This window comes from Blastopirellula sp. SH421, assembly GCF_057808535.1.
This window is the reverse complement of the sequence record NZ_CM173712.1, coordinates 4030017-4260702: the sequence shown is the minus strand read 5'-3', so window position 1 is coordinate 4260702 and position 230686 is coordinate 4030017. Positions and strand designations below refer to the sequence as shown.

The window sequence follows — 230686 nt, the reverse complement described above, 5'->3', positions numbered from 1 at the left end:
TGGCGCTAACGAGAGGTTGCCGGTATCAATGGTTTCAGGAATAAATCGGACCGAGCCATCGGCGAACATCGAAAGCGCTCCGCCAGGGTGACGACTTGCCGCCGAATAGATTCCACTGCTCGTTTGTGAACTACAAGTTGCGCTGTTCGGAGGAAGGATGGTGGTAATCGCACAGTAGCCAGGACGACCATCCTGCCAACGTTGACCATGACAACGAAACTGGGCGATCGGCGTTCCTGAAGTATAGTTTTTGCCCGAGAGATACGCTCGACAAGCCAATGGATTGTTGGTCGATGCCCCGATGGCCCTGCCCAGTTGATTGCTATCCGGAGCGACGATGATTTCGGACATCGTCATGGTGTTGCTCAGCCCATCGGTGATGTCACGAAATTTCGTATAGGTCAGATAGCCAAAGATCCCGCGAATGTTTTGGTCCGGTCGAGACGCATCGAAGCTGATGTTGTAGTTGTCCCCCATCGATAGCCCGTAGTTCAGCGGAGAGTACTCGCCGCTACGATCGGGGCCGACCGGAGAAAGTAGCCCGTCCGAAGGGCAGGCGAAAGCGTCGATTCGCCCGACATAGCCCGAGTTGACGTTGTTGTGCCAGACATGATTGCCGGTAGAAACAATCTGGTCGTAGCGAGCGCCGGCTTCAATGAACGGCAGCAAGTTGACGAAGGCGCTCCAGCGGGGCCCACCGCCGCCGCCGGATAAATCGGTTCCACCCTGACGAGGAGGAAGCGCCAGAAACGTATCGTGATAGTTGTGACAGGCGAGCCCCATTTGCTTCAAGTTGTTAGAGCAACTCATGCGGCGAGCCGCTTCTCGAGCTTGTTGAACGGCGGGGAGCAGAAGGGCGATCAAGACGCCGATGATTGCGATCACCACTAATAACTCAACCAGCGTAAATGCGTTTCGTTTCATCAGTGCATTCCAGCCATAGAATGAAAGGGATAAGGCAACGGAAAGTGTTGGAAGAGCAGGCGTGACGAAAAAAGGAAAACAGATGCTTCGGTCTGCCGACGTGCTTAGTATAGAGAGCGCAGCACCGGGCGACAATTAAAGCTGAGAAACGGAAAAATATAAATTGCAGAGTCAATTGGACGCTAAATAGTAGGGCATTCCGTAGATTTCTAGCGGCTTGCTGCCACCAATCGGAGGTGATGCAATTGTCGTAACCTCCCTGTGGTAAGTATCTTGCGTTATTAGTCTGCTGGCGGATTCGGTTCATTGGGATGAAACCATCTTCCTTCGATAGTGGGGCTTGGGGCGGCCTTGCATTGCAACCTTGGCTGACGAAAATGGGAAATGATATGACGAAAATAGGGAACGATGCTTTCAGGCGTACGCGTAGACAGTGTGGCTAGGTGGCTCGCTGGTATTGTCATGGGGGATGATTCCAGCATTTCTACCGATGGAGTTCTAATCGGCGCATGTTGCAACGCAAGCAAACGGTTCTGTTGCTGATTGAATCCTCTCGTGGTTACGGCAGAGGATGCTTGCGCGGGGTCGCCGATTATTGCCGGATTTACGGCAACTGGCAGGTCATCCATGTCGAACGCACCATGAACGAGCAATTACCTAGCGGCGTTCATCAATGGAAGCTTGATGGAGTGATCTGCCGTGCCGAAATGAGCAGCATTGCGCAGGAGATCGACGGACTGAATGTTCCTACAGTTGACCTGCGGGGAACGCATCTGCCGGCCAACGGCGTTTCGATCGACACCGATCCAGCCGCCTGCGCCTTACAGGCGTTCGAGCATTTCTGGGACAGAGGTCTCCGCGACTTCGCTTATTGCGGATACGGCGGCGTCGATTTTTCGGATGCTCGCGGCAAAGCGTTTCAAGCGATCGCTCAGCAAAGAGGGTGTCGGACTTATTATTTCGCCAGCGTCGCCGACAAGGTCTCTGAGGTCTCACGAGAACTACTCGCAGAGGGGGGCGATTCAGATCTGGTGCAGTGGCTTATGACGTTGCCGGCGCCCTGCGGACTGTTTGCCTGCAACGATGTACGCGGCAGGCAGGTTCTGAGCGCCTGTCTCGAAGCCGGCATTCCTGTGCCAGAGCAGTTGGCTTTGGTGGGAGTCGATAACGACAACGGGATTTGCGACCTGGCCATCCCGACGATGAGCAGCATTGAGCCAGACACGCATCAGATCGGTTTTAAGGGAGCGACCTACTTGGCCGAGTTGATGAACGGTCAATCGGTCGCGTCACGTACCTATGTGCGGCCCAAAGGAGTCATCGTTCGCGCCTCGTCCGATATCGTCGCGATCCCCGATCGAGAAATCGCTTCGATCCTCAATTACATCAGTCGAAATGCGTGTGACGGCTTAAATGTTGACATGATCTGCCAAAAGTTTGGGCTGAGTCGATCCACGTTGGAACGTCGCCTAAAAACTGCGATCGGCAGAAACGCCAAGACCGAAATCGACCGCGTGCGAATCGAACGGGCCAAGCTCTTGCTGCGCGAAACCGATCGAAAATTACTTGCCGTCGCCAATCACGTCTCTTACTCTTCCGCCGCAAAATTTGTCGTCGCGTTTAAGAGAATCACCGGCGTTACGCCGGGAGTGTTTCGAAAGGATTATCACGCATGATGAGCCTGGGCTTAAACTCCAATGTCCTATTTTCGCTCGACCTTGAGATTGCCCGATGATCCGGATCTATCAGCATGGAGATCATGTCGCTATCGCCGAGATCTTTGCCCGAGCGATTCACGAAATTGCCGCCCAGGATTACACCTCCGCACAGCTGTTCGCGTGGTCAGATCGCATGCCGAACGTTGAGCACTGGCGGAAGCGGTGCGAACTAAAACGCCCGTTTGTGTTTGTGATCGAAGAGCAAGTGGCCGGTTTTCTGGAACTAGATCCTGACGGGCACATTGACTGCGCTTATGTTCATCCGAACTATCAGAGAAGAGGAGTCGTGACTCAATTAGTGCAGCACGCTGTGCAAACCTGCTTCGCTCTCAACATCAACCGACTGTATGTCGAAGCGTCGATCTGCGCTCGACCGCTGTTTGAAAAGGTCGGATTCACCCTCCTCCGCGAGAATTTGGTGAATATCAAGGGCGTGGAATTGCTGAATTACAAAATGGAGCTGACAAGAAAGTAGAACGCCTCGCCGCAAGCACAGGCGAGGCGTTCGATTTCATGTTAGGTCGAAAGCTGCACTTATTCCGTTTTGGCTTCAACCTTCTTTTTTAGCGTGTTCACATCTTCGGTCAGCTGGGCGTTTTGCTTTTTCAGCTCATCGATCAGTTTGCGAAGTTCGCTCAGTTCACGCGGCGCCGCCGGCTTTTCGGCTTGAAGTTCTTCGATCGCTTTTTTCGCGGCATCTTCGGCTCCTTTTTCTTCGGCGCTTTCGGCAAAGGTTTCCAACACGCTGAGCGCTTCGACGTCTCCTAGCAGGCCTAGCGCTTGCAGCGCGCCTTGGCGAACCGGCGAGCGAAGGTCACTGAGTTGGGCAAGCAGCAATTTGCGCTGCGCGGAAGTGTCATCCTGATTTTCGCTGATGCGGCCCAACGTGGTAAGCGCTGCAGCCAGACCGGTGGTGGTGAAGTCGGCGCGGCGCGACTGGATGGTCTCTAGCAAGACGTTGGCCATGCCGGCGTCACGCCGAGCATTGATCGCATCAACGGCGGCGTCGAGCAGTTCGTTCCGGAAGGATTCGGACTTCAGCAACTCTTGCAGTAACCGATCGACCTTTTCGTCATGGTACTTGCCAAGCGAGCGAACCTGAGCGGCTTGAATCGCCGGATTCGATTCACTGCGGACCATTTCGACAAATTCTTGGATGTGCGTTGGCCGATAGAAGCGGCCGAGCGCTTCGATCACCTCCAGGCGAACGCGAGCATCACTTTGCTTGGTCGAAGCGAGCAAGGCGTCAAACGCTTTATCGGTATGGATTTTTTGCAGCGCCTGGGCCGCTTCTTTGCGAACGCCGTAGAACGGGTCCGCTTGCAAAGCCTCGGTTAATGCGGCGACTACATCGTCCGACTTTTTCTTTTCCAGTTGTTCGATCGCCCACAGGCGGCCCACCATGTCGTCCTTGTTTTTCAGCTGTGCGAACAGCATCTCGTTTGGCTTCTCGAAAGTCACGCGGGCCAACAACGCATAATCAGGATCAAAGCGAACGATCTCCGGCTTTTCATCCAGCGGGACGAACCACTCCTGCTTTTTGTCGTCCGCGCGGAAGGTACGGGTAACGGAACCCCCTGGGGAATCAAAGCGGAACGTGGCCGGAAACGCGTAGAGCAGAACCGACTCGTTGGTTTCGTGCGTTTGTTCGAGCGTCAGGTGGGCCAACTTTTCGTTGGGCAACCAGCGGTAGGTGATTTTGAGATCGGGAAACCGGGCGTGATAAACCCATTGATCGAAAAACTGGTCAAAGCTACGCCCACTCACTTCTTCGATCGTCGCTTGCAGCGCCGGCGTGGCGACGCTCGACAATGCGTTCCGCTCGAGATAAGTTTTAACGCACTCGCGATAAAGATCTTCGCCTAGTTGATTGCGAAGCATGTGCAGCACCCAGCTGCCTTTGGGGTAGGCGCGATAGTCGAACTGTTGGCCGGAGTTTTTGTATTGGTTCCAAACAATCGGCTTTTTGTCGCCGGTCTGCGTCAGAATCCGTCCGGTCGCGTCACGGTAAAGGCCGTATAGCATTGCGTCGCGTCCCGACTTTTTCCCTTCGTACAAATGGGTGTAGTAGGTTGCAAAGCCTTCGTTGAGCCAGAGATGGCTCCAGTCGACGCAGGTGACATAGTCACCAAACCATTGATGGGCCAGTTCGTGGGCGTCGAGGCCGTGCGACGTTTTGACGTTTTCTGTCGCGTCGGCAAAGATAGTAGTATCGGTCAGCGTGGTGATGGTCGTGTTTTCCATACCGCCGGCCAGAAAGTCTGCGATGGTCACTTGATCATACTTGGGCCACGGATAAGGAACGCCGATTTCCTCCTGATAGAAATCCATGATCGCAGCCGTATCGGCGAACGAGTTTTTGGCATGTTCTTTCCAGGAAGGCTGCGTGTAGAAGCCGAGCGGAATGTCGCCTGACTTGCTTTCGAGCTTTTCTAGATTGCCGGCGACTAAACAGATCAAATAGTTGACATGCGGTTTGTCATGCAGCCAGTGGACGACTCGCAGGCCTGACTTCGCGTCGACATCATCGCTTAGCTGGCGACCATTGGAGACCACCGTCATCGTGGGCGGCACGCGGCAGATTACTTCGGTGGTCGATCGTTCGTTGGGATAGTCGAAGCAAGGGAACCATTGGCGAGCAAAGTGCGATTCGCCTTGCGTCCAGCAATGAACATCCTCGGCCGGATAGCCCATCTCCGGCGTGCGGAAGTAGAAACCGCCAGTCGGCTGACTGTGGTGAGCGATCTCGACAAACGCTTCTTCGCCCACCGGAATCGGCTCGGCGAAAGCGATCGTCAGGTCGGTCTTGGTCGACGCAAAGTCCGACACCTCGGCCGAACCGGTAACGCGGTCAATGTTCAGCTCGATTGCGTCGAGCTTTAGTTCTCGCAACGGCTCGCGCAGCGGCACAAATTTGATCGTCGTCACGCATTCGACCGTTCGCTGGGCGAAATCTGGCGTCACGTCCAGCTTGATATGCAGCACATCCACCTGGCGAATCGGAGCGTAGCGACGGCCATCTCCTTCTAAATCGACCCCAAACAAACCCCGAGCGTCATGCGAGTCGCCGCAATAACGACATACGCGGTACGCTTCACCAGCGTTAGCAGAAAACGTCGAAAAAACGCTAAGAAATAGCGCGAAAACGCCCAGCGCAAACAGGCGATACGTCATAGGTAGTCTCTGACGAGTGAAAGGAGTGTGGGGCTCTTTACTACTTTAGTCACAAAGCGATTTTCGTACACCCACGGGTCGCCATTCTGCGCACAATGTGTGTCTAGACGCCCAAAGTTGTGGGGGCTTTTGCGCCAAGCGGACGAACGTCGATGACCACCCCTTTAAAGGCAGGCGTCTTCGACTTTGGATCGGCGCGGCGCGCAACCAGGATGTTCGCTTCGGGGTAGTACATCAGCGCGTTGCCGGGGCGAATGTCGTCGTACTGGCGCACGCGAAAGCCGCGGATCGTGCCGACGTCGGAGGTGATCTCGACTTGCTGATCATGGGCCAAGCCTAAGCGACGACAATCTTCGGAATGGATCAAGATGACATCGCGGCGATCGATGCCGCGGTAGATGTCTGTTTCTTCGTAGACGACGGTGTTGAATTGTCCTTCGCTGCGCACCGTCATCAGCCGGAGTTGATTTTCGGCGCCTTTCAGCGGCGGAATTTCATGCGTGAAAAGTTGCACTTTTCCGGTGGGAGTCGGAAAGATCGGCGTGTGGAAGGTGCGGCCGCCGATTTGAAACTCCTGCTTGGTTTCGTCGATCGTTTCAATCTGCTCGAAGCCTGGCACGACCTTCGCGATCGCATCGCGAATCTTGCCGGTATCTTGCATCGATTTCCAATCCATCGCGCCGTCGTCCCCTAGCACGTCGCTTGCGAGCCGCGCAATCACTTCGACTTCGCTCAATGGACCTTCCAGTCGCCGCGGTCCGCCATCGGAGAGTCGCACGTAATTGAACATTGACTCTTGCGTGGTTGGTTGCGGTTCTTCATCCCGCGCCAGGACCGGCAAGATCATGGTTTCTTTGGCCAAGCCGTTGGCATGGCCGGTGTTGAGCGTCGTACTTAAGAAGACCAGCATCTCTAGTTGCTCGAGCGCCTTGCCGGCAAACGTTTGCTCTGGGTTCGATCCGTACAGATTGCCGCCTAGGCAAAAGCCAAGCTTTAATTCGCCGCGGTCGGCCGCTTCCATACAGCCCAGCGTATCGAGCCCGACGCTGGTAGGCAGTTGCAGATTAAAGTTCGACTCAAGCCGCTCAAAGATTGCCCGCTTTAATTGCGGAGTGACGCCGACTGAGCCGATCCCTTGGACATTGGAGTGCCCGCGAATCGGCATGAGGCCTGCGTGAGGGCGTCCAATCATGCCGCGCATCGCCGCGAGCGCTGCGATCGCCTGGACGTTGTCGACTCCATGGGCGTGATGGGTGATCCCCATGGTCCAGCTAAAGACAACGTTCTTGGCTTTGGCGTAGCGAGTGGCGATGTCGTTGATCTGCTCTCGACTGACGCCAGATTTTGAAAGGATCTCGTCCCAGGTCAACTGGCGCAGATGTGTGAGCCAGGCTTCGCTATCGTCGCAGTGCTCGGCGAGAAACTGGATGTCAGCAGCGCCTTGTTCATCGATCTGCTTGGCGATCCCTTTGAGCAGCGCCAAGTCGCCGCCGATATGAGGCTGCACATACAGGGTGGCGATCTTGGTGCCAAACAGCAAACTGATTGGATCGCTGGGGACGCGAAAGTTGACCAGGCCGGTTTCGATCACCGGGTTGATGACGATCACCTCTCCGCCGCGACGACGTACATGCTTGAGCGTTGACATCAAACGGGGATGGTTGCTGGCCGGATTGCCGCCGATCACAAAGACGAGATCGGCATGCTCAAGATCTTTCAGCTGCAGTGTCGCCGTCCCGCTGCCGATGGTCGAGGCCAATCCGACGCCGCTGGCTTGATGACAATAGTAGCTGCAATTGTTGACGTTGTTGGTGCCGTAGATCCGCGCGAAAAGTTGCAGCAGAAAGCCGGCCTCGTTCGAGCTGCGGCCGCTGAAGTACCAAAAGGTCTCGTCAGCCGGTAGGCTCTTTAGCTTGTCGGCGATGCGGCGGAACGCTTCGTCCCACTCGATTGGCCGATAGTTGCCGGCGTCGCGCTCGTAGAGCATCGGCTGCGTTAAGCGGCCGCTATGTTCCATTTGGTATGGCGTGAACTTGGCGAGCTGCGCGACGCTGTAGGTCTGCCAGAACTCGGGTTTGACCGCGCCTTGCATGTCGGCGACCATCGCCTGAAGCGACTTTTTGCAGACCTCGGGGAAGCTGCCAACTTCGTTGACCATGCCCCCCTGTTGACCGCCCATGCCTAGAGCACACGTCTTGCAGGCATTCTTGCTCCGCATCGCCTTCCACAGTTTCCAAATGCCGCCGGCTTGGCGCCCTTTGGTAAACGTGTATTTGATCGCTTGCCATCCGCCGCCGCTGGAAAGTTTGCGCATGATTTTTGAGGGAGAGAGAGGAGGGAAGGGGGGTGTCCCTCGAATCATAGCAGATCGCGGCAATAGCGACAAAAAAAGACTCGGCGATTTGCGGTTCGCCGAGTCTCTTTAAATTTGTGCCACGGCTCTGTGAGCCGTGCGAATCGCCGAATGACTTGAGCCGAACGAAGACACGGCTCACAGAGCCGTGGCACGCACTAGATCGAGCCCGAACAGTTACTTCGCTTACTCTTCCGCGACGTTTACATAGACCTTTAACGCCGAGTTGTCTTCGACCAGCAGACGCATCATCTCTTTGTAGTTGTCGAGACCATCGACTGGGTTGGTCAAGATCTTCTCGAGCACGCCGGGATAGGTGACGTCGCCTAACGCCAGGTCGCGAATGCCCAGCTCAAAATGCTCGCGGTTGGCGTTGACCGAACCGAGCAGCAGTTTGTTACCCAGTACCCATTCGATGTTGATCTTGTCAGTCGGCAGTTCGTGCTGAACCTGGCCGCCGGTGATCGAAGTCCAAGCGAGCACGCCGTTGTGCCCTAGGTACTTCATCGCTTCAAAGGCCATCTTGCTGCTGCCGGTCGCATCGATAATTATTTGCGGCCGGCCAGTCTGCTTCATCAGTTCTTCTAAGGAAGTCTCTGTCGAGCTGACGTAAGTCGCTTCTAGGCCTTGGACGATCTCGGACTTCAGGTGCGGACCCGGCGCCCGAGCGACGGTATAGACCTGCAAGCCGCGCAATTTGAGCACCAGGGTCGAGAGCAAGCCGATCTGACCGGCGCCCAGCACCCACGCAACCTCGGGGCGCCAGACCTTCATGCGGCGCTGCACTTCATAGACTTGATGAATCGCTTTGGCGGCGCAGCTCATCGGCTCCATCAGCACATGCAGGTGCTTCAGCCCGGTCGGCACTTTGACGATGTACTCTTCTTCGTCGGCCATGTACTCGGTTAAGAAGCCATGCAGCAGGTTGATTCCCCGCTCGTAGTAGACTTCTTCGCTGGTCATGTCGTACGTGCCGATCAGATCATAGATCGATCCGCCGGGACGACGCACGGTGGCGGTGACATAGTCGCCTGGTTTGACGCGCGTGACGTTGGGGCCGACTTCCATGACCAGGCCAAACGACTCGTGGCCAAGCACGAGATATTTGTCGCCGGGAGGGGCTCCGCCGTACAACGCTTCGTTGATCTCTTTGTCGGTCGCATCGACGCCGACTTTCAAAATCTTCACCAAGACCCCGTTTCCCTTAGGAAACTGGTCCAGCGACGGCATGGGAATATCTTCAAGGTGGACGCTATGGGGCGTGCCGGGCGTGACCGCAACTGCCTTCATTGGTGAGTTACTCTCATCAGATAATGCAAGCGACGCCGCTAAGGTGCGGCTAAGATTGGCCATCGTACCAAAGGCCCTACAGGCTCGAAAAGTGGGGCAGTGAGGTCCGACTATCCGAAATGCTGGGGGATTTTGGCGATTTCAGCGCTTAAATCAGGCATCGCGCCAGCATTGGACGCTACCAATGCCGCCAAGTGATTGGCGAAGCTGGCCATCTGAGCGACTGATTTTTGGTGGATCAGCCCATGGGCGATCGCTGCCGTAAACGAATCTCCGGCGCCAACCGTATCGACGATCTCAACCGGGATGCCGGGCTGACGACTTTGCTCGGCGCCGCGCGCCACCAAGCAGCCATCTCCTCCTAGCGTGATGCAGACCGCTCGCAGCCCAAAAAATTGCTGCACTTCGGTCGCAAAAGATTCGATTTCGGTCGGCAGCCCAAAGTTATTGGCCAAGTAGGCGACTTCTTCTGCATTCAGTTTCAATGCGTTGGCCCATTGCAGCGAAGACTCGATCCTCTCTTTATCGAACCACGGGGGACGCAGGTTGATGTCATAAATCTTCCAGGCGTCACTCGGCGCCGCTCGCAAGCAGTCGTAGATCATCAACTGGCTCTCGCGACTGCGCTGCGCCAAAGTTCCAAAGCAAATGGCCGCCGCTTTCGAGCAAAGAACCGCCGTCTCTGGCGTAAATTCTAAATAGTCCCAAGCGACATCGTCCACAAACGTGTACTGGGGATCGCCATCAACAAACTCGACGCGGACCTGACCGGTCGCATGCTGCGGATCACGTTGGACGTATTGATCGTTCAAACCATGCTGCGATAGATAGTGGACAAATTCGTCCCCTAATTCGTCGACACCCACCCGGGACAGAACCGTTCCCCGCAGCCCCAACTGTTGCGCATGAAAAGCAAAGTTCGCCGGAGCCCCGCCGGGACGCCGCTCGTCGGGGAAACAATCCCATAAAATTTCGCCAAGGCCGATTACTGGTCGAGATTCTGTCATCGCGCTGCTGATTCCTGTTGTCCATTCGGTCGCACATGCTCCAGTCTAGAGAACTAGCAGCCTGCGCCCAGCGGAAAGCGGAAAATCGTCGTCTACCTGGGCGCCTTTTGAGGTTGAACTCTCTAGCAGGACCGTCAGAAAGAGAACCCGGCATCCGTGGATCGCGGCGTGGATACCGCAGCAACGTGATCAAAACATGGAAATGATTGTCTGCAACATTTCTGTTTGACGAGGACTAACGAACTGCGAAGATTTGAGGGCGATCAAATGGACAGGTCGGTTCTGGTTCCACTGCGAGCTGCCCACTCAACGAGGTAATTTTCGTCGTACTTCGCGGCTTTTCGATTCCAGGATCGGAGGCAATCTTCCTTCGAGTCGATGGGGGGCGGGATCACACGCCGTAACGTAAAGTGCTGGGTCGATTGGAAGATAGGACTCGATTTTTTCTAACTCTCTCGAAGGCGATCCCATGACTGTACCCACCAAGTCTCAGCAGATCGAACTCGCTTCGCGTCCCAGCGGTCTGCCCACTTTGTCGAACTTTCAACAGCAGACCGCCCAACTGTCGGCGATCCAGGAGGGAGAATTCCTGGTAAAAAATCAGTGGATGTCGGTAGACCCTTACATGCGCGGGAGGATGAAGGCAGGCGAGAGCTACGTGCCGCCGTTCGAAATTGGTCAGCCGCTCGAAGGGGGCTGCATCGGTGAGGTCGTCCAGTCGCGTCATGACAAGTTCAAAACCGGCGACATCGTGCTAGGCAATCTCGGTTGGCGCGAGTATTGGAAATCAACAGGTCAGGGGGTCACCTTGGTCGATCCCGAGCTCGCGCCGGTGCAGGCGTACCTGGGCGTACTGGGAATGACCGGCATGACCGCGTGGGTTGGCTTGCACAAGATCGGCAAGCTCCAAGCGGGAAGCACCGTTTTTGTCTCGGCGGCTTCCGGCGCGGTGGGTTCGGTAGTATGTCAGCTTGCCAAAGCCAAGAAGTGCCGCGTGATCGGCAGCGCCGGGAAAGCAGAGAAGATTGAGTGGCTGCAACAGAAGGCCGGTATCGACGCCGTGATCAACTACAAACAGACAAAGGATCTAGTCGGCGAACTGGCCCAGCATGCTCCGGATGGGATAGACGTTTACTTTGACAACGTCGGCGGCGACCACCTAGAAGCGGCGATCGAAGTGATGAATGACTTTGGTTGCTGCGTGGAATGCGGCATGATATCGACCTACAACGCGACCGAGCCAACCAGCGCCCCGCGAAATCTGTTTAAGGTGATCGCCAAACGAATCCGTATGCAAGGTTTTATTGTGGTAGACCACATGCAGGACCAAAAGGAGTTCCTCCAAACGATGGCGCCACTGATCCAAAGCGGCCAGGTCGTCTGGGAAGAAAGCGTCACCGAAGGTTTGGAGAATGCACCGCAAGCATTTATTGGGCTGTTTGACGGAGATAATCTTGGCAAGCAGTTGGTTCGTTTGGTGTAAGTCGACTTCGGAGGAGCGTTGAGACGCACCTAGCCCTGCGGATCTCGTCTGAAAATGAAACCGCGTGGTAACGCAAGCTTGCGTTACCACGCGGTTTTTTGGGGTTTATTGACCAGGCCGGTTTCAGGTGCGTCATGACGCAACCTGCCTGGACTTTCACACAGCGAAAGGCGCCACTACTTCTGGAAGAAGTCGTGCTGCGAATCGCCGCCGCTGATCAGGTAGGCGATCAGGTCGAGGATCTCGTCTTGGGTCATCGATTTGAACAGACCAACCGGCATCGCAGAGACCTTAGAGACGGCCATCTCTTCGATATCGTTGCGATTGATGTTGACCTGTTTGTTGGGAACGGTCAGGTCGGTGTTCAGCATGATTGAGTCGCCGTTGAGATTGACGACCACGCCGCTGTAAACTTTACCATCGACGGTCAGCACGTTGATCGCCGAAAATTGTTCGTTGATCACTTTGCTGGGATTGACGACTTGATCCAGCAAGTCGTGCGGAGAGTAGCGCCGTCCGGCCGAAGTCAAATCGGGACCGGTCATACCTCCTTGGTCGCCAAAGCGGTGACAAGCGTAACAGCCGGCGGCGGCGAACATCTTGCGACCATTCGCATAGTCGCGCCCTTTCAGCCCTGTTTGTGCGGCGCTGGAGAGTTCTTCAAGCGTCCACTCTTTGGTTTCTCGTCCGGCGAAGATTTCGCCCAAGTTCTCTAGCACCGACTTCTGCACCGGTTTTTTCGCCAGCACTTCTTTCAGCGATTCTTTTTCGGATTCGCTGAGCGATGCGACGGCGTCGTTGCGGATGAACTCGATGAACGTGTCGAAGCTGGCTCCACCCTTGTAGTTGGCCGCTTTGAGGAACCATTCGATGTACTGCGTCCGCAGCTCAGGCGTCCAACCGGCTGTCAAAAATCGGATTGAGCGAGCGTATTGCATCTGCTCTTCCTGAGTGGGAGCTGCTGCGATCAACGCCATCGCTTTGGCGGCGACGGTCGGGGACTGCAGCCAGGCGAGCGTCTCGCTCAACAGCCAATTTAGCTCGGTCGATTTAGCAGGAAAGAGAGGGTCCAACTGAGCGATCAGCTTGTCGATGGTCGCCTGATCGGGGCTTCCAAAGCGATTTAGAATGATCTGTGTAGTGCGGACCAAAATCAGTTGCTGCGTCAAGTCGAGCTTCTGCGCGTCGATCGCAGTGATGGCCGCAAGCAGCTTGTCACGCATTGCGGTATCGATAGCAGGAGTCTCTGGCTTGCGATGCAGCGGATCAACGCCGGTTACGCGGGCCAGCGCGAGCAGCGCGGTGACTTGCTTGGCGGGGTCAGGCTCACGAAGGGCTTTGGCTTCCCACGATGCAACCGGTTGATGCTCAATCGCCGTCCGCGCGGCGAAGCGAATGAAGCGATCTTTGTCAGCCAGGTGAGGCCAAGCAGCGTCGATCGCGGCGGGATCTTGCTTGCCATGAAAAGCTTCGAGCGCGTGACGCAGTTCGCGAGCTTCGCTGGCAGTTGTGGGCGCCGGGACCTGCTGGGTGGATTCGTCGCCGACATAAGTCACTCGGTAGAGACCCGACTGCACGCGTCGACCACCGATGGTGAAATACATTGCGCCATCGTGCGGATTAATAATCGCGTCGGTGATCGGCAGCGGGGCGCCGGTCACAAACTCTTCTTTGGTCGCCGTGTAGGACGATCCGTTCGGCTCGAGATGCACTGCGTACAGTTTGCCCCAGCTCCAATCGAGCGCGTACAACGCTTCTTGATATTTGGCCGGAAACTTGGCCCCATAACCAAACGTCATGCCGGTTGGTGAGCCGGGGCCGATATCAAGGATGCCAGGCAGGTTGTCCGCATAAAACGGCATCCGTTTGCCGGCCCCGTTGCGCCAACCAAACTCGGCGCCGCTGGTGACGTGACAAATGCGGGTCGGGCGATACCAAGGAGTGTTGAAGTCGTATTCCATGTCGGCGTCGTAGGTGAAGAGTTCGCCGTCATGATTGATCGCCGCATCAAAGATGTTGCGAAAGCCGTTGGCGTACGCTTCAAACTGCTTGCCGTCAGGCGAGACGCGATAGATGATTCCGCCGGGGGCCAAGACGCCGCGGTTGTGACCGCGACCATCAGGCATGCTGGGAAGCAAATGGTCTTCACCCCAAACTTGGCGAACCGGTGACGAATCTTCGATTTTAGGCGGAATCGTGTTGTTGCCGGTGATCAGATACAACGCTTTGCCATCAGGCGTGGGAAGGACCGCATGCACGCCGTGGTCGCTGCCAGAGTTTACCTCGCGAAGCAACTCAACCTTGTCTAGCTGATCGTCACCGTTGCTATCGGTGATGCGGTAGAGGCCAGAGGGGATCTTGCGTTCGTAATCGTTGACGCCGACATACAGCGAGTCGAATGCCCACAGCATGCCGTTGACGCCGCGGATATCGGCTGGCACTTTTTGCACATCGTCAGCAGTGAGCTTTTTTCCGTCCTTCGGCAGAGTGATCCGATACAGCCCGCCGTATTGATCGCTGACCAGCAGGCGCCCTTTGTCGTCGGTGCAAAGGTTGACCCACGACCCCTGGATATCGGACGGCACGGAATAGAGTAGCTCGACTTTGAAGCCGGGCAGCGCCGAGATCCGGTCAATCGGCGTGGCCGTGTTACCGCTGGCCGGCGGCTTGATATCTGCGGCCAATGCGACCGAGATGGTCCATGAAAACAGCAGCATTGAAAAGATAAAGCGAGGCATGATGGCGTGCATCCCTGATGTTTTTCAGAAGAGTTGGGCTTTACGGCAGAATCTAGGTGAGACTTCTTATGATAAGCAGCAGAGCGGCGCCGTACCAGCATCCGCGGAAGGGGGGAGTAAACGGAGCCGTTTTCAGGCGACCGCTGACGCAGCGCCCCCAGACTATTTCTGCCGCCGTAGTTGATTGATCTGCTGTTGCAGCGTGGCCGCGGTTGCTTCGGCGTCGCCCAAGGGATGGGGATCGACCGTTTTCTCGCGGGTATAGCCGATATGCTTCATCCAGTTGGCCGACCGCTGGCCGCGCAGTTGGGCGACCTGTTTATACAGCGGGTCGGCTTGGATCTCGGCGAGCGATTGTGAGGGGACCGGGACATGCAACGCCGACAGGATGGTCTTCGCCATCAGCAAGTGGCCAGCTTCGCCGGGGTGGACATGGTCTTTGGCGAAGACCTCGGTCTGGGCGTCCCGGGCTTTGCGCATTGCGGTGTGCAGGTCAATTACTTGCACGCCGGGAACTTGCAAACCCATTTCCCAAGCGGCGTACGCGGTCATGACCGAGTCATAATTGAACTCGCCAGACTGGGTCGTTGCGTCGTAGATCGGCGGCGTGACCAGATAAATCTGTTGAACGCCAGCGGCTTGGCATTGCTGGATCAATTGCTTCACGCCGGTTTGGAAAGCGGCAAAACGCTGCGGATCGAGCGGCAGATAAATCCCGTCGTTGATGCCGTAACAGGCAAACACAACATCCGGCTTGGCCTTGTCGAGCAAGCGTCCCAGCCGCTCAAACAAACAAGGCCGGGGGAATGCACCGCCGGCATGATTGTCTTCGCTGAGACCGGACAACGTTTCGCTGGCCAGACCGAGCCCCAAGATGTCAAAGTCCTGCTGCGGATAGAGCTTCTCGAGATAGTAGTCGACAAAGGTGACATATCCGCCGGCTTGGGTAATGCTGTCGCCAAGAAAGACAATGCGCTTGTTGGCGATCTTGTCGACAGTGGGATTGGGCTCGGCGGCGATAGCCGGATTGAGGAAGAGAAGCATTGCTACGCAGGCGAAGAGGAGGGGCGATTTCATCGGGGGACCTTAGGATGGGCAAGAGAAGTATTCGCGGGGGGGGCGGCGTATTGGAGGATAAACCAACAGCGTCGCGGAGTCAAAGTATCGTGGACACCGGGTGCAGCGTGAGCTGGAAGCGTGAGAGTTGACGATGCAATCTAGCGAACCACTTGAACACCAGTCTCGCTGGCGCTGCGAGCTAGGACTGAAACGCTACTCGCTGGGATAGCGCGCGTCAAACTCGGCGAGGATCGCCGCGGTTCGGCTCATCCCAATGCGATCAGCCCCAAGCTCGCAATATTGCAGGAAGGTCGTGAGGTCGCGGATTCCTCCGGCTGCTTTGACCGGACTGCGCGCGTGTTCTCGCATTAGGCGGACGTCGTCGAGGGTTGCGCCGCCGGTTCCAAAGCCGGTCGAGGTCTTGACCCAGTCGGCGCCGGACTCGTTGCAGATTTGGCACAAGCGGATTTTTTCGAGCTGCGACAGGTAGCAGTTCTCGAAGATCACTTTGATTTTTTGACCGGCGTCGTGCGTCATGGTGACCAACTGAGAAATTTCTTTGCGGACCAGTTGCCAGTGTCCGCTTTTGACTTCGCTGATGTTGACGACCATGTCGAGCTCTTCGGCGCCTTCGACCAGGCATTGTTCGGCTTCGTGCAGTTTGGCTCGCAGCGGTTGATTGCCGTGCGGAAAACCGATTACCGTACAGGTCTTCACTCTACTGCCGGCCAACATCCGCGCACAGCGACCGGCGAAGAACGACGGGATACAAACGGACGCCGTCTGTAGATGGTGTCCCAGCAGGCAGGCGTCTTCCAGTTGATGCTGCGTTGCGTTGGGAGCGAGCAGCGTGTGGTCGATGCGGGCCAGCAGTTGAGCGCGTGTGAAGTTCAAGGGAGAATCCATTCCAAAATTTCGACAGCACAAGGGGATCGGTCTAGCGCTGTTCAGGCTCGGGCTGACGCTGTTCACGAATTTCCTGCTCGACCTGCGCCAGACCGGGGTCGTCAGGGAGGATTTTTCGAAGGGTCTGAATGGTGGCTTTCGCCGCTTCCCATTTTTCTCGCTTTTGTTGCAAGCGAACCAATGCGGTCAGGAAGGTAACCGAATTGGTTTGGATTTCGGCCGCGCGGGCGATCGCTTGTTCGGATGCTTCCAACTGGTTGGCCTGGTACAGGGCCAGGCCATAACGATACTGGACTTCGGCGACGCTGGGCAATTGAGAGGCGTCACGAGCCAGATTGCCCAGTTCTTCTTCGCGCAGGTGGGCGATTTCAAAATCACGGATCGCGACCTCTTCGGCTAGTTTGCGCGCTTCGGCCCGTTTGCCGCTAGCGGCGAGCTGTTGAAATTGTTGCCGAGCCGGCGCCAAGCGACGCGTTAACAGTTCGGCCAGATTCGAGCGGGGACCGGTGACATTGGGCTGCACGCGGATCGCGGCGCGATACCATTTTTCGGCGTCGGTGGGGTTGCCCATCGTTTCGGCCAGAGCACCAAGCGCCAAGAGCGCGCCGGCTTGATCGGCGTTTCGTAGCAGCGAATCTTTGAGATCGGTCAACGCGCGGTTGAACGCCTCTTCTTTGCCGTTGAGCTTTAAATAGTCAATTGAGGTTCCGGCCAATGCGCTGGCGGCGTCAGTCCGTACGGTCCGCGTAGGATCATCGAGACCGTTCATCAACAGCTTCAAGATCTCGGGACGCGGCAATGCGGAGGGCGCTAGAAATTCGGCCACCATGATCGCGGCGCTGCGCAGTTGCGGATCGGAGTCGGCCAAGGCCAGCTTAACGGTGCGCCCCATTTCGGGCTGATCGTTGAAAGCGCCCAATCGCGTCAGCGCACTCGCGCGAACAATGCCTGGCTGCTGCGGATCTTTGACCAGATCGACCAACGCAGCGAAGCTATTGGGGTTGTCTTGCCATGCCGCAGAGAGGGTGTGGGCGAAGCTTGGCTTATCTGCGGCGAAGTCTTTGCCGTACCACTCAAGGACGGTCTGTTCGGCCCAAGCGTCGATCTCGGCCAGAGCCTGTTTGACCTCTTGATCGCCGTTGCGGGCGGCGGTCATCCAGTCGCCATAATTTTTGAGACTGGCTCGTTTTTCTGGCGACAGCTTCGCGCGATCGAGATGGCACTGGGTGCAGGCGTTAGGCGTCTGCAGCGCGACCGACAAGTCGGGGCGCGGAATGCGTATGCTGTGATCGCGACGCGGATCGACCTCCATGTAAGTCGTCTCGGGCATGTGACATTCGACGCACGATGCGCCGGTCCCCCCGGCTTTGTGGAAGTGGTGGGCTTCGGTGTCGTATTTGCCGGCCGGGTGCTGATGGCACGACGTGCAGAGTTTGTTTCCCTCGAACTTGATCTTGGTCGAATGGGGATTGTGGCAATCGGTGCAGCGGATGTTCTTGTGATACATCTTGCTTTGCAGGAACGAGCCGAAGACATAATCTTCTTCAAGTACCTGACCGTCGCAGTAGTAAGTGGTGGGCATGATCAACTCGTTCGAGAATTGATCGTAGTAACTATCGCCGCGCTCGTAAGTGGGGCAGACCACGCGCCGCCGCGAATGACAGCCGGCGCATGATTGAACTTGGGGGACGTTGCTTTCGCTCTTCAGCTGTTTCAGTCCGTAGCCATGATTGCGATCCCAGAAGAGCGACGTGCGATTGGCGCTCTCGACATGCAAACTGCCGGGGCCGTGACACGCTTCGCAGCTGACGTCAATCTCACTGAAGGTGGTGTGATAGCTGTTGCTGGCCAGATCAAAATTTTTGTGCAGATTGGTCGAGTGACAATCGGCGCACATGTGGTTCCAGTTTTGGGCCGAACCGGTCCAGTGCAGCGGATCTTGCGGCGAAAGCTTTTCGTCCACGTCAGGCGGAGGTAGATAGAACCATTCTTTTTTGTGGGTGTCCCACGAAATCCGCAGCACTTGCACGCGGCCGATCGAACCGGCGGGAGAGCCCGGCGTGGGAGGTTCGATCTCGACCATGTACTGCTGCAACGGATCGACGCCGAAGACGTACTTCACCTCGAAATCCTGCATTTTGCCGTCAGGGCCTTCGGTATGAATGAAGTATTTGTCATCGCGGCGGAACATGCGAGAGTGGATGTCAAAATGGGTGAACTCGGCGTCGTCGAAATCGCCCAGCACCGTTTGCTCGGTCGCCAAGTCCATGGCTTTGTCATGGAACGAGTCTTTAAAAGCGTCGTGCTCGTCTTGATGACACTCGATACAAGAGTTGCGGCCAACGTACTCTGCTTTCCTCGTGACCGGGATCGCGCCCCAGTACCAATCGGCGAAGACCACCCCACCCAGCAGCATCGCGATCAAAAAAGGGATCGCGATCAGCGGGATTCGTCGGAGTATGGAGAAGCGAGAGGGCATTCGATTTGGTAAAAAAAGAGGGGAAAGTTGATCGGGTTTCCACTATCATCATTAGCATAGCTCTCGGCACAGGCCGAGTGCATGACGAAAAAACGGAAGATATCGAGTATTCGGAAGGTTATTCATCCCGATTTGCTCCTGCTCCCCACTATTTCGCCAATGATCGCTCACTTCAAGTTAACGGCTCGGCGATCGATCGTCTGCCGCCCTCATCCTGATTTTTCCCCGCTTTGTCCCGCACCGCTAAGGCTCTCCCATGCGCAATCTGATTGCCCTGGTCGTTCTACTCGTTTCGCCGACACTGACTTTGGCCGAACAGCAGCTTCCCAATATTTTGTGGATCTCAAGTGAGGACAATGGGCCTCAGTTGGGATGCTACGGCGACCCATACGCCGACACGCCGAATCTGGACGCACTGGCGGCCAAAGGGATGAAGTATCTCCATTGCTGGTCGAATGCGCCTGTCTGTGCGCCGGCCCGCACGACGATCATCTCAGGCATCTATCCGCCGTCGACCGGCGCCGAGAATATGCGCAGCCTTACCCATTTGCCGGCAGAATTCAAAATGTTTCCGGCGCTGCTGCGCGAGCAAGGTTATTACTGCACCAACAACAGCAAAGAAGATTACAACCTCGACACCACCGGCAAGGTCTGGGATCAATCAAACAACAAGGCGCATTGGCGTAGTCGCCCTGAAGGAAAACCGTTTTTCGCGGTCTTCAACTTCACCATTAGTCATGAGAGTCAGATTCGCAAACGTCCGCACACGGCGGTGCACGATCCGGCGAAGGCCCCAGTTCCGTCCTACCATCCCGATCGGCCTGAGGTGCGCCAAGATTGGGCTCAATACTACGACAATCTGACCACCATGGACCAACAGGCGGGCCGCGTGTTGCAGCAGTTGAAAGCCGATGGTCTGGAAGAGGAGACGATCGTCCTGTACTGGGGGGACCACGGCAGCGGCATGCCGCGCAGCAAACGGACTCCGCTGAACTCAGGCTTGCACGTTCCCTTAATTGTGCATGTGCCGGAGAAGTGGAAATCGCTGGCGCCGTCAGAATACAACGTAGGCGGCGATTCAGAACGACTGGTTAGTTTTGTCGATTTTGCTCCGTCGATGCTCAGTTTGGCCGGCGTCGATGTCCCCAGTTGGATGCAGGGAGTCGCGATCATGGGCCCGCAGGAAAAGCCTGCGCCACAGTTTTTGTTTGGTTTTCGCGGGCGAATGGATGAACGGTTCGATCTGGTCCGCTCGTGCAGCGATGGCCGGTATGTCTACGTTCGCAACTTTTTGCCGTACAAGCCGCACGGTCAGGTGCTCGCCTATCAAATGGAAACGCCGACGACTCGGCTCTGGCGCGAGATGTACTTGCGCGGCGAGTTGAGCCCTGCTCAGGCGTTGTTCTGGCAATCGCGATCGGCGGAAGAACTGTACGATCTGACCAGCGATCAAGACGAAGTAATCAATCTCGCCGGCAGCGCTGAGCATACCGAGCAACTGCACAAGATGCGCGCTGCAGTTCACGATTGGCAGATCGAGATTCGGGATCTGGGCTTCTTACCGGAAGGGGAGATCCATACCCGCAGCGCAGGTTCTTCTCCCTATGAGATGGGACATGATCCGAAAAAGTATCCGTTAGAAAAGATCAGCGCGGCGGCCGAGTTGGCAGCGGCGATGCAGGCCGAGAATCTGCCGGTGCTGCAAAAGTATTTGAGCAATGACGATAGCGCGGTCCGCTACTGGGGAGCTCTCGGCGTTCTGATGCTTGGTGAACGGGCAGTCAACAAGTCGACCGAACAACTGCGTGAGGCGCTGCAAGACAAAGCGTACGCTCCGCGAGTGGTCGCGGCTCAGGCGTTAGCCCAATATGGTTCGCCCGCTGACCGAGACAAATCACTGCAAGTTTTGCTGGCGGCGGCCAATCTCACGAAAAATGGTCACTATTCGGCGATGTTCGCGCTGAACGCGATTGATGAATTAGGAGAAATCGCCGCGCCGCTGCTGCCGGAAATACGGAAGCTGCCAACTCAAGGGAAAAACATCCCAGGGCGAGAAAGCTCGTACGTAGGACGCTTGGTAGAGTACATTCTTGAGGAATAAGCAGCTTGCCGTCCGGTTCCGTTTCTAAGGATTATGCCGATTTCGAGTGAATTGCGAGCTCGACTTTTGACCTTGCCGCGAGAGAACCTAAGCTTGGAGTGATACCTACCTAGGTTACGACTCCTCGATCTTATCTCGGCGCAATGGACATGGCGAACTCTCCGACGGATGATTTATTGGCGCGGTTGGCTGGCAAGCAACCCCTTGGTGAAGCCGGCGATCCCTGGGCTACGTTGGCGGCGACGACCCCGGCTCACGAACCGGTTCAGGCTCACCCCGGCGTCCGCAGCGACGAAAAACTAGACTCGCTGCTGGACCGTTTAAACAAGATGGCGTCCGGCGAACGAGGAGGTTCACCAGCGACCCCTTCAGCAGCCAAGCCGTCGCATCGGAGCTTGGATGACGAACCGCTCGACGCATTTTTCCCGCGTGAGCCGGTGAGTGCTCGCGAAGCAGGTTTGACCGATACCGAGATCGAAGCGCTGGCGCTGAAGTATCTCGTCTCGCGCGGCGAAGCGAGCGGGCGTCAGATTTCGGATCAACTTCAACTGCCGTTTTTGATTGTGGAAGAGCAGCTACGGAAGATGAAATACGACCAATTGGTCGTTTACAAAGATACCAGCGTCGCCAACGACTACGTCTATTATCCGACCGATCTGGGACGAGAACGGGGCAAACGCTACTCGGAGCATTGCACCTACTTTGGCTCTGCGCCAGTGACGCTGAAAGACTACATCGAAAGCGTCAAAGCGCAATCCCTGGAAAAACAGCACCCAAGTATCGAAGATCTGCGCCGCGCGTTCGAGGATCTGTTGATCAACCCCGAGATGTTTCGGCGGTTGGGACCGGCCGTGAACAGCGGTCGCGGTCTGTTTCTTTACGGCTCGGCAGGTAACGGCAAAACAAGTATCGCCGAACGGGTTACTCGAGCCTTTGGGCAACACATTTGGATCCCGCGGGCGATTGGCCTGGATGGCGAAATCCTTCGCTTGTTTGACCCCAGCAACCATGAAGAAGCGCCGCTGCCACAAGAGAGCGGCATCATGCACAGCGCCAAACTAGATCGCCGTTGGGTGCGGATCAAGCGGCCGACGATTGTGGTCGGCGGTGAATTGACGATGGACAATCTAGAAATCACCTTCAACACCGCGACCGGCATTAGTGAAGCGCCTGTGCAGCTGAAAAGCAACTGCGGCACGCTGGTGATCGACGACTTTGGGCGGCAACGGATGCGCACCGACGAATTGCTAAATCGCTGGATCGTACCGCTAGAAAAACGGTACGACTATTTGAACATGGCGAACGGTAAAAAGATTCAGGTGCCGTTCGATCAACTGGTGATCTTCTCGACCAATCTCGAGCCGAAAGATCTGTGTGATGACGCGTTTTTGCGTCGTATTCCGTACAAAATCGAAGTTGTCGATCCGAGCGAAGCCGAGTTCCGCCAGCTCTTCAAGATCATGTGTCCGCTAATGGGATTTGAGTATCACCCAGACGTGATCGACTATGTTGTGCGAGAGCACTACCAGAAAGTGAGTCGCCCTTACCGCTGTTGTCAGCCGCGCGACTTGCTGCAACAGGTGCGCAATTTGTGCTTGTTCGAGAAAGAGCCGCTGGAGCTTTCGAATGATCGCTTTGACGCTGCGGTCGAAAACTATTTTGCCGTGATGTAGTTCGCTTTACGGCTGCTGATAGCCAAAGTTAAGCGGCAACTGGGGATCTTCCCGTTCGGCGCCGGGATTCAACTCTTTGAACAGCAAGCTAGGCTGAATGCCGGTGTTGTTCTGGTATTTGTTGCTGACGTACTCGACGATATCCCCTTTGATCTCATGGTAGAAGATCTGGCAGATGGGGACGCCTGCGTAGATGCGGATCGGCTGAACGGCGAACATTTCGAGCGTCCAAAAGCCGTTAAAGCCGACGTCGCCAAAGCCGGCCGTCACATGGACAAACAGGCCCAAGCGTCCGACGGACGAGCGACCTTCGATCATCGGGACCAGATTGTGCGTTTCGGTCCGTTCGTTGGTTCGCCCCAGATAAAGCTGGTTGGGGGAGAGGACGACCCCTTCTTCCGGAATCCGCAGTCGCCGAACGCGATGCGGCTTTTTCATGTCAAGCACGATCTCTTCGTACACCATCAGCTCGTCATGCAGCGTCAGGTTGTAGCTGTTGGGATTGACCCGGGTGTCGTCATACGGATCAATCGTAATATCGCCGCCAAGGCGTGCTCGAATCTCATTCCCTGACAGGATCATGATGGGTAGCCGTTCCGGCGGATTGAAAGAAGAGAGCAAAATCGGGGCGCCGGGAAAGCGACCGCCGTACCTACGGGTGATTATAAAGCGGTGACAGAAAATTGAAATGATCGAACGCTCGTTAAACGGCCACCCCCACCTGAGGGCAGAACTTTGCAAAGTGGCATTGGTCACATTTGGGCTTGCGCGCGTCGCAGATCGCGCGGCCGTGATGGATCATCCGGTGGGAGAATTGAATCCATTCGGTTTGGGGTAACAGTTGGATCAATTCGGCTTCGACCTGCACCGCGTCTGTTTTGGCTGTAAGCCCCATTCTACGGCTTAAACGCCCTACATGCGTGTCGACGACCACGCCGGTCGGAATCCCAAAAGCAGTGCCGAGGACCACATTGGCCGTTTTGCGTCCCACGCCGGGAAGCTTGACCAACGCGTCGAGATCCTGGGGCACCTGACCGTCATAATCGTCAACCAGCCGCTGGGAGGCCGCTTTGATATTTTTTGCCTTGTTCCGAAAAAATCCGGTGGATTGCACTAACTTCTCAATTTTTGCCACCGGCAACGCGGCAATATCTGCGGCGGTTGGATATTGGGCGAACAAATCCTTGGTCACGATATTGACCCGCACGTCGGTGCACTGGGCCGACAAGATGGTCGCGATCAGCAACTGATACGGCGTTTCGTAGTTCAAAGCGCACTCAGCGATGGGATAGTCGGCCGCCAATTGTTGGACGACGCGGCGCGACTGTCGTTTGCGGTCTGCGAGCGTAATGAGCTTGGGCAACGTGATGTTCGTCGGCTAGAAGGAGTGGCGAATCACCGCATTTTCAAGGGTGAGCGACAGAGCGTCAATTGGGGTGATCCCTAAACGAAAACCGCAAATTGTCAGGTAACGCAGCACGCCTCTAGTAGCTGACTCGTAAGTTGCGCCACAAACGACGAGCACATTCGGGCGCTGCGGCGGCTGCGTGGCCAGATCCGTAAGCAATCTCCGAGTAGTACCCGGCCAATTCACGAGCGGAAGGGCCAATTTCGGTCTCCATGAATTCGTTGGCTAGGGTGCGTGCATATTCCTCGGCGGTTTGATCTGGGTTGCGAGGGATTCCCTTATCGGTTCCCCATGCTTCTAAGGCTTGAAAGGTATAGCGAACCAATTGCTCAGGCGTACGCTTCGGGGCTCCGGCAGCAAAAGGATAGGCCAACGAAGTGAACAGCGGCTCTCGCACCGCCGGCGCAGTTTCGGCCGCCGCGAGAATCGGCTCGGACCGACCAAAGAAACGCTTCCACCAATCTTGGAGATCTTGCAAAAAATTGGCCCAACTTGCGGCGATCTGCTCTCGATACTTCCAGGCAAAATAAATTGCGACGATTGCGACCAGCCCATAGAGCAGCAGCTTAAAAAACTGCGCGATCGAGCCGAGGATCCCGCTCAAGCTAAGCGGCGGAGACGGGGGCTGCGTCGGTTGTGCCGGAGGCGGCGAAGCTTGGTTCTGCGAGGACCCAGACTTTTCGTCAGATGGCTTGGAGTTGTTGTCTGGCGATTTCTGCGCGTCGTTATTTTTCTTCTCGGAAGTGTCGTCACTTTTTGACTGGTTGTCGTTTGACTTGGACTGATCCGGTGATTTGCCGGAGTCAGATTTTTGTGACGAATCGCTTGGCTGAGAGTCGCTAGATGGGGATTTGTCGGACTCGGATTTAGCGGAGGAGTCCTTTTGCTTCTCGCCTGACGAATTCTGTTTTTGTTGGTCGTCGCCGCTGGTTCCTTTTCCTTGATCTGACTTTTTGCCTGTGGCCGAACTCTGATCGCCGTCGCCTGATTTTTGTTGGTCTTGGCTTTTGGCGCCTTGATCGCCGTCACTTGATTCAGTTTGCTTTTCGCCTGCTTGTTGTTGATCGTTTGATTCGGTTTTTCCCTGCTGATCGTCGTCTTGGGTTCCTTGTTGGCCGACGGCGAAGGGAGAGCTTGACCGCGGCAGCAAGTCACCGATTCCGGGAATCTTGGCAATTTCATATTCGGCATGCGGACGCGGCAACAATGCGGTAAGGATCAGCACCGCGGCGATCAATACGGCGCCGGTTCCCAGCCACACGCCGGCCATCGAAAGCGGCATCGGCAGATCACGTTTGCCCAAGTAACGCCGCAAACTTAAAAAACTGGTCGTCATCAACAGGCCAAGTCCCGCCGCGACATACGTAAACAGATAAAGGAACAATCGCCATCGCAAGCCGGGATCACCACTCGGTTCAAACGCCTGGCCTAGACCAAACAGCGGCAGCGCCGCCATCGAAAAATAAATCACCCACACTCCAGGCGCAAACCGGGTTGATGTGGGATCGAGAAAGTCCCATAGCCAGTTGCGTTTTTCAGCAGGTTCCTCGGCCGATGCAGCGACTGTCGGCGGCGTCTGCGCTGGGGTGGAGGAGAGCGGCGCGGCCTCTAAATCAAAGTCGGCGCCAATCCACTGCATCAAGCCTTTTTGCGACGTGTCGCGCGATTCATCGACCAGCGTGCAGTCGTAGGTTAGTCGGTTGGCGCACCACCAGATCAGCACTAGCATGCCAAGCCCCAGCACCACCGAGTCAGGTACAAATTTCCAGAGCGCCAGCAGCATCGCAAAAGCGAGAAACGCGCCGAGCCGTCCTGATTTTTCAAATCCTTCTTCAATCGTCAGTCGAGCCAGTAAGACAGAAGCAAAGACAAAGTCCCCCAAGATAAACTGCAGTCGACCGGGATAGGCGCCGCGGTAAATCAGTTCGAGCAGAAAGAAAACCAAACTGCCGACCAGCAACATAATCAGCGCAGGATTGATCGCGATCACTGCGTAGTCAAGTTCGGATTGCCGTTTGCTCATGTTTTCCGCCGTCTCACTAGAACTCGTCGTGCTAGAACCATGAGAACGCCTGTTCTTGACAAATAGAGCTGATGTTTTCGAGGTTGTTCAGCTGGCGACACCGAATTCCTTCGGACAGCAATTTACCCGCTGCTTGGGCAAATTCGTACTCGTCAAAGATGTTGATGATCGCCGTTACGGTATAGCCGGCGCGGCGCAGGTTGCCCAGCGCCAGCGCAGTCTCGACAGTCGTCTCGGTCAAAATCGCGATCACGGTAGCGTCACGCGGAATACGGCTGACGGTCTCGGTGATGAGCTGCGGAAACGTGAGCCCGTCGGTCAGTTCGGCCCGCGCAAGCATTTTGCGGATCAGCGGCATTTGCTCGTCGCCGCGACGCGTTGCGACAATCTGCGGCTGAAGATGGTCATTTTCTTTTTCGACAATAGACGCCGAACGCGCGTCGGCGCGGCTCTTCGCTTCGGATGGCTGGGTTTCGCGTTTCATCCGCTCGGCGGCGTCGCGGGCATTGGTGATCAAGCCAACTTGTTGGCCTGTCTCTTGCACTGCGCCAACGATCGCGACCGCCAACGTAATCGCCAGTTCAGAGCGGATCGGCTCGTGCTTGGCGTCGAAACTTGCTTGATGAAAGTCAAGCACAATCGTAGCGCCGGCGATGCTGGAAGGTTCGTAGACTTTACTATGCAGCACACCGGTTCTCGCCGTCGCGGCCCAGTTCACTCGGTTGATCGGATCGCCGGCCTGGTAAGCGCGAACGCCGGCGATGCGGGTTGGATCTTCAAATAGTCGATGCGACATTTTGATCTCGCCCATCGGCCGTCGTGACGCGATATCAAATCCGTCCAGCGGCACGACCCGCGGCAAAACTTGCAAGTAGTCAGGCGGCGCTAGAACGCGAAACATCCGGTACAGTCCAAACAGGTCGCCTGTCTCCAGCATGGCCGGTCCAATCGGAAAATAACCGCGGCGGTTGCAACGCAATTGATAATAGAACGACTTAGATTTGCGGGGACCAAGCGTCGCAAGCGTGATCCGGTCACCGCTGGTTTCAAGGGCAGGGGGGCGATGCATCGTTGCGCGGCGCGGCAGCACGTCTTCGACCAGTAGCCAAGGAATCGGCATCGCGCCTGAATTGGTGACGGTCACGATCAGCGCGATCGTCTCTCCTTCTTCGACCTCATGTCGATTGAGCGAGCGACCGACGGTCAGATGTGTGGCCCAATAACGCGTTAACATGCGACTTGCGATCATGATCGCAAGCAACGCGTACATTGCATAGACAAGCAGACTCAACCCAAACAGGGACGAGATGGCGAGAATCAAGATGGCGCCGACAAACCAGCGCACTAGGCTCGGGCCTCCATGTCAAGAACCGGCGCTGGAACCGCACTGACTATCTCTTCCAGCACTTCGGCCGCTGTGATCTTCCGCAGGCGGCTCTCGGGGCGCAGGATCATGCGATGGGTCATGACTGGCCCTAAAATCCGTTTCACATCGTCCGGCGAAACAAACTTGCGTCCCAAGATCGCCGCCAGCGCTTGCGAGGCGCGAAACAGCGCGATCGAAGCCCGGGGGCTGCCGCCGAGCGCTAGATGCTCATGCTTGCGCGATTGGTGGACGATTTCTAGGATGTAACGGCGAACTTTCTCGTCGATATGAATCGTCCGGACCGCGGCTTGGCAAGCGATCAGTTCTGCGGCCGAAACGACCGGGCCGATGGTGTCCAACGGGTGCCCGCTCTCGAGCGCTCCTAACATTTTCAGTTCGTCTTCTAGGTTGGGGTAACCGAGACTGAATTTCATCAGAAAACGGTCGAGCTGCGCCTCAGGCAGCGGAAAGGTCCCTTCGTGATCAATCGGGTTTTGCGTCGCGATCACCAAAAACGGAGGAGCCAGCGTGTGCGTGGTGCCGTCGACCGTGACGCGCGACTCGGCCATCGCTTCAAGCAGCGCGGCTTGCGTACGGGGAGTGGTGCGATTGATTTCGTCCGCAAGTACGATGTTGGCGAAGACCGGTCCCGGCCGAAACTGAAACTCGTTGGTCTTTTGATTAAAAATCGATGCGCCGGTCACATCGGTCGGCAGCAGGTCAGGCGTGCATTGAACTCGCTTCAAAGTGCAGCCGACGCTTTTGGCCAACGTTCTAGCTAGCATCGTCTTGGCGACGCCGGGCACATCTTCCATCAAAATGTGACCTTCGGCGAACCAAGCGACCAGCGAAAAGACGATCTGCTGTCGCTTTCCCATGATGACGCGTTCAGAATTGGCGATGATTTTTTTGGCGAGCGTCGCGACGTCCATGGGCACATTCAAGAAATAAGGTTCGCATGCGAATTAGCTGAAAGAAGAGAAGCCCTTATTATGCCCGATAAAAGCGAACTATGCTTGAATAACGCGCGAAATCTGCACAGTTCTAAAACTGCACAAGCCGACTGGTTCTTATTCACAGAAACGGCAAAGAGGGCTCGTTTATTCTTGACGACCCACCGATGTAAGGGTTAGAATCAGCCTACCACCGAAGAGGGAGGAGGGGCAATCCAATCCTTTTCATCTTTAACTACTGATTCCTAGCAAGGGCAAGCTAAATGTCAGGCCACATCAAGCTCGCTTTGTGCGTAGCAACATTGTTCCTTTCGGCGCTTTGTAGCCAATCGCATGCACGTATCTGGATTGATTCGGAGGGGCGCTCTGTCGACGCCGAATTCGTCAGCTTTGATGGAGCAAATGTCTTTCTACGTCGTCCCAGCGGTGAAACGCTGGAAGTCGCTTTCTCAAAATTCAGTGACGGCGATAAGCGACGGATTGTCGTCTTGCGCGACGAAGCGCTCAAAGCAGCCGGCGATCCAGCCGCCGCAAAGATGACGGAAGATGAAAACGCGAGTGATACGCCCAGCGAAGCGGAAGTTCGCCGAGAGCTAACGCGCAGTCGCAAATGGACCGACAAAGACGGTAATCAAATCCAGGCGAAGTTTGTGCGCATCTTTGAAGGGAACGTGATCCTCCTGCAAGGCAACAAGGGACATAACGTCGAGTTCTATGAACTTTGCGAGCTCGATCAGGCTTACTTGCGCGACAAGATGGAAATCTTGGGGCAGGACTACTTGGTTCCGCCGGTCGTGGTCAGCAGCTTTAACAGCAACGGCGTGCCAGGCGCCAACGGACCCGGCTCGATGGCAGGCCCCAGTGGATTGGTTCCCGGTGCAATGCCCGGTTCGATGCCGGGATCGATGTCGAGTCCCCTGGGACCTAACGGCATGCGAGGACCGAACTATGGTCAACCCGGTGCAGTCGCAGGGATGGGGTCAACTCCCAGTTCGACGCCGATTAACCCCAACGAGACCGAGCAAGAGCGTCGGATTCGCGAATACAACGAAAAGTTCGCCCAATCTAGCTTGGCCAGCAACAATTCTGCGCTAAGCAGCACTCCCAACAGCACTGCCGGCATGGTCGCATCCAATTCGCCGGCATCGTCAAGCACTCCGGCCTACGATCCTTGGTCAAACCAACAGCCTGTCCAACATGGATCCATGCACTCGCCAGGACCGTCAAGCAACTCACGGCCGCCATCGATCAACACGCGTCCCCCGTCAAACATGCGGCCGCCGTCGATGCCCAGCAATCCTATCGCTAGTCAGCCCCCCAGTAATCCTACGCCGCAGATCAACGCCGGTCTGCCTGGCGACGGTGAGCAGGTGTGGGAATGCAAAACCTGTCACACCCAATTTGATACCGTCGAAAAGCCTTCGTTCTGCCACTTTTGTTGGTCACTTCGCATCGGCGCCTTTGTGTTGTTGTCGGTTGTCGGAGCTGCGATCAAGGGAGCGATGAGCTAGTACGAGTTGCCCTCCCCTCACCGCGCGTCATCGCTGTCAAGTGAAACAGCCTAGGATGACGCGCGGGCAGTCCCCTCTCTATCCCTATGCTGACACGTCATGTCTTCTCGCTAGGAGCGTGGTTTCTTCTATTTTCCGCTTATTGCTGGGCGGAGGATCCATTTCAGAGCAATGTTCGGCCCACTGAACCGCTGACTCCGGCCGCAGAGGAAGCGTCGTTTACGCTGCCTGACGGATTTCGCGCAGAGCTGTTCGCCGCCGAACCGCAAATCGCCAAGCCGTTGAATCTGGCGTTTGACGCCCGCGGCCGACTCTGGGTGACCGAGACGCTCGAGTATCCCTATCCGGCGCCGGTCGGAACACCCGGCCGGGACGCGATCAAAATCTTAGAAGATACAGACGGAGATGGTCGCGCTGACAAGACGACGGTCTTTGCGGATGGACTGAACATTCCGATCGGGCTCTATCCATTTGCCGGCGGATGCATCGTTTACAGCATCCCCCATATCTATCTACTGCGTGATGTGGATGGGGACGATGTCGCCGATGAGCGGACGGTGCTGTTTGGTCCGATGGGGTACGATCGCGATACGCATGGAATGAACAACTCGTTTCGCCGCGGATTCGATGGTTGGTTGTATGCGTGCCATGGTTTCAGCAATGTTACCCGCGTCGCCGGCGCCGACGGGCATCAGATCGAGATGACCTCTGGCAATACCTACCGCATGCGAATCGATGGTCAGCGGATCGAGCATTTTACGCATGGTCAGGTCAATCCCTTTGGCATGACGATCGATCCGCAGGGGAATCTGTTTACCGCGGACTGTCATAGCAAGCCGATTTATCAATTGCTGCGGGGGGGCTTTTATCCAAGCTTCGGACAGCCGGATGATGGCCTAGGGTTTGTGCCGCCGATGATGGACCACTTGCACGGCTCGACCGCCATCGCCGGTGTGGTGCGCTACGACGACAATCGCTTTCCGGCCGAGTATCGCGGCGATTTTTTCTCTGGCAATGTCATGACCAGCCGGGTCAATCGCAATCGACCGCAGTACCACGGATCGACCATTCAGGCCGTTGCCTGCGATGACTTTGTGACGTCGACCGATCCTTGGTTTCGGCCGGTCGATGTTCAGTTGGGCCCGGATGGCGCGCTGTACATCGCGGACTTTTACAACAAGATCATCGGGCATTATGAGGTTCCACTCGAACACCCAGGCCGTGACCGAGATCGTGGCCGCATTTGGCGCATCACCTACCATGGATCTGACGCCGAGCGACCTCACCAACCGGCGCCAGACTTGGCGGCCGCCGATCTGCCGGCGCTGATCGCCTGTCTGGCCGATCCCAACTTGACGACTCGGATGTTGGCGACGCACCAATTGGTTGATCGTATTGGCCCAGCTGCCGCCGCGCCGCTGCGGGCAGCGATTCGGTCTGAGGATTCCACCACACGCGCTCATGCCGCGTGGTGTTTGGCTCGACTTCAGATACTTGAGATTGCTGAGCTCCAGCAACTTGCCGCCGATCAAGATCGATTGGTTCGCATCCATGCGATGCGGATTCTCAGCGAAGTCGCGGCCGTCGATTGGAACGATGCGCAGCGCGCATTAGCGATTGCCGGTCTCCAAGACGAAGATTCATTTGCGGCTCGCGCGGCGGCGGATGCCCTGGGGCAGCATCCTCAGCTCGCGAATGTGAGTCCCTTGCTCGCACTTTGGAAGCAAGCAAATCCTGATGACAATCATTTGACCATGACGGTTCGAATCGCATTGCGTGAACATTTTCGCAATGCCGAGGTCGCTCGGTTGCTGGTCAACGCTCTGCTAGAGCCAAGCGATTTGTCGCTGCTGGCCGAGATCGCGATGGCAGCGCGATCGCCGCAAGGCGCCGACTTTTTGCTTGCGCACTGGTCAGCCATTCGCAGCCAACCAGACCTTGCCAAAGCGGCGCTCGAAAACGCCGCGCAGTATGCATCGCCTGCGGCGATCGCGACGTTGAGTGAAGTGGTGATTGCGGATTTGCCAGACGATCTGTCGACGCAGTTACGCGTGCTGTTGCCGATCACACAGGGCGCGGCTGCTCGCGGTGAAATTCCTGCTGGATTAGCAAACGCCGCGAACCATTTGTTAGCGCGACTGGAAGCTCAAGTTGTTCCGAATGCGGAGGCATGGAGTTTTGCTTCCCTGTCCGATCAAGCAAGCGAGTCGCCTCCCTGGAACTTTGAGACGCGGCGAGACGAAGCAGGCAAACCGCATCGGATGCTTTCGAGCTTGCCCGGTGGCGAGCAGAAAACGGGCCGTTTGTTGGGGCCGCTGTTGGAGTTGCCGCAGAGCTTGGCGTTTCGGATCGCGGGGCACAACCGCTTGCCCAGTGAGCCAGCGCCGGGAGAAAACTTCGTCCAACTTCGCTTGACGACGGGCGAAGTGATCGCCAGAGTCGATGCGCCGCGAACCGACGTCGCCACCCGCGTCGAGTGGGATCTGAAACCTTACGCCGGCCAGATCGGGCGTTTGGAAGTGGTCGATCAAGATCGCGGCGGCGCTTATGCGTGGATTGCAGTGGGAGATTTCCAGGGGCAAGCCATGCAATTGCCAGAGGCTTCGCCTGCCGAGCGATTGTTTTACTTGGCTGCGTTAGTCGAACTTGCCCGTTCACTGGGCGACAAGGCCGATCAGGCAACTTTGCGGCGCGCGATCCAAGCGACAGCAGAACCGCAGTTCCGTCGACCGCTGGCGGTTCTAGAGACCAGTCGCGGCGGTGCATCCATCTATCGTCCGTTGGCGGAGCGCATCGGGATGAACATTTGGCCGACCACGATGGATGATTGGATCGTAGAAGTGCTCTGTGATCCAGAAGAGGTTGACGCTGCGACGGTCTATCGTCAGGCGACGACTTATTTCGATTTTGCAGCGAGTCGAAAGCTGGCCGAAGAGTTGGCTTCGACCCTGCTCGGCGGCAAGTTACTGCTTCAACTAATCGACGAAGGAAAACTGCCGACGGCGCTGTTGGCCGACGTGTCGCTGCGCGAAAAATTAGTGCTGCATGCAGACGATTCGCTGCACGGCATGGTCAACAGATATGACGTCAGCTCGATGGCCGGCGACTCCGCACGTGTCGAACTGTTGGCCGACCGAATCGCCGGCTTGAAAAAGTCGCGCGGCGACTTGGGGAAGGGGGCCGCGATCTTCAAGCAGCATTGCGCCGCATGTCATCAGATCGCAGGCGAGGGTGCGCTGGTCGGGCCGCAATTGGACGGCATCGGCAATCGCGGCGTAGAACGCGTGTTGGAAGATGTGCTGCTCCCCAACCAAAATGTCGATCAGGCGTTTCGAACCTCGATCCTGCGGCTGGTGAGCGGCGAAGTTCTGACCGGGCTCATCCGCAATGAGACCGCCGAGAAACTGGCGATCGTCGACTCGCGCGGCAAAGAACGGATCATCGCCGTCGACGATATCGACGAGCGACGCAGCAGTCGACTGTCGCTGATGCCGGACAATGTTGCCGAAGCGCTGCCTGAGAGCGATTTCTACGACTTGGCGACTTATTTGAGCTCACAGAGAGCTGCAAGCGTCCCGATTGAGCGTGAGAATTCGGCGCCCTGACCGAGTGTTCAACGCTCTGAGGAACTGGTTCTGCGGTTTGTACTCGGACCACGGCGTACCCTGTTGGGGGTGTCAGCGTCGAGAAGCTTTCCGATTCGGGCGATTCTGCGATAAACAACGGAGCTTCTTGCAGAGATTACCGAGTAAGCTGGTATCTGTTCGTCCTTTGTACGCTACTAGTGACTCTCGCGAGATAGCTTCGTTGACAGCTTACCCGATCCGACTTTTTCCCTTGCCCAACCTGGTTTTATTTCCAGGCGTATTGCAGCCGCTCTATATCTTTGAGCCGCGCTATCGGGAATTGCTGGACCAAACGCAGGGGGATAACGGCCAGATTGCAATGGCGCTGCTGCGGGCTGGTTGGCAGCGAAAATACGATCAAAGCCCCGCGCTGCATGACATTGTTTGCGTGGGACAGATTGTCGCATGTGAAACGCACGAAGACGGCACGTCCCACATTCTGATGCGCGGCATGCAGCGGGCCAAGATCTTGCAAGAGATTCCGTCGCAGGCTGCTTACCGCATGGCGCAGGTCGAAAATCTGCTGGGTACCGGCTGCAATGGAACCAATGAGTCCAGCGAAGTTGTGACGCGTCTGAAAGGCATGCTCGCCAAAACAGAATTCGCGCAGATGTTTGAGCAGCCTTCGCTTGGTACGTCTCCGTCGCTGGAAGTACTGACTGACGCGGTCGCTTACGCACTCCCTTGGCCGCTGTTGACGAAACAACAACTGCTCGCCGAAACCAATCCGATTCGGCGGGGAGAGTTGCTGATTGGTTGGCTTTCGCAAGCGGCCGCCGAGCCAGAATTGCTAGGGCGACCGACCTACCCGCTGCGGGCTAGCGCCAATTGACGCAGGCACTGCGGCCACGCTTTGCACTGCCTGCGAAAACATGGCACGCCGCATGGCGGCCCCTACGTGGGGAAGTGCTGGAGTGTTTGGATGGGCGATTCCTAGCCGGCATATTTTACGTAGCCGTGATCTCCGCCTTCTTGAGAGAAGTCCCCTCGCAGCCACTTTCCCAGGGCTTGACCTATCCCGTATGATATAGAGAGGTTACGTCGAAATCGCCCCGGCGATAGATGATCTGTCTGCGCTAAATATCAGAAGGTTTCATGCATCAGGTTCCATGCATCGACACTTATCGTTTGTTCGATGTAGAACCGCATCAACGTCAACACGCGGCGCCTCTGAGAAAACAACTTTTCAGTGCGTAAGCGGTTTTTTGGAGATTCATGGATCCGGAACGGGAACGAATCCGAGCTGATCTGCGCGGCGTCATTGACTGCGAAGTCCTGTGCGACGACTTATCGTTGCAAATGTACGCGACCGACGCCAGCATTTTCGAGATCAAGCCGCTGGCCGTGGTCCGGCCGCGTCGCGCGCAAGAGGTTGTCGCGGTCGTGCGGTATGCCAACGAAAATCAGATTCCGGTTCATGCCCGCGGATCGGGTAGCGGTCTGGCAGGCGAATCTTTGGGCAGCGGAATCGTTATCGATTTTGCGCATGCTTTACGCCGCGTCGTTGAGTATGGAGAGCAAACGATTCGCGTTCAGCCAGGCGTAATCTTGGCCCAACTGAATCGCCAACTTGCTGAGACGGGGCGGATCTTTGGTCCCGATCCGGCGAATCGCGCCATCGCAACGATGGGCGGCGTGCTTTCGGTCGACGCCAGCGGCAGTCATTGGTTGTTGCATGGTTCGGCCCGCGAGCATGTCGAAAGCTTGCAAGTGATTCTCGCCAACGGCGACCTGGTCGAATTTGGTTCGGAGTCGATCGAGACAGCGCTACAAGGGGAGAACGAACGTGCGCGGATTTGCGCTGGCTTGATTGATATCTTGCAGCGCAACAAACCGTTGATCGAGAAACATGCTCCGGCGACAGCCGTGAATCGCGCCGGTTATCAACTGAGCGGCGTACTTGAAAATGGCAAGCTGGATGTCGCCAAGTTGCTGGTCGGTTCCGAAGGGACGCTGGGCCTGATTACCGAGGCCAAACTTCGCATCTCGCCGAGAGTCAAGCATCGCGGCTTGGTGCTGCTCTTCTTTGAAAAGCTGGATTTGGCGGCGAAAGCGGCGCTCGAGATTCCTGCACTGGGCGCTTCGGCTTGTGACTTGTTGGATCGGCGCGTGTTGGCGATCGCCCGCGAGACCGATCGGCGTTACTTCAATTTGATCCCATCCGAAGCCGAAGCGATGCTGTTGGTCGAAATGCCGGGCGAATCGACCACCGAAGTCCAAGATCGCTTAAACCAGGCTGTCGATCGGATTCGCCGCCGGCGGCGCTGGGCGTTTCATGCCATTGTGACGACCTCGCCGGAAGAAGTGGGGATGTACTGGGAACTGGCGCGGCGGATTGCGCCAATTTTGTATCGTTTGAAGGGGACGACGCGACCGCTTCCGTATCTGGAAGATATCGCGATTCCACCCTCTCGGCTCCCCGAATTTTTGACGACGACGCAAAATGTGTTGAAGAAGCATCATGTCACGGCGTCGTTGTTTGCGCATGCCGGCCAAGGTCAGTTGCACATTCGGCCGTTGCTGAATCTGGCGGATCCTGAAGATGTCGCGCGACTCGAGCGAGTTGCGTCGGACTTGTATGATGAAACGCTCGCGATTCGCGGAACGATCAGCGGACAAAATGGCGATGGCCTCAGTCGAACGCCGTATCTAGAACGTCAGTTCGGCCCACTCTACGCCGTGTTTCAAGAGGTCAAACGCCTATTTGACCCGGTGGGGATTTTGAATCCCGGCAAAAAAATTGTGGTTGCGGCACGCCCCTTGGTGTCGTTGATTCGCCCGCTCTCTGTCATTGCGCACAGCGAGAACGGCGATGCGCAGCCGGTGCGTCGCGGCGTGCGAGATGAAGATCTGACGCTGGCCTGGACGACCGATGAGATGGGCGCCGCGGTCCGGGCTTGTAACGGCTGTGCGCGATGTCGCACCAGCGGCGCGGATACGCGGATGTGCCCGATCTTTCGGTTTGAGCCGAAAGAAGAAGCGTCGCCGCGGGCCAAAGCCAACCTGTTGCGCGGCGTGCTGACCGGCAACATCGCTCCCGAAGAAATGGCGACCGAGCCGTTCCGCAAGATCGTTGACTTGTGCGTCAATTGTCACCAATGCCGGATCGAATGCCCAGCGACGGTCGACATTCCCAAAATCGTGACCGAAATCAAATCGCAATACTATGAGACCAACGGGCTGTCGTTTAGCGACTCGGTCTTGGCGCGGATTGATCGTTGGGCGGCGTGGGGGCACTTTTTCCGACCGATCGCGAATTGGGCGATTCGTAATCGAGGCGCGCGGTGGCTGCTAGAAAAGACCTTTGGCATCGCGCAAGGGCGGAAGCTGCCGCTGTTTGCGCGGCGATCTTTTTTGCGATTGGCGCAGCGGCGGCGATTGAGCCGTCCCACCCGACGGAGCGGCCGCAAGGTATTGCTGTTTGTCGATATGTACGCCAACTTGTTTGATCCGCAGTTGGCCGAGTCGCTGGTGTCGATCCTCGAACACAACGGCGTCGCCGTCTATGTTCATCTGGGACAAACCGTGTCAGGCATGCCGGCCATTGCATTGGGAGCGACGCCGCCGGCCAAAAAATTGGCGCAGCAAAATTTGCGGCTGCTGGCCGAAGCGGTTCGCCAAGGATACGAAATCGTCGCCACCGAACCCTCGGCCGTGATGTGTCTCAAACATGAGTATCGTCAGCTATTGGGAAGCGAAGAGGCCGACTTGGTCGCTGGCGGCACGACCGAGGCTTGCCACTATATCTGGGGGCTGCATCAGAGCGGCGAGTTGAACCTCGACTTCCGGCCGCTGCATGTCACGGTTGGTTATCATACGCCGTGTCATATTCGGGCTTTGTACCAAGAATCGGCCGGTGCTCGGCTGTTGAAATTGGTCCCTGGCTTGCAGTTACGATCGATTGAAAAGGGCTGTTCCGGCATGGCCGGAGCATTTGGCCTGTCGAAGAAAAATTTTCGCAGCAGCCTGCGAGCCGGTTGGGAGATGATTTCGTCACTGCGAGATCCGCAAATTCAAATCGGATCATCCGAGTGCAGTGCGTGTAAAATGCAGATGGAGCAGGGGACCGCCAAGAGTACGGTTCATCCCCTGAAACTATTGGCCGCATCGTATGGACTAGGGCCAGGGCTGGACCAATTGGTGGCTCGGGCGCCGCATGAATTGACGGTTTCGTGAGAGTTTGCGTCAAATTGTTCGCCGCGGTGCGTGACCTGGCCGGGGCCGAGAAAATTGAACTAGAAGTTTCGCAAGACGCCGACATCGGCGAGGTTCGCGCTGCGATGGTCGACAAGTGGCCGCAACTAGGGCCGTATGCCCAGTTCTTGAATTTTGCCGTGAACCAAAGTTACGCAACGGCCGCCACGCGGGTAGCGGCCGACGACGAGATCGCTTGCATTCCGCCGGTCAGCGGCGGTTAATACAAGTAGTTTCCGCTGTTCTTAATGAGAAATGCAAAAGCCGTGGCGAGCCTAACGCACGAAACGATCGATTTGCAGGCGATGTACGACCTGGTCGCCACACCGACGGCCGGCGCGATTGTGACGTTCAGCGGAGTGACGCGTCAATTGACGCAAGGTCGAGAGACCGCTTCGCTGGATTACGAGGCCTACGCCGAAATGGCCTTGGCCAAGCTGACTGAGTTAGAGCAAACGGCGAAAGCACGTTGGCCGATTGAAAAATGCGCGGTTGTGCATCGCTTGGGCCATTTAGAAATCAGTGAAGCGAGCGTTGTAGTCGCCGTTTCATCCGCGCATCGCGAAGCCGCTTTCATTGCGGCCAAATGGTTGATCGATACGTTGAAAGAAGCAGTGCCGATCTGGAAACGCGAAAATTGGAGTGACGGTTCGACCGAGTGGGTTCATCCCGGTTTGCCGACAGGAGATGCGTCATGACCCAAAAGTCGTCGCTAGTTGATCGGTTGGGACGCGTCCATACCAGTCTGCGGATCAGCGTCACCGATCGCTGCAACATCCGTTGCTTTTACTGCATGCCGCTCGAGAATGTGCAGTTCAAACCGCGGGCCGAATTGTTGACCTTTGAAGAAATCGAACGAGTCGCCAGGATCGCTGTTTCGCTGGGCGTGCAAAAGTTTCGCCTGACCGGCGGCGAGCCGCTGGTTCGCGCTCAATTGCCGCTGCTAATCCGCCGCTTAGCGGCGATCCCCGGCGTCAAAGATCTGGCGCTGACCACCAACGGCGTGCTGTTAGCCGATCAGGCGGCGGCGCTGTATGACGCGGGACTGCGGCGCTTGAACGTCAGTTTGGATGGGCTATCCGAAGAGATGTTCAGGCGAATTACGAGACGTGAGGGAGTCGATCGCGTGTTGCAGGGAATCGCCGCTGCTCAGCAGGTTGGTTTTCAAGGGATTCGCCTAAATGCGGTCTCGATCCGGGGGCTGACCGAAGGGGAGATCGCCCCCTTGGCTCGCTTTTCGCGCGATCATGACTTAGAACTTCGTTTTATTGAGTTCATGCCGCTTGATGCGGAGAAGAACTGGGGCCAGTCCCAAGTGCTGAGCGGCGCCGAAGTACGCGAGATCCTCTCGCGCGAAGTGGCCCAGTTGTCGCCGGTCCTCCGAGCCGATCCAAGTCAGCCTGCGGTGGACTATGTTTATGCAGATTCGCCGGCGCGGGTGGGGTTTATTAACTCGGTGACTGAGCCGTTTTGCGGCGATTGCAACCGGTTGCGGATCACGGCGGAAGGGCAACTACGAAACTGTCTCTTTTCGACCGAAGAATGGGATGCCCGCGCCCTGCTTCGCGGCGATGCGACAGACGAAGCGGTAGCACAGTTATTTCAGGATTGCACCAGCGCCAAACGACGAGGGCACGGCGTCGATGAAGCCGGATTCGCGGTTACGCACAGGGCGATGTACCAAATCGGAGGGTAAAACAGGATGGACGTAGAGGGGCAACCGCGAGTTTATCTGGATAACGCGGCGACCAGTTGGCCGAAAGCGCCAGGCGTTGTCGATGCAATGCGGCGGCACTTGGAGCAAGTCGGTGCGCCGGCCGGGCGCAGTGGATATCATGAAGCGGCGGTTGTCGAGCGCGCGGTCTCCGAAACTCGCCGGCAACTTGCCTATCTGCTAGGAGTGCGTGAGTCAGAACGCGTGATCTTTACCTGCAACGGGACCGACTCGTTGAATACGGTGATGCATGGTTTTTTGCGTCCCGGCGATCATGTGGTCGCGACGACGATTGAGCATAACTCGGTTCTTCGCCCGTTGGCCTATCTCGCTTCGCGACGCGGTATCGAGGTGCGTCACGTCGCTCCTGACACCCACGGAGTCGTCTTACCGAGCACGATCGAAGCCGCGCTGACTGACAAATCTCGGTTGATTGTGATCAGTCATGCTTCCAACGTAACCGGGGCGCTGCAGCCGATCGCCGAGATCACCGAAATGGCCCATCGCCGCGGAGTTCGCGTGCTAGTCGATGGGGCCCAAGCGGCCGGGCATACGCCGATTCGCTTGGAGGAAACCGGCGTCGACTTCTACGCCTGCTCTGGACACAAAGGGCTGTTAGGCCCGTTGGGGGTGGGGGTGCTGTACTTGGCGCCAGGCGCCGAGATAGAGACCGAAAGCTTTCGCCAAGGTGGAACCGGCACGCTTAGCCAGCACCCGCAACAACCTGATACGCTGCCTGACAAGTATGAGAGCGGCAATCCCAACGTAACGGCGATCTTGGGGATGCAAGCAGCGGTCGAGTACCTGCGTGATCGGACGGTCTCGGCGGTCGAGCGTCAAATTCGGGAACGCACGGCGCAACTGCTAGAAGGTTTGGCCGCTTGGCCGCAGATTGACGTCTATGGCCCGCTGTCGGCGGCTGATCGAGTGGGCGTCGTCAGTTTAAATATCCCCGGCTTTGACCCGCATGAGTTGGCTAGCTACCTAGACTCGGCGCATCATATCCAGGTTCGGGCCGGTTTGCATTGCTCACCGCTGATGCATCAACAATTGGGAACCACCGATCGCGGCGGCGCCGTGCGATTTAGCATAGGCGCCTTTACGACGACGGCGGAGGTTGAGAAAGTGCTATCAGCATTAAGTTCGCTCGTCCACTAGCTGAGCTGCCTGGGCGGTCGAGCTTGGCGCTTGATGGTCGGGCCAAGTTTATACCTTTGCTTCCGGCGAGAAGCGACAGACTGGTGAAAAGGGGAAGCATGTCGAAGTCACCTTGGTATCGTGACGGATTGCGTTTTGAATGCTCGCAGTGCGGTGATTGCTGTACTGGCGCACCCGGCTACGTATGGGTGAACGACGAGGAAATTGCTCAACTTGCGACCTTGGTAGAGCTTTCGGTCGATCAATTTGAAACGACCTACGTACGAAAAGTGGGCCTCCGAAAAAGCTTGCGAGAGTACGGCGATGGAGCTTGCGTCTTTTTTGATCCCCAATCCCGCGGCTGCACGGTCTATTCGGCTCGGCCGCGTCAATGCCGAACTTGGCCCTTCTGGGACTCGAACATCCGCAGCGAGGCCGATTGGAAGGAAACCTGCGAGATTTGCCCCGGTAGCGGCCAGGGGGCCCTCTATCAGCTGGAAGAAATCGAAGAGCGCAAGGGCCAGATTCGGATCTAAGCGAAAGTCACAGCCTCCGGAGAAAGAAATCGAGATCCGGTTAAGACAATTCCCCGAATCTGGCGGAAGAGTTCAAGATTGACGATTGTGAGGCCGATAACGTCTAGTGGGTACTGCCAGCAGTTGAGGCGATTGATGTACGTCGTGACTGCTTGAGCGGTGTTACTTGTTTGGCTGTAAGGACTTACAGCAAAACAGGTCGGCCCCGAGCCGCAACTTGGCTCGTAAGCTCTTTGACAATCGAAACTTACTAAGATTTTAGCACGTCCTAAACGTGACCGATTTTTCGCGTCGTGATGTGCTGACCTAGGCGAGAGAATTTGCCTAAGTCGTGATTGATCTTGACTCTAGTGCTTATGACACCTACACTTGGAGCGACGTTGGGGTCGTCTTGCTGACCCAAAAAACTCGATCAGGAGCCGCGTCGTGACCAAGAAAGAGATTGTGAAGACGATTTCAGAAGAAATCGGACTCACCCAACTGAAAACCAAGGAAATCGTTCAAAAGACGTTCAATGCGATCGTCGATACCTTGGTGGGAGATGGTCGAATCGAGCTGCGGAACTTTGGCGTCTTTGAAGTCAAAAAACGTGCGGCCCGCAAAGCGCGAAATCCTCGCACCGGTGAGAAGGTTTATGTTCCGTCGAAATTCGTCGTAACCTTCAAGCCTGGTAAAGAGATGGAAGAACGCGTTCGCCAAATGGAAGAAGCGGAACGCCGCCGTGAAGAGGCCGAAGCCATGGCCTCGGGTTCGTCCGAGATGATGGGTGGATCGATGAATCCTCCTCCTCAGACCCCAGAACCCCCAACCAATACATTCGCCCCCCCGCCTGGCGACTTCGATCATTGATCCAGCTGGCAATCTAATGAACCAGCTTTGCGTCATCGACGCGACTTAAGATCTATCTGGATAAGCGTTTGCCGAGCACGGAGTCTCGGCTGCGCAACACGGAAACACGCTTGTCGGTGTCGTGCGACTTATAGGAGCCGTACGTAGCCGCCGCTTCATGGAGGATGGTTATGCGCAAGTTGATGATTGGCGCCCTCTTAGGGCTTAGCTTCATGGGTAGCGTTGGTTGCTTCGTCCCGATTTACTCGGCCGATCCAGCTCGACGTACAAATCAATTGCTTTATACGTCAGAAAATCTGCGCACCGTGCTGGACGAATGGGAGCGGATTTGGTTTTTGGACCAACCGAGCCATATGAAGCCTTATCGCACGCACGGCGGCATTATCTAAGGCCTGACGCAGCGAAACTGCGGACAAGCGTAGCAAAGCGTGAGCGCGTCTCTCTATCCGAGAAGACGCGTGCTACTGCGCCGCATTGTCGCGTTAGCGCTCAGGGGATAGGATGAACGTCTTATCGTTCCGATCCATCCCCCCGGTCAATGATGTCTCCGCCTATGTCTGCCAGCTTGTCGGTCCAAATTGGTTCTTTGCGTCTGGCAAACCCGATTCTGGTCGCCTCCGGCACGTTTGGCTATGCGCGCGAGATGGCCGGGATGGTTGATGTCGATCGTCTCGGCGGCATCGTCCCCAAGACCATCACCCAGGCGCCGCGCGCCGGCAACGCTCCCTGGCGCACCATCGAAACCACCGCCGGGCTGTTGAACTCGATCGGGCTCGACAATGACGGCATTGACGCGTTTATCGAACATCATCTGCCCTATCTGGGTTCACTAGCCGCTCCGGCAATTGTCAGTATCGCCGGCCGTACCACCGCAGAGTTTACGCAGATGGCGGCGCGGCTATCGCAGTATGACGAAGTCGGCGCGATTGAGCTGAATATCTCGTGTCCCAACGTCAGCGGCGGAGTCGACTTTGGCATCTGCCCTGATACGTGCCGCGATTTGATCGCATCGGTTCGCGCGCAGTGCACCAAGCCGCTGTTGGCCAAATTGACTCCCAACGTCGCGCGGATCGCCGATGTCGCCGCCGCCGCCGAGGAGGGTGGCGCCGACGGGATCTCGGCCATCAATACGCTGCTGGGGATGGCCGTTGATTGGCGTCGCAAAAAACCTCTCCTGGGTAATGTGATGGGGGGACTCAGCGGTCCGGCCATCAAGCCGGTGGCGCTGCGGTGCGTCTATCAGATTGCTCAACGAGTGAAAATTCCGGTGATCGGCATCGGCGGCATCGGGACGATCGATGACGTGATGGAGTTTTTGGTCGCTGGCGCGACGGCAGTTCAAATCGGCACAGCGAACTTCAATGATCCGACCGTGTCGATGCGAATCCTCGATCAGTTGCCTGCCGCGCTGGCCGAGATCGGCGCTGCGTCGGTCCAAGAGATCATCGGTTCGATGCAGTCAAAGCCGCAACCGGTGCCCAATATGCTCGGTGCGCCAGTCGCGTAGCTTTTCCCCTCACTCTCTCCACACCTAACTCGCTTGACGTGAACTATGCGCGTATTGTCTGGCATTCAGCCCACCGGAAGATTTCACTGGGGCAACTATTTTGGCGCGATTCGGCAGTATATCGATCTGCAGAATGAGGAAGCGTCGTACTACTTCATCGCCAATCTGCACGCGCTGACAACCGTTCGCGACAAACAGCAACTCTGGCAAAACACCATCGACGCCGCGCTGGATCTGCTGGCGCTGGGGCTGGATCCCGGCAAAGCCAATCTCTTTGTGCAGTCGGATGTGCCTGAGGTCTCGGAACTGTGCTGGGTTTTGATGACCGGCACATCGATGGGGCTGCTCGAACGTTGTCACGCCTATAAAGACAAAGTCAGTCGCGGGCTCACTGCCGGCGCTGGACTGTTCACCTATCCCGTGCTGATGGCGGCCGACATCTTGGCCTATGACGCCAACATTGTGCCGGTCGGCAGTGATCAGGTGCAGCATATCGAAGTGACCCGCGACCTTGCGCAAAGCTTCAATCATCAGTTCGGCGAAGTCTTCGTGCTGCCGAAAGCGAAGCTGCTTGACACTTCGGCCAAGGTGGTCGGCACCGATGGCGAGAAGATGTCGAAGAGCTATGACAACACGATCGAGATCTTTGAGCCGGCCAAGCAGATGCGCAAAAAGATCATGCGGATCGTGACTGACTCGCGGCCGATGGAAGATCCCAAAGATCCGGCGACCGATCACCTGTTTGAACTGTTTCAACTGTTCGCGTCGCCTGAGGCGCGCGAAGAGATGGCGGCGATGTATCGCAAAGGCGGCTTTGGCTACGGAACGGTGAAAAAGGCCTTGGCCGACGCCGCCGATGAATATTTTGGTGAGTTCCGCGCAAAACGAGAAGAGTTGGCCGCCCAGCCTGACAAGGTCCGCGAGATTTTGGGGGACGGCGCCGCGGCGGCGCGCAATCAGGCCGGCGCAGTGTTGCGTCGCGCTCAAGAAGCGTGCGGACTGAAACGCGCGTAAGGCACAAAGGAAAGATCCATGAACATCGTCGGAATCGGTACCGACATCATCGAGTGCCTGCGCATCGCCCAGATGATCGAACGCCACGGAGAGCTCTTCATCAACCGCGTCTATACAGAGCGCGAGATTGACTATTGCAGCAGTCGCAAAGCGGCGACGCAGCACTACGCCGGTCGCTGGGCCGCCAAAGAAGCGGTCCTCAAAGCGATCGGCACCGGCTGGATCAAAGGGATCGCTTGGCGCGACGTCGAAGTCGAAAATCTCTTTGGCGGCAAACCACGCATCAACCTCAGCGGCGGCGCGCTCGAATCGGCCCAACGCCGCGGCATTCTCGACATCATGATCAGCATCTCGCATTGTCGCTCACACGCAATCGCCTATGCGACCGCGATCGGCGGAGATGATCTCTCGTCGCTAGGGGGCCGCGAGTAGTCCAGTTGCCGAAGCGCCGCAATTGTGGACCGGACACTTCCCTTTTTCTGCACGCTGGATCATGCAGTTGGGTAGTCCAGGCAGTCTGTCCAAGACTGGCCGGATTGCGCAGCAACAAGATGCCAGCGCCCTGCGGCCGCAAAGTTTGGTTGATTTCACACCCCGTGCGAACTTCTTTGTTCCTCATCTACCAGACGGGAACGTTTTTTCGCGCTTCTTTGGTCCGCACAGTGTACAGACCGCACACATAGGGAACACCCGTTCGCACACATAGGTAACACCGGGGTCAGTTCGTTTCATCGCATGATTGCGGTCGGTAATCCAAGAGCCGGTTTGGTTCCCAGAGGAAGCATGATCCCCGTCCCCGTTGTTTGACCCTCTATATTTAGCGTCCCCGTTGTTTCGGCGTTCTCGTTATTTGGCATACCTGTTGTTTGGAGTACCCGTTATTTGGCAGTACCCGTTGCTCGACATCCGTTATTTCTTCAGGCCCAACGGGCCGACCTATAATAGCCCAGGGCGCTCGTCGCAGCAGCGACGGAGCCCTGGGTAATCGTAACCCAACGCAACGTTGACGTTGGATGGAACCCGGGGAACTGCCGACTCAAACGTCACCATTCTTTGGGGTCGTGTTGACCCAGGGCTGCGTCGCTAAAAGCGACTGACCCAGGGCTAGAATAGGTCGCCCCGTTGGGGCTGTTTTGATCGGGCGGTTGCGACTGCGGTTGCGTTTGCGACTGTGACGCTCTGGACTGCTGAATTGGATCGAATTGGCGAATGGGACCAAATTGGCGAATTGATTCGAATTGGTTCGACTTTGCTGTGCGGTCCCCTCCGTCCCCTTTATTTGCAGATTCATGGAATGGCTCCGCCAGGTGATAACAACGCTCTAACCGGTTCTGCCCTGTCGTATCACTATTGGTCGGCGCGATTTCTCCGTCGTCGATCATTTGATCCCACGCAAACCCAAATTTGGCGCTGCTGATTCCGCTGAGTTGGCGGATTTTTGACTTGGTCGTGTTGTGGGGTGCAAGTTGTCGCAGCGCGGCGCGAATTTTTCCGCGGCGCCGTTGTTGTTGCGATTGGGCTTCTAGCTCCGGCGCTTCATCTTGCAGCGACTCGGCAGCGTGCAGCGTGACATTCCACTTGCGGCCGCTGGCGTCTGTCAACCGACCTTCATCGATATCAACTCCCCAGACCGCGTCCTGTCCGGCGTTTCCGCCGACCGTTAGCCACAGGCGATGCTGTCCGCTGCCTGACTCGTACGCGCGGCGACGATTCACCAGTAACCATTGCTGGGCAAAATCATGTTCGGCGTCGTTGAGATCGGCGATATTCATCGCGCGTTTTGAAGTCGATTTGCGCGTCGCGCTGCAAACAATCGGCGTCGCCCCGGCATCAAGACAGCAGCGGACCAATTGGCGAATTTGCGATTTTTGCGAAGCAGCGCGCATCGAGGTCAATTGCAACGGATCGATCAACACGACTTCTAATTGATGACGTTCAATCCAATCACGCAGCTCCGCCAGGTTCTCTTCAAAGCTGGCCGGATTGGCGGCAGCGGGCATGGTCAGTGCCCAGACTAGGTTGGGAAGTTTCTCAGTATCGACGCCGGTGGCGGCGCTCCAGCGTCGCGCGAGATCGTGCAGCACGGCTCGGCCTGCTTCGCCGCTGAGGAAGCCGACGCGATGAGCACGCTGCGCGCTGAACTCTCCCAGAAATTTCCCCCCGCTCGCTAATGCGCCGCACAAATCGACCGCCAGCGACGTCTTCATACTTTTACTCGGCCCCAAAATCACCGCCGCTTCATGCCTGGCCAGCACGCCAGGCAACAGCCATTCACGCGGCGGTTGTTCACGCAGCAGTTCTGAGGTGGTGAGCTCTTGAAACCAGCAACTGCGCCGCGCACCAGGCAGAGACTGCGAGGTCGCCGCGGCAGGGTCAGTTTGCCTGGTTTCAGAATGGATTCTTTGAGAATCTTCAAAGTCCTGAATGTCCATTGCGTCACCAATGTCACATATTTTACCAACTAATTCCATCGTCTGTGGAGACTGATAACCCAGGGCAGCCATCCGATCGATCACCTGCGGCAGATCGCTGATCGAGATCCCTGCGGCATCCATTTCTGAAAACACGAATTTCAGGTCATCAAAGCCTTCGGTTTGAAACAAATCGGTCAACAACAGATCTGGAGATAGGAAACCGGAGGGATCTGAATTGCCGTCCAACCCTCGTTTTTCAGTGGTATTAGGCGTCGGATTAGCGTTTTCCGCCGGTGTATTCCGTGCCGCTTGGCGATTGCGCAGCGTTAGACGTTTCCGGGCGGCTTTGGTTCTGCGCGATCGCGATTTTTTGGATGGACGTGGTTTGGATCCCATGGGATAAGTTTCCTGCTGGTGAGACGAGAAGTTGGTGCGATATTTGGGTGGTTGGCTTTGGGTTTTCCGCATAAAGCGGATGGTTCAAGATTGAAAGAGAGAATATTCAGCACGTATATCCTAAGCAAGTCCTTAGACATTGTCAATAGTAAAATTCCTGGGGATTCTCTGTGGTTGGCTTTTGCGGCGCCAAAGAATCGCAGCCTAGAGGGGGCGAGAGGAAGACGCTGCTTTCGCGGGAGCGAAAGGCGACTCTGGGGGGCTGCTGGCTCAAACGTCAGCTATTTTGTTGGCGGCGCTGACCCAGGGCTGCGTCGCTAGAAGCGACTTACCCTAGGCTAGGTTAGGTCGCCCCGGTGGGGCTGTGGGGATTTTTTGGGTGGGATTTTTGGGTGGTGCTGATGCGGGTGGTGTTGCCTGGGCAGGCTGCTCATGACTGGCCGGAATGCGGTTGCAGCAAGGTGTCTGCGTTATGCGGTTGCGCAGTTTTGTTGACCTCACTCCGCATTAGACATTCGTCATTAGAAATTAGACATTACCCCCATCGGCAAACGCGGTTTTCCTGCCGCTCCCATCCTGCGCGAAATTTGATTGTTGATCCGAAATTTGTGCGCGGTGTGAAGCGTCAAAGTTTGGATGCATGGAGTGGGAAGAAATGGACCACGGAGTTGAGGTCGCCGGAGTTGAGGTCGCCCAGGCTTAACAAGGGGGACGTAGTCCGCACTAACGTTGGAGACGCCGGGCTTTAGCCAGGTAATTCCCAGATCGCTGGTTTCAAAACTTGTTGTTTTGTGGGAATATCTCGGTTGGTTGGCTGCGGCGTCGCATTGTATTGCGCGGATTCTTGGGACTGCTCACCATACAACGGTAGGATTTGCACGATGATCGTAAGTAGGAACCTCCGTTGGCGGCATGTTTTCTTCGACACTTGGAAGATCCAGCTTTACTTTCTTAGTCTGGCGGTGCTGGTGTATGTGCTGCATCACGAGCTAAATCTGTATCAGCTTTCGGTCCCGTTTAATGCGGTGGCGCTGCTCAGTACGGCGCTGGCGATCTTTTTGGGGTTCAAAAACAACAGCGCATATGACCGTTGGTGGGAAGCTCGCAAGATTTGGGGATTGCTGGTTAATTACAGCCGCGCTTGGGGGCGCGAGGTCCTGACGATGAGCGTTGCTGAGGAGGGTGTTTCAAGCGAAGGGCTCGCGACTTGGCGGCAGCGGCTGATCTATCGGCATATCGCCTTTGTGCACGCGCTGCGGGTCTTTTTGCGTCAACGAAACGGGTACAACAAAATCACCGATGTCTGGATCGAGACGTCCAATAGCTATGACGATATTCGCCCGTTTCTAGAGAAGCAGGAAGCGGAAGAGGTGCTCAGCAAAGAGAACCCGCCCAACTACTTGCTGATGATTCAGGGGCGAGAACTGCTAGAGGCCTACCAGCGGGGCTGGATCTCGGACTATCGTTTCGTACAGCTCTCGCAAACGCTGACCGAATTCAACAATCACCAGGGGAAGAGCGAACGAATTAAGAATACGCCTTTTCCGCGGGCCTATAGTTTCTTTTCGCGGGTGTTTGTCTATTTGCACGGCTCGCTCGTCCCGTTTGCGTTTGTCGAAGAGTTAGGCGTTTTCAACATTCCACTCGCGATCCTCATCAACTTTATATTTATGAGTCTCGACCAGATCGGCGAGCGGACCGAGGATCCGTTTGAGAACCGCCCCGGCGATACGCCGCTGACGGCCATCAGCATCACGATCGAAGAAAATCTGAAAGAGATGCTCGGCGATCCTGATCTGCCAGTCAAACCCGAGAAAATCCACGGAGTCGTGTTTTAGTCGCGAAGCAAACGAGGGGATCGGTCACCCGCACGATTGTCTGCTCCATTGAGCAGCTGTACACGCAATGGTTGTTGCAGCCAGTTGTGACTCGTTTGTGCGCCTCATCGAACGAACCTATACTGAGGGAGATCCGCCCCCCGGTATTTTGATCTATTAGCGAGCCCCATCATGCAGCGATTCTTCCGCGCACTCACGGCGTTTTCCTTGCTCTCGCTCACCATTCTTTCCGCCGCATCCGCCGCTGAGCCAACCGGCGACGCGGATGTGGTCAAACGGATGCCGGGGCTAGTCGCGTTTTGGACCTTTGGTGAAGAGCCAGGCAGTCCGCGGGTTTCGACCGGCGGCGATGGTCAGCATCCGCTGGGTGAAGAAGGGGGCGAAGTCTCGCGGGCCGATGGCGGTCCGTACTCTGGTTACAGTGCGCTGTTTACCGGGCGGCAATATTTTCGGATTCCGCAGGCCGAGTTGGGGACGCTTGATATCCATGGCGAAGATGCTCAAGTCTCGATGTTCGCTGTGGTGCGACTCGAAGAGATGAAGAAGGGAGTCACCATCGCCGGCATCTGGAACGAAGGAGCAGGGCGGGGGGATGACAAGGGAGTGCGTCAGTACGCGATGCTGCTGAACATGCCGACCTATGGCGGGACGCGCCAGTTGACGCCGCACATCTCGGCCGAAGGGGGCGTCAGTCGTCGCGCGGACGGCAGCGCATTTCCGTGGTGTGTGGACTACGCCGCGTCGGTCTCGCAGGTCCCCGAGAAGCAGTGGGTAACGCTGGGCTTTACCTACGATGGCCAGTACATTCGCGCTTACTTCAACGGCGTACTGGAAGCACGTGAACTGGATCCGAAAAAAGACAAACGCGAAGATCGCTACTTCACCAGCGAAGGTCCCGACGGCGGCTCACGCGGCATGAATCCGTATTATCATGGCCGCGGGATTTTTCAATATGATGCCGAAAAACACGCGGAATCAAAGCCAGGCGGGCCGGCCGATTTTACCGTTGGCGCTCGCTATGCTGTCGGCAGTATCTTTAGCGAAACGCTGAAAGGCCGCATCGGCGGGCTCGCAGTTTTCGATCGCGCGTTGACCGCGGCTGAAATGAACCAACTGCACGAGTCGGCGAGCATCGACAAGTTGCCGAACTAGGCGTAAAGCAACTCGCGAGCGGCTGCACCTCTTTTCATCCACCCAACCGGTTGGCGTCACCAACCGGTTCGCTTTGCGCTATTCGCCTACCATTTTTCTTTGATCGGCTTTTCTCGCTTCTTCTTGGGGGGCTCGTCGCTCGCTGCGGCTGTTTTCTTCTTTGTCGTTTTTTTGGCGGTGGTTTTTTTGGTGGTGGCTTTGGTCGTCGCCTTCTTCGTGGTCGTCTTTTTGGCGGCCGCTTTCTTTTTGGTCGCTTTCTTTTTCTTGGGAGGCGATTTCTCAGCGCGTTCAGCTAGGAGCGTCACTGCTTGATCGAAGGTGACTTCGTCGGCAGTCAATCCCTTTGGGAGAGACGCATTCGACTGGCCATCGGTCAGGTAAGGGCCGTAGCGTCCTTCGAGCAGCTTGATGGGCTCTTCGGTGACCGGCGAGGGGTCGAAGGTGCGGATTGGCTCTTTGGCGGCTCCTCGGCCGCGACCGCCGGTCTTGGGTGCTGCTAAGAGGGCAAGCGATTGCTCCAGCGTCACATCTAGCGGCGATACATCGCCCAGCGAACGGGTCTCGGCGCCGCATTTGATATACGGGCCAAAGCGGCCGTTTTGCGAGATGATCGGCTCTTTGGATTCGGGATGCACGCCGACTTCTCGCGGTAGCGAGAGAAGTTTGAGGGCGATCTCGAGCGTGACGTCGCTGGCCTGCATGCCCTTCATCAGGGACGCATTTTTCGGCTTCTCTTTGGAGTCTTCGTCGGCGTCCAGCAGGCCCAATTGCACGTAATCGCCAAAGCGGCCGGTCTTGATAAAGACCGGGCGACCCGTCTCGGGATCGGTGCCGAGCGGTTCATCGCCGAGGGCCGCTTTTTCGAGCAGTTCTAAGGCTTTAGTTAGCGTGACTTCATCGGGCGCCAACTCGGCGGGAATGCTGCCGCGACGTTCTCCTTGTTCGACGAACGGACCATAGCGACCGACGCGCACCACCACGTTGTCGCGGAACTCGCCGGTTTCAGGCGTACCCAGCGAAATCGAATTGACGACTCGGGCGTCGACGTCTTTGATTTTCCCCTGAATGATCTCTTTCAGGCCATGCTCATCATGGCCAAAGTAGAAGTCGCGCAGGTAGGTGTTTTGCTCTGCTTCGCCGCGGCTGATTGCGTCGAGATCGTCTTCCATCTTGGCGGTAAATTGATAGTCGACCAGCTTGGGCAGATGCTCTTCTAGCAGGGTGGCGACGGCAAAACCAAGCCAGGTTGGCGCCAGCGCGGTCCCTTTTTTGAAGACATATTCGCGATCGAGAATCGTATCGATAATCGAAGCGTAAGTACTGGGACGACCGATCCCCATTTCTTCTAGCGAACGGGTCAGCGACGCTTCGCTAAAACGCGAAGGAGGCTGGGTCGTATGGCTCTTCGGCTCGAAGACTTCTTTGTCGACCGGCTGACCTTGGGTCATGCTGGGGAGCAGAGTCTCGCGATCGGCTAGTTCGGCATCGGGATCGTCCGAGCCTTCGACGTAGGCCCGTAAAAAGCCGGGGAATTCAATCGTTTTGCCGCTGACATAAAACTTGGCTCCCCCGCCGGCCAAGGTGATCGCAATGCGAAAACCGCGAGCATCGGCCATTTGGCTGGCGATGGTGCGTTTCCAGATCAGCTCGAACAAGCGGAACTCGTCATGGTTCAGCGTGCTCTTCAGCGCCTCGGGCTTTTGGAAGGGATGACCGGCTGGACGAATCGCTTCGTGAGCTTCTTGCGCGTTCTTTACCTTGGACGCGTAAACACGCGGCTTCTCTGGCAGATACTCGGCGCCGTACTCGCTTTTCACCAGATCGCGGGCCGCTTCGATTGCGACTTCGGCCAAGTTGGTCGAGTCGGTACGCATGTAAGTAATGTGACCGTTTTCGTACAAGTCTTGGGCGATGCGCATGGTGCGTTTGGCGGTCAGACCCAGCTTGCGATTCGCTTCCTGTTGCAGGGTGCTGGTTGTGAACGGGGCCGATGGCTTGTTGGTGAACGGCTTGTTTTCAAGCGATTCGACCGAAAACTGCGCCCCTTGCAGACGCGCTAGCAGTTCGCTTGCGCCGGCTTCGTCCAGCAGCAACATCACGCCGGGGTTCTTAAGCGTTCCGTTGGTCGTGTCGAAATCTTTGCCGGACGGAATTCGGCGGCCATCGGCTTCGGTCAAAACCGCGTTGAACTTTTTGCCGTCGGCGATGAACGTACCAACAAGATCCCAATAGGTGGCCGAATGGAACGCCATGCGTTCGCGTTCACGCTCGACAATCAGACGAACCGCGACGCTTTGCACGCGACCTGCCGAAAGCTTCGGGCGGACCTTGTACCACAGCAGCGGCGAAACTTCGTAGCCATACAACCGATCGAGAATTCGCCGCGTTTCTTGGGCGCGAACCAAGCCATCGTCAATATCGCGGGGATTGGCCACGGCATTGAGAATCGCTTCTTTGGTGATTTCGTGAAAAACCAACCGATGAACGGGGACTTTGGGTTGCAACAACTCTTGCAGGTGCCAGCTGATCGCTTCTCCCTCGCGGTCTTCGTCGGTCGCGAGATAAAGTTCGTCGGCCTCTTTGAGCAGCTTTTTTAGTTTGGTGACTTGTTGTTTTTTTCCGGCAGGGACGACATAGACCGGCTCGAAGTTCTCGTTGACGTTGACGCCAAGATAGCCCCATTCTTCGTTTTTAAATTGTTCCGGCAGTTCTTTGGCGCCTTTCGGCAAATCGCGAACGTGCCCGATGCTCGCTTCGACGGTGTAGCCGGCGCCCAAATATTTCGAGATCGTCCGCGCTTTCGCCGGTGATTCGACGATTACAAGTGCGTTCTTGGTGGGCTTTGCAGCTTTCGCCATGGGTGTCATTCTCAATGTGGGGGAAGGCTCTACGCGGCGCGAGGCGTCTGTCGTCATTACATATCAGACAGATTGCGTGGACTTCCTAAGTTACGTATTCGAGAGTCGGATATTCGCTAAAATCAAAGTATTCAAAAATCCCGGCACTTGGGGGGCGAATTACGAAAAAACAGCGCCAAGCCAGGGGGTTCCCTTCAACTTCTCGGCTGGGCGCGGACTGCGGTTTCAATTCAACTTGGGCATCGCTAGGCGAGACTGGGATTGAATTTAGGTCGCGTCTCCCTACAATCGGTCGAATTCGTCCGCGAGCAGTAGCCGCAGCAAACCAATAATGCGACCTGTATCGCGATGTCAAGAGGTAACGCTGGCGCCAACTAGGTCAGTGTTAAGGATTGGAACCCATGCGCAACCCGTTTCATTTCTTCCGTAAAAATCAAAAAGCCCTGTTAGCGGTCTTCGGCGTATTGCTGATGATCGTCTTTACCGTCGGGGGTGTGCTAACGCAATTTTTCCCCGAACGCGCCGCTTATGAAGCGGAAGATAAAGTCGTGGTCGAAATTGCGGGTGAACCGTTAACCCAACCCGAGATCGGGATTCTGAAACGGGATGCTGGGTTGGTTTCGCTGGTCACCGGCATGGCGATGGCTCGCACGCAGGAAGCCGGCGGTTTTCCGAATCCTCCGGCTCCGCCGATCGCTGGTCTGCGTTATCAGCCGCCGTCTGGCCCCAATTCGCCAGGCGGGCCGATGCGTGAAGAGGTCACCACGCAGCAAGTGGTTACCGACCAGCTTTTCTCACTTGAAGGAGAGCGGTTGGGGGTTGCGATCAGTGACGACATGGTTCGCGAGTTTATGACGTCGGTCACCGGCGGGACCATTACCGACAACCAATACGCCGAGCTGCTAAATCAAGCCCAAGGCGCCGATGGTCGGGTTACTTACGACCAAATGTTTGAGATGTTCCGTCGTACGCTCTTGATCCAAAAGACCAAGCGGCTGCTGTTGGAAGGGATCTCGACGGCGACGCCTGCTTCGGCCTGGGCCAACTATCGAAATTTGAATCGTACGATTGACGTTCAGCTTTATCCCGTCAACACGGCCGACTATTTGGCGAAAGTGACGGAGAAGCCGTCCGAAGCCGAACTGAAAAAACTGTTTGACAAATATCGCGATCGGGTTCGCAGCCCGCTGACCGGCGAGCCTGGCTTTTTGCAGCTCGACAAAGCGGCGGTTGGATTTATGAAGGCCGACTACAACAAGTTTCTCGAAGCCGAGCTGGCGAAGATTTCGGACGAAGAAGTCGCCGCCTACTACCAGAAAAACAAAGACAGCAGCTTTCGCAAGCCGGTCGCTGATCCGAAGGTCGAGACCCCGATGAGCGAGACCCCGCTGGGCCAGCCGGCGGCAGAACCGGCGATGGAAGAAAAGCCGGCAGCCACCGAGCCGATGACGACTGAACCGGCAGCCGAAGAGAAGCCGGCTGCTGAAGAGCCAGCGAAGATGGAAAAGCCTGCGGCCGAAACGCCTGCAACAGAAACCCCTGCTGCTGAAAAGCCGATGCCCGAAACTGCACCGGCGACGGAAGAGCCAGCCGCAGAAAAGCCCGCAACAGAAAAGCCTGCGACCGAAGATCCGACGGAAGAAAAACCTTCTGCCGAAGAATCGAGCACCCTGGGGAGTAGACCAGAAGTCATGTTGGTCGCCTTCCAAGAAGAATCGGCTGACGAAGAAAAGCCCGCCGAAGAGACGCCGGCTGAAGAAAAACCGGCCACCGAAACTCCGGCCACCGAAAAACCTGCCGAAGAGAAGCCGGCGGATGCTGCGGCAACCGACGCACCGATGAAAGAGACGCCTGCGGCCGAACCGCAGCCGATGGCCGATACGCCTGCTGACCCGGCGCCAGAAGCTCCGGTAGAATATCGTCCGCTGGAGGAAGTCAAAGATCAAATCAAAGCGTCGATTGCTCGTCCGTTGGCGCAAGCCGCAGTGAAGAGCTCGTTGCAAAATGTCGCCGATGTATTGCAGCGTGCCTATGATGACTTTTTCTATGCGGACGAGCAGAAAGGGACCCCCTTTGACGGTCTCGATCTGAAGAAGCTGGCGCAAGAGAACGGCGTCGAATTTGGTGAGATCCCGATGATGGACTACATCTCGGCGATGGAATCTCCCTATGGAGAAATCACGCACGCCGAATTCAGCTACAACCCGCAACAGGGCGGCTTGCAACGCAATGATCGCCGCTTGGTTGATTTCATCTTTGGCAGCCAAGCTCCGCTCTATCGCCCGCAAGAGTTCCCCGGACCGAGTGCACAAAGCATGTTCTCGATGCCGGCCGATCAGCAGTTCGTCTTCTGGAAGACGGAAGAATCGAAAGGCTATTTGCCGACCTTCGACCAAGTGCGTGATCAAGTTGTCGAAGCCTGGAAGTTGCAGAAAGCATCGGAAATGGCCGAAGCGGAAGCCGAAAAGATTGCTGCTTCCGCCCAGGGAGACAAGCCGCTGAACGAAGTGGTCCCCACCAAAGATGCGGTGCTCGTCGCCGACAACATCACTTACTACCAAGAGATTCGCCAACCGGGTCAATACAACCCGGCTCAGATCCCAGGGGTCGAGAAGACCGGTCTGACGACCTTGGATAAGATCTTCTCGACGCCGACCGGCGCAACCGTGGTCGTCCCCAATGCGGACGAAACAACGTGGTACGTCGCTCGAGTTACCGGCGAGCGGAAGACCGAAGCCGAACTGCGTGATCAGTTGAAAACAGAAATGAACGGCGACTTCCCCGCCAGCATCGCTTATCTCGAAGGGATGCGATCGCAAGTCCGGTGGAACCAAGTCCAAGAGGATTTGTTTGAACGGTTCAAAGTTCAGTGGCAATCGGTCACCGACGAGTAATCCGTCACCGATCAGATTCGACAATCCACAGAGCCTGCGAGATTTCGCAGGCTCTTTTTTTGTGTATGCACCCTCAACAAAAATAGTAGCCCGAGGCGCGAGTTTTGAAGTTGCGCTATTGGAGGACAAACCAAGAATGGAACACGGATACCACGGATAAATCACGGTGTTTCACGGTCAGAAATCGTTGTTTGTGCCGCAAGCAGGCATTTTCAAATTGGATTGATTTGTCAACAAATTGGACTTGATCGGAAATTGCAAATCTCCCCTCTGGCCGTGTAATTCCGTGACTTATCCGTGTCCTCCGCGTTCTATTTCTTACGAACCTGATGAATAGCGCAACTTCAAAGGGCGCGAGCCGAGGGTATGCGCCTCCTATTCCGCAAATGTCGAATATCGTCGTGTTGCGGTTGTTTCACGCACAAAAAAAGAGAGCCAGTTGGGTAACTGGCTCTCTTGGGGTCCGATCAATCAATCCGCGTGCTTAGCAAGGCTTTAGGATCACGCAGCCCAGCGGCGGGACGTTGAGCGAGATTGAATTCTCGCGGCCGTTCCAGCCGATCGGGGCCGAGTCCATCTCGTCGACGTTAATCACATTGCTGCCGGCGTAGCGAGCATTGTCAGAGTTGAAGATCTCGCGGTACGAGCCGGCTTGCGGAACGCCGATGCGATAGTCGTTGTAGACGACCGGCGTAAAGTTGCAGACCGTGATCGTAAAGTCGCTCGGATCCTTTGCTTTTCGGACGTAGGCCGCGACGCTGGCTTCCCAGTTATCGCAGTCGATCCATTCAAAGCCTTCTCCCTTGAAGTCGACTTCGTACATCGACGCTTCGTGCTGGTACATCGCATTTAGGTCCGAGACCAATTGCTGAATGCCTTTGTGCGATTCCCATTCCAGCAGGTCCCATTGCAACTGGCCATCGGCGTTCCATTCGTTCCATTGACCGAATTCGCCCCCCATGAACAGCAGCTTTTTGCCGGGATGGCTCCACATGTACGAGTAGAGCAATCGCAGGTTGGCGAAGCGTTGCCACAGGTCGCCCGGCATTTGATCCAGCAGCGAGCCTTTGCCGTGCACCACTTCGTCATGCGACAGCGGCAGCGAAAAGTTTTCGGTAAACGCATAGATCAAGCTAAACGTCAATTCGCCGTGATGATGCTTGCGATGGACCGGGTCTTTCCGCATGTAGCGGAGGGTATCGTTCATCCAGCCCATGTTCCACTTCAGGCTGAAGCCAAGCCCGCCGCTGGAAGTCGGGTGCGAAACGCCGCCGAAAGAGGTCGATTCTTCGGCGATGGTCAGCACGCCTGGGTATTGCAGGTGCGATTGTTCGTTGAACTCGCGGAGGAACGAGATGGCTTCGATGTTTTCGCGGCCGCCATATTCGTTCGGCACCCACTCGTCATGCTTGCGGCTGTAATCGAGATACAGCATCGAAGCGACGGCGTCGACGCGAAGCCCGTCAATGTGGAACTTGTCGAACCAGAACAAAGCGTTCGAGATCAGGAAGTTGCGGACTTCGTTACGGCCATAGTTGAAGATCAGCGTCCCCCAGTCAGGATGTTCGCCCTTGCGGGGATCGGCGTGTTCGTACAGCGAAGTGCCGTCGAACTGACGCAGGCCGTGATCGTCTTTCGGAAAGTGAGCCGGCACCCAGTCGATCAAGACGCCCAGCCCATGCTTGTGGCAGTAGTCGACAAAGTACATGAAGTCTTCCGGCGTGCCGTAACGGCTGGTCGCGGCGAAGTAGCCGACCGCCTGATAACCCCAACTGCCGGTAAATGGATGCTCAGAGATCGGCATCAATTCGATGTGAGTAAAGTTTTGCGCTAGGCAATACTCGACCAGTTGGTGAGCCAGATCGCGATAGTTAAACCAGCCGGCCTTGCCTTCGGTGTTCCACTTCCAGCTACCCAGGTGAACTTCATATACCGAGACCGGTCGCTCTAGCTGATTTTGTTCGCGACGCTGCGCCATGTAGTCGTTGTCGGTCCAGGTATAGGTCGACAAGTCGGTGACAATGTTCGCGGTTCGCGGCGGAACTTCGGCGGCGAATGCGTAGGGATCGCATTTGTCGACGGTGCGGTCGTGTTGATTGATCCGAAATTTGTACTGCGCACCTGGCTTCAGGTCGGGGATAAAGATTTCCCAGATGCCGCTGGAGGCCAACTTACGCATCGGGTTGATACGGCCATCCCATTTATTAAATTGCCCCACGACGGCGACGCTCTTGGCGTTGGGCGCCCAGACAGCGAAATTGACGCCGGTCACTCCGTTGACGGTGCGAATTTGTGCGCCAAGTTTGTCGTAAGATTTCCAGTGCGATCCTTCTCCCAGCAGGTAAAGGTCGTAATCACTGAAAAACGAGGGAAACGCGTAGGGGTCACGAACTGAGTTCATCTGGCCGCTCTTGTCACTGGTACGCAATTGATATTGTCCCGAATTCATGACTTCATCCACTGGGCAAATCGCTTCAAACAATCCATTGGGATGGATTCGCCGCATCGGTAAGGCGTTATTATGACCTGGATGGAAAACCCACGCTTGTTCCGACTCAGGCAAATAGGCCCGCACGGCAATCGCTGGTTCACCTCGGTGATCGACTTTGTGAGGACCAAGAATGCGGAATGGATCCTCGGATCGACATTCGATTAAAGCCCCCATGTTATCTAGTGTAACATTAGTCCGCACGCTCTTCTCCTCGGTGATATTGTGTTCAGTAAGGGGGATGATGAATTCCGCGAGAATGATCAGCCCGCGGCGGCTGTTATTTCTTGTTCTTCAATGCGAATCGTGCGCCGATTTCGATGCTGGCTAAAATGTGTCCTGTCCGCTGGCAGATCGTTTTCTGTCGCATCGTCTGATTCGGTTGCTTCAAATCGCCAGGGGCGGCAATCGACTCGATGAAATTGCATCGCCTGGGCGATGCGCTGCCACAGATCAGCATCCCGCACCGGCGCAAGTCGTCCAAAGCGTTCCCAGCGGAAACCCGACTCACGCCAGACCGAGAGCCCGTAGCGAAATCCACGGCTGACATAGCGTGAGGGAGTGAGCAGCGTCACGCGTGACGGCTCTGGCAGCGCCTCTAGCCCTCGAACGACCGACAAGAGTGCCAGACGATCACGATCGCGCCATGATTCTTCTCCGGAGGCGACAAGTCGCTCTTGTTGGCCGACGCATTCCAGGACGAAACGCCAAGTCCCCCCGTAGGGGTTTTCGGTCGATTCGCAAAACAATAAGTAAAGGGGAGTTGATTCGTTCATCGCAGCATTCAGGTCGTGGCCCGCAGGATTGGTAAATCCGCTCCGTCCCCGACAATCTGACGATTGCTCGTCAAATGCTAGCTTTCCATGCCGGCACGGTTTGCTTATCGGCAATCGAAACCTAAACTCCCCAGTTTATCCCTTGTGAAAACTCAACCTTCTTGCCGTTATTTTTGTTTTGCCCCTCAGCCGGGCCCCGGCGAGATGATATAAGTCGGCTGTCCGCAAGTTTGCGGCGCATGGCAATCTTGGTTTCAGATTGCTAGAATCTGGCCTGCAAGTCGTCATCAACAACCTCTTTTAGGGCCAGTTTTCGATGGAAGTTTTCGCGCACATTACTCACAACGAATTTCCCACCGTTTTGGTTTCTTTGGCCAGCGGCATCATGCTTGGCACCGTGATGACCTGGGTTGCGATGCGGTATTTGGGGCGCGGTCAATAGGCGTTCAGCCCGATTCAAAATGCGGAGATTTCAATGGGGAGCGACCCAGATTTGTCAGCGCCGGACGTATTTGCATGGCTGCGAAAACAAATTGCCGAACGTCGGCAAATCCGGGCTGAACTGATTCAGCCTGAGAGTTCGTTGGCCGTCGACTTGATGCCCGACTCGTTTGAGCTGATCGAACTTGCCAGCGCGGTCGAGCAAGAGTTCGGCGTGCAGCTTGATTTTGAAGAGATCGCCGACATTGACACTTTGGGCGAATTCAGCGCCTTGATCGACAGCAAGCGATAACCCCCGCACCAAACTTCTCGATAGACGATAAGCACATGCCTGCAAAAAAAATTCTGATGTTGGTTGGCGACTTCGTAGAAGACTACGAAGTCATGGTTCCCTATCAAATGTTGCTGATGGTTGGGCATCAGGTCGACGCCGTTTGTCCCGGCAAAAAATCGGGCGATACGATCAAGACCGCGATCCACGACTTTGAAGGGGATCAAACCTACACCGAGAAGCCGGGGCACAATTTCACGCTTAACGCCACCTTTGATGCGGTTGATCCTGCTTCCTATGACGCGCTGTTTGTCCCCGGCGGTCGAGCGCCGGAGTACCTGCGTTTGAACAAACGGGTCATCGAAATCGTCCAGCACTTTGCCGACGCTGATAAACCGATCGCCGCGCATTGCCACGGGCCGCAACTGTTGGCGGCGGCCGGAGTGCTGCAAGGCAAATCATGCAGCGCCTATCCAGCAGTCGGCCCCGAAGTAACGCTCGCCGGCGGTCAGTACATTGCTGCGAGTGAAGGCTTCGACAACGCTCACGTCGACGGCAATCTAGTGACAGCGCCCGCTTGGCCAGCACACCCGGCACTGATTCGCGCGTTTTTAGAAGTGCTGGGGACGAAGATTCAACCGTAGAGGATGCTTGGGTTTCCTCGTAGGGGGCACAAGACGCGCCGAGCCTTGCAATCGACGTAAGCAATTAACTCTGCATGGCAACGCAATCGCAGTGGCTGATCGCGTTGCTGCTTTTTGGGGTTGGTTGGCGACGCAGGTTCCAGGCTCGTACCGACACACGATTCTTAAGCTTGGTGGATTTGCAGTACAGTAGGGTGGGTGCAGCAAGCGATTTGCGGTATCCAATTTCAAATAGCATCGCCGCTTGCGCAACCCACCTTTGCCGCCGGATCGTTCGGCAAGTTTGGTGGGTTGCGCAAAACCGGTTGCGTTAGTTGGTGATGGTGGGATTGGTTTCGGTTTTGCTCCATTCACCCTACGATGCCTACGATGACTTTACGCGTTAAGCAGTAGAAGCCTAGACCGCATTTCGCAGCGGCATTTTGCCGCATGGCGCGGTCGCGAGTTGCTCCAGACAATACTGCCAATTCGCTGGACTGCCGGGAGTCGCTCTTCCCAGCACACGCGCCGCTTTGGCGCCGGTGAGTGTTGTCACGTCGGCGGGGAAGCGTTCGAGAAATGCGAAAGCCAATAGCGCGGCGACGGCGGGGCCGAGGATGCGGGGGCTCCAGCCGAGGTCCATCGTGGTTTCGACGGTTCGTTCGGTTTGTTGGCTGATCTTGTCGGCGATTTCTTCGATACCCAGCGGTTCGCCCAGAAGGACGATTCGCTGCGCGGCGGCCGAGGTGGGTAAGTCGGCGTGAATCGCGTGGACGATTTGATCTTGCCAGAAGCGGCGGAGCAGGGCTTCGCCTTGGCTTTCGTCGACGCGACCATTCGCAACGTCAGCGAACGGCTGCAAGTCAAACAGGTCAGGACGCCAGATCGGAGGTTGATAGAGCGATTCGATTTTTCGCCAATCGTTTAAGACTGACTCAAACTTGCTTTTGCCGGCTGCAGCGGGTTGGATGTGTTCTAACTGATCTTGCAACAAGCGACCGGGGGCGACCGGCGACCAAAAGATCGGGGGGATTTCGACGCCGACCCGGCGCGGCGGAACAAAGTAGGCCGCGACCGTTTCATCAAACGTGACGACGATCGTCGGGCGACCGGCGCTGGACCACTGCGGCGGAGAAAAGAGGAGCCAGAGCGGCAGTGCATCAAGCGGACCGCCGGTGCCGCCTGCGGCGATGTTACGCTGGGCGAATGCGTCAATGACAGTTACGCCGGTTGCTTCGGCGACAAGCTCGGGGGCTCCGATCGTTTCTGGCGCCCAGGTTTCGCCCAGTTGTCGCCAGGCGGTAGGGCCAGAAAGTCCGACTGCGACTTGACGCGCGTCGAGATCGACCTCGTGCAGCAGGCGTTCGACAACGACGGTTTGCAGCTCAGCGACTTGGCGCGACAGTTCGACCTGGTCGCTGGCGTCGAGCGGTTCGCCTTGCAGGTGTCGGCGCAGCGTGACGGCGATCGGTTTGGGGAGTTCGACATAACCTTCGCTGACAATTTCGACAGCGGCTTCTAGTCCGCGTCCACGGGTCGCGATGACGACGCCGTCAACGGTCTCGGCGCGTAGTCCGACCGATGCGCCGAGAAACCAGCGCCGCCGCTCGAGTGAGATGGTTGTATCCGATCTCACGGCCGTCCCTTCGCTTCAAGGAATGGGTGTAGCAATCCGCCGTATTGGAATTGGTCTCGTGTAGTGAAGCACTGTAAGTTTGAGTGCCACGGCTGTCTGAGCCGTGTGAAGTGTCCAGTAACCTGAACTTTTACTCAATACCAACCAAGACACGGCTCACAGAGCCGTGGCACGCTTTCGAGATTCATTCGATGCGCCTCGACAAAGGTTGCGTCCTGCGACCGAGTGCGGGCTCGATCGCAGAACGCCCCAGATTTGTTTGCGACTAGACGGTTACCGTGGCGGTCTGCGTGCGCGAAACGCCGTATTGGGCATGGATGCCTTCGATGAATTCTTCGAAGATCCGCTGGTCCAAGGCCGAGGCCGATTCGGCTTCGGGGTGGAACTGCGTGCCGATTGCAACCCAATCATCGCCAGCCCATTCGACCGCTTCGATCATGCCGTCCGGAGCACGAGCGGCCACTTGGAAACCGGGCGCAAGTTCATCAATCGCCATGTGGTGCATGCTGTTGACGCGGACTTCGCCGTCACCATAGATGCGGTCCATGATCGTGCCGGGAACTACTTCCAGGCCGTGACGATGACCAGCGTCCAATGGGTCTTTGTGCGGTAGTGCGGTCGGCACGTCAGCCGGGATGTGGAAGAACAAGTTTCCACCCATCGTAATATTGAGTAACTGCATCCCAACGCCGATGCCGAATACCGGCAGGCGACGACGGACGACCAATGACATTAATTGGCGATCAAGATCTTCACGACGCGGTTCCATGGTGCGAACCGATGCATGTCGCATAAATCCATCGCGATGCGGATCGAGATCGGGTCCACCGATAAACACGATTCCGTGCAGTCGATCGAGGATCGCATCCATATCAGCCGCTTCCGCTACCGGAGGAATTACTACGGGAATGCCGCCAGCAGCGATAATCGAATCGTAGTAACCTGCCCCGACAAACGAGTAGGCGGGACGGTCATGGGTAGCCGGGCGATAGTTGGCGTTCAAGCCGATCAACGGTTTGGATTGCATCTGGGACTTTCCTGTGTGGGCACATCATGTGCCGGAAAAATGGTGACCTACCCAAGACCACGGATCATCGGCTAGCAAACCACAGGTCAGATTTCACCTATCGATCTCTAGGAGCAACTCGGATAGCCACGTGTGTTGATCTTGTCCAAAGATCACGACCTAGCTATACAGATTGCCCGCGAAAATTCGGTGTGTAGGGGCTGGCATGCCGCAGTCCTTCAGAATGCCTTCCCTGACCGAATTCGCACAGAGACGAATTATTATTGTGAAACCCTCTCTTTTGGTTTCGCTAACCACAGACCTCCATATCCGTAGTGTCTTGGGCAACGACCAGTCCAAGTCAGCCCAGATTGATAGCAAGACAGTCGCAGAGTTTAAGGATTGCGCAGAGTTTAGCAATTCCTGTCATGATTTTGGGGCAAGGGGTGAGTGCTTGCACAACATCTTGTGTTGACTTGGTTTTATGGCAATTCACTTCACCAGCATGGCAAGAGCACTTCTTATCAAGCAAGCCGTTGCCCAAGCGACCCTAAAGCTATACATTGAGAAGGGTTATAGCATTCTTTTTCGCCTTATTCGGCCGCGGCATGAATTTTCACAACGTCTGCTTAGAGTCGTTCGGGTACGTTTTGCCGGCCGATATTGTGACTTCCGATCAGCTAGAAGCACGTCTGGCCCCGCTTTATGAGCGTCTACGCTTGCCTGCGGGGCGGTTAGAACTGATGACCGGCATTCGCGAGCGGCGATTTTGGTCTCCAGAGACAATGCCCAGCGAGATCAGCATCGAAAGTGGTCGACATGCGATTCAAGCGGCCGGCATTGATGTTGCCGAGATCGGCGCGCTGGTGCATGGCTCGGTTTGTCGTGATCATTTGGAGCCTGCGACCGCGTGTCGCGTCCATCATAAGCTTGGCCTACGCCAAGACTGCGTGATCTACGACGTCTCCAACGCGTGCCTGGGGCTGCTGAGCGGCGCGTTGCAAGTCGCCAGCATGATTGAGTTGGGACAAATTCGCGCCGGTTTGGTGGTCGGAACCGAAAATGGTCGCCAGTTGGTCGACAACACCATTCGCACGCTGAACGAAGACCAGACGCTGACCCGCAACCAGATCAAACTGGCGGTTGCGTCGCTGACGATTGGCTCGGCCAGCTGCGCGATGCTGCTGTGCGATCGAGAGTTGAGCCAAACGCAAAACTTGCTGCATGCCGGCGCAGTCCGGGCTCATACGCAGCATCATCAGCTGTGCCATAGCATTGCTGGATCAGGCGAGACCGGCGTTGGTAGCCCGCTGATGCAAACCGACTCAGAACGGCTGATGGTCGAAGGGATCGAAGTCGGGGGCGCGACGTTTGAAGACTTTTTGCGGAAGTCTCGCTGGAGCCGCGAAGAGATTCAGCGGACCTTCAGCCATCAAGTAGGGCTGACGCATCGTCGGCTGGTGCTAGAGAAACTGGGACTGTCGGTCGAAAACGATTTTGCGACCGTTCAGTGGCTGGGCAATACCGGCTCGGCCGCACTGCCGGTCACAATGGCGATTGGCGCGCAGCATGGTCAGATCCAAGCAGGCGACAACGTTGCAATGCTGGGCATCGGCTCTGGCATCAACTGCGTAATGCTAGGCGTTAATTGGCAAAAGTCGCGGGTCAGCGGAGCAGGGGAGTTGTTGGGGAAAATGTCTAATGTCTAAGGACGAATGTCTAATGAAGAGGAAGCTCCGAAGTTCGGTTTCATTATTAGACATTAGGATTTAGACATTAGACATTTTCCCCAGCCCCCATTCTGCTCGCTTGCGCGGACGAGCTACAACGAGTCTCGCATCCACAAAAACCGCGCACCAACTACGACTTCATCGTCCGCTCGATAATGTCGCGGTCAAAGTAGTTGATGGACATGCCGGCGTCGACGACCAGGTTTTGGGCTTGGATGCCGCTGCTTCGCGGGCTGAGCAAAAAGATCGCGACGTTGGCCGCTTCGTCGGTTTGCAGCGCTTTTTTGCGGGGGATCGCTTGCTCGGCAAACAGGTAGGCGTCAACATAGCCGGGGATACCTGCCGAAGCGGATGTCTTCAGCAAGCTGGGCCCGACGGCGTTAAAACGAACCTGTGAAAACTGGCTGAAGCTTTTCGCCAAAAAAGCAAGCGATGAGTCGAGCGCCGCTTTGATCGGCGCCATAAAGCCATAATTCTCACTGGCCATCCGCGTGGTCGAGATGGAGATGGTCACCACCGACGCATCGGGGGCAAACAGATCTTTGAGCGCGTTCGACAGCGCGGTGAGTGAGAAGCAAGAGATGTCGACTGCTTGGAGAAACTGCTTCTTGGTGGTCTCATGAAAGGGACGCATCCCTTCGCTGTAGTCGGCGAATGCGATCGCGTGGACCAATCCATGGACAATGCGATGGTTGGCGGCGATCTTGTCCGGCAGCGCGGCGATTTGGTCTTCGTGCTCGACGTCGCAGACGTGTACTTCGCGATCGGCCAGCAGCTTCGCCAGACTTGCTTTGCGCGCTTCGCTGCGGACGACATAGACGATCGTCGCCCCTTCGGCTTCGAGCGACTCGGCGATTTTCCAGGCGATGCTCTTACGATTGGCGACGCCGCAGATGACGAAGGTTTTGCCTGAAAGTTGAAGGAAATCGCTCACTCGATTACATTCCCGGCGTCGGCGCCATGGTGCAGGCAAAGTCAAAACGAACAGCGACTTTGCCTTCGCAGGTCGCTTTGCCGGTCATGAAAAAAGTGTCGGCCAGGCGTTCGGTCAGTTTGACTTCCATCTCGATCGTGTCGCCGGGGCGGATCATCTTTTTGAATTTCACATCGCTCAGACGCGTTGCGACCGGAACTCCTTTACTTTCATCGGCGAATTTCGACAACATGATCGCGCCGCATTGCATGGTCGCTTCGCACAAGATCACGCCGGGGACGAGCGGAAAGTCAGGGTAGTGTCCCTGAAAAAAGTATTCGTCGGCGTTGAACGTCTTGCGACAAACGATCGAGTCGTCGGCTTGTTGTACGATCTCGTCAACCAACAGCATCGGCGGTCGGTGCGGGATCGCCGCGTAAATAGCTTCGCGTGTCATGGGAGCTTATTTTGTGGTGGATGCGAATGGATTCTTTTCGGCCGATTTCAGCAGATAGGCGTCGACGTCGTTGGAGACGATTACGCCGTAATTGATCGCGCCTAGCCAGCCTGACATGATGATGCCGACGCTGCCGGCATGGTACAGACCCGGCAACTGATCGGGCAGCGCGCGACTGACGGCGAGCCCTTCAAACTTGGTGCCAAAGCTGGAGCCGAGATTGTGTTTGGTATAGTGCTGGAACGTGCGCGGCGTCGACGCTTCGGCATGGTCGACTCGATCGCGAATGTTGGGAACGTATTTTTCGATCGCATCGAGCGTCGTTTCGACCAGGTCTTTTTTGCTTGCTTCGTACTCGTCTTCCGGCAGATGCGCCCAGTCTTCGTAGCGAGCATTGGTGCTGGAGACGATCAAGCAGCGCGGGCGACCTTCAGGCCGAGTACGCGGATAGTAAAACGAGTAAGTGCGACTGGTGATGTCGCGACTAAGCAGCAGATCGGTGCGGAAGGTTTCGGCGGTGCTGCTAAACAGCAGGTCGCCGGTCTCTTCCGGAACCATTTCTTCCGGCTTCAGACCCATGTAGACCTGGGTGCTGGAGTTGTTTAGTCGAACCGCTTTCGCTTCGTCGATAAACTTGGGGTCGAACTTGTCTTCGCCCACTAGTTCGAGCACGGTGGCTCGCAGGTTCGAGTTAGAGACGACCGATCCGGCTTTGATGGTGCGGCCGTTGATCACGACTCCGGAAGTGCGGCCATTTTCGACCAGCACTTTTTCGACATCGCAGCGAATGCGGATATCGACTCCGCTTTGCTTCATGTCGGCTTCCATCAAGTTGATCAGCCGGTCGGTTCCTCCTTCAAAGGTGAAGACCCCTTTGGACATGAAGTTCGAGAAGACGATGCCGTAGCTGATCGCGGGATCTTCTAGGGTCGAACCGTTGGCGTAGGTGATCGGCTCCATCAGCAGCCGGATTACATCTTCGCGGCCGGGGAAGAAGCGATCGAACAACTCGCGCGTCGTCTTTTGTTGATCGTCGTAAAAATTCATCTGCCGGGCCGCGTCAAAGAACGCATGGACCGTTTCGGCAGGAACCTGAAATTGCTCGATCAACAGCTTGGTGAAGTCTTCGCGATTGAACGATGTGGTGAGCGAAAACATCGGATTGTCAAACCGGATGTTTTTCAGCTGCACGATGGAGTCGGCGATTTCGCGCGTCCAATAACGCTTGCAGCTTTTAATCATGCCGATTGGAAAGCCGTGCAGCGAGATGTCAAAGATATGGCCGCCGGGGCGTTTGAACCAGGTCGCCATGCCTCCCAATTTGTAGTGTTGCTCGCACAGCAGGACCGAGCGGCCGGCGCGGGCCAGCGTGTTGGCGGCGGTCATGCCGGCCAGTCCGCTGCCGATGACTACGACATCGTAATAGTCTTTGGCGCCGGCGAGGAAATCTTTGGACATGCGTGAACTCGACCTGATCTCGTAATCTAATGTTCAGTAATCGCGTCGACCGCTGGCCAAGGGGAAAGCGGTGATTGCTAAATGGATTAGTTGGCGGCTTGCAAGACGTGTCGATTGGCGATCGACAAGCCGCTGACGATCGACCCTATGATACCGACAAAACCTTGATCTGTCCCGCAGATGTAGAGGTCTTGCAGATGCGTTTCGCCGCTTAGACGCTTTTCGGGCGCTCCATACACAGCGCCGTTGTCGTGCCAGGTGAAGCGGTGAATTGTTTTGGGGGTAAACATGTCAGTCGCGACAATGTGCCGGCGAAAGTCAGGGATAAAGCGGACAGCTGAAGCGACTGCTTGATCGTACCACTTTAATTTCGCCAAGCGATACTCTTCGTCCGTCATCGTGGTCCAACGCTCAAAGTTGGCGAGCGTCGTGATCCGCATAAAACCTTCGTCCAGCTGCGCGTCACCTGGGTAAACAAAGTTGTTGGGCGAACAGATCACCCCGGTGCGGGTGTCGCAAATTTCCCCGCGAGGCATTTCCCAGTGGAACTTGTTGGAGTCGTTGTAAAAAACGATCGTGGGATCAAATCCGACATCGCTGGGCTGTTGATTCAGAACGGAGATGCTCTCGATAAAGCTCAGCACGCCGGGCGAACCCTCTAGCTTCTCTTGAGGTTGACCGCACATCCGCATCGTCTCAAACCAACCGGCCGACGAGATAATCTTGCGGGCTTGCAACTCTTCGCCGCTGTCCAGGACGACGCCGACAGCTTTTTCGCCGTCATTGACGATCCGCTGTACGCCGCCGCGCAAGCGCAGCTCGCCGCCGAGTTCACGATATTTGCGAACTAGGTTTTTTAGCAGCAGCCGGACCCCTTTTAATGGTCGGGCGAACCCTTCCATAAAGATGCTGCGAAACATGATGCAAAACTGGCCCCAGTCCATGTCTCGCTCACGTGCGTTGCCGTACCACATCAGCGGGCAAAGGAGCATCTCAACCAACAGCGGATCGCCCAGCGTTTCGGTGAGGATGTCGTGAGCCGAGCCAGCGTAGTTGTCGTCGGAGATATCGTCGTAGTCGATGATGCTGGCGAGCAGACGGTCGAACGCGTCGCTTTTACCGGGAAACTTGGTCGCGATCTCGCTTTTGAGCAGCTCGATATCGTTGTCGAACGCCAACGAGACGTCGGGGAACGCGATCATTGAACCACGTTGTTCGCAGAGGGCGAACTCTTCCCATTTGAACCGTAACTGCCGCAGCAGGCGGCCCAGCGGTCCGCGACGATCGCCTTTGGGCGCATAGTTGGTCACTGCATGTAAGCCGACGTCAAAATCACGTCCGGCCATGCGATAGAACGAGTTGAGCCCGCCGATGGTGTAGTGGCGCTCCAGGATGCAAACGTTCTGGCCGTAGTAGGCAAGCCGAATACCGGCCGCCAGCCCAGACATCCCAGCGCCAATGATGATCACGTCGTACATGGAGCTGCTGCTGGGAAATGCGAACGGTTACAGGGCAAGCGGCGCAAAATTGCGCCGCTGCCGAGAGGGGCCTGGACTACAGGTCTTTCATTTTCGGCTCAAGATAGGCGACGGTGCTCGCCATCGAAGCGAGTTCCGTGTATTCCTCTTCCGGAATCTGCACACGGTGGCGCTTGCGGAGTTCCATCACAATGTCGAGAAAGTCCATGCTGTCGAGTTCGAGTTGTTCGCGAAACGGCTTCGCGTCGTCGATGTCTGAAATGTCGTCATCCGGGGCGATGTCGCGCAAGATATCTAGAACTTCCTCACGAATTTCCGCTGGCGTCACTGCGTTCTATCTCCTGCGTTGCCGCTTAAATTTTGCGAATAATGGCTACTGAATTGATCCCTAGCATACCGAACGAATTGTTCAGGATGTAACGGACTGGCCCGATTTCTTTCGGTTCGTTAATTACGAGACCCGGCAGTTGGCATTCGGGATCGAGGTCATCGACGTTGATCGTCGCATGCACGACGCCATCTTCAAACGCCGGCAAGTTGCCTGACATTTCCAATGCGCCTGCCGCTCCCATCGCATGCCCGATGAAGCTTTTTGTATTGTTAATGTAGGTTTTGGTGCTTTTGCCGAACACACGGCGGAGCGCGTCGCATTCCTGCGAGTCCCCTAGCGTTGTACCGGTCGCATGCGTACTGACAATGTCTATTTGTTCCGCAACCAGGCCAGCTCGCTTTAGCGCCAGTTCCACGCATTGGGCCTGACGCTCAGGATTGGGGAGCACAAAGTCGGTCGCGTCGGTATTCATCGCGTAACCGGCCAGCTCACCGTAAATCTTGGCGCCCCGTTTTTTGGCGTCCGACAGACGCTCTAACACATAAACGCAGCCCCCTTCGGCCACGACGATGCCGTTGCGGGCTTTGTCAAAGGGGCGTGACGCTAGTTCAGGCACATCGTGATGCGCAAGGGCGCCCTGGCTTTTGAAACCGGCAAAAATGCCAAAGGTGTGGATGCTTTCAGACACCCCCCCGGCAAGCGCCAGATCGCAGTCGCCTAGACGCAGCATTTGGGCGCCTTGGATCAGCCCGGCATTACCAGCGGCGCAAGCGGCGCCGATGGTGTAATGGGGGCCGGTGATTTCGCGGTTTAGGCAGATTTCGCCGGCCGGGTTATTGGCGACGGTGCGCGGATTGTGGTGATGCGACCAGCAACTGGTGTCGTAGTCGTATCCCTTCAGCTCGTAAACTTCGTTTTCGGTCTCGACATTGCCGTGCTCCGTGACGCCGATGTAGACGCCGACTTGGCTTTTGTCGGTATTTTCCCAATCGACGCCCGAGTCGGCGATTGCTTCGGATGCGCAGTAGATGCCGATGCTGCCGGCTCGCGTACCGCGGCGAACTTCGCGTTTGGTTTGATAGCGGGTCGCTTCAAAGTCGCAGATGCCGGCCAGCGTGTCGCCAACATAACGGATGTGATAGTTTTGTACGCCGCTTGTGCCCGCCAAGAGCGCAGACCGGTAGTCCGCATACGAATTACCATTCGGAGCGGTCAGGCCGATCCCTGTAATAACGATGCGTTGTGAATCCGGAAGTTGGTCGGGGCCCGCGATCATGAACTACTACCGAAGAGTCCAGAGAAACAGTCCAAACTACCGCGTTGCTTGCGCGTTGACAAGATACGCACGATGAATGAAGCGAGGTCGATTAGAGGGTTTCGGCCAAACGCCGCATCCCTTCTTCCTGGTTAATTTTGGGTTGATAGCCAAAATCACGTCGCGCCGCCGAGAGATCAAAATAATGATTGGTAGCAAGTTGAGCCGCCAAAAATCGGGTCATCCGCGGTTCGGCGTCGTATTTTCGCGCAATTCTATACGCGGTCTCCAGCATTTGGCCAATCGTGTAAGCGGCGCGATACGAGATTTTCCGTTCTAGTTTAGGAATTTTGGCCAATTCCAGCAGCTGGTTGATCCAATCCCAGCAAACGACCGGCTCCCCCTGACTGAGGAAATACGTCTTGCCGCAGATCGCTGCGCCGGCAGCCAGCGCATCGGCTGCTTGCAGATGGGCGACGGCGGCGTTTTCGACATAGATCATGTCGACCAGGTTCTTACCATCGCCGACGATCCGTAATTTGCCGCTTCTGGCTCGCTCTAGCAAGCGGGGGATCAAATGCTGATCGCGCGGCCCCCAAATCAGATGGGGACGCAGCGCACAGGTTAGTAATTTACCCGGCTCGTTTGCGGCCAAGACCTGTCGCTCGGCGATCGCCTTGCTGTGGGGATAATGTGCGAGCCAGCGAGTCGGGTAAGGAACCGACTCGTCGACCCCGTTTTGATTGGTTCCGTCAAACGTAACGCTGGGACTGCTGGTATAAACCAACTTGCCGACGCCGTGCTGGCGACAACCGGACAAGATGTTTTGCGTCCCGACAACATTGGCTTGGTAGAAATCTTCCCAGTGTCCCCAAATGCCGGCGATTGCCGCGGTATGAAATACAACGTCCATCCCGGCGCAGGCTTGCTGGACAATTTGCGGATCGGCGACATCACCACGTAGGCACTCAACACCCATCGCGCCCAGATCAGGATAGTCGCGCCGTCCCAGGACGCGGACTTGATCGCCGCGCGCAAGGAGTTGCTCAACGATGTATCGTCCGAGAAAACCGCCGCCGCCGGTGACAAGCGCTCGCACCCGATTTGTCCTGCTTTCCAAAATTAGTCGAGACCCTGGATCATGGATCGTGGGACCTCAAAGCGAAACGAGCCTCCCTTGCCATCGCTGACGGCTTGCCCAGGCAGGTCGAGATAGAGTTTTTGCACCGTTTGGGGATTGAAGTCTTCGCCCACGTCGAAGACGACCGAATCAGTCCCTTCTTCCTGGGGCTCAAACGTTTTCGCAGGCGTGTTCCACTTCAACTTGGCGATGTCGTCAAATTTGAGCGGATAGTAGGTGTTGCGTTGTTCGTCCGAAATCTGCGCGGTACGGAAGCCGGCAGGCGACTTGAATTCGGTGCCGTACCAGGTTTTGAAGTCGATAGGTTTGTTAGAGCGATTCGCCAATTCGAGAAAGACGACCATAAAAGGCCGCCCTGATGTTACCAGCTCGCCCTGTTCGTCTTGACCGCGAACTTCGCCCCATTCGACATGATGGACTTTGACTCGCAGGCCATCGATGTACAAAGCCTTTTTGGTGGCGTCCGACCAATTGATGAAATAGTTGGGGTCGTTTTCGGACTTGTCGAGCACGTCTTGAATCTTGTTGCCAACATTCGTGTTGGTCTCGGTAGCGACAACTTCCGTTTCTGTGCCGCCGCCGCCGCTTCCCATGATCAGATATTTTGCCACGGCGAAGACGAAAAAGAGCGCCACCGCGCCAACGCCGCCGGCGACGATGTTAAAGATCAATTTCTCATGCTGCTTAAAGAACGAGACGCCTTCTTCTGCTTCGGCGCCATCTTCACCCTCAGCGCCAGGCGTGCCCGTTGACTGCTTTTTGACCGGCGCCGGTGCTGATTTGCGCCCTGGAGGCTTCGGGCGCGTTTGAATCAACGGCGCCGCCGGAGCGGACGGCGCACCCGGCATATCGGGAACCATAAAGACGCCGCTGCAGGTTGGACACTGCACCTGAGTTCCGGCAGGCGATTGGATTTCGAGCACGGTCGAACAGTGAGGACATCGCAATTGCATGGTGGCGTGTGCTTTTAGAAAAAGTGAAAGAGGCGTTTCTCTTCTCTTCGTAGCGATTTTCCATCGTAGCCCGAGGCGCGAGCCGAGGGAAACGGGTCAAGCGCCTCGAACATGATTTGAAGTCGCCGACAGCATTCCCTCGGGCTCGCGCCTTTTGAGGTTGCGCTATTTCGAACCGCTAGGACACTAGCCCGCCAGCGCCAGCGAGGGAATCCGGTCGCTAGTTCAGACCGAGTTGGCATCGCCAAGCGGATTCCCTCGCTGGCGCTGCGGGCTAGTGTGAACGTTTTCGACTTAGTTCCTACCGCGTTTTTCCGTTCTTTCTTCTTGGCTTTACCGCGTTCCATTTTTTTGGGGTCGAATAGCGCAACTTCAAAACTCGCGCCTCGGGCTACGATTGCTGGGGAGTCGTACCAACACCGGACTCTTGCCATTGAATCGAAACCGCAATTGACGCGGACCAGGGCTCCCGTCTGTATGACGCGTCTATTTTAATCGTGTGACGGTTCCGCGAGACGCTCCTCGGCCCAAACCGCGAGCTTTTCCCGGAAAATCTTGGCATTGTGGCGAATATCAACCGGAAATGCGGGGTGCAGCAGGAAGTCGTGAATCGTTTCGGTCAGCGCGTGTGCGGCGCATAACTGACGCACTTCGGCCAATAATGTGTCGATCGCGGCGCTCGATTGCGGATAGTGTTGAGGCCAGGGTTCGACGATCATCACTGGATCTTGTTCGCCCGGCTCGCCGATTCCGACCAGCGCGCTGCGGAAGATGCTAGGGTGATTGTTGGCGATCGCTTCGCAGGGAATCGTAAACATGTCGCCATCGGCGGTTTGCACGCGATGCGCCTTGCGGCCGCAAAACCAAAATCGATCTTCGGCATCCAGATAACCGACATCGCCCATGCGATGCCAGATCCGCGCGCCGTCGGCGATCTTGGCCGCTTGGGTCGCCGCTTCACTGGTGAAATAACGGTGGGTCACTACCGGGCCGGTGACGATCAACTCGCCGATCTCGCCTTCGTTCAACGCTTCGCACTGGTCAAGTGTGGCAAGGGGCTCGTCGGTGATGCGGATGACGCGCCACTGGATGCCGCTAAAGCGTCGTCCGACGCATGTGCCAGCGCCTTGCTGCGAAGCGAGCTCTGTCCCCTCCAGCACTTCGCTGGCGGCGATCGATGCGATCGGCAGCGCTTCGGTAGCTCCGTACGGCGTATAGATATCGCCGTCAGGGTGAATCGCGTTTTTCATCCTTCGCAGCACATGCGGGGGAACCGGCGCGCCGGCTGAGAGCACACGTTTTAACGATGGCAGGCGAATCTCGTGCTGCTCGCAGTAGAGTCCGACTTTGTTCCAGACGGCCGGCGAGGCGAATGACTGGGTGATTTGCCAATCATGAATTGGTTCGATGATGTTCAGTGGATTGACTGCCGCCGGGCGACTTGCGTCCATCTCAGGGATGATTGAGGTTACGCCCATCGCGCTGTTGAACAAGCCGAACAATGGAAAACCAGGCAAGTCGATCTCGCCGGGCTGAATGTTGTAGCGATCACGAATCTGCTGAACTTGTTCGTAGAAACCTTCATGGCGGAACAACACGCCTTTGGGCGGACCGGTGCTGCCGGTCGTAAAGATGATCGCCGCCGGATCATCGGCAGCAGCGGCAAACGGCTGAAACTGGGATGCGTCTGATTTGCGCAAGTCCTCAATAGTCGGACCTCCCCAGAACCAACGGCGGCCGACGGTGACGTTCTTTTTCGCGCGGGCATACCGCCGTCCCATCAGCACGCGAACCGCTTGGACCATCGAGATCGCGACAAAGCCTTCCGGCTCGACCTGATCAAGACAGCGAAGCAGATTCTTGCGACCCATTCCGGGATCAATCAGCACGCTGACGGCGCCCACTTTGAATAGTGCAAAGACCAGCGAGACAAAGTCGATGCTCGGTTTCACTAACAGCGCGAGTCGCGTGCCGGGGGTCACTCCCATCTGTGCCAGACCGGCCGCTAGGCGCGTGCTATCGGCTTCGAGCTGGGCGAAGGTGATCGTTTGATAAATCCGCCGACCATCGGCAGCGCGTCGGCCAGGCGTGGCGATCGCAACCGCATCCCCTTGCTCCGCGGCGACTTGCGCGAGGAGAAGCCCGACGTTCTTAGAGTTTGACGAAGCGACGATCGCCACGAAAGTTACCGTTCCGTTAGAAGCGAAAGGGATCAAAGCTCGGTAATCTAGGCCTCCGAGCGACTCTTCACAACCGCCCGAACGTGGGAAAGCAGCTCGGCGGCGATGTCGGCCTGACAAGCGGCGGCCAGCGCTTTCCAGCCGGGGACGCCGTTTACTTCTAACAAATAGAGATTTCCGTCGCGTGCAGGCAGCAGATCGACGCCGGCCATCTCAAGCCCGATCGCATCGAGCGCTACCGCGGCGATCTCCAATTGTTCGCTGGTTGGCAGATGGGGGCGAGCCACGGCTCCGCGCTGCACATTGGTTCGCCAATCAGTGTCGCTATGCCGCGTCATCCCCCAAGTTTTGCCGCCAATCGACAGGACACGAATGTCGTAGCCATCGTGGGGGATAAATTTCTGCAGGAAGAGAACCGAGTCGGTCCGCGACAAGGTTTTGCAGACGCGCTCGGCCAAGTCGACAGACTCAACGCGCAAGATCCCGCGGCCCTCGCCGCCGAACAGTGGTTTGATGACGACATCTCCCCCTAGCATTTCGTAGGCGGCCAGTGCATCTTCCCAGCTTTCACACAGATAGGTGGGAGGTACCAAAATACCGCGCTCGGCCAAGCGCGAGAGGGTTAGATGCTTGTCGATCGAGATTTCAAGACTTCGCGGTGAGTTCAGGACCACGGCCCCTTGCCGCTGCAACTCGGCCAGCCAGTTCATGCGGTAGATGACTTGCTCGAGGCTGCCCAGCGGCATCGTGCGGACCAGCAGTGCGTGCAAAGCTTGCGCGTCCTGGCTTTCGGCGTAGGAAAAGCTGACGCTGCTAGCGACCAACGCCTGAAGACGGCGGAAGTCGACCCACTTGATTTCGAGATCCCGCAAAGTTGCCGCCGCACGCGACAGATCTTGACCGTACCAGCTGTCAGCAGCGGCAAGCAATCCAACCCGCAGAGGGGATTTTGGCATAGGGAATGGCCAGAAGTGGGGTCTGAGGTGGAATAATCGCGAAATCGCAAATAATCACTTCAATCGTTAGAGTCAAACTGCCGATCACCATAATGACAGAATCCAATGCACGCTAGCCGTGGCCGCAAACCCAAGGGCAGCAAGCCGAAGTCTAAGTTCAGGGTCGGGAACCGAAAAAATGCAAGTCAAAGTCTACGTACCGAAAACCGTCGAGATTCCGAGCGAATACTTGCCTGCTCTGGTGCAACGCGCCAACGAGAACCTGGGTGACGCCGGACGCAGCGTCGCTGCATCACGCGGCCATCTGGTTCGTCAGGCCGTTCGCGATGGTCTGCTTCGCGAATTGGATCACCTGATGAGCGAAGATGACGCGGTCGATCTCTACTGCGATCCCGGCAGCGAGATCCCGTTAGAAATCGAAAATCGCACCGTTACGCTTACCGAACTGCTGGAAGCGTTGCAAAACAAGAAAGCTTCGTGGGGCATCAAGTCCGAAGATCTTTCCGACAAACAGCCCGGCATCACTCCACGACGCCGAGCGGCCTAATTTTCCAGGATTGCGGCCGCACTTTGGGCAAGACGTCTCCGGACAGGATGTGCTAGCAACGCACGTCCTGTCCTCGTTTCTTGGCAAGCTGCGCGTTAGGAGGGGACTTTCTCGATTAGCGTGACTTGGGCGGCCAAGCTAGTTGTCCCACCCAACTTCGTTTCATGCCGCGTGCTGTGCGTTAAAACCCGATCAATTCCTACATCAGCAAACACTGTTATTTCGGCGGCAAGGGCCGAGTAACGTTTCAGGGTGCAGCGACGGGCAGGCGGAATCGAATATGCAAACGGGGCCAACGAGTCGCAAAGCCGATTGCCCGCTATGCGGGACGGCACTTCAGCGCGACGAAGATAGCATCCGCGATTTGTGGAACTGCCACGGTTGCGGCATGACGATCGAATTGGCGCAACAGCGTGCTGATCCGCTGCCAGAGCTGACCGTTGCGCACGCTAGTTCGCCGCGCGACAATACGCCTGAAGATCCGCTTGATCGCTGGCTGTCGGGCAAGCCGATCGAGCGAAAATTGCCGCCCCTCTCACGGCGGATGCAGCATTGGGCGCAGGAGAACTGGGGAGCGGTCACTTGTTTTCTGATCGCACTGTTGGGGGTTGCTGGTTTCGCCGCGCATGCGACGCAAAATTGCGTTGTCGCGCAGCGGCAACTGGCCGACGAACGCGCCGCGCACGCGGTGACGCGCAAGCAAGCCGAATCGCGAAACGAACAATTGCAACTGCTGGTTGACTCGGCCCAGATCAATTCACGCTCGATCGGTAAGCAGTTGGATCAAGCTCGCTTGGAGGCGCGTCGGGATCTCTCGCTACGTCTAGCGGATGAAGCGACCCGGATCGAACAAGCGGCGCCTGCTCGCTCGCTGATGCTGGCGGCCGAGTCGGTTCAAATTGCCAAAGCCACAAATCAGCATCCCGCCGCAGGCGCCGTTCAGGTGCTGTTTGACCAGCTGCAAGATCAGGCCCAAATCGAGCGATCAGGGCACTCCGACACGATCCGTTCACTGGCGATTAGCGCTGATTGTTCGCTCTGGGCTAGCGGCGGCGATGATAACTTGGCTATTCTCCACTCGCTTCAGGGGCCGCGCGTGGCGATTCCGTTGGAAGCTCACTGGAGTCGCGTGAGCCAGGTCAAGTTCTCACCTGATTGCCGCAAGTTGGCGACCGCCAGCTTTGATGCGACGATTTGTTTGTGGGACGTACAGGCCAACGACGTCGGGCAATCGCCGGTTGTGTTGTCAGGCCATGACGAGCGCGTGCTGTCGCTGGATTTTAGCGCTAATTCGCGCTGGTTGCTCTCCAGCGCTCAAGCGGCGCCAGGCAGTCCTAGCGAAATCCTGTTGTGGGATTTGCAGGCCACAGGGCATCCGCATGTGACGCAAACGCTGGGGCAACACTTTGGTCGCGTCCATGCGGCTGTGTTGAGCCCTGATTCACGCTGGGCGTTTACCGCTTCGGCCGATGGATTTGTGCAGCTCTGGCGGCTCAATCCAAAAAGCGGCGATCGGATGACCGTCGCGATGCGAGCGCAACATGGAGTGACCGATCGCGTTTTCTTTTCGTCGGATAGTTCGCAGTTGGTGACTGTTTCGGCAGCAGACAACGCCGAGTGCGTGGTGCGTCGTTGGCAGTTGGGTGAAATGATTCATCCAGAGGTGATCACAACGCTGAAGATGACCCCGTTGGCGGCGGATGTTGACTTTGTGAAAGGAAACATCGCGATCGGCGGCGAACAGGGCGAAATCAAAGTGATCGGTTGGAACGCCAACCGGATCACTCCGGTTGTTGGTCACGAACAGCCAATTCAAATGGTCCGATTTTTACCGGATGGCGCCCTGGTTTCGATCGATCTGCAAGGATCGATTCGTCGCACGAACCTCACCGGCAAATCAGAAGTGGCGCTCGGCGTCATCTTGCCGCAAATCCCCGGTCAAACCGCCGCGGTCGCGATCTCCGCGGATGGACAATGGATCGCCGTAGCGAATGAAAAGCAAGAGGTGATGCTCCGCCAACTCGACCCAGAAATTTTGATGGGCGTCGCCTTTGAACGGCTGCAATCGATGGGCGGCGGATTCGATACGATCGCCACCAAACCAAGCGAGCAACGGTAGGTTCCATTGACTTCTCGTTGTGTGCCCAGCGAACCTTACGCAGTGGCGAGGCCGAAGCTTTCTCGCAACAACTCTACCGACGTTTGCCCAAAGGTTTGCTGCTGGCCGGTCTTGGCATGGATAAAAGTGACTTGGGCCGGGCTGAAGAGCATCGGGTCGATCTGATAGAAGTCAAACTTGGCGTCTCGCAAGATCTTCTCAAACGGCGTTCCATAAGCGGACGAACTGCTGCTGGGAAGTTGGCTGCCGATTTCGGCGATTTCATTACTGCTTGCTTCAACCCACAGCGTCACCTGACCGCCGTACAAAATGGCATCGTTGGTGCGGCCGATTCCTTGCACATCGTTGGAGGCCAATGGAGGAAGCGGAGCGATTCCTGCGGCTCGGACAATTTTGCGCAGATCAAAATGAAGTTCGTGCAATTTATGCAGCGCGGTCTCAACACTGCGCGCGACGATTTGCACGTGTCCGGCAATGCTGGCGGTTCGCGCGACCAACAGCCGTAGTTGTTGCGGTTCGACGCTGCATTGTTTCGCTAGATTGGCGCAAACTTCATCGGGTGGAATCTGTGAAGTTTCCAACACGCCGACGGCGACTTCGCCCGATTCCGAATAACCGAGTTCTGCGATCAGCGGCTCTTTGCCGGCACAGGCTCGCATTGCGCCGGAAGCCATCGCAAAGTAGTCTCCTTGCTGCACTTTCCAGCCGGCGTATTGAGAACCCATGCATGCGATCACCGGCTGATCGGATTTGACTTGCACGTCAAGCGCAGCGCCGGCCAGTTGGCCAGATACCAAACGGACCTCTCCCAGTCCGGCCAGACAGACTTCGGCCAGTTTAATTCCGGCTGCTTGTCCACCGAGCGCGTTGACTCCCAGATCCAAGATCTGCACGCCGCAGCGGCTTTCGCTAAGAATCGCCTGATATTGTTCAGGCTGGTCAACTATTGCCTGTGCTACGTCCCAAGCACGTTGGTTAAGGTTCAAGAGAGGGGCTCCGAGGATGAATTTACTAATCCATGTTGTTTCAGCAAAACGAGTTACTTGCAAGTCTGGCGCAGGGTCGATTGTTACCGCGTCCTGGTCTTCGTAGAATTGGCGCTCGCCACCAGAAGGAGATCTGAGTGCACAATCTGACGATCGAAAATTACGTAAAAGCAATTTACCAAGTCTGCACCCGCGCCGACAAAGACGCCGCGTCGACCGGAGAGTTGGCGACTGCCCTCTCGGTTTCGCCGGGGACCGTCACCAGTATGCTAAAAACTTTGAGCGAAGCCGGTTTGGCCGAGTACATGAAGTACGAAGGAGTGAGCCTAACGCAGTCAGGCAGAACCTTGGCGCTGCGTGTGCTGCGTCGTCACCGCCTGATCGAACTCTTCTTGGTGCGCACGCTCGATCTGACCTGGGACGAAGTCCACGAAGAGGCCGAGCATATGGAGCATGCCGTCAGCGACTTGTTGGTCGATCGAATTGACGAGTTTCTGGGCCATCCCGACACCGACCCGCACGGCGATCCGATCCCCAGGGCCGACGGCAGTATGGTGAGCGTCGATTCAAAAAAATTGACAAAATGGGACCCGGCGCACCCCTTTCGCTTGATTCGCGTGATGGATCAATCCTCCGACTTTTTGCGGTATTTGACCGAAGAATCGCTTGCCCCCGGCTGTGAAGGGAAAATCATCGCGTTTCGCGCTGAAGCCGGCGTGCTCACCATCGAAGTCGATGGCCGGCAGACCACTTTGGGGCTAGACGCGGCGGAGAAATTGTTGGTTTCGGCCATCACGTAAAGCGCTCTCGTCGTTGGGTCCGCTGTGCGGACCCAACGTTGGTTTAACTACACCTGCGGTTGCGGCGCGTTGATTGGTTCGTAGCCCAGAGAGCGGCGGACGACCGATAGTTGCCCGGTGTGCATTCCTTCGTGCCAGACAGCGGTTTCAAAGACGGCGCCGATGTCGTTCAGAAAATCAGGCGTTCCGTCCGGGGTGGGCTTGGACATCGCCGCTTCATCAAACGCATCAAACTCACCCAGCAAGGTGGCGCGACGATCGCGCAGGTATTCCAGGACTTCTGCCGCCGGAGGATAATGCTCGGGATCGGCGACCGGCCGCGAGCCGACTCCAAACAGCGTTTGATAGTCGTCTTTTGATACCGCTTTTTCGGGAGCTACCTGCGTCAGAAAGAAGTTGTCTGTCAGGGCTAAATGACCAGCGATCCAGAGGGCATGATTGGTCTGGTCACAAACCTGCTGCGTCCACTCTTGCGGCGTATGAAAATCTTCCAGCAGACGCTCGGTAAAAGCCCGCGCCGAGGTGAGTCGCTTACGTAGTCGCTGTTTGGGAGTCATCCGGTTTTTATCCGCGATTCTTGGTGAATGTCGTGTTTGGAGGTGCGAAGAACCAGGGGTTGAATCACTTTTCGAGGAGCGTTGTGGGCTCGTCATTTCAGGCGACATTCGACAGGGAACGCCTGCGGGTTCGCGCGACTTTTTCCTGTTCGGCCGCTCACTCTCCGTCTTTTCCGATGCCGCGGAGCATCGCGAGAAACATGTTGACCTGATCGTGGTCAAAATCGTGGAACAGTTCTAGGCGAATGCGCTGGTTTAACGATTCCACAGTTTGCGCCACTTCTGCAAGTCGTTGATGCCCAATGGGGGTCAGATAGATCTGAAGCGATCGACGATCGACCGGGTCTGGCTTTCGCACGATCAAAGCCGCCTGCTCGCTCCGATCCAGCAAGCTGGTGATACTGCTGGCGTCTGCGCAGATTAAATTGGCGATTTCCCGCGGTCTGCAGCCTTCGTTTTGCTGCAGGCAAATCAGCAAATAAAGCTGCGGGGGAGTCAACTGGAACGGGGCGAGTTCTTCAGTATAGAGCCGCGTAACGCGGCGCATCGCGACTCCCAGCTGAAACGAGAGCGAGTTTTCAAGACAAAACGTCATAGGCTACAAATAAATGGTGTTCTAGCAAACGAAATTCTAGGTATCGGCCTCTCGCCGGGTCAAGCGTCTTGATTGATCGATCGCTTGCTCTCTACAATAGGCGTTCCCGTTTTTTCGCAAATCGTAACGGATTTTACCGCAACGGTTTAGGGCCTTTAGAACGCCTAAGCTCCATGCCAGAAGATCTCTACAAAACTTTGGGCGTCCAGCGCTCGGCCACTGCTGATGAAATTCAGAAGGCCTATCGGAAGCTCGCTAAGAAGTACCATCCAGACGTCAATCCGGATGATAAGAAGGCGCAAGATCGCTTTAAAGAGATTCAAAACGCCTACGATGTGCTGGGGGATTCCGAAAAGCGGACCAAGTACGATCAATATGGGCCCGGCTTCGAGCAGATGGGCGCCGGCCCGCAAGGTGGGTCTTGGCGACGTCCCAGCGGCGCCGGAGGAGCAGGCGAAGAGTTTGACTTCAGCGATATCTTTGGGGGTGGTGGTGAAGCTAGCGGTGGTTTTTCGGACATTTTTCGCCAATTTACCAGCGGCGGAGGAGGGCGACGCGCACGCTCGGCTCCGGTTCGCGGCTCGGATCTGCACCATGAAGTGACGGTCCCGTTCCGCACGGCGGTCGAAGGGGGCGAGGTCATGCTCAGTGTTCGCCGCGGCAACAGCGTCGAGACAATCTCGGCCCAGATCCCAGCCGGGATTGAAGCAGGAAAGAAAATTCGCCTCCGCGGACAAGGAGAACCCGGCCCCGGTGGCGGACCGGCCGGCGATATTTTGATCAACGTCCATATCGATCCGCATCGCTGTTTTGTGCGAAACGGCAAAAATCTAGAGGTGAAGGTCCCGATCACCTTGGAAGAAGCAGCCTTGGGAGGCAAGATTGATGTTCCCACGCCGCATGGAACCATCACGCTGACTGTTCCGCCCAATTCTTCCAGCGGCAAACGCTTGCGGATTCGCGGCCAAGGGGTCAAACCCAAGTCGGGAGAGCCTGGTGATTTGTATGCCGAATTGCAGATCAAAATGCCCGCTCAGCTTGATGAGCAAGCACAGGAGTGGATTCGCCAGCTGGGCAAGCTTTACCCGGATGATCCGCGTAAAGAACTGACTTGGTGAGCGGATGAACAACCAAGGGGGGCTCCAATTCGGCAAATCGCAGCGTTTGCTGCGAACGGCTCAGTTTGATCATGTCTTTGCTGGCAAATGTTCGGCCGCCGATGGCATTTTGGTCATTTATATCGCCGAGAATGATGGTCAGGGACCGCGGCTGGGATTGGTCGTTTCCAAAAAAGTAGGCAACGCCGTCCGTCGCAATCGTTGGAAGCGACGTCTGCGCGAAGCGTTTCGGATTCAGCAGGCGCGACTGCCAGAGAACTGTGATCTGGTGGTGATCCCACGTGCTGCGAGCGAGCCGCCGCTAGAGCGACTGTGCCGCAGTTTGGTTGATACCGCACGGCGGGCGAGAAAGAAGCTAACCCAGCGCGGGGCCGCCGAATGAGCGGGCTAGCATTTTTGTGGCAAGCTTTGGATGGGTTGCTAGCGGAGTCAATGATCTTCGCGGTTCGTCTGTATCAGTTTTTTCTGAGTCCCATCTTTGGCCGGCAGTGCATCTACCAGCCGACCTGTAGTCACTACTTCATCGCTGCTGTCAGAAAGTACGGTCCGCTGAGCGGCGCTGTGCGCGGCGCCTGGCGAATCTGTCGCTGCCACCCGTTTAGCCGCGGTGGCTACGATCCTCCGTAAATCATGACGCAAATCGCTCTTGACGGTGCTATCAGATTGAAATAGCCTTCGCCCCGATACATCGACTGGGGAACGCGTCGCAAGGATTGCGATCGCGGCAGCCAAGCCGACAGGGAGCGTCGCACGCTATGACTACTCGGGCATTACAATCTCGTTCTCGACCGCTCACGATTCTGCTGCTTGCCGGCGGTTTGCTGGTCTCGCCGGGCTGCGTCTCGTGGTTTAACGATGATGATACCGCCATCGTGGATGAATCGCCTGCCGATTGGGAACTTTCGCGCGTTGTCGGCGACTTGACCGTTCCGGTCGGTCTACATTTCGCGAAGGTTCAGGGGATTTCGATGGTGACCGGTCTTGATAATACCGGCAGCGATCCTCCCCCGTCTCCGCTGCAAGAGTCGCTGTTGAACGACATGCGGATTCGTAAAATCGCCAACCCAAACACCGAACTCGCGTCGCCGCGAACCTCGCTGGTCATCGCCGAAGCTTACATTCCGCCTGGCGCCCGCGTGGGCGATCGGCTTGATATTCGCGTATTGACCTCGCGAGACTCCGAAACCACTAGCCTAGTGAATGGCTGGATGCTGGAAGTCGCTTTGTCAGATTCGGCCGTTTTAGAAGGTCGGTTGCGCAAGGGAGAAACGATTGCTCGTGCTCACGGCGCCATCCTGACCGACAACATCCGCAGAGGGCAAGAAGATTCAGAGTTACTGCTTAAACGGGGCGTGATTCTTGGCGGAGGGATCCTCAAGAAAGATCGCCCCATTGGACTCGCGATGGGAGCAGAAAACGTCTCGATCCAGGCCAGCGCTCGCGTCGGCCAAGCGATCAACTCACGGTTCTTCAGCTATCAAAACGGCGGCGGCAAAACGGGTGTCGCCAATCCGCTGGATGATAAGAAAATCGAACTTCGAGTCCATCCAAAATATTACGGCAACGTTCCCCGTTTTCTTCGCGTCGTCCGCTATATTCCGATCGGCGACACGACCGAAGAACGCATGCAGCGAATTCAAAATGCCGAAGCCGAGTTGATGATTCCAGAATCGGCGGAATCAGGAGCGATGAAACTTGAAGCTTTGGGCAAAGATTCTCTCGATTCGTTGAAGCAGGGACTTAACTCAAAGAGCCCGCTGGTTCGGTTTTGTGCGGCCGAGGCGCTGGCTTACTTGGACGACTCGGCGTCGATTCCGACGTTGACCGAAGCGGCTCGCAGCCAGTTTGAGTTTCGCCACCGCGCATTTGTCGCGCTTAGCACGCTTGACGACTTGGCGGTCATTGACGAATTGGAAGGTTTGCTTCACTGCGAAAGTGCAGAGGCTCGGTATGGCGCCTTTAACACGTTGCTAGAAAAAACCGGCAAAGCTCCGGTCATTCGCGGCGTCGACATGCGCGGGAAGTTTGTCTTCCATCCGGTTCGCTCGACCGCTTCTCCGCTAATTCACTTTCGCCTGAGCGAGCGTGCCGAAGTGGTTGTGTTTGGCGAGAGCGTTCCGATTCGCACCGACTGCATGCTGCTGATGCCCAAGGGGTTGACCGTCACCGGCACGACCGATGGCAAGATCAAAGTGACCCGCGTTATCGCCGGGCGCGAAAATCGCTCGTTTGTCTGCGAGCCGACCGTCTCTGAGGTGATTAAGGGACTAGTGGACGCCGACAGCGATTATCCAGAGGTGATGAAAGTCATTTACGGCCTGAAACAGCAGGGCGCGATCGAAGCCAAAATCGAAGCCGATTCGTTGGCTCACAACGATCGGGTTTACTATTTGGATCGTGAGGAAGATGACGTTTCGGACTTTGCGGAAGACGAAATGCTGGAAGAAGAAGCCGTTCCGGAGGCTGCTGGTGAAGCAGAAGCGGCGAAAGAGGAATCGATTGAAGAGGTTGCGGAAACCGCCGAGTCCGAAGAAATTGTCGCTAGCGAGAAATCGGAAGAGAAAAGTTGGTGGCGTTTTTGGTAAACTAGTTGACTAGCCACCTGCACAGTCCGGGCCATCTGGATCGTAGGGTGAATGCTGTTTACTCATTCGCGTTTGTCGTGTTTGCGCGACAAACGTCCGGTTCACAATCACCCTCCGCGTACCGTTCGTTTCTATGCTGAAGGCGCTCGAACTTGTCGGATTCAAAAGCTTCGCCGACAAAACGCGGTTCGAGTTTCCCCCAGGCATTACGGTCGTCGTTGGCCCCAATGGTTCTGGTAAGTCTAATATCGTCGATGCGATCAAGTGGGCTTTAGGGGAACAAAGCGCAAAAAGTCTTCGCGGTAAAGAGATGGCGGACGTCATCTTCAAAGGCGCGGCATCGGGAGCTCGCAAAGCGGCGAACTCGGCCGAAGCGACCATCGTCTTTGACAATAGCGAAGGTCAGCTGGCGATTGACTCGCCTGAGGTCCATGTTTCGCGGCGCGTCTATCGCAGCGGCGAAGCCGAATATCTGATCAATCGTCATCCCTGCCGATTGCGCGACGTGCGCGATCTTTGCAGCGGCACCGGGGTGGGGGCTGACGCCTATGCGATTATCGAACAAGGCAAGGTAGATACTCTGCTGCAAGCGTCGGCCCGCGATCGCCGCGCGATATTTGAAGAAGCGGCCGGCATCAGCCGGTTCAAAGCCAAAAAGGTCGAAACGCAGCGGCGACTAGAGCGCGTGGACCAAAACCTGCTGCGCCTGGCCGATATTGTGGATGAGGTCGAAGGACGCCTGAAAAGTGTTCGCGCCCAAGCCGGCAAAGCGCAACGCTACCGAGAATATAGTCAACGCCTGCAAAATTTGCGGGTTAGCGTCGGTTTGCTCGATTGGCGATCGCTGTCAGCTCGGCTGGAAGAATACGATGTCGAGCTTTCGCAGTTGCGTGATGAGTCCGCCTCGTTAACGCAAGCGGTGCAAGCTTCGGAAGAACGCAGCACGGCGCTCGAAAGCGAATCGCGCACCCTCAGCGAAGGCATGGCCCAGGCCGAAGCCGATCTGTCGCGAGCCGAACAGCGGGTAGCCACCCTCTCGGCCGCGTCGAACATGCAGTATCGCCAATTGCATGAGCTGACCAGTGATATCGCAAGCCGTCGCGAGCGGGTCTCGCGACTCAAGTCGGCCGAAGCCTCGTTGATGATCGACGTCGAGTCGATCCGCGGCTTGCTTGCCGCCGCTCGCTTGCAGTATGAGACCGTCGTCGAAGAACTGCATAGCGTTGAAGAGACCGCCGCAGATCTGGAGTCAGGCGTCGAACAGCTGCGTAAAGGGCGAGAGGAACGCCGACAGCGACACGTCGAACTGTTGAAAGAGGCTTCGAGCCTAGAGAACTCGATCGGCGCCATCGAAGCCGAAGTCGCCGCCGCCCAACGAAGATCCAACGAAGTTGGCGAACAATACGGCGAGATCAGCGCCTTGATTGCCAGCCAGCAGATCGAGCTGGCGAATTTTGAAGAAGAAGGCGCCCGCGTCGCGATCGATTTGCAGCACAAGCAAGATCGCTTAGACCTGACGCAAGATCGGTTGAGCCGCCAGCGGGACGATCTGCGGGTCCGCCAAGAGACGCTCTCGACGCTGCAGCATCGCCGCGCTGCGATTCATGAACGATCCAAGGTGCTCGACGAGCTAGAGAAACGTTACGAAGGACTCAACGCCGGCGTGAAAGAAGTGCTGTCACGCGCCCGGGACGAAAAAGAATATCACTTTCGCTCAGTCGCCGGCTTGGTGGCGGATGTGTTTCAGGTCGACGTTCAAATCGCGACCTTGATCGAAATCGCATTGGGAGACGCGGCGCACTACGTCGTCTTGCGTGACAGCGGGCTGGTCGATGCGATTGAGGATGGAACGGTCCACTTTCCGGGGCGCGTCGGCCTGATTGAGCTAGCAAGTTGTTTGCCGCGTATCGGGGAAGGGGACGAAGCGAAGCTGGCCGAAGATAGCGACGTCCGTGGCCGAGCGGACCGCTTTGTCGAGACAGCCGAAGAATTTACGCCGCTGGTCAATCAACTGCTAGGCGATGCCTGGATTGTGAACGATCTCGCCGCCGCTCGTCGCTTGCATCGGCAATATCCGCGCCGTCGCTTTGTGGCCGAGTCCGGCGAGATGCTGGAAGCGGATGGGCGTATCTACGTGGGACCGCGCGCCAACGCGTCAGGCATCATTTCGCGTCGTAGTGAACTGCGGTCGCTGCGTGACCAATTGGCCGATCTGGATGAAGAGATCACCGCCGGTCGCAACGAAATCGCGTCGCTGCAACATGAAATCGCCGAAGCCGACGACGAACTGCGCAGCGCCATCAACGAACATCGAGAAGCGAGTTTGGCGCAGTCCGAGCATCGCGCTCGCTTGGCTTCGGTCCAACAGCAGCTAGAGCACTTGGCGCGCGACCAGCAGCGGAGCGGTCAAGAACAAGAGTCGATTCGCCGCCAGATCGAAGCCGGAGACGCGCGACTGCAGGCGGTGCGTCAATCTTTGGCCGAAAAGCAGCGCGAGACCGCCAACCTAGAAAAAGCGGCCGATGACGATCACGCCAAAGCGGCGATGCTCGAGGCCGAGCGAGCCCAGGTAGGACAGCAAGCGACCAGCCTGAAGATTGAGCTGGCCAAGAGTGAGCAACAAGTCGGCTCGCTCGGGCAACAAGCGAAGCAGACCGAGCAGGCGCTGAGCGAAAAATCGCAAGCCATTGCGGAAAACCGAGAGCGTTTGCTAGCCGAGCAAGTGCAGTATCAGACGCTGGAACGAGAGATTTTGGCCGCCAACGGCGAGCTGGCGCATTTATTTGTGGTTCGCGAGCAACGCTATCGCGAAGTTCACTCAGGCCGCGTGCGTCGTCGTTCGATCGAAACGCAGCGAGCCGAGATTACTGCCGCCGCCCAGCGCATGCGACGCGAGTTGGACGATGTCGCCCAACGTGTCCATCGCAAAGAGCTGGCCGGCGGCGACCTGCGTCACGAACGTGGGACGCTAGCAGCGCGACTGTTGGAAGATTACGGCATCGAGATCAGCCAATACGTCGACCAGCAAGAAGCCGAACCGATTGAGGATCGCCAAGCTGTCGACGAAGAGATCGCCGAGCTGCGTCGCAAAGTGACCAACATCGGCGCCGTCAACGTCGACGCATTGCAAGAGCTGGATGAGTTGGAGCAACGTTTCGCCCATCTGTCCGGTCAGTTGACCGATTTGACCGAAGCAAAGCTCTCGCTCGAAAAGATCATCCAGAAGATCAACGCCGATAGTCGTCGGTTGTTTGAAGAGACGTTGATCACGGTCCGTGATAACTTCCGACTGCTCTTCCGCAAAGTCTTCGGCGGCGGTTCGGCCGACATCGTGCTGGAGGAAGGAGTCGACGTTTTAGAGGCCGGCGTAGACATTGTGGTGACTCCGCCGGGTAAGAACACGCTGCATATCTCTCTGCTAAGCGGCGGCGAGCGTGCTCTGACGGCGGTGACGTTGTTGCTAGCGATATTTCAGTTTCGGCCTAGTCCCTTCTGTATTTTGGACGAGGTCGACGGTCCGCTGGATGAAGCGAACATCGGACGCTTTGTCGACGTCCTGAAAGGGTTCCTGGATTGGACGCGGTTTGTGATCGTGACGCACTCCAAAGCAACGATGGCCGCGGCCTCGACGTTGTATGGGGTCACGATGCAAGAGTCAGGCGTCTCGAAACGGGTCTCGGTGCAGTTTGATGATGTCAGCGAGAACGGCGAGATCTCGCAGGCCGCGGTGGACCGCGACAGCGACGACACGCAGGTTGCGTGAGCGTAAAGACCACCTAATCGTTACGATCGGCGCAACTCTCTCTATCTTCCGCGCATATAATTTAAGGCGCGACGAATTAATCGTCGCCGGCGACATGCTTAGTGCTGTCCATTCTAACCCGGCTAATGGGAACGACTTGCATCGGTCGCACTCGATAGGATTCGGATAGCGCGGGTCGCGCCGTGCGATACGATTTTGGTCGTTGGCGACGACTGTTCGGAAAGATGCTAAAGAATAGCCCCCGTTTCACTCGAAATTAAGCTTCGGAAGGTTTGTTCTATCGAGTTGCGTCCGCAAGACGTCTTGATGAATGGACCGGCAAGGGGGGTACAACTCAGTCAGGGCGTATGCCGCAACGTTTCGCAACGGACGGGAGCGAATCGTAGTGGAGGTACGTCTTCTTTGAGGGGATCCCTTAAGTCGCCACCTCGCCGAATCATCGGATTCGAAGCGACGCGAAGGCGTTGGGAAGCAATATCTCACCCTCTTCGCAGAAGTTCGCTTTCGGTGGTTAGACATATGAGGCGCGGAGTCAGAAGGAACTGAACACGAGCCACAGAAGCGATGCATTTTTATCAGCCCTAACCCAGATGTTTGCGGTAGCCGGACAAGTCCCACTGTCGGCGCGAGGGAAGAAGCGTCAAGGCGATGCTGCAAGCAAGGGCTGGACGCGTGTTTCCGGTTTTTCGGAAACGCGGTGGAGGTCAACTCAACTAGAGAGTAACGGAGAGCCTGAGATGAAGGTCTTCACAACAGGACAGGTCGCGAAGATCTGTAAAGTGGCCCCGCGCACGGTAAGCAAGTGGTTCGATTCGGGCCGTCTTAAAGGTTACCGGATTCCGGGGTCGCAGGACCGCAGAATTCCGCGGGAATATTTGATTAAGTTTTTGAAAGAGCACGGGATGCCCTTGGGTGACCTCGAAGACGAGGCCATGGCCAAGTGTTTGATCGTCGCTCAAGATCAAGTCTTGGTCGAGAACTTGCGTCGTGAACTGCCGCCCGAAAAGTCATTCAAGGTCGCTGTGGCCGCGAGTGGTTTTGAAGCCGGTATTCAAGCCGAGGGTTTTCACCCGGATTGCATCATCGTCGATTTTTCAATCGGTCGCGTCGAAGCGTTGCAGATTTGCCAAAATCTGCGTCGTAACATCGACTTTGCCGAAACGATTCTTATCGCCTTGTTGCCCGATGACGGCAACCCGATGAGCTTCGATCGCTCGACGATCAATGAAACCTTTAAGAAGCCGTTCGATGCCGCTTTGCTGGCTGAGCGTCTTCGCACGCTGATTGGCGCCAAAAAAGAATTGGTCTAATCAGCGATACGATACGAAATCGCCGATACGCAATTACGCCGCGGACAGACCCCCGCGGCGTTTTTTTTGCGCCTAGCGCAAAGTTCTGTCGCCGGCACTAATTCTGCGGTTATCCATCTCCCGTCCCCGCGGTTGAAAACGAGGGTGACTCGCAGATTTGCTGCGAAAAGGCCTCTTTTCAAGGTTCGACGGCAGGGTACCATGGTGGGTTGTCCTAAGTTCAACCCTAGCAGCGGATATGGCCGGCCAATTGACCCATTTCGACGATTCCGGCGCCAGCCGAATGGTCGACGTAAGCGGCAAACCGACGACGGTACGCACGGCGAAAGCCGCAGCGTCCGTGGTGATGGCCGCCGCCACGGCTGCCCGCATCGCCCAACGTGACATGGGTAAAGGGGATGTATTGGAAGTCGCTCGGTTGGCCGGCATTATGGCGGCCAAGCGAACCGGCGATTGGATACCGCTTTGTCATCCCATTCCATTGGAAGGGGTGACGATTGACTTTCGATTTGTCGACGCGACAACCCTAATGATTGAAGCGTCGACTCGAACCACCGGCAAAACCGGCGTCGAGATGGAAGCGCTAACCGCGGCTTCTGCGGCTGCGTTGACCGTATATGACATGTGTAAATCAATCGATCGTGAGATGGAGATTCGTGCGATTCACCTGTTAGAGAAGACAGGCGGGCGCTCGGGTCATTTTGTCCGAACCGTCGATGGCGACCCTGCGGATTCCGCGACACCGCGGTAACGCCGTTTATTCGACCGACAATATTAGGCGATTTTGTTGTGAGCCAAACAGCCAACGGCGTATCCCGCACTTTGCCAGCCGACGTCCAATTCCTTTCGTCGGCTTACGGCGGCATTGCGCCAGAGATGGCCGCCGTCGAAGAAATCCTGACCCGCGAGATGAGTTCGCGGTTTGAATCGGTCAACGAGGTCGTTTCGTACGGCTGCATGCTCGGCGGCAAGCGGATGCGGCCGGCGCTGTTGCTGTTGGCCGCCAAAGCCTGCGGTCACGTGAACGAGGCCCATTACACGCTGGGCGCCGTGATCGAGATGATCCACACCGCGACGCTGGTCCATGACGATGTGCTGGACGAAGCCGATCAACGGCGCCATCTAGCGACAGTCAACTCGCGCTGGAACAACGAGACCAGCGTGCTGCTGGGCGACTTCCTATTTTCTCATGCGTTCTATTTGGCGACGATGCTGCCGACCACCTGCGCCGCCCGCATGATTGGTCGTTCGACCAATGTCGTCTGCGAAGGCGAGTTGCGTCAGATCGCTAGCCGCCAAGCGTTTGACACCACCGAAGAAGAGTACCTCGCGATCATCGACGCCAAAACCGCCGAGCTGTGCGCGTGTGCCTGCGAACTTGGCGCAAGATACGCCGAAGCCAATGACGAGCAAATCGCCGCGCTCGAAAAATTTGGCCGCGATCTCGGCATCGCTTTTCAAATCGCGGACGACCTGCTGGATGTCGAAGGGAACGAAGTCGAAACCGGAAAGTCGCTAGGGACCGATCTCGAGAAGCAAAAGCCGACGCTACCGCTGATCTACGCGCTGCAATTCTTTCAAGCGGAAGATCGCGAACAAGTGTTGGCGATTGTCGAAGGCCCGGCCGATCGCCGCGGCGCCGACTTGCGACCTTGGCTCGCCCAATGCGACGCGACCGGTTACGCTCGTCGCCGCGCCAACGAATATGTCCAATCGGCGATTGACGCGCTCAAGGTCTTGCCGCCGTCCGAAGCCCGCACCACGCTGGAGCAACTCGCCAGCTTTGTGACGGCGCGCTCTTGCTGAGATCGCGCTGATATCCAATTCAGCCCCGCCTGCTAAGGTGTACGAATCCTTGCCGAGGGGAATTTTGCTCTTAGCTTTGTTATCGCTTCTTCGCTGATGTTAGCTGCCGGTAACATAACAAATTCCAGCTGTTTGCATTCCATCAAATGCCCCACGCTGGCGTCAGTAACTTCGGTCTGTTCGAACGAGAAATGATTTAGGGTAGGGATAGCACAAAGTGTTTTTACACCCTGATCGGTGATCGCTGTATTCTTCAAATAGAGCGCGCGAATCTCTGGCAGTTGGGAGATGCTTGAAACGCACGCGTCGGTAACTCGCGTTCCCGAGAGGTCTAGCACGTTCAGTGTCGCATATTCAACAAGGTGAGCGACGCCTTCGTCGGTGATATTGGCGCCGCCTAGCCATAATGCCGTCAGTTGATCTAAGCCGTCCAAGATTCGTGGTAAGTCGGCGTCTTCTGCTTGGGGCAAAGTGAGGATATTGGTCGCTTTTCCCCAGACGTGCCCATTCGGTCGCACTTGGTCGAAGGAACCGACCATACCGGAGAGAGGCTTAAGTGGTTTGCCATCTTCGTTGACCAGAAACAGTTCCCAATCGAGGTGCTCCAATTCAGGCGGTACAAGATGAGGGCGCCCATTGAACAGATAGCAAAAGTCCCTGGCCATTTCGATTGCCATTTCACGATGTTCCGACGGATAGCGAAGAACGCTATCCCACAAGGAGCGAAGTGCGACAAATCGGCCTAGTTCGGCAATGTCTCCCTCTAGTTCCGCTTCAGCGCAAATTTCGGGATATTCGGCCCCAAGTCGTTCGAAAAGATCGGTCAACTGCTGGAGCGACATTTTGAGCTTCTCCGCCATGTGAATATCTCTATGTCCGGATGAGACAAAACATCGTGGTGGTAATAAAACGCAGAGATTGATTGATTACAAACTGCGGAGCGTCAACCAATGCAATACCTACGGCTGCGTTGGATTGCGCGGCGTGTTGAGCATCGGCTGTAGTTCATCCACAAAGTCGTGGACATCTTTGAACTCGCGATAGACGCTGGCGAAGCGGACATAAGCGACCTGGTCGATCCTTTGCAGGTGCCGCATCACTAGCTCACCGATGTAGTGGCTTTCGACTTCTCCTTCGCACTCGACGTAGATGTCGCTTTCGACTCCGGCGACGATGCTTTCGATTTGAGATTCGCTGATCGGACGTTTCCAGCAAGCCAGCGCCAAGCCTTTTTTGATTTTCTCAGGCATAAACGGCTCGCGGACATTGTCCTTTTTGATGATCTTGATTGACATCTCTTCTACCCGCTCATACGTCGTATAACGACGTTTGCAGCCCAGGCATTCGCGGCGGCGACGGATGGAGAACCCGTCCTGGCTAGCGCGCGAGTCAATCACTTTGTCGTTATCTGTACGGCAAAATGGGCATCGCATGCTAAACAATTCCGCGAGGGGGAGAAGCCCGATCAACGAGCGATTTTCTTAATATACACGAACCGGCCCGCTTCCGTGTAGAAAATCCAGCGGTTTCAGGGGCGACATTATCCAGCCCGGGCTGCGATGCAGCCTCTTTTCGGAACCGCTATAATGTCTCCGTTGGGGCCGCACAAGATTTGGCAGTCCGCAACGAATAGGTTAACAAAGTCCCCTCCAGTTTCTGCAACGAGGATGCTCTATGGATAAAGACGACTTCACCGACAAGATGAAGCCCCAGGATGATCGTCGCCGCGACGACCCCGAAGAGCAATTGTGGGCCGGCAACTATTCGGCCAAGGATATGTATGGCTCTTGGATCATCACCGGCGTGCTATCGGTGGCGGCTCTGGTCGTGGCCTGCGTCTTCTTTTTAGCGATGATCCCGGTAGTTTTGGGAGTGATCGCCGTGGTGACGCTGGTCTGGATCTTTCTGCTGTGTCGGCTGGCTTGGCGCAAGTACAGTGTCCAATACGAATTGACGACGCAGCGTTTTATGCATCAGCGCGGCATCTTGAGTCGTACGACCGATCGGATCGAAGTGATCGATATTGATGACGTCACCTTCACGCAAAGCCTGTTTGATCGCATGTTTGGTGTCGGCACGATCACCGTCACCTCCAGTGATCGCACTCATCCCTCATTGGTGCTGGATGGGATTGAGGACGTCAAAAGGGTGGCTGACCTGATTGACGGCGCACGACGCAAAGAGCGAATACGCCGAGGAATTCACATCGAAGCAGTCTGATTAGTAAGGCAGCTTACGCTATCCAAAGAGTCACCGGTATCAATCGTTGTAAGCGTTGCTATCGGTGACTTTTCCGTTTCCACTCACCTTTCCGCGCCGTTAAAGAACTTTCATCCGCTCTTTTCGGAATCGTCGATACATCAAGCAGTATCGGATCGTCAGGCAAAGTGCCATCCGATGGTTAGCTAACGAATTGATGGTCGCTGGGGGCGGATAAGCCGTGAACTGCAAACAAGTTTCCTCAATGCAACGCGTGCTGGCGATCGCTTTTTTAGCGACTGCTCTGGCGAGCACCGGTTGCTTGATTGGTCCTGACAATACCGATCCTGGGGCTCCCTTCTTGCCGCATTGGAGCCGTCCTCTGCCGGAGGGGCTAACCGATGAGCCCAATGACTCGGTTGCTTGGTGGACCAAGTTTAATGACCCGGTCCTTTCCGAAATGATGGTTCAAACGGCTCAGCAAAACCTGACGCTGGGTCAAGCCTACGAACGGATCGCCGAAGCCCGGGCACAGCGCCAAATCGCGCGCGGTGGATTGTTTCCTGATATCTTCATGGACCAAAGCTATAGCCGCATCAAGTCCAGTAACAACGGTAGCCCGATCGGTTTGACCTTTCAGACGCCAGCGTTTAACTATTGGAGCGCCTCGCTGCTTGACGCTTCATGGGAAATCGACGTTTGGGGGGCCGTGCGGCGGAACCTGCAAGCCGCCAACTACGACATTGACGTAGCGATTGAAGATCACAACGCGATCCTTGTATCGCTGCAAGGGGAAGTTGGCGCCAACTACGTTCAAGCTCGCACGCTGCAGCATCGTATTTTGATCGCCCAACGCAACGTGCAGTTGCAGCGACAATCGTTGCAAATCGCCGAAACAAAGCTAGAAGCTGGTACGGTCAGCAAGCTCGACGTTTATCAGGCTCGCTCCAACTTGTACTCGACCGAATCGTTGATCCCGACGCTTCGTCAGGATCTCGATATCTCGTATAACCGCCTGGCCGTTTTGCAGGGGATGCCGCCGCAAGATCTCACGAACCAAGTGATGGGTGCACGGCAGCTCTTCCAAATTCCTGAGAACATTGCGGTTGGCTTGCCGATCGAAATCATTCGTCAACGTCCTGACATCCGCATGGCCGAACGTCAGCTCGCCGCTCAGTCGGCGCGCATCGGCGTGGCGATGGCCGACCTGCTGCCGCGGTTTACTTTAAACGGTACGCTGGGCGTCAATTCGACCAGCATCGATAGTTGGTTCACCAGCGATAGTCTCGCGTACAACTTTGGTCCGTCGGCTCGCTGGAACGTACTAAGCTTTGGTCGCGTCTGGGGCAATATTGACTTCCAACGTGCTCGCTGGCGTGAACTGGTGAACAACTATCAACAAACGGTGCTAGAGGCTTCAGAAGAAGTCGAAAACGCGATGATCTCGTACCGCTTCACCCAGGTTCGCGCCGATCAACTGTACAAAGCGGTCGAAGCGGCTCAAGGAGCCTCGGCGATCTCCGAAGTGCAATACGAAGGGGGGATCATCCCGTTCCAAACTCTCTTGGACGCTCAGCGCTTCCAGGCCAATTTGGAAGACCAATACGTGGCGGCTCGCGGCGATACCTATCTGTCGCTGGTCAACCTTTACAAGGCCTTGGGCGGTGGCTGGCAAGAACCATTCGCAGACAACTCGCTGAACGGCGAAGAAGTCCCGCTGGGGCAATTAGAGTTGGATCCGCAAATGATGCTGCCGGCTCCTAACGCCCAAGGCGCCAACCCGCTGGCTCCAGACAACCCAGTGCCGCCAGATGCACCGATGCCGCAGCCAATGCCGATCCCGTAACCGATAGGCGAGTAGGCTCAAGTCTTAGCAACGATATTCAGTCAAACCGCGGGAGAGAAATCTCTCGCGGTTTTTTTGCGGACTATTTCATTGCCAAGCAGGAAGTAGCTCCCACTGATCCAATGAGAATTTTCTTTTGAGGACTTTCTCTCAATCAGCACGAACTTCCTAAAGACCCGCAATCAAGTCGCTGTCACCCCGCAAAGCCATCCAACTTCGTATTTTGGTACTCGCTGAATATGGTCCCTCCTTCCGCCATTCCTGTGCAGCCGCTGACGCAACAGATCCCTGCGGCGTTCGCCAAGTTACGCAACAAACCGCTCTTGGAGATTGGATTCGTCATCTTTCCCGGGATGGACCAAATTGACTTTACCGGTCCGTTTGAGGTTCTCGTAAGGGTTTCGGGTGCAAAAATTCACATCATCGGCACTCAGGCAGATCCAGTCCGCGACTACAACGGTTTGGTGCTGACGCCTGAAATGCAGCTGAGTGATGCGCCGGAATTGGACCTGCTGGTCATGCCCGGCGGACCCGGCCAACAAGCGTTGATGCAAGCTGAGCCGGTGTTGGCGTTTATCCGCCGCCACTTTGAGACGGGAAGGCCATTGTTCTCTGTCTGCACCGGTGCGTTGCTATGCGGCGCGGCAGGGATTCTCCAAGGGCGTCGCGCTACCACGCATTGGTCTGCTGTCGAATTGCTCCCTTATTTCGGCGCGATTGCCGTCGATCAGCGCGTGGTGATTGACGACTCATTGGTCAGCGCCGCCGGCGTCACCGCCGGCATTGACGGAGCATTGATCATCGCCGCCCTGCTGCGCGGCGACGCCGCCGCCCAAGCAATCCAACTAGGCATTCAATACGCGCCTCAGCCTCCCTTTCAAGCGGGAGACCCCGCGACAGCGCCTGCCGAAGTGCTGGCGGAAGTATCCGCAAAAATTGAACCTCTCACCGCATCACGCCGAACCACCGCCAAGGCATTTGCAGCACGCAAACCAAACCGCTTGAAATAGCAGAGCAGGGGGAGCAGAAATTTGCCCGCCGGAGGTTGGCGACGCCGAGTTCCTTGGCAGGGGCGACTTGCCCGCGGGCAACTGGCTAGCCAAAATGGGCCAAGCCCTGGACCTCCAAACTACTGCACTCGCCCCACTTCTCGTAGCACCAGCGTTAAATTTGCATTACTCTCAAGACTACCGCAGCCTCACTGCGGTAGTCTTTTTTGTTTCGCTACAAGTAGGTCGACAATAACTGAATCGCCGCTGCGACTGATTCTAGAGACGCCGTTTCTTCTGCCGTGTGGTAGCCGGTGGTTGGGATCTGTAGCGTTGTGCCGTTGATCTCTCCGTTGGTTGCTGCGGCCAGTCTGCCTAGTTCGGTTCTTCCCAGTGACAGCGGTTTACAACGATCGACGTTTTGCGCTTCGATGTAGGCGTCTTTGAACATCGTCGTGACCCCAAGTTCGCGGCAGCGATTTTGTAGTTCGTCGGTGATCCCTGTCGCGAATTCGCCGCTGGCGTCTTTCCTACGCAGCACCAATTGCTGCGCCGTCGCCGTCGGAGTGCAGGGGAAGGGACTAGTGTCGACCACGATCAACTTTTGCGTCGTCAAATGCTGGCGCTTGAACCATTCCAAGGCGTATCGCCAGCTGCGACCCGCTTCTTCTTGGGCGGTGAACAGACAAGTTCCGCGAAAACCTTTGCGGAACATGTGAACCAGCATCGCGACCGACAGCACATTATCAAGCTGCGCCGAGAGGAACCCGTTTTCGATCTTCAGGCGATCGAGAAACGAGATCGGCGTCCCCGGCTGCAAAAACTCGAGCCCGTTCAGTTCAAAGATTAAATTGTGTCGTTGCGGGCAAACATACGATCGCGTGATCGCCGCTTGTCCCAGATAGGTCCCGGCGTACGGCAAGTGAGCCTGAACGCGCTGGCCGGCGAAGCGATCGCCGATGTTGTACATCATCTGTTCCGAGACCGAATCACCGGTCAAATCGCAACGGTTGCTCGCGATGAACGCCGCGTATTGAAACTCGTTCGGCCCGGTGCAAAGCAGCCCATGCCGGTCGATATGGGCGGACAAGATCAGGTCATACGGTCGTGGACCTTGAGCAACTAGAACCCCCTGGTAGTACTGGACTCGGGCGCCCACTTCTTCTAGTTCGCGGCGGAGCACGCGGAAGAACGAGTCCTCGGTCCCGACCACGCTCGGCTCACGAATCAGCAGCTGCAAGATGTCCAAAAAGTCAGCCAGGTCCGAGTCAATCAGCGGCGAACTGCTCTGATTTTCGGCGCCGGCAATTCGGGAAAAGGTCGCAATGCTCATTGAATCAGCACTCCGCAGGTTGCAATAACCGCCTGGGAGAAGCAATGCACTTTGCGAGCCAAAAGGAAAATGGAAACTAGTAGCCTGCGGCGCGATCCAAGGGAAAGCGGCCCCTGTTTGGTGAATGTCGAAATCCGAATGTCGAATAACCGGAACGAGCTGGCCATTCCTAAGCCAGACCGGACCGGACTACTTCGATTTTTTTTCTGAGCGGCCCGACCGGACCGGACTGCGCTGTTTTTAATCGCCCCCCCAATTCTTCCTAGCCCGAACGCGCGAGCGAGGGAAATGCGGTCTCCACTTCAAATGACGCCGCCACCGCAAATGGCTCACTCTGCATTAGACATTTGCTCTCCCGACCGGACCGGACACTGAATAGGACAGGACAAAGGACTGTGGACCGGACTGGACCGTTTTTTTTTTGCATGCCCCCAATCTTCGTAGCCTGAATGTGCGAGCGAGGGGAATGCGGCCACAATTTTTAGTGACGAAGCACAGATACTGCACATCATCGCCAGGGATTCTCTCAGAGTTAGGCATTCGTCCTTGGCTCCCGGGAGCGGACTGGACACTGTTTTTTTTTCTGAGCAATCAAAGTGGACTCGACCGCGACGTTTTTTTCTACTGAATTGCAGAACCTCCCAAGATCCATTCCGCGCAGCAAACAACCCCGGCAAACCCTCCCAAAGTTGCCGGCCTTCCACGACAAAGCACCGCCCAGTGAAACCAGCGGGTCGCACGGCGTACTAGAATTTATGAATACATAATGACAAAATGCTAAGACTTTGTCAAGGTGCAATCTTCGCCAGCGCACCCCACCAACAACCCAAATCGGCCAACCTTAACCAGCCCTTTGAATCCCAAGCACAAAAAAACCGGGCGATCAGAGAATCACCCGGTTTGACATAACGTGCTATTTCGCAAAGAGTTGCGAAGAAATCGAGTAGGCCAGGCAGGACTCGTTGACATTCTCTCTAAGGTGCTAGCAGCACTGGCTTTAGGCAAAAAGCCGGTTTCTAGCTGATGCTGCTTCTGATGCTACCGGGGATTCCGGTTTCTTACTGATCATGACGTTTTTGGTCGCATAGTTACGTTTCTGGACGTTATGAGACGTTTGTGTCTTTTATGTGACGCAGTTGTGACATTTATGTCTATCTGTATAACAATCAGCCTGTACATTTTGCCGCCCCTGAAAGGCTGTTTCGCACGATGTTTTAGGCACTTCTGGGGCGATAAAGACGCGCTAGAATTGTACTGACAATTGTATCGGCATTGTCCTGAAATTGTCCTAAAATCACGCGTCAAAACGCATCGCAACGCAACACGCGGCAGGCTATGGAAAGGCTAACGACAGTCTATCGGCACGCATTCGCTCTAACCAAAGATCGCAATTCGCGCCACCTCGCCACGCCGATCGGGGGACGCGGAATACATATGAACCTACTTTATGAGAATTATCTCAAAAAAAGTCACCGGTTCGTATGGACAATTGCCCGCACATTGCGGCATGATAGCGTTTGTTCGTAGTGTCTCAATTAGAGACGGATGATTTAGAACGACGAATCACGTGGTTCGCCAATTAGCTGAGCGCATAAAAAATGCCCGGACCAATCATTCTTGAATCGCCGACTTTTGCACGGCAAGCGATTTAAGGATGTAAGCAGAGTCCAGGCGAACGTCTTTGTAGACTTCGCCGAACCTCATCGTCAACACCGATGGCATTATTTCGGCGCTCTTTCGACCTCCCTTGAAGGAAACGAAAGATGAAGACGGAAACGGAAGTCCTTTCGGACAAACTAATTAGCTTCGCTGAGGCGACAAAATTCTATATTGTGCCTCCCTCCCCCTCAACGGTTCGGAAACACACCACTTTTGGCGTGGCCGGCATCAAGCTGCGTTCCGTTCGCTCTGGCGGCCGGTCTTTTACCTGTCAGCGATGGGTAGAGGAATTTCACGCCGCGATCGACTCCCAGTTGGCAAAGTAGGGAGGGCGCCGTCATGGAAGTTCAACGGCTACTGCTGCGCCCATCCGAAGCGGCTGAGGCGCTTGGAATCTCGGAACGAACCCTTCGAACCTGGGTGACCGATTTTGGTTGCCCGGTTTTGCAGTTGGGCGGGAACACTCGCTACCACATGCCATCGTGTGAGGAGTGGGTGCGCGAGAATCTGCATTCCGAGAAGCTGGTCCACCAAGACCAAGTCTAGCAGTGCGCAAAAAAAGAGCGCCACTCACGACAGTGGCGCTCTGAATGGATTTTGTCCGCGGCGCCTGATCTGACCATCGGGGCGTCGCATTCTTCAGCAGGAAGCGCAAGTGAATAATACCCTCCTTGATTCGCCAGTACAACGTCTGCTGTCCGCATTGGAGCAACACGGATGCAAACCAAAGCAGGCTGGCGACCGCTGGAAAGCGTTATGCCCAGCACACGAAGACCGCTCACCAAGTCTTTCAGTGAGCGCCGGCGAAGATGGCAGGGCGCTTGTTAAGTGCCACGCTGGTTGTCCGACCGACGCTGTCTGCGGCAGGTTGGGACTCACGCTTGCGGATCTCATGGCGCCAAGCGATTGGACGCCGCCCAGTCGGCCGACCAAGCCGGAAAAGCCAAAGGGCAAGTCCTACGCGACCGCTGGAGAGGCGATAAGCGATACTTGGGTTTCTGGTCACACCCGATCAAAGCAATGGCCGTACCACGATCAGGCCGGCGAAATCATCGGCTATGCAATCCGGCTTGACGAGAACGACGGCAATGGAAAACAGTTTCGGCCGGTTTCCAAAAATGGAAGCGGCTGGGAAAAGTGTGCTCTACCATCGCCGCGTCCCCTGTATCGGTTGCCTGACCTGGTTGGGGCGAAAACGGTCTACATCACCGAGGGCGAAAAGTGCGCTGACGCCGCGCGATCAATTGGACTGGTCGCCACCTCCGCGATGGGCGGTGCGAATGCAGCAGACCAAGCGGACTGGTCACCGCTGGCCGGCTTGGATTGCGTGATATCGCCAGACAATGATTCGGCTGGCGAAAAGTACACGGCGGCGGTCCTGTCCTGTCTGGCCAAGCTGACGCCGCAACCGATGGTCAAAGTTTTGCGTCTGCCCGATCTGGCCGAGAAGGACGACATCTTCGATTGGATCGAAGCGCAGGACTCGCGAACCCCTGAAGAGTTGCGGGCCATTATCGAAGCGATGGTTGACGAGCTCGAACCCATCGCATTGACCGAACCGCCACCGGATCCGGTAGACGATGACCCGCCGGACATTCGGCCTATCAGTATTACAAATCTGATCGCCGACAATCCGACAGTCGGGAAGCCGATCATCGACGGGCTGCTGCGGGAGCGTGAAGTCGGCAACATGATCGCCGCGGCCAAGGTGGGCAAAAGTTGGATGACCTATGGTCTAGCGCTCTGTGTCGCTACCGGCAGGCCATGGCTAGGCAGATTCCGTTGTGAGAAATCGCGAGTGCTGTTGCTCGACAACGAGCTGCACGCGCCAATCTTGGCCGACCGCTTGAAGAAGGTCGCCGAAGCAATGGATATCAACCTTGCCGAAGTCGCCGACAACATTGACGCGCTATCGTTGCGTGGGCGATTGAAAAACATTCACGACATCGACCGCATGTCAGACGATTGGGTTGGCAAGTACAGCCTGATTGTCGTTGATGCGTTCTATCGAATTTTGCCTGTTGGAGTCGACGAGAATTCTAATAGTCAAATCACGGCGCTCTACAACTTGCAGGACTCGATAACGTCCAAGACCGGCGCGGCGTGGATCAACATCCACCACAGCAGCAAGGGCGGTCAAAGCGGCAAGTCTGTCACCGACGTGGGGAGCGGCGCCGGTTCGCAATCAAGGGCTGCGGATTGTCACGTCATCATTCGCGAACACGAAACCGAGGGATGCGCAGTTTTGGAGTCGGCGGTCCGATCATTTGCCCCGATTCAGCCTCTACCAATCCGCTGGGAGTTTCCTCTATGGGTTGCCGATTCCACGATTGACCCCAAGGCCGTCAAGGGCCGGCGCGGTCCAAGTGATGAAAAACAGCGGGAGCGCGACCGGGAAGGCGTGGACAAGATTCTGACCACACTGGAGACCGAAGGGACGTTGACTGCCCGCAAGCTTCGAGGGGCAACCGGGCTATCTCGAGAGCGATTAGAGCGGCTGGCGTACCCGCTGATTAGCGCCGGCCAACTGGTTGAACGACAGGTGAAAGTTCAAGGCCGAGACGCTATCGAGTACGCCCTAAACCCTTCGTATGCAACCGAAATGGAGGGTGAAAAATGGGACTTCTAACCCCCCAGAATGAACATGGGCGATTGCTACCGCCCATGTATTCGCCCAGTCGCCCGTTATGGGGTGGAGGTTGGGTGGGCGGTCTCCCTAAAGGGAAGACCGACCGCCCATGCCAACCCATCACCCATAACCGCATCGACCAAGGAAGAGATTTTAAAACCATCGCCCATGCTCAAACGAAATGGAGTTCCCAATGACCCGCAGAATCATCCGCCGAGACAACCGCCTGATCGTCACCAACGAGTTAGGCCGAGCAATCGCCGAAGTGGTCAGACAGCCCCTCAGCTTTGACGATGACGCGACCGAGGCCCAGTTGGCACGTGAGATAGCTCATCTGCCTGAACTGGTCGACATCACCATGAGGGCGGCGGCGCTGGGCTGTGGGGATGCGGTCAAGCTTCTCGCCAAGCTGGGGGGCTGAGGCGTGGACGGACGGTATGGCGGGGCTGATCGAAGCTGGTGGGAAACGCCACGGTAGGCAGGCTCCAAGGACCCAGACCACCCCGGGGAGGGGAGCGGGTCCTTCGCTAGTAGCTGTGAGATGGTTTCCCTCCCCATCAACCTATCTCGGCACTTAGTTCGTTCGTTCCCGGCAATCGCAAAACAACGCACACCGCAGCACATCAAAGCAAGGAGCACCGATGCTTGAACCACTACCGGACCGCTGGAGCGACTGCCCAATCATCGAAGTGATTCAACCAGCATGTCCGCGCTGTCTGGACCCAGCGTATGTGCCAATCAAGGGCTGGACCGATGCAGACGGCGGCCGAACTAGCCGGCGCGTTTGCAAGAGCTGCGGCGCACGATACGTGGTTCTCACCCTACCGCCAGAGCTTGGCGATTTTGATTTTCCAGTTGCTAAGCTTGGGCAACAAATCAACACGGAGTGTTTCATGGACCTCAGCACAGCCAGACGAATCGCCGATGCCGGCGGACGGCTCCACAACAATGCGGAGCGGATCAAATCGATGGAACGCATCTTCGATCCAATCGTGGGAACGCATCGCCACGAAGGGCCAGGCTTCCTAGAATTTTGCCCCGTCCGAAAGTCCGACCTAGCAATCGCGGCTCGCCTGGACGCGATGCAGGGACGCATGGAGGCGGAACAACTGATTGAGCCAGCGGTTGCTGTCGAGATCATTCAGCAGGGTGATAAGCCAGCGGTCCTCTCGCCGGTCGTCGTCATGCGTGGCGGTCCGATATCGGGCGAAGCTGTGGGGGCGAAAGGTGGGTATTTCTACGTCGAACTATCGGCCATGAAGTTCGCCAAGCATCCGCGCATCAGTCTGGAGAAAGACCAATCCAGACGGGTCGGCTCGCTGAAGGACTACGAAGTTTTCAACGGCAAGCTTGCTGTGGGCGGCGTCTGTAACGCGATGGGCTTCCCAGACCACATCACCGTGATGGCGAAGCTGGGAGAGGGCTACCAGTTTCGAGCATGGCCAAATATCGCAATCCACGAAACCAACGTCATCGGCGCGAAAGACGTGGCGGTGATCAACGGCCGTGTCGTCAAAGGTCCAGCGATTCACGTTACCGATTCCACATTTTTCGGAATCTGGCTTCACTAAATTCAACCCACTTTGGAGATAAGACATGTCTTGGAATGAACTCGGCAGAAACGGGCTAGCAACCCTTCCCCGCAAGTACGAACCAACCGAGGCCGAGCTGGCGCGGCAAGCTGAAGAAGCGGCAGCCAAAGAAGCGCTACGGCTGAAGCGACGGGAGACGGCGCGGCAGGGTTTAGCGAAAGCTCAGCTCGACGAAGCCAAGGCGGAAGAGCTGCGCGAAGTGATGGCCGACATCGACACGCGAAAAGAGATCTTGGCGGCCGAACATCAAACGCGAGTTGCGCCGCTACAGGCCGAGTTGGCCGATATCGAGAAGCATCAAATCGATGCGATTCGGAAGAAGCTGGGGACGGACGCAAAGCTTGATAAACGGCGTACCGTGGTGCTGGAAGAGATCCGCGCCGCTACCAGCGAGCTGGAATCGCAAATCGAAAACGAAGACCGGCTCTATCGGCAAGTCGCGATGGAAGAACTCGAGCTGCGCCGCTCTGGCGTTCTGCGGGTCGATTGTGAGTCTGACTTGCGAAACTACGCACATCCCGATTTACGGCTAAAGATGGACGTCGCCCAACACGCTGCGACATGGGCGGTGTCACGCGTTCGGTCACTCGAAGACAAGCTACGTAGCTCGCCCAAGTCGGCATTGCTGCAAGCGTGTCTGGCAGATGCTCAGGCCGACCATGAGAAGAAGCGGCAGGCGGTCGAGACGGCTTTTCGAGCGGTTATGGATGAATAACGAAACACTTAGCGGGTGGTTTTAACGTGCTCCCCGCGGTTCCGCCGGCGCGTCGTCTTGTTGGTTTCTTCGGCGCGTCGGTTTTTAACTTTCAACTTTCACACACTGGAGATTTTCACATGGCGAGTTTCAAAGATGGTACTGGGCGTGAATGGCTAATCAAGCTGGACGCGCCAACCATCATAAGCGTGCGACAATCAGCGGACCCCGAGTTCCTCAAGTCGGCGGCGATCGACACTATCGAGCGGATGCGGGATGACCCGGTTTTGCTGTGCCAGGTGGTGCACGCGCTGTGTGATAAGCAGTCGCAAAAGCTGGGATTGTCGACCGAGCAATTTTACGAAGCGGTTATCGGCGATGCGATTGATGCGGCGACCAAGGCGCTGTTGGCGGCAATCTTGGATTTTACCCCGTCGCACACGAGGAGCATGCTGGCAACGTGCGCGGCGAAGAACGAAGCAGCCAGACAAACGGCGATGGCCAAGGCGATGCTGGTCATCGAAGACCCGGCGACCATGGCCAAAGTGGAGGCGATGCTGGACGAGGAAATTCAGACGCAAATCAGCAGAGCACTGACCCGGTCGTCATCTGCTACGAGCTAGCGGGATTCGTTGGCGTGAGCACCAAGGGGCTGACGCTGCGGGAACTGTACTGGATGACAATGGGTAAAACTCGCATGACTTGCCAGATTGTCAACGCGTTCATGGGTGGCAATGCAGCCAATCAGCCGAGCGATAAAAAGCATCCGCATGATGAAGCGGCGTTCGCGAAAATGCAACTTTAGGGAGATGACCAATGGCGGCGGCAGATATCAGAGCGGGACGTTCGTTCGTCGAACTGTACCTGAACGACAGCAAGTTCCTTAAAGGGATGCGGGGCGCCTCAGAACGGCTGAAAGACTTTGGCGGCGGCGCTGCTAGGCTCGGTACTGGCATCGCAGCTGCGGGGGCTGCGATCGTCACGCCATTGTTGGCGGCGGTGAATCACTTCGCATCGGTGGGCAACGAAATTGACAAGATGTCAAAGCGCACATCGATCGGCGTTTCTTGGCTTTCCAGCATGGGATACGCGCTTGACCAAAGCGGCTCCGACCTGGAGACGTTCGAGGGCGGGTTACGCGGGATGCAAAGCGTTATCTACGACGCCACCAGCGCCGGGGGCGATGCGGCCGACACCTTCAAGGCGCTGGGCTTATCGATCAGTGAGCTAGAAGGAATGGCGCCTGAAAAGCAATTCGAGGCGATCGCGGCTGCGATGAGCAATGTCACGGACGCCACCGAGCAATCAGCGTTAGCCCAAAAGATTTTCGGCGAAGATGGTAACAAGCTCATGCCATTGATGACCGGCAATTTGGCGGCGCTGCGGAAAGAAGCAGAAGATTTAGGGCTCGTGTTCTCTGAGGAAAGCGTAGCGGCTGCGGCCCAGGTTACGGCCGCTTTCAGCCGAATCTATAAATCGGTCGGCGCCGTCGTCTTTCAAATTGGCTACGCGCTGTCCGACGTAGTGTTAGAGGCCGCAATGTTGTTCAAAAATATCGCGGTCAGCACTGGGCGTTGGGTGAAGCAGAATCATGGCCTAGTCCAAACGATTGCCGCTATTGGCGCGGGGCTTACTGTTGCTGGGGGCGCGATTGTCGGCATTGGTACGGCCCTGTTTGCGGCAGGCGTGGCGCTGAGCGGTTTTGCTACGGCTATCGGTCTGCTGCTCAATCCGTGGGTACTCGTCACGGCGGCAGTCGCGGCGGGCATTGTGGTCTGGGCTCGCTACAGTGAAAGCGGCCGAGCGGCGGTTGCGAAAGTGATGAGCTATTTCGGTCCGTTGTTGGATCTCGCCAAGGAGACTTTCAGCGGAATCTATAACGCACTGGCCAGCGGCAACTTTGCCTTAGCTGGACAAATCGCACTGACCGCGCTGCGAGTCGTCTTCCTCCGTGGAACCGTGGCGCTGTCGGGGATCTTCGGGGACTTTGTCGGCAAGCTGGGGACGCAACTAGCTGGAGGTGATCTGTCGGGCGCCTGGGAAACAGTGGTGCTCAAGATGAGCGACATCTGGGGGCAGTTTGCTCAATGGATGGTGAGCGTCTTCACCGATGCGGCCAACAAGGTTATCGACATCTGGGCCGGCGTTACGAAGTCGATTTCCCAAATGCTGATCGTCATCTCGTCAGGACGTGGCCCATTTTCAGAACTTGCGCAGGATCTCGCATCCGATCTGCTGGGCGTCGATGTCTCGCAGATGTCTGCCGCCGACCAATTGAAGCTGCTGGGCGAAGCGGGCCGCGGCGTCGATCAGCAAGCCGATCAGGGCCGCTCGGTGCTCAAGTTCGCCGATATGGCGGCCGGGGCATATGCAGGCGCTGCGGGGCGTGCTAACGCGTCCAACGTTGTTGGGGGATCAAATGCCAGTGATGCTGCGTTGATCGCCGCAGAGGCCACTCTGGCGCGATTGCGTGAGGAAGCTAAGGTTGCTGTCGAACAAGCTCGAGCCAATCGGGCAAACGACAACAGGCCGTTTGAAGGCGTGGGGGCTGGGGCGAGTAACTTTGTTGGCACATTCTCCGCAGCTGCGCTATCGGCCCAAGGAGGCGGCGGCGGACCAATGGAGCGAGCAGCCAAGGCGGCGGAAAATACCGTGGCCGAACTTCGCGAGATGAAGCGAGAGGCGAACAAGACGCAGCAGATTACTGCGCAGATGCTGCAAGAGATGCGAATGGGCGGCTCGTTCGGCTAGGTTTCCCCAATTGGGGAATTCGTTACATCGGTGTAACTATCTTTCAGAATCGAAAGATGCGCCGGGGGACTGGGGGCTACTGTAATCGGATGACAGTGGGGCGGCTCCACTTATGCAGTGCATAAGTGCGGCTATCTGCCAACCGTTGGCAGATGACCAGGACCAATTGGTCCAACCTGTGACAACGATGTCACATCCACGCAAACCGATTGCAGGTAGACCCGATGTTGACACCGATGCGGCGGTCTGGCATGATTCGGGCTCCTGATTTGGTCCGCATTGCTTCAAAACGGTGCGGGGCAAACCATCTAACAATCTCAGGTAAAACCAATGTTTGTACAACCAAACAGGGCAACAGCCCGATCATCCGTGCGGTTTTTCAATCTACGATCCACGACAGCGTGGGGAGAAAGATTATCGCGCTCCGTTGTTAGCGGAGTTTTGAACCGGGTGATCGGGCTTTTGCCGTTACGGGACGTACAAACGACAGGGGAGCGATGGCCGATTGGCTGTGGCTCCCCTTTTTCGTGCGCGCGTCCCGATGAAGGGACTCGATTATGTCTACGATCACCACTCTGGATCAAGCTGAAGCCAAGCCGGCGAAACTATCAGTCGACGACTTAGCGGAGCGTCTTAATCGACTGATTGCCGGGAGGGCGTTTTTCGTCTACCGCGACGGCAGCGATGACATCTGCGGCGAAATCGCCCTGCTGGATAATGGACGAAGCGGCGCGATGCTCCATTACTCGGACCAGCACGGAATGTCGATCTGCACCGAACTGGTCAGCATGAAGGGCGAAATACTATTCGCCAGCGCCATTGCGGAAGTTGCGAAGTGGGTTAATCAACTGGAGGTGCTACTGGAAGCGCTGCAGGGAGTCGAGAGCGAGCCGTACGCCCCTAGCAGCGTCTTTCTCGTCATGGACGGCGACGAGTGCTTAGAGTGCAACATGGATCTTGGCAGCGCTACCAACATCGCGATCGGCTACAACAGCCGGCGCCAAGAGGGCGAGAGCCGGGCTCGAGTTGTCTTGTTCGACACGCTAACGCGCACGATGACCGAACTGACCGCAGTGAACGAATAGCACGTCCACCACTGTGGACACCCGCAAAAAACAAAGCGGTTTTGCAGAAAGGCGCAGACCGCTTAGAACGCTACAATCACTACGTCGAAAGCATTGAAGCATCGGCGATCGTTCCACGGATGGCGATTTCTCTACGAACGGAGACACTCGCATGGCTTCTATTCAATCGCGCGGCGGCGGCTCGTACCTGATTCAGTTTTACGACCGAGACGGCAAGCGCCGCGGCGTATCGCTCTCGAAGACGACCGTCAAAGCGGCGAACACAACCGCCGGTCATATCGAGCACTTGAACGCGTCGGCGAAGTCTGGACACGCTGTGCCAGGACCGACCAGCGAATGGGTGAAGTCGCTTGGCAGCGTAATGACGCGCAAGTTGGCCAAGGTAGGCTTGATCTCTGCGCGACGGACCTACACTATCGGCGAATTCCTGACCGAGTATTTCGACGGTCGAACCGATTGGGAAAACGGGACGCTGCTCAAGAACGAGGGAACGAAAAAACATCTCGTTGATTTCTTCGCCGCCGATAAACTACTGTCCGATGTGACCTGCGGGGATGCAGACGAGTTCCATCGATATCTGGCTCACAAGGTCGAGACGATCAAATCGGCGGCGACGGTTCACAAGCATGTCCAGACCGCGCGTGGTTACTTTCGGGCCGCTATGCGTAAGCGGCTGTTGGATGAAAACCCGTTTGATGGGATCAAGACGCAAGCCAACGTGGGCGACGTCGCGTTCATCACTCCCGAGGATACCGCCAAAGTCTTCGACTCACTTCCCTCCGTCCAGTGGCGCCTGTTGTTCGCGCTGGTTCGCTACGCTGGCGTTCGCGTCCCCAGTGAGCTGAACGACTTGACCTGGAGCGACATCCTGTGGGATCAGAATAAGATCCTGATTCGCTCGCCCAAAACGGCCCGCTACGGCAAGCCTGAACGGTTCGTGCCGATCTTCAAGGAACTGAGGCCCTATCTGGACGCCGCCGACGCTCAGACGAAGGGAGGGGACGTCTACGTGGTGACCGTGACCCGCAAGGGGAAGAAGCTGAACGCGCCCTACCTGAGGAAGCGGATGCGCAGCCTCATCACACAAGCTGGCGTCGTGCCGTGGGCCAAGTTGTTCCAATCGCTGCGGTCAACGCGGCAGACCGAGCTAGAGGCCCAATTCCCGACGCACGTGGTTTGCAGTTGGATGGGAAATTCTCCCCGGGTAGCCACTCGGCACTACCTGAAAACGACGCAGGCCAATTTCGACGACGCAGCGGCCGGAACCAATGCGACCAGTGACAACGGCGACTCTGGCGAAAAACTGATGCTGCAATTGATGCGGCAGATAGCGGAAGTGTCAGGAATAACGGAGCAAGGCAGTTTGGGCGATATCTCGCAAACCGAGATACAACAACAACTTGCCGCTATTTGCTCCGATATCCCCTCTCTTCAGGTAGGCCAGGCAGGACTCGAACCCGCGACCAAGGGATTATGAGTCCCCTGCTCTAACCGACTGAGCTACTGGCCCAAAATGTTGGTGTCAAAGGGGTTGCGGCTGTTTCTGAAAGAGCTGCAGGGGGCTTTTGACACCTGGAAAGTTGCCTGGAGGTTTCGTGAATAGGTGAGTGGAGTCGTTTCGGTATCCACTGGTTCACCTCGATTCGTTCAGGCGACGAACGTCCAAATTTAACGAACGGTAGCCATCTGAACCATCCCCCGGCTTTCCGCTGCTGGCGGATGCAAATGGCCGTTTGACGAGAAACCACGGTAGGGCAGTCTCTGGCTGCGTATTTTGGGATGACAGGGACGGACCTTGCTGGAATCGCGAATGAGCAGCGGCGGTTGGGCTGGATATGTTGAAGCGATAGGGCGGCAGATTCGCCGTGGTTGACATATTTCTATGCCTATTCGTGATCATGAATAGAATACGGAGATGGATATTCTCACACATGCTTTGATTGGGACAGCATCTGCGGCGGGTTGGTTGCCATCGCAGCCAGAGTTTGCTTGTGGGATCGTCTTTGGCAATGTGGCGCCTGACCTTGACGCTTTTTCGCGTCTGGGGGGGAAGCATGCGTTTGTACGTTGTCATCAAACTTACACGCACTCGATTACGGCCGTGGGAACGGTGTTGTTGGTGTCGCTGGGACTGCTTGTCATCGGCAGTCCTGACTGGTCATTGTTTGCGGCGGGGTTAGCGGTTGGCATGGTCATGCATATTGGCTTAGATCTGACCAATTCTTACGGCGTGAAGTGGGCATGGCCGTTGTCTCAGCAGCGCTTTGCCTTGGATTGGATCTTTTTTATCGATGCGCCAATCCTGCTGCTGACATCGACCGCGCTGGTTGTTGTGTGGTGGTTTGTGGGAAATGTCTCGGCGCTGGCTTGGGTATCGGGTATTTATCTCGCTTGTCTATGTGCCTGCGTGGCGATCAGAGCGCTGATTGGCCGGCGCGCACGGTGCTTTGCGAGAAGTCACGATCCTGGAGTGATCCAAACAGCAGTCATCCCAACAACTTGGTTGCCGTGGAGATTTTTAGTTTGCCACGATCAGGGACAGACTTCTACCACGTTGATCTTGAACGCGATTACTGGGCACGAGAATACGCTACAGACGATCGAAACTTTTGACGCTGAATTGCCTCTGGCTGTGCTCGAACTGCCAGAGTGGCGCGTCATGCGGGAACTCTCTCCGCACTATCACGCGATTGAGCAGACGCAGTCCGCCAACCAGCTGCTGATCGTCTGCCGTGATCTGCGGATTCGCAACTTTGATACCCGGTTTGGGATGCTGACTTGTCGATTGGACTCGACTGGGCAGATCATCACAAAGCAATGGGAGGTCTGATGAAACTGAACTGGAAACATCACCCGAGCCACGGGTTTCGGTTTTCGGGGACTGACGCACTGGCGATCGTCGTTTGTGCGATTGCGACCTACTTTGGTTTAAAGACGATTGGTTCGCTCGCCTGGTTGTTTCCGTTTGTACTGGGGCACTTTTTCCTGTTTTGCAACGTGTTTCGGATTCGGCGACTTCCCGAGTTGGTTTGGGCAGGGGGTTTCCTCATGCTGGCGACCGGCTGCTTGGTTGCAGATATCTCGGTGCTGCATGCGATGTGGCTAGTCTTGCCGTTGACGGTGGCTGTGTTAGCGTATTCTGTTCGGCAGCCGCACTATCACGGCGTGGGGACGATCAGTCCAAAGCGGGACGCTTGATGGGCCGTGGAGAGAACTCCATTCGGCTAGAACGGATTTTGATTTTGCAACTACCGCACCGGCGCCGGAGCAACTTCGGGCGTGTGGCGATAGTGTTCGATCGCTTGTTGCGGGTTGAGGTTGAAGATGGTGCGGCCGTCGGTCATCCAGGCGCCGTCGACATGGGAGAAGAGCGCGGTGGCGGCGCGGAGGTTGGAGACGGCGGCGACTTCTTCCATGTCGCCCCCTTCGATTGCTTCGAAGCTAATGGTCAGCGCGACGAAGGCGCGCAGTTGGTCGTTGGCCGGGTCGCGGGCGAACTGAACCTCGGAATGGAATTCGCAGTTTTTCCAGATCAAGCCGCGAGGGCGGCCCGAGTTGCTGGCGAGCGTCTCAAATTTTGCTTCTAGAAGCTCGCGTTGTAACGCAAACTGTTTGCGTGCTGCTGGGAAGTTAACGCGGGCATTTTTGTGCTGGAGTTTTGAACGCAGCCAGATGGTGCGCAGCATAATACCAACACCGATTGCGACGATCGCAATCAGCCCAAGTCCAAGGGCGATAGAGAGAGAGGTGGCGTCCATCAAGCCGCTCACCCTTGCTGGTGAGGAGGGGGGAATTTAGTAGGCGTCTTGATTTTACTGATACATCGCGATGAAAATCAACTGTTTGGCGGCAAACCGATCAACAAGATCGAAGTTTGTGGGCGTAAGTCCTGCTGTACGACCACTTCGCAAGATTCTTTGGGCCGACGACTTCTTATGACTTTTTCATTGCAGTGCCCCTATTGTCAGGCTCGATTGGAAGTAGACGCGACACCGAGCGGGGCGATTCGGTGTCCGACTTGCGGTCAGCAATTTCGCGCCGGCGAGACGACGAGCGCGGCTGCGGATAGGGCGATCGCCTCGCTGCGAATTCCTGAGGGGCGCATCTACGGTCCGATGCCGGTGGATCAGTTGGAAGAGTGGATCTGTCAGGGCCGCGTTGACGAAAAGTGTGACGTGCGGCTGACGTTGAACGGACCTTGGCAAGCGGCGTCGACTCTTTTTCCGGTCCTAAAGTTGCCGCCGCTGGTCGGCAGTGGGAATCCGTTTCAGGCAACGCCAACTGCAACCGGCTGTCGGCCAAAGGGGCCACAGCTGTCGGAACGCGGGGCAATGATCCTGCTGTTTGGCGTGCTGGGCTGGATTGGTTGCCCGGTGTTTGCAGTGGTGGCCTGGGGAATGGGCGCGTCGGATTTAGAAGCGCATCGCGAAGGTCGGCTCGACACGCGCTCGGTGTTGATCACGCAGATTGGTTACTTTTTGGGGGTCTTTGGCGCGATCACGTGGGGGACGGCGATCTTGGGGACGATACTGATGATATTGTTTCATCAGCTGTTGATTTAGTTTTTGAAGTTGTGCGGTTGGGGCGGAAGCGAAGCGTGCAACGCGGCAGGGGCACAGAGGAAGAACGATCAGGCGCGGTAAGAAACCAGCGGAAAACATCGGAAATCGTGCAAGGCGGTGATAAGTAAAATGACACAGCGTCTCCTCTTAAACCGTGAGCAACTGGCAGCCTCGGATGTGGTCGCCAATTGCCAGATGAATCGTCAACGCGGGCTGTTGGGATCGAATAGTTACGAGCGGGATCTCGGTTTCGACTTGCTGGAGTATCTGCGAACTGTTTACCAGCGTGAGGGATGTGCCCGGTGGTTGGATCTTTGTTGCGGTTCGGCAGCGGCTTTGGTCGCAGCGGCGGAGATAGCTGCGGCCGAATCGTTGAGAATCGAAATTGTGGGGATCGATCTGGTCGGCATGTTCTGTACGACCGACGCCGTTCCGCGGCTGCAGTTGCTTAAAACATCGCTCGAGGATTATCGTCCGACGACTGCTTTCGATTTGATTACGTCGGTGCATGGGCTGCACTACCTGGGGGACAAGTTAGGACTGGTCACAGCAGCGGTCTCTTGGCTGACGCCTGGCGGTCGGTTTGTCGGAAATCTGGATGCGCAGAATCTTCAGCTGCGTGGGCAACGTTCGTCGCAGGCGATCATTCGATACTTACGGAGCGCGGGCTTGAGCTATTCGACACGGTCGAAGTTGTTACAGTGCGATGGCCGGCGCGAACTGTCGCCCCCGTTTGATTATCTAGGAGCCGATGATGGAGCGGGGCCAAACTATACGGGGCAAGCGGCGGTTGACTCGTACTATGCGTGTGCTGAGTAGTACTGTCGAAAATTTAGGAGCGGGGAGCGAATTCCGATGTCTCTTTTCGATTGGTTGAAACCGCGGCCCAGGGATGAGTTTCAATCGCTGCTAGTCACCGTTGTTCGATGTCGAGACAATGGCGTCGAACTAAAGCGCCCCTGGAGACGCGCGGTTGCGTTTGTTGCATTGGATCAACTTCGCAAGGTTGCGATTAGGACGACGGATGCGGGGCCATTTGAGGAGGACGTATTTTTTGTCCTGATTACGAATGAACAATGCTTCCTTATTCCGCAGGAGTCTGCCGAGAGTGTCGAGCTGCTGCGGCTGTTGCAGGAACTGCCAGGCTTTGACAATCAAGCCTTTATTGACGCGATGTGCTGCGCCGACAATCGCGAGTTCCTCTGCTGGGAGCAACAGTAAACGAGCAGGACTAGTAGCGATTTCGGCATTTATTTGATAGCTTACCAGCCCGAGATCGAATTCGATCGGTCACCGCTTTCTCCGCTCAGCTCGCGTATTGAAACAGTTCATAACACGCAGTTCGGCCGGACATTCGCATTCAAGTACTTTTGAGAAATTGACGCCCATGCCCATCTTCGGAGCTCACATGTCGATCGCCGGCGGCTATTACAAAGCCGTCAACGCCGCTGCGGCAGAATCGATGGGCTGCGTGCAGTTGTTTACCAAGAATAACAACCAGTGGCGCGCCAAGGAAATCACCGACAAAGAGGTGAAGCTGTTCCGGGATGCGTTGGCCGAAGCAGGAGTAAAGCATCCGCTTTCGCACGCGTCGTACTTGATCAACATGGGCTCGCCCAAGACCGAGCTGTGGGAGAAGTCGCGGGATGCGATGATTGTCGAGCTGCAGCGGGCCCATCAATTGGGGATTCCCTACGTGGTGGTTCATCCCGGCGCGTTTGTTGATAGCAGCGAATCGGAAGGGATCGCCGCGGTGGTGAAGGCGCTGGATGAAGTGATCGCTGCGACCGCCGATCTCGATTCGATCTGTTTGTTGGAGACGACGGCAGGGCAGGGGAGCTGTTTGGGACACAAGTTTGAGCATCTGGGCGCGATGCTAGACGGCGTGCAGCAGCGAGATCGCGTCGCCGTCTGTTTGGATACTTGCCATATTTTTGCGGCCGGATACCCCATCGGCACCAAGCAAGAGTACGAAGCGACCTGGAAGCAATTTGAATCGCTGATCGGGCTCGACAAACTAAAAGCGATTCATTTAAACGATAGCAAGAAGCCGCTTGGTTCGCGTGTGGATCGACACGAACACATCGGCGAAGGATGTTTGGGGATCGAGCCGTTCCGCTTGTTGGTGAACGATGCACGCTTTGCGGAGATGCCGATGTACCTAGAAACTCCCAAGGGAGAAGAAGAGGGGGAGACCTTCGATACTCGCAACATGGCGACGCTACGGCGACTGATGAAATCGTAGCAGGCTGACCGCTGGGCGAAGGGCTTGGCGTAAAATCAACAGGCTGCTAGTTCTCTGGAATTCCGCTGGTAGGATCGGCCAGACGCACCGTTAGCTGATCGGCTGAATCATGATCGAGATGCAGCTCTTGTCCGTTGGGCAAGCGGAAGGTCCAGATAGTGTCATCCATTTCACGTGGCCCGGCGATGATTATGTCGCCGATCGCAACTTGATCATGCTTGTGGCTGCCGGCGATTGCGGTGATCGTTGCATGCCGCCCTTCGCGCAGCAGGCTGGCTTTTACTTCGGCGCCAGGAATCAGATCGACAAAGTCTTCGGGGATCTCTTGCCCGTGCGGATCGCGGGTTGGATGTCCCAAGCGATCATCCAGATAGTCGACGGTCGCCTCGTCGTTTAAATGTTCGAGCAAGTGGGCGCGATCGTGGAGCGAGTCTTCCGGCATTCCGACGCGTTGCAGATAGGTTTCCCAAATCCGATGCGCACGCATTAAACGTCGTGCTTCGTGCGTGCCGGCTTCGGTCAGGATGAAGCCTTGCGGGGTTTGATCAAGCAGCGACATCGCCACCATGCGCTGCAATACGCGGCGCAGTGTAGAGGGGGTCGCTTGCACATGGGCGCGAATCGTATCGAACCGCGTCGCATGTTTTTCGTCACGCCGCAAACAGCCGAGGATGTCTTCCATCACATGTTGCGGAACTTGATTCCAACGGCGCAGCGTGCCAGACAGCAGACCGTTGTGCGGAGCAAAGATCAGGACCGCCATAAACTGCAACGTGCCGGCCATCACGATAGAAGAACCGGCGCCGATGTTGAGCCAGGCTGAAGCATAGACTCCTAGCACCACGCTGCTGACGCCGAAGGTCGCTGCAAGGGCCAGCATGGTCGACAAGCGATTGCACAGCAGATAGGCGGCGGCCGCCGGCGTAATCAGCAATCCGACCACTTGGATGATGCCGACAATAGAAACCGCCGACACCACCACCAGCGACGTGCAGGCAGTCAGCAAATAGCCGATCAGCGGCGCCGAAATGCCAACCGACGCGGCCATGATAGGATCGAAACTGGTCAATTGCAGCTGACGATAGAACAAGATGATTACAAACAGAATGATCGCGGTCACGGTCCCCATCATCCAGAGCCGCTCGGAGTCGACCACTAATACATCTCCCATCACCATGTGCATCAAGTCGACATGGATCTCGCTTGAGAAGACGCTGGCCATCGCGCCGCCAAAGGCGAAGATGCCGGTGTACATGATGCCGATCGCCGTATCATCCTTGATCCGCGAAGCGCGAGAAACGAAGCCGATCAACAGCACCGTCACAAACCCGGCCAATAAAGCTCCAAGAATCATGGCGCCAAAATGGGCTTCTTCGCCGGTGATCAATTTCATCACCAAGTACCCGCCGACCACGCCGGCCAGCATCGAGTGCGAGATCGCGTCTCCCAAAAAAGCCATGCGGCGGAGCACGATAAAGCAGCCGATCATCGACGAAGCGATTGCAACCAGCGAGCCTGCGAACATGGCGCGCAGCAAGTAACCGCCCGAGGCGAGCGGCTCGACAAACAGGTCATACAGCAGGTTCATCGTTCTGCTCCTGTCGATACGCTACGGAGATGCTCGAACGCTTTGAGTGAACCTTCGTAAACTTCGGACAGCAGTTCTGGCTGCAATACTTGCTGTGGAGAGCCAAATGCGAATAGCCGCTGTTTGATCAACAGCAGCGAATCAAAGTATTCGGCCGCGGTCGCCAGATCGTGATGCACGACGATCAACGTGCGGCCGGCTTGTTTGGTGCTGTCTAGCACTTCCAACAGCGCTCGCTCGGTGGCGGCGTCGACGCCGGCGAAAGGTTCGTCCAGCAGCAGGATGTCAGCGCCTTGGGCCAGGGCTCGCGCCATAAAGACGCGTTGCTGCTGACCGCCAGAGAGTTGCCCAATCTGGCGGTGGCGGTAATCGGCCATCCGGACCGTTGCCAACGCGTCTTCCACATGCTGGCGATCTTCACGTGATGGCCCCCAAGCCCACCACGGAATTTGTCCATAGCGTCCCATCATCACCACTTGTTCGACCGTAACCGGGAAGTCCCAGTCAACCGCTCCGCGCTGCGGAACGTAGGCGACGCGCCGCCGAGCTTTTTCGGTCGTCACGCCAAACAGGTGAACCTCGCCCAAGTCGGGCTTCATGATGCCAAGAATCGCTTTGATCAAGGTCGACTTGCCAGAGCCGTTGGGGCCGATCACGCCGACTAACTGTCCCGCTTCGATTTGAAATGAAATATCAAGCAGCGCCGGCGATGGGCCATAGCTGACCGTCAGGTGATCGACCTGAACCGCGGGAGCGGCGGAATGGATGGAGCGAGCGATCATCGCGTTCCCTCGGCGGTCGGTTTTACATCGGACGAAGTCGAGAAGTTGGCGACGCCTGACAACAGGGTTGCGCCGGCGGGCGCCCAGATAAAACGCTCGGCGATTGGCTCGTGACGTTCGCTGGAATAAACCGAGAGTTTGGCGAAGAGCGGAGGGCCGGGATTTTGGGGAGTCGCTTCCAACAAAAATTCGTTGCGGCCAGCGACGATGTCGCCGATGTCGAGGACTTCAATCTTTTCGCCAGCAGTGACCGCTTGCTTGGTTTCGTAGAGCGTTTTGTCGGCGAAGCGGATGCTGACCGCGTTGGAGTTGTCGAGGTCGGCCGAAAAGCGATCGGGGCCAGCGTCAAACGAAAGTTCGAGCTCTAAACGAAATTTGCCGGCGGCGTGTTCCAGTTCGGTGGCCTGGGGCGCAGCGGTAACCCCTTGCTGGTCGAGGGCGAGATAAGCTTTCACCAACGAGAGCGACAGAGCCGCGGCGACGATCGCGATCAGAATTCGCATGGCCGACTACTTTAACCCTGCGGCGATTGTCAACACGTTTTCTCGCATCATGCCGAGATAGGTTTCGCCGGCCGAGTTAGGAGGTCCCATCGAATCAGAGTAGAGCGTGCCGCCGACGACAACGCCTGCTTCGTCGGCGATCTGGCGAATCATCACGGGACTAACTGAGGTTTCGACAAAGATCGAGCGAACACCGTAACTACGAATCGATTCAACCGTCTCGCGGCGCCGCTCGGGGGTGACTCCTCCACCCACTTCGGAACCGGTCGACCAACCAACCGGCGTCGCCGCAGTGAACTGGTACTCGCGGCAGAAATAATTGAACGCGTCATGACTGGTGACTAAGATCCGTTTTTCGACAGGGATCGCATTCAACTGGCGACGAATCCACCCATCCAGGGTGCGCAGCTGATCCAAGTAAAGTTGAGCTCTGGCTTGGTACTCGTCGCGGTGCTTAGGATCGTAATTGCTGACTGCGTCACGAATGTTGCGCACATAAACCGCGGCGTTAGCAGGCGAAAACCAGGCATGCGGATCGTGTGCCGTGCCGCCGGGGATTTCTAGCGGTGTTGCGCCGGTCGCGCAACTGGTGATCGGTTTGTTGGCGTTTTCGGCCAACTTTCGCATCCAGTCGGCGCCTTCCAGATGCCAACCGTTGTCAAAGCAGAGGACCGCACGCGAAACCAACGCTGCGTCATTCGGTTTAATCTCGTAGACATGCGGGTCTTGACCAGCGGCGAGGATCGAACGTACTTCAAACCCATCACCGACTACCTGACGGGCAAAATCGGCGACCTGCGTGGTTGAGCAAACGATCAGTGGCTTGGTATCGTCCGCTGAAGTGGTTGAAAGTGATGTTAATGCTGAGAGGATCGCCATAGCGATCGATAAACGGTGCACGATTTTCGTCCCGCGTAAAATAGTTTTTGACCTATCAAAAAGTATAGGAGCGGTTCCCTGGCTTCGTCAATTCCTTTTATGGTGATTTCAGGGGTAATTGAGCGTCAGAATCGGTCCAATCGTTCTCCGTCAAGGTAGTCTCGCCCTGAGGTGCTAGCGGAGACGAAAATTGACCCCAGGGAGCGGCCGCGATAAATTGCTAGAACGCTTCGATGGACGACCTTGATGAATCCTCAAATTCGACGCTACGTTTCGACCGACGTGGTGGATCCGGTGGCACTGACCTACTTCAAACGTTACCGAATGGAAATCGACTTGGCGGAAGTTCCCGCCCAGCCGATTTTGCTTCCGCCGTCTTACCGGTTTGTCGCATGGCGAACCGATCTAATTGGTGCGCATGCGACCAGCAAGTTTGAGAGTTTTCGCTGGGAAATTGATGCGAATGTCTTTCCCTGTCTGGGCGATGCAGACGGTTGTCGTCGTTTGATGACCGAGATTTCGCATCGCGAAGGTTTTATCCCGGGTGCGACGTGGTTGGCTGAATACCAGGACGAAGCGACCCGCTTGTTTTTGCCGGTAGGAACCGTCCAAGGAGTCGTTGACCGAGAAGGCCATGGTTCGATCCAAAACCTGGGAGTCGTGCCGGAACATCGCGGAACCGGACTAGGTGGTCGCTTGCTGCTAAAGGCGCTGCAAGGTTTTTATGACCACGGTCTGCAGCATGCTTTTCTGGAAGTCACCGCCCAGAATGAAGGCGCGATTCGGTTGTACGAACGTCTTGGGTTCCGGATTACGCGGACCGTCTATAAAGCGGTGGAGGCCGCTTGTTCTTGACGGCGATTGGCTGCCAGCTGCGCCGTATTAGCGAATGACGAAAGTCTAAATCCTAATGTCTAATGGGGGGAAGTTTTTCCTTAGACATTAGGATTTAAGCATTGGACATTTGTCCCGGATTTGATTTCGACGCTGAATTCAGGTCGTCACTCCAGGTTGTCACTTTCGCCGCTTCCGTCTCTAATGTGGGGCTTGTTTCTCTGTCCCGTGGAATGCGTATGGCCTCTAGTGATTCGTCCAAGATCCGTCACGAAACCCTACCCAACGGCATGACGTTGGTGGTGGAGAAAATGCCGTGGCTCGAATCGGCCGCGTTTGCATTGTTGACCCCTTCAGGCTGCGCGACTGACGCCAAGACGCAACTTGGCGTCAGCAACCTGCTGTGCGACTGGACGCAGCGCGGCTGCGGAAATCGAGATAGCCGCCAGTTTATTGAAGACTTGGACAATCTGGGGGTCTCACGAGGCGCCGGCGTATCGACTTCGCATACAAGCTTTGGGGGCGCCGTACTGGCCGAGAATCTAGAGCGCACCCTGGCGATCTACGCCGATGTCGTGCAACGGCCCCATTTGCCAGAGGAAGAATTCGACGAAGCCCAGTTGGTATGTCTGCAAGAGCTGCGTGCAATTGAAGACGATCTCTCGCAGCAAGCGATGCTGCAACTGCGCAAGCAAGTCTATGCCGATCCGTGGGGCCGCGCCTCGTACGGGAATGTCGAAAGTATCGAAGCGCTGACCGCAGAGCTCGCCAAAGCTCACTTCGCCGCCCACTATCGTCCTAACGGTACGATCTTGGCGATTGCCGGCAACATTGACTTGGACAAGACGCGCGACGATGTGCTGCGATTGTTTGGTGATTGGAAAATGGCCGCCGAGCAGCCGGTTGTCGAAACGCCGGTTGACGAGATCTATCGTCATATTCCGATTGAATCGAATCAAACCCATATCGGCGTCGGCTACGACTGCATCCCCTATAGTCATCCCGATTATTTTTTGGCTCGCGCGGCGGTCGGCGTGCTGAGTGACGGGATGAGCTCGCGTTTGTTTACGGAGGTTCGCGAGAATCGTGGACTTTGTTATACGGTTTTCGCGTCGATCCATACGCTGTTGGACCGGGCCAGCGTCTTGGCTTACGCCGGTACAAGCACCGAGCGTGCGCAGGAAACGCTGGACGTCTTGATGGCCGAGCTGGTGAAGATCCGGGACGGGATCGAAGCCGCGGAACTGACGCGACTGAAGGCCCGCATCAAAACGTCGCTGGTGATGCAGCAAGAGTCAAGCTCGTCGCGCGCGTCGTCGCTGGCCAGCGACTGGCGTCATCTGGGCCGTATTCGCACACTGGACGAATTGACGTCGATTTTGGATGGTCTGACGTGCGATTCGATCAATCGCTATTTGCAAGACAACCCGCCGCACGATTTCCGTTTTACGACGGTCGGCGCTGAAAAATTGGAGATTCCCGTTGCAGTTTCGCCATGAAGTTCTCGACAACGGTCTGGAGATCGTTGCCGAGATTAACCCGAACGCTTACTCGCTCGCTTCGGCATTTTTTGTCAAAACGGGATCCCGGGATGAAACGGCGGAGATCGCTGGCGTCAGCCATTTTCTTGAGCACATGGTGTTCAAGGGAACGCCGCGCCGCACTGCCGCTGACGTCAATCGCGAACTGGACGAAATGGGCTCGCAGGCCAACGCCTACACCAGCGAGGAACAGACCGTTTACTACGCTGTCGTCCTGCCCGAACTGCAATCGCAAGTTGTCGACCTGCTGGCCGACATCATGCGGCCATCGCTGCGGGTCTCTGATTTTGAGACCGAGAAGCAGGTGATCTTGGAAGAGATCATGAAGTATGACGATCAGCCTCCGTTTGGCGGTCACGAACGGATCATGGCCTCTTACTTTGGTCAGCATCCGTTGGGCAATAGCGTGCTGGGAACGGCGGAAACGGTTGGCGCATTATCCGCCGATCAGATGATGAATTACTTTAATCGTCGCTATAGCCCGCACAACATCGTGTTGGCGGCGACTGGACGCGTAGACTTTGACGCATTGGTTGAACAAGCCAAGCGGCATTGCGGCGATTGGGAGCGATCCGAAACGTCGCGAGACTTGTCGCGTCCGCAAGGATTGCCTGGTTTTGAGGTCATTCACAAAGAAACGGCCGCTCAAGAATATTTGATTCAGCTGGCCGATTGTCCGGCGGCGGAAGATGCCGATCGCTACGCCGCGCGGCTGTTGACGACGATCTTTGGCGATGACACCGGCAGTCGACTTTTTTGGGCGCTGGTTGATCCAGGCTTGGCCGAATTCGCTTCGTCTGACCCGTATGAGTTTCAATCGGCCGGCGTGTATATGAACTACTTTTGTTGCAGTCCCGAAGAAGCGGTTAGCAACTTGGCGATTTTGAACGAGGAGATCGCCAAGCTCGAAAAGCACGGCATCACCCAAGCCGAGCTTGATCAGGCGAAAAACAAGGTTTGCTCGACCACGGTATTAAGCAGCGAACGCCCCTCGAGTCGGCTCTTCTCGGTCGGCAACGGCTGGATTCAACGCGGTAAATACCAAACTGTTAGCCAATCGGTCGCCGCTTATAAAAGCGTCACACTCGACGATGTGCATGCCGTGCTGGCCAAGTACCCGCTCTCCAAAAACAATACCTTGGCGATCGGTCCATTGGCCGAGTTGAAGTAGGGTACGACGTGCCTGCTGACGCAACTTAGGGCTCTATGAAACGTCAATTTTCTGGCGCGATGCTCATTCCGCGAAGATGCGGTAAGAGCATCGCGCCCAACACCCGGATCTCTCCCTAGAACCGGCAAGATCCTTCTGCTCGGCACGGCGTCCCCCCATTTCTGAGACGCGACCGATAATTCGTTGAACGCGACAGACGGAGCGCGGCGATAACATCAGCTAGCACGAAGCCTGTTTCTCGCTGCGCGATTCGTAATGGAGTCTTTCGCGATGGTTCTTCCCCGTCTGACTGCGGTGTTGTTGGCGTTTTCACTGTTTGCTCTGGCCGAATCACCGGTCGAAGCTGGTTGGCCCTCGTTTGGTCGCTGGTTTGGCGAAGGATGGTCCAACGGTTATCATGCGCCCGGCAGTCACTGGAACGAAGCGTCGATCCGGTCGTCGCAGTACCGCATCAGCACCGGCGAAGTTTACGTACCCGGCCAAATCGATCATTTGCCCAAATTGTGGCATTTGCCGTTTATGCCGCCGCCGACCGAAGCAATTCCGACCGACAGTTGCCCCACCTGCCGCGGCGGGAGAGGAGAGCCGGGGATGCTGGAAATGCAGCAAGATTCGATTCAACCGCTGCTAAACCAACCGCCTGTGATCGAGCCCATCCCGGCCGGAAGGGCCAATCTCGGGGCATAGCTGCAATTGGGCTAAAACTTTTGCTATACTGCGGCCGCTTCTTTCGCGGCCAAGTGCTGCGCGTTTACCGCGTTCCTACCCAACCTGCGCACCAGTATTTGCAACATGAAGAGCATAAAAAAACTGTTGGTGGCGAATCGTAGCGAAATCGCCATTCGCATCTTCCGCAGCGCCCATGAGTTGGGCATTCGCACCGTCGCAATGTACTCGTACGAAGATCGGTTCGCGCTGCACCGCTTCAAAGCGGATGAAGCGTATCAGGTCGGTACGCAAGGAGAGCCGGTTCGCGCTTATCTCGATATCGACAGCGTGATTCGGTTGTGCAAACTGCACAAGATCGACGCGGTTCATCCCGGCTATGGCTTCATGTCCGAGAATCCCGAGTTGGCGCGGGCTTGCGATGAGAACGGGATCATTTTTGTGGGCCCCAGCGTCGACTGTCTGGAACGCTTAGGAGATAAGACGGCTGCTCGAGCCATCGCCGAACAAGCGGGCGTGCCGGTCCTAAGCGGCAGTCCGAAGGCAATTGCGACTGCCGAAGAAGGACGCAAACTGGCCGAGAAGCTAGGCTTTCCGATCATCTTGAAAGCGGCCAAAGGGGGCGGCGGACGCGGCATGCGAGTTGTGCGCGAAGCGAAAGATTTTGACGCTTCGTTTGATTCGGCCACGCGTGAATCGCAGTCGGCGTTTGGCAGCCCCGATATCTTTGTCGAAAAATACATCGAGCAAGCTCGCCATATCGAAGTCCAATTGATGGGGGATCGACATGGCAACTTGGTCCACTTGTATGAGCGTGACTGCTCGGTCCAACGTCGCCATCAGAAGGTGGTTGAGATCGCGCCGGCGCCCAATCTGCTGCCAGAAGTTCGAGACGCGTTGTGCGCAGCCGCAATCAAGATTGGCAATGAGGTCGGGTATCAGAACGCGGGCACCGTGGAGTTTTTGGTCGATAAAAAATCAAACCAATATTACTTTATTGAAGTCAATCCACGGATTCAGGTCGAGCATACCGTCACCGAAGAAGTGACCGGTGTTGACGTCGTTAAAACGCAGATCCTGGTCGCTCAGGGAGAACAACTGAGTCACCCTGATATTGATCTCGGCGATCAAAGCAAAATCGCCACCGTTGGTTTTGCATTGCAGTGCCGCGTCACGACGGAAGATCCGGCCAACAACTTTTTACCCGACTACGGCCGAGTCAGCCATTATCGTTCGGCCAGCGGCATGGGAATTCGGCTTGACGCCGGCAGCGCTTTCTCGGGCGCCGTGGTTCATCCCTACTATGACTCGATGCTGGTCAAAGTAAGTGCTCGCGGTCGGCAGTTTGGCGCCGCCGTCAAACGGATGGAACGTGCGCTGCAAGAGTTCCGCGTCCGCGGCGTCAAAACAAACATTCCGTTTTTAATTCGACTGATGTCGAACAAGACGTTTTTAGCGGGCGATTGCACCACGCGATTTATTGACGAAACGCCGGATCTGTTTAACTTTCCGGTTCGTCGCGATCGGGCGACCAAGTTGCTGTCGTATCTAGGCGAAATCGCCGTCAACGGCAACGAACTGGTCAAAGGACGTCCCGTCGCACTCCGCCGCGATCCGGCGCCGCTGCCAGCGTACAGCACCAAAGGGAATCCGCCGGCCGGATTGCGGCAGAAGTACCAAGAGTTAGGGGCCGCGAAGTTTGGCCAGTGGATTCGTGAACAAAAGCCGCTGCTCTATACCGACACCACTTTCCGTGACGCGCATCAGTCGCTGTTAGCGACGCGTGTCCGAACGCGCGACTTAGTGAATATTGCTGAAGGCTACTCGCGACTTTGCCCGCAGCTGTTTTCGCTGGAAATGTGGGGAGGGGCGACGTTTGACACCAGCATGCGGTTTTTGAAAGAAGACCCCTGGCGCCGTCTGACCGAAATGCGGGAAGAGGTTCCGAACATCTTGTTCCAGATGCTACTGCGTGCTTCTAACGCGGTTGGGTATACCAACTATCCCGACAACGTCGTCACGGCGTTTGTGGAAGAAGCGGCGGCGGCCGGCATTGACGTCTTCCGCGTGTTTGACGCGCTCAACTGGGCGCCCAACATGCAGATTGCGATGGAAGCCGTCGAAAAGACCGGCGCCATTTGCGAAGCTTCGATCTGCTACACCGGCGATATCTCGGATCCGAAACGCGACAAGTATTCGCTGAAGTACTACGTCGATCTGGCGAAACAGCTAGAGAAGATGGGCGCTCATATCTTGGCGATCAAAGATATGGCCGGACTCTGCAAACCCTACGCGGCCGAGAAACTGGTCAAGACGCTCAAGCAAGAGATCGGACTGCCGATCCATTTCCATACGCATGACACCGCCGGCACTCAGGCGGCGTCGATCTTGAAAGCGTCGGAAGTTGGGCTCGATATTGCAGACGCTGCGATGGCGCCTTGGTCGGGGGGCACTTCGCAGCCCAACTTGAACACCATGGTCGAGGCGCTTCGCAACACCGATCGCGACGGCGATTTGGATTCAGATGCGTTAGACGGCATTGCCGAATATTGGCGCGCCGTCCGCGAGTTTTACACTCCCTTTGAAGCGATCGTGCTGCCGGCTAATGCCGACCTCTACCGGCACGAGATGCCAGGCGGTCAGTACACCAACCTGTTCCAACAGGCTCGGGCGCTTGGGCTGGCCGATCAATGGGCCGACATCTGCCGGATATACGCCGATGTGAACCAGCTGTTTGGCGACATCGTCAAAGTGACCCCCACCTCAAAAGCGGTCGGCGACATGGCGTTGTTTTTGGTCGCCAACAATCTGACCACGGCCGATGTGCTAGATCCCAATCGAGAGTTGGCTTTCCCGGCGTCGGTCAAGGATTTGATCGGCGGGCGGATGGGACAACCGCCGGGGGGATTTCCGGCGGATGTGCAGTCTCGCATCATGCGTGACGAGCCGATCATGACCGATCGTCCCGGGGCCGAGTTCTCGCCGGCTGACTTTACCGTTGCAACCGCGACTGTCAAAAAGATGTTGGGCCGCGAACCGCTGCGTCGCGAAGTGGTTTCGTACTTGCTTTATCCGAAGGTCTACGAAGACTTCGCCAAGCATGTCAAAAAATATGGGGACGTCAGCACGTTGCCGACACCGGTCTTCTTTTATGGCCAGCAGTCGGGCGAAGAGACAGCGGTCGATATCGAAGTTGGCAAGACGTTGATCGTCAAGTTTTTGACGGTGGGCGAACCGCATGTCGACGGCATCCGCGTTGCGTTTTTTGAGCTGAATGGTCAGCCGCGCGAAGTGGAAGTGATTGATCACAGTTTGGAATCGGACGTCCCGAAACGACTCCAAGCCGATCCCGACGACGCCAAGCAAGTTGGCGCCGCAATGCCGGGCATGGTGGTGATGGTCGCCGTCGAAGCGGGAGATAAAGTCGCCAAGGGACAAAAACTGCTTTCGCTGGAAGCAATGAAGATGGAATCGACCATCTACAGCGAAGTCGAAGGAATCGTCGATCAGGTGTTGGTCAAGCCGGGCAGCCAGGTGCAAACCGGCGACTTGCTGGTGAAATTGACGTAGAGATGGATGCGTTTCCTCAAGCGGCGCTCGACGAGATTGCGCGTAGCGTCGGCGCCGCTGTGGTTACAGCATTGGTCGAATTACCTTCGACCAGTCTTTACACCAAAGAGCGAGCCGCTGAGATCGCAACCACTTTGCCGTATGTCATTGCCGCCCAGCGCCAGACCGCAGGCCGTGGCCGCGGCGACAACGCCTGGCATGCGACCGATGGGGCGCTGACCTTTACTGCGGTCTTTGATCAAGCGTCGCTGCCGATTCCGCTACTACGCTGGCCGCAGGCGTCGCTGATGACGGCGGTCGCCGTGGCTGAAGCGATTGAGTCGCTAGTCCCTGACGAATCGATCTATGTCAAATGGCCTAATGACATCTATTGTCGGGGCCGCAAGCTGTGTGGGATCCTCCTTGAGCGAACCGAGTCGCCGCGACCGATGTTGCATTTGGGGATCGGCGTCAATGTGAACAACTCGTTAGAAGCCGCGCCGCAAGAAGTTCAGGACCGTGCGATTTCGCTGGTCGAGCTGAGTCACCACGAATATTTCCTGCCTGATTTGCTGTTGGCGATCTTGCAGCGGATGAAGGCTAATTTTGAGCTTTGTGCCTCTGATCTGGTTCCGCTTGCCGACGCTTGGCGGCGGCGTTGTTTGCTGCGTGATCGCAAGGTGGAAATTCAAGCCGGAGATCAGTTGATCACGGGGATTTGCGGCGGTATTGACGATTCCGGCGCCTTACTGGTCGATTCTCCGACCGGAGTCCGTCGAATCTTGGCCGGCGTGGTCACGCGGTTCTAGATATTCGGATAAATTCAGCGCAAAATAGATGCGCCTCGCACGCGGAATTTCCGCGTCGCTTCTCTCGCCTCCTGTCCCGGCTTCCGACTGAAAGGTCCGCATGATGCTCCGTCGATGTCTCACCGCTTCTGCACTGCTGTTGTTTGTCTTGCCGCTAATCGCGCGCGGCGAAGACGAAATCAAGTTTAAGAAACATCAAATCGAAACCAAGTTCCGCAGCGAAGGAGTCGCCGTCGGCGATTTCAATCGCGATGGCAAAATGGACATCGCGGCCGGCAGCGTCTGGTACGCGGCGCCTGATTGGGAAATGCACCTGATTCGCGCCAAGGCCGACGAGTACGAGCCGAAGAGCTACAGCGACTCGTTTTGCAATTTTGCCCAAGACGTCAATCATGACGGCTGGACCGACGTGCTGGTGGTCGACTTTCCGGGCAAGCAAACCTGGTGGTTTGAGAATCCCGGCAAAGGGGACGGTCCTTGGGCGCGTCACGAAATGGTCCCGGTGACCAACAACGAAAGCCCCGACATGCGCGATGTGACCGGCGACGGCAAGCGAGAGTTGATCTTCTCGTTTGACCCCGGCAAGAAGGTGGGCTACGCCGCTCCGGCAGAAGATCCGAACGCACCATGGGTGATCACCGCCGTTTCTGAAGAGAACGCACCGGGAACCGATCGTTATTCGCACGGCATCGGATCGGGCGACGTCAATAACGACGGACGGAATGATATCCTGGTCACCGCCGGTTGGTGGGAAGCGCCGGAAGATCGCAGTCAGACGCCGTGGAAGTTTCATCCGGCCAATTTCGGCGAAGCTTGCGGTCACATGTATGTCTACGATTTTGATGGCGACGGCGACAACGACGTGATCAGCAGCAGCGCCCATAACTATGGCGTATGGTGGTACGAACAGACGCCGGAAGGATTTACTCGTCACATCATCGACAAATCGTTTTCGCAGACGCACTCGTCTCACTTGGTCGACATGAACGGCGACGGTTTGCCCGACTATGTCACCGGCAAGCGACATTGGGCGCACGGCGGCAACGATCCCGGCGGCAACGATCCGGCGATCATGTGCTGGTACGAGCTGTCACGCAAAGATGGCAAAGCCGTTTGGACCGCACATGTGTTTGATGACAATAGCGGCGTCGGCACGCAGTTTGAAGTGGCCGATATGAACGGCGACGGCTTGCTAGATGTCGTCACGTCGAACAAGCAAGGGGTTTACTACCTTGAGCAGCTGCCGAGCAAGTAATTGGTCCTACAGCATGTAGCAGTAGTGATACAGAAAAACCCCGGCAGCCATCGAAACGTTGAGTGAATCGCTGCCGCGCTCCATGGGGATTGTCACTTGACGATCGGACATCTCGATCACTTCTTGCTCTAACCCATAACCCTCGTTGCCAAACATCAAGGCGGTGCGATTTTGTCGCACCGTCTCATTTTTTAACGGCGTTGCGGAGTCTTCCAGCACGGTCGCGATGAGATCGAAGCCGAGCGATTTGGCGATCGTCAATTGCTGGAGCAGATTCGTCGTTTCGACGATTGGGATCTTGAAGGCGTGTCCGGTCGAGACGCGCAGCGCCCGCCGTGAATAGGGATCACCGCTGCGAGCGTCCATTAGAATCGCGTCGGCGCCAAAGGCGCAGCTGGCGCGAATCAAACTGCCGAGATTTTCGGGATCGACCACTTGCGCCGCAACGGTCAAGGTTTGCCGTACACGATCAGGCCATGCGACCTGGCGTAGATCCGATAGTTGGGGACGCTGCCCGCAAGCCATCACGCCGCGATGAAAGTTGAAGCCGACCAATTCTTGCAGCAGATCGCGCGGCAAGCAAAGGATCGGCGTCGCTGCTCGATCGGCGGGGAGATCAGGCGTCTTTGAAAGATCGTCGACCAACAGCGATTCGACGATTAGCGAACTGGTCAGCAAACGCTCAATCAAGAAACGCCCTTCCGCGATCAACAGTCCCGATTGCCGCACGTCTCGCGGATTGGCGAGGCCACGATAAGGAGCGAGTCGCGGGTCATCCAGACGATCTATGTGTTCAACATTCATCCGCCTATTACAGCCGATCGGAAGCTGATTTTGCAAGGCGGAGCAGTTATGGGACCTGCTTCCAATTACTGGGGCTCATTTCGGCGATAGCATCTACCTCATGAGACCGGGGCAGAAGTTACCGCAAAAAAAAGAGGGAGAACAAGCTGGCGCCTGATCTCCCTCTTCCGCCTTGAATGATTCACGGCTGACGTGATCGCTGGGCGATCACGATGCGTGAGATACGCTCAACGTTGGACTAATAGCAACCACCACCGATGGTGCATCCGCCGCCAACGTTATATCCGCCGCCGACATTGCAGCCGCCGGTGCTGCAGGGGGAAGTCGTATAACCGCAGCTCGAGTAACCGCCGCATCGACCATGACGGTGTCCGCGAAAGCGATGGACACGATGGCCGCAGCAGCCGCGACGATGGCCGAAAGCAACAACTGATTCGCTGCTGGAAGCCGAGGCAGATAGGCTGGGAAGCGAGAACGCAACGACCAATGCGATGGTTGCAGCGATGACGACAAACCAACGAGCAGCCTGTTGAAGTGATAGATCCATCTTCATTCCAAAAAATCCTCTGTGCTAAGGGGGCAAACTAGAAAACCATTGCCGGTTACACAGCAAAGGTGATGCCGGCCAAGTAATTGTTGCAAGACCGATGGCCGTTGTGGATGCCCCACAATCAGCCGGATACTCACCTGGTTTTCGTAGCTTGCCTTGATTGCCAGCAGAGCAGGGCGATGTCCAATTTAATTAGTTTTGGCATGCTGCTTGCTTTACGTGGCTCAGCTTGGAATTGAAAGTTGAACTTCGAAGACAAGCGATTTCACCATCCAATGACGGAGCACTCTCATGCTTAACCTTTTATCTGACGAATTGCCGAAACTGACCGACAAAGAAATCCAAGCACGCTGTCAAGCGATCCGCAGGAACTGGAGCAGCGACGAAAAAATGAGACGCAAGCTCGATGGTGATCGACAAGTTCGCGTTTTAGATCGTACGCTTCGCTATGGTGCTGTCGAAGTCGCAGCTGATCGCAGCTATGCGAAGCTGGTGCAGTTTGCACGATTGGTTGCTGGTTAAAATTTTGGATATCCACGACGCCGCATTCCAAAACGGCGGCTTTCCAGGATCGTCCTCCTACAGAATGCAAGCCTGTGAAAACTATCGCGATTCAAGCTTACGGTCCTCCGACGCGACTTCAGGTGATGGAATTGCCGCGTCCGGAAGTCGGTCCCAATCAACTTTTGATTCGCGTCAAAGCGGCCAGCGTCAATCCAGTTGATTGGAAGCTTCGTTATGGCGAGTTGCGTTGGATTCTCCCCTTAAAGTTTCCTGCAGTCCTGGGCTTTGACGTCGCAGGTGAAATCGAATCAGTTGGTCGTGATCTGGCGACGCAGTGGAGGGTCGGCGAGCAAGTATGTGCTTACGCTAGTAGCCCGCCCGGCGGTGGTTATGCCGAATTCATGTCCATTGATGCCGAGCATGTAGTGCGTAAGCCAGAGAATCTTTCCCCCATCGAAGCGGCATCGATACCGTTAGCGGCCTCAACCGCCTGGCAGGCGCTGTTTGATCACTGCTCGATACGACCCGGCGACAATGTCTTAGTGAACGGAGCCTCGGGCGGTGTCGGTATATTCGCCACGCAGATCGCCAAGATCCATCACGCAAAGGTCACCGCCGTTTGTAGTGGTAGAAACGAAGCGCTGCTGCGCGAGTTAGGCGCCGACGACGTGATCAACTATCACCAGGTAGACTTTACGCAGAGCGATCGCAAATATGACGTCATCTTTGATGCGGTCGGAAAAGCGTCGTACCGGGATTGCTGTCGGGTGCTCGATCGCAATGGGCGTTTTGCGACCACGCTTCCATCGGTCGAATCGGCCGCTTATACCGTGATTTCAAAATTTCAGCGGCGACGCTGTGGAATTGTGCTCGCGATGTCCCGTCAGAAAGACCTGCAAGCGATCTATGATCTGGCTGGGCAAGGGAAGTTGCGCACGATTATTGACGAAGTCTTTCCGCTTGAGCAGGCTGCCGACGCTCATCGAAAAAGCGAAGATGGACACGCGGTCGGGAAAATAGTGCTGCAAGTTGCTGATTAAGCAATGTCGTGCAGAACTGGGACGCCGTATTACTGCTGCTAATGGATGCTGGCGACGGCTAATCTTTATCGCCGCGATCTCGTTCCAAGGATTCGAGGTACCAAGTCGCCACGGCTCTCTCTTGCTTGCGGATTGCGATGATGTACTGAAGCGCGCGATCGGCGATTTCGCCTGCTAGTTGTTCGACAAGGTTTTCATTCGGCTCGGCAACTTCAGCGGTGACGGCAGCGCGAGTAAACTCATCCACAAAATGCTCAGATTCGCTGCGTAGTGTCTCGTCTTCTTCCCGCATCATCTGCACATGCGGTTCTAAGGCCGGATCTTCCTGCTCGATTTGCGAGTAGATGCTGACGTGATCGTCCAATTTTCGAAGCAGTAATTGTCGGACAGCAGTGCAGCACGTTTTGGCGGTTTGGCACCATTCGGGCAATTCGCCGGGAACAATGGGAGTCTCTAAGACTCTTTCAAACTGTTCGAGGGCCTGATGCAACTCAGGCGAGATATCGTCTTCACTCATAACTATTCCTTCTCTTCAGAAAATTCATTCTCGCACTGGGATGTGCAGAGAACGCATGGATCGAGACGTTTCGGCGCCCGACTTGCGTGCTTGATTCAGCAATACCAACCTCGACTTTAGAGATATTGTTCGTTTTGCACCGCCAAAGGGAAAGGAAGTAGAGCATGGACTCCCCTGAAAATAATTCACGTCAGTTAGTTCTCGTCACAGGCGCTGCTGGTTTGATCGGGCGTCGGCTGACAAGAAATTTGGCTGATTCGTATCAAGTCATTGGAATTGATCTTCAGGCTTCAGGGTGTGATCAGGACCATGTTCACTGGCTGCAATGTGACCTGACCGATGAAACGGCTGTGCGCGATACGCTTGCTAAGATTCGTCAGCGATGGGGAAACCGCTTAGCGAGCGTCGTCCATCTGGCGGCCTACTACGATTTCTCTGGCGAGCCGAGCCCGTTGTATGACAAGCTGACCGTCGAGGGGACGCGTCGTCTGTTGCATCACTTGCAGTCGTTCGAGGTCGAGCAGTTCCTCTTTTCCAGCACGTTGCTGGTCATGAAATCGGCAGAGGGAGGAGAATCGCTGACCTGCGAGTCGCCGCTTTACGCAGAATGGGACTATCCGCAGTCCAAATTGAAGACGGAAGAGGTCATAGAGCAAGAGCGGGGAAAAATACCGGCCCTAATTTTACGCCTGGCTGGGGCTTATGACGAAGAAGGGCATTCGCCGCCGATCACACAGCAGATTAGCCGCATCTATGAAAAGCAGCTCGAAAGTTATTTCTTCCCCGGCGACAAAGAGCATGGGCAATCTTTTGTCCACCTGGACGACACCATAGCGGCGATCCGCTGTGGCGTCGATCGTCGCCGTGAACTGCCTCCGATGGAGCGCGTGCTGATCGGTGAGGAAGAGGTGATGAGCTACGAAGATCTGCAGAATCAAATTGGCAAGTTAGTGCACGGTTCAGAGTGGCCGGCAATTTGGATCCCAAAATTGGCCGCCAAAGCGGGCGCATGGGTCAAAGTTCAATGCGCCTCCGACGAGAACCCTCCCTTTATCAAGCCGTGGATGGTTGATCTGGCGGATCAGAACTATCCGATCGATATTCACCGCGCCAAATCAAAGTTGGGCTGGCGACCAGAGCACTCGCTGCGGGAAACGCTGCCGCAGATGATCGATTTTTTGCAGCGCGATCCGCAACGGTTTTACGAAATAAATCAACTACCAGTCGGGCACTTGCACGGTTCTTAGACGCCAAAGAAAGAGAGGATCCAAGATGCCGTCGTCGTTAAACGGTTACCCGGCTGAATCGGCCGACTGGGAAGTTCAGGTCAGCCCCTATTCTTACAATCCTTCCGCTTGGTCGCAGAGGCTGCCGATTTGCATTCTGGCATTTGTCGCTTTTTTAATGGCGACTCACATGGGGCTGTACCAGTGGAGATTGATTGATGACGTTTGGGATCCGGCATTCGGAGAGCAAAGCAAGCGTGTGCTCGACTCGGATCTGGCCAAAAATATGCATCTTTGGATCGGCGTGCCGGATGCCATTTTGGGCGCGATCGCTTATTTGGGTGACGCGATCTTTGGCTTGGCCGGTTCGACACGTCGCTGGCAGTATCGCCCTTGGCTGGTGATTTTGTTCGGGATCGACGTGATCCCGCTCGGCTTGGTCAGCGTCATTCTGGTGGTCTGTCAAGCCACAATTGTCGGGAATTGGTGTTTTCTGTGCCTGATCACGGCCCTTATTTCGTTGGTGCTGGTGAAGATGGCGTATGACGAAGTCTACGTTTCGCTCAAGTATCTCGCACTTGTTTGGAAAAAGACGAAAAGTCGCAAAATCGTTTGGCGGGCGTTATGGGGTTTTCCAGAAAGGTCTGCAGATGAGGCCGCACTCGAAATGGTAAGCAGGATATCGACTCCAAAAGCGTCCGCCGCAGTCTCAAAATAGCTTGGAGGCGATCATGTGGGCCCGTGTTGTTGAATTTATGTTGTCTTGTTGGCTGGCGGCTAGTCCGTTTATATTTCATCATTCAGATAGCGCACGCGCACTTTGGTACAACGACTTCGTTGCGGCCATCTGCGTGGGCGTGGCCTCCCTTTTATCCTATTGGCGACCGACGAGACATGCACGCTTGTTCACGATGGTCGTGGCAATCTGGCTAATTGGCTTTGGGCGTTTCGGAATGGAAGGGTCGCCTGGAATGGGTTTGTCTGGATCGGGGATGCAAAACGAGATTGTCGTCGGGCTGTTGTTGATCATGTTCGCGATAGTTCCTAATCACGCCGCTCGTCCACCCCGTCGCTGGTACTCCGACTCTGAGAACTCCTTTTCCCCTTGAGACTGAGTAACCTAAGACGACCGATCCACCAACGCAATCATCGCGCACCCTCCTTTAAGGCTTCACCACTAAACGGGAATCACCCGACCAATGCGCACTCCACTTTCGAAACGTATTGACATTGATGTTCAAAACATGGCCTACGCAGCAGAGCTGCTAGACGCCTACCGGGAGGATCCCAACAGCGTTCCGGATGACTGGCGCGAATGGTTTGGGAAGCTGCCGCAGGCCAATGGGGATGCCGACGCATTCACCAGTTTGGCCCCACCGATCACCACTTCTAGCATGTTCAATCCGACCGGTGCTCCGGTTGCAGTCAACGGGGATCACGCTGCCGCCGCGTCAAAGTCAGCAAGTACCGTGACTGCTGGCGCCGACGCGTTGCTGCAATTTGGCGTGGATCGGATGATCACCGCTTTCCGTGCGTATGGTCACTTGCATGCTCGGCTTGACCCGTTGGGTTTGACGACCACGCCGGCGGCGCCGCTGTCGCCCGATCAGTTTGATATCAAAGAGAGCGACCTCGATCGCTCAGTCTATGTGGACCGCGACGGCGAGATAATCACGACGTCGGTCCGTGAGTTGTTCGAGCGGATGCAGCGCGTCTATTGCGGCGACGTCGGCATTCAACTGCAGCATATCGATGACCACGTGGTCCGCCGCTGGTTGATTGAAGAGGTCGAAGGGGACGATCGTGACTCATCCCTTGACCGCGACACGCAGCGACGCATTCTGCAGCGTCTGACCGAAGCGATGGTCTTTGAAGAGTTTGTCCGCAAAAAATACCTCGGCGCCAAAACCTTCTCCTTGGAAGGTTCGGAGACCTTGATTCCGCTGTTGGATCTGGCGATCCATGGTTTCGCCGAACAGGGGATCAGCGAACTGGTCCTCGCGATGCCGCATCGCGGACGTCTGAGCGTACTGGCGAACGTGATTCGGCAACCTCCGCGCGAGATCTTCTCGCAATTTGAGGATGCCGATCCCCATCGCCATATCGGCGGCGGCGACGTGAAGTATCACATGGGCGCCAGCGGCGACTATGTGGCTGCTTCAGGTAAAAAGGTCCACGTCTCGCTCTGCTTCAACCCGAGCCACTTAGAATATGTCGACCCGGTCGCGTTGGGCCGCATGCGCGCCAAACAAGATCGCCGCGGAGATACGGAACGCCAGATGGGCGCGGTCGTGTTGATCCACGGTGACGCCGCGTTCGCTGGCGAAGGGGTGGTTCAAGAAACATTAAACTTGAGCCAACTGCAGGGCTATCGCACCGGCGGCACGCTGCATGTGATCGTGAACAATCAGCTTGGCTTTACGACGCAGCCGCATGACTCTCGTTCGTCGATCTATGCAACCGACGTCGCTCGGATGTTGCAATCGCCGATTTTTCATGTGAACGGCGAAAACCCGGCCGCAGTATCTGCGGTTGTTTCGCTGGCGCTCGAATTCCGTCGGACGCACCAACGTGACGTTGTTATCGATATGTACTGCTTCCGTCGCTGGGGGCATAACGAGACGGACGAACCGAGCTTTACCCAGCCGCTGCTGTACCAAGCGATCGAGCATCATCGTTCGATTCGCGATCGGTTCCTCGACAACTTGGTCGAACTGGGGCAGTTTGAAGTGCAGGAAGCGGACGAGATGCTTACGAAGCATCACGAGTTTCTGCAGACCGAATACGAAATCGGCAAAGAGCTGGCCTTGGCCGATCGTCGTCCGCAGAACGTCTGGGAGGGCTACTTCGGCGGTCCACAGCCAGAAGTCGGCGAAGATGATCCCGATACCGGCGCCCCGATCGAAAAGCTGTCGAAGATCTTGGTCAAGTTGACCGAAATCCCGAAGGGCTTCCATCTTCATCGCAAGCTGACCCGGCAAATGGAAGCACGCCGCGATATGGCCGATGGCAAGCGTCCGCTCGACTGGGCTTCGGCCGAAGCGCTGGCGTTCGCAAGTCTGTCGATGGCCGGCCGCCGTGTTCGCTTGTCGGGACAAGACGCTCAGCGCGGTACGTTTAGCCAACGCCACGGCGTGCTGCATGACGTTGTCACCGGCAAGACGCACAACATCTTCTCGAAGCTGTCCAACGATCAGGCCCCGGTTGATTTGATCAACAGTCCGCTCAGCGAAGTCGGCGTGCTCGGATTCGACTATGGTTACAGCTTGGACTTTCCCGAAGCTTTGGTCGCGTGGGAAGCCCAGTTCGGTGACTTTGGCAACTGCGCCCAGGTGATCGTCGACGAGTTCATCTCTAGCGCAGAAGACAAATGGAACCGGCTGAGCGGTATTGTGATGCTGCTGCCGCACGGCTACGAAGGGCAGGGCCCCGAGCACTCGAGCGGGCGATTGGAACGTTTTCTGGCGATCGGGGCCGAGGACAACATTCAGGTCGCTTACCCGTCAACGCCGGCCCAGTATTTCCACTTGCTGCGTCGTCAGACGTTGCGTCTCTGGCGCAAGCCGTTGGTCATCTTTACGCCGAAGAGTCTGCTGCGGCATCCCTCGGCTGTTTCGACGCTGTCGGAATTGTCTGAAGGCGAGTTTCAGCCGATTCTGCCGGACGAAACTTGCGATCCGGACAAGGTTCGCCGCGTGCTCTTATGCACTGGTAAGCTGTACTACGAATTAGACTCGTATCGCAACGAGCACGAGATTGACGACGTCGCGATCTTGCGGATCGAGATGCTGCACCCGCTGCGTGCCGGCAAATTTACCGACGCATTGAAAGACTACGCCAGCGATTGCCCCGTTACTTGGGTTCAGGAAGAACCGATCAACATGGGCGCCTGGCCGCATTGGGCGACGCGCTTTACGGGGCATCGAATTGATGACCACGAACTGAATGTGGTGGGACGTCCTCGTTCGGCTAGCCCTGCGACCGGCTCCAAGAGCGCTCACCTTTGGGAACAAGCGGATCTCCTCGAGCGAGCTTTCGCCGACTAATCGCGTCAAAAAATCACCTTCCACACCTACTAGCCAATTAGATAATTAAAACAAACCAATGAGCATTGAACTCAAAGTGCCCGAAGCAGGCGAGTCGATCCAAGAGGTTCAAATCGGCCGCTGGCTGAAAAAAGAAGGGGACGCAGTCAACGAAGACGAGTTCCTGGTCGAGCTAGAAACCGACAAGGCTTCGATGGAAATGCCGGCGCCTGCGACCGGCGTCCTGCGTGAGATCTTTAAGCGTGAAGGAGATTTGGTCACCGTCGGCGAAGTGATCGGCATTCTGGACGAAGGCGCCGCCGCACCGGCAGAGAAAGCTGAGAAAGCTGAGAAGCCCGCCGCCAAACCGGCTGCCGCCGAAGTCGAAAAGCCGGCTCCGGCGTCTGCTTCTTCGGGGCGCGGCAAAGCTGCGCGACCGACGATCATCAACTCGTCCGCCAAATCGGCTTCTAGCAAAAACGGCGAATCAGAGGCCAAACCGGCCGCGGCCAAGCCGAAGGCGGAAGAACCGAAAAAGTCGGCCCCAGCACCGGCTCCAGCGAAGACTCAAGAGGTCGCGCCGCGTGCCGAAACGAATCTGACGCCGCAAGCCGGCGAAAAGATCGTGCCGATGCCGCTGATCCGCCGCCGCATTGCCGAGACGCTGAAAAGCGCTCAGCATAACGCCGCGCTGCTGACCACCTTCAATCAGGTCGACATGACCAATGTGATGGCGCTGCGGAAAAAGTATGGTCAGTGGTTCCAGGATCAATGGGGCGTCAAGTTGGGCTTTATGTCGTTCTTCGTCAAAGCGACGATCGACGCTTTGAAGCAACAACCGGCTCTGAATGCCGAGATCCGTGACGGCGACAAAATCGTCTATCGCGACTACTATCACATCGGTGTCGCGATCGGCAGCAAAAAGGGTTTGGTCGTGCCGGTCCTGCGCAACGCCGAGCGTATGCGCTTTGCCGAGATCGAACTGGCGATCGCCGACTTCGCCGCTCGGGCGAACGAAAATCGCCTGACCGCCGCCGAACTCTCTGGCGGAACGTTCACGATCACCAACGGCGGCGTCTACGGCTCGCTGATGTCGACGCCGATCGTCAATCCACCGCAAAGCGGCGTGTTGGGAATGCACACGATCGAAGAACGCCCGGTGGCTCGCGACGGCCAAGTCGTAATTCGCCCGATGATGTACCTGGCGCTAACTTACGATCACTGCATGGTCGATGGCCGCGAAGCAGTCATGACTCTGAAGCGAATCTGCGACGCGATCGAAGAACCAGCCCGGATGCTGCTAGAAGCGTAATCGCGCCAAAAGCAACTCCTGATCGAAGCCACACGGTAGCGGCGCACCAGCGCCGCTACCGTTTTTCATTTCTTGCGTGACACACTGCTTTTGCCTCGCAATTCAGGACCGGACCGAATTGTTTTCTTTCTGGGTAGCCATGTGAGCGTTCTGTAGTTGCGATCTACGATCTGACGGTCTCATGGATCTGCGGGCAAGGGGACTGCCTTTGCAACCCGTGCTGCGAATTTACTAGGGTCCAACCGGTCCGTTCGTTGTGCCCGACAGGTCGCTAGGAGAGCCAAACGCGTCCCTTCTGGATATTGCGATATTTTGCCCGGATCGCACCGGCCACGAATTCGTACGTGTTTTCCAGTGACAATATTTTGGTAGGGAAAGTAGGGTTGACTACAGTTGTAGGTGGATGTAGCCTACAACTGTAGGTGGCCGGGAAATGCTGGCTCTTTGGAAGTATCGCATTATTGGGATGGGGGCATCTGGATCTTCGTATGACAGGAGCAAGTAAGCTTCCGGCGCTTTCCGAAGCGCAGTGGGAGATCATGAATCTAATCTGGGATCGAGAGGTCTGCTCGGTCACGGATGCCTGGAAAATATTGAACGAGCGGCGCGGCGTTTCGCGAAATACGGTGCAAACGCTGATCGTCCGCTTAGAAGAAAAAGGGTGGCTCTCTCACCGCGAAGAGGAGACCGGATTTCTCTATTTACCGACCGTCTCCCGTGAAGAATCACAAAAAACGACGGTGCAGCGTTTCATCAAAACGGTCTTCGAGGGATCGTCCGAAGGACTAATGTTGTCGCTGCTGCAAGGTGGCGCATTGTCGAAGGCGGAAGCGGAACGGATTCGTAACTTCATCAAATCGAGCGGCAAGGAGAAGTCGTAATGGACTGGATCGATTACGTCTTGACCGTGATCGCCCAGGTCACGGTGATCAGTACTTTAGTGCTGCTGCTCGCGGCGCTTCAGAGAAATCGCTCGGCGCGGCGACATGCGTTGGGCGTGCTCGGGTTGTTGCTGATTCTGGGAAGCCCCTTGTTCGCCGCACTATTGCCGCCGATGAAATGGTGGCGTTTGGCTTCTTCGGCCGCTTCGTCACCGATAGCGAACTTGGCGGAATTGCCACGGCAATCGGTCAAGTCGCATGCTCCGCCGATCGAGCCGCCGATGATCTATCCGCCGGCCGCAACCAATCCAGAACCACCCGAGCCGGAGAACCGCGGCGAAGCGCCATCGCCGGATCTCGCCGTCGCGCCGTTGGCCCCAACTGTGACTGGCGTCAAGGTGATGGCCGAAACCAGCAACAGAGCATGGGAACAGCGTTTCGCGCGGCTGTTGGGCTGTATCTGGCTGATTGGATCGATCTTTTCGGCGGCGCTGTGGCTACGACAAATACTCCGCTTGCGGTTGCTAACGCGAACTCTGTCGTCCAGCGAAAACCTGGCGCAACTGAGTGCGCACAACGAACATTTTCCCGCGATCGCCCAGGCGGTCCGCCAGGCAATCGGTATCAAAAAATTGCCGCCGATCTTAGTCTCCGATTTGCCTTTACCGTTTGTCCTGGGCGTATGGCGGCCAAAGATCATCTTGCCGCGTGAATTGCTGTCGCCTGGATCGGAAACGCAATTACGTGACGTATTGATTCACGAAGCGGCGCATGTGGCTCGACATGACGCTTGGATCAGCGTTGCGCAGCGCTGGATGACGACCCTTTGGTGGTGGCATCCCGGCGTTCTCGGTTTAAATCAATCGATTTGTCGCTCGCGCGAAGAGGTCTGCGATAACTTTGTGCTGCGCGGCGGCGATGCTACGCAATATGCCCAAACGTTGGTCGATCTGGCCGAAAAGTGCGCCGATTGGGGACGTGTCGTCCCTACGCTCGGAATCTTAGGATTTCGCTGGACGTTGGAGTCCCGGATACATGGATTGTTGAAACCAGGGAGAGACACAATGACAAAATCCCAACGCCCCATATTGGCGGCGACCGTGCTAATAATGATGGCAATATGTGGGCTGATCGGCGGTGTACAGGCAGAGCCAGCGGCGGAAGCGAATCAAGCGGAAGGCAAAGAGCAAGAGAACGCAGTCGTCGCGAACGCGGAGCCAGGACTGCAAAAGGTAACCGTTCGCGGCCGGTGCATCGACGATCGGAAGAATCCGCTGGCCGATACGCAAGTTTTGATTTTGCGTCGTTCGGCCGACTATCGGTCGCAAGCGGTGGTGGGTGAAACTCGCACCAATGCCGAGGGGAAGTTCGAATTGTTGGAAGTCGAGACGGCCATGCCGGAGCGTGGCGATCTGTACGCAGCGGCGGCGAAGGAAACGTTCGCTTCGGTATGTGTGACCTTGGGCGTACCGACTGATAGACTGGTTGAGAAAGATCTGATGTTGTCGTCGAATCCCGGTACCTTGTCAGGCGTGGTGAAGGATTTCAGCGGCCGACCGATACCCGGCGTCACCGTGTATGCCTCGTCTGCGTGCAGACAACCGTTGCCGGGCATTTTCTGCAGTGTGACCGACTCGGCTGGCCGCTATGAGATCAAGGACCTCAAACGCTGGACTCCGGAAAGCACCAGGACCTTTGACGCGAAAACCGGCACGGGTTGGATGCAAGCCTCTTTCGGCTTTGACCTGAAGCATCCCGACTATCCCGATTCGCGTGCTCAATGTTCGGCGATCCCGGCAGTCGTCGACATCACGCTCTATCCGCCGGCGATTGTCGAGGGACAAGTGGTCGACTCTGTCACCAATCAGCCAGCCGCCGGTGTTCCCATCTTCGCTCAAGGGGTTGCCCGTGACGGAACGTTTGAAACAACGACCGACGCCCAAGGGCGATATCGCTTGCGAATGACGGCCGATCACTACAACATTTGGGCCAGCGCCGACGATCGCATCGCGATCGCGGTGAAAGCAATCGAAGCGATCGCAGGTCGCACCACCTCTGACGCAGATATCCCGCTGGTTCGCGGCGGCTATGTCACGGGAACTGTGTTTGATAAAAGCGGCCAACCGGTTAAGCCCCCAGAGGTTTCTCCGCTGCTGGTCGCGCATTATGGACCTGCCAGACCGCAAACAGGCGCCGCGGTCACCAGCACGCCGGTTCGGCCAGATGGCACGTATCGATTGCGAGTCGCGCCTGGGCGAAACTATGTTTACTGTATGAACGGCGCAACGAATGGTGACTACATTGATGTCAACGACGAACAAGAGGTCGTTTTCGATATTCACTTGGGTGTAGAGCGGACGCGTCATCCGGAAAACGCGGATCAACGTTTGGCGCGGCAGCTGCGCAGTGCAGCGGAACTGCTGCAGCCGGGTCAACTTGGCGGCGCCGTGATATTGCCTGATCCCAGGGGGGCGAGCAAACCCAAGGCTGTTGCTAAGACTCGAAATCGTCCTGACACGCCGATTGGCAAACTGCTGGACGAATTGGAGCAGCAGAATAGTGGGCCTGACCGGTTTGATGACCCTTGGGCGAAAACGCTACAAGCAATCGTCGAACTAGGGCCGGAAGCGACGCCGGAGTTGATTGCGGAGTTGGACGCGACCAGCGATGAACAAATGTTGAGTTGCTTAGGATTTTCAATGCGCGCGATCGATGACAAGCGAGCCGTGCCGGCGCTGATTCGGGCGATCCCCAAGCTGCAGCGCAAAAATAATTACTCGGATATGGGAATCCTCGCCAAAGACGCTGAACTGGCGGTCTTCATGCGTAAGCATGACCTCGACAACGACGATCAAAGAAGTCTATACGGATTCGGTCGTCCCGTTCGAGAGATTTACGGAGCGCTGAATCGTTTGACAGGAGAGGAGTTTAATGAGAAAGAGCTCTACCTATTGTGGAGCCATGGCACTCCGCATCAAGAAGCGTTGATGCAGCAATTGTTTGCCCGCAGCGCACAGCAGTGGGCCGCTTGGTGGGAAGCGAATTGGCAGAAATTCGTCGCTGATGAAAGTTATTCGCATGTCGGATTACCGAATCTAACTCCCCGCAATACAAGCATTCCGATTTTAGATCGCTCGGCGCCGCGCAAATTAGGCATGATTTATGACCACGCCGTCATCGCGCCGTATCAAAATAGAGAGTCAAGAACTAGTTTTCTCGATCTCGATACTGGTCGTCGTGCAGCGCTTCCGGAAAAGTGGATGAAGTCCGGGGAACTCGCATCTCAGGGGGAGGAGATCATCCTATGGGCGGCCAGCGAAGGTTTCGATCTGTTGTGTTTTGAGTACGTCTCGCCGGCCGATGACCAATTACACTACGCGTTCCGACCCATTCAGTTGGATGCGTGGGAATTAGACAAGAAACAGTTGGAGCGAGCAGCTGGAAGCGTCGCATTTTCCGAACTGCAGACCGAAGGAAAGCCGGTGCAAGAATTGTTGCTGCACTTTGATAGCGAGCAAAGTAAGTTTGACCCAGAATCGAAGGCGATATTCGCATTCGTGACTTCGGAAGGGACGCCGGGAGTTCTGTTTGTAGGCATCGAAGTACATGATGATACCCTCAAGCGGGGAGAAGCCTGGCGCGCGGATAACGGTCGCAGGCCCATTTGGTTTTGGAAGGGGCGGCGACTTAGCTGGCAACCGCTCGAGTTGCTAGATTAGTCCCCCTCGTCCATCACCACGCTTGAACAAACAGCCCGCACAACTTCAAGATTCAACTTCCCGTTTTTGGCGGCAAACTGTAACAAGCCGTCACAGGCGGGTGACCTTGCTTGCCAGTGGAAGTTGGCGGATTCGTTTTTCGTTACCAGGATGCCGTCCAAGTTATCGGTAAACAGGCCTTCGACTTCCTGACCGGGCTGATCGCTGCGGATGTTCATGCAGTAGAAATGCCACAGCACCTCTTGGTTGGTCATTGACCAGCGAAAGTCGGCGACATCCTTCTGGTAAATCTCGAACCGCAGTCGTGGCCTGGTAAACTTCTCGTCAGTCGGTGAGAACTCGGCTGCTTGTGCTAGGTTTTGTAGATCCTTACTTGGGATCGTTTGGCGTGCGAAAACCAGGACTTGAAGGTCTGCATTCTCAAACAGAAGGGCGCCTGACTTGTCGAATGCCCGCTCAGACAGCTCACAGGGGAGGGCGATTTTTAAACCGCCTGCGGTGCGGTTGCACCATGTACTGGGAATCGTCGCGAGCGGCATGATTTGGGTCGGAGACTCGTACGCATCCCGCAGGTCCATCCGGTACTCAAGGAATTTCCAAACCAGATGAGAACGGAATCGTAACAAGAGCGCAAAGCAGGGAATCAGTGCGATCAAGATGAACAACACAGTTCGGGGGTATCGGTTGCTGCGCTTGACGTCAGGAGTAATTTGTTCCATCGATATTTTCTACAATCAGCAGGTCGATTGACGCTGCTGGCCCGTAGACAGTGTCGTCTGAATGATTCTCGTTACGCAAGCAAATTGCACTCCAAATTCAGGAAATCATTGCGTGGCTCGGTCTAAATCGCTTGGCTGCGGGTTAGATTTCATTCAATTTGAACAACGATCGCGTCGGCCGCTTTGCGACGTTTTAATGGCGTAGCAAGCCATATTCGGCGGCTTGGATCAAGGCACGGATGTAACCGAAGGCGAAGAAGCGGCCGAGCATCGTATAGCCGGGAGCGCCTTCTTCTTCGCCGGTTAGTTGCGGGACATGATCGGGGCGAATGGGGCCTTGGAAGCCGATCTCGTGATAGGCGTGCATTGCCGCGACCATATCGGTTGGGCCGTTGTCATGAAACGTTTCGGTAAAGTCGTCCGCCGTTCCCCGCGAATCGCGGAAATGAACATAGCGGATCCGATCTCCAAGCTTGCGAATCGTGCTGGGGATATCGACTCCCATCACAGCGAACGTCCCCTGACAAAAACAGATACCGTTGCTGGGGCTGGATGAAAGCTCTAGCAATCGCTCAAAGTCAGGCACGCAATTCATGATCCGCGCATGCTTACCAAAGGTTGTCAGCGGCGGATCATCAGGGTGCATTGCCAGTGCGACGCCAGATTGTTCAGCTATCGGCAGCAGTTCGGCCAAGAAACGCTGAAGATTTTCCCACAGTTGCTCTTTGGTAACTGCAGCGGCGGCCTGAGTGCTGGAGATGGCGTGCAACGAAGCGGCTCGATCCGCGTCGGCCAGGCGAAACGAAGTGGTCCACGCGCCTCCACGTTCATGAACTTGGCTTCCGGTTCTGACCCAATCCGAGGCCGGCATAAAGTTGTAGCAGCAGACGCCGATCTTGGCGCTGCCCAGATTGATCAGCAATTGCTTCATCTGAGCCAAATCGTCGTTCCGTTTGGCTGTGCCGAGAATGGCGTTTTGAATCGGCAACTCTCCTTCGATGGCGGCGATTTGCAAACCAAAACGGCACAATCGTGTCTGAATTGCCAAGAGATCGGACAACTGTGGTCCTGGGAAACGGATTGCGACATGGGTAACGCCCAACTGTGCGACACGCGCCAAATTTTTGTCAGACATCGGAGTGACGACGGACGTTAGCTGCATGATTTGTCTCTTATGAACGGGGATTGTCGCGGCTTGAAGTGCAGTGCCTGGGTGCGATGCAAGCGGCGGCTGCGAAGTGTTGAGCTGCTTTCCCGACGAGTCTCGTTTGCATGCTCAAAGGATTTCAACAGGACTGCAGGGACAAGCAGCGGTTGCGGCAGATATCTAAGTTAAATCAAAGTCGGCTGTCTGCTTTCCCGCGCCTTGTTGAATGTCAACTTGCAAGCTTGTTTCGGTGTTATATTTTTTGGGCAGAGGAGCAGAACGCGTCGGCTGCTGATTGTCGAGTTGTTCTAAACTCGCTTCCGCGTTCTCAGAGGTGACGACGATTTCAACCTTGGCGGCGCCAAGAATGACTCCTCCGCGATGTGTCACCTCGTAGTCGCCGTTACGAATCAGTGCGGCCGAAACGGGGCCTTTGCCAACGGGAATAAAGCGAATCTCGCCTGCTTCAATTGCTTTTCCTTGATAGGTGACGCGCCCGGCAACAATCCGTCGGTCGAACTCTGATTCTTGCGTACATCCGCCCGAGCAGAACGCCCCAAAAACTGCGAGCACTGCCAGACAGAAGAGTGGAAATCGCTGGAGCATTTAGAACATCCTCAGGAGGAGAGCGAAGATAAGTGAGATGGGCAGGAGGGGCCCCACGGGAGCTGTTTTCAGAGATTAACATAAAATGAAGCACAAAATCAACTAAAATTTGTACTCATTAATGACTGAGAGGCCCGCGGGTCCTAGACGCTTAGGAGCTTAATGGCGGTCAGGAAATGCATAATTAACCGACAATTTACGCTCATTGAGGTAAAAGTGAGTTCAAAATTCAAGATGGAACCTGGGCTTTTCTCGAATTTATGATCAATATTAAATGAGTTCAAAAAAAGCTTGTTTCTGTACTCATCATGTAGTAGGTTGAGAAGCATGATCACCGAAAAAAGAATCGACAAGCCTGTTTTGATGAACGCGAGCGGCAAGTGCTATTCGGCGCTACGCAAGATGCTGGTGTGTGGGCAGATCCCGATAGGGAGTCGGCTGGCCGAAGTGGAATGGTCGCAGCGCTTGGGAGCACAGAGAGCCGCATTACGTGAAGCGATGGCGCTGCTGGCGCATGACGGACTGTTAACGCGTCGAGCGACGGGCGGATTTTTTGTGCCGACGTTGGAAGAAATTCGGTACGAAGAGTTAATCGATGCGCGAATCGTCCTAGAGCTAGGCGCGATGGACATTTCCTTTGCTCCAGGAGCCCCGCAGAAAAACTTAGCGCCGCTACACAAGATTTGCGACACGATGGAAGACCTGCATCGCTCTGGTTTGACCATGGGGTTTTGCGAGTCAGATTTTCTCTTTCATCAGAAGTTGCTAGAGCTCTCCAGGAACGAGATTTTGGTCAAGCTATTTTCTCACTCGGCGCAGCATATTTATTTTCTCGCGCCAGAGCCGGACGACGTTCGGATGCAGAAGGAGATCAGCGTGATTCAAGAGCACCGCCAGATCCTAGCCGATCTGAGCGACGGGAATATTCAAGCCGCTTCGGATCTGCTGCGACGGCACATCGCGCGCACGAAGGATCTCTTGCGCAGTGCGATCGGCGGCGATCTGCATGACTAAATCAAGCGGCAGAGAATTTTAAGTACAGATCACTACCTTCTCATTTTTCATTTCTAAATTCAGGGGGGATCGCGATGCTTTGTAAAGATCAATCAAAATCTCGGCGCAACGCTTTTACCTTAGTCGAGTTGTTGGTAGTCATTGCGATTATCGGCGTGCTGATTGCGCTGTTATTGCCGGCTGTTCAGCAGGCTCGTGAGGCCGCGCGACGCTTGTCTTGTTCGGCGAATTTCAAACAGGTGGGGCTGGCGTTGCATAACTATCATGACACGCACCTTTCGTTTCCGTTGGGAAGCGGAATTAGCGGTGGTTGCAGCGGCTTTACGGGAACGCACTTCTTTTCGTGGGGCGTTCACACGTTACCCTTTTTGGAGCAAAACGCACGCTACGATGCGGTAAACTTTAACGTGTCGCAGCCAATTCAAACGCAAGCGAACTATGAGCCGGAGACTGCATTGGGGCCGGTTCCGGTCTATTTGTGCGCTTCGAATCCGCAGTCGGACACGATGGTTAATCCAGCCTTCTCCGCGGCAATCGAGTCGATTCCCCGCTCGGATATGGCCGGCGTTGCGGACTCACGCGACTGGCGTTGTCCCGGGGGAGTCCGACCGCGTTCGGATGGCAACGGAATCTTCTACGCGTTATCCAAAACCAAATTCCGAGACATCACCGACGGTACTTCCAACACCTTGTTCGTCGGAGAAGTCACAGGAGATCCCGCCCAGGCGACCGACAGCAGTTCGACCACCTACAACGCGAACTCCTACGCCGTTTACAACACCTTGGATACGTCCTCCGGAATCAACGGCCCCTTTACGGTTCCCGGCGGCGGAACTTTCGCTTGGCGCCCTCAGGGATTCTCCAGCTTTCATCCCGGCGGCGCCCATTTCGCCCTGGCGGACGGATCGGTACGGTTCTTGCCAGAGACGATCGACCAAACGCTGCTGTCCGGGATAACGACCAGATTTGGCGGCGAAGTCTTGGGAGAATTCTAAGACATCTTGTCTCTGCGACCGTTAAAGGGGCAGCGCATTCAAGCGAAGTAGCTTGTGCACGCCTCGCAACAAAAGATGGAATAGGGATCCTTATGGCTGACACGCCGACCGTATTTATTACCGGAGCCGCAGGCGGAATCGGCGCTGCGACCTCGCTGGAGTTCGCAGCGCGTGGATATGACTGCTATCTGCTAGACATCAACTCCGCGGCGTTGGCCAGCACGGTTCGTTCGATCGAAAAATTGGGGCGCTCGGTTGCAACCGCGATCGGCGACCTCAGCGATCTAGACTTTGCTCAACATGCGGTGCACGATTGTGGAGAAAAGTTTGGACGAATCGACGTCTTGGTGAACAATGCGGCTTGGCGTGATGTGATAACCATGAAGTCGATCTCGCGCGAATCGTGGGAGAAGACGATCCGCATCTGTTTGACCGCGCCGGCGTTTCTTGCCCAAGCGGTCGCCCCGCTTATGGAAGCACGCCGGCAAGGGGTGATCGTCAACGTTTCTAGCATTCAATCAAAATTTGCCGCCGGGGTCAGTCCCGCTTACATCGCTGCCAAAGGTGGTCTCGATGCGTTGACCTACGAATTGGCGACGCTGTACGGCCCCGCTGGAGTCCGCGTGCTGGCGATCAACCTGGGGGCGATCGATACCAGTTTGAACGATCAATATGTCGCGCCCGATGGCGATTCGCTTTCGGCAGAGCTTCGTCAAGCAGTAGAGCAGATGATCCCGCTACAGCGCTATGGAACGCCGGCAGAGGTTGCCCGCAGTATCGCTGTGTTGTCTGGGCCAGACTCCGCCTATATCACCGGAACCTGCATTGAAATCGACGGTGGTTGGTTTCATCAATGCTCTCCCTATTCGTTCAAACGGCGTCAGTTTCCTGAAGACTATTCGACGCTTGTTTAACCGTCTCGGCGGCAGCCGACTTGATAAGGAGCTGCGTGCGAAATCCCTCCCTCCTTAAAAACAACTTTGAAACCTCAAAGCTGCTAGAGAGATTTATCATGAAACTGTTGTTGATAATCGCCGTTGTGATCGGACTTGCAGCATGGAATCCCGGTCTCCCTGCTTCGATCCAAGCGGCGGAAACGATCGAGAACATCCATCTGGTCGTCAAACCAAAGACGCCCCGTGGGTATCGAGCCATTAATGGAGACATAGTTCAGCGGAAAGATGGCACGCTGTTATTTTGCTATACCGAATATGGCGCCGAGGGGGGCATCGTCGCGAAGAGTTCAACCGATCAAGGGCGCACCTGGACCGAGGCGAAGATTTTAGTCCCGCAACCGGCGTCGCCTGATCCCGGCAAATACAAGCACCCTAGTTTTCTGCGTCTGACCAACGGCGATCTGCTGCTGGCTTATAACTATACGACGCACCCGACCAAGCCCTATTATGCGGTGACGCTCTATCGGCGCAGCACCGACGATGGAGCGACATGGGGCGCGCAATTTCCGTTGACGCCCTATTCCGGCTATACGCTGATTCACAACGATAAGCTGCTTACGCTGGAAGATGGCCGGATTATCGCCGTCGCCGCCAACAAAAAGTATCTCCCTAGCTCAAGCGATCATAACGGGTACGTCGGTCTCACCTTCTACTCGGATGATCAGGGGTATAGTTGGTATCCCAGCAAAAACGATGTAGACCTGTACGCGTCGGCCAAAATCGAAGTTCAAGAGGCGGATGCGGTCGAACTGCGCGATGGACGACTGATGATGTTCGCCCGAACCTACAGCGGACATCCCGTCAAAGCCTATTCAAGCGATCGCGGCGAAACGTGGTCGAAAGGCGAAATAATCCCGGCGATAAAAATGCCGTACGCGGGGCTGCCGACCGTCCGGCGGATTCCTTCCACAGGCGACTTGCTGTTTGTCTGGAACGGTGAACGCTCAGCGCTAAAATCCAATCCCGAACTGGCGGTTCGCTCGGCGCTGACGACGGCGATCTCTCAGGATGAAGGCGAGACATTCATTCATCAGCGGAACATCGTGCAAGATCCCGAAAACGATTTTGGTTATCAATGCGTTGAATTTTTGAAGGACGACGTGGCCTTGATCGCTTACCACGCCAACGATGGAGTGCACTTGGCTCGGATCGACGTCGATTGGTTTTACGGCAAATAAAATCCCCACGGCCAGCGATTCCGTTCTCGTTAAGACATACCTGCTGCCAGGCTCACATTTCATTTCCATTGTCAGGGTTCGCATGCAAGCTACGAAGTTCATCACCGCTCTCTGTACTCCGCTTGCCGAAGAAGAGGCGATCGACGTTGCCGGCCTCGAAACGCATATCGAAGATCAACTGGACAACGGTATCGACAGCTTGCTAATCGCCGGCACCATGGGTTTCATGCAAGTGTTGTCGATGGAATCGTACATGCAGTTGGTTGTAGAAAGTGTTCGCATCGGCGGCGACCGGGCCGAACTATTGGTTGGCGTCGGGGATACCGGAGTCTCGACCACTTTGGCGCGAATCCGTGCGGTCGAGAATCTGCCAATCGACGGGCTCGTAATTCTTAGTCCCTATTTTCTGAAGTACACCCAGGCGGAGCTAGTCGACTATTTTACAGATTTGGCCGATGCCAGCAAAAAGCCGCTCTTCCTGTACGATCTTCCGCGCCTGACCGGGACGAAGTTAGAGATCAGCACGGTGCTGACTTTGAGCGAACACCCGAATATTCACGGCATTAAATGTTCGGATAACTTTGCGCTGAGCCGCCCATTGCTAGAGCAGCAATCGGATCAGTTCCGCGTGATCATCGCCCAACCAACAATCTTGGATGTCTTGCTAAAAGCAGGCGTTCGCGAGCATTTGGACGGCGTGTTTGGGTTTGCGCCGCATTGGATTCGTGATCTGCAAACCGCCCTGGGTAAAGAAGATTGGTTTGCTGTTACGCAGATTCAGAATCAATTCAATGATCTGCTTGCGGCGATGCAATCGATGGATGCCTCGATCTTTTCTACGACTTCTGAGTTGCTCAATCTACGCGGAATTTCCGGCAGAATGGCGCCCAAGCCGCTGCGACTGCTTTCGCCAGCCCAACAAGAACAATTTCGCAGCTTTCCGATTGTGCAACAGGCGATCTCTCGCGAAGCCTTTGCTGGATAGCCTACTCGCGGCATCCCAACAGCCAATCGACACGATAAATCGACATGACAATTCTGCCCGCTCCTCATCCATCTATCCTGCTTGGTGAACTGATGAAGTATCGCGAAATTCTTTGCCGTAACGCTTTCCGCAGCGGGGTTAGACTTGCTTGCGTGGGAATATTATTCGTCGCTTCCGCAGTTGAAGGGCGCGAACCATCGGCTGAGAAAGATCCTGAACAACGCAGTCTTGAGGTCTTACAAAGCGGGCTTCAGTCACTGGATCTCGCCACCTCGCTAAGCGCTGCCGAAGGGTTGACCGCGGCTGGGAAGGCAAACGAAGTGATTGCCGCGTTGGAGCCGAGGCTAGAGCAGGTGAAAGAGGGCCGTCAGAAATGCGAGTTGGCCCGCGAATTAGTGCGGGCCGGCCAGCGCTCGTATCTCGCGATTTTGGTGCAGGCATTACAAGACGGCGTTGATATCGAAACGCAGACGACCGCCTGCGAAGCGCTCTTTCAGCTTCACGAAATCGGGGATGGGCGACTATTGCGAACACGCTACGAACAACTGCAAGTTATCAACGCGCAAACTATCTGGGCGGCCGCAGCTTTGGCGCAATGGGGCAATCCTCAAGCGGCGGTCAAACTGCGCGAGGTCGTTATGCATGCCAACTGGCGACATGCTCGATGTGCCGCGTGGGCCCTCGCGAAACTGGGAGATGAGGGAGACGTATCGCTGCTAAAGTTACGGCAAAAAGAGGCGCGCGAGGTACATGATCGAATGGCGTTTGACGCCGCTCTGGCGCTACTGGGAGACAAGGCCGCGCAAAACGCATTGCCCAAGTACCTGCAAGATTCTGATCCGCAGGTGCGTCATGATGCGATTAAACTCCTTGGCGAATCTGGAATGGTCGCCGCCGAGTCTTTACTAGTGGGATTGCTTGATCAACCTGACCAAATCAACTCGATTCTAGCAGCGCAGGCGATCCTGAAGCTTTCGCATCCTGTCGACCCTGCAATCACTGAAGAGGGGGCGAGTTTTACTCATGATGTCTTTCCGGCGACCCCTACGTTTCCGCGAAACAGTGAAGGCTCGGTCATTGCGCTCGAAGATGACGCATTGCTATATGCCGTCACTCAATTTAGCAAGACTTCGGACCATGCCGACGCGCAGATCGTCGCGCGGCGATCGTCTGATGGCGGCCAGACCTGGGGTGAGAAGGAAGTGTTGCAAGGGAATACGGGTGGTCTGAATGTGATGTCTGTTACGCTTCGCTATCTTGCGCCGCCAACAGAGCTGCAGCGCCCCATCGGCATGTTCTTTCTCAATAAAAACTCCTACAGCGACATTCGCGTTACGCTACGCATCTCAAATGACGATTGCCGTACGTTTGGTGAACCGATTCGCGTTTCGCCGCATTTGGGGTATCACATCCTCAACAACGATCGGGTCACGCGTCTATCGACAGGACGGTTAATTGTTCCGCTGGCTTCGACTTCCGATGTGCAGAAGGTCAATCATTTTGTTTGCCAATGCTGCATCTCAGATGATGGTGGAAAGACCTGGCGACTTGGCGAAGAAAGCGTCGACTATCCCAAGCGAGGAGCGATGGAGCCCGAAGTTGTTGAGATCGATGGCAATCAGGTGATGATGATCTTTCGTAATCAGCTAGGGCATATTGCTCAAGCGACCTCGCAAGATGGAGCCGAAACTTGGAGCGAACCGCAATCACTCGGAGTACCGGGACCGGAAGCGCCGGCGACGATTCGGAGAATTCCTTCGACCGGCGATCTGTTGCTGATCTGGAATAACAACGTAGAAAAAGGGCACCATCACGGCGGAGCACGCAATCCGCTGACGCTCGCGATAAGTTCTGATGAAGGGAAGACCTGGCGTCTGCACCGCAATGTCGAAACAGAGAAAGGGCTTGAATACGCCTATACCAGCGTCTTGTTTTGGAAGGGACGCTTGTTGATGACGTACTATGTCGGCGGGGCGGGCAAGATCTCTTCGCGATTTCGCTCGATTCCGATTCATGATCTCTATCGAGAACCGTTAAGTTCTCGATAGTTTGTCCTGCGGTAGACTGCTTGCTAAAGCTCTCCGGTGATAATCGATCACCGTTTGATCTGGCACAGAAAAAGGTATCGCTTATGTGACCGCGTATGTCGGCCCCAATTGCCAAAATTGCAGGGCAGAAGGTGAAGACCGCGGATCTCAAAGGGGGAAACGGCTCAAATCTGTTGGTTTTGGTACACAAGTTGCCCTCAGCCAGCAGATACAATCTGTTTCTTGCTACGAACCTGCAGGAGCCCTCCGCGATGAGTATCGCCGTCGACAATCGCCCCGAAGCATTAATTCCACACTTTCTGGATGTTCGTCAGCGTTCAGAGCGGATTTGTTCGCCGCTGCAGATCGAAGATTTTGTAGTGCAGTCGATGGAGGATGCGAGCCCTCTGAAGTGGCATCTAGCGCATACGACTTGGTTTTTTGAAACGTTTGTGCTGAAGTCTTCCATTCACAATTATGTTTCGCCTTGGCCGCAGTTTGAGTACCTGTTTAATTCGTACTACAACACCGTAGGTCGACCCTTTCCGCGCGCACAGCGCGGGCTATTGTCGCGGCCGACAGTTGATCAGGTGATGCAGTATCGGCAGTATGTAGATGAGCGGTTGGCCGAAATTTCGACTTCCTTGGATCTGGCGCAACTTGCCGTGGTTGAGCTGGGCGTGCAGCATGAGCAGCAGCATCAAGAGTTGATGCTGACCGATCTAAAGCATGCGCTCGCTTGCAATCCGCTTGACCCGGTTTATGTCGAGCAAGCCGAGCTCGGCGAGGCTCGCGCGCCAGAGTTACGCTGGATTTCGTACGAAGGAGGAATCCGCCAAATCGGTTGTGGCGGCACTCAATTTTGTTACGACAACGAGCAGCCGGTTCATCAGGTATTGCTTGAACCGTATGCGCTTGCCTCCCGCTTGGTTACCAGCGGCGAGTATTTGGATTTCATCGACGCCGGGGGTTATGACGATCCGCAGTGGTGGCTGTCGGAAGGTTGGAACTTTGTGCAAAGTGAGCAGCTGGTTGCTCCGCTTTACTGGCGAAAAGCCGGTAAGCAATGGATGCAAATGACCTTGGGTGGTTTAAAGCCGATCGCTTCTGCGCAGCCGGTGCATCACGTCAGTTATTATGAAGCCGATGCGTTTGCTCGTTGGTCAGGACATCGTTTGCCGACAGAGCAAGAGTGGGAGGTAGCTGCCCTGATGACGCTGACGGAGGATGATTCAAATCAAGGCGTTTTTCTTGAACATGAAGAATTTCGCCCGTTGCCGGCGTCCCACGATCGCACTGATCCGATGCAGCAAATGTTCGGCGATGTGTGGGAGTGGACGGCAAGTCCTTACGTCGCCTACCCACGTTATCGGCCCACAGCTGGTGCGCTCGGCGAGTACAACGGCAAGTTCATGTGCAATCAATTTGTGCTGCGAGGAGGATCGTGCGTGACGCCGCAGTCGCACATTCGTGCGACCTATCGCAATTTTTTTGGTCCGGCGAAACGCTGGCAATTTAGCGGAATTCGGTTGGCGAAATCGATATAGAGAGATCGTCACAACCTCGCTGGCGCTTCTTGAAGTTGCGCCATTTGGCAGGAACGTAAGCAATAGAACGCAGATACCACCGGATAAATCACGGAATTACAGGGTAAGAAAGAAAGAGCTACGAGGCGTTAAGCTTTCCCTTCTCGATTGCCGTGAAAGTTTTGCCGAATCGGACAACCTTTCAGTCTCAACGCTTCTTTCTTACCGTGTTTTCCGTCTCTCTTTCTGTGGCATCCGTGTTCCATTCTTCATGAATTGCCAAAAATCGCTACTTCAAAACAGGCGAAGACCCTTTGTCTGAATCACGCCTTAACAACGCGTAGCAGCATGACGGCAAAATATTCTTGCTCATCGGTCCACGTCTGTTCGACGGCAAAACCGGCTGCGGCGGCTAGTTCGGTGAATTGGGGGATCGAATACTTATGGGAGTACTCGGTCAATATTCTTTCACCGGCGGCGAAGTGAAATTGATGTTCGCCGACTGTCACGGTTTGATCAGCCTGACTCTCGAGATAGATTTCGACGCGACTCGCTTCGGGATTGAAGATCGCCACGTGACGGAACCGCGACAGTTCAAAGTTGGCGTCCAGCTCTTGGTTGATGCGGCGAAGTAAATTGAGGTTGAACTCTGCGGTTACCTGTTGGGGATCGTCATAGGCGTTTAGGAGCACTTCTTCGGACTTGGCCAGATCAACTCCGATTAGCAACTCGCCGCCGAGTCGGCAGGTAGTCGCGATCGCTCGCAGCAACTTGACCGCTTGAGATGGCTCAAAATTTCCGATGGTTGAGCCGGGGAAATAAGCGGCGACAAATTCACGAGGAAAACTTTCCGGCAAGCAGATTGGCTGCGTAAAATCTGCAGAAAGCGGAGTGACACTCAAGTGCGAGTATTCTCTTCTTAATCCAACTGCAGTTTCATAAAGATGATCACTGCTGATATCGACCGGGGCATAGACCGCCAGACGATCTAGCTGGTCGAGCAACAACCGCGTTTTCACACTGCTGCCGCTGCCGAGTTCGACCAAGGTTTCGACGTGTGAAAGTTCCGCCGCCATTTCTACTGCGAACCGCTCCATGATCTGTAGCTCGGTTCGCGTGACGTAATACTCGTCCAGTTCGCAAATTTGATCGAATATTTGGGAGCCGCGTTGATCGTAAAAGTATTTACAGGGAAGCGATTTAGTAATGCCGGAGAGGCCCGCTGAAACTTCTTGATAAAAACGTTCCGACGCGACTTCTTGTAGCGGGGCAAGCATGTCCATAAGAGAGAAAATCCTGGGGGGAGCGAGATGGTTTTCTCATCTATTCAGCACATCGTATGCCGAGCTTCGCTACGATCCGAAAAACGGGATTAAACCATTCCGCACAACATCATCCGTGACAGCAAGCAGCAATTGCTGTTCTGGAACCTGAATCGAAATCAAAGTACGGCTTGTCTCAGGGAATGGCTGCGGGCGCGTGGGGCAATATTTTGCGAGTGCGGCAGATCCTGCCCCAAAACCCTCTCTAGAACCGATCCAAGGGGAAATGCAAATGAGATTCAGCCAGATCGTACGTGGGGACCCATTTTAAAAGGCTTTCCACTTCCCCGTGAACTCGATTAGGGAAAGCATTTCTACGTAATATCTAATTGATTGGGGGGAGAAACTAGTTTAGGCTGTAAGTTTGCTGATTTACCATCTCCTGCCCGAAGTTTCTCACCTCTTGCACCTAAATCTCTACGATCCGGAGGATACGCACCTCATGTCTCCAGAGTCCAACCCACAACCCGCCGATCAAACCAGCGACGCTTCAAAGTCGTCCCGGCGCAACTTTATCAAGACTGGTTCGTCCTTGTTGATCGCCGGCGGCGCAATGGCTGGCTCACTGAGCATGGCCCGAGCGGCGCATGTCTTCGGCAGCGACGTCATTAAAATTGGTCTAGTCGGCTGCGGCGGACGCGGCACCGGCGCCGCGACCCAAGCGATGAATACGGAAGGCCCAACCAAGCTGATCGCGATGGGCGACGCATTCCCCGATCGTCTGCAATCTTGTCTGCGCGGCGTCACCTCGCGACATGCGGACAAAGTCGATGTGCCGCAAGAACGTCAATTTGTCGGCTTCGACGCTTACAAGAAGGTGCTGGAACAAGACATCGACTTGGTGATCCTGGCGACCCCACCCGGTTTCCGCCCGCTTCATTTTGAATCGGCTGTAAACGCTGGTAAGCACGTCTTTATGGAGAAACCGGTTGCGACCGATGCTCCCGGCATTCGCCGCGTGTTGGCCGCCAACGAAATCGCCAAACAAAAGAATTTGGCGGTCGCCGTGGGTTTACAACGCCACCATGAGCCGCGCTACATCGAAACAATCAAACGGCTGCATGACGGCGCGATCGGCGAGATCATTTTCGCTCGCGCATATTGGAACAACGACGGCGTGTGGATGAACACCCGCGACTCCAAGCAGACCGAGTTGGAATACCAGATGCGAAACTGGTACTACTTTAACTGGCTTTGCGGAGATCATATCGTCGAGCAGCACATCCACAATTTGGACGTGATCAACTGGTTGATGCAGGGCTATCCGACCATGGCCGAAGGGATGGGCGGGCGTGAAGTTCGCGTGGGCAAAGACAGCGGTCAGATCTTCGATCACCATATGATCGAGTTCACCTATGGTGAAGGAACGAAACTGATGAGCTGCTGCCGTCATATTCCGAAAACGTGGAATAGCGTTTCGGAACATGCCCACGGCACCAAAGGTTACGCCGATCTCAGCGGCGCCAAGATCTTTAAGCCGAACGGCGAAGTTGCTTGGGCTTATGGTAACGGCGGCGGCAACGGTCACCAAGAAGAGCATCATGACCTGTTCGCACAACTCCGTCGGGGCGAAATCCCGAACGAAGCCGAGTTTGGCGCGATGAGCACGATGACCGCGATCTTTGGTCGAATGGCCACCTATTCGGGTCGCAACATCAGCTGGGACGAAGCGTTCAACTCCGACGTGGCCCTGGCCGACTTCGACAAGCTGACCTCGATGGAAAACGAAGCGCCGGTTCAGCAAAATCCCGAAGGGAAGCCGACCCGCGTCGACGGTTCGCCGTATCCGACCCCGATTCCGGGCAAGACGGTCAAAATCTAGGTCGCAAATCGACACCTGATAAAAGACAAAAAGGGGGGCGTTCTCTGGGACGCGCCCCTTTTTTTATAAAGGTCGCCGTAAGAAGTTTCGGTGAAGAGGCTTCTCAATCTCGCAGGTTGCGATTAGCTTACGAGATTACGCCCGATTCAAGAGGACGCGCCTGGTCGATGTCAACATCGATGACGTCTCCATTTACTACCGTCGCACGAAGGCCTGTTCAGGAATGCTGCAATCTCGAATCGGCTGGGTTCTGTTCTCTTGGCTGGGGCTGATCATATTCCTGTTTACAACCGGGGCGATCGCTCTCTTTTTGCTCGACGGTCTCGAGCGATCCCGGCTGCGACAGCTTGAATCTCTGCAGACTTCGGCGCAGTTCTTTCGCCGTGAGCTGGCCGCGATCGGCTTGTCGCTTGATCCGCCTGCGCTGGATCAGCTGGTCCAGGCGCAAGCAGAAGACTCAGGACTTTACGTGACCGTCGCCGACGAAGATGGCAAAGTGTTGATCGACTCGCGACTCGATGCAGCTCGCATGGAGAATGTCCTCCGCTTGCCAGAATTTAAAGCGGCGAAAGAGAACGGGATAGGCGAATCGGCGACCGACTCGCAGTTGCCGGGAGAGCCGTTCCATTTTGTTGTCTTGCCGCTGGAAGAAGAGGGGAAGCTGGTTGGCTATGTCCGTGTCGGTCAGGATATTGGGGCCGGCGGCTGGCCTGCTTCCTACCGGATGGTGATTGGATTGCTGGTGCTGGGGATCCTTCTATTGATCGGCGCCTATTTTATCTCGCGTCGATTTGAAGAGCGAATTATTGCGCCGGTTCAGCAATTAACGCGCGCTTGTGCAGGCGTAGAAAAGGGAGACTATACCGGACATGTCTGGGCCGCTGCGGAAGACGAACTGGGGGAAACTGCGCGGCAGTTCTCGCGCATGCAAGCTGCGATCGACCTGCGAGTCGATCAGCTAACGGCTGAATCAAATCGATTAAAGACGGTGCTGGGAAGTATGGTCGAAGGAGTGATCGCCGTCGACGCCCAGCAACGCGTGCTGCTGGCCAACGGGGCGGTACGCAAATTGTTGGCGATTCGCGCGGACGACGTGGTCGGACGGCCGTTGTTAGAACTAACGCGCAATCGTTCTTTGGATGAGTCGTTTCGCGCGGCGCTGGCTAGTGACGAGCCTTATCGTAACGAGTTTGATGTTTCGACGACTCCCCGGCGCACGCTCAGTCTGCAGGCGAATCGCTTACCAGGCGATCCTTGTCCCGGCGTCGTGATGGTGCTGCATGACGTGACTGAATTGCGGCGGTTAGAAAATATGCGGCGTGAGTTTGTGTCGAGCGTTTCTCACGAGCTGAAGACGCCGCTATCGGCAGTTCGCGCCTATACTGAGACCTTACAGCTGGGCGCCATTGAAGATGTCGAGAATCGGGGCTATTTTCTCGCGCAAATTATGGACTCAGCCGATCGGCTGCACGAACTGATCCAAGATATGCTGCAATTGGCGCGGATCGAATCACGCGAAGAAGCGTTCGACATTACCGAAGTGCCGATTGCCGGCGTTATTCAGAAGTGTCTGCAAGTGCAGCGCGATGTCGCAACGGCGCGGCGGATCGCGCTGCGGATACATCCTCCGGAAGAATCGATCTCAGTACTGGGGGACGAAGAAGGAGTTCGCACGATTTTGGGTAACTTGATCGACAATGCGATGAAGTATTCGCCGGAAGGGGGGTCGGTGGATGTCGCCTGGGCGGTGGAAGGGACGCATGTCGCGATCACGGTCAAAGATACGGGAATCGGCATCCCGCAGGCGGCGCTGGAGCGGATTTTTGAGCGTTTCTATCGGGTTGATAAGGCCCGCTCACGCGAGATGGGGGGGACCGGACTGGGACTTTCGATCGTCAAACATACCGCTCAAGCGATGAACGGCGGGGTGACCGTCGAAAGCCAGGTGGGGGAAGGAAGCACGTTTACGGTGCGGCTTCCACGGGGATGATTTTTACAAATTAACGAAGTCGCTCACCTAGTGTTAACATGATGTTAACAATCGGCGACTACAGTCTACCTCATCAGGAGATTTCCTCCTCGGCTTCGTAGCCGCTCCCCCCGTTTGGAACAACGCCCGATGAGCCGCCATCTGCAACGCGACCTTGATTCTCTGCATCGAGAGATTCTGTCGCTGTCAGGTCTGGTGGAAGAGATGATCGAGAAGTCGATCAAGTCTCTGTTCGACCGCAGTTTCCTTTTGGCCGAAGAAGTGATCGCAGTGGACGAGCTGACCGACCAAAAGGAAGTAGTGATCGAGGAAGAGTGTCTCAAGATGCTGGCGCTGCACCAGCCGGTTGCTGTTGACCTGCGGCGGATAGCGACGGTCATGAAAGTAAACAATGATTTAGAGCGGATCGGGGACCTCGCGGTCAACATTGCTGAGCGCGCCAAATGCTTGGTCCAATATCCAAGCTTTGAGATTCCAAGTCGAATGGAGCGGATGGTCCACATCACGCGGCAGATGGTCGCCGGAGCGTTAGACGCTTTTGTCGGTCTTGATAGTCAAGCTGCGATGAACGTCCGTCACTTGGACGATGACGTCGACATGCTCAATCGCGAAATCATTCTCGAACTGCAAGCTCGGATGAAGAACTCGGTCGCCGAGATTGAGCCCGGCTTGCATTGTTTTTCGGCCAGTCGCCATATCGAGCGAATCGCTGACCATGCAACCAATATCGCCGAAGATGTCATTTACATGATTGAAGGCGAAATCATCCGGCACCAGCCGGGATTATCAAGCTAGTTGGACTATCAAGTTAGTTGCTGTCGAGTTCGTTACCTACTACCTTTTTATGCAATCTACGCTGGGGATCGCTTACTGATGGCCCGTTTGAAAGTTCTCATCGTCGAAGATGACCGTTCGCTCGCCGACGTCTTGGCGTACAACGTGCGTCAGGCCGGTTACGAGGTGATCGCAGCGTACGACGGTCAAGACGGACTTACCCAAGCCCAGATCAAAACTCCCGATCTGATCATTCTCGACCTGATGCTGCCGGTGATTGATGGTCACGAAGTGTGCCGTCGGATTCGAGCAGATGCGTCGACCAAAGACATCATGATTTTGATGCTAACCGCCAAGTCGGAAGAGTCCGATCAACTGATCGGATTCTCGCTGGGGGCCGACGATTACGTCACCAAGCCGTTCAGTGTTAAAGTGCTGCTAGAACGAATCAAAGCCCTTGTTCGACGCAAGCGTGGCGCCGATAACTCGCTGGATGACGTGGTCGCTTCGCAAGGAATTACGATTGATCGTCGACGACATCGCGCGACCGCCAGCGGTCGCCCGCTGCAATTGACTCGCAGTGAATTTCGCTTGTTAGAGACGCTCACACGCCAGCCAGGACGCGTATTTGAACGCTCAGAGTTGATCGACGCAGCTTTGGGGGAAGACACCGTCGTAATGGAACGCACGATCGACGTCCATATTCGGGCACTCCGCCGCAAAATGGCCGACGAAGCCGAATTAATCGAAACCGTGCGCGGCGTCGGTTACCGGTTCCGTGACCCCGGCGCCGTTACCGACACCACCGATGATGCCGACGTGGATCCAATCATCCAGCACTAGAGTTGCAGACGGCTCGGCTCTGCTCTCGAAGGCTGGAGAAGAGCCGTCGCTTCCGAAAATATAAAACGCCACAAGCAATTAGGCTGACTCGTCGCTGCCGCGACTGTCGCCTAGCTGCGATGACGCCGGAACAGCAATCCGTGTCCATTTTCTTGCCCCTGCGGGCCCTCCCCGCGGTTGAGCAAAAAGCAAGGATTCTCTAGAATCGCTCGGTTCAGCCACGCTATGGAGAATTGATAGATATGGAACGTTCGCTCATTCTACTGAAACCTGACTGTGTTCAGCGCCGTCTGATCGGCCGGATCATCAGCCGCTTTGAAGACAAAGGGCTGAACATCGTCGGCATGAAACTGATGCAAATCACGCCCGAACTGGCGAAACAGCATTACGCCGAGCATGTCACCAAGCCGTTTTATCCCGGCCTGGAATCATTTATCACCGCGTCGCCGGTTGTCGCGATGGTGCTGGAAGGCTTAGAAGCGATTCGCGTGATTCGCGATATTCTGGGTGCGACCAGTGGTTTGAAAGCTGCCGCCGGCACGATCCGCGGCGATTACAGCAGCAGCCGCCAGATGAATCTGGTTCATGCGTCCGACGGCCCCGAAGCGGCTGCCCGGGAGATCAAGCTCTACTTCACCGAGTCCGAACTGTGTGACTGCACGCCGAGTCTGACTCCTTGGCTACGAGCCGACGACGAATAGTCGCGACCTTTGCCTAGAAACACTCTTTGTTGAAGACGGCCTGCTGTTGCTGGGCGTTAAACTAGGGGGGACAGTTCCAATTTTTGACTCAAAAATTGGAACTGTCCCCCTTTTTTTCGATCCCACAGATTCTCTTAGAAAATTCGTGCGCTATGCAACCTTTGCCTAACCGGGCCGAGTAAGTCTATAGTGAACGCCTGAAATCTTGTTGTTTCGATCAATTGCTACGAAGCACGATTTCACCCTGCCGTCAAAATGGAGTGAGGATTTTGAAAACGGATCGATTCGCAGTCGTCAGCTTGGTTTTGTCGTTGCTCTCGCTAGCAAGTCTGCCAGCCGCCGCAAAGGAGTCACAGCAGCCCCTGGCTGAGAACATCACGCTGTTGGACGCGACCGGAGAGATTCATCCGCTAGCGGCCGCTTCGGCCAAAAAGGCCCGGGTGTTTGTCTTTGTGACCGGCGAATGCCCGATCTCACGCGGCTACTTTCCGTTGCTTGGCCGATTGGACAAAGAGTGGAATACACCGGAGAGTGAAGTTTCGCTCCGAGTCGTCTGGGCCGATGTAACGGACACGCCGGCTAAGATCCGCGAGTTCGCCAAAGAGTTTGCGATTGAAATGCCGATCCTGGTCGATCGTGATGGCCAGCTTGGTCAGCGGTTTCAAACCAAATTTGTCCCCGAAGCGTTTGTGCTAAACGAAGCTGGCCAATTGGTGTATCGCGGGCGAATCGATGACATGTATCGCGAGATCGGCCGCAAACGACCCGCTGCGACTGAAAATACACTGGCCGACGCCGTAGCCGCCGTTGTCACCGGTCAGCCGGTCAAAGAGGCCGAAACCGCCGCCGTCGGCTGTTTTTATGAATCGTTCGCGCCGCTTAAAGAGGAAGCCGGCGAGGTCACCTATACCCGCGACGTCGCGCCGATCTTGTACGCCAACTGCGTTACGTGTCATCGTGACGGCGAAGTCGGCCCCTTTCCGTTGGTCAGCTATGAAGACGCGGCGAAGCGCGCCCGGCAGATCGCCCGGGTTTGCGAATCGCGATTGATGCCTCCCTGGAAAGTGGCCGAGCGGCATGGTGAGTTTGAAGGGCAGCGCACCTTGACCGATAAGCAGATTGCCGTTCTGCAAGCTTGGGCCGCAACCGATCGCCCGCAGGGGGATCTTGCTGACATGCCGCAACTGCCAAAATTTCCGGAAGGTTGGTACTTGGGTGAGCCCGACTTGATTGTGGAAATGCCGGCCGAGTTTGAAGTGCCGGCGGATGGTCACGACCTGTATCAAAACTTTGTGATCCCGATTGACATTCCCGAGGACAAGTACGTTGCGACGGTCGAGTTCAAGCCGGGGACTCCCAGCGTCGTCCATCACTCGCTGCTCTACCTAGACAGCAATGGCGCGGCTCGCAAGCTAGACGAAAAAACGCCGGAGCCCGGCTACGGCACTTTTGGCGGACCCGGCTTTTTGCCGACCGGCAGCATCGGCGGTTGGTCGCCAGGCAAGACGCCTCGCAAGCTGCCTGAAGGCTTGGGGCGTTTGCTCGGCAAAGGCTCGGATCTGGTGATGCAGATCCACTACCATCCCAGCGGCAAGGTCGAAAAAGATCGCTCGAAGGTAGGCATCTACTTTGTCGACAAGCCCAAGCAAGAAGCGTTCGCTTTGTGGACCTCTTCGTTTTTGCATGACATCAAGCCAGGCGAAAGTGATTATCGCTTAAAGGCGTCTTACACGTTGACCGAAGACGTGACAATGCTCAGCATGATCCCGCACATGCACTTGTTGGGACAAACGATGGACGTAGTCGCCCAACTCCCTGACGGCACAACCCGCGATTTAATCCATGTGCCAAAATGGGACTTCAATTGGCAAGACGAGTATGTCTACGCCGAGCCCTTCTTTTTGCCAAAGGGAACCAAGATTGTCTCCGAAGCGACCTACGATAACTCGGAAGCGAATCCATCCAATCCCAGTTCTCCGCCGCAGCGCGTGACTTGGGGAGAAGAGACCAACGACGAGATGCTTTACTGCTTCTTCTTGGTCACCACCGAAAAAGACGCATCGATCCAGCCGATGGTGATCGATCGCCTAACGCGCGAAGGAATCGATCGCGCGGCGGCGCGCTTGCGTTTGAAGATGGGTCTGCGAAACTAAGTGTGATCAGTTCCCGGGTTTTGCCCTCACGAGAGAATCCCATCATGCTGCGCACCTATTCTCTGTTATCGTTGGTTTTGTTGGCAGGGCTGCTAATCGCAGATGCGAAAGCCGCTGCTCCCAAGATCGAGAAGGATGTCGTCTACGGAACTGTCGGCGATCTAAAGCTCCTAGCCGATGTCTACTCACCGGCGGAAGAATCCAAGACTCCGCGGCCGGTCGTGTTGATGATCCATGGCGGCGGTTGGCGCGGCGGCAACAAAAGCTCAGGCGTCCAGGGTGCACTCGGCACTGCGTTGGCGGGTCGCGGATACGTCGCGGTCAGCATCAACTATCGCTTGGTGAAAGATGGCGCCAATGGCAATTTGGAGAACCAATGGCCCGCGGCGATCAACGATTGCCGTCAGGCAGTCCGCTGGATTCGCGAAAACGCCAAGCAGCTAAACATCGATCCTACCAAAATCGGCGCCGTCGGCGACTCGGCCGGCGGGCATCTCGTTTCGTTGCTAGGGACTACCGATGCGGCTAAGCCAGGCGAAACATCAACCCGCGTGCAAGCGGTCGTCAACATCTACGGCCCCGGCGACCTGACCAAAGATTTCTCGAAGTACGAAATCAAAGCCGGTCCCGCCGTCCAGGAAATGATCGACAACTTTTTGGGCAAAGGAAACCAAGGAAACCAGATCGCAGCTTCCCCCACGCTGCATGTCGATGACCAGAGCGCCAGTTTTCTGATCCTGCAAGGCGGCAAAGATCAACTCGTCCCTCCGCTGCAAACCAAAGCGCTGCACGACGCACTCCGATTGTCAGGTCGCACCTCTGAATATGTTCTCTACGAAAACGACGGCCACGGCTTTGGTCCAGCGACCGCACTGCAGGCGATGGTGAAAGCGGTGACCTTTTTTGATCGAGAGTTGAAAGGGGAGACGGCGGAGAAGTAGGAGTAGGCCGAACTTTGGGGGGCGTCTAGGAGCACGTATCAGAATAGATTTCGGGACTGAGCCTAGCGCCGGCATGACTAGCTTGGCTTCTATTGGCCGGGCTCTTGACTAGCTTTCTATATTCGGGCAACTAGTCGGTTGCAATTGGTCGACGCCAGCAGAGAGTGCTTGTCATTGGCCAATGACGAATGTCTAAGCTGGCAGTAAGCTGCGGGGGACATCGAAACATTATTTGGCGTTCAATCGATGAGTATCGTGAGCTAGGCGTGCTCTATTTTCATCGCGGGTTGCAAATCGCTCGGCTGCACCCAACTTCCAGAACCTCTAAAATTCTTTCTTGCCGAGGTGTACCAAATAAGGTACTATTGGGATGGCGAAGTCAAATAGGCCGATAAAACAGATTGAAGCGAGATTTTATCAATCTGGCAGTGGGCGGGAACCGGTTCGAGATTGGCTATTAGGGATGGACGAAGCCGATCGATAGATTGTTGGAGATGACATTCGCACTGCGGAATTTGGGTGGCCTATCGGGATGCCGATTTGTCGTCCCCTGACGGGGCATGCGGGACTCTGGGAGATCCGTAGTAATCTCACCTGCGGGCGCATTGCTAGAGTTTTCTTTTGCACCCAAGGAAATCAGATGGTGCTGCTGCATGGCATCGTCAAGAAAACGCAAAAGACTTCGACCAAGGATCTGGATTTGGCCAACAAACGAAGAAAGGAACTTGAGTAATGTCCAAATCAATCGTCCGGAAAAAGGTGGCGAAGAAATCGCCGCCGAAACAGAAGGTCAAATCCGCCCAAGGCATGATCGGTTCCACGTTTGAATCCTACTTGAAAGAGCAGGGCACCTTAACGGAGACGACAAGCCTTGCGATCAAACGCGTGCTTGCGTATCAGCTTGAACAAGCGATGCAAAATCAATCGCTAACCAAGAAGGCGCTGGCCAGTCGCATGCAAACGAGTCGATCTCAGGTCGATCGGGTTCTGGACCCCGAGAATGAAGGCGTCACGCTAAAGACGTTAATGGATGCGGCCAAGGCGGTCGGACGTGAGTTGAAGATTGAATTGCGGTGACCCATATTTTTACCATTCCGGGGCGATATTGGGCGCCGCTTAAACTCTCTTCTCCAGAAATGTGACGCATCGCACTAGTTGCGGAAACTTCTTGGGAATCTCAAAAATCAAAGATGGGATTTTCGGATTCCCCTGGATCACGTCGCATTGGAATCTGTCGAAAATAACAATGCGGCTGGCCATTGCCGTAAGCAAAATTTCAGCGTGAAAGCAACTTCCCTCTGCCCGTTGATAGGTGACCACTCGTCGGAAAAAGCGGATCCGGCATGTGGCCAAACCAGTCACGATCGCTTTCCTGGATTCACCAGTCGCCGATCCGCTGCACCACGATCAAACAGTCTGGCGTCGACTGCTTGTCTAAAAAGAGTCGATGCGATAGTGCGCTTCCGCTGGTATCTCCACCAGGAAGATACATTTCAGGATGCTCGCGAATATGGGTAATCGAATCGAGAATTTCTAGATCTGACTCGTCGTACATGGTTGCGGTAACTGTGGGGTGGCGGTGGCAAGCTTGAAGTCATCTTTCCCGCGAATCCAAGATTACTATTTTCCCCTTTAACTGGATGATCGTGCCCAGTCTATCTGGCAGTTTCCCCCGATTAAGAGTTTCGTGCCGGATCGGTGAGGATTTCTGGCAATTTCTTTCTCCCCACGCCCCTTCATGCACCACGCTCCTCGTGATAAATTGTCGCGATGAACGTCACCCCCATGATGCAGCAGTACCTCGAAGCGAAGGGAGTTTGCGGCGACGCGATCCTCTTCTTCCGGATGGGGGACTTCTACGAACTATTTAACGACGATGCGAAGACCGCTGCGCGGGTGTTGGGTATGACCCTCACCAGCCGCGACAAAGGCGAAAACGCCACGCCGATGGCCGGTTTTCCGCATCATCAGCTTGATAATTATCTTGGCAAGCTGATCCATCTGGGGTACCGAGTTGCGATCTGCGATCAGGTCGAAAACCCCAAAGAAGCCAAGGGGATCGTCCGTCGTGAGATCACGCGGATTGTCACCCCCGGCACGCTGACCGATGACGCGCTGCTTGAGCCGCGCGAAAGCAACTATCTGGCCGCAGTCGCGCTGCCAGGCAAAAAAGAGACGGCGGCCGAAGTGGGGGTCGCTTGGGTCGAAATGTCGACGGGACGCTTTTATAGCGGGGTCTTTCCGACGGCTCGGCTGGCTGATCAGTTGGCCCGCATCGCGCCCTCGGAATGTCTGGTCCCTGAAGAGTCGAACGTGGTGCCGGCCCATCTGCACGAGTCGATCTTGATGACCTATCGCCCTGCTTGGGCGTTTGGCAAAGATGGGGCCAACGAGGTGCTAAAGCGGCACTTCGAGACGATGACGCTGGAAGGTTTTGGTTTTCAGGAAACCGATCAGCTGGCCGTCTGCGCGGCCGGTGCGGTGCTCGAATATCTCGAAGAAACGCAGCGAACTTCGCTGCATCATATTGAGCGGATCACGCCGTATCGGGCGAGCTCGACGCTAGAGATCGACGAGGCGACGCGGCGTTCGTTAGAGCTAACCCGTACGATGCGCGATGGTCGCCGCGATGGTTCGTTATTGGGCGCGATTGATCGCTGTGTGACGGTGATGGGGGGCCGCTTGCTGGGCGATTGGCTCTCGAATCCGCTGACCGATTTGGAAGGGATTCATCGGCGGTTGGATGGGGTCGAAGAGCTGGTGCTAGAACCGGCGCTGGCTCGCGATCTGCGCGAGAGTTTAAAAGAGATTTATGATCTTGAGCGGCTGTTGGCCCGCGTGATGACAGGCCGCGCGTCGCCGCGCGATCTTGGCTATATCTGCAAGACGTTAGAGCGGCTGCCGCATATCAAAGCGAAGATCACATCACGGCGCAGCAGCATGCTGCGGCTGCTAGAAGAGCGGCTCGATCTTTGTCCAGAGATCCGATCGCAGTTGGCGACCGCGCTCGGCGACAGCTTGCCCCTTTCACCGCGTGACGGCGGCGTCATCTGCGCTGGCTTCAATGCCGATCTTGATCACTTGCGCGGTCTGGCGGCCGGCGGCAAGCAATGGATTGCCGACTACCAGAAACAAGAGATCGAGCGCAGCGGCATCGCCAATTTGAAGGTCGGCTTTAACAAGGTGTTTGGTTACTTCCTGGAAGTAACCAACGTCAACCGCGAGCGAATCCCGGCCGATTACATCCGCAAGCAGACGCTAAAGAACGCCGAACGCTACATCACGCCCGAGCTAAAAGAGTACGAAGAAAAAGTTCTCTCGGCCGACGAGAAGGCGAAAGACCTGGAGTACGAGCTGTTTGTGCAGCTACGCGATGCGGTGCAGTTGGACGCCAAACGGATCCAGCAAACCGCCGACGTGTTGGCGAACTTGGACTGTTTGTTGTCGCTGGCCGAACTAGCGCGAGAACGCAATTATTGTCGTCCCCAGGTGGGCGAGTCGACGGTGCTGCGGATCTTGGATGGTCGACACCCGGTCCTTGATTTGAAAGAGATCGAAGGAGGTTTCGTACCGAATGACGCCCAGCTTGACAGTGAATCTGGCTTTATCGGCTTAATTACCGGCCCCAACATGGCGGGCAAAAGCACCTACATTCGTCAGGTGGCGCTAATCTCGCTGATGGCGCAGATGGGCAGCTTTGTGCCGGCTCGCGAAGCCGATCTGGGAATTGTGGATCGCATCTTCGCGCGAGTCGGCGCCAGTGACGAACTGTCGCGTGGGCAAAGTACGTTTATGGTCGAAATGACGGAAACGGCCCGCATTTTGAATACCGCGACCAATCGCAGTTTGGTGATCCTGGACGAGATCGGTCGCGGCACCAGCACCTATGACGGCGTGTCGCTGGCCTGGTCGATTGTCGAGTATCTGCACGACAAGATCGGCTGCAGGACGTTGTTTGCGACCCACTACCACGAGCTGACTGATCTGCGTACGTCACTAGCCGGCGTCGTCAATCTTAACGTCGCTGTGAAAGAGTGGGACGACAAGGTGATCTTCCTGCATAAGATCGTCCCCGGCGCCGCCGACAAAAGCTACGGCATCTATGTCGCTCGCTTGGCCGGTGTGCCTCGGGAAGTGAACGAGCGGGCCAAGCAGATTTTGAATCAGTTAGAATCAGAACATCTCGACAGCGGCGGCAACGCAAAGATCGCGTCGAAAAAAGAGCGACGCCCGAAGACCGACTTGCAGCTTAGTCTGTTTGGTCCGCACGAGCATCCGCTGCTAGGAAAGTTGCGCGAGGTCGATATCGACGAGACGACCCCACTACAGGCTTTGCAACTGTTGCAGGCCTGGAAAAAAGATTTGCAAGACGAAGGAGATCGCGGTGGCTAACTTTGCAGAACGCTTGGCGACGGCAGTCCAACACAAGGGAACTCCGGCGCTGGTCGGCATCGATCCGCGATTCGAGCAACTTCCACCGGCGCTGCAAACTGACAGTTCACTGGCTGGTCAGGCCGCTGCGTTCGAGAAGTTCTCTTGTGAGTTGATCGATGCAATCGCCGACTTGGTCGCCGTGATCAAGCCGCAAGCGGCGTTTTTCGAGCAGTTGGGCCCGCTCGGCATGGCGGCGCTCGCCAAGGTGGTGACGTATGCTCGCGCAAAAGGCTTACTGGTGATTATGGACGCCAAACGGGGCGATATCGGCAGCACAGCCGAAGCGTATGCCCAAGCGTATCTGGGGAACGATAGCGCCTGGGGAGCTGATTGTTTGACGGTCAATCCTTATCTAGGAGACGACAGCCTGACGCCGTTTGTGGATCAGTGCGTCGCGACGGACTCAGGCATCTTCGTGCTGGTCAAGACTTCCAATCCCGGCAGCGGCACGCTGCAAGATCTGACGATTGATGGGCAAACGATCTATCGCCGCATGGCGATGCATGTCGAGTCGCTGGCTACCGCGACCAAATCGCCGAGCCAGCAATATGGCGCGGTGGGAGCAGTAGTTGGAGCGACCTATCCGGATCAATTGTCGGAGTTACGTGCAGTGATGCCGTCGGCTTGGTTGCTGGTGCCAGGGTACGGCAGCCAAGGCGGAGGAGCGAAGGATGTCGCGGCGGCATTTGACGCTGATGGTCTGGGAGCACTGATCAATAATTCTCGGGGGATCAACTTCGCGTTCGCCAAAGATCCCTACAAGTCTCAGTTTGGCGCGGCACGGTGGCAGGATGCAAGCGCTGCGGCGACTCGCGAGATGATCGAAGCGCTGAAGGCCGATACGACCGCCGGAAAGCTGGTTAGGCTCCCTCGCTGAAGCCGGATTCCAAGAGAACTTCTCACAGGTTTGTCCTGACCGTTGTAGCGTGATAGAAAAATTTGCAAAGTTTTGCGAACGTCCTTGCGCTGTGCAGGTAAAACGGTGGAGTTTCTGGATTTCTACAAGCGGGAAATAAACCGCCTCATCTTGGTTGAAAAGGGGAGCCAAGGGGGATGATATCCGCTTCTCCCAGCATTTCTTTCACTCAAAGTCAAAAGAATTGTCAAAATAGTTTCCGATGGATTGCGGCTTTCCTAGGAAGATTAGGAGAAAAATGCGCGTTTATTTCTGATGCACGAGAGCCGTCGATTGGTAGTAGCATCGTGCAAAAGAAGCTTTGGCCCCTATTTTTTCGGAGATTTGAAGATCAACAAGTGCCGATGAGGCACGGCAAGCTAGGCTTGTGTTTTTGTAATGAAGAAAGATATTTTCCTGACGTCATGTTACGCAAAAGGAGCCCCCCAGCTGGGAGGATAGAAGCGTTGGTTTCTCCTTCGTATTTTAGTGCTTACCCCGTAACTGAAGCGCAACCCCTCATGCCCCGCGCTTGCGAAACAACTGCCTTGCGCATTTGCGACAGGCATTGGATTATTTTTCCATGTTTATAGGGGAAGCTTTCTATGCAGATCTCTTGGATCGGCGGTCGACGCCGTAGCGCCTTTACGCTCGTAGAACTGTTGGTGGTCATCGCGATCATCGGCGTCTTGATCGCTTTACTTCTGCCGGCGGTGCAACAAGCCCGCGAAGCAGCCCGCCGCATTAGCTGCAGCAATAACTTGAAGCAGTTGGGCCTGGCGATGCACAACTACCACGACACGTATCAGGCATTGCCATACGGGCAATTCAGCGTCGGGGCCATGGTTGGGGCAGTTCAGGACGTGCCTGGCGAATATCCGATCGGCACCACTTGGTTTCACTGCATATTGCCGTTCATTGAGCAATCTTCGTTGTACGATTCGATTAAGGCCGATCTCAACACTACGACGACGCTGAATATTGACGCCAACTTTCGTAATCAAGTCGTTGGCGCTTTTGTCTGTCCTTCGGATCCCAATGGCGGCAAGGTTGGCGTGCACGGCTTTCAAGGGAACTACCTGGGAAGTGGGGACGTGGATGTGCCGAATGCCGGTTCGGCTGCTGACGCATCGCAAATGGATGGTCTCTTCTTTGTGAAATCGCACATCAATTTTCGTGACATTCTCGACGGCACCTCGAATACCTTGATGCTCGGCGAGTGCGTTCAGGGTAATCCTGATGCACCGGGCGCGGCAGTTTTCGATGATATCGCTGATTACTGGCATGGCTATGCTCTGGAGTCAATCTTTACCGCCGCTCCTTGGTATGGGTTTAACAATTCGGTTCCGGATCTGACGGGGCCCGGCGGCTGTCCGAATCCTCCCAACAACGGAACTCCGAAAAAGCCGTGCAACGCCGGCGGCGGAACTGCTTCCTGGTATCTGCTCCGGAGCATGCATCCAGGCGGCGTAATGGTGAACCGAGCTGATGCGTCGGTCTCATTTTTGCAGAATACGATGGACGCGACGATGTACTCCAATTTCTGCAATCGGCGCGACGGTAACGTTGTTCAGGGATTTTAAGTCGACTCGTCAAGGCGACGCTTCTGGCCTTGGAATCAACACGAATCATCGCGGCAATAGGGCCGTGATGAGCAATGCGTTTCGCCAGAAGTGCGCGATGTCGTATAACCATTGTCGAATCAACAACTTATAGGAGCGGCAGTTTTGACGTTGTCCACGTCGAGACGCCATCTATGTAACTATGTCAATAATATCACATAAGAATTTATTCGGATTAATGTTAGGTGTCGCTGCGGTATCGGCATTTGGTTGTTCGCGAGGTCCTGAGATGATTACGGTCGTTGGAACCGTAACCTTGGATGGAACGCCGCTTCAGCAAGGCTCCGTAATTTTTTCACCGAAAGCCGGCTCGGTGAATGACTGCGCTTCGGGAGCAGTTAACAGCGACGGCCAGTACGCCATCGAGTGTGTTGCCGGTGAGAAGAATGTAATGGTCACCGGCTCAACGGCAACCAACAAGATGGCGCCATTTCGCTATCTGCAGCCGACGCAAGAGTTGTCGGCGAATGTTACTAAGGAAAGTGACGAAATCAATTTCGCCTTGACGACAAAGCCGGCGAGACGATCGCGTTAAGATAGTGGCGTTGGTGCGGTGCATGTAGGCAAACATGAAAAGGGAGGCGGATGATTAGCCGCCTCCCTTTTCTTTTTACTGGGCGCGAGCAACTGCGGTGAGAAGCAAGAGTGAGCCCCAACCGGCAGCCAAAAGCAGAGCACCAACGGGAGCGAAGATCGCTAGCATCGGCTGGTCAAAGATTGCGGATGCTATCGAACCTAAGCAGAGAAGAACCGTACCCAGCGTGAATGCAGCGCCGCTTGCATGTGAAATTATTTGCGTTTGGCGGGTAGCAGCGGGGATAAGCCCCAGGGCGAGCATCGCCAGCGAACTGAAAGCTAGGTAAAGGTTGCCCTTCTCAAGATTTTCCCACCGCTCCAGGCTGTATGCCCGATCCAATTCGCTGATCAATAGTTTCTTGGGCTTCGCGACGCTGCCGTCTTCGTTGAGGGTTTCGTGAACCTCAACCGCCTTCTCTACGAGCTCGGCGTCTAGTTTCGCTTTGATTACGGGTGCGAAGACCAAGCCTGTCAGGACGGCAGTTAATCCGAACAACGCTCCGCCAATCATATTAAACCGCGACATGTCTCTAGCCCTAGCTCAAGATAAAAGATGTGGGAATGGGGCGTTTTCTCGATTGTAAATGATATGCGTGCGGATAATAGGGATGATGTATGCACATGCGGTAAAAATGTTAAATGAAATGATTGTAGGTGGTGTTATAAAATGTCAGGACTAAAAGGGATTTGTCGGCGAACTTGATTTTTATGCTGTGCCGGTGCTGCGGCGATGCTTGCGCACTCTGACTTGCTGCTTGCCTTTTCTGGAGCTGCGCATTTCTGCGGCTTATCGTTCAATTTCTAAAGTACACTAGCGCTGGCGGAGCGTTTCTACTTGTGGGCGGAGATTGCGGCCTACGGTTGGAGTCGATTTCGCCCCCTTTGTTGAACAGGACCGCCGCGGACGTTCTAATAGCCGCTCCCCGTCGACTTGCCCCCCCCGCTGGAGTTTTGCTGATGCACGCTTGGTACTTAAGAATATCTGGCCAACGGATCGTGTGGGCCGCCATTTTCTCGCTACTGCTGGTCTCGCCGTTATTTGCACAAGGTCGAGGGCGTGGGCCAACTCCTCCGGCGCCGGAGCCGACGGTCGACGACCCGCGTCTGCTGAAGTTTCAGAAGGAATTTGTCGAGAAGGCGGAAGACCTGGGAGATGAGTACGCGCGGAAACAAGACTGGGCGAGAGCGAAATCGGTGTTCGTCGAGATCTTGAAACTCGCGCCGCAATACAAAGGGGCGCAGGACAAGCTAGAAGCGATCAATCGCAACTTGATTGGGTCAAACCGCAAGAAGCTGTTGATCAGCGCCAACGGCGATTGGCGCGATACCGGCATCAATGTCAACAAGGGCGCCTTGTTGCGGATTGTGGCCGAAGGGAAGTGGACCTTCGTGTTTGAAGGGGATGCCGATGGCGTGGAAGCGCCGCGCGAACTGCGCGACCTAAAGCTGGGTAGTCTGGTCGGCTATATCGCGATCCCTGGTGACAAAAAGCCGCAGCCGTTTACGATTGGCAAGCAAAAAGATCTCGCGGCGCCGGCGACGGGGCGATTGTTCTTGAAAATGTTTGACGTCGATAACACGGACAATCAAGGGACGATGGCGGTTGAAATCGGCGGCGAGTTCGAATAAAACGCCGTCATGAGCACTCAATCGATAGAAGGTATTGGTCGGATTCCCTGGCTCGGCCGCTGGATTGGACTAGCGGTCGCGATCGGGTTTATCGCTGGTCCTCATTGCGGATGGCAACTTGATTCCGCAACTCCCCAGCTGAACTACATGGCAGGCGTCGCCGCGCTGATGGCCGTCTGGTGGATGACCGAAGCGCTGCCAATTGCGGCGACGGCGCTGGTTCCGTTGGCGCTGATGCCGTTGCTGGGGATTCAATCGATGGCCGATGTCTCGGCCAACTATGGCAGTCGCTTTATCTTTCTGTTTTTGGGGGGATTTTTGATCGCGTTAGCGGTTGAAGAAAGTGGATTGCATCGCCGAATTGCCTTGTCGATCGTGTATGCGATGGGGGATCATCCGCGGCGAATTGTGCTGGGATTTATGATTGCGACGGCGGCTCTCTCGATGTGGATCTCGAACACCGCAACCGCGCTGTTGATGTTGCCGATTGCGGCGAGCATTTTGACGCGCGTTGACGCAGGTCAAATGTCGCCAGAGCGACGCGTGAATTTGGGGGCGGCCCTGATGTTGGGGATCGCTTATGCGGCGAGTATCGGTGGGGTCGCGACGATTATTGGTACGCCGCCGAACGTCGCCTTCGCCAGCTTCTATGCCCAAGAATATCCGGATGGCGAATACGTCAGCTTTTTGAGTTGGATCATTCTAGCGCTTCCCTTCACGCTGATGTTTCTTGGCATTAGCTGGTGGATGATGACCTATTGGATCTTTCCGTGCGGGTCCGAAGCTTCGATCGGCGGTCGAGAAGTGATCCGCGATGAACTCGATAAACTTGGGGCGATGACGACCGCGGAGTGGCGCATCGGCGTCATCTTTGTCATTACAGCGCTGCTCTGGATTTTGCGCGAGCCAGCGAGTGGTTGGGGTTGGGGGCCGTTGCTGCAAAATGATTATGCGGACGACGGTACGGCGGCAATTTTGATGGCGCTGCTGTGTTTCTATTTGCCCAGCGGGAAAGAAGATGGAAGCCGACTGCTGCATTGGCAGTCCACGGTTCGGATTCCGTGGGGAGTGCTGTTGTTGTTTGGCGGCGGCGTGGCGCTGGCCAACGGCTTGCATGTGACCGAACTCGACCGTTATTTGGGAGAACGGCTTGCCGGCATGATGACCGGTTTGCCGCCGATTGCGATGGCGGCGCTGACGGCCAACGGGATGATCTGGCTGACTGAATTAACCTCCAATCTGGCGAGCGTGCAAATGCTGAATCCCATTCTGGCCAGCACGGCCAATGAGTTGCAGGTCAGTCCTCTGCTATTGCTGATCCCCTCAACCCTGGCGGCCAGTTGCGCCTTTATGATGCCGGTGGCGACTCCCCCCAATGCGATCGTCTACAGTTCTGGCCGGGTGACGATGCGGCAGATGATAAAAGCGGGATTTGTATTGAACCTGGTTTCTCTGGCGCTAATTGTGCTGGTGATTTCGACGATCGGTCCGCTTGTGTTCCATTCTCTGAAGATGTAGCGGGACTTGCCGCCGCCAATTTGTCGGCGAGGCGGCGCATTGGTATCCTAGAGAGACCTATCGCACTGAACTTACCTGAACCTTTGCTGAGAGACATCATCATGAATCGCGTCTTCCTCTTTTCAATTTTCGCCTTGCTGGCGGTTTCGTTGGTTAGTTTAAGTATGAATACGCGTTCTTTGGCCGATGACGCCGCCAAACCAGAAAAGTTGCTGCGGCATGTGGTGGTTTTCAAGTTCAAGGAAGGGGTGAAGCCCGAGGATCAAAAGAAGATCGAGGAAGCGTTCGCCGCATTGCCAAGCAAGATCTCGCAGATCGCCGATTTTGAATGGGGGACCAACAACAGTCCCGAGATGCTCGACAAAGGTTTTACCCATTGCTTTCTGGTGACCTTCAAAAGCGAAGCCGATCGTGAAGCCTATTTGCCGCACCCTGCGCACAAAGCATTTGTCGAACTGCTGCTGCCCCATTTGGAGGAAGCGTTTGTGATCGACTATTGGGCATCCAAGTAGCTCGTAAGCAAGCAATTGACAACCAACAAAACCAGCAGCAAAGCAGTTGAATATGCGACCGCACGGTAACGTACAGTTTGATAACTCGGGGCGTGTTGTGTTGGTGACCGGAGGCGTCGGAGGAATTGGCTTGGCCATCTGCCAAGCCTTTGCGGACTCGGGGGCGACCACCTATGCCGTTGACATTGCGCAGCCGGAGGCCGGAGTCGATTTGCCTGTCAAGATGATTGTTGGGGATGTTTCCAATCGCGACGATTGCCGCCGCGTTGTTGCGCAAGTTCTGGAAGAAGCGGGCGCGTTGGATGTGTTGGTGAACAACGCCGCGATTCAGCCTGCCGATTCTTATCGACCGATCGATCAATTATCGCCGGCGGTCTGGGAGAAGATGGTTGCGATCAACCTTTCTGGCTACACCTACATGGCGATGGAAGCTGCGGCCGTGATGCGCAAGCAGCAGAGCGGGGTGATCGTCAACATGTCGAGCGCCCAAGGGCACCGGACTGCGCGCGAAGTCCCTGCCTATGGACCGATCAAAGCGGCCAATATCATGCAGGCCAAGCAGTGGGGCGTCGAGCTAGCACGCGAAGGGGTAAGGGTTGTATCGGTTTCTCCGGGAGCAGTGGGAACTCCGCTATTGCGGGCTTCTCTAGCACAACAGGGGGGCGAGCGGCCGCTTGCCAATCGACATCCGTTGGGACGCATCGGCGAACCGCCAGAAATCGCAGCGGCGGTGCTCTGGTTGGCCAGTGACGGCGCATCTTTTGTTACCGCTACAGATCTCGAAGTGGATGGTGGATTGGGCGCATTTGCGGCCTTCGCAGACCCATTTTCTGATACCACCATGCCTGGGCGGCTCGACCGATAAAACCGTTACAACCAGCGCGACATTCAAACGCTCAATCTTAATATCCGATTGTGCGGGATCTATCCGATGATCGCGGCATGACGAAATTGTTTGTTTCTCTCGTTGTGTCGTGGATGCCTGATATGTTGATATTGCCAAGTAGGCTTGCTAGCGCGGTTGCCGCGGGGCTTATCCTGCACTGCTTTATGCAGTTCGCATCGCCGGTTTCGGCGCAAGAGACGTTCTTTAGCAGTTTCTCGGCCGAGCAGCAGTATGTTGCTCCACCGGATGAGTTCAGTCGCCGGCTGATGGAGTTGGAGCGGCGCATCGATCAGTTGGATGCACCGGTCCAACAGGCGCCTGCACCGGCAGGCGCGATGCCAAACATGCAAAACATTCAAAACGTGCAGACGACGAACGTCGGGCACTTGATGGAACGAATCGAGCGATTGGAAGCGGCGCAGACTGCTCAAGGGGCGGTGATCGCAAAGGTTGCAGAGGATTATGTTCCACCAGAGAAACCGACCTTCAAGCTTGGGGGCCGCATCCACTTGGATAACTGGAATTTTCCGAGTAATACGCCCGGCATAGGTTTCTTTGAAAATCCAGCCACCGGGAATGATCCTGAAAATCGCTGGGCGTTTCGCCGCATCCGCTTGGAAGCTGGCGGCGATATCTTTGAGACCATGTTGTGGCGGATGCAAATCGACTTCGCCAATCCCAGCGAACCGGCGATCAAAGACGCCTACATTGGTTGGGACGAACTGCCCGGCAACACGACCGTGCTGCTAGGCAATCAGAAGCGTCCACTCGGATTGGATCACTTGAATAGCTCGCGGTTCAATATATTTATGGAACGACCGCTGGTGATCGAAGCGTTCAATGAAGATGCACGTCGGTTGGGCTTGTGCGGCTACAGCTACTCAGATGACCTCGTCTACAATTGGCGCTACGGCATTTACAACTTGGAGAATATTTCCGAAACCGGCGCCTATATCGGCGACGCGTTTCAAGGAAGCGGCAACGCACGCTTAGCCAGCAGTCCTTGGTATGACGATTCATCCGGTGGACGAGGTTACTATCACTGGGCGATCGCCGGGATGGTGGCCAATCCTGACGGAGACGTGTTGGCGACGACGCCGCACGCGAATCAAGGGCGCTTTCGAACGCGTCCAGAAGCACGTTCGTCCAGTCGTTGGATCGACACTGGCGCGATCGCCGGAGCGGATTGGTACGAGATTTTAGGGCTAGAATCGATGTTGAACGTCGGCGCCTGGAACTTCTGCGGCGAATACCAATCAACCTGGTTGCAACGCGACAACGGCATGAGCGACGTCAATTTTCATGGCGGATACTTGCAGGTCGCGTACTTCCTGACCGGCGAGCACATGGCCTACGATCGCAAAAGCAGTACGCTCGATCGCGTTTATCCGTTCGAGAACTTCTTTTTGGTTCCCGATTGCAACGGCAACTTTGGAACCGGTTGGGGCGCTTGGCAAGTCGCGGCACGCATTTCTTATTTGGATCTGTCAGATCAAAACATCCAGGGGGGCGTTGAGACCAACGCTACGCTGGGCTTGAACTGGTTGTGGACTTCGCACTCGAAGTTGCAGTTCAATGCGATCTACGGCGACATTAGCGAGCACCGATCGGTCGGCGGATATACCGGAGGCAACTTCTGGATTCTGGGGGCACGCTTTGCGGCTGATTTTTAAACTTCCTAAAAAATCAAAACAGCTCGCTGCGGCGAAAGCAATAAAAGGATGGATATGATGCGACGGATTGCAATTTATATGTTGTTGGCTGGACTGGCGCTCTCGGCGAGTGTGGTTCAAAGCGGCGAAGCATTGGTTGGCGGCTGCGGGCGACCAACGATTCAGGGCAACTGCTGCTGCGAGCATCCCTGTTGGGAGTGTGCTCCGTACCTGTTGAAGAAGTCTTGCGAAGACGAAAAAGAGCATTGCTGGACCACACGCTGCAAGCAGGTCGAAATTCCCCCGGTTCGATTCCCATGGGAAAAAGCCGATTGCTGCAACGGTGAGCCGCCGCTGGTCAAATGCGGAAAAGTTCGGACCGTCAATCAGCTTTGGAAAAACGAATCCAAGGTTTCGGTTCCAAAATATGAATGGATCCGAACGTGTCTCAAGTCGTGCGTACCGTGCTTCAACGCTCCCGCAGCAGCGCCGGCGCCGGCAATCGAGTCGGATAACCCACCGATGCCGCCGATGGTGACGCCACCGGTTAGCGCAGGTGTGAACCCGTCCTATGACATCCTGCCGAGCGGCTATATCGCTCCGGTATTTCTGCCGGCGGTAGAGTAGTGCTATCTCAGCTGTAGTGTCTGATAGCAGCTTGCCTTCAGGGGAACGATCTCCTGAAGGCAATGTTTTTCTGTGGTGAAGAAAAAGAATGTTGGAACAATTCTGAGACGGAAGTCTGTTGCCGCAAACGATTGCATTCACAAGAGTTACGTTCGTCTTCCCTTGGTTTGTGGTGAAGGAAATTGACTTGACTTTGCCGAGCCACTTGACGTAAATTTCAAATAGCTAATTGTTGCCAAAAATCACGGAATGGCATGCCGTCCAAGTCGCCACGCAAAACAGAAGGGAGCGCAATGAAACGAGAAGATCGTAAATCTCGTTTGCCGATCGCGCCTCTGTTCTTGATGCTATTGGCGATGATCGTGGGTACGATCGCGCCGCCGCGCTCGTTATGTGAGCAAGAGACGGAGACTTCGCGAGAAGTTGAGGTCGTGCTGCTCAATCACTTGGTCTCGGCCGAGTTTCGCCCCAAGATCGCATCAGGCGATCGTTCTGCCGCCGTCTTATCAGCCCCATTGCATGTTCGGATTTCACGTTCGGCGTCCAACGCCATTCGTGGCGAGCGAAGCCAGTGGAATGGCTTAGGCGCCGCGTTGCGCTTATAAAGCGGCACGCTCTCTTGGCCCCTGCTTGGGCCGACGTTTGAAGATTGGCTTCAACGCTCTTTTATATTCTGTTGCTGGCAACTGCTGCGCACTCACTGCGGGTATACCTCCGTTGTGACGCTGGTGCGCCTCGTTGCTGGTTTTACCACGAACTGAAGCGCTAAGCTGGCGCGCCAAGGTGCGCCATGGAAATAGGTGAACTATGCGGAAGCTACTACTTGGACTTCGTCAGTTTCAAAAATCGGTCCATCGACGGAAGCAGGAGCTGTTTTCGGATCTTGCCAACGGCCAATCGCCGGAAACCTTGTTCATTACTTGTTCTGACTCGCGAATTGACCCCAATCTGATTACCGGCAGCGAACCTGGCGAGATCTTCGTCGTTCGAAACGCTGGAAATATGATCCCGCGACAAGACATGGCGTGCGGAGAAGCGGCGACCGTGGAGTACGCCGTCAAAGCGCTCGGCGTGCAAGATATTGTCGTCTGCGGGCATTCGCAATGCGGCGCGATGAAGGCGGTGTTGGATCCGAAATCGTGCAAAGATCTCCCCTCGGTGAATGGTTGGTTGCGCAATGTAGGAAATCTACTCCAGCGAACGTTGGATCGTCACGGCGAGCAATCCGAGGAACGCCTGCTGGAGCTTGTCATTCAGGAAAACGTGCGAATGCAGTTAGAGAACTTGCAATCGTTGCGCTGCGTCGCCGAGGCGATGGCGAATGACCAGTTGCGATTGCATGGTTGGGCGTATGACATCGGCACGGGAAAAGTGGAAATGCTCGAAGCGGAAAAGGATACGTTTGCGCCGGTCGGTGGTGCGTCGTATTACACGTTCGATGACATGCCGGCCGACTATTCCTAAGTTGGCCGGAAACCGCCGTTAAGCTCGGATTTCTAGCCGACAGCAACATAGCGACACAAATGTCAGAAAAATCAATCGGACCGCAGTTTTATCAGTGGGAGACGATCAGCAAGGATCTCTTTCCTTCGATCGTCGTCTTTCTGGTGGCGCTGCCGCTTTGCCTGGGGATCGCGATCGCATCGGGCGCGCCTCCTGTGACCGGGATTATTAGCGGGATCGTCGGTGGTCTGATTGTGGGCTTTTTTGCCGGTTCACCGCTGCAGGTCAGTGGGCCGGCGGCTGGCTTAACAGTGATCGTGTATGGACTGTTCGAGAAGTTCCCCATCGAACTAGTCATGTTGGTAATCTTGGCGGCCGGACTGATGCAAATCATCGCCGGCTGCTTGAAGTTAGGGCAGTGGTTTCGTGCGGTTTCGCCTGCGGTCGTCAAGGGAATGCTGGCCGGAATCGGTGTTCTGATTGTTTGCAGCCAGTTTCATATCATGATTGATGATCAACCTCGTAAGGGGCTAGAAATTGGCGGGGTTCATCTGGAAGCTGGCCTGGCCAATTTGCTGACGATTCCCCAGGCAATCGGCCGCGTCTTTGCCTGGGAGGAATCCAAGTCGCATCATTTGGCGGCAGCCTTGGGACTCTTCACAATTGTGGTGATCGTCTGTTGGAAATGGGCCCCCAAGCAGCTTCAACGGATACCCGGGCCATTGTTGGGAGTCGTCTTGGCGACGCTTGTTTCTGAGTGGTTTGCGGTTCCGATCAAGCGATTGGGCGCGAGTATCCCCGATCGTTTTTTCGATAGTTTTGTCTTTCCTAATCTTGGCATGTGGAGCTCGGCGCCGATCTTCGAGATCCTGCTGGCCGCTGCTGGAGTCGCGCTGATCGCCAGCGCCGAGACGCTGCTGTGCGCCACCGCTGTCGACCAGATGCAGGATGGTCCCCGCACAAATTACGATCGCGAACTCGTAGCGCAGGGAGTCGGCAATTCGGTCTGCGGCTTGATCGGCGGTCTGCCGTTGACCGGGGTCATCGTTCGTAGCGCCACCAACATTTCAGCAGGCGGAAAATCACGCTGGTCGACGATCTTGCATGGAGGTTGGTTGCTGCTGTTTGTCGCGTTACTCCCCTTTCTACTAAAGCAGATTCCGGTCGCTTGTTTAGCGGCGGTATTGGTTCATATCGGCTACAAGCTGGTGAATCCAGCGTCGATACGCGATTTGGCCCGCTTTGGGCGAAGCGAGGTTTTCATCTACTTCGCCACACTGACGATGATTGTTGCGACCGATCTGTTGATCGGCGTGTTGACCGGCATCGTGTTGGCTGCTTGCAAGCTGCTGTATGTCTTTTCGCGGCTCGAAATCTGCCGCGAAGAGGATCCGGTTTCCGGCAAGTTGACGATGCGATTGATCGGCTCGGCGACGTTCATGCGACTGCCGACGTTGGCGTCGCAGCTAGAGCAAGTTCCGGGCGATATCGAACTGCACGTCAATTTGGATCAACTGAATTACATCGACCATGCTTGTCTTGATTTGCTGATGTCTTGGGAAAAACAGCACGCTGCGACCGGCGGAAGTTTGGTCATCGACTGGGATGGTTTGGCGGCTCGATTTTACGAGCGTTACCGCGAAAGGGAAAAACCTAAACCGATTGCCGCGGCGACAGACCCCGACGAAACCATGGCTCAAGTGCCATAAAGTTTGCTGGCGGCGCTCTTGCGTCACAAACAACTCCCACCCTCATTCGCGTTGATTCAAGGCTTCCATCGGATGAAAAATCTGCTTGTTCATCTTTGTAATTCTCATCGATCGCAACTTCTTGTTGAAACGGCGGTTCATTTGGCGAAAGTCGCTCAGGCCAAGGTACGTGGAGTTTCGATCCTAGATACGCGAAAATTTTATCGGAAAGCGACAATCGAAACCGCTGCCTATGCCGGAGTCGAAGCAGCCCGCATGGAGCTGAAACATCGCCGACAAATGCAGTACCGCGATGACTTTATCCAGGTATGCCGTCGCCGCAAAGTAAGTTGTGAAGTGCTGGACGTGCGCGGCGATCCGCTTGACCTGCTGACGGACGAAGCGAGATATAACGATTTGACGATCGTCTCCAGCGCAAGCCATTCAAATCGTCTGGAACCGGGGCTCTCGGCCAGTGAGTTAATGGAGTTGGCGCTGCGCGGCGTCCAGCCGTTGCTGATTCTGCGAGACAAGCCAAATCTGCTGCGGCGAGTCTTACTGATCTACGATGGGTCGAACGCATCCAGTCGAGCGATTCGCTCGTTCTTGTCACATTCGCCATATCTGGGAGAGCAGTATCGGTTGCTTTGTGTCGGAGCAGCGGCCGATCCGCACAGCAGCGACTTTGACGAGATGTCGCAATATTGCCAAACGCGAATCGATACTTTAGAGCTCGGCTCGCTGCCGGGGTCACCACACCGAACCGTCGCAAAATACGCCCAAAAATGGGAAGCCGACTTGTTGGTGCTGGGAGTCGCCAACTCGCGTAGTTGGTGGGGAACCCCCTTTGGCCAACTCGGCGGCAATCTGCTGCGAAATACAAATTTGGCGCTTTACACCTACGCCTAGACACAAATCGTTGTCTTTGACAATCATAGACCAACGCTTACTAAAGGAGCATTTTTTTCCTATGCCACGTTATGAATTTTGGCGAGAAGTCTTCTCTTTGCGAGGTTCGGCGACCCCGCTCATTTTGGGGCGCCTGTTGGGTTACTCGGTTTACGCAGCGATCATCACCGTAATCATGATGTCGACAGGCAAGACGCACTTGCTGGCCAATTCCCATTACGAATACATCGGAGCGGTGCTTGCGCTGCTGTTGGTTTTGCGAACCAACGCTGGATACGATCGTTGGTACGAGGCTCGTAAAGTTTGGGGAGGGATCGTCAATCAATCCCGTAATCTCGGCCAAATCGGCGTCCTCTATGGCCCCGAGGATCGTGAATGGCGCGAGTCCTATTTGCGCTGGGTCGCTGCATTTTCGACCGTATGTCGGCATAGCTTGCGGAAACAAACGAGCTTTGATGAGATTAAAGATCTCGTCAGGATCGTCGGTTTGACCGAAACTCAACGCCTGGCGCAGTGCAATCATATGCCGATGTATGTGGTCCGACGAATCGCGGAAATGCTGAAGCAAGCGGTCGAGTTAGGCCAGTTGGATCGCTTTTACTTCCTCCAAGCCGAAACGCAGCGAGCTCAGCTGATTGACCATGTCGGCATGTGCGAACGTATCTTGGCCACACCCTTGGCGCGGGCGTTCTCGATCAAAATCCGACGGTTCTTATTCCTTTATATGACCTTTTTGCCGTTTGCCCTTGTCGACTATGTCGGCATCTTCACGCCCTTGTTGACGTTGCTGGTCGCTTACCCGCTGCTGGCCTTGGATCAAATCGGCGTCGAACTCCAAGATCCATTCTCGCAGCGTCGCTTGAATCATCTGCCGCTGACCCAGATCACGACCATGATCAAAGATAATCTGATGGCCTCGCTGGATGATTTACCGCCAATGGTTCCCTTTCAGGCCAAAGATATGGAGATCGTCATCGAGGAAGTTCGCAAGCCGAACACCATTCGCAACTACGCGGTCGACTCCACGATGGCCAGCTAAATCGGGCCCATCTTCCTAAACAACAGCGGCGCTGGAACTTGGTCCAGCGCCGCTGTTTTCAGATTGCCTGTTGATCGCGATGGCTCGCAGCAAGCTTAATCGCTCACTCAGAGGTTAGCCCTCGCCGATCAGCTCTTTGATCTTGGCCTCGATCGCTTTGGCGTTGGCTTCGCCTGAGCCCACTTTAACCATCGCGATTTTTCCTTCACGGTCGATCAAGACCATGTGCGGAATGCCGCTCACGGCGTAGTACATTGACATTTTGCCTTCGGGATCGATCGCAAAGACATGCTTCAGCTCATGCGAAGCGGCGAATTTTTGCAGCATCGCCTGTTCGTCTTCGTGCGAAACTTCGGCTCCTTGCGACGGCGCCGGAGACATCCGTTCTTCATTCCACGCATAGTTGTAGTAGCCGGTGACGCCGATGATCTCGAGTCCCTTATCGCCGTACTCTTTTTCGAGCTCACGCAGATGCGGGAAGGTCGCGATGCAAGGGCCGCACCAAATGGCGAAAAAGTCGAGCATCACGACTTTGCCTTTAAGCTCTTCATCGGTCAACGGAGCGCCATTCACCCAGGCTTCGGCCGAAAGCGGCATCGCCGGCTTGCCAACCAGTTCTTCCAAACGTTTCTGGCGTTCGATCGCTGCGGTCAATCGTCCCAGTCCCAGCTTGGCGGCCGTTACTGCCGTTTTCACGGCGGGATCAATCGTGTCGGTGGCCAGCGAATCAAGATAGGCGGTCTCTTCTTTCATGCTTTTTTCCGCCGCTTTCCAGTCATCGCTCAGCGAAGACGAAATCTCCATCATCACCTTCATGCCGTACTTGCCGATCAACGTCGCGTCTTCGGGAGCGGCTTTGATCTTGGCACGCAAGTCTTTCAGCGACATCTTTTGCAGCTCGATGCGATCGATGAAGCTGTCCAAAACCGTATTCACTTGACCGAAAAAATTGATCGCCTGTTCGTCGGTCGGTTCAAATTTAGCAAGCGTCTCTTTGATCTCCTTCAATTGCTTGACGGCGCCATCGGCGTCTTCGCCAGCTTTTTGCATAATCGGGCCAAGGCTCTTTTGCAAATAAGCGTTCAGCGCGGTGACGTCATTCGGGTTGGCCTTTAGCTTTGCCAGCGGATCGGCCGCGGCTTCTTTGGTCTCTTTCGCGGCTGGGCTCTTTTCGGCAGCAGCATCGTCCGCCGCATACAGCAGCGAGACGCACGGCATAGCGGCCAGCAGTAGTGCGGCCAAAGTTAGGTGCGAAAATTTCATGCAATTTCCTTTAGCGTTATGTGGATTGGACGACCAGGGCAAACGCCCTGTCGGAGGATCGCAGGCAAGGGCAAGCGGGATATTCTATCACCAAGCAGAGACCGCTGTCGGTAAACTCTGGCACATTGAGCATCTAACAGTATTTGATATCCCCTTCGTGCCAAATTAACAACGCGAAGTTCAACGCTTTGCGAAATTATCAATTTGCCTGCGGGATTTGTACAACCGTTGGGTCTTGGTTCAACTGCCGAATGGGCGTTTCGCAGGCCGTTGTGGTTTTTGGCGAAAACCGTTGGTTACGGTTGCCAGGTGTTCACCGGAGGCAACATTCCGTCGCTATCTAGTGGGATTTCAAGCGGCTGGAACAGCACTTCGAGGTCGTCGCGCGAGTTCGCTTCTTCTAGGAAAGCCTCGCTGCAGATCACTTCGTCGATCGACAGGGTATGCGGGATCCACATGATCCGGGCCTCTTGCGGAGGACGCAATCCGATCGTTTGCAGGGCATTCTCAAGGATTTCGCGGTCGGTCTCGTAGTGGATCGGAATCATCGCCGCGGTGACATGTCCCGAGGTGACACTGTTAATATTGGTGATGTTGCGGTCCATTTGGTCGACCATGCGCGTCAGGCAAAACTCGCACATGCCGATTCCGGAAGCGTTGCCATGCGTTTCTTCGGTCAAACCGCGGAGGGCGATTCGTTTAATGCGCGGCGTTTCGTCGCCGGTCGCGGCGTGGTCGTTGAATTTACGTCCCACGATGTTGGTATCCATGCCTGCGCCGCTGATGTTTTTGCCGATCTCATCAATGATCAGCATATCGGCTTCTTCAAACGGCAGTTTCGGCAGCAAGGTGTTGGCCAAACGCAGCAGTTCTGGCTCACGCTGTTCGATTTGGTCGGCCGGCACGCCGACGATGTGCCCTGTTTCGTCGTAGCCATTTTCAATGATGGCCAAGCCGCACAATATGTTGCACTGCTTCAAAACTTCGCGAGCAACGCTTTGCACAATCTGTGTAAAGCTGTTGTCCATGATCGCTTTGTGATAGATCTTGGCCCCGTTGTGTTTGCCCAGACCAATCAGCATCATCTTCATCAAACCACTTTGGATTTCGCCGGTGAAATCGGTGTGGGCTTTCACGCGACCGCAAACAACCACGTGATCGGCTTGCGACGCATGCTTATCAAAGTGAACCGGAAAACCTTCTTTTGCCTGACAGACAATAATCGTCTCCATGCTGGCGCGGATTTCGCACCCGCAGTACTCAGGCGTGATCCCGTACGAAGCGAGCACGCCAACCTGGCCTTCGGCCGTTCCGCCGCCGTGACTTCCCATCGCCGGCACAATAAACGGCTTGGCGCCGATCCCCTTCAGATGGTCGACGATCGCTTTGATGATTTCTTTGATATTGGCGATGCCGCGGCTGCCGGCGGTGATCGCGACGGTCTCACCTGGCTTTACCTTTTTGCCTAACTGCAAGCTTGTCAGTTGGCGATCGACTTCGCCGGTGACGTCGGTCACCAGAGGACGGGGAAAGGTTTGACGTAGACGGAAAAGTTTCGGAAATTGCATAGATCTGTGCGCAGGAGCAGTGAAGGTGGGCAAAACCGTATTCTACCGCCGAATTAGCAAACCGTCGATTGATGCAGGACTACCGGAATGGGGCGAATGACGAATGTCGAAATCCGAATGTCGAATCAATGCCGAATGCAGAAACCTGAATGACGAATGCTGGGTGGTTACCTCTGGATTCGGCATTCTTTTTTCCACCGGACCGGACTACGGCGTTTTTTTATGGGCGGACTTCCGAACTGGCCAAAGTCCTACCGATCGCTGGAAACCCAACTGCGCAGCATTCCCCGCCGCCTGCCTGCGGAAGCTGCTTGTCATCCTTCACTTGCTGGTCCAAGAGGGAAGAGTGCGGAAGGAGAATTTGAAAACGGTTTGACGTTCAAAACCGTCGCTACAAAACTGATGCTACTTGCTGGTGAGATCGTAGTTGAAGGTGTTCTTGCCGGGTACGACGGTTGCTTTCAGCGTGGATTCCGCGTTGAACTTGGCGGGGACTTTGACTCTGGTTCCATCGTCCAGCGACTCGCCGCCGGAGATGCGTACGATGTAGTCGCCAACCGGGGCGCCTTCTTTAAATCCCGGATAGTGCAGCGAGTAGACGCCTCCTTCCAGGGTATAGCCGGTGCCGGTTGCGCGGCCGCCGACTTCTCCGGTGGGTTCAAAATTGACCTCGAGCCCTTGGACCGGTTTGCCATCCAGGGTGACGACGCCGGTGACGGTCGCCAGTTTGTCGCCCCCACAGCCGACAAAGCAAGTCAGGCCGGCAAGCAACAGAACGGTAAAAGTGGCTCGCGAGAGAACGCGCATACGAAGATCCTTGTATGTCTGTAATCGCCAGCGACCAGAGTGGTATGGTCGCTGGTTGCGAAATATTGAAAACGATTCGAGGCGGCAGTCGCCTTAGAATGGCCCCTCAAAAGCTTTTCCGTCGTTGCGGAGGCTCAGCGGTTGCAAGACATTGTTCGCATCGGTTGTTTCTGACAAAAAGTGGACCGATGCATCGGCGGTCAAAGTCATCACGCCGCCTGGGTGGAGGCTTGACCAGCCTTTGCCGGCGTTTTCGGGCGAACCTGCCTTCGCGTAGTCAAAATTGATTCGAAACCCAGCCCGATAAATGGTGCGCAGCGTCGCGTCATTCGCGTAGCTGTCATTCTTGCCAGCGCCGAGCCAAGTAGCGGCATGTCCGACAGGGTACTCTCGTTCGGAGGCCAGCATCGTGTTGCTGGTTCCATCGGTGCAGTCGGAGAAGTTCATAAAGCTATTGCCCCAGAGGAGCCCGCCGGCGTCGAGGTCTCGGATCGGATAGTTGGGGGTGGCGCTCCAACCGGCGCAGCCAACGTAGTTAGAGACGGCGACATCAAAATGGTCGGTGCTGCTAAACCGCAGCGATTGGGCGAGCTCTGGCGCCGAGTCCGAAGGGCAGAGGTAGGCGGTGATTTTTGTTTGCAGCAATGCTTTGTCGGCCGCGGTGGCGCTGCTGGTATAGCGATCGAAAAGCGGGATTCGGCCTGGATCGAGCTGGTCGTAAAAGTTTTGCTGTTCGACAAAGGGGAGAATTGCGACGGCCCAGCCATAGTTGCATTTGCCGTTTCCGCCGCGATAGAGATAGCCGGCCGGCAACGCGTTAAACGTATCGTGATAGTTGTGCAGCGACAGCCCGATTTGCTTCATGTTGTTGCTGCAGCTCATGCGTCGAGCCGCTTCGCGGGCCTGTTGGACGGCCGGTAACAGCAGAGCGATCAAAACGCCGATGATCGCAATCACAACAAGTAACTCGACCAAAGTAAAGCCGCGAGCCTGAGTTTTTGCGCGCATGATAGCTCCTTCGCCAGAAGAGGGGAGAGGAATGAAAATGGAATATTCCTCAGAAGATATGAAAATTAGCGTAACATTTTTACTTAAAAAGACAAGCTCCATTTTCCGGAGTAATGCTTGATTAAGCCTGTTATCCGGTTATTAACAAAGGATTAGCGGGGCAAAATCGCGATGCGCTACCCATGCGTCTTCAAGGCTTTGAGAATTGTTACGCGGCAATTTTCGAGGGGAACACGGCAAATTGTGATCTTTTTTTGCAAAAAGGGGGCCTCACCATGCATAGCTATAGAGTGTGCCGTTTTTTTCCTATTTGGAGGCCATCCCATGTTGAGGAGCAAGCTTACTTTTGAGGCAGCAAAAAGAGATGCGGCTCTAACTCGCTATAGAACATCGCGCTGGGATCGATACCGGCGGCTTGCATCGTTTGGATATGCCGTTTGACCGGCGGGGTCTCGGCCAGTAGCGGCAGCAACACCAGCCAGACGATGGCGACCAGGCTGACGGCGATCAGTAGTCTTGTCCAGCGGCGGCGGAGATCGCCGCTAGCGGAATCGGATTGCAGGTTAACTGGTTCCACTGAGCATCTTCTCGATGTAATCACGGAAGAGCCAGCCAAACATGATGTAGGCCATCAGAAAGGTAAGGAGCAAATTGAGCGACTGTCCGCAGACGTAGAGGATCAGCGGCTTTCCCCCCTTCAGGTAGACGGCCAGCTCGCGGAAGTTGGTCTCCAGTCCGATGCTGACAAACGCCAAGCAAAAGAGCCAACCGCGGAGCGAACTGGTCATCTCGGTCATTGCTTTCACTTGGGGTTCGCCGTCCGTGAGAAAGTAAGAGATCGCCGAAAAGACGACCGAAGCAAAGACGAAGCCGATCACAAATTTGGGAAAGCGATACCAGATTTCCATCGCACTGGGACGCGCGCCCTCTTTTGATTTCTCAACAAAGGTGACCCAGTAAATCGCGACGCCAAATGCGACGACCCCAATCAAGACATTTTGAATCATTTTGACGGTGACTGCGACAAACTCTGCACGTTCGCCCAGTGCGTTGCCGGCGGCGACCACCGCGCCGGTAGCGTCAATCGTGCCGCCGATCCAAGCGCCCCCCACCAAATCGTCAATCCCGAAGACTTTGATCAAAAATGGTTGGACAACCATCATGATGACCGTAAAAGCGAGCGACATGCCAATCGCCAGCGAGAGTTCTTCTTTTTTGGCGCGGCAGGCGGCGCCGGTGGCGATTGCGGCCGAAACGCCGCAGACCGACATGTCTGCCGAAATCACCATATTCAGCGACGGCGACGACATCCGGAGGATCTTTTGTCCAAAGATAAAAGTTGTGATCAACACAATCGGAGTTACGATCCAGGCGACCGCGATACCAGGAATCGACAGCGCGAACAACTTGGCAAGCAAGACTTCGGCGCCTAGCAGGACCAAACCGGTTTTGATGTAGAACTCGGTTTTCATCGCAGGCTTCCACGACTGCGGCGTGCCGATGGTGTTGCTGATGATTAAGCCGACCAGCAGCGCCCAGAGCGCATATTCTAAGTTGTAGTACTTGATGACTGCTTGGGTTGAAAGGAGATAGGCGAGCAGAGCTAAGAGAAACAGGATCGGAAACGCCGCAGCAAAGCGACCGACCGATTCTCCCCGGACGAATTGTGCGCAGGCGAACAGCGCCAGCAGAACCACGCCGATGGCAAGCATGCCTGGCAGCAATGAAGTCTCGGCTTTCGAAAACGCATCGAGAGGATTATTTTTCCAACCGCTCGGTTTGACGATCCAAGATTTCAGCGGACTGGTCGCCGAGAGGGTCGCTGCAGCGCCATCTTTGCCGGGGATCGATGTCATCTGGATCGACAAAAAGACCGCCGCTAGGATCAACGCGCCAAGCCAGATGGCCCACCAATCTTCGGCGGTACGCATCTCTTGCAGCAAGGGACGAGGCTCGAAAGAGACTTCGGGCTCAGCACAAGGGGTATCGCTCATCAGGTGTGATCAATTTGGGGTGGGATCCGAGGGAAGGGCTCGATTATCGCGCCAAAAAATGATGCGGGTCAACCCTGCTTATTGATGTCGACTTCTCCAAGCCGTCAGAAATAAGGTTGGCTCGATCCGCCGCGCAGCGGAACGAATGTGCCGATTGGCGCGATTTAAAGAGCCAGGCAAAAGGACGATCGGTGGAAAAAAGGCGCCGATGCCGCTGAATTGCAGCTTGCCGCAGCGGTGCGGCGTAGCTTTTTTTGAAGGCGCAGTTTGTGCCGCCGAGGTTTCGTCACTTGTCGAAGGGAAATGCTGTGTCTTCAGCCGATTCAAAGCTTGCCAGCCAAGAGCAGCATCACGTAGAAACACGTGTACAATCGCTCGTCGAACTTTTAGAAACTGCGCTGGCGCAAGATCCAGAGACCTTTTCAGTCTCGACTGTACTCGCGGTCGATGCGTGTGATCGGCAGCAGCTGGACCAGGCGAAGCAAACGGTCTATCACAAGGTGCTAGAGCGGGCGTGGGAAGATGGGGATTTTAGCCGTGAAGAGCAAGTGATGGCGCGGCTGATTGCCGAGAAGCTTGATCTGGAGGAAAGTGAATTTGTCGCGATCGAGTTGGAACTGGCCAAAAAACAGTTTGCCGCAGCGCTAGGACGCGCGATGGCTGACGGCGCGTTGGACGCCGATGACGAGCGCCGGTTGCAGAAGATCAGCGATACGATCGGGATGTCGGTCAGAACATTTGCCGGCGTTTTCTTTCAGGCGGAAGGAGAAAGATTTCTGCGCAGCATGTTTTTGGAAGCGGTCGCCGACAATCACTTGATGCACGAAGAGTGGGCGTCGCTGCTGCATACCGCCGCGAAGCTGGGGATCTCGCAGCAGGAGTTTATCCAGGCGATCCGGCATCAGGCGCGCGAGTTTGTTGAGCATGTGATTGTAGACGCCAAAGCGGATGGCGTGATTTCGCCGCATGAAGAATCGACGATGGTTTGGCTGTTGCAACAGCTTGAAATGCCGGCCGACTTCTGCCAGTACGTGGTTAGCGAGATGGCCCGCTTAAAGACTCGCGTCAAGTCGACGCAAGGGTTAGAAACGTTGCAAATTGCCCGCGAATCGCGAATGCGAATTTGGCGCAAATACAATGGCCGCTGCGCCGCGTGCAGCGCAGGCAACTATTTGGAATTGGTGCGGATCATCCCGCAGTCGATGGGCGGGGGAGATGAAGAGAGCAATATCCAACTGTTGTGCCGCCGCTGTCTGGGAGAGACGCACGCGTAGATCGCGGCTCAAGAAAAACAAAGACCGACGGTGCTGCATGCCGCCGGTCTTTGATTTTTCCGCGAGATTCAAATTAATCGAGCCTAGCAACCGCAGGTCGGAACCGTGATTGTCTTGGGAACCATCTTGCAGACGGGAACCTTGACTTCTTTGGTCACTTGAACCGGAACCATGCAGGTGTAAGAGACGACCTTTTCTTCAGCGATGTTCTTGTAGGTGGTCACGTCACAGGTTTTCTCACGCGTTTCAGCGCGGCAAACCGTGTACGGGACTTCCTTGGTAAGGACTTCCGTTTCATAAGTGCAAGTCGGAACCGTGTAGGTTTTGTTGACCGGCTTCATCACGCAGACTTGGTAGCTGTAGGGGACTTGCTCGGTGACCGGCTTCATCACGGTGCATGTGACGTCTTTGGAGACGACCTCGGTTTCGTAGGTACAGGTCGCGACCTGGTAGGTTTTTTCGACCGGCTTCATCACGCAAACTTGGTAGCTGTACGGGACTTCTTCGGTGACCGGCTTCATCACGGTGCAAGTGACGTCTTTGGAGACGACTTCGTTCTCGTAGGTGCAGGTGGCGACCTGATAGGTTTTCTCGACCGGCTTCATCACGCAAACCTGGTAGGTGTACGGGACTTCTTCGGTAACCGGCTTCATCACGGTGCAGGGGACTTCGACTTGCACGAGATTGGGAACCCAGGTTTTGCAGACTTTTTCGCAACCACAGCAATCGGTGACGACTTTTTCTTCCCAAGCGCCTTGGTCTTTGCAAACGGTCTTGGTGATGGTTTCCGGCATCATTTTGCAGACGGTGCGAGTCGCTTCACGGGTTTCGTGCGTCGGTACCATCACGGTTCTGGTTACCGTTTTCGTACCGTGAACCGGCTTGCAAACGTTGTACTGAACCGTTTTGGTCGAAGTTTCAGGAACCATGCGGCAAACAGTGTTGGTCCCTTCACGGGTTTCGTAAGACGGAACCATCACGGTTCTGGTGACCGTTTGCGTACCGTGAACCGGCTTGCGAACGGTGTACTGAACGGTTTTGGTCGATGTCTCGGGGACCATTCGGCAGACGTCGCGAACTCCTTCGCGGGTCTCATAGGTCGGAACCATCACGGTTTTGATGACGGTTTGCGTACCGTGAACCGGCTTGCGAACGGTGTACTCGACGGTCTTCGTCAAGGTTTCCGGGACCATCACCGTATACGTCCGCGTCACAGAATTCGTTTCTGGTACGCAGCGATAAACGGTGACAGTCTTCTGGCGAGTTTCGGGCTGCATCTCGGTACAAGTAATCGTTCGGGTTTCAAACGACTGCTGCGGGACCATGATGGTCTTTTCGACATACTGCACTTCTGGCGCGCAGGGTGCGTCGCTAGCGGTGGTGCAGACTGGAGCACAGCCTGGACGACAGCGACGACATGCTTCAGCGACATTGGCCACGCTTAACGCGGCGAACACTGAAGTTAGAATCAGCAAGCTACGAATCATTTAGGCTTCTCCCCGATGTGGTTAGTTTTCCCCTGACCTTGCTGATTGTAACGATGGAATTGGGGATTTGAATCAAGCTCCGGTTAAATTGGATGAATTATCCAGGGAAACTCTGGCAGGAATCGGAGAATATTGAAATTACTTCTCCGAACAATTTCGGGTTCGATCGAGGGGGGGGAGGGGATCGCCAGATTGATTGCTGGGCGCGATAAAAACTGTATGACGCTGCCTGGGAGCCAAGCAAGCCGACTGGTCGAACGCGGAGAAATTCTTCATTTTGGTGAATTGCCGTGAGTGGTCGCGAAGCGTTGCGTGGGCGAAAATACAAAGCGGTGAGCTTGACGAACTGAACTCAGTGAGAGCAAACATATGGAAGAACGCACACGCGAACTGCAAAAATTAAACGCCAAGCTAGAGGCCGAAATTCGCGAACGCTCTCTGGTCGAACAACAACTGTTGCAGGACAAGGTTTATTTGCAGTATTTGCTGTCCGGGCATGAGCGGGACCGGCAGTTGATTGCCTATGAAATTCATGATGGCATCGTGCAGGGGCTGACTGCGGCGATGATGCACTTAGAGACGACTCCGGGGCTGATCAATCAAGAACGTATCGACACAGCGCTGCGGATCTTGCGTGGCAGCGTGGTCGAAGCGCGGCGCGTGATGAAAGGGCTAAGCCCTCCGCTGCTAGAAGATATAGGGGTGATTGCGGCGATTGAAGGAATGCTAGAAGAGCAGACGCCGGTCAACTGCGATATTCAATTTGAGCATGACGTTCAATTTGATCGCTTGTTGCCGCTGCTGGAATGCACGATTTATCGAATCGTCCAAGAATCCGTCGCCAACATCCTGCGTCACAGCCAAGCGACCCACGCGCGGATCCGGCTAGAAGAGCAGGGGGATCGGCTGCTTTTGTCGGTGACGGACGACGGGGTTGGTTTTGACTCTAGCGCGACCACGACTGCAGGGTTTGGACTGAAGGGAATTGCCGAGCGGGCCAAGTTGTTTGACGTCGAAGCGAAGATTGAGTCAAGCCCCGGCGCCGGAACTCGCCTGAAGATTGATTTTCCGCTGATTCGAGCCAATCAGGATTTCGACAAATGGACGTCGTTAGCGGGTAACCCAGACACCTCGAAGCGAGTATAATGCAGGGCTATTTGTCGACGGTCCGAATGCGAGTCGACCTCCTTCCTTTGGCCCCCGCCGTACATCGATGCAAGTCGCGCTTTTCATTCCCTGCTATATCGACCAGCTTTATCCGCGCGTCGGCATGGCGACGCTAGAGATCTTAGAACGTCGCGGGTGCGACGTGGTGTTTCCTGCGGCTCAAACCTGCTGCGGCCAGCCGATGTCGAACACCGGTTGCAGCTCGGATGCGCTGCCGCTGGCAGAGCGTTTTCTCGAGATCTTTGCTCCCTATCAATACGTTGTTGCGCCCAGTGGAAGTTGCGTTGCGATGGTGCGAAAGCATTATGACGAGTTCCTTGAGGGGCGTCCCGGTTTTGAAGAGCTGAAAGCGAAGACCTTTGAGCTGTGCGAATTTTTGGTCGACGTCTTGAAGGTTGAGTCTTGGGGAGGCGCCTACCCGCACAAAGTTGGGCTCCACGCTAGTTGTCATGGTCTGCGTGAACTGGGGATGGGTAAGCCAAGTGAGTTGGTGGGTGTTAATTTCAGCAAGCCGGGCCGGTTATTAGCGATGCTGGATCAGATTGAACTGGTCAAGCCGCAGCGTCCGGATGAATGCTGCGGGTTTGGCGGAACCTTCGCCGTGAACGAAGAAGCGGTCTCGTGCATGATGGGGAGTGATCGCTTGAAGGATCATTTTTCGGCCGGCGCCGAAGTTTTGACCGCTGCTGATATGTCTTGCCTGATGCACTTGCAGGGACTCTCCGGCCGGCAAAAATCGCCGCTGCAGATCAAGCACATCGCCGAGATTTTGAACGAGAGCGAAGCGAATTTATGAAAACGGCCGAGCATCCCGAGCAGGCGTCCAAGTTTGTCGCCAATGACGAGCGCGCCCACTGGCACGACCAGGCGCTGTGGTTTGTGCGCGAAAAACGCGATCGCATGGCGGTCAGCTTGCCTGAATGGGAACAGTTGCGCAACAGCGCGTCGCAAATCAAGCTGCACACGGTGAGTCGCTTGGCCGATTACCTAGAACAGTTTGAGCAAAACGCGACCAAGTTGGGCGCCGTGGTTCACTGGGCGCGCGATGCCGACGAACACAATCAGATTATCTTGTCGCTGCTGCAAAAAGCGGGCGCCAAACATGTGGTCAAAAGCAAATCGATGCTGACCGAAGAGTGTCACCTGAACCCGTTCTTAGAAGAGCAGGGGATCGAGGTGGTCGACACGGATCTGGGCGAGCGGATTGTGCAGCTGCGCAACGAGACCCCTTCGCATATCGTACTGCCGGCGATTCATATCCGGAAGGAAGAAGTCAGCGAGACCTTTCACAAACATCTGCATACCGAGGCTGGTAACAACGACCCCAACTATCTGACTGAAGCGGCCCGAAATCACCTGCGCGAAAAGTTTGTCAGCGCCGATGTCGGCATCACCGGGGTGAACTTTGCGATCGCCGAGACCGGCGGGCTGGTTGTTTGCACCAACGAAGGGAACGCCGACTTGGGGGTTTCGCTTCCTAAAATGCACATTGCCTGCATGGGGATCGAAAAGCTAGTTCCCAACGCGGCTGACCTGGGGGTCTTTTTGCGACTGCTGGCGCGCAGCGCGACAGGACAGCCGATCACGACTTATTCGTCCCACTTTCATGGTCCGTTGCCCGGCGGCGAACTGCACATTATTTTGGTCGACAATGGCCGCAGCAAGCTGATGGGAAGCGAGCAGTTTCGGAACTCGTTGAAGTGTATCCGCTGCGGCGCATGTATGAATACGTGTCCCGTTTATCGCCGGAGCGGGGGACATAGCTACGGAACTACTGTGCCGGGACCGATTGGATCCATCTTGGCGCCGTCACGCGACTCGAAGACGCACAAGAGTCTGCCGTTTGCGTGTACGCTTTGCGGCTCTTGCACCGATGTCTGTCCGGTCAAGATTGACCTGCATCACGAACTGCTAGAGTGGCGTGGAGAAATTCGGAAGCGGGGACAATTGCCGCTCTCCAAGACGGTTCCGATGAAGCTGACCAGTTGGCTGATGCGATCGCCGTGGCTGTTTGGATGGGTTGGCGCGATCGGAAAATTTTTCTTACGAAACTTGCCTCGCTGGGCGATCTACCACGGACTGAATCCGTGGGGTAATCAACGCGAGATGCCTGAGTCCCCGCCGCAAAGTTTCCGGCAGTTGTATCAAATACATGAGTCAAAAAAAGCCAGCGATGAGTAGCCGCGATCAGATTTTAAAGAGTATCCGCAATCAGATTGTGGCCAGCGTCGATCATCCAGGGCTCGACGGCGATTGGATTCGCTATGACGACCGCTTTGCGCACTTTAGCACGGTGTTGACCGCGGTCGGCGGGGCTGCGCATTTGGTCTCTACGGCGGAAGAAATCTTGGCCGTTTTGAACCAGGTTCCGGCTTTTGTTCAGGCGAACAAAATAGTTAGTTTGTGCGAACAAATTTCGGGCAACGTCCCCTTGGAGTCGATTGACGATCCGCACACGCTAGAAGATGTCGATTTTGCGGTATTGCCGGCTCAGTTTGCCGTGGCCGAAAATGGCGCCGTATGGGTAGACGATGCGGCGGTAAAACACCGCGTGATTTACTTCATACCCCAGCATTTGTCGTTTGTCGTGCGGTGCTCAGCTGATGCGGCCGATGCGATTGTTGACAACATGCACCAAGCCTACGAGCGGCTTTCGCTAGGCCAGCGGCAGTTTGGCGCGTTCATCTCGGGGCCTTCCAAAACGGCCGACATTGAGCAGTCGCTGGTGATTGGCGCGCATGGAGCCCGGTCGCTTCACATCTTTTTTCTGCGACAATAATTCAGACGAACTCTGCCGGCAATGGATGCACAAAGCGGCGGCGAACTCTAAAATAGCAATGGCCGACTTAAGCGGCCGCGAAACTTTGTATCAATTCGCGGTGTGCGGCGTCCCTGTCAGGACTTGATGGATGAGCGAAGAACAACAGCAGCAGACCCAGGCGCCGCGCCTTAATTTATTGCGATTTTCGTTGGATGGATCGACTGCGAAATTTGAAATCGAGTCGTTTCAGGATGACGAACTTTCGATCGCCGCGCAAAAATGGCGTTTGATCGCGACGCCGCTCGACCCCGACGGAGCGAAAAACCTGACGCGCGTCATGCAGCAAATGGTGCAAAACCGGACCGCGGTCAATCCCGGCATCCTCGCCGGAACCAATCCAGGCGTCCAGATCCATCGATACCTGCGCGGTCTGGGATCGCACGGTCGCGCCGCTCACGGCGACTATTTGGTCCAATGCGGCGAGGAGTGGGTCTTTGTGATGGTGGTCGCGCGAGCGCCGCATGATGAGTTTGAATCGGCCGAAGTCGATCGCGTTCTGGCCTCGGCCAGCTTGGCCGAACAACCGGCGCTAGAACGTCAAGTGCTGCCCGCCTGGCAACAGTTTCTGCAAGAGCGTAAGCCGTCCGATCCTGACGGCAAGTTTCTGATTTCGCTGGAGCCGGCGCCGGTGATGATCGGCAACTTCGATCTGTTTGAAGAGCTCGAAGATCAGGCTGACTTGTCGCCGGATGACGACGACGTTGATCGCGGTGGACGAGCGTTGGATCGCCAGTTGATTGAGTTTTATGTGTTGGACGAACCGCTTTCGATTCGCTGCGATCTGTGGATCCAGCGCGAGCCAGAAGTCGCACAACCGCGCGAGCTTGTCTTTCGCTCCAAATTGGAAGTTGCGATCGGCCGCATCGAGATCTGGTCTGCCGACGAGATCTACAATTTTGAAATCGCCAACGGCAAATACGACGCAAGCATCTTTGTCGTCCAGCGAGGCAAGACTTGCGACGACGATCTCACCGATCGCGAGTTCTTCGAGCGACACGATCTGGAGCGGTATGAGATCATTCTCAAGCCAAGCGGCTAGACAATGTGCCAAGTACGATCCTGTAAAATTGGATCCGTAAAATAGGCCACGTCCGATTGGGCGTGGCCTGTACCTAAAACTCCTGCATGTCGATTACTGACGTCGGATCTGCGTTGTCAGTGAATAGAGCTGCCCCTGCATTTGGTAGCGGGCCTCGGCGTACATCGCGATAAAACCTTCTTTCGGCACGTCGATGCTTGCTACATACGCGCCGTCGGCTGCGGTGATTGGCTGAGAGGTCCACTGGGACGGGCGGAAGTCGCCGCTTTCGGAAGTCGCGGACCAGAGCCGGACCTCTTGGGGAGGTACATCACTGCGTACGGTCAGCGTGAGTTTTTCACCCGCTTCGGCGTACTGCCACTGGAGATTGGGGAGCGGCTTGTTTTCGGCGACATGTTTGACGAAGGCGACCAACGTGGTTAACGCCGTTTCGATCCCACCTTCTAGACCATGTCCCGCGTTTGGGATGTAGAGGAGATGTTTCTCACCTGGCAACTCGTCCCAGTAGATGTTGAGGGCATCGACTACCCAATAAGGATCATTCGTGCCGTTGATGATGAGCTTGGGCAACTTCAATTGCCGGCGGTAGGTGTAAGGATCGACCCAGCGCCACAGCGGAACTTCTGGCTGTTCTTGCATCACGCGGACCAGCCCTTTGCTGGTGTAATCTTTGATCTGGACGCTATAGTCTCCCCAGACCGCGATTTGATGTTTCATCTGCGCTTGGAAATGGAGCGTGTCGATCACGATGGGCGCGATTCCGGCGACACGCGGATCGGCCACCCCGGTCAGCCAAGTGGTCCAACCACGTTTCGAGGCGCCAGCAACGACGAACTTGTTGACGTCGCCGTTCCACTCTTGTTTTGCGACCAACTGCATGACATCCATGGCGCGGACGGCGCTTTTGACCATCGGAAACAACAACGGCCACGTTGCATCGCGTGTTTCGAGATAGCGCAAAAATGTTTCCGTGATCAAATCATCTTCGACTCGATCTCCCAACAGCGGTTGGTTAGGTACCTGCAATAAATAGCCAACGCAGACTCCGCCGGCGTTGGCCATACGAGCGCCGGCGATCATGTCGCCGCCGCGTAACTTGCCGCCGATCTTTCCGCCGGTGATAAACAGCAGGCCATGCTGGGGATGCTTGATCTCTTGCGGTTCAAAGATCGCCAAAACATGCGTCCAGGTGATTCCTTGCCAAGTTTGCGATGTTAGTTCGACCTCGTGCAGGCGCCCCATGCCTAGCGGCAAGTCGGTTGTTTTGAGTAACTTCCACGCGAAGCTATCGTCTGATTTGGCTACATAGTCTTGCAGCGCCGTTGGCACAGCAGCTTCGGAGATCTTCTCTGCCAGCACAACGTGCGGTTTCGCGAGAGAAAAAAACAAGATGCCAAGAACTAAAATTTGCGACAATCGGTTCATAGCTGCAATGCATGCGAGTAAGCGTAAAGTAGTGAATTCGTCGAGCGACTTACTTGGTCTTTAAATCGATCACACCCAGATCCACCGATTTTTGATCAGCGGTAAGGGTCAATTTGACGGGAGATTTGTCCGGTTTGTTATAGCGATTTTTCAGACGATCAGGTCCCGAAAATCCAACCGACATCTGATTAAATCGACCCCAAAAAAAGGTCAATGCATAACTGCCAGGCGGAACGCCGTCTCCTTCCACGTACGTGGATAATTCGAACCGGCCATCATCCCCGGTCAACGCTTGGGTCACCGATGGATGCTCTAGATCTTCGTCCGCCATGGACAGGCATTCGATCGCAATGGGACTTCCTGGAGGTCGACCATCGACAGTTACAGTACCCGAAACATGGATTGTCGGTTTCGCAAAATAGTCGTGCTCTTTTCGGCCGCATCCGAGCGCCCCGAGCATTGCCGTGACCAACGACAACGCCAGTAGATCCTTGCAAGTCATCCCAACATCCCCCTCAACGATTGGCGACAAGAACTCGGCGTCCACTTTTTGTGTGGACTACAACCCGCCGGGGATTTCTCCCCCACCGGCAGTCATCAAAGCCGCGAATGTGTAGCCCGAGACTGTGGAGGGAACGAATCGTACCGATCCGTCGCACATCAAGAAGCTGGCGCCGCCTGGATGAAATGCATAAAAACCGACCCCCCGGCCGTTGCTGCAATTGATGATGCAAGCGCCGCCGTTCGTCCCAAGCGAGCCATCATACAACGAGCCTTGCGGCCAATGATCGCCGTGCAAGCTGTCGGCCCACCCGCCTCCCTGGGTGCCGCCGTAGGTGGCTGTCAATGTCGAATCGACGGTCCGCAACTTATAGACCGATCGTCCTCCCAGACGCTCACCAAGCATAAAAGTATTGGACGTGCCGTCGGTAACGTCAGCAACGCGTGGACACGACGTGCGTCCCCCGGGGACAGTTTCCCAGAGCACCCCAGATCGGCTCGTGGGGGGGTTAGCTCCATAGGCCAAAGTCGCGTATGCTCCGCGAATGCCGGCTGTCGCGCTATAATCGCCGCGAGCTGCGGTCCAGGTCAATTCGACCGGGGGAATACCGGTTTCTAATGCATCTTTGGGGACGCTGTAATCGCTGATCTCTTCGGCGGCGGCCGAAGGGCACATGAACGCGTTAACCGGAGTCTTAATCACTTCCAGATTACCGGCCACTGCGGCGGCGTTGAACATGCCGGCGGCCTCATTAAACGCTGGGGCGCGAGAGTCGTATTTGGCGTCTAGAGCCGACTGTTCGAGATAGGGCAAGAGCTGGACCGACCAGCCTTGGATGTTCAGATCGGCCGAGATGTTCCAGCCGAACGGAAAACATCCTAGCGTCGAATGGTAGTTATGAAACGCCAGCCCCAGCTGTTTTAGATTATTGGAGCATTGCATCCGTCGGGCCGCTTCGCGGGCTTGCTGCACCGCCGGCAACAACAATGCAATCAGTACGCCGATGATCGCAATCACGACCAAAAGTTCTACCAACGTAAACCCGTTACGTCGGTCCACGGAAGCGCTCGCGCGATGACAGATCATGACGCCGTTCCTTGAACAAGATTTCGAGAGAAGAGATTGAAAAGAGCTGCGAGCGTTATGCGATCAAAAACTCGTACGACGCTTGCTTCAACGGCTATTGAAGAGAATTCTCTGAAACAGAGCAAGACAATTTTACGTGATGACGCACATATTCACATGGTTTAAATGAACCACGAACAATCTTAATTAGATCGATTCAATCGCTTCCAATTTGATCCTACATCAACCCTGTGTTAGCAAAGGATCGCGCCACCGATCAAGTGAAGAATCTCTATCGAGATGCTCTCTATTCATTGCGAGCTTGAATCAGCCTGCGGGTGGAGCCTATTAAAAAATCATGGAGCTTTCGTGGTCCTTACGACACGAAGGAATATCGGATTCAACCCTAGAGGCAGAGGGAAACGGCGTGGGCCGTAGGCGAGAAAGAAGTTCAACGTTGTCCGTTGAAGGAGATCGCAAAAAAAAACAGGACGTGCGACAAGTGAAGCTCGTCGCACGTCCCGATTGAAACCAAATCAGATCAAAAAAGAGAATCTAATGTGGCAGTGGGGCGCCTACCGGCAACCCGCCGGCAGCCGTTAGGCGTCTCCACCTCTTCGGCTAATACAGACAGATTCCACTGAACCACCTCCTTTCCACTAAAGACACCCCAGTCTTTGCCGATTAAGCCAGTTAGACGACATCGATCTGGGCTCTAGTAAATTGCGTCGCGTCAACGCAACCCGATACTTCAACTTTGCGCCACTCTTTCGAGTTCTGCAAGTGAAATTCTCACAGCGGCAATAAACAAGACAACCCAACCAGGGACGGGTTCGCGCTGCTGGCAAAAAATTGCAATCGACGTAAAGTTTGATAGGTTTAGCATTTGTGGCTCTGATCGAATTTAATGCCGCCTTCGTAGCCGTGGACAAAAAATTCCCTTCAACGGTTTTACTCTTATTTTTCGATGGCCGTAAAATCCGATTTTGACAAACCGGAAACCTTCGGCGACATGGTGATTGGCTCTGCGTTGCTAATGATCATCATGGTTGTAGGATTGTTGGCATTAATCGCAGGCCATTGGCTTGTGACGCCTGTCGCCGACTGGCTGGCCTTGCACGGCATCTATTCGGTAGACGAAATTGCCCGGCAAAACCTCACGATTGTGCGGGCCCGCAACACCCCAATCGTCTCCAACGGCGATCCGCTACCCTTTGGCTGGATCGCGCTACAGTTGGTTCTACATATGGCCAGCGGGCTGTTTTGCATCTATCTGATCCTCATGGCCCTAACAGAACTCGATCGCCGATTTTTCGGGGGAAAGATCCGTCCGTGGATCGAGCAGCATCTCCCGATAAAACAGCAAGCATCCCGAGAATCCAGCGCGTACAATGCTGAGCGAATTCTGAGGTTACTCTCAACCGTTCCCGATCGCCGTGCGACCATCGTCTTTTGTGAAGATGATGAGCAAAAAATGGCTTTGCTGGCGCAGCTCTACCAGCAGTCGCCAGCGCAACGCATCGCTTTCGCGTTTTACTTTTCCGATGATGTCGAGCAATTCTTGCAAAAACTGAGCGAATTGAAAATAGATTCGCCGCCGGACCACTGGAACAGACTGACCTTAGTTCGCTCTCCCAAGGGGCGGCCCGGAGCCGAAACAGTTCCGGAAGCGATTGTCATCTGTGGTTCGCATCCCGCCGAAGCGGAAGAAGAAGAAACGCTCGTAGCGATCAGCCCGGACTTCAACTCCTGGCCGCGAATTCAAATCGTTGCGGCTTCCGAGTTGGATCTGGATGACGAGTTGGAGCGAATGATTCGCAACTGCTGGCCGGCCGACTGCCCAACAACCGCCTACGAGTTGCCGATGCTTTCACGCGAACTAGGTCGCCAGCAATATCGCAACCAGAAGTGTCGCATCGGCGCGAAACCGGTCACCTCGCGCGCCGAATGGTTGCGATGGAACGTCATTTGAGGAAATGCGATCGGCAGCGCAGATGAATTCTAAATGAGCCGATCGAAGCCGCCCCGGAAAACGTCGACGAGCCCCAAGCCATACCCACCGGCAGTATCAGCTTAGAAGTGAAGTTCAGTCGCATCGGTCCGGTCGAAGTCAATTGTTTCCAGAGCCGCTGGCCCGATCCGAGTTCTGAGCCGACCGAGATCGAGCCGACGCCCGTCAATGGTCCTTAGCCAAGTCGAAACGGAATCATCTTCCACAACCGCTGGTCACGCAAATAGATACCCAACCAGGCCAAGATCGGCAGCAGAATCTGCATCGTCATGTCTTCACCCTTCAGCCAGTGAACGCAGATCGCTCCGCCCATGTAGCCGGTCAGCAGGATTGCCCCCAAGATCGCGGTCGGCGGAATCAGATAGAGGACCGCACATGTCGTTAGCAAGATTCCCAGCGGCAGTAGCTTGGCGACGGGAAAGCCGGCTTCCTGCATTTGCTTGACCGCTTCGGGATCCATCTCACCGCCGAGCGCCATCGACAACTTCATCACGCCGGCCGCCAGAAACGCTAGCCCGGCCAGGACGGTAATCACACGTCCGATCCAAACAGCGACCATGTTGGGTTTGTTGGTGGTGATTTCGGACTGGATCATCTGGATCGCTTTATGGGAGTTGGTGAGGTGTACTTCAACCGAGAATCAGCAGTATAGCGAGCACAGGGAGCGTGCGGCAATCGAGCGAATCCAAAGTCTTTGGTCGCACATGAAAAACAGAGAATAGTAGCCCGAGGCGCGCTTTCGAGGGAATGCGGTTGGCGACACCGAAAAGAGCCTAAGCGCGCTTTAGAAGCCGCGAATCAGTAGTTGCTGGTGCGACGCTGCGACACGCTTTCCCTTGGCTTGCGCCGCGGGCTGGTATTGCGACTATCGGGCTGCTTACCGGCAATCGATTTTGTCCAACCGCATTGAAGTCATGCTCGTTCGTCGAAGGCTCTGCAAGCGCATGCTGCCCAAAAATAGCGGCATGACGGAACACTGAGCAGCAGCGAATCCGGTTCGAGCTATTGCAGATCGAAGTTCAATTCCTCATTCGCAGCCGCTTTGACTTCCGCTTCCAGCGTACTCTTCTCGTTGTATTTGTCAGGGATCGAAGCGACCTGCGGAACTTCGCCGCTGCCGTCATCCATTTGCATCATCCGTCCGGTTTTCCAAGATCCATAAATCTCAATCTTCTTCACGCCGGCGGTCGACGTGCCGTTAAATTTGCCGGCGACAATTTCACATGCGCACGTTGGACCAGTCCCGATCTCGGTCGTATCGGGAATGAAGCTGATCCGACCTTTTTCCAGCGGTTCGCCTTGATAAGTCACGGTCCCGGAAACGGGATAGGTGGACAGTTCGCTTTGTGGCTGACAGCCGGTTGCTAGTAACGCCATACCAAACGCAACTGCAATTCGAGAGATACCCCACAACATAGACGTTTCAACTCCCAGCTGGACGATAATTTTTTGTCGAGGAACCAACGGCGACCGCTTCCTTAGATTTCTCCCAAAACTTCACCATCGCCGCGCGAGCCGAAACGGTTCCAGGTCGTCAGATCAATCGTCTCCGAAACAAACCCGATCGAGGCATCGGCCCGACCAATTAACACGCCGCCGGGATGATAACTACGAGCTCCCATACGACACCATTCGGTCGAATTTACGGCGGGAGCACGCGGCGGGTAATCCACAACGGTCGCTGAATTGGCCGTATCCGGGGCGGAACTGTTGGGCGTATCGCGCAGCGCCAACGTGACATTCGCATTGTTCCAGCCGGTCATGTAATACGCGCCCCGACGATCGACGTCATCCGGAACCAAAATGATCTCGCCTACCATCGCTACATTGCTGGTTCCATCGACGACGTCAGCGATCCGAATTCGGGATTCGACAAAGAACATGCCATCGGCTTTGCGATCGTTATCGCCGTTTTTCAAGCTTCCAGACCCATGCGCTACGACATAGTTGCCCAGAAATCCCCGGGTTGGACTGATCTTGGGATTCGCTGGATCGGACGGGCACATGAAGCCGTTGACGATCGTCCTGCGCTGCGTAAACTCCCATGGCAACCTGCCCGCGCGGATGTCGGTTTGAATCGAATCAAACAGGGCAGTTTGCTCAACAAAGGGCAATAACGATTGGAACCAACAGTAGCGTTTCAAGTTTTCAGCCGTACCCGACTGATTGATCCCCATGTAGTAGCCAGGCGGAAAGTTGCCGTAGGTATCATGGTAGTTGTGCAGCGACAAACCAATCTGCTTCAGGTTATTGCTGCATTGCATCTTGCGAGCCGCCTCACGAGCTTGCTGCACCGCCGGTAACAGCAATGCGATCAATACGCCGATGATTGCGATCACCACTAGCAACTCAACAAGGGTGAACCCCGGACGTCTGTATACGAACGACTTCATGACGTCGCTCTCCAATAAAAAGAAAGAAAAGATGAGAGAATGAATCTGCGATAAGAAGCGTGGCCGCTCCATCGAAACTTTTTCACCGAAAAGATAATAACAAATGATTGGCGGTATCGATATCAAATAATTTCCGCTGGGGAACGTGCAGCTGCCTACGATAAACTTTGACCGCTACGTACAGCCGGAATGCAGAGTCCTAATCCGTGATATCGGCGGATCATGGCCAATTATTCTGCTGGTTTCTGGTGGCGGTCAGATCCAAGGGGACAGATTTGGCGTCCTGGATGCGTTCGATGCTCGCTGTAGTAAAGAGTAAAATCGGATTTTATTGTCGTAAATTTAGAAAAACCGACCCTCCGAATGACCAATTAATCTGGCGAGATATTGTTGTGCCGACGGATCGTACTGATCAAAGGCTTTTCTTTTGACCTGGGCATCTTTACCCCCAAACAATTGCATTCAACAAAAAAAGAGCCCCTGCAAGGGGCTCTTTCGCTTGGTCTCTAACTCTCGCAAGTAAGCAATTAGCTCATCTCGACCGGCGCCGCCGGAACCGCAAAGTTTTTACACAATTCCAGCACTTCGGCTCGGATCGCGGCGTGGGTTTTTTGATCTTCGGGGGCTTTCAGGGCTTGCAGGATCCAGCCGCCGACTTGTTTCATCTCGGCTTCTTTCATGCCGCGAGTCGTCAGCGCCGGCGATCCGACGCGGATACCGCTGGGGTCCATTGGTTTTCGTTCGTCGAACGGGATCATGTTTTTGTTGACCGTGATGCCGCAATGATCCAGCACTCCTTCGGCGATCGCGCCGGTCGTGCCGACGGACGTGACATCCATCAGCATCAAATGGTTGTCAGTCCCGCCGGTCATCAGGCGAACTCCGCCTGACATCAGCGTGTCGGCTAACGTCTTGGCGTTGGCGACCACCTGCTTGGCGTAATCTTTGAACGACGGTTGCAGCGCTTCGCCAAAACAAATCGCTTTGGCGGCGACAACGTGCATCAGCGGGCCCCCTTGCGTGCCCGGGAAGACATTGCGATTGATCAGCTTCGCATGTTCTTCTTTGCACAGGATCAAACCGCTGCGCGGGCCGCGGAGCGTTTTGTGAGTTGTCGTGGTAACAAAGTCGGCATGCGGCACTGGGCTGTTGTGCATGCCGCCGGCGACCAGACCCGCGTAGTGGGCCATGTCGACAAATAACTTGGCGCCTACTTCGGCGGCGATCTCGGCGAACTTCTCGTGCGGGATTTCACGCGGGTAAGCGCTGGCGCCGGCCACGATCAGTTTGGGCTTGTGCTCACGAGCCAACTTGAAGATCTGATCGAAGTCGAGACGTTGCGTCTCGCGATCAACGCCGTAGCTGACAAAGTTGTAAAGTTGCCCGGAGACGTTCAGCTTCATGCCGTGCGTCAGGTGACCGCCGTGCGCCAGGTCCAGTCCCAGGATCGTATCGCCGGGATTTACCGCGGTTAGATAGACGGCAAAGTTGGCTTGCGATCCGGCGTGCGGCTGCACATTGGCATGCTCGGCGCCAAACAACTCTTTCGCGCGGTCGATCGCGATTTGCTCGACAACGTCAACATATTCGCAGCCGCCATAGTAGCGTCGGCCGGGATAGCCTTCGGCGTATTTGTTGGTCAGAACCGAGCCGGCGGCTTGCTGGATGGCGGCGCTGGTGTAGTTTTCTGACGCGATCAGCTCGAGCCCGTCCGCCTGACGGCGCTGCTCGTTAGCGATCGCTTCCCAAACCGACGGGTCATTTTGCTTAATGAAATTCATGGCGTTCCGAAATTAGCGGGGCGAAGCAGAATTGTCGCGACCGGCCTAAGCGTCCTAGCGGGAGGCCGAAGAATCCATCATTGTCGGGGGGCAAGCCCGATGCGTCAATCGCCCGGCCGGCGGGTTGAGCGGGACAGACGGTGCGAAAGTGGAGGGAGACAGTTTTGGGAATGTCTAATGCCTAAGAACTAATGTCTAGGGAAGAAGAGGAAATTGCTCTGCAACTTCCACGATCACCCTTCGTCATTAGGCATTCGTGATTAGTAATTAGACATTTACTCGCACTTATTCACCCCAAACCTTCGGCGTTTTGTAGTCTTTTGGCTGCGGCCCCGCATTTTTGGCAGGGGCGGCTTCGGACGCAAGTTGGTCAAACTTGGTGCGCAGTTGTTTCAGCTGCTTTACGTTGGAGGTCGCCAGGTTGGTTTGCTCGGCTAGGTCACTGCTCAAATTGAACAGCTCGACCTTTTCTTTGGGTTTGCCGATGTTGTGGATGACCAGTTTCCAATCGCCGACGCGGATCGCGCCTTCGGTGGGGGTGATGTTGCAAACGATCACGTCATGAGGTGAAGGTTGGCCGGCCGTGATTGTCGGCCAGATGTTGCGGCCATCCAGCGGCTTGGCTTGCTGCAAGGAACCGCCGGCCAAGTCAACCAGCGTCGGATACCAATCGACGATGTGCAGGGGGGCTTCCACTACGGAGCCAGGGGAGATCTTTCCTTGCCATGATGCGAATGCACAGACGCGGACGCCTCCTTCGTAGAGCGTATGCTTGCCGCCGCGGAGTGGTCCGTTATCGGTCAGCTTGCCGGGCTCTGGTCCGCCATTGTCGCTGCTAAAGACGAAGAGCGTGTTATCGAACATCCCTTGCTGCTTGATCTCGGCGACGATTTGTCCGATCGCTTCGTCCAATGCTGCGATCATGCCGGCGTAGGCTTGACGCCGTTTTTTCATCTCGCTGTATGGGGCACTGTAACTTTCAGGAACTTGCAGCGGCGAGTGGACTGCATTGAACGGCACATACAAAAAGAGGGGCTTCTGCTTATCACGCGTTTGAATCACGCGGATCGCTTCTTGGGCGATGAGATGCGTAGCGTACCCTTCGTCGTGATTGACCTGGTCGTCTTTGTGCCAATCGTGTCCCCCGTCGCGATCATGGGTGAAGTAATCGAGCGCCCCGTTATAGTGTCCGTACTGATGATCGAAGCCGCGCGCAGTCGGCAGATACGCGGGCGAAATGTGCCCCAGATGCCATTTGCCTACGATTGCCGTTTCGTACCCGGCCTCGCGCAGCGCCTCGGCCAAGGTCCGTTCTTCCAGCGGCATACCATAGTCGGCCCACGGGCGGACGACGCCGACCTGCAATCCGTACCGCATTGGATAACGCCCGGTCAGCAGCGCCGCCCGTGTTGGCGAGCAAACCGACTGAACATAAAATTGCTGTAGCTTGGCGCCAGAGTCCGCCAACGCATCCAACTGCGGCGTCTTGATCGGACTGCCGCGCCAACCAACATCGGCGCCGCCAAGATCGTCGGCCAACAGAAAGACGATGTTAGGACGCAAGGCGTCGGCTGCAATGGCATTAACGGCACAAGTCATGCATAACAACGCGGCGGCAAACAGTCGGCGAACGGCAAGCATGACAACCAACACAGGGCAGAAGAGAAGAGTTGGATGGAAAGGCTGTAGTTTACTTCAAAGCAACCGCCAAAATGAAGAATGACGAAGCACAAATGTCGAATATAGTCGGCGCCCAGAGATCGTTTACACGCGCAGCGGCTGTTTGATGAATCCGACATTCGCCCTGCGCCATTCGATATTTCCTCGTCAGGTCTACCTAAATTGACATTCCAGTAATCACTCAGACTCAATCCAACTATGGCTGGTTCTGCGCCCGTAATGAAATTTAACTGCCGCCGCTCGCAAATCCTGTTTCAATTCGCATCAAGATTGGCTATGGTAGGACTTGCTTTCCCACCGACGCAGCAATGATTTCCCCCCCACCTTGGACGTTGCGTTAGCCATTTGATTTCTAGGAAGCGATATGCACCTTCGAATACTGCTTGGCGTTTTGCTTAGCCAAGTCATTTCGGCCGCCGCTTGCGCCCAGACGATTGTGGAATTTGGTCGGGACGTCCAACCGATTTTAGAGTCCCGCTGTCTCGAATGTCATGGTCCCGACAAAGCGAAGAGCGACTTTCGGGTGGATGACGCTGACACGATCAGCTACTACGTCGAGCCCGGCGATCTAGAGGCGAGTTCGCTATGGACCGATTATCTGATTACAGAAGATCCCGACACCAAGATGCCGCCAGAATCGGCCGAGCACCCGGCAGGCTTGCCGGCTGGCGAATTGGCGATCATAAAGCTGTGGATTGAGGAAGGGGCCAATTACAAGTGGGTGAGTGATGCTTTGGTAACCGACCCGGCAGAGCCCACCGCTCCGCTGAGCATGACGACCAAAATTTGGCTGTTTCAAGGTTTGTTCCATCCAGCGTCGACGCACTTTCCGATCGCTTTGCTGTCGATTTCGATGGCCTTTCTGGCGATCTCGTTTTTCACAGGCAAGTCGTTAGAGTCTGCGGCGTTCCATTGTCTGTGGGTTGGCGCTTTGACCGCGATTCCGGCTTGCATAATGGGTTGGGCTTACGCGACCGACCAAGGCTACCCTCATCCCTTCTCGTTCGACTTCTTTACGAGTGGAATTGCTCGGCACAGTTGGTTGGGAATCGGCGTTGCCGTGCTCTCGCTGCTGATCGTTCCGGTCGCCTATTTCGCGATCAAAAAAGAGAGCTTCCGCTTGAAGCTCGTTTGGTTTGCCGGTTGCTGTTTACTGGCAATTGGCGCTTCGCTGGTGGGCTTTCAGGGAGGTGAACTCACTTACGGCGAAGGACACTACGCCATCGAATTCGAGCGGTTATTTCTCGCCGACGAAGGGCCGATCGAGACGCACCCCAAAAACGAACCGATGATCCCGGTCGTTAAAGCAGAAGAGTAGTCATCCACCGCTCCGGAACTACTCTTTCTTTTTCGCGCTTCGTTCTAACGCTGCGCGGCGGATCTCGGCTTGAGCCTGATTCAGCCGTTCTGGCCACGCAAACGTTGGCGCCTGGCTAGGTTCATAACCGGCCATGTGAGCCTGCAGACGCGTCACTGGTTTGGTGTAGACAATTTCGGTAGCACCAAAGACCTCTGCACACAGCTTCGCCAGATCAGGGTCATACTCGCGCAGCTCTTGCCGCGTATCTACATGATTGTGATCGTGATCCGGTGGGCGATTGTTGTTGAACCACGACTGGACTCCTTCCGCGAAATACTCGCAGTGATTGACTGACGCGTATTTTCCTTCCCACAACTTCGCGTCCATCGCGCGCTGATAGGCGGCTTTCAGCCGATCGTCAAACGTGGGATCAATTCGAACCATCCCACGCAAGTGGATGTTGTGCGCGAACTCATGGATCAAAATGCACTCGGCGACATAGGGATCGCCGGGATATCCGAGCAGATTCTCTTCGCCGCAAGTGCAATAGGGATCGTCCTGTGAACCGCCGGTTCCGCGAGCTCGGGCGTCCCAAAAATCTTTCGGCTGAAAATGAGCGAACTCTGGCAGATCGGTCGTGTACTGGTTGTATCCAATGATCAACATCCGCGAGCCGCTGCTGACCATCGCCTGCTTGATATCAGGTCGCTGCCCTAACATCTGCTCAATCAAAAACGCCGCCTCTTTTAACGCGTAGTCACTGACTGAAGCCGAAGCCAAAATCGGGTAACCGCCGGCATCGACATATTTGCCGTAGAAGGGATCGGCCTTCAGTTCGGCCGGAGGCGCCGTCACAGGATAGAGCTCGTCGGCCTCAACCGGCGTTGCAGACAACAGCAGGAATGCCGTAACCACATATCCAAATTTGGGCGTTCTCATTCCAACCTTCTTTGTCAGTCCGCCGGCTGATAGCCGGGGAAAACCAAGCCAATGTTGCGATCTGATGTTGTGCACAATAGATCAAGAGCGGCCCGATGTCAAAAGCTTTCGCTCGCTCATTTGATTCGCAACACTGACGGTAATCGGTCGACACTTTCATTGCTCGAGACGTATTGGTTCCGTAATATGCTTGTGTCGAAGGGTGTCGTCACAAACGTCAGTTGGTCAAACGAGGAAGTTGTTCGTGAGAATCCGGGACTCGGTCAACGGTCTGTTTCGGAAGTCGCCCTCTCCTGATTCCGTAATATTCTACGACTTCGAAGTAGGCATAGCCGTTCGAATGCCACGTAGAGAATTGAGACCAGGGGCAGTCGAAGTACAGATGCAGGGAATCGATGGCCCGGTTTGGATTGCGTCGGATCAGGTGCAACAGAGCCCCATCCAACACGAACCTTTCAATGAGGGAGTTCGTAACTATTTGCGCCAAATACAAACCGCGTTTGGCGAACAATACCCTTTGACTCTCGAGCAGTGGGAAGATGGCTTTCGACGCGACACGAACCCCGCCCAACAGATTGCAATCTGGCTGCACGCCGCGAATGTCTATTTGCATTTTGCAGCTGATGATTCATCCGCCGATCGACGACGGGACTTCTACGGCTGCATCATGGCTTGCATGACGGCGAGTCCCGACTCGGTGTGGGACATTCTAGAACCGAAGGTTCTGGATCGCTCGGAGGCTGAACGCATAGTAAACCGATTTTACGGTAAAGAAGAGTGAGCCTTAGTCGGACGTAAGATCGCACAACGCGCAGCGACTAAAACAACTCCCGCTCCACATCCTTCGCCAATCGTCGCCGCGCCATCTCGCAGTACTCAGCAGATTGATCGACCCCCAGATAATGTCGTTGCAACTTCCGCGCGACTAGGCCGACCGTGCCGCTCCCCATAAAGGGATCGAGGGCGACGCCTCCTTCTGGGCAGGTCGCCAGCAAACAGGTTTCGACTAGCTTCTCGGGGAAGACGGCGAAGTGGGCTTCGCGGAATTTGGAGAGGGAGATCGACCAGACGGTTCGTTTGTTACGCCCTTGCGGATGGAACGCCTGATCCCACCGGGCGTCATGCAAGTTGGACGAGCCGCCGTTCTTGCCGGCCTCGGGGGTGCTGCCGCGCTGATGGAAATGACGGCGACCTCCCTTCATACGGCTGTTTTCGCTGAAGGTGACATGCGGCTCGCGGATTGCGTCGGCGTTGTAGTGGTACTCTTTACTCTTGCTAAAGAAGAAGACGTACTCGTGATCGGTCGTGGGACGCGTCTTGACGCTCGACGGCATCGCGTTCGGCTTTTGCCAAATCACATCGCTCCGCAAGATCCAGCCGGCGTCTTTCATCGCTAGGGCAAACCGCCACGGCATGCCAAGCAGCTCACCGTTGACATACTTGTCCCCCAGCACCACCCAGATCGAACCAGTCGGCTTAAGCGTGCGCTGCACCTGAGCGAACAGAGTGACTAGTCGCTCGATATACTCGGCCGGAGTTTTCTCGAGGCCGATTTGATTGTCACCACTATATTCGCGCTGCTGAAAGTAAGGAGGGCTGGTGACAACCACATCGATAAACTCGGCAGGCCAATTGGACATCACCCTCGTCGCGTCGCCGCAATAGACCGAGTCTAGCGGCGGCTGAGAAAGTTTCTCTCGTTTCGGCGCGTCCTTTCGCGGCATACGGCTCACATTTTGTCGACGGTCGAGATTCCCAGCAAAGCGAGACCCTGTTGTATCACCCGAGCGGTCAAATCGCAAAGGAGCAATCGGCTTTGCCTTAGCTCTTCGCTTTCGGCCTTCAACACAGGGCACTGCTCAAAAAAGGTCGAGTAAGCTTTCGCGAGATCTTCAAACAGATAATTGGTCAGCTGGTTAGGGCGATAGTCGGCGACCATATCATCCAGCGCTTCGGAGAACCGCAGGACTTTCATCGCTAGCGCTCGTTCGGCCGGCTGGTTTACAAGGATTTTCGCGCCGCTGCCGCGTAATTTGGCCAGATCAACCTCGCCGCGCTGGAAAATGCTTTGCACCCGAGCATAGGCGTACTGCATGTAAGTCGCCGTATTGCCGTTGTAGGCCAGCATCTTGTCATAACTAAAGACATAGTCGGTCTCACGATTGTTTGACAAGTCGCCATATTTCAAACCACCGATACCGACCCGCTGCGCCACGTCGCTGTATTGAGCGTCGGTCAGGCGGCCGGCGTCGTCGTTACCGCGGACAATTTTGTCGGCGCGAGAAACCGCTTCGTCTAACAAACCCTCCAGGCCGATCGTATCGCCGGAGCGGGTTTTGTACGGCTTGCCATCTTCGCCCATCACCGTACCAAAGCTGACATGCTTCAGCTCGACTTCGGTGTAGCCCCATTTCTTGGCGGCGGCGAACAGCTTTTCAAAATGGTCACCCTGACGGAAGTCGACCACATACAAAATCGCGTCCGGCTTCCACTCGCGCATCCGATATTCGATCGTCGCCAGGTCAGTCGTCGCATACAGGAACGCGCCATCCTTCTTGCGAATGATCATCGGCGCTTTGAAGCCATCCAAGAAAACGCAGAGCGCTCCTTCTGATTCGGTAGCGAAACCTTTTTCGATAAAGTCATTGGCGACTGTCGCCAACTGATCGTGATAAAAGCTTTCGCCCAGCTCATAGTCGAAGGTGACATTCAGTCGCTGATAGATCCGCTGGATATCTTCGCGGCACTTCGGCAAAAACTCGTGCCAGAGGGCCAAGTTTTCTTCGTCGCCGGCGTGCAGTTTGGCCGTCTCGTGCAGCACGGCGCTGCTAATGTCGGCATGGGCGGCCGCCAGCTTGGCGAACTCGGAATCGGCGGCAAGTTCGGCTAGTTTGGTCTGATCTTTCGAGAGTTCTTGGCTCGCTTCGTTGGCCTGGCGCTCTAGTTTCTCGAGCTCTTTGCTTAACTTCTTATCGGCCGCTTTGTCGCCGCTTGGCGGCGTCGCTTTGCGCTCTTCAATTTCGGCCGCCATCTCCAGCAGCTTCCCTTTACGGCCAGGCAACGCCTTCTGACCATCGACAAAATCGATGATCTTCCGCACGTAGCGATACAGCCGCGATAGTTCGGCGACGGGACTTTCGGCATAGGCCTGATTGTCGCGGAAATTCTTGAAGCCATAGATGATCATGCCGAACTGCGTTCCCCAGTCTCCCAGGTGATTGTCAGTGATCACTTCATGCCCCAAAAAGCGGAGCGTATGGGCCAAGGAGTCGCCGATCACGGTCGAGCGGATATGGCCCACATGCATCGGCTTAGCGACGTTGGGGGATGAAAAATCGAGCACGTATTTCTTCGGCTCGGCGACCAGCGGTACACCGATGCGCTCGTCTGTGACGGCGGCTGCCAGTTGCTGTTCGATCCACGCAGCTTTCAGCGTGATATTGATAAAGCCGGGCCCGGCGATCTCCAGCGGTTCGCAGATGTCTGACAAGTCGATTTTCTCGACAATCTCGGCGGCGATCTCACGAGCGTTCTCTTTGCCCAACATTTTCTTGAGCGGCATGGCGCAGTTGGCCTGATAATCGCCAAATTTGGGGTCCGACGTCGGACGAATCATTGCGAGCAGCGGCGCCGTATCGTCGACGCTGTCGGCCAACATCGTCGTCAAAACAGCGTCAAATCGGCCTCGCAGGGCTTGCAGAATGTTCATGCGGCGTAAGGAGTTAGGGCCAAAAAACAGAGGCGCAAACCGCCATTTTCAAATGATTGGCCCCTTTTTACAAGGGAGGAGAAAAATAGAACACAGATCCCACGGTGGAGCCGACGGTAAGAAAGAAGCAGGCAGACGCAAAAGACAGCGTGCTAATAATCGCTTCTCATTCGTTAGACGCTAACTTGACCTTTGCTAAGGTATTTCTTTCTTACCTTGTGTTCCATTCTGCCTAAAGCCCCTGGGCGCTGGGCTGATCAGTAGAGAAACTCAAGACGTTCGCTTCCTACAACCACCGTGACACGCCGCCGATGTATTTGTTCGATTTAACGCTGCCGACGCCTGAGGAAAACCTAGCCCTGGATGAGGCGCTGCTGGAAGCAACCGAGGCCGGCGAGCTGACCGGCGACGTGTTTCGCTTGTGGGAACCGCAATCACCGTTGGCCGTGATCGGCCGCGCATCGAAGCGTGCGGACGAGGCCAACCTGCCGGTCTGCCAGCAACTGGGAGTGCCGGTCCTACGGCGCTCTAGCGGAGGCGCCGCGATCGTCGCGGGGCCCGGCTGCTTGATGTACGCAATCACGTTGGGGCTAGCCAACCGTGAAGACTTGCGAGCCATCGATCAGTGCCATCGCTATGTGATGGAAAAAATGCTCGCTGCGCTCTCGCCGCACGTCGCTGGAGTCATGTTCCAAGGAATCTGCGATCTAACCTGGAACAATAAAAAGTTCAGCGGCAACAGCCTCCGAGTCAAACGCGATCATGTGCTGTACCACGGAACGCTACTGTACGATTTTCCGCTCGAACTGATTGCCGACTGCTTGAACCATCCGCCGCGCACGCCCGACTATCGAGAACAGCGCGAGCATGATCAGTTTGTCACCAACTTGCCAATCACTCGCCAACAATTGCGCACTTCGCTGATAGAAACCTGGGAAGCCAACGAGCCGCTCACCAATTGGCCCCAACAGCGCACCGCCGAGCTGGTCGCCGAGAAATACGGAACCAGTAAGTGGAACGCGATGCGCTAGGTAGCTTGGGTTGTTCTCGATTCCATTGGGCCGTGACAAAAGGGTGGCGCAAGCCGGCGATGTTGTTTGAGGTAACTCAATGAATCTCCGGCTTGCTCTACCTTTGTACTCTTGGGGTTACGAAGTCAGCGTCGCATCAAGCGTGATTTCGCAGTTGAGAACTTTTGAGACGGGGCAGCCGGCTTTGGCGGCGGCGGTGAGTTCCTTGAACTTGTCCTGATCAATGTCGGGAATCTTGGCCGACAAGGTGAGATGGACGGCGGTGATCGCGAAACCTTCTCCCTGTTTTTCGAGAGTGACGTCGGCGCGGGTTTGCATCTTTTCGGCAGTGAATCCGGCTTCGCCCAGGATGAGCGACAGCGCCATGGTGAAACAACCGGCATGCGCGGCGCCGATCAATTCTTCAGGGTTGGTGCCGGCTTTTCCTTCAAAGCGAGCGGCGAAGCCATAGGGATAAGCATCCAGTGCGCCGCTCTTGGATGAGATGGCTCCTTGACCATCCTTGAAGCCCCCTTCCCAAACGGCTGAACCGTAGGTTTTCATTTTCATCGTTGACAATCCTTGTTTTGCGTGAGCTTGGTGAATAATTCTCGAAGTCTGTCACGATGCGACCTGCACGCATCACGATCGCCTGATGTTAGGCGCGTCGCCGTATCTGTGACGATAGCGCCTGGCGCGGCAGTGTGCAAGCGTCATGAAAAAATCGTGAGGATTCAACGAGAATTATTCTCCAATCGTCACCACGCGTCCCGGCGATCCTTCGACCGATATTTTCTCGAGCACTTCTAGCTTGGTTAGTGACAATACCCAGATCGTTCCATCCCCGGGATTGCTAATACAGGCATATCGCCCACCGGGCAGCAAGCAGATATCGTGATGGCCGCTATGACCGACCACTTTGCTGCGACCGACTGGCATGCTTTTTACCACTTTGGCGTCGGAGAAATCGCCGTTGCGATCAGGGTCGAGATTGACAACCGTTAATAGTTCTTCGGCTTCGCCGTCGTGGCGATCTTGAAACAGAAAGGCCATGCGTAAACCGCTGGCAGTTTCTAGAATCCGCGGCGTTGTCAGGCGAAGTCCTGCGGCCGTTTCGATTGGCAGTTTTTGAATCGTCGGCTCGGCTGCTGCAGCATCGATCATGCCCAAGAAGGATTCGTCCGTGGAGCCAGAAGTGAACAAGGTCCAGTGTCCCGCATTGGCGAAGGCGCCGGTTCGCAGCGGCTTGTCGGAGTCTGCGTTTTTACCCAGCGAAAGATGGTGGACTTCGGCCGTCTCTTTGTTTTTCGAGAAGTTCAGATCGGCGTCGACCCAGCAGATACCGTCCGCGGGCGCAAAGAAGACGCGTCCTGAATTGGCGGTTGCACCATGCAATCCTCCAGTCGGCGTATGGATCGAGTAATTGGCTGTACCTTTTTGATCATCTCGCAAGTTGATGACGTCGATTCGTCCGGCATTGTCTCCTTCGCGATCGATCCAAGTCGAGTATGCAACTTGATCATCAACCGCAGCCATTGTGATATGATCGCCTCCGCCAGAGAAGAAGGTTGCCGCTTGATCAGACTTTGCCGTCAGTTGAGTAGGCCGAATGCGTGTGAAACCGTCGTTTTGATCGTTAGCCAGGTAAAAGGCGCCGTCGTATTGGTAGAGATGGGCAGGATTACCAAGCTGATCGTTCAGCTGCTTCGCGAGAATCTGGGGAGAATTGGGGAAACGCCAGTGCGTGTGGTCGCCATGCTCTTCTTCGACGGCGCCTGCGTCGATGGCGATCCAACCACTTTCGATCTCTCCCTCTTCGGCGTCACGTACGCCGACTAGCAAGACGTTGCCGATTGCTTCCATCTGCACAAGCGACTGCGAGTCACGATCAATCGACGGAAAATCAGAAATCGTGGCCGGTACGAGCGTCCATTTTTCTCCCTTGGTCAGATCGCCATACTGTAGCGTCGCTTCGGCCTCGTTCTGCCAAAAGAGACGCGCAATGACGCGGCCTGCCGTTTGCTTGTGGGGCGAAGTTTCTTCGGCTCGCAGCCAAGTGGCTGACAGGATGAAAAATAACATGAACGCAGAGAGATAGCTTTTGTAGCTGTGCATGGTTAGTTCGCTCGATGGATGGATTAGATAGATAGGGCAATTGCAGCACTAGTTTGCTGTTGGAGCCAGTGGCCCGACTCCGCTGGAAGTGGTAAAGCGTTTTTTCTCCCAGTGAATGCAGGTCCAAATCGCGTTCTCTTTGGCGGAACGGATCCAGTAAAAGCGACGTTGGTCATCGGCCGTATAAACGACCGGCTCTCCTTCGACTTCGGTGCTGTCGCGCCATGCCGGCTGCGTTTGAAAAAATCGAGTGAGGATTGTTTGATCGGTTGGTTGGGGCGCCCCTTGCTTGCGCCAGGAGGTTCCCTGTTCGGTGAATTGCTCGACGGCGACTGAATCGGCGGTCACGACCGCTTTCTCAGCATCCGCGCCGCATCCCAGGCAACCAAGCAACAAAATCATCATCGAGATACGCAGGCGAGCGTGATTGGGGTCCATGGGAAGCCTCATTTTTCCACCGTCTCTTCGCCAGGCGATGGCTCTGAGATGCAGTAGAGTCGTGTCCCGGTGCGAACCACGATTTTCCCTGCGACAGCGGCGGCGCCGTACACGATCGGATCACGAGCGTTGGTTTGCGACTCACTGCGACGAGCGGCCATTTGTTTTGCCGCTGTTTGAATCTCCTCCGCATCCAAGCGGCCGTCTTGGTTAGAATCACTAGCCGGAAACATCCCACGAAAGCGCCCCGTGATCTCGTCGATTGTCAGAAATCCATCGCCGTTGGCGTCGTTGTCTGCTAGTAAATTGTCAAAGCTGCTCGAATCTCGCGCAGAGGAGACGTTTTCGACATAGGTCTCAGGCGAAGGCGGCGCGTCGAGCTCCCACAGCAGGTTGGCCGCAAGTTGCTCAAATTGAGGACCAGACTTTAAGACGATCGTTTGGCCATTCTTACCAAAGAAATAGACGCGATCTTGCGACACGATCGGAGTAGCCCAGCAATCAGTCCCGATTCGCTTGGCATAGTGCTGTCTCCCGGTCTGCTTGTCCAAGCAGTAGACGACACCGACATTGTTCAGGTAATAAACGCACTCGCCGCAGACAACGGGGGATGCATAGTCACTGACCGCTTTCTCGGCTCTCCAGACGATCTGCGGAGTCTCGGCTCCGCTGGTCTGGATACAAAGATTAGAACGCTGAGCAACATTGCCGCCTGCTCTTTCAGAGACCCGGGCTCCTACATACAGTCGGTCGCCATCCGGAGTTGGAGATGCAACCGTGTTACCATCCAACTGGCCGACGGTCCAAAGCGAATCCCCCGAATCCGCATCATGAGCCGATACGGCTCCGTTCGAGCTGATGATGATCTGGCGTTGGACGACAATCGGCGATGACCAAGAGTTCGACGAAGGACGCTCAATTTTCCAACGGGTTTCCCCTGTTTTCTTATCGATCGCGATCAAGTACGAGGGGCCGCGATGTTCGAGATTCAAGATAACGCATTGCTCGGTCTGAGTCGGAGACGCTCCGAGGCCGTGATTATTTTCCAAGGGGCCGAAGTCCGTGACCAAATCACGACTCCACAGCAGGTTGCCAGCATGATCAATCGCAGCGACATCTCCACTTTCAAAGAAGAGATAGACGCCGTGATCGTCGACGGCCGGAGTCGGAGCGGCTCGGGCCATCATATAGCTGGAAGGCGCCGTCGCCGCGGCCGGAAAACGATATCGCCAAAGTTGTCCGCCGGATTGAAGGTCGATGCACGAAACGGCGCAGGTCTCTTTGTTCAAGCCTTCGACAGAGGTCACGAAAACCCGTTGGCCATGGATAATCGGGGTCGATTGTCCATAGCCTTCCAGCTCGCGCTGCCAGGCAATCCCCGTTTGGGGTGTCCACGATAGAGGCAATTGGCCGCTGGTCGCAGAGCTGCCGCCTGAGCGAAACTGAGGCCAACTTGCCGATTGACCATAGAGTCCGGCTGAGAAGGTAAAGCACGCCAAAAGCGCCAGCATGGGCGAAATGGATTTCATTTCAAGGTCCTGCATTGTGTGAAAATTGAAGGAGTGGCGGCGTTCTAAAACTCGCCCAGCACAACGCCGTCGTTGCGAGCATGCAGGTTTCGCCAGGTCGATAGATCAACGGTCTCGCTCACCAACCGGACGCTGCCGTCAGCCAGAGCGATCATTACTCCGCCTGGGTGAGCGCTGCGAGCGCCCATCACTGCATCGCCGTGATACAAGATGTCAGGAGACGGCGAATTCGGCGAGAAATAGCCGTTGATAAACGAATGGTAAGTGAGATTGCGGAGCCATTGTCCGGCGCGGCGACCGCTATAGCTGGCGACCGATCTAGCGTGAAGATCATCCGCCGATGTCGAACATGGAGAGCCGCCGCCGCTTGTGGAACGGAGTTGCGTCTGCGCATTGACCAGGTCGGTCGAGTCGAGCCGGCTGCCGAAAAGGGTTTCGGCCAGCACGATAGTATGGCTGGTTCCGTCGGTAATATCTTGAAACCGCGTTTTAGAACCGCGCCAAAAGAGCCCGCCGGTGTCACTCGCACTGCAATATTGGAGGCCGACGCCGGGACCAGCGTTGACCATATAGTTGCCGCCGGCCCAGGTAATTCCACCATCCTCATACAGCGGTTCGCCGGGATCGCTAGGGCAGATCAGCACATCGATCTTGGTTCTGACCAGGTCGTGATAGATCGGGTTCAGCGTCTTCATATAACTGACTCCAAGCATCAGCGGCTGCGAGAAATCAAGCTGATCCTGGAAGTTCCCCTGCTCGATAAACGGCAGCATCTTTGACTGGGCCGAATAGCCGTAGTTTGAATCTTCAGCCGGATACGGGAACGTTTTGTAGGTCGATTCGTAATTATGCGTCGCCAGCGCTAGCTGCTTCAAATTGTTGCCGCACTGCATTCGACGAGCCGCTTCGCGGGCCTGTTGTACGGCCGGCAATAGCAGACCAATCAGCACGCCGATGATGGCGATCACCACCAAAAGCTCAACTAGGGTAAAACCGCGACGCCGCAAAACAGGGAAACAGAGGGCAGTCTTCATCAAGATTCTCCAGTGGTTTTCTCGCTCAGTTCTCCTTTAGTCTAAAAGGAATGCACATGCAGTCAATATGCAAGTGCAAGAAATGTTTGAACAGCGGCAGGGACGGCAGGCAGCGAGCTGCTCCTTACAGAGCAGGCGGCAAATCGGCGGAGAGAGTCGTTTCAGCTGCCCCCAATCGCATTGGATTCTTTTCCTAGCAATACGACCTAGATACTTTCATTCATGCGTGAAACCTTCCACCATAAGTCCATAGTGGAAGGTCGACGGAGTCGCAAACGCATTAAATCCCCAGTTCTGCTGTCACGCTCTCAGAGAAGAGTTACTAGGGATCCAACCGAGATGAGATCTGCGGCTGAAGAGGATGGGAGCTTATTCATCGTATCTGCACTTCTGAACGCAGATCTACCGCAGTTGCCTGATTTGCCTACTCCGCCACTTTCAAGCGACTCCAACTAGGAAGGGTCGCTTCGATCGTTAACTCGCCGGACTGATCCGGCAGAAGATTTTTCGCTTTCCCTTTGTCCCATGACAAGCCGCTGCGATCGTTAATCTGATACCGCTGTTGGGCCAAAGTGCTAAAGCGGAACCGGCCATCGGCGTCGGTCTTCCCCTCTGCTTCGTATGCATAGGGTTCGCCCAGCTGAAAATTCATCGGATAGGCGTATAGTTCAACGCCGGGGATTGGATTGCCGGTTTTCGCATCGACGACGCGTCCTGAGAGGACGTGTCCCCGCTGCAATTTCAGCGTGGTCGGCGCGCCGCCGGGGTGCAGCTTGGCCGAAGCGGGTTGATAGTCGCGTCGCGTGGTGATCGCAACCGAGTAGTAATCGAGCGTGGAGCTGAGTTGATCAAAGCGAAATTGCCCGTTGGCATCAGTCGCCGCGTCCGACGACCAGCCATGACTAGCGTGGGGATGCTCAAAATTTAAGAGTAGCGGGATTCCTCTCGCCGGCTTGCCGTCCGGTTCTAATACTTGAACCAAGGCCGCAGCATCAGGAGAAAATTGCAGAGAAATTTCGTCGGTCGGTTTGGCGCCGGTTAGGCGGATTGGATCGCTAATTGCTTTGTTGTGACCACGCGTTGCGGAGACGATATAGGTGGCGTCCAGCGGCAGCGGCGAGACGGCAAACCGCCCTTGGTCGTCTACGCGAGGACTGCGGATCTCCATATTCTTTTGTCGCATACTCTCCGGCTTTTCGATGGCGAGCGTGCTGATGGTGGTGATGGTGCTGTCGAACGTAGCGTCTCCGGCTGAAGACAAGATTTGACCAGCAATGGCCCCGGCCGGAATTGTGGGAATGCGGACTTGTTGGGGGCCGGTCCCGGCTTCCACCGAAATCGCCACCTCGGGAAACCAGTAGCCGATCATCCCTTGGCATCGGATGTAAACTTTGGAACCGACCGGCGCTTCGAGTCGCCCAATTCCAGCCTCTAGGGAAACAGAGTGTTCTTTGTCCGACGGGGGGCCGTGCTGGGGAAGTGTCAGCGGTTGGATGGCGCCGCGCGGTGTGCCCAAGTCAGGCGACTCAAAAACCAATTCGATCTGGCGCATCTCTTCAGTCGGTAACGGCTGGCTCAGATCAATGGTGACCTCTTCACGAGGATTTTTGATTTCCAACTCAACTTTGTGCTGGCCGACGGTCACTGTTGTCGGAGCGGCCAATAGTCCACGCAAAGTGAAGCGGCCGCCTGTCTCGGTCGGCGTGATGTTTGTTCGCTCACTGTACCACCCATGGGCTCCTGGAACGTTTTGGCGAACCGACACAAATGGCTGGTCGCGTGATTGGGGCAAATATGTCAGATCACCTTCGATCACTCCTTCCAAGGTGAAGTTGGGACCCAAAACCCACTTTAAATCAGCTTGGCCGGGGCGAACATTGGAATAAACGGCGACGCCGAAATTGGGATGTTTCACTAACAATTCATAAATCTTACCACTTACCAATTGGTCCAGCGTAAACTGCCCCGATGCATCGGTCGTCGCCAGCTTTGCACCCAGTGGACCATGGATATGCCTGGAGTTGCCCTCAGCATCAAGAGTAACAAACTCATGAATTTCCGCCCCCTTGATTGCGAGACCATCCTGGTCAACTACTTGGCCGGTTACTGGCAGAGCGGTGTTCAATACGATCCGGAGCGTTACGCCAGGTTTGACTTTAAATTGCTGAGGGACGGTGGAAGCCTGATAGCCGGGCGCTGTCGCGCGGAGATCGTAATTTCCTTCCCGCAGATGGGGGAAGACTCCTCGACCTGTTTCGTCACTTTGGACTTTGCCCTGTCCGAAGCTAGTCCCTTGATGGAACATATATGCCGACGAGACGGTGGCTGCTGGAATCGGTTCGCCCGCCTCGTTGGTAACGACAAATTCAACCGGGAATCCTTTCTCTAGCACCAGTTCAAGGTTATCCAGCACGGCGCCTGGCTTGCCTGTCAGGGGACCGATAACCGCAGGTGCGTACTCATCATTGCGCAGCCCAATCCAGGTCACGCCTGGCGGAACGGATGTCTTAAACTTGGCGCCAATTTCTCCCATGGCGCTCATCAGACTCCCGTTAGGGGATCGGGTATAAGTGGTTCCCCAAAGCGGCTTTGGCAGCGGCTGACCATCTGCGGTCCGGACTGTGCCGGAGAGGGTTAGCGGCGCGTCTCCAGCGGCGATTTGCGGCGGCGTGTTGGCGGCGATCGTTTCGGTCACTTGTTCGATCCGCTGCGCCGGCGAGAGGATCTCAGCGGCGATCGCAACCGCAGTAGCCGTCCCTTGCCACAATCCGCCGATCGCAAGTGCGGCCACCAGTAGCAGACCGCACAACCCGCTGAGCGAAATATGAATGCTTGGTTTTTCGGTGGGAGTAAGGATGCGGCGGATCCGATCCAGCAGCGTACGTGGACGCCCTCCATTGGCCGCCATGGCAGCGGACGGAGAGGTGGGGCCCGCTGGAAACCGCGCCGCCCAGTCGGCTAATGCCTGAGAGTAGACGAGCGGCTCTCCCGTGGTTTGCACCGCGAGCGCATCGCAGCAGGCCTCGCGCTCAATCCGAATTTGTTTGCTGATCCACCAGACTGCCGGATTAAAAAAGAGGACCGCTTCGATCAACATTTGCAACAAGTTCAACAGATAATCGTGCCGGCGGATATGAGCGAGTTCGTGCAGCAGAATGGCTCGGATCGCGTCCGGCGAAAGCTCGGTTAGCATCGAAACCGGTAATACGAGCGTTGGCCACAAGATGCCGGCGACGGCCGGGGATTGGCAAAATTCAGAGAGAATAACACGTACGCGCCGCTTAAGGCCCAGTTGAGGGCTCAGCTGTTCGACCCATTCCAATGTACTTGGGTCGGCGGCGACTCCTTGTCGGACAAAACGATTCGCATCGGCCACAGCCAAGGCCATGCGGATCAGCATGCATACGACGCCGACCAGCCAAATCGCTGCCAAATAATGGGACCAACCATGCTCAGGCGTGGTCATCGCTGGATTGGTTGCAGCCTGGTCCAGGGGAACCGGCTTCTTCGATGGCAAGAGCTCGTTGCCAGGCGCCGCCGTGGGTGAGACGATGATTTCAGACATGCTGTTGAACGGACCCACCATCGGATCCGGTCTCTGCACATGATCCAGCCAAGCGTAGGCAAACAAAGCCGCCAAGACGATACTCCACTGTGCAGCCCAGGCCGCACGATAGCGGAGCGTCGCATAGGACGCAGGCAAGCAGCGCAGCGCGACTACTAACAGACCAGCGGCGGCGAGCCCCATCCACAAGGTATGCAGCAGTGCGAAGACCAACGAGTGAGAGTGTGCGACCGAAGCAAGTTGGAGCCAAGCGTTCATCCGAGATCTCCGAAGTTACGCAATCGCTGGTAGAAAAATAGGTGAATTGCTGCTGAAATCGTGTAGCGACCTTTGGTCACGAATCGGACTTAGGACGTTTCTTTTTGGGGGCACTCGGTTTTTTTGCTTGTTCGGCTGTGGCCAGAAGTTCGCGAATTTGCGACATTTCGTCCGCATCGATCGGCGAACTGTCGAGCAACGACTGAACCGCTTTCGCAGGGCTGCCCCCAAACAGGTTTTGCAACATCTCGCGCATCATGGGCCGCATCACTTGCTGGCGTTTCACCAACGGACGGTAGATGTTCGCCTGACCTTTGGTCGTGTGGTCGACCAACTCTTTTTTTTCCATTACCTGTAGGACTGACAAGATTGTCGTATAGGCGCGTCGCTTGCCGTCCGGAATGGCCTCACGAATGGCCGCCACGGGAAGCGGACCGTGCTCCCAGAGCACCGTCAAGACTTGCAGTTCTAGGTCTGAAGGTCGCGTCGCATTGGTCATGAAATGCCTCGGTGACTTTGGTACTATGGTTATAGTATCTACTGTGCGCATAGTACCGTCAAGCCGGTTTTTCCGATTTGTCGCCTGCATACTGGTCACGAACTTCGATTGACCGCTGTGCAGCGCCTGTAAATCGCCTAACATGGCTAAGGGGGCGAAAATGGACTTGGCCGGCGATTTACCCACAGCAGCGAGCAAGCTTAGCGATGAATGCAAATCCAGCAGCGGAAGCGACCTATTCTTTCGGCGCGCTAGTGCGCTCCTCTGGCGTTGATTTCTACGTTTGGGCGCCGCAGCGGACTCAGGTCGAATTAGCGCTTGTTGATGAGCAGGGGAAAGCGAAGCGCTTCGTACCGCTGCAGCGGCAAGAAGGTGGGTTCTTTTTCGTCCATCTGGCCGAGGCGCTGTCTGGCGAGCTTTACATGTATCGCATGGATGGTCACGGGCAGTTGTTTCCCGATCCGGTTTCACGTTTTCAACCGTTCGGCGTGCATGGCCCTTCGCAAGTTGTAGACTCGGCGACGTACGACTGGCACGACGCCGATTGGGCCGGTTTGCCGCTAGAAGGCCAAGTCTTGTATGAGCTGCATGTGGGGACCTTCAGCGAGGAAGGCAATTGGGCCGGCGCCAAAACCAAGCTTGCTTATCTTAAGGAGCTTGGAGTCACCGCGGTCGAGATCATGCCGCTGGCCGATTTTCAAGGCGAGTTTGGTTGGGGTTACGATGGCGTCTATTGGTACGCTCCGTCGCGCCTGTACGGCACGCCGGATGACTTTCGCGACTTTGTTGACGCCGCGCACCAGATCGGGATCGGCGTGATGCTGGATGTGGTTTACAACCACTTTGGTCCGACCGGTAACTATTGGGGCGCCTACACTCCTTACTTCCCGTCTAAAAAACATGGGACCGACTGGGGAGACGCGATCAACTATGACGGCAAAGGGGCGAAGCCGATCCGCAATTTTGTGACCGAGAACGCCGCCTATTGGATTCGTGAGTTTCATCTCGATGGTCTGCGACTGGACGCAACGCAAACTATTTTTGATGACTCAAGCCCGCATATTTTGGCCGAGACAACCAGCGCTGCCCGGGCCGCAGCCGGAAATCGTCCGATCATTGTCGTAGCCGAAAATGACGCCCAAGAAATTTGTCACGTGCAGCCGACCGAGTCTGGCGGCTACGGCATGGACGGCGTTTGGAACGACGACTTCCATCATGCGTGCCGCGTTGCGGCGACTGGGCATAGCGAGTTCTACTATGCCGATTTTGCTGGCACGCCGCAGGAGATAGTCTCGGCAATGCGGTGGGGTTATCTCTATCAGGGACAGTGGAATCAACGTAAAGGACATAAGCGGGGTTCGGCTTCGCTGAGGACGCCGCGGAAGCACTTCATTCACTTCTTGCAAAATCACGATCAGGTATCCAATTCGGCTAGCGCGCTGCGCACCCATGCGTTGACTTCGCCGGGACGCTTTCGCGCATTGACGGCGCTGATGTTACTGGGGCCGCAGACGCCGATGCTGTTTATGGGACAAGAGTTCGCGGCGTCCAATCCGTTTTACTTCTTCGCCGATCATGAAGTGGGGATCGATCAATTGGCGCGCGAGGGCCGTTTAGAATTCATGCGCTGTTTTCCTCGCGCTGCTGGCTACTATCAGACCTTTGTGCCCAATGATCCGATCGGCCACGCCGCTTTTGAGCGTTCGAAATTGAACTGGAACGAAGTTGAGAGCAATGCGCCGGTGGTGGCGCTGCATCGCGATTTGCTGCACCTGCGCAAGACGGACGTGACGATTTCGCAGCAAGACGAGGTAATGCTGGAAGGAGCGGTGATTGGCGCCGAGGCCTTTCTGCTGCGCTGGATCACGCCGAGCGGCGAAGATCGGTTGATGTTTGTTAATCTCGGTCGCGATCTAAGCTGGTCACCAGCTGCAGAGCCGCTAGTTGCGCCCCCGCACGGTGCAGAATGGGCGCTGCTGTGGTCGAGCGAAGAGCCGCGCTACGGCGGATCAGGCACGGCGCTGCTCGATACGCAAAAGTGGATGATCCCCGGTCATGCGGCGGTAGTGATGCGCCCCGTTTCGCGCTAGCGATTACCGATGTATGGCGCCTGATTAGTTTTGTTTTACGAAAGCCGTTAGCCATTCGACCACGCGTTGGCCGCTGGCTGGTGACAGCTTGTGGCCTTCGTGATGGTTCCACAGGCCGATGCGGATTGGTGCGTTGTAAAGTTTGCTGACTTGTTGTCCGACGACGAGCGCTGGCCAGCTCCGTTCACCGTCCGAGCAGCCGGGGCCTCGCTCTCCACCGAGCACGAGAAAAGGTCGAGGAGCGATCAGCGCGAGCAGGTCATCATGATCGCGGTCGAAGTCGGCGGACTTGACTACTTCGCCCAAGTACCACGGGGCTTCCCAGTTAGTCGAATGGATGCCGATTCCTCCTTCGCTGGCGACCGCGGCGCAAATGCGATCGTCGAACGCGGTCAGATAGAGCGCCTCTTTGGCGCCCAATGAGTGACCATAGGCGCCTATCCGTTGCGGATCGACATTCGGTTGCGCCAGCAGGACATCGACTGCTCGGACACCATCGGCCAGCATAACGGCCATCGCTTTGCTATCGGGATGAGGTTTGAGTACAGCGGCGGTCGAAGCGAGATACGATTTTTGTTCCCAGAGGAAATTTTCAGGGCAGAGGACTACAAAACCCTGTTCGACCAACCGCAGCCCGAGATGTCGCTCTGGATCTCCATCGAGTCCAACCAGCTTTTGAAACGTAGTTTTGCTGGTCCCATGAAACGCGACGATCGCCGGCAACTGTTTTTGCTTCGGATCGTGCGGCGTCAGCAAATAAGCGCGAACCTGGCGCCCCGGTTCGGCCTGATAGCGAATCAGCGTGCGCGTGCAATGCTCTAGGTGGTCTGTTTGCAGCGTCTCGATATTCAGCGGCAAATCGGCCGGCGGCGAGTAGACGCCGAGAAAACTGCGCCAGTCGGCGTCGATCAGGGCCCGCTCTTTTTTCCAGTCCGCCAAAGTGGTGATCGGCTGACCGGTCGATGATTGCAAGGATTTGCTAGTCGCCTCCTGGAGGGAGGGGGGCGGAGTGACCGCCTGGACGAGCCAACCTGGATCGGCGGCGAGCGAAAATTGAGCGGCGACAAAAAACAAAGCCGACGTCATTAGCCAGGAAGTCGGCAGTAATCGGGGGGGCCGCTGCGTCGACTTCGGGTGCGTTAAAGGTTTCATAGTTATCAGTTTAGGTGCGAACGGCAGGGGAGGGGGAGGGAGCAAACTGGCGAAGGCAAGAAAACTCTTTACGCTCAAGATATCTCGTGGTATCTTAAATGCAATCGATTTCTCGAAATCGTGCGAATACCTTCGATTAGCCCTATCCCCGCTTCCCACCAATTGGAACGTGACTCATGAAGATCCTGATTTCGGCTGCCGTTTGCTTTGCCTTGGGTACGATGATCACGAGCGGCGCAAACGCTGCGGAGCCGCTGAAGATAGGTTTGATCGGGCTCGACAGTTCGCATGCAGTCGCGTTCTCGAAATTGATCAACGCCG

At 55.8% G+C, this 230686-nt stretch carries 190 protein-coding genes and 1 tRNA gene (2 of these 191 only partly in view); 114 read left to right on the top strand and 77 right to left on the bottom strand.

Features of this window, described 5'->3' with window-relative positions; genetic code table 11:
- On the bottom strand, nucleotides 1-924 hold the 5' portion of the coding sequence (locus SH421x_RS17250) for a DUF1559 family PulG-like putative transporter (RefSeq protein ID WP_488850810.1). It extends 81 nt beyond the left edge of the window; the window shows 924 of its 1005 coding nt (coding positions 1-924); its start codon is at nucleotides 922-924; its stop codon lies beyond the left edge, outside the window.
- A gap of 509 nt (nucleotides 925-1433) precedes the next feature.
- Here SH421x_RS17250 and SH421x_RS17245 point away from each other — a divergent pair.
- Complete coding sequence (locus tag SH421x_RS17245; RefSeq protein WP_488850808.1) at nucleotides 1434-2600, top strand: DNA-binding transcriptional regulator; 1167 nt, start codon at nucleotides 1434-1436, stop codon at nucleotides 2598-2600.
- A 55-nt stretch (nucleotides 2601-2655) separates the two neighbouring features.
- Nucleotides 2656-3117 (top strand): GNAT family N-acetyltransferase, encoded by a 462-nt coding sequence (locus SH421x_RS17240; RefSeq protein ID WP_488850806.1) that lies wholly within the window; start codon nucleotides 2656-2658, stop codon nucleotides 3115-3117.
- Between the two features lie 59 nt (nucleotides 3118-3176).
- On the opposite strand, the gene SH421x_RS17235 is transcribed toward SH421x_RS17240, so the two are convergent.
- The 4 genes from SH421x_RS17235 to SH421x_RS17220 form a co-directional block, all read right to left on the bottom strand.
- Nucleotides 3177-5816: a M1 family aminopeptidase gene (locus SH421x_RS17235; RefSeq protein ID WP_488850805.1), complete on the bottom strand. Its 2640-nt coding sequence runs from the start codon at nucleotides 5814-5816 to the stop codon at nucleotides 3177-3179.
- A 103-nt stretch (nucleotides 5817-5919) separates the two neighbouring features.
- Nucleotides 5920-8130: an FdhF/YdeP family oxidoreductase gene (locus SH421x_RS17230; protein ID WP_488850804.1), complete on the bottom strand. Its 2211-nt coding sequence runs from the start codon at nucleotides 8128-8130 to the stop codon at nucleotides 5920-5922.
- A gap of 225 nt (nucleotides 8131-8355) precedes the next feature.
- The gene (locus tag SH421x_RS17225; protein WP_488850802.1) at nucleotides 8356-9459 is read right to left on the bottom strand and encodes a glucose 1-dehydrogenase; all 1104 of its coding nucleotides are present in this window, start codon (nucleotides 9457-9459) and stop codon (nucleotides 8356-8358) included.
- Between the two features lie 110 nt (nucleotides 9460-9569).
- The gene (locus SH421x_RS17220; RefSeq protein WP_488850801.1) at nucleotides 9570-10466 is read right to left on the bottom strand and encodes a carbohydrate kinase family protein; all 897 of its coding nucleotides are present in this window, start codon (nucleotides 10464-10466) and stop codon (nucleotides 9570-9572) included.
- Nucleotides 10467-10935: 469 nt separating this feature from the next.
- Here SH421x_RS17220 and SH421x_RS17215 point away from each other — a divergent pair, with 469 nt between their 5' ends.
- Entirely contained in the window at nucleotides 10936-11949 is a 1014-nt protein-coding gene (locus SH421x_RS17215) for an NADP-dependent oxidoreductase (RefSeq protein ID WP_488850800.1), read from the top strand.
- A 176-nt stretch (nucleotides 11950-12125) separates the two neighbouring features.
- On the opposite strand, the gene SH421x_RS17210 is transcribed toward SH421x_RS17215, so the two are convergent.
- The 4 genes from SH421x_RS17210 to SH421x_RS17195 form a co-directional block, all read right to left on the bottom strand.
- Complete coding sequence (locus SH421x_RS17210) at nucleotides 12126-14687, bottom strand: c-type cytochrome (RefSeq protein WP_488850798.1); 2562 nt, start codon at nucleotides 14685-14687, stop codon at nucleotides 12126-12128.
- Nucleotides 14688-14849: 162 nt separating this feature from the next.
- The gene (locus tag SH421x_RS17205) at nucleotides 14850-15764 is read right to left on the bottom strand and encodes an SGNH/GDSL hydrolase family protein (RefSeq protein ID WP_488850796.1); all 915 of its coding nucleotides are present in this window, start codon (nucleotides 15762-15764) and stop codon (nucleotides 14850-14852) included.
- A 195-nt stretch (nucleotides 15765-15959) separates the two neighbouring features.
- Nucleotides 15960-16652 carry a deoxyribose-phosphate aldolase gene (gene deoC / locus SH421x_RS17200; RefSeq protein WP_488850795.1) on the bottom strand — a complete coding sequence of 231 codons (693 nt, stop codon included), beginning with the start codon at nucleotides 16650-16652 and terminating at the stop codon, nucleotides 15960-15962.
- 31 nt (nucleotides 16653-16683) lie between these two features.
- Entirely contained in the window at nucleotides 16684-19131 is a 2448-nt protein-coding gene (locus tag SH421x_RS17195; protein WP_488850793.1) for a multiheme c-type cytochrome, read from the bottom strand.
- Nucleotides 19132-19387: 256 nt separating this feature from the next.
- Between SH421x_RS17195 and SH421x_RS17190 the strand changes: the two genes are divergently transcribed.
- Both SH421x_RS17190 and SH421x_RS17185 read left to right on the top strand, forming a co-directional pair.
- Nucleotides 19388-21232: a sulfatase-like hydrolase/transferase gene (locus SH421x_RS17190; protein WP_488850792.1), complete on the top strand. Its 1845-nt coding sequence runs from the start codon at nucleotides 19388-19390 to the stop codon at nucleotides 21230-21232.
- Between the two features lie 149 nt (nucleotides 21233-21381).
- Nucleotides 21382-22905, top strand: a complete 1524-nt coding sequence (locus tag SH421x_RS17185) for a DUF8689 domain-containing protein (RefSeq protein ID WP_488850790.1) — start codon at nucleotides 21382-21384, stop codon at nucleotides 22903-22905.
- A gap of 6 nt (nucleotides 22906-22911) precedes the next feature.
- Here the strand turns inward: SH421x_RS17185 and dcd are convergent, their stop codons facing one another.
- The 5 genes from dcd to SH421x_RS17160 form a co-directional block, all read right to left on the bottom strand.
- Nucleotides 22912-23487 carry a dCTP deaminase gene (gene dcd, locus SH421x_RS17180; protein WP_488850789.1) on the bottom strand — a complete coding sequence of 192 codons (576 nt, stop codon included), beginning with the start codon at nucleotides 23485-23487 and terminating at the stop codon, nucleotides 22912-22914.
- A 121-nt stretch (nucleotides 23488-23608) separates the two neighbouring features.
- Nucleotides 23609-24268 carry an endonuclease III gene (gene nth / locus SH421x_RS17175; RefSeq protein WP_488850787.1) on the bottom strand — a complete coding sequence of 220 codons (660 nt, stop codon included), beginning with the start codon at nucleotides 24266-24268 and terminating at the stop codon, nucleotides 23609-23611.
- 121 nt (nucleotides 24269-24389) lie between these two features.
- Nucleotides 24390-26336: a DUF4129 domain-containing protein gene (locus SH421x_RS17170; RefSeq protein ID WP_488850785.1), complete on the bottom strand. Its 1947-nt coding sequence runs from the start codon at nucleotides 26334-26336 to the stop codon at nucleotides 24390-24392.
- A gap of 31 nt (nucleotides 26337-26367) precedes the next feature.
- Nucleotides 26368-27681, bottom strand: a complete 1314-nt coding sequence (locus SH421x_RS17165) for a DUF58 domain-containing protein (RefSeq protein ID WP_488850783.1) — start codon at nucleotides 27679-27681, stop codon at nucleotides 26368-26370.
- Entirely contained in the window at nucleotides 27681-28634 is a 954-nt protein-coding gene (locus SH421x_RS17160; RefSeq protein WP_488850782.1) for an AAA family ATPase, read from the bottom strand. The genes SH421x_RS17165 and SH421x_RS17160 overlap by 1 nt, the downstream gene beginning before the upstream one ends.
- A 284-nt stretch (nucleotides 28635-28918) precedes the next feature.
- Between SH421x_RS17160 and SH421x_RS17155 the strand changes: the two genes are divergently transcribed.
- The 14 genes from SH421x_RS17155 (at nucleotide 28919) to acpS (ending at nucleotide 45175) form a co-directional block, all read left to right on the top strand.
- The gene (locus SH421x_RS17155; RefSeq protein WP_488850781.1) at nucleotides 28919-30166 is read left to right on the top strand and encodes a hypothetical protein; all 1248 of its coding nucleotides are present in this window, start codon (nucleotides 28919-28921) and stop codon (nucleotides 30164-30166) included.
- An 86-nt stretch (nucleotides 30167-30252) separates the two neighbouring features.
- A complete protein-coding gene (locus SH421x_RS17150; protein WP_488850779.1) occupies nucleotides 30253-33771 on the top strand; it encodes a PVC-type heme-binding CxxCH protein in 3519 nt (1172 codons plus the stop codon).
- 202 nt (nucleotides 33772-33973) lie between these two features.
- Nucleotides 33974-34624, top strand: coding sequence for an LON peptidase substrate-binding domain-containing protein (locus SH421x_RS17145; RefSeq protein WP_488850777.1), 651 nt, complete (start codon nucleotides 33974-33976; stop codon nucleotides 34622-34624).
- A 383-nt stretch (nucleotides 34625-35007) separates the two neighbouring features.
- The gene (locus SH421x_RS17140) at nucleotides 35008-37968 is read left to right on the top strand and encodes an FAD-binding and (Fe-S)-binding domain-containing protein (RefSeq protein WP_488850776.1); all 2961 of its coding nucleotides are present in this window, start codon (nucleotides 35008-35010) and stop codon (nucleotides 37966-37968) included.
- Nucleotides 37965-38210 carry a MoaD/ThiS family protein gene (locus tag SH421x_RS17135; RefSeq protein ID WP_488850775.1) on the top strand — a complete coding sequence of 82 codons (246 nt, stop codon included), beginning with the start codon at nucleotides 37965-37967 and terminating at the stop codon, nucleotides 38208-38210. The genes SH421x_RS17140 and SH421x_RS17135 overlap by 4 nt, the downstream gene beginning before the upstream one ends.
- Nucleotides 38211-38252: 42 nt before the next feature.
- Nucleotides 38253-38684, top strand: coding sequence for a molybdenum cofactor biosynthesis protein MoaE (locus tag SH421x_RS17130; protein WP_488850773.1), 432 nt, complete (start codon nucleotides 38253-38255; stop codon nucleotides 38682-38684).
- Nucleotides 38681-39682 carry a GTP 3',8-cyclase MoaA gene (moaA, locus tag SH421x_RS17125; RefSeq protein ID WP_488850772.1) on the top strand — a complete coding sequence of 334 codons (1002 nt, stop codon included), beginning with the start codon at nucleotides 38681-38683 and terminating at the stop codon, nucleotides 39680-39682. The genes SH421x_RS17130 and moaA overlap by 4 nt, the downstream gene beginning before the upstream one ends.
- Nucleotides 39683-39688: 6 nt before the next feature.
- Nucleotides 39689-40858, top strand: coding sequence for a cysteine desulfurase (locus SH421x_RS17120; RefSeq protein ID WP_488850770.1), 1170 nt, complete (start codon nucleotides 39689-39691; stop codon nucleotides 40856-40858).
- Between the two features lie 98 nt (nucleotides 40859-40956).
- Nucleotides 40957-41373, top strand: a complete 417-nt coding sequence (locus SH421x_RS17115) for a YkgJ family cysteine cluster protein (protein ID WP_488850769.1) — start codon at nucleotides 40957-40959, stop codon at nucleotides 41371-41373.
- A gap of 426 nt (nucleotides 41374-41799) precedes the next feature.
- A complete protein-coding gene (locus SH421x_RS17110; protein WP_488850768.1) occupies nucleotides 41800-42222 on the top strand; it encodes an HU family DNA-binding protein in 423 nt (140 codons plus the stop codon).
- Nucleotides 42223-42392: 170 nt separating this feature from the next.
- Nucleotides 42393-42611: a hypothetical protein gene (locus SH421x_RS17105; protein WP_488850766.1), complete on the top strand. Its 219-nt coding sequence runs from the start codon at nucleotides 42393-42395 to the stop codon at nucleotides 42609-42611.
- A 164-nt stretch (nucleotides 42612-42775) separates the two neighbouring features.
- Nucleotides 42776-43729 (top strand): dihydroorotate dehydrogenase, encoded by a 954-nt coding sequence (locus SH421x_RS17100; protein ID WP_488850765.1) that lies wholly within the window; start codon nucleotides 42776-42778, stop codon nucleotides 43727-43729.
- A gap of 45 nt (nucleotides 43730-43774) precedes the next feature.
- On the top strand, nucleotides 43775-44743 hold the full coding sequence (trpS, locus tag SH421x_RS17095) for a tryptophan--tRNA ligase (protein WP_488850764.1): 969 nt from the start codon (nucleotides 43775-43777) through the stop codon (nucleotides 44741-44743).
- A gap of 18 nt (nucleotides 44744-44761) precedes the next feature.
- On the top strand, nucleotides 44762-45175 hold the full coding sequence (gene acpS, locus SH421x_RS17090; RefSeq protein ID WP_488850763.1) for a holo-ACP synthase: 414 nt from the start codon (nucleotides 44762-44764) through the stop codon (nucleotides 45173-45175).
- 611 nt (nucleotides 45176-45786) lie between these two features.
- Here the strand turns inward: acpS and SH421x_RS17085 are convergent.
- Complete coding sequence (locus SH421x_RS17085) at nucleotides 45787-47355, bottom strand: AAA family ATPase (protein ID WP_488850761.1); 1569 nt, start codon at nucleotides 47353-47355, stop codon at nucleotides 45787-45789.
- 1079 nt (nucleotides 47356-48434) lie between these two features.
- On the opposite strand from SH421x_RS17085, the gene SH421x_RS17080 reads away from it, so the two are divergent.
- Nucleotides 48435-49391: a bestrophin family protein gene (locus SH421x_RS17080; RefSeq protein WP_488850760.1), complete on the top strand. Its 957-nt coding sequence runs from the start codon at nucleotides 48435-48437 to the stop codon at nucleotides 49389-49391.
- A 171-nt stretch (nucleotides 49392-49562) separates the two neighbouring features.
- Nucleotides 49563-50543, top strand: a complete 981-nt coding sequence (locus tag SH421x_RS17075) for a hypothetical protein (RefSeq protein WP_488850759.1) — start codon at nucleotides 49563-49565, stop codon at nucleotides 50541-50543.
- A gap of 86 nt (nucleotides 50544-50629) precedes the next feature.
- Here SH421x_RS17075 and topA read toward each other — a convergent pair whose 3' ends face one another.
- Nucleotides 50630-53458 (bottom strand): type I DNA topoisomerase, encoded by a 2829-nt coding sequence (gene topA / locus SH421x_RS17070; protein WP_488850757.1) that lies wholly within the window; start codon nucleotides 53456-53458, stop codon nucleotides 50630-50632.
- 344 nt (nucleotides 53459-53802) lie between these two features.
- Here topA and SH421x_RS17065 point away from each other — a divergent pair, with 344 nt between their 5' ends.
- Nucleotides 53803-56295: a SurA N-terminal domain-containing protein gene (locus SH421x_RS17065; RefSeq protein ID WP_488850755.1), complete on the top strand. Its 2493-nt coding sequence runs from the start codon at nucleotides 53803-53805 to the stop codon at nucleotides 56293-56295.
- A gap of 484 nt (nucleotides 56296-56779) precedes the next feature.
- Here SH421x_RS17065 and glgB read toward each other — a convergent pair whose 3' ends face one another.
- Together glgB and SH421x_RS17055 are read right to left on the bottom strand one after the other, a co-directional pair.
- The gene (gene glgB / locus SH421x_RS17060; protein WP_488850753.1) at nucleotides 56780-58987 is read right to left on the bottom strand and encodes a 1,4-alpha-glucan branching protein GlgB; all 2208 of its coding nucleotides are present in this window, start codon (nucleotides 58985-58987) and stop codon (nucleotides 56780-56782) included.
- 59 nt (nucleotides 58988-59046) lie between these two features.
- A complete protein-coding gene (locus tag SH421x_RS17055; protein WP_488850751.1) occupies nucleotides 59047-59559 on the bottom strand; it encodes a ribonuclease H family protein in 513 nt (170 codons plus the stop codon).
- 475 nt (nucleotides 59560-60034) lie between these two features.
- On the opposite strand from SH421x_RS17055, the gene SH421x_RS17050 reads away from it, so the two are divergent.
- Together SH421x_RS17050 and SH421x_RS17045 are read left to right on the top strand one after the other, a co-directional pair.
- Nucleotides 60035-60292: an acyl carrier protein gene (locus SH421x_RS17050; RefSeq protein WP_488850750.1), complete on the top strand. Its 258-nt coding sequence runs from the start codon at nucleotides 60035-60037 to the stop codon at nucleotides 60290-60292.
- Nucleotides 60293-60327: 35 nt separating this feature from the next.
- Nucleotides 60328-60915, top strand: a complete 588-nt coding sequence (locus tag SH421x_RS17045; protein WP_488850748.1) for a DJ-1/PfpI family protein — start codon at nucleotides 60328-60330, stop codon at nucleotides 60913-60915.
- A 397-nt stretch (nucleotides 60916-61312) separates the two neighbouring features.
- On the opposite strand, the gene SH421x_RS17040 is transcribed toward SH421x_RS17045, so the two are convergent.
- Both SH421x_RS17040 and SH421x_RS17035 read right to left on the bottom strand, forming a co-directional pair.
- Nucleotides 61313-62530 carry an anhydro-N-acetylmuramic acid kinase gene (locus tag SH421x_RS17040; RefSeq protein WP_488850747.1) on the bottom strand — a complete coding sequence of 406 codons (1218 nt, stop codon included), beginning with the start codon at nucleotides 62528-62530 and terminating at the stop codon, nucleotides 61313-61315.
- Between the two features lie 265 nt (nucleotides 62531-62795).
- Nucleotides 62796-63557 (bottom strand): gamma-glutamyl-gamma-aminobutyrate hydrolase family protein, encoded by a 762-nt coding sequence (locus SH421x_RS17035; protein WP_488850745.1) that lies wholly within the window; start codon nucleotides 63555-63557, stop codon nucleotides 62796-62798.
- 587 nt (nucleotides 63558-64144) lie between these two features.
- On the opposite strand from SH421x_RS17035, the gene SH421x_RS17030 reads away from it, so the two are divergent.
- Complete coding sequence (locus SH421x_RS17030) at nucleotides 64145-65245, top strand: 3-oxoacyl-ACP synthase III (protein WP_488850743.1); 1101 nt, start codon at nucleotides 64145-64147, stop codon at nucleotides 65243-65245.
- 151 nt (nucleotides 65246-65396) lie between these two features.
- Here SH421x_RS17030 and SH421x_RS17025 read toward each other — a convergent pair whose 3' ends face one another.
- From SH421x_RS17025 to SH421x_RS16980, 10 genes are all read right to left on the bottom strand, one after another.
- Entirely contained in the window at nucleotides 65397-66200 is an 804-nt protein-coding gene (locus tag SH421x_RS17025; RefSeq protein WP_488850741.1) for an enoyl-ACP reductase FabI, read from the bottom strand.
- A 4-nt stretch (nucleotides 66201-66204) separates the two neighbouring features.
- Complete coding sequence (locus SH421x_RS17020) at nucleotides 66205-66636, bottom strand: 3-hydroxyacyl-ACP dehydratase FabZ family protein (RefSeq protein ID WP_488850739.1); 432 nt, start codon at nucleotides 66634-66636, stop codon at nucleotides 66205-66207.
- Nucleotides 66637-66642: 6 nt separating this feature from the next.
- Nucleotides 66643-68094, bottom strand: coding sequence for a phytoene desaturase family protein (locus SH421x_RS17015; protein ID WP_488850738.1), 1452 nt, complete (start codon nucleotides 68092-68094; stop codon nucleotides 66643-66645).
- Nucleotides 68095-68180: 86 nt separating this feature from the next.
- Nucleotides 68181-69572: a phytoene desaturase family protein gene (locus SH421x_RS17010; protein ID WP_488850736.1), complete on the bottom strand. Its 1392-nt coding sequence runs from the start codon at nucleotides 69570-69572 to the stop codon at nucleotides 68181-68183.
- Nucleotides 69573-69648: 76 nt separating this feature from the next.
- Complete coding sequence (locus SH421x_RS17005) at nucleotides 69649-69900, bottom strand: acyl carrier protein (protein WP_002653823.1); 252 nt, start codon at nucleotides 69898-69900, stop codon at nucleotides 69649-69651.
- A gap of 25 nt (nucleotides 69901-69925) precedes the next feature.
- A complete protein-coding gene (locus SH421x_RS17000) occupies nucleotides 69926-71179 on the bottom strand; it encodes a beta-ketoacyl-[acyl-carrier-protein] synthase family protein (protein ID WP_488850733.1) in 1254 nt (417 codons plus the stop codon).
- Between the two features lie 91 nt (nucleotides 71180-71270).
- Nucleotides 71271-72257, bottom strand: coding sequence for an NAD-dependent epimerase/dehydratase family protein (locus SH421x_RS16995; protein ID WP_488850731.1), 987 nt, complete (start codon nucleotides 72255-72257; stop codon nucleotides 71271-71273).
- A 23-nt stretch (nucleotides 72258-72280) separates the two neighbouring features.
- Nucleotides 72281-73252, bottom strand: a complete 972-nt coding sequence (locus SH421x_RS16990) for an MJ0042-type zinc finger domain-containing protein (RefSeq protein WP_488850729.1) — start codon at nucleotides 73250-73252, stop codon at nucleotides 72281-72283.
- Nucleotides 73253-73743: 491 nt separating this feature from the next.
- Entirely contained in the window at nucleotides 73744-75432 is a 1689-nt protein-coding gene (locus tag SH421x_RS16985; protein ID WP_488850727.1) for a fatty acid CoA ligase family protein, read from the bottom strand.
- Nucleotides 75433-75479: 47 nt separating this feature from the next.
- A complete protein-coding gene (locus SH421x_RS16980; protein ID WP_488850725.1) occupies nucleotides 75480-76388 on the bottom strand; it encodes an ATP-grasp domain-containing protein in 909 nt (302 codons plus the stop codon).
- Between the two features lie 178 nt (nucleotides 76389-76566).
- Between SH421x_RS16980 and SH421x_RS16975 the strand changes: the two genes are divergently transcribed.
- Both SH421x_RS16975 and SH421x_RS16970 read left to right on the top strand, forming a co-directional pair.
- The gene (locus SH421x_RS16975; RefSeq protein WP_488850723.1) at nucleotides 76567-76935 is read left to right on the top strand and encodes a hypothetical protein; all 369 of its coding nucleotides are present in this window, start codon (nucleotides 76567-76569) and stop codon (nucleotides 76933-76935) included.
- 280 nt (nucleotides 76936-77215) lie between these two features.
- Nucleotides 77216-79054, top strand: a complete 1839-nt coding sequence (locus tag SH421x_RS16970) for a WD40 repeat domain-containing protein (RefSeq protein ID WP_488850721.1) — start codon at nucleotides 77216-77218, stop codon at nucleotides 79052-79054.
- A 35-nt stretch (nucleotides 79055-79089) separates the two neighbouring features.
- Here the strand turns inward: SH421x_RS16970 and mch are convergent, their stop codons facing one another.
- Complete coding sequence (gene mch, locus SH421x_RS16965; protein WP_488850719.1) at nucleotides 79090-80040, bottom strand: methenyltetrahydromethanopterin cyclohydrolase; 951 nt, start codon at nucleotides 80038-80040, stop codon at nucleotides 79090-79092.
- A 137-nt stretch (nucleotides 80041-80177) separates the two neighbouring features.
- Here mch and SH421x_RS16960 point away from each other — a divergent pair, with 137 nt between their 5' ends.
- The gene (locus tag SH421x_RS16960; protein WP_488850717.1) at nucleotides 80178-80840 is read left to right on the top strand and encodes a metal-dependent transcriptional regulator; all 663 of its coding nucleotides are present in this window, start codon (nucleotides 80178-80180) and stop codon (nucleotides 80838-80840) included.
- A gap of 47 nt (nucleotides 80841-80887) precedes the next feature.
- On the opposite strand, the gene SH421x_RS16955 is transcribed toward SH421x_RS16960, so the two are convergent.
- On the bottom strand, nucleotides 80888-81397 hold the full coding sequence (locus tag SH421x_RS16955) for a DinB family protein (RefSeq protein WP_488850715.1): 510 nt from the start codon (nucleotides 81395-81397) through the stop codon (nucleotides 80888-80890).
- Between the two features lie 157 nt (nucleotides 81398-81554).
- A complete protein-coding gene (locus tag SH421x_RS16950) occupies nucleotides 81555-81992 on the bottom strand; it encodes a MarR family winged helix-turn-helix transcriptional regulator (RefSeq protein WP_488850713.1) in 438 nt (145 codons plus the stop codon).
- A 173-nt stretch (nucleotides 81993-82165) separates the two neighbouring features.
- Here SH421x_RS16950 and SH421x_RS16945 point away from each other — a divergent pair, with 173 nt between their 5' ends.
- The 8 genes from SH421x_RS16945 (at nucleotide 82166) to SH421x_RS16910 (ending at nucleotide 92574) form a co-directional block, all read left to right on the top strand.
- A complete protein-coding gene (locus SH421x_RS16945) occupies nucleotides 82166-83110 on the top strand; it encodes a DnaJ C-terminal domain-containing protein (RefSeq protein WP_488850711.1) in 945 nt (314 codons plus the stop codon).
- Between the two features lie 4 nt (nucleotides 83111-83114).
- On the top strand, nucleotides 83115-83492 hold the full coding sequence (rnpA, locus tag SH421x_RS16940; RefSeq protein ID WP_488850709.1) for a ribonuclease P protein component: 378 nt from the start codon (nucleotides 83115-83117) through the stop codon (nucleotides 83490-83492).
- Entirely contained in the window at nucleotides 83489-83737 is a 249-nt protein-coding gene (gene yidD / locus SH421x_RS16935) for a membrane protein insertion efficiency factor YidD (protein WP_488850707.1), read from the top strand. Before rnpA ends, yidD begins: the two co-directional genes overlap by 4 nt.
- A 128-nt stretch (nucleotides 83738-83865) precedes the next feature.
- Entirely contained in the window at nucleotides 83866-85695 is a 1830-nt protein-coding gene (locus SH421x_RS16930; protein WP_488850705.1) for a flagellar basal body P-ring protein FlgI, read from the top strand.
- 133 nt (nucleotides 85696-85828) lie between these two features.
- On the top strand, nucleotides 85829-89458 hold the full coding sequence (gene smc, locus SH421x_RS16925) for a chromosome segregation protein SMC (RefSeq protein ID WP_488850703.1): 3630 nt from the start codon (nucleotides 85829-85831) through the stop codon (nucleotides 89456-89458).
- A gap of 590 nt (nucleotides 89459-90048) precedes the next feature.
- On the top strand, nucleotides 90049-90768 hold the full coding sequence (locus tag SH421x_RS16920) for a helix-turn-helix domain-containing protein (protein ID WP_488850701.1): 720 nt from the start codon (nucleotides 90049-90051) through the stop codon (nucleotides 90766-90768).
- 238 nt (nucleotides 90769-91006) lie between these two features.
- Nucleotides 91007-91519 carry a cyclic pyranopterin monophosphate synthase MoaC gene (gene moaC, locus SH421x_RS16915; RefSeq protein WP_488850699.1) on the top strand — a complete coding sequence of 171 codons (513 nt, stop codon included), beginning with the start codon at nucleotides 91007-91009 and terminating at the stop codon, nucleotides 91517-91519.
- 38 nt (nucleotides 91520-91557) lie between these two features.
- Nucleotides 91558-92574, top strand: a complete 1017-nt coding sequence (locus tag SH421x_RS16910) for a polyprenyl synthetase family protein (RefSeq protein WP_488850697.1) — start codon at nucleotides 91558-91560, stop codon at nucleotides 92572-92574.
- 32 nt (nucleotides 92575-92606) lie between these two features.
- On the opposite strand, the gene SH421x_RS16905 is transcribed toward SH421x_RS16910, so the two are convergent.
- Both SH421x_RS16905 and nrdR read right to left on the bottom strand, forming a co-directional pair.
- Nucleotides 92607-93434, bottom strand: coding sequence for a hypothetical protein (locus SH421x_RS16905; RefSeq protein ID WP_488850695.1), 828 nt, complete (start codon nucleotides 93432-93434; stop codon nucleotides 92607-92609).
- A 99-nt stretch (nucleotides 93435-93533) separates the two neighbouring features.
- Nucleotides 93534-94007 (bottom strand): transcriptional regulator NrdR, encoded by a 474-nt coding sequence (gene nrdR, locus SH421x_RS16900; RefSeq protein ID WP_488850693.1) that lies wholly within the window; start codon nucleotides 94005-94007, stop codon nucleotides 93534-93536.
- A gap of 241 nt (nucleotides 94008-94248) precedes the next feature.
- Between nrdR and SH421x_RS16895 the strand changes: the two genes are divergently transcribed.
- The 3 genes from SH421x_RS16895 to SH421x_RS16885 all read left to right on the top strand — a co-directional run bounded on the left by SH421x_RS16895 (nucleotide 94249) and on the right by SH421x_RS16885 (nucleotide 97629).
- Nucleotides 94249-94794: a PH domain-containing protein gene (locus SH421x_RS16895; protein ID WP_488850691.1), complete on the top strand. Its 546-nt coding sequence runs from the start codon at nucleotides 94249-94251 to the stop codon at nucleotides 94792-94794.
- 244 nt (nucleotides 94795-95038) lie between these two features.
- Complete coding sequence (locus SH421x_RS16890; protein ID WP_488850689.1) at nucleotides 95039-96619, top strand: efflux transporter outer membrane subunit; 1581 nt, start codon at nucleotides 95039-95041, stop codon at nucleotides 96617-96619.
- Nucleotides 96620-96858: 239 nt separating this feature from the next.
- Nucleotides 96859-97629, top strand: a complete 771-nt coding sequence (locus tag SH421x_RS16885; RefSeq protein ID WP_488850687.1) for a DJ-1/PfpI family protein — start codon at nucleotides 96859-96861, stop codon at nucleotides 97627-97629.
- A 214-nt stretch (nucleotides 97630-97843) separates the two neighbouring features.
- Here SH421x_RS16885 and SH421x_RS16880 read toward each other — a convergent pair whose 3' ends face one another.
- Nucleotides 97844-98941, bottom strand: a complete 1098-nt coding sequence (locus tag SH421x_RS16880; protein ID WP_488850685.1) for a peptidase M42 — start codon at nucleotides 98939-98941, stop codon at nucleotides 97844-97846.
- A 1998-nt stretch (nucleotides 98942-100939) separates the two neighbouring features.
- Between SH421x_RS16880 and SH421x_RS16875 the strand changes: the two genes are divergently transcribed.
- From SH421x_RS16875 to SH421x_RS16830, 10 genes are all read left to right on the top strand, one after another.
- On the top strand, nucleotides 100940-101146 hold the full coding sequence (locus SH421x_RS16875; RefSeq protein WP_488850683.1) for a helix-turn-helix domain-containing protein: 207 nt from the start codon (nucleotides 100940-100942) through the stop codon (nucleotides 101144-101146).
- 346 nt (nucleotides 101147-101492) lie between these two features.
- Nucleotides 101493-103229, top strand: coding sequence for an AAA family ATPase (locus tag SH421x_RS16870; protein WP_488850681.1), 1737 nt, complete (start codon nucleotides 101493-101495; stop codon nucleotides 103227-103229).
- Between the two features lie 193 nt (nucleotides 103230-103422).
- On the top strand, nucleotides 103423-103650 hold the full coding sequence (locus SH421x_RS16865; protein ID WP_488850679.1) for a hypothetical protein: 228 nt from the start codon (nucleotides 103423-103425) through the stop codon (nucleotides 103648-103650).
- Between the two features lie 472 nt (nucleotides 103651-104122).
- Entirely contained in the window at nucleotides 104123-104800 is a 678-nt protein-coding gene (locus SH421x_RS16860) for a hypothetical protein (protein ID WP_488850677.1), read from the top strand.
- A 25-nt stretch (nucleotides 104801-104825) separates the two neighbouring features.
- A complete protein-coding gene (locus SH421x_RS16855) occupies nucleotides 104826-105536 on the top strand; it encodes a hypothetical protein (protein ID WP_488850675.1) in 711 nt (236 codons plus the stop codon).
- Nucleotides 105537-105655: 119 nt separating this feature from the next.
- Nucleotides 105656-106138 (top strand): hypothetical protein, encoded by a 483-nt coding sequence (locus SH421x_RS16850; protein ID WP_488850673.1) that lies wholly within the window; start codon nucleotides 105656-105658, stop codon nucleotides 106136-106138.
- A gap of 14 nt (nucleotides 106139-106152) precedes the next feature.
- Nucleotides 106153-106320 carry a hypothetical protein gene (locus tag SH421x_RS16845; protein ID WP_488850671.1) on the top strand — a complete coding sequence of 56 codons (168 nt, stop codon included), beginning with the start codon at nucleotides 106153-106155 and terminating at the stop codon, nucleotides 106318-106320.
- An 11-nt stretch (nucleotides 106321-106331) separates the two neighbouring features.
- On the top strand, nucleotides 106332-108266 hold the full coding sequence (locus SH421x_RS16840; protein ID WP_488850669.1) for a hypothetical protein: 1935 nt from the start codon (nucleotides 106332-106334) through the stop codon (nucleotides 108264-108266).
- Nucleotides 108267-108823: 557 nt separating this feature from the next.
- On the top strand, nucleotides 108824-109351 hold the full coding sequence (locus tag SH421x_RS16835; RefSeq protein ID WP_488850668.1) for a hypothetical protein: 528 nt from the start codon (nucleotides 108824-108826) through the stop codon (nucleotides 109349-109351).
- Nucleotides 109352-109502: 151 nt separating this feature from the next.
- A complete protein-coding gene (locus SH421x_RS16830) occupies nucleotides 109503-110828 on the top strand; it encodes a tyrosine-type recombinase/integrase (RefSeq protein ID WP_488856449.1) in 1326 nt (441 codons plus the stop codon).
- Here the strand turns inward: SH421x_RS16830 and SH421x_RS16825 are convergent.
- Nucleotides 110788-110861 (bottom strand) — tRNA-Ile (locus tag SH421x_RS16825). The genes SH421x_RS16830 and SH421x_RS16825 overlap by 41 nt on opposite strands.
- A 405-nt stretch (nucleotides 110862-111266) precedes the next feature.
- Between SH421x_RS16825 and SH421x_RS16820 the strand changes: the two genes are divergently transcribed.
- Nucleotides 111267-112181, top strand: a complete 915-nt coding sequence (locus tag SH421x_RS16820; RefSeq protein WP_488850666.1) for a metal-dependent hydrolase — start codon at nucleotides 111267-111269, stop codon at nucleotides 112179-112181.
- The gene (locus tag SH421x_RS16815) at nucleotides 112181-112549 is read left to right on the top strand and encodes a hypothetical protein (protein ID WP_488850664.1); all 369 of its coding nucleotides are present in this window, start codon (nucleotides 112181-112183) and stop codon (nucleotides 112547-112549) included. The genes SH421x_RS16820 and SH421x_RS16815 overlap by 1 nt, the downstream gene beginning before the upstream one ends.
- 50 nt (nucleotides 112550-112599) lie before the next feature.
- On the opposite strand, the gene SH421x_RS16810 is transcribed toward SH421x_RS16815, so the two are convergent.
- Nucleotides 112600-113109, bottom strand: coding sequence for a hypothetical protein (locus tag SH421x_RS16810; protein ID WP_488850662.1), 510 nt, complete (start codon nucleotides 113107-113109; stop codon nucleotides 112600-112602).
- Between the two features lie 177 nt (nucleotides 113110-113286).
- Between SH421x_RS16810 and SH421x_RS16805 the strand changes: the two genes are divergently transcribed.
- The 4 genes from SH421x_RS16805 (at nucleotide 113287) to SH421x_RS16790 (ending at nucleotide 116158) form a co-directional block, all read left to right on the top strand.
- Nucleotides 113287-113913 carry a zinc ribbon domain-containing protein gene (locus SH421x_RS16805; RefSeq protein ID WP_488850660.1) on the top strand — a complete coding sequence of 209 codons (627 nt, stop codon included), beginning with the start codon at nucleotides 113287-113289 and terminating at the stop codon, nucleotides 113911-113913.
- A gap of 129 nt (nucleotides 113914-114042) precedes the next feature.
- Nucleotides 114043-114732 (top strand): methyltransferase domain-containing protein, encoded by a 690-nt coding sequence (locus SH421x_RS16800; RefSeq protein WP_488850658.1) that lies wholly within the window; start codon nucleotides 114043-114045, stop codon nucleotides 114730-114732.
- A 36-nt stretch (nucleotides 114733-114768) separates the two neighbouring features.
- Nucleotides 114769-115134, top strand: a complete 366-nt coding sequence (locus SH421x_RS16795) for a hypothetical protein (RefSeq protein WP_488850656.1) — start codon at nucleotides 114769-114771, stop codon at nucleotides 115132-115134.
- 166 nt (nucleotides 115135-115300) lie between these two features.
- Entirely contained in the window at nucleotides 115301-116158 is an 858-nt protein-coding gene (locus SH421x_RS16790) for a deoxyribonuclease IV (RefSeq protein WP_488850653.1), read from the top strand.
- A gap of 46 nt (nucleotides 116159-116204) precedes the next feature.
- Here SH421x_RS16790 and SH421x_RS16785 read toward each other — a convergent pair whose 3' ends face one another.
- From SH421x_RS16785 to SH421x_RS16770, 4 genes are read right to left on the bottom strand one after another with little or no spacing between them, the layout of a single operon-like run.
- Entirely contained in the window at nucleotides 116205-117746 is a 1542-nt protein-coding gene (locus SH421x_RS16785; RefSeq protein WP_488850651.1) for a metal ABC transporter permease, read from the bottom strand.
- Nucleotides 117743-118528, bottom strand: a complete 786-nt coding sequence (locus SH421x_RS16780; protein WP_488850649.1) for a metal ABC transporter ATP-binding protein — start codon at nucleotides 118526-118528, stop codon at nucleotides 117743-117745. The genes SH421x_RS16785 and SH421x_RS16780 overlap by 4 nt, the downstream gene beginning before the upstream one ends.
- A complete protein-coding gene (locus SH421x_RS16775; protein ID WP_488850647.1) occupies nucleotides 118525-119031 on the bottom strand; it encodes a hypothetical protein in 507 nt (168 codons plus the stop codon). The genes SH421x_RS16780 and SH421x_RS16775 overlap by 4 nt, the downstream gene beginning before the upstream one ends.
- 6 nt (nucleotides 119032-119037) lie before the next feature.
- Nucleotides 119038-119931, bottom strand: a complete 894-nt coding sequence (locus SH421x_RS16770; RefSeq protein ID WP_488850645.1) for a metal ABC transporter solute-binding protein, Zn/Mn family — start codon at nucleotides 119929-119931, stop codon at nucleotides 119038-119040.
- A 225-nt stretch (nucleotides 119932-120156) separates the two neighbouring features.
- Between SH421x_RS16770 and SH421x_RS16765 the strand changes: the two genes are divergently transcribed.
- The 7 genes from SH421x_RS16765 to SH421x_RS16735 all read left to right on the top strand — a co-directional run bounded on the left by SH421x_RS16765 (nucleotide 120157) and on the right by SH421x_RS16735 (nucleotide 129735).
- A complete protein-coding gene (locus SH421x_RS16765; RefSeq protein WP_488850643.1) occupies nucleotides 120157-120765 on the top strand; it encodes a GNAT family N-acetyltransferase in 609 nt (202 codons plus the stop codon).
- A gap of 218 nt (nucleotides 120766-120983) precedes the next feature.
- On the top strand, nucleotides 120984-122243 hold the full coding sequence (locus SH421x_RS16760) for a M16 family metallopeptidase (protein ID WP_488850641.1): 1260 nt from the start codon (nucleotides 120984-120986) through the stop codon (nucleotides 122241-122243).
- Nucleotides 122227-123456: a M16 family metallopeptidase gene (locus SH421x_RS16755; RefSeq protein WP_488850638.1), complete on the top strand. Its 1230-nt coding sequence runs from the start codon at nucleotides 122227-122229 to the stop codon at nucleotides 123454-123456. Before SH421x_RS16760 ends, SH421x_RS16755 begins: the two co-directional genes overlap by 17 nt.
- A 270-nt stretch (nucleotides 123457-123726) precedes the next feature.
- Nucleotides 123727-124143 (top strand): hypothetical protein, encoded by a 417-nt coding sequence (locus tag SH421x_RS16750; protein WP_488850636.1) that lies wholly within the window; start codon nucleotides 123727-123729, stop codon nucleotides 124141-124143.
- A gap of 105 nt (nucleotides 124144-124248) precedes the next feature.
- A complete protein-coding gene (locus SH421x_RS16745; RefSeq protein ID WP_488850634.1) occupies nucleotides 124249-127692 on the top strand; it encodes a pyruvate carboxylase in 3444 nt (1147 codons plus the stop codon).
- Nucleotides 127693-127694: 2 nt separating this feature from the next.
- Nucleotides 127695-128480 carry a biotin--[acetyl-CoA-carboxylase] ligase gene (locus SH421x_RS16740; RefSeq protein ID WP_488850632.1) on the top strand — a complete coding sequence of 262 codons (786 nt, stop codon included), beginning with the start codon at nucleotides 127695-127697 and terminating at the stop codon, nucleotides 128478-128480.
- 100 nt (nucleotides 128481-128580) lie between these two features.
- Complete coding sequence (locus tag SH421x_RS16735) at nucleotides 128581-129735, top strand: FG-GAP repeat domain-containing protein (RefSeq protein ID WP_488850630.1); 1155 nt, start codon at nucleotides 128581-128583, stop codon at nucleotides 129733-129735.
- A 6-nt stretch (nucleotides 129736-129741) separates the two neighbouring features.
- On the opposite strand, the gene SH421x_RS16730 is transcribed toward SH421x_RS16735, so the two are convergent.
- Entirely contained in the window at nucleotides 129742-130539 is a 798-nt protein-coding gene (locus SH421x_RS16730) for a TrmH family RNA methyltransferase (protein ID WP_488850628.1), read from the bottom strand.
- Nucleotides 130540-130777: 238 nt separating this feature from the next.
- A complete protein-coding gene (locus tag SH421x_RS16725; protein ID WP_488850626.1) occupies nucleotides 130778-131092 on the bottom strand; it encodes a hypothetical protein in 315 nt (104 codons plus the stop codon).
- Between the two features lie 288 nt (nucleotides 131093-131380).
- Here SH421x_RS16725 and SH421x_RS16720 point away from each other — a divergent pair, with 288 nt between their 5' ends.
- Together SH421x_RS16720 and SH421x_RS16715 are read left to right on the top strand one after the other, a co-directional pair.
- Nucleotides 131381-131611: a hypothetical protein gene (locus SH421x_RS16720; RefSeq protein WP_488850624.1), complete on the top strand. Its 231-nt coding sequence runs from the start codon at nucleotides 131381-131383 to the stop codon at nucleotides 131609-131611.
- A gap of 74 nt (nucleotides 131612-131685) precedes the next feature.
- Nucleotides 131686-132633, top strand: a complete 948-nt coding sequence (locus tag SH421x_RS16715) for an NAD(P)-dependent alcohol dehydrogenase (RefSeq protein ID WP_488850622.1) — start codon at nucleotides 131686-131688, stop codon at nucleotides 132631-132633.
- A gap of 58 nt (nucleotides 132634-132691) precedes the next feature.
- Here SH421x_RS16715 and SH421x_RS16710 read toward each other — a convergent pair whose 3' ends face one another.
- Nucleotides 132692-133150, bottom strand: coding sequence for a hypothetical protein (locus tag SH421x_RS16710; protein WP_488850620.1), 459 nt, complete (start codon nucleotides 133148-133150; stop codon nucleotides 132692-132694).
- Nucleotides 133151-133314: 164 nt separating this feature from the next.
- Here SH421x_RS16710 and SH421x_RS16705 point away from each other — a divergent pair, with 164 nt between their 5' ends.
- The 7 genes from SH421x_RS16705 (at nucleotide 133315) to SH421x_RS16675 (ending at nucleotide 144313) form a co-directional block, all read left to right on the top strand.
- Complete coding sequence (locus tag SH421x_RS16705) at nucleotides 133315-134397, top strand: NAD-dependent epimerase/dehydratase family protein (protein ID WP_488850618.1); 1083 nt, start codon at nucleotides 133315-133317, stop codon at nucleotides 134395-134397.
- Between the two features lie 25 nt (nucleotides 134398-134422).
- Nucleotides 134423-135094, top strand: a complete 672-nt coding sequence (locus SH421x_RS16700) for a vitamin K epoxide reductase family protein (RefSeq protein WP_488850616.1) — start codon at nucleotides 134423-134425, stop codon at nucleotides 135092-135094.
- A 13-nt stretch (nucleotides 135095-135107) separates the two neighbouring features.
- Nucleotides 135108-135485, top strand: a complete 378-nt coding sequence (locus tag SH421x_RS16695; RefSeq protein WP_488850614.1) for an SPW repeat domain-containing protein — start codon at nucleotides 135108-135110, stop codon at nucleotides 135483-135485.
- 90 nt (nucleotides 135486-135575) lie between these two features.
- Nucleotides 135576-138422 (top strand): 2-oxoglutarate dehydrogenase E1 component, encoded by a 2847-nt coding sequence (locus SH421x_RS16690; protein ID WP_488850612.1) that lies wholly within the window; start codon nucleotides 135576-135578, stop codon nucleotides 138420-138422.
- A gap of 58 nt (nucleotides 138423-138480) precedes the next feature.
- Nucleotides 138481-139713, top strand: coding sequence for a 2-oxoglutarate dehydrogenase complex dihydrolipoyllysine-residue succinyltransferase (gene odhB, locus SH421x_RS16685; protein WP_488850610.1), 1233 nt, complete (start codon nucleotides 138481-138483; stop codon nucleotides 139711-139713).
- Between the two features lie 488 nt (nucleotides 139714-140201).
- On the top strand, nucleotides 140202-140594 hold the full coding sequence (locus SH421x_RS16680) for a BlaI/MecI/CopY family transcriptional regulator (protein WP_488850608.1): 393 nt from the start codon (nucleotides 140202-140204) through the stop codon (nucleotides 140592-140594).
- Nucleotides 140594-144313 carry a carboxypeptidase regulatory-like domain-containing protein gene (locus tag SH421x_RS16675; protein ID WP_488850606.1) on the top strand — a complete coding sequence of 1240 codons (3720 nt, stop codon included), beginning with the start codon at nucleotides 140594-140596 and terminating at the stop codon, nucleotides 144311-144313. The genes SH421x_RS16680 and SH421x_RS16675 overlap by 1 nt, the downstream gene beginning before the upstream one ends.
- On the opposite strand, the gene SH421x_RS16670 is transcribed toward SH421x_RS16675, so the two are convergent.
- The 3 genes from SH421x_RS16670 to SH421x_RS16660 form a co-directional block, all read right to left on the bottom strand.
- Nucleotides 144310-145032, bottom strand: coding sequence for a hypothetical protein (locus SH421x_RS16670; RefSeq protein ID WP_488850604.1), 723 nt, complete (start codon nucleotides 145030-145032; stop codon nucleotides 144310-144312). The genes SH421x_RS16675 and SH421x_RS16670 overlap by 4 nt on opposite strands.
- A gap of 193 nt (nucleotides 145033-145225) precedes the next feature.
- Nucleotides 145226-146194, bottom strand: a complete 969-nt coding sequence (locus SH421x_RS16665; RefSeq protein WP_488850602.1) for a mannonate dehydratase — start codon at nucleotides 146192-146194, stop codon at nucleotides 145226-145228.
- A 165-nt stretch (nucleotides 146195-146359) separates the two neighbouring features.
- Nucleotides 146360-146785 carry a hypothetical protein gene (locus SH421x_RS16660; protein ID WP_488850600.1) on the bottom strand — a complete coding sequence of 142 codons (426 nt, stop codon included), beginning with the start codon at nucleotides 146783-146785 and terminating at the stop codon, nucleotides 146360-146362.
- Between the two features lie 327 nt (nucleotides 146786-147112).
- On the opposite strand from SH421x_RS16660, the gene SH421x_RS16655 reads away from it, so the two are divergent.
- From SH421x_RS16655 to egtB, 7 genes are all read left to right on the top strand, one after another.
- Nucleotides 147113-147799: a GntR family transcriptional regulator gene (locus tag SH421x_RS16655; RefSeq protein WP_488850598.1), complete on the top strand. Its 687-nt coding sequence runs from the start codon at nucleotides 147113-147115 to the stop codon at nucleotides 147797-147799.
- Nucleotides 147800-147873: 74 nt separating this feature from the next.
- Nucleotides 147874-148794 carry a DUF1559 family PulG-like putative transporter gene (locus SH421x_RS16650; RefSeq protein WP_488850596.1) on the top strand — a complete coding sequence of 307 codons (921 nt, stop codon included), beginning with the start codon at nucleotides 147874-147876 and terminating at the stop codon, nucleotides 148792-148794.
- 92 nt (nucleotides 148795-148886) lie between these two features.
- Nucleotides 148887-149708, top strand: coding sequence for an SDR family NAD(P)-dependent oxidoreductase (locus SH421x_RS16645; protein WP_488850594.1), 822 nt, complete (start codon nucleotides 148887-148889; stop codon nucleotides 149706-149708).
- A 98-nt stretch (nucleotides 149709-149806) separates the two neighbouring features.
- Nucleotides 149807-150928 (top strand): sialidase family protein, encoded by a 1122-nt coding sequence (locus SH421x_RS16640; protein WP_488850592.1) that lies wholly within the window; start codon nucleotides 149807-149809, stop codon nucleotides 150926-150928.
- 82 nt (nucleotides 150929-151010) lie between these two features.
- Nucleotides 151011-151913, top strand: coding sequence for a dihydrodipicolinate synthase family protein (locus tag SH421x_RS16635; RefSeq protein ID WP_488850590.1), 903 nt, complete (start codon nucleotides 151011-151013; stop codon nucleotides 151911-151913).
- 44 nt (nucleotides 151914-151957) lie between these two features.
- The gene (locus tag SH421x_RS16630; RefSeq protein ID WP_488850588.1) at nucleotides 151958-153961 is read left to right on the top strand and encodes an exo-alpha-sialidase; all 2004 of its coding nucleotides are present in this window, start codon (nucleotides 151958-151960) and stop codon (nucleotides 153959-153961) included.
- A gap of 251 nt (nucleotides 153962-154212) precedes the next feature.
- Nucleotides 154213-155487, top strand: a complete 1275-nt coding sequence (gene egtB / locus SH421x_RS16625) for an ergothioneine biosynthesis protein EgtB (RefSeq protein WP_488850586.1) — start codon at nucleotides 154213-154215, stop codon at nucleotides 155485-155487.
- A gap of 302 nt (nucleotides 155488-155789) precedes the next feature.
- On the opposite strand, the gene egtD is transcribed toward egtB, so the two are convergent.
- Nucleotides 155790-156749, bottom strand: a complete 960-nt coding sequence (gene egtD, locus SH421x_RS16620; RefSeq protein WP_488850584.1) for an L-histidine N(alpha)-methyltransferase — start codon at nucleotides 156747-156749, stop codon at nucleotides 155790-155792.
- Between the two features lie 481 nt (nucleotides 156750-157230).
- Between egtD and SH421x_RS16615 the strand changes: the two genes are divergently transcribed.
- From SH421x_RS16615 to SH421x_RS16575, 9 genes are all read left to right on the top strand, one after another.
- Nucleotides 157231-158610 carry a Gfo/Idh/MocA family protein gene (locus SH421x_RS16615; protein ID WP_488850582.1) on the top strand — a complete coding sequence of 460 codons (1380 nt, stop codon included), beginning with the start codon at nucleotides 157231-157233 and terminating at the stop codon, nucleotides 158608-158610.
- Between the two features lie 223 nt (nucleotides 158611-158833).
- Nucleotides 158834-160600, top strand: coding sequence for an ATP-binding protein (locus SH421x_RS16610; RefSeq protein WP_488850580.1), 1767 nt, complete (start codon nucleotides 158834-158836; stop codon nucleotides 160598-160600).
- A gap of 129 nt (nucleotides 160601-160729) precedes the next feature.
- Entirely contained in the window at nucleotides 160730-161395 is a 666-nt protein-coding gene (phoU, locus tag SH421x_RS16605; protein ID WP_488850578.1) for a phosphate signaling complex protein PhoU, read from the top strand.
- Between the two features lie 78 nt (nucleotides 161396-161473).
- Nucleotides 161474-162217, top strand: a complete 744-nt coding sequence (locus tag SH421x_RS16600) for a response regulator (protein WP_488850576.1) — start codon at nucleotides 161474-161476, stop codon at nucleotides 162215-162217.
- 242 nt (nucleotides 162218-162459) lie between these two features.
- A complete protein-coding gene (gene ndk, locus SH421x_RS16595; protein WP_488850574.1) occupies nucleotides 162460-162918 on the top strand; it encodes a nucleoside-diphosphate kinase in 459 nt (152 codons plus the stop codon).
- A gap of 269 nt (nucleotides 162919-163187) precedes the next feature.
- A complete protein-coding gene (locus SH421x_RS16590; RefSeq protein WP_488850572.1) occupies nucleotides 163188-165071 on the top strand; it encodes a redoxin domain-containing protein in 1884 nt (627 codons plus the stop codon).
- A 44-nt stretch (nucleotides 165072-165115) separates the two neighbouring features.
- Nucleotides 165116-166012, top strand: a complete 897-nt coding sequence (locus SH421x_RS16585) for an alpha/beta hydrolase fold domain-containing protein (RefSeq protein WP_488850570.1) — start codon at nucleotides 165116-165118, stop codon at nucleotides 166010-166012.
- A gap of 484 nt (nucleotides 166013-166496) precedes the next feature.
- Nucleotides 166497-166745 (top strand): type II toxin-antitoxin system RelE/ParE family toxin, encoded by a 249-nt coding sequence (locus SH421x_RS16580; protein WP_488856448.1) that lies wholly within the window; start codon nucleotides 166497-166499, stop codon nucleotides 166743-166745.
- Nucleotides 166745-167089 carry a hypothetical protein gene (locus SH421x_RS16575; RefSeq protein ID WP_488850568.1) on the top strand — a complete coding sequence of 115 codons (345 nt, stop codon included), beginning with the start codon at nucleotides 166745-166747 and terminating at the stop codon, nucleotides 167087-167089. The genes SH421x_RS16580 and SH421x_RS16575 overlap by 1 nt, the downstream gene beginning before the upstream one ends.
- A 301-nt stretch (nucleotides 167090-167390) precedes the next feature.
- On the opposite strand, the gene SH421x_RS16570 is transcribed toward SH421x_RS16575, so the two are convergent.
- Complete coding sequence (locus SH421x_RS16570; protein ID WP_488850566.1) at nucleotides 167391-167567, bottom strand: hypothetical protein; 177 nt, start codon at nucleotides 167565-167567, stop codon at nucleotides 167391-167393.
- A gap of 215 nt (nucleotides 167568-167782) precedes the next feature.
- Between SH421x_RS16570 and mutS the strand changes: the two genes are divergently transcribed.
- The 4 genes from mutS to SH421x_RS16550 all read left to right on the top strand — a co-directional run bounded on the left by mutS (nucleotide 167783) and on the right by SH421x_RS16550 (nucleotide 173498).
- Nucleotides 167783-170404, top strand: coding sequence for a DNA mismatch repair protein MutS (gene mutS / locus SH421x_RS16565; protein ID WP_488850564.1), 2622 nt, complete (start codon nucleotides 167783-167785; stop codon nucleotides 170402-170404).
- Entirely contained in the window at nucleotides 170397-171323 is a 927-nt protein-coding gene (pyrF, locus tag SH421x_RS16560) for an orotidine-5'-phosphate decarboxylase (RefSeq protein WP_488850562.1), read from the top strand. The genes mutS and pyrF overlap by 8 nt, the downstream gene beginning before the upstream one ends.
- Nucleotides 171324-171946: 623 nt before the next feature.
- Entirely contained in the window at nucleotides 171947-172924 is a 978-nt protein-coding gene (locus SH421x_RS16555; RefSeq protein WP_488850560.1) for a DUF1559 family PulG-like putative transporter, read from the top strand.
- A 268-nt stretch (nucleotides 172925-173192) separates the two neighbouring features.
- Entirely contained in the window at nucleotides 173193-173498 is a 306-nt protein-coding gene (locus SH421x_RS16550; protein WP_488850558.1) for a hypothetical protein, read from the top strand.
- A gap of 75 nt (nucleotides 173499-173573) precedes the next feature.
- On the opposite strand, the gene SH421x_RS16545 is transcribed toward SH421x_RS16550, so the two are convergent.
- On the bottom strand, nucleotides 173574-174065 hold the full coding sequence (locus tag SH421x_RS16545; RefSeq protein ID WP_488850557.1) for a DUF423 domain-containing protein: 492 nt from the start codon (nucleotides 174063-174065) through the stop codon (nucleotides 173574-173576).
- Between the two features lie 431 nt (nucleotides 174066-174496).
- Here SH421x_RS16545 and SH421x_RS16540 point away from each other — a divergent pair, with 431 nt between their 5' ends.
- The 11 genes from SH421x_RS16540 (at nucleotide 174497) to SH421x_RS16490 (ending at nucleotide 185442) form a co-directional block, all read left to right on the top strand.
- Nucleotides 174497-175168 carry a hypothetical protein gene (locus SH421x_RS16540; RefSeq protein ID WP_488850556.1) on the top strand — a complete coding sequence of 224 codons (672 nt, stop codon included), beginning with the start codon at nucleotides 174497-174499 and terminating at the stop codon, nucleotides 175166-175168.
- A gap of 9 nt (nucleotides 175169-175177) precedes the next feature.
- Entirely contained in the window at nucleotides 175178-176686 is a 1509-nt protein-coding gene (locus tag SH421x_RS16535; RefSeq protein WP_488850555.1) for an SLC13 family permease, read from the top strand.
- 101 nt (nucleotides 176687-176787) lie between these two features.
- Nucleotides 176788-177198: a Dabb family protein gene (locus tag SH421x_RS16530; RefSeq protein WP_488850554.1), complete on the top strand. Its 411-nt coding sequence runs from the start codon at nucleotides 176788-176790 to the stop codon at nucleotides 177196-177198.
- 52 nt (nucleotides 177199-177250) lie between these two features.
- A complete protein-coding gene (locus tag SH421x_RS16525; RefSeq protein ID WP_488850553.1) occupies nucleotides 177251-178063 on the top strand; it encodes an SDR family NAD(P)-dependent oxidoreductase in 813 nt (270 codons plus the stop codon).
- Nucleotides 178064-178248: 185 nt separating this feature from the next.
- On the top strand, nucleotides 178249-179757 hold the full coding sequence (locus tag SH421x_RS16520) for an OprO/OprP family phosphate-selective porin (RefSeq protein WP_488850552.1): 1509 nt from the start codon (nucleotides 178249-178251) through the stop codon (nucleotides 179755-179757).
- Between the two features lie 54 nt (nucleotides 179758-179811).
- Nucleotides 179812-180363, top strand: a complete 552-nt coding sequence (locus SH421x_RS16515) for a hypothetical protein (RefSeq protein WP_488850551.1) — start codon at nucleotides 179812-179814, stop codon at nucleotides 180361-180363.
- A 293-nt stretch (nucleotides 180364-180656) separates the two neighbouring features.
- Nucleotides 180657-180968 carry a hypothetical protein gene (locus tag SH421x_RS16510; protein WP_488850550.1) on the top strand — a complete coding sequence of 104 codons (312 nt, stop codon included), beginning with the start codon at nucleotides 180657-180659 and terminating at the stop codon, nucleotides 180966-180968.
- Between the two features lie 202 nt (nucleotides 180969-181170).
- Nucleotides 181171-181827, top strand: a complete 657-nt coding sequence (locus tag SH421x_RS16505) for a carbonic anhydrase (protein ID WP_488850549.1) — start codon at nucleotides 181171-181173, stop codon at nucleotides 181825-181827.
- A gap of 59 nt (nucleotides 181828-181886) precedes the next feature.
- Nucleotides 181887-183515, top strand: coding sequence for a SulP family inorganic anion transporter (locus SH421x_RS16500; RefSeq protein WP_488850548.1), 1629 nt, complete (start codon nucleotides 181887-181889; stop codon nucleotides 183513-183515).
- Between the two features lie 72 nt (nucleotides 183516-183587).
- Nucleotides 183588-184403 carry a universal stress protein gene (locus SH421x_RS16495; protein ID WP_488850547.1) on the top strand — a complete coding sequence of 272 codons (816 nt, stop codon included), beginning with the start codon at nucleotides 183588-183590 and terminating at the stop codon, nucleotides 184401-184403.
- A gap of 61 nt (nucleotides 184404-184464) precedes the next feature.
- Nucleotides 184465-185442, top strand: coding sequence for a bestrophin family protein (locus SH421x_RS16490; protein ID WP_488850546.1), 978 nt, complete (start codon nucleotides 184465-184467; stop codon nucleotides 185440-185442).
- Between the two features lie 114 nt (nucleotides 185443-185556).
- Here the strand turns inward: SH421x_RS16490 and SH421x_RS16485 are convergent, their stop codons facing one another.
- The 6 genes from SH421x_RS16485 to SH421x_RS16460 all read right to left on the bottom strand — a co-directional run bounded on the left by SH421x_RS16485 (nucleotide 185557) and on the right by SH421x_RS16460 (nucleotide 192082).
- Entirely contained in the window at nucleotides 185557-186705 is a 1149-nt protein-coding gene (locus tag SH421x_RS16485) for a redoxin family protein (protein WP_488850545.1), read from the bottom strand.
- A gap of 296 nt (nucleotides 186706-187001) precedes the next feature.
- Complete coding sequence (locus SH421x_RS16480; RefSeq protein WP_488850544.1) at nucleotides 187002-188273, bottom strand: nickel pincer cofactor-dependent isomerase, group 22; 1272 nt, start codon at nucleotides 188271-188273, stop codon at nucleotides 187002-187004.
- A 405-nt stretch (nucleotides 188274-188678) separates the two neighbouring features.
- Entirely contained in the window at nucleotides 188679-189080 is a 402-nt protein-coding gene (locus SH421x_RS16475; protein WP_488850543.1) for a carboxypeptidase regulatory-like domain-containing protein, read from the bottom strand.
- Between the two features lie 93 nt (nucleotides 189081-189173).
- Nucleotides 189174-190088 carry a DUF1559 family PulG-like putative transporter gene (locus SH421x_RS16470; protein WP_488850541.1) on the bottom strand — a complete coding sequence of 305 codons (915 nt, stop codon included), beginning with the start codon at nucleotides 190086-190088 and terminating at the stop codon, nucleotides 189174-189176.
- Nucleotides 190089-190428: 340 nt separating this feature from the next.
- On the bottom strand, nucleotides 190429-190665 hold the full coding sequence (locus SH421x_RS16465) for a hypothetical protein (protein ID WP_488850540.1): 237 nt from the start codon (nucleotides 190663-190665) through the stop codon (nucleotides 190429-190431).
- Nucleotides 190652-192082: a YeiH family protein gene (locus tag SH421x_RS16460; RefSeq protein WP_488850539.1), complete on the bottom strand. Its 1431-nt coding sequence runs from the start codon at nucleotides 192080-192082 to the stop codon at nucleotides 190652-190654. The genes SH421x_RS16465 and SH421x_RS16460 overlap by 14 nt, the downstream gene beginning before the upstream one ends.
- A 308-nt stretch (nucleotides 192083-192390) precedes the next feature.
- On the opposite strand from SH421x_RS16460, the gene SH421x_RS16455 reads away from it, so the two are divergent.
- Entirely contained in the window at nucleotides 192391-193356 is a 966-nt protein-coding gene (locus SH421x_RS16455; RefSeq protein ID WP_488850537.1) for a hypothetical protein, read from the top strand.
- A gap of 83 nt (nucleotides 193357-193439) precedes the next feature.
- On the opposite strand, the gene SH421x_RS16450 is transcribed toward SH421x_RS16455, so the two are convergent.
- On the bottom strand, nucleotides 193440-194843 hold the full coding sequence (locus SH421x_RS16450) for a hypothetical protein (RefSeq protein ID WP_488850536.1): 1404 nt from the start codon (nucleotides 194841-194843) through the stop codon (nucleotides 193440-193442).
- Between the two features lie 369 nt (nucleotides 194844-195212).
- Between SH421x_RS16450 and SH421x_RS16445 the strand changes: the two genes are divergently transcribed.
- The 5 genes from SH421x_RS16445 (at nucleotide 195213) to SH421x_RS16425 (ending at nucleotide 199870) form a co-directional block, all read left to right on the top strand.
- Nucleotides 195213-195989, top strand: coding sequence for a sensor histidine kinase (locus SH421x_RS16445; protein WP_488850535.1), 777 nt, complete (start codon nucleotides 195213-195215; stop codon nucleotides 195987-195989).
- A gap of 67 nt (nucleotides 195990-196056) precedes the next feature.
- On the top strand, nucleotides 196057-196806 hold the full coding sequence (locus SH421x_RS16440) for a (Fe-S)-binding protein (protein WP_488850533.1): 750 nt from the start codon (nucleotides 196057-196059) through the stop codon (nucleotides 196804-196806).
- On the top strand, nucleotides 196803-198191 hold the full coding sequence (locus SH421x_RS16435) for a lactate utilization protein B (RefSeq protein WP_488850531.1): 1389 nt from the start codon (nucleotides 196803-196805) through the stop codon (nucleotides 198189-198191). The genes SH421x_RS16440 and SH421x_RS16435 overlap by 4 nt, the downstream gene beginning before the upstream one ends.
- Nucleotides 198184-198789 (top strand): LutC/YkgG family protein, encoded by a 606-nt coding sequence (locus SH421x_RS16430; RefSeq protein WP_488850530.1) that lies wholly within the window; start codon nucleotides 198184-198186, stop codon nucleotides 198787-198789. Before SH421x_RS16435 ends, SH421x_RS16430 begins: the two co-directional genes overlap by 8 nt.
- A gap of 130 nt (nucleotides 198790-198919) precedes the next feature.
- Entirely contained in the window at nucleotides 198920-199870 is a 951-nt protein-coding gene (locus tag SH421x_RS16425; RefSeq protein WP_488850528.1) for a hypothetical protein, read from the top strand.
- 93 nt (nucleotides 199871-199963) lie between these two features.
- Here SH421x_RS16425 and SH421x_RS16420 read toward each other — a convergent pair whose 3' ends face one another.
- From SH421x_RS16420 to SH421x_RS16410, 3 genes are read right to left on the bottom strand one after another with little or no spacing between them, the layout of a single operon-like run.
- The gene (locus SH421x_RS16420) at nucleotides 199964-201295 is read right to left on the bottom strand and encodes a PhoPQ-activated pathogenicity-related family protein (protein ID WP_488850526.1); all 1332 of its coding nucleotides are present in this window, start codon (nucleotides 201293-201295) and stop codon (nucleotides 199964-199966) included.
- Nucleotides 201296-201344: 49 nt separating this feature from the next.
- Nucleotides 201345-201797: a carboxypeptidase-like regulatory domain-containing protein gene (locus SH421x_RS16415; RefSeq protein WP_488850524.1), complete on the bottom strand. Its 453-nt coding sequence runs from the start codon at nucleotides 201795-201797 to the stop codon at nucleotides 201345-201347.
- A 57-nt stretch (nucleotides 201798-201854) separates the two neighbouring features.
- Nucleotides 201855-202856: a DUF1559 family PulG-like putative transporter gene (locus SH421x_RS16410; protein ID WP_488850522.1), complete on the bottom strand. Its 1002-nt coding sequence runs from the start codon at nucleotides 202854-202856 to the stop codon at nucleotides 201855-201857.
- A 973-nt stretch (nucleotides 202857-203829) separates the two neighbouring features.
- Here SH421x_RS16410 and SH421x_RS16405 point away from each other — a divergent pair.
- Nucleotides 203830-204834 (top strand): hypothetical protein, encoded by a 1005-nt coding sequence (locus SH421x_RS16405; protein WP_488850520.1) that lies wholly within the window; start codon nucleotides 203830-203832, stop codon nucleotides 204832-204834.
- 214 nt (nucleotides 204835-205048) lie between these two features.
- On the opposite strand, the gene SH421x_RS16400 is transcribed toward SH421x_RS16405, so the two are convergent.
- The 5 genes from SH421x_RS16400 to SH421x_RS16380 all read right to left on the bottom strand — a co-directional run bounded on the left by SH421x_RS16400 (nucleotide 205049) and on the right by SH421x_RS16380 (nucleotide 210688).
- Nucleotides 205049-205468: a DoxX family protein gene (locus SH421x_RS16400; RefSeq protein ID WP_488850518.1), complete on the bottom strand. Its 420-nt coding sequence runs from the start codon at nucleotides 205466-205468 to the stop codon at nucleotides 205049-205051.
- Nucleotides 205469-205875: 407 nt separating this feature from the next.
- Nucleotides 205876-206289 (bottom strand): hypothetical protein, encoded by a 414-nt coding sequence (locus SH421x_RS16395; protein ID WP_488850516.1) that lies wholly within the window; start codon nucleotides 206287-206289, stop codon nucleotides 205876-205878.
- A gap of 62 nt (nucleotides 206290-206351) precedes the next feature.
- Nucleotides 206352-207266, bottom strand: a complete 915-nt coding sequence (locus SH421x_RS16390) for a DUF1559 family PulG-like putative transporter (protein ID WP_488850514.1) — start codon at nucleotides 207264-207266, stop codon at nucleotides 206352-206354.
- 527 nt (nucleotides 207267-207793) lie between these two features.
- Nucleotides 207794-209047 (bottom strand): serine hydroxymethyltransferase, encoded by a 1254-nt coding sequence (glyA, locus tag SH421x_RS16385; protein ID WP_488850512.1) that lies wholly within the window; start codon nucleotides 209045-209047, stop codon nucleotides 207794-207796.
- A 285-nt stretch (nucleotides 209048-209332) separates the two neighbouring features.
- On the bottom strand, nucleotides 209333-210688 hold the full coding sequence (locus tag SH421x_RS16380) for an arylsulfatase B (RefSeq protein ID WP_488850510.1): 1356 nt from the start codon (nucleotides 210686-210688) through the stop codon (nucleotides 209333-209335).
- Nucleotides 210689-211091: 403 nt separating this feature from the next.
- Here SH421x_RS16380 and SH421x_RS16375 point away from each other — a divergent pair, with 403 nt between their 5' ends.
- Complete coding sequence (locus SH421x_RS16375; protein ID WP_488850508.1) at nucleotides 211092-212045, top strand: c-type cytochrome domain-containing protein; 954 nt, start codon at nucleotides 211092-211094, stop codon at nucleotides 212043-212045.
- An 18-nt stretch (nucleotides 212046-212063) separates the two neighbouring features.
- Here the strand turns inward: SH421x_RS16375 and SH421x_RS16370 are convergent, their stop codons facing one another.
- A complete protein-coding gene (locus SH421x_RS16370; protein WP_488850506.1) occupies nucleotides 212064-212966 on the bottom strand; it encodes a hypothetical protein in 903 nt (300 codons plus the stop codon).
- A gap of 382 nt (nucleotides 212967-213348) precedes the next feature.
- On the opposite strand from SH421x_RS16370, the gene SH421x_RS16365 reads away from it, so the two are divergent.
- A complete protein-coding gene (locus tag SH421x_RS16365) occupies nucleotides 213349-213747 on the top strand; it encodes a hypothetical protein (RefSeq protein ID WP_488850504.1) in 399 nt (132 codons plus the stop codon).
- Nucleotides 213748-213784: 37 nt separating this feature from the next.
- Here SH421x_RS16365 and SH421x_RS16360 read toward each other — a convergent pair whose 3' ends face one another.
- Nucleotides 213785-214690 carry a DNA-methyltransferase gene (locus SH421x_RS16360; RefSeq protein WP_488850502.1) on the bottom strand — a complete coding sequence of 302 codons (906 nt, stop codon included), beginning with the start codon at nucleotides 214688-214690 and terminating at the stop codon, nucleotides 213785-213787.
- Nucleotides 214691-214695: 5 nt separating this feature from the next.
- Nucleotides 214696-216675, bottom strand: a complete 1980-nt coding sequence (argS, locus tag SH421x_RS16355; RefSeq protein ID WP_488850500.1) for an arginine--tRNA ligase — start codon at nucleotides 216673-216675, stop codon at nucleotides 214696-214698.
- 311 nt (nucleotides 216676-216986) lie between these two features.
- On the opposite strand from argS, the gene SH421x_RS16350 reads away from it, so the two are divergent.
- Nucleotides 216987-217706 carry a lipoate--protein ligase family protein gene (locus tag SH421x_RS16350; protein WP_488850498.1) on the top strand — a complete coding sequence of 240 codons (720 nt, stop codon included), beginning with the start codon at nucleotides 216987-216989 and terminating at the stop codon, nucleotides 217704-217706.
- A 117-nt stretch (nucleotides 217707-217823) separates the two neighbouring features.
- Here SH421x_RS16350 and SH421x_RS16345 read toward each other — a convergent pair whose 3' ends face one another.
- From SH421x_RS16345 to SH421x_RS16315, 7 genes are all read right to left on the bottom strand, one after another.
- Nucleotides 217824-218255, bottom strand: a complete 432-nt coding sequence (locus tag SH421x_RS16345) for an OsmC family protein (RefSeq protein ID WP_488850495.1) — start codon at nucleotides 218253-218255, stop codon at nucleotides 217824-217826.
- A gap of 174 nt (nucleotides 218256-218429) precedes the next feature.
- The gene (locus tag SH421x_RS16340) at nucleotides 218430-219800 is read right to left on the bottom strand and encodes a lactonase family protein (protein WP_488850493.1); all 1371 of its coding nucleotides are present in this window, start codon (nucleotides 219798-219800) and stop codon (nucleotides 218430-218432) included.
- A gap of 48 nt (nucleotides 219801-219848) precedes the next feature.
- On the bottom strand, nucleotides 219849-220238 hold the full coding sequence (locus tag SH421x_RS16335; protein WP_488850491.1) for a hypothetical protein: 390 nt from the start codon (nucleotides 220236-220238) through the stop codon (nucleotides 219849-219851).
- Between the two features lie 8 nt (nucleotides 220239-220246).
- On the bottom strand, nucleotides 220247-221767 hold the full coding sequence (locus tag SH421x_RS16330; RefSeq protein ID WP_488850489.1) for an outer membrane protein assembly factor BamB family protein: 1521 nt from the start codon (nucleotides 221765-221767) through the stop codon (nucleotides 220247-220249).
- A gap of 44 nt (nucleotides 221768-221811) precedes the next feature.
- The gene (locus SH421x_RS16325; protein ID WP_488850487.1) at nucleotides 221812-222801 is read right to left on the bottom strand and encodes a DUF1559 family PulG-like putative transporter; all 990 of its coding nucleotides are present in this window, start codon (nucleotides 222799-222801) and stop codon (nucleotides 221812-221814) included.
- A gap of 424 nt (nucleotides 222802-223225) precedes the next feature.
- Entirely contained in the window at nucleotides 223226-226624 is a 3399-nt protein-coding gene (locus SH421x_RS16320; protein WP_488850485.1) for a carboxypeptidase regulatory-like domain-containing protein, read from the bottom strand.
- A gap of 76 nt (nucleotides 226625-226700) precedes the next feature.
- Nucleotides 226701-227123, bottom strand: a complete 423-nt coding sequence (locus tag SH421x_RS16315; RefSeq protein WP_488850483.1) for a BlaI/MecI/CopY family transcriptional regulator — start codon at nucleotides 227121-227123, stop codon at nucleotides 226701-226703.
- A 206-nt stretch (nucleotides 227124-227329) separates the two neighbouring features.
- Here SH421x_RS16315 and treZ point away from each other — a divergent pair, with 206 nt between their 5' ends.
- Entirely contained in the window at nucleotides 227330-229213 is a 1884-nt protein-coding gene (gene treZ / locus SH421x_RS16310) for a malto-oligosyltrehalose trehalohydrolase (protein ID WP_488850481.1), read from the top strand.
- Nucleotides 229214-229237: 24 nt separating this feature from the next.
- Here the strand turns inward: treZ and SH421x_RS16305 are convergent, their stop codons facing one another.
- A complete protein-coding gene (locus SH421x_RS16305) occupies nucleotides 229238-230365 on the bottom strand; it encodes an alpha/beta hydrolase family protein (RefSeq protein WP_488850479.1) in 1128 nt (375 codons plus the stop codon).
- A 176-nt stretch (nucleotides 230366-230541) separates the two neighbouring features.
- Here SH421x_RS16305 and SH421x_RS16300 point away from each other — a divergent pair, with 176 nt between their 5' ends.
- Nucleotides 230542-230686, top strand: partial view of a Gfo/Idh/MocA family protein gene (locus SH421x_RS16300; RefSeq protein WP_488850477.1) — the 5' portion only. Its footprint extends 839 nt past the window's final position; only the first 145 of its 984 coding nucleotides appear in the window; it begins with the start codon at nucleotides 230542-230544; its stop codon lies beyond the right edge, outside the window.

Bases quoted from the DNA above. Each gene is read 5' to 3' on its own strand.
- SH421x_RS16975 (WP_488850723.1), top strand. From the start codon at position 76,567: ATGCAAGTCAAAGTCTACGTACCGAAAACCGTCGAGATTCCGAGCGAA.
- SH421x_RS16775 (WP_488850647.1), bottom strand. From the start codon at position 119,031: ATGCGAATTCTGATCGCGATCGTCGCCGCGGCTCTGTCGCTCTCGTTG.
- SH421x_RS16350 (WP_488850498.1), top strand. From the start codon at position 216,987: ATGTATTTGTTCGATTTAACGCTGCCGACGCCTGAGGAAAACCTAGCC.
- SH421x_RS16535 (WP_488850555.1), top strand. From the start codon at position 175,178: ATGAGCACTCAATCGATAGAAGGTATTGGTCGGATTCCCTGGCTCGGC.
- phoU (WP_488850578.1), top strand. From the start codon at position 160,730: ATGAGCCGCCATCTGCAACGCGACCTTGATTCTCTGCATCGAGAGATT.
- SH421x_RS16860 (WP_488850677.1), top strand. From the start codon at position 104,123: ATGGACCTCAGCACAGCCAGACGAATCGCCGATGCCGGCGGACGGCTC.
- SH421x_RS16795 (WP_488850656.1), top strand. From the start codon at position 114,769: ATGTCTCTTTTCGATTGGTTGAAACCGCGGCCCAGGGATGAGTTTCAA.
- SH421x_RS16445 (WP_488850535.1), top strand. From the start codon at position 195,213: ATGGAAGAACGCACACGCGAACTGCAAAAATTAAACGCCAAGCTAGAG.
- SH421x_RS16650 (WP_488850596.1), top strand. From the start codon at position 147,874: ATGCTTTGTAAAGATCAATCAAAATCTCGGCGCAACGCTTTTACCTTA.
- SH421x_RS16530 (WP_488850554.1), top strand. From the start codon at position 176,788: ATGAATCGCGTCTTCCTCTTTTCAATTTTCGCCTTGCTGGCGGTTTCG.
- SH421x_RS17080 (WP_488850760.1), top strand. From the start codon at position 48,435: ATGATCGTAAGTAGGAACCTCCGTTGGCGGCATGTTTTCTTCGACACT.
- SH421x_RS16485 (WP_488850545.1), bottom strand. From the start codon at position 186,705: ATGAAATTTTCGCACCTAACTTTGGCCGCACTACTGCTGGCCGCTATG.
- SH421x_RS17225 (WP_488850802.1), bottom strand. From the start codon at position 9,459: ATGAAGGCAGTTGCGGTCACGCCCGGCACGCCCCATAGCGTCCACCTT.
- SH421x_RS16585 (WP_488850570.1), top strand. From the start codon at position 165,116: ATGCTGCGCACCTATTCTCTGTTATCGTTGGTTTTGTTGGCAGGGCTG.
- SH421x_RS17185 (WP_488850790.1), top strand. From the start codon at position 21,382: ATGGCGAACTCTCCGACGGATGATTTATTGGCGCGGTTGGCTGGCAAG.
- SH421x_RS16325 (WP_488850487.1), bottom strand. From the start codon at position 222,801: ATGAAGACTGCCCTCTGTTTCCCTGTTTTGCGGCGTCGCGGTTTTACC.
- SH421x_RS16600 (WP_488850576.1), top strand. From the start codon at position 161,474: ATGGCCCGTTTGAAAGTTCTCATCGTCGAAGATGACCGTTCGCTCGCC.
- SH421x_RS16510 (WP_488850550.1), top strand. From the start codon at position 180,657: ATGAAACGAGAAGATCGTAAATCTCGTTTGCCGATCGCGCCTCTGTTC.
- trpS (WP_488850764.1), top strand. From the start codon at position 43,775: ATGCGCGTATTGTCTGGCATTCAGCCCACCGGAAGATTTCACTGGGGC.
- SH421x_RS16515 (WP_488850551.1), top strand. From the start codon at position 179,812: ATGATGCGACGGATTGCAATTTATATGTTGTTGGCTGGACTGGCGCTC.
- SH421x_RS16360 (WP_488850502.1), bottom strand. From the start codon at position 214,690: ATGCCGCGAAAGGACGCGCCGAAACGAGAGAAACTTTCTCAGCCGCCG.
- SH421x_RS16865 (WP_488850679.1), top strand. From the start codon at position 103,423: ATGACCCGCAGAATCATCCGCCGAGACAACCGCCTGATCGTCACCAAC.
- SH421x_RS17065 (WP_488850755.1), top strand. From the start codon at position 53,803: ATGCGCAACCCGTTTCATTTCTTCCGTAAAAATCAAAAAGCCCTGTTA.
- smc (WP_488850703.1), top strand. From the start codon at position 85,829: ATGCTGAAGGCGCTCGAACTTGTCGGATTCAAAAGCTTCGCCGACAAA.
- SH421x_RS16895 (WP_488850691.1), top strand. From the start codon at position 94,249: ATGGATAAAGACGACTTCACCGACAAGATGAAGCCCCAGGATGATCGT.
- SH421x_RS17155 (WP_488850781.1), top strand. From the start codon at position 28,919: ATGTCAGGCCACATCAAGCTCGCTTTGTGCGTAGCAACATTGTTCCTT.
- SH421x_RS17160 (WP_488850782.1), bottom strand. From the start codon at position 28,634: ATGGACGTCGCGACGCTCGCCAAAAAAATCATCGCCAATTCTGAACGC.
- SH421x_RS16395 (WP_488850516.1), bottom strand. From the start codon at position 206,289: ATGTTGTGGGGTATCTCTCGAATTGCAGTTGCGTTTGGTATGGCGTTA.
- SH421x_RS17235 (WP_488850805.1), bottom strand. From the start codon at position 5,816: ATGACGTATCGCCTGTTTGCGCTGGGCGTTTTCGCGCTATTTCTTAGC.
- SH421x_RS16730 (WP_488850628.1), bottom strand. From the start codon at position 130,539: ATGAATGTTGAACACATAGATCGTCTGGATGACCCGCGACTCGCTCCT.
- SH421x_RS17030 (WP_488850743.1), top strand. From the start codon at position 64,145: ATGAATTTTCACAACGTCTGCTTAGAGTCGTTCGGGTACGTTTTGCCG.
- SH421x_RS16990 (WP_488850729.1), bottom strand. From the start codon at position 73,252: ATGCAATTGCGATGTCCTCACTGTTCGACCGTGCTCGAAATCCAATCG.
- SH421x_RS16495 (WP_488850547.1), top strand. From the start codon at position 183,588: ATGAAAAATCTGCTTGTTCATCTTTGTAATTCTCATCGATCGCAACTT.
- topA (WP_488850757.1), bottom strand. From the start codon at position 53,458: ATGACGACAGACGCCTCGCGCCGCGTAGAGCCTTCCCCCACATTGAGA.
- SH421x_RS16615 (WP_488850582.1), top strand. From the start codon at position 157,231: ATGTCTCCAGAGTCCAACCCACAACCCGCCGATCAAACCAGCGACGCT.
- SH421x_RS16830 (WP_488856449.1), top strand. From the start codon at position 109,503: ATGGCTTCTATTCAATCGCGCGGCGGCGGCTCGTACCTGATTCAGTTT.
- SH421x_RS16305 (WP_488850479.1), bottom strand. From the start codon at position 230,365: ATGAAACCTTTAACGCACCCGAAGTCGACGCAGCGGCCCCCCCGATTA.
- SH421x_RS16330 (WP_488850489.1), bottom strand. From the start codon at position 221,767: ATGAAATCCATTTCGCCCATGCTGGCGCTTTTGGCGTGCTTTACCTTC.
- SH421x_RS17170 (WP_488850785.1), bottom strand. From the start codon at position 26,336: ATGAGCAAACGGCAATCCGAACTTGACTACGCAGTGATCGCGATCAAT.
- SH421x_RS16420 (WP_488850526.1), bottom strand. From the start codon at position 201,295: ATGAACCGATTGTCGCAAATTTTAGTTCTTGGCATCTTGTTTTTTTCT.
- SH421x_RS16805 (WP_488850660.1), top strand. From the start codon at position 113,287: ATGACTTTTTCATTGCAGTGCCCCTATTGTCAGGCTCGATTGGAAGTA.
- ndk (WP_488850574.1), top strand. From the start codon at position 162,460: ATGGAACGTTCGCTCATTCTACTGAAACCTGACTGTGTTCAGCGCCGT.
- SH421x_RS16460 (WP_488850539.1), bottom strand. From the start codon at position 192,082: ATGAGCGATACCCCTTGTGCTGAGCCCGAAGTCTCTTTCGAGCCTCGT.
- SH421x_RS16480 (WP_488850544.1), bottom strand. From the start codon at position 188,273: ATGCAATTTCCGAAACTTTTCCGTCTACGTCAAACCTTTCCCCGTCCT.
- yidD (WP_488850707.1), top strand. From the start codon at position 83,489: ATGAGCGGGCTAGCATTTTTGTGGCAAGCTTTGGATGGGTTGCTAGCG.
- SH421x_RS16365 (WP_488850504.1), top strand. From the start codon at position 213,349: ATGCAGGGAATCGATGGCCCGGTTTGGATTGCGTCGGATCAGGTGCAA.
- SH421x_RS16505 (WP_488850549.1), top strand. From the start codon at position 181,171: ATGCGGAAGCTACTACTTGGACTTCGTCAGTTTCAAAAATCGGTCCAT.
- SH421x_RS16745 (WP_488850634.1), top strand. From the start codon at position 124,249: ATGAAGAGCATAAAAAAACTGTTGGTGGCGAATCGTAGCGAAATCGCC.
- SH421x_RS17190 (WP_488850792.1), top strand. From the start codon at position 19,388: ATGCGCAATCTGATTGCCCTGGTCGTTCTACTCGTTTCGCCGACACTG.
- SH421x_RS16690 (WP_488850612.1), top strand. From the start codon at position 135,576: ATGCGCACTCCACTTTCGAAACGTATTGACATTGATGTTCAAAACATG.
- SH421x_RS17105 (WP_488850766.1), top strand. From the start codon at position 42,393: ATGCGCAAGTTGATGATTGGCGCCCTCTTAGGGCTTAGCTTCATGGGT.
- SH421x_RS16390 (WP_488850514.1), bottom strand. From the start codon at position 207,266: ATGAAGTCGTTCGTATACAGACGTCCGGGGTTCACCCTTGTTGAGTTG.
- SH421x_RS16815 (WP_488850664.1), top strand. From the start codon at position 112,181: ATGAAACTGAACTGGAAACATCACCCGAGCCACGGGTTTCGGTTTTCG.
- SH421x_RS17045 (WP_488850748.1), top strand. From the start codon at position 60,328: ATGCCTGCAAAAAAAATTCTGATGTTGGTTGGCGACTTCGTAGAAGAC.
- SH421x_RS16810 (WP_488850662.1), bottom strand. From the start codon at position 113,109: ATGGACGCCACCTCTCTCTCTATCGCCCTTGGACTTGGGCTGATTGCG.
- deoC (WP_488850795.1), bottom strand. From the start codon at position 16,652: ATGGATTCTCCCTTGAACTTCACACGCGCTCAACTGCTGGCCCGCATC.
- SH421x_RS16670 (WP_488850604.1), bottom strand. From the start codon at position 145,032: ATGGAACAAATTACTCCTGACGTCAAGCGCAGCAACCGATACCCCCGA.
- egtD (WP_488850584.1), bottom strand. From the start codon at position 156,749: ATGGACATGCTTGCCCCGCTACAAGAAGTCGCGTCGGAACGTTTTTAT.
- SH421x_RS16840 (WP_488850669.1), top strand. From the start codon at position 106,332: ATGGCGGCGGCAGATATCAGAGCGGGACGTTCGTTCGTCGAACTGTAC.
- dcd (WP_488850789.1), bottom strand. From the start codon at position 23,487: ATGATCCTGTCAGGGAATGAGATTCGAGCACGCCTTGGCGGCGATATT.
- SH421x_RS17120 (WP_488850770.1), top strand. From the start codon at position 39,689: ATGGACGTAGAGGGGCAACCGCGAGTTTATCTGGATAACGCGGCGACC.
- SH421x_RS16640 (WP_488850592.1), top strand. From the start codon at position 149,807: ATGAAACTGTTGTTGATAATCGCCGTTGTGATCGGACTTGCAGCATGG.
- SH421x_RS16905 (WP_488850695.1), bottom strand. From the start codon at position 93,434: ATGGCGGAGAAGCTCAAAATGTCGCTCCAGCAGTTGACCGATCTTTTC.
- SH421x_RS17015 (WP_488850738.1), bottom strand. From the start codon at position 68,094: ATGTCCAAAGATTTCCTCGCCGGCGCCAAAGACTATTACGATGTCGTA.
- SH421x_RS16400 (WP_488850518.1), bottom strand. From the start codon at position 205,468: ATGATCCAGTCCGAAATCACCACCAACAAACCCAACATGGTCGCTGTT.
- SH421x_RS16425 (WP_488850528.1), top strand. From the start codon at position 198,920: ATGAGCGAAGAACAACAGCAGCAGACCCAGGCGCCGCGCCTTAATTTA.
- SH421x_RS16920 (WP_488850701.1), top strand. From the start codon at position 90,049: ATGTTTGCGGTAGCCGGACAAGTCCCACTGTCGGCGCGAGGGAAGAAG.
- SH421x_RS16370 (WP_488850506.1), bottom strand. From the start codon at position 212,966: ATGAGAACGCCCAAATTTGGATATGTGGTTACGGCATTCCTGCTGTTG.
- SH421x_RS16660 (WP_488850600.1), bottom strand. From the start codon at position 146,785: ATGCTCCAGCGATTTCCACTCTTCTGTCTGGCAGTGCTCGCAGTTTTT.
- SH421x_RS16430 (WP_488850530.1), top strand. From the start codon at position 198,184: ATGAGTAGCCGCGATCAGATTTTAAAGAGTATCCGCAATCAGATTGTG.
- SH421x_RS16970 (WP_488850721.1), top strand. From the start codon at position 77,216: ATGCAAACGGGGCCAACGAGTCGCAAAGCCGATTGCCCGCTATGCGGG.
- SH421x_RS16475 (WP_488850543.1), bottom strand. From the start codon at position 189,080: ATGCGCGTTCTCTCGCGAGCCACTTTTACCGTTCTGTTGCTTGCCGGC.
- SH421x_RS16405 (WP_488850520.1), top strand. From the start codon at position 203,830: ATGGCCGTAAAATCCGATTTTGACAAACCGGAAACCTTCGGCGACATG.
- SH421x_RS16375 (WP_488850508.1), top strand. From the start codon at position 211,092: ATGCACCTTCGAATACTGCTTGGCGTTTTGCTTAGCCAAGTCATTTCG.
- SH421x_RS16345 (WP_488850495.1), bottom strand. From the start codon at position 218,255: ATGAAAATGAAAACCTACGGTTCAGCCGTTTGGGAAGGGGGCTTCAAG.
- SH421x_RS16700 (WP_488850616.1), top strand. From the start codon at position 134,423: ATGCCGTCGTCGTTAAACGGTTACCCGGCTGAATCGGCCGACTGGGAA.
- SH421x_RS16520 (WP_488850552.1), top strand. From the start codon at position 178,249: ATGCAGTTCGCATCGCCGGTTTCGGCGCAAGAGACGTTCTTTAGCAGT.
- SH421x_RS16890 (WP_488850689.1), top strand. From the start codon at position 95,039: ATGCAACGCGTGCTGGCGATCGCTTTTTTAGCGACTGCTCTGGCGAGC.
- SH421x_RS16835 (WP_488850668.1), top strand. From the start codon at position 108,824: ATGTCTACGATCACCACTCTGGATCAAGCTGAAGCCAAGCCGGCGAAA.
- rnpA (WP_488850709.1), top strand. From the start codon at position 83,115: ATGAACAACCAAGGGGGGCTCCAATTCGGCAAATCGCAGCGTTTGCTG.
- SH421x_RS17230 (WP_488850804.1), bottom strand. From the start codon at position 8,130: ATGCGCAAACTTTCCAGCGGCGGCGGATGGCAAGCGATCAAATACACG.
- SH421x_RS16695 (WP_488850614.1), top strand. From the start codon at position 135,108: ATGTGGGCCCGTGTTGTTGAATTTATGTTGTCTTGTTGGCTGGCGGCT.
- SH421x_RS16705 (WP_488850618.1), top strand. From the start codon at position 133,315: ATGGACTCCCCTGAAAATAATTCACGTCAGTTAGTTCTCGTCACAGGC.
- SH421x_RS16500 (WP_488850548.1), top strand. From the start codon at position 181,887: ATGTCAGAAAAATCAATCGGACCGCAGTTTTATCAGTGGGAGACGATC.
- SH421x_RS17205 (WP_488850796.1), bottom strand. From the start codon at position 15,764: ATGAAATCGCCCCTCCTCTTCGCCTGCGTAGCAATGCTTCTCTTCCTC.
- SH421x_RS16870 (WP_488850681.1), top strand. From the start codon at position 101,493: ATGGCGCCAAGCGATTGGACGCCGCCCAGTCGGCCGACCAAGCCGGAA.
- SH421x_RS16780 (WP_488850649.1), bottom strand. From the start codon at position 118,528: ATGATCGCTCGCTCCATCCATTCCGCCGCTCCCGCGGTTCAGGTCGAT.
- SH421x_RS16315 (WP_488850483.1), bottom strand. From the start codon at position 227,123: ATGACCAATGCGACGCGACCTTCAGACCTAGAACTGCAAGTCTTGACG.
- SH421x_RS16680 (WP_488850608.1), top strand. From the start codon at position 140,202: ATGACAGGAGCAAGTAAGCTTCCGGCGCTTTCCGAAGCGCAGTGGGAG.
- mutS (WP_488850564.1), top strand. From the start codon at position 167,783: ATGAACGTCACCCCCATGATGCAGCAGTACCTCGAAGCGAAGGGAGTT.
- SH421x_RS17000 (WP_488850733.1), bottom strand. From the start codon at position 71,179: ATGATCGCGGGCCCCGACCAACTTCCGGATTCACAACGCATCGTTATT.
- SH421x_RS16545 (WP_488850557.1), bottom strand. From the start codon at position 174,065: ATGTCGCGGTTTAATATGATTGGCGGAGCGTTGTTCGGATTAACTGCC.
- SH421x_RS16850 (WP_488850673.1), top strand. From the start codon at position 105,656: ATGGCGAGTTTCAAAGATGGTACTGGGCGTGAATGGCTAATCAAGCTG.
- SH421x_RS17245 (WP_488850808.1), top strand. From the start codon at position 1,434: ATGTTGCAACGCAAGCAAACGGTTCTGTTGCTGATTGAATCCTCTCGT.
- SH421x_RS16570 (WP_488850566.1), bottom strand. From the start codon at position 167,567: ATGTACGACGAGTCAGATCTAGAAATTCTCGATTCGATTACCCATATT.
- acpS (WP_488850763.1), top strand. From the start codon at position 44,762: ATGAACATCGTCGGAATCGGTACCGACATCATCGAGTGCCTGCGCATC.
- SH421x_RS16820 (WP_488850666.1), top strand. From the start codon at position 111,267: ATGGATATTCTCACACATGCTTTGATTGGGACAGCATCTGCGGCGGGT.
- SH421x_RS17215 (WP_488850800.1), top strand. From the start codon at position 10,936: ATGACTGTACCCACCAAGTCTCAGCAGATCGAACTCGCTTCGCGTCCC.
- SH421x_RS17100 (WP_488850765.1), top strand. From the start codon at position 42,776: ATGTCTGCCAGCTTGTCGGTCCAAATTGGTTCTTTGCGTCTGGCAAAC.
- SH421x_RS17210 (WP_488850798.1), bottom strand. From the start codon at position 14,687: ATGCCTCGCTTTATCTTTTCAATGCTGCTGTTTTCATGGACCATCTCG.
- treZ (WP_488850481.1), top strand. From the start codon at position 227,330: ATGAATGCAAATCCAGCAGCGGAAGCGACCTATTCTTTCGGCGCGCTA.
- SH421x_RS16800 (WP_488850658.1), top strand. From the start codon at position 114,043: ATGACACAGCGTCTCCTCTTAAACCGTGAGCAACTGGCAGCCTCGGAT.
- SH421x_RS16675 (WP_488850606.1), top strand. From the start codon at position 140,594: ATGGACTGGATCGATTACGTCTTGACCGTGATCGCCCAGGTCACGGTG.
- SH421x_RS16725 (WP_488850626.1), bottom strand. From the start codon at position 131,092: ATGAAGATGGATCTATCACTTCAACAGGCTGCTCGTTGGTTTGTCGTC.
- SH421x_RS17010 (WP_488850736.1), bottom strand. From the start codon at position 69,572: ATGTACGACGTGATCATCATTGGCGCTGGGATGTCTGGGCTGGCGGCC.
- SH421x_RS16665 (WP_488850602.1), bottom strand. From the start codon at position 146,194: ATGCAGCTAACGTCCGTCGTCACTCCGATGTCTGACAAAAATTTGGCG.
- argS (WP_488850500.1), bottom strand. From the start codon at position 216,675: ATGAACATTCTGCAAGCCCTGCGAGGCCGATTTGACGCTGTTTTGACG.
- SH421x_RS17055 (WP_488850751.1), bottom strand. From the start codon at position 59,559: ATGAACGAATCAACTCCCCTTTACTTATTGTTTTGCGAATCGACCGAA.
- SH421x_RS16955 (WP_488850715.1), bottom strand. From the start codon at position 81,397: ATGACTCCCAAACAGCGACTACGTAAGCGACTCACCTCGGCGCGGGCT.
- SH421x_RS16740 (WP_488850632.1), top strand. From the start codon at position 127,695: ATGGATGCGTTTCCTCAAGCGGCGCTCGACGAGATTGCGCGTAGCGTC.
- SH421x_RS16880 (WP_488850685.1), bottom strand. From the start codon at position 98,941: ATGAGCATTGCGACCTTTTCCCGAATTGCCGGCGCCGAAAATCAGAGC.
- odhB (WP_488850610.1), top strand. From the start codon at position 138,481: ATGAGCATTGAACTCAAAGTGCCCGAAGCAGGCGAGTCGATCCAAGAG.
- SH421x_RS16735 (WP_488850630.1), top strand. From the start codon at position 128,581: ATGATGCTCCGTCGATGTCTCACCGCTTCTGCACTGCTGTTGTTTGTC.
- SH421x_RS16710 (WP_488850620.1), bottom strand. From the start codon at position 133,150: ATGAGTGAAGACGATATCTCGCCTGAGTTGCATCAGGCCCTCGAACAG.
- SH421x_RS16765 (WP_488850643.1), top strand. From the start codon at position 120,157: ATGAATCCTCAAATTCGACGCTACGTTTCGACCGACGTGGTGGATCCG.
- SH421x_RS16645 (WP_488850594.1), top strand. From the start codon at position 148,887: ATGGCTGACACGCCGACCGTATTTATTACCGGAGCCGCAGGCGGAATC.
- SH421x_RS17220 (WP_488850801.1), bottom strand. From the start codon at position 10,466: ATGACAGAATCTCGACCAGTAATCGGCCTTGGCGAAATTTTATGGGAT.
- SH421x_RS16610 (WP_488850580.1), top strand. From the start codon at position 158,834: ATGCTGCAATCTCGAATCGGCTGGGTTCTGTTCTCTTGGCTGGGGCTG.
- SH421x_RS16440 (WP_488850533.1), top strand. From the start codon at position 196,057: ATGCAAGTCGCGCTTTTCATTCCCTGCTATATCGACCAGCTTTATCCG.
- SH421x_RS16855 (WP_488850675.1), top strand. From the start codon at position 104,826: ATGTCTTGGAATGAACTCGGCAGAAACGGGCTAGCAACCCTTCCCCGC.
- SH421x_RS16885 (WP_488850687.1), top strand. From the start codon at position 96,859: ATGGTCCCTCCTTCCGCCATTCCTGTGCAGCCGCTGACGCAACAGATC.
- SH421x_RS16655 (WP_488850598.1), top strand. From the start codon at position 147,113: ATGATCACCGAAAAAAGAATCGACAAGCCTGTTTTGATGAACGCGAGC.
- SH421x_RS17195 (WP_488850793.1), bottom strand. From the start codon at position 19,131: ATGCCCTCTCGCTTCTCCATACTCCGACGAATCCCGCTGATCGCGATC.
- egtB (WP_488850586.1), top strand. From the start codon at position 154,213: ATGAGTATCGCCGTCGACAATCGCCCCGAAGCATTAATTCCACACTTT.
- SH421x_RS16555 (WP_488850560.1), top strand. From the start codon at position 171,947: ATGCAGATCTCTTGGATCGGCGGTCGACGCCGTAGCGCCTTTACGCTC.
- SH421x_RS17075 (WP_488850759.1), top strand. From the start codon at position 49,563: ATGCAGCGATTCTTCCGCGCACTCACGGCGTTTTCCTTGCTCTCGCTC.
- SH421x_RS16945 (WP_488850711.1), top strand. From the start codon at position 82,166: ATGCCAGAAGATCTCTACAAAACTTTGGGCGTCCAGCGCTCGGCCACT.
- SH421x_RS16470 (WP_488850541.1), bottom strand. From the start codon at position 190,088: ATGCGCGCAAAAACTCAGGCTCGCGGCTTTACTTTGGTCGAGTTACTT.
- moaC (WP_488850699.1), top strand. From the start codon at position 91,007: ATGGCCGGCCAATTGACCCATTTCGACGATTCCGGCGCCAGCCGAATG.
- SH421x_RS16340 (WP_488850493.1), bottom strand. From the start codon at position 219,800: ATGCACAGCTACAAAAGCTATCTCTCTGCGTTCATGTTATTTTTCATC.
- SH421x_RS16630 (WP_488850588.1), top strand. From the start codon at position 151,958: ATGACAATTCTGCCCGCTCCTCATCCATCTATCCTGCTTGGTGAACTG.
- SH421x_RS16550 (WP_488850558.1), top strand. From the start codon at position 173,193: ATGATTACGGTCGTTGGAACCGTAACCTTGGATGGAACGCCGCTTCAG.
- SH421x_RS16980 (WP_488850725.1), bottom strand. From the start codon at position 76,388: ATGCCAAAATCCCCTCTGCGGGTTGGATTGCTTGCCGCTGCTGACAGC.
- SH421x_RS17140 (WP_488850776.1), top strand. From the start codon at position 35,008: ATGGATCCGGAACGGGAACGAATCCGAGCTGATCTGCGCGGCGTCATT.
- SH421x_RS16415 (WP_488850524.1), bottom strand. From the start codon at position 201,797: ATGACTTGCAAGGATCTACTGGCGTTGTCGTTGGTCACGGCAATGCTC.
- SH421x_RS16450 (WP_488850536.1), bottom strand. From the start codon at position 194,843: ATGATTCGTAGCTTGCTGATTCTAACTTCAGTGTTCGCCGCGTTAAGC.
- SH421x_RS16720 (WP_488850624.1), top strand. From the start codon at position 131,381: ATGCTTAACCTTTTATCTGACGAATTGCCGAAACTGACCGACAAAGAA.
- SH421x_RS16950 (WP_488850713.1), bottom strand. From the start codon at position 81,992: ATGACGTTTTGTCTTGAAAACTCGCTCTCGTTTCAGCTGGGAGTCGCG.
- SH421x_RS17020 (WP_488850739.1), bottom strand. From the start codon at position 66,636: ATGACACGCGAAGCTATTTACGCGGCGATCCCGCACCGACCGCCGATG.
- SH421x_RS16575 (WP_488850568.1), top strand. From the start codon at position 166,745: ATGTCCAAATCAATCGTCCGGAAAAAGGTGGCGAAGAAATCGCCGCCG.
- SH421x_RS16335 (WP_488850491.1), bottom strand. From the start codon at position 220,238: ATGGACCCCAATCACGCTCGCCTGCGTATCTCGATGATGATTTTGTTG.
- SH421x_RS16635 (WP_488850590.1), top strand. From the start codon at position 151,011: ATGCAAGCTACGAAGTTCATCACCGCTCTCTGTACTCCGCTTGCCGAA.
- SH421x_RS17150 (WP_488850779.1), top strand. From the start codon at position 30,253: ATGCTGACACGTCATGTCTTCTCGCTAGGAGCGTGGTTTCTTCTATTT.
- SH421x_RS16490 (WP_488850546.1), top strand. From the start codon at position 184,465: ATGCCACGTTATGAATTTTGGCGAGAAGTCTTCTCTTTGCGAGGTTCG.
- SH421x_RS17050 (WP_488850750.1), top strand. From the start codon at position 60,035: ATGGGGAGCGACCCAGATTTGTCAGCGCCGGACGTATTTGCATGGCTG.
- SH421x_RS16785 (WP_488850651.1), bottom strand. From the start codon at position 117,746: ATGAACCTGCTGTATGACCTGTTTGTCGAGCCGCTCGCCTCGGGCGGT.
- SH421x_RS16930 (WP_488850705.1), top strand. From the start codon at position 83,866: ATGACTACTCGGGCATTACAATCTCGTTCTCGACCGCTCACGATTCTG.
- SH421x_RS16540 (WP_488850556.1), top strand. From the start codon at position 174,497: ATGCACGCTTGGTACTTAAGAATATCTGGCCAACGGATCGTGTGGGCC.
- glyA (WP_488850512.1), bottom strand. From the start codon at position 209,047: ATGAATTTCATTAAGCAAAATGACCCGTCGGTTTGGGAAGCGATCGCT.
- nrdR (WP_488850693.1), bottom strand. From the start codon at position 94,007: ATGCGATGCCCATTTTGCCGTACAGATAACGACAAAGTGATTGACTCG.
- SH421x_RS16875 (WP_488850683.1), top strand. From the start codon at position 100,940: ATGGAAGTTCAACGGCTACTGCTGCGCCCATCCGAAGCGGCTGAGGCG.
- SH421x_RS16525 (WP_488850553.1), top strand. From the start codon at position 177,251: ATGCGACCGCACGGTAACGTACAGTTTGATAACTCGGGGCGTGTTGTG.
- SH421x_RS16435 (WP_488850531.1), top strand. From the start codon at position 196,803: ATGAAAACGGCCGAGCATCCCGAGCAGGCGTCCAAGTTTGTCGCCAAT.
- SH421x_RS16790 (WP_488850653.1), top strand. From the start codon at position 115,301: ATGCCCATCTTCGGAGCTCACATGTCGATCGCCGGCGGCTATTACAAA.
- SH421x_RS17240 (WP_488850806.1), top strand. From the start codon at position 2,656: ATGATCCGGATCTATCAGCATGGAGATCATGTCGCTATCGCCGAGATC.
- SH421x_RS17115 (WP_488850769.1), top strand. From the start codon at position 40,957: ATGTCGAAGTCACCTTGGTATCGTGACGGATTGCGTTTTGAATGCTCG.
- SH421x_RS16760 (WP_488850641.1), top strand. From the start codon at position 120,984: ATGGCCTCTAGTGATTCGTCCAAGATCCGTCACGAAACCCTACCCAAC.
- SH421x_RS16320 (WP_488850485.1), bottom strand. From the start codon at position 226,624: ATGAACGCTTGGCTCCAACTTGCTTCGGTCGCACACTCTCACTCGTTG.
- SH421x_RS16380 (WP_488850510.1), bottom strand. From the start codon at position 210,688: ATGCTTGCCGTTCGCCGACTGTTTGCCGCCGCGTTGTTATGCATGACT.
- SH421x_RS16750 (WP_488850636.1), top strand. From the start codon at position 123,727: ATGGTTCTTCCCCGTCTGACTGCGGTGTTGTTGGCGTTTTCACTGTTT.
- moaA (WP_488850772.1), top strand. From the start codon at position 38,681: ATGACCCAAAAGTCGTCGCTAGTTGATCGGTTGGGACGCGTCCATACC.
- SH421x_RS17035 (WP_488850745.1), bottom strand. From the start codon at position 63,557: ATGCAATCCAAACCGTTGATCGGCTTGAACGCCAACTATCGCCCGGCT.